The following is a 230686-nucleotide window of genomic DNA, read 5'->3' as shown; positions in this document are numbered from 1 at the left end:
TCGGCCACCCTGCGCGCGCCGAGCAGCGCATGTTCATAGGCGTGGCGCCCGCCCGAGCGGAACACGGCCCAGTGGTCGAGCCAACCACCGCCGGGGGCCGGACGGCGCACGATATTGAGCAATACCGGCAGGTGGCCGCCGTCGGCGGCCAGCAGGTCGAGCTGGACTTCGCTCACCTCGCCTTCGAGCTGCAGCAGCGGCACGCAGCGGGTGTGGTGGAACAGGCGCGCGCCGACTGCCATCAGGTCGCAGAAACGCAGCTTGCCGGCCAGCGCATCGGCCTCGACGCCGAGCCAGGCGTGGATGGTGGCGTTGGCGTGCACGATCGTGCCGTCGGCGTCGGTCGCCAGCAGCCCGCACGCCGCCTGCTCGTAAAGGGAATCGAAGGCGGGCAGGGCGGCGTTCATCGCGGGCTAGCGCAGTGTCTGCGCAAGGAAGACGTCGATCGCGCGCGAACTGGCGGTCGGCGCGCTCATGTGCGGGCAGTGGCCGACGTTGTCGATCACGGCCAGGCTGCTGCCTGCGAGGTGCCGGTGCAGCCACTCGCCGACCGTGCGCGGCGCGATCAGGTCGTCGCTGCACTGCAGGACCAGCGAGGGCACGGTCGACTTCGGCACGTCGGGCCGGTGGTCGGACAGGAAGGTGACGCAGGCGAAGTGGCGCGCGATCTCCGGGTCGTTGCGGCAGAAGCTGTTGGTGAGTTCTTCGCGCAGGTCGGGGCGGTTCGGGGCGCCCATGATGGCCGGCGCCAGGCTCTGCGCCCAGCCCAGGTAGTTCGCTTCCATGGTGTCGAGCAGCTCGCCGATGTCTTCGCGGCTGAAGCCGCCGACATAGTCGCCATCGTTGATATAGCAGGGCGACGGGCCGATCATGGCCTGGGCCGCGAAGCGCTGCGGCGCGGCGATGGTGGCCAGCATGCCGATCATGGCGCTGACCGAATGGCCGACCACGATGACGGGCCCGGTGGCGCATTCGTCGACGATCTCGAGCAGGTCGTCGGCGTGGCCGTGCAGCGACGAATACCTGGCGCGGTCATAGGCGGCGAGGTCCGAGCCGCCGCAGCCGGTCAGGTCATAGGTGATGGTGCGGAACCGGTCATGGTAGGTGGGCGCGAGGAAGCGCCACATGGTCTGGTCGCAGCCGAAACCGTGGGCAAATACCATTGTGGCGGCACCATTGCCGGCGACGTGGACGTTGTTACGAGTCTTGACAGACATTTAATGCCTTCTAATAATTTCAGGCAGACATGCATTGAAAATAACATTTTTCGTCTGCAAAGTCAGCAAGATGGTCATGCGACCCGGGTGATTTGTGGCTCAGTCGTGCTCATTGCCCTCATTTGCGCGGGTCAATTGCGGTATGACTTTGACCAGCAAAATGCGCGGACCGTTCATCTTCTTGACCACCACGTCGAAGTGGGGGAATCCGATGCGCTGGCCCTGCTTGGGAATGTCGCCCAGCTTTTCCATCAGCAGGCCGCCGACCGACTCCACGTCTTCCAGCCCCATCTGCTCGTTGTCGATGTCGATCCCCAGCAGGCGCTCGAGCGAGAAGATCGGCAGGCTGGCCTTGCCGATCCAGGTGCCGTCGGCCTGCTTGAGCCAGTCGTTCTCGTTCATCCGGAATTCGTCGCGGATCTCGCCCACCATCGCCCCCAGCAGGTTGTCCAGGGTGACGAAGCCGACCGGGCGCTTGCCCTTCTCGCCGATCAGGGCGAAGTGCGGCGCGCCGCCGCGGAAACGCCGGAAGATGTCCTGGGCCGGGGTGCGCGCCGAGATCGACTCGACCGGCCGCAAGAACTGCGTCAGCTCGGTGATCGGACGGCCCGCCTGCAGGGCGAAGTACAGGTCTTTCAGGTGGATGACGCCCAGTACCTCTTCGCCTTCCTCGTCGAAATACGGGTAGCGCGAAAAACGGTTGCGGCGCACGGTTTCCAGGTTCTCTTCGAGCGTGCGGCTGGCGTACAGAGCGCTGACCTCGTTGATCGGCCGCATCAGCTCGGATACCTGCAGCGTGCTGAAGTCGAGCGAATGGGCCAGGATATTGCGGTCGTCCTGGGTGATCTGTTCGCCCGGCGTGGTGGTGTTGGTATTGGTGCGCAGGATGAGCTTGAGCTCGTCGAGCGAGTAATGGGTGTCGTGACCGCCGGCCCCGGCCAGGCCGGCCATGCGCAACACGCCATTTGCGCTGGCATTCAGAACATAGATCGCCGGATACATCGCCCAATAGAAACCGTACAGCGGCATGGCGCACCACAGGGCCACCGATTCCGGCAGCCGGATCGCCAGCGACTTGGGCGCCAGCTCGCCGACCACGATGTGCAGGAAGGAGATTACCGAGAATGCCACCACGAAGGACACGCCGTGGATCAGTTCTTCCGACGTCACGCCGGCGAAGGCGAACACCGGCTCGAGCAGGCTGGCGAAGGCCGGTTCACCGACCCAGCCCAGGCCCAGCGAGGCCAGGGTGATGCCCAGCTGGCAGGCCGACAGGTAGGCGTCGAGCTGGCCGTGGACCTTGGCCAGGATGCGTCCGCGCAGGCCGGTGGTCTTGGCGATCGCGCGCACGCGGGTCTTGCGCAACGTGACGATGCTGAATTCGGCCGCCACGAAGAAGCCGTTCAGCGCCACCAGGAAGAAGGCGAGAACGACGAATAAAATGTTTTCCATACCAGTTTTGTATTAACAAAAGGCAAAGCCAAGGGGCATTGTACAGCCCAACACGTCTTTACCCCTCGGCCAGCGACTCTTTGTGCACCGCGGCCAGGATCGCCTCGACCGCCGGATGCTTGATCTTGCGTTCGTTGGAAATCGCATAGAAGTGCTCGCGCACCTCGGGCACCCGGCCCACCAGTTCGGCGCCGAGCTGGACCTTGATATCGGCGGCCGGCGCCGCCGGGGTGAAGAACAGGCCCAGGCCGCGCCGCCCGAACGTATTGAGCAGGGCGTTGTCCTCGAACTCGCCCACCACGTCGGGCCGGATCGCGTGGCGTTCAAACCAGTCGTCGATCTTGCCGCGCAGGGCATTGTTGCGGGTCGGGAGCAAAATGGGGGCGCCGTGCAGCGAGGCCGGGAAATCCTTGCGGTAGGTCTTGGCCAGGGACGGGGCGCCGACCACGTACATCTCGTTCTCGGACAGCAAGTGGCTGAACACGCGCAGGGTGGTCCCGGTCGGCACCGCGCGGTCGGTCAGCACCACGTCGAGCTTGTGCAGGGCCAGGTCGCCCAGCAGGGCTTCGTATTCGTCTTCATGGCACACCAGGCGCACGGGAATGGCGAGCTGGGTGGTCACCTCGAGCAGGCGGTAGGCGGTGAACTTGGGCAGCGAGTCCGAGATGCCCACCGCGAGCCGGATGCGGGCGCTGTCCGAGGCGTCCAGCGCTTCCTGCATCTGCTCTCCGAGCAAGAAGATCTGGTCGGCATACGACAGCGCCAGGCGGCCGGCCTCGGTCAGGGCCAGGCGCCGGCCCTGCTGGGTGAATAATGCCTTGCCGAAAGCCTGCTCGAGCAGGGTAAGCTGTGTACTGACAGTCTGGATCGCCAGGCCAAGGCGTTCGGCGGCGCGCGTGATGCTGCCTTCCTTGGCGACCACCCAGAAGTAATATAGGTGGCGAAAATTGGGTGGCGCGTGGTTCATGTCTTCTGTTTTTCGGAAGTAATATTTCGATTATCTTCGCTTTTTCAATAAGAGCCAAGGTTTTACAATGCAATCCGCCGATTCCGTTGGCGCACAACCTACAAGAGAGAAAACGCATGAAATACTTTACATGGTCATTCATCGTGACCGCAGTCTGCCTGGCGCTCGCTGCCTGGTGGGGTTATGAGCACGACGGCATGTCCGGCCTGGTTACCGCGCTGGGCGTGGCCACTATCCTGGCCGTGATGGAAGTCTCGCTGTCGTTCGACAATGCCGTGGTCAACGCCTCGGTGCTCAAGAACTGGGACGAGTTCTGGATCAAGCTGTTCCTGGGGATCGGCATCATCATCGCCGTGTTCGGCATGCGCCTGGTGTTCCCATTGGTGATCGTGGCCGTGGCCGCGGACCTGGGCGCCATGGAAGTGTGGAACCTGGCGCTGACCGATCCGAAAGCGTTCTCGACCCACCTGACCAACCATCACGCCGAAGTGGCGGCCTTCGGCGGCATGTTCCTGCTGCTGGTGTTCCTGAACTTCATGCTCGACGACGAGAAGGAAACCCACTGGCTGGGCAACTTCGAAGCCAAGATCGGCGCGCTGGGCAAGGTGTCGTCCATCGCTGTCATGATCGCGATCGCCGCACTGCTGTTCAGCATGACCTATGTTGACGAAGCGCAGAAGATGGTCGTACTGATCGCCGGTATGTGGGGCATCCTGGTCTATGTGGGTGTCGATATGCTCAGCAGCATGCTGGAGAAAAGCGAATCCGAAGCCGGCGCCGTCGGCGACGCAGTCAAGAAGGGCGGTATCGGCGGTTTCCTGTACCTCGAAGTGCTCGATGCCTCGTTCTCGTTCGACGGCGTGATCGGCGCCTTCGCGATCACCAGCGACGTCGTGATCATCATGCTGGGCCTGGCGATCGGCGCGATGTTCGTGCGTTCGATGACCGTGTTCCTGGTCCGCAAGGGCACGCTGGACGAATACGTCTACCTGGAGCATGGCGCGCACTACGCGATCGGCATCCTGGCAGTGATCATGCTGGCGAGCATGAAGTGGCATGTGCCAGAGCTGATCACTGGCGGCGTCGGCGTGGCCTTCATCCTGGCTTCACTGTGGAGTTCGCTGCAGTACAAGAAAAAACACGCTGCGCTGGAAAGCGGCGTCTAAGGCAGTACAGAATCCGCGGCGAGCGGCTGAACACCAGCTCGCTGCGTTTGCAACCGGTGTTCATTTACTAGGAGAGTCTCATCATGGCAATCAGTCTGCAAAAAGGCGGCAACGTCAACCTGTCGAAAGAAGCTCCGGGCCTGACGTCGCTGAAAGTCGCCCTCGGCTGGGATATTCGTGCTACCGATGGCGCAGCCTTCGACCTCGACGGCGCGGTATTCCTGCTCAATACCTCGGGCAAGGTGCGTTCGGACGCCGACTTCATCTTCTACAACAACCTGAAGTCGGCCGACGGTTCGGTGGTCCACTCGGGTGACAACACCACCGGCGCCGGCGACGGCGACGACGAGTTCGTCAACATCGACCTGACCAAGGTCCCGGCCGACATCGACAAGGTCGTGCTGGGCGTGACCATCCACGACGCCGAGACCCGCCGCCAGAACTTCGGCATGGTCGGCAAGGCCTTCATCCGCTGCGTCAACAACGCCAACAACCAGGAAGTGGCGCGCTACGACCTGTCCGAAGACAGCTCGACCGAAGCGGCGATGATCTTCGGCGAGATCTACCGCAACGGCGCCGACTGGAAGTTCCGCGCGATCGGCCAGGGCTTCAATGGCGGCCTGGGGCCACTCGCCCGCAACTACGGCGTCAATGTTTGACGGTAGTCGCAACGGTTTGAGGTAATGTAGGGGCGGTCCATGGGGACCGCCTCTTGAAAGGAAGCCAAATGCCAGTATTTACCGTGACCGGGGACGTCGATCCCTTCCTGCATGTGTCCCTGAAGCAGGGCGAGACCATCTATTGCGAATCCGACGCGATGGTGATGATGGAATCGACCCTCGACCTCAAGGGCAAGATGAAGGGCGGACTCGGTAGCGCGCTGATGCGCACCTTCGCCAACGGCGAGTCGTTCTTCCAGCAGCATATCGAAGCGACCCGCGGCGAGGGCGACTGCCTGCTGTCGCCGACCCTGCCGGGCGCGATGCAGGTGGTCGATGTCGGCCCGAACAACTACATCATCAGCGATGGCGCTTTTGTTGCCGCCAGTTCCGGCGTCGACCTGCGGGTGCGCACGCAGAGCCTGGGCAACGCGCTGTTCGCCAATAGTGGCGGCTTCTTCGTCACCGAGACGAGCGGCCAGGGCCAGGTGGTGGTGTCGGGCTTCGGTTCCATGTCGGCGCTCGACGTCGAGCCGGGCAAGGACGCGATCATCGACAACTCGCACGTGGTGTGCTGGGACAGCACCCTGCGCTACGAAATCTCGATCACGACCGGCACCAGCGGTGGCTTCCTGGGTAACCTGATCAACAGCCAGACCAGTGGCGAGGGCATGGTGCTGCGCTTCTCGGGCCGCGGCAAGGTCTATGTCTGTTCGCGTAATCGCATCGCATTCAAGGCCTGGATGCAGGCGCCCGCAAAATAAGGAGCAATAAATATGTCAGTCAATCTGCAAAAGGGTCAGAAGATATCCCTGGACAAGGAAGCCGGTGGCGGCCTCTCCCGCGTGACCATGGGTCTCGGCTGGGACGCGATCAAGTCGAAGGGCTTCTTCGGCTTCGGCGGCGGCAAGTCCGAAGCCGTCGACCTGGACGCCTCGGTGGTGATGTTCGACGAGTCGAACCGCCCGATGGACGTGGTCTGGTTCCGCCAGCTCAAGAGCCGTGACGGCAGCATCACCCACACCGGCGACAACCGCACCGGCGCCGGCGACGGCGACGACGAGCAGATCGTCGTCGACCTGAGCGCCGTGCCGGCCAACGTCAAGGCGCTGGTGTTCACGGTGAACAGCTTCACCGGCCAGAACTTTTCGACCGTCGAGAACGCCTACTGCCGCCTGATCAATACCGCCAACGGGCAAGAGGTGGCGCGCTTCAACCTGTCGGTGACGGGTTCGCACTCGGCCCAGATCATGGCCAAGCTGTACCGCCATGGCGGCGAGTGGAAGATGCATGCGATCGGAGAGAACGGCAATGGCCGTACGTTCGATGATTTGATGCCGCAGATTACCGTGCACCTGTAATCGGCAGCGTGGTCGTAGCGATCGAACCGGGGCTGCGTGCCCCGGTTTTTATTTTATCGACAGCACGAAGCAGTTTCTGCATAATGAGAATGTTTCTCATTCTCACTAATCTTGGCTTACACCGTGCTCGAGCGCTACTACCGTGAACTGCTGAATTTTTGCGCACGCATGGTCCGGGATCCCCATGCTGCGGCGGATGTCGTGCAGGAGAGTTACGCGCGCGTGCTGGCCGTGCGCAATTCGGGGCAGGCGATGCCGGAGCCGCGGGCGCTGCTGTACCAGACGGCGCGCCGCCTGATCATCGACCGCCACCGGCGGCAGGCCGTGCGCGAGCATGACGATATCGACGGGCTGTCCGACGACGCGCAACCGGCGGCGCCATCGCACCTGGAGCCGGAGTCGCTGTATGCCCATGAACAGCATGCACGGGCCATCGTCGCGACGATCGAGGCCTTGCCGCCACGCTGCCGCGAGGCGTTCGTGCTGAACCGGTTCGAGGGCCTGTCGCACCAGGAAGTCGCCGACCGCATGGGAATATCGAAGAATATGGTGGCGCAGCACATCATTCGCGCCGTGCTGGCGTGCAAGGCGTGCGAAGATGCGTTGAATGGCGCACCGCGGCCAGGGAAACAAGAACAATAACCATGGTCTTGCAATCTTCGACCTCATGCCCGCGCCATCTCGTGCGTCTCCAGTCATGAGAGGCCTCCACCCATGAAACGATCCTATTCAATACCGCCGGCGCCCGACCCCGAACCGGACGAGGCACTGTACGCGGCGGCTGCCGGCTGGCAGGTGCGCCGCCAGGACGGCTTGGGCAGCGACGAGGAAGCCGCGTTCCAGGCATGGCTGGCGGCCGACGCCAGGCGGCAGGTGGCCTACGCCCGGATCGACGACGTCTGGTATGGCTTGGATGAACTGCCCGCCGCCGCCGTCGCGCAGCTGCGAGCCTCGTCCGTGCCGGCGTCGCGCAAGCCGGCACGGCGCGGCTGGCTGCAATGGGGGCTGCAGGCCTGGCTCGACCTAGCCCGTCCGATGGCGACCGCGGTGCTGGCGGTCGGCGTACTCGGCGCGGGATGGCTGGGTTGGCGGCATTGGCAGGCGCAGCCGCTGTTCAGCGAGGTCTATGCCACCGCGCGCGGCCAGACGATGGACGTCACCCTGCCCGAGGGCAGCGTGCTCAAGCTCGATACCGTGACCCGTGTGGAAGTAGCCCTGTACCGCGACCGGCGCGAGGTCCGCTTGCCGCAAGGGCAGGCCATGTTCACGGTCAAGGCCGATGCCGCGCAACCCTTCGACGTGCTGACCGGACAGGTGCGCGTCACGGTGGTGGGCACGCGTTTTTCGGTACGCAATACGCGCGCCGGCCTGGGCCAGGACAGTGTCGGGGTCCAGGTGGAGTCCGGCCGCGTACGGGTCAGCATGCTGGAAGGAGGGCGCTCATCCGGCGCGCCGGTGCTGCTGGGCGCTGGCCAGTACGTCCAGACCGGAGCGGCCGGCCAACTGGAGGCGGTAGAGACCAGGCCCACGCGCGGCGCCATGCTATGGCGCGAAGGGCGGGTGAATTTCGATAACACGCCGCTGGCCCAGGCGGTGGCGGAGTTCGAGCGCTACGGCGCGACGCGCCTGGTGATCAAGGACCCGGCGGTGGCCGCGCTGCGCGTCAACGGCAGCTTCGACTTGCGCCGGGCCGATGCCTTCAGCAAGGCCTTGCCCCTGGTATTGCCGGTACGGCTGCTGCGCGCTGGTGGCGAGACCGAAATCACGGCCGCGCAAGCCGCGTCGAAAAAATAGTTCGAAAATAGTGAAATAGCACCTCAAGCGGCATGCATCCCACGCGTCTCCATTGATAGTGATTCCTATTTACTGTCTTGGAGATGACCCGCATGCAGCACCCCCGTTTCAATCCGGCCCCCCTGGTCTGGAGCCTTGCCACCGTGTTCGCCACCCTGTTTTGCGGCCCGGTGCACGCCCAGGCCATGCCGGCCACCGTCCTGTTCGCCGTCGCTCTGCCGGCACAGCCGCTGGGCACTGCGCTCAATGAGCTGGCGCGCCAGGGCCGCTTCCAGCTCATCGCCCATCCCGACCTCGTGGCCGGTAAAACCGCGCCGACCGTGTCCGGCACCCTGACGGCGCGCCAGGCGCTGGAGCGCCTGCTGGCCGGCTCGGGCCTGATGGCGTCGGTGGAGGGCGGCGTGGTGGTGATCAAGGCCGCCCCCAGGGAGGTGACGCGGGTGCTGCCCACCGTCACGGTGACCGCCAACGCCCTGCGTGAAACGCCGACCGGCCAGCTCGCCGGTTATGTGGCGCGGCGCAGCGCGGCCGGCAGCAAGACCGACACCGCCATCGTCGACACGCCGCAGTCGGTGTCGGTGGTGACCAACGACGAACTGCGTCACCGCCAGGCCGAGACCTTGACGCAGGCGCTGAACTACACGCCTGGTTTTACCGGCCCGCCGACCAGCTTCGGTCGCACCGCCGACCGCTTCCGCATCCGCGGCATGGATGTCGAGTCGGCCACCGGCGGTTCGATGCGCGACGGCCTGCGCCTGCAGAGCAACTCGTATGACGGCACCCAGGAGCCGTTTGGCCTCGAGCGGGTCGAGGTGCTGCGCGGCGCGGCCTCGGTGCTGTACGGGCAGCTGTCGCCCGGCGGCGTCGTCAATGCGGTCAGCAAGCGGCCCGTGAAGGGTGGACTGCGCGAGATCGGCATCCAGGCTGGCAATCACGATCGCAAGCAGGTAACGGCCGACCTGAGCGGCCCGGTAGCGGGAGCCGGCGCGCTCGACTACCGGCTCACCCTGCTGTCCAGGAACAGCGATACGGCGCAAGACTACATCAACGACGACAAGCTGTATATCGCGCCGACGCTGACCTGGCACGCCGGTGAGGACACCACGCTGACCCTGCTCTCGTTCTACCAGAAAACCCGCACCCGCTTCCCGGCGCCGCTGCCGTATCAACTGGTGGAAAGCGTGGCCACCGGCCCGGTGCGCATCGGCCGCCACGACTTCATCGGCGAGCCAGGCTACGACAAGATGCACGGCGACATGCATGCCTTCGGCTATGAGCTGGCACACCGCTTCAGCGACGACGTCAAGCTGAGCCACAAACTGCGCTATTCCGAATCCGAGGTGGCCTGGAATTATCTACAGGCCCAGACCTCGGCCGCGGCCATCCAGGCAGCCAGCCAGACCGGCCTGCTGGCGCGCCAGTACAGCGACCGCCGCGAGCGCGCGCGCAACATCGCCAGCGACACCAGCGTGGAGTCGACCTGGGAATGGCTGGGCATGCGCCACGTGCTGCTGGCCGGTGTCGATGCCTACCGCATCACCTATGACTCGACCAATTTTCGCGGCAATGCCCCGGCGCTCGACTTGCTGACCCGCAACTACGGCCAGCCGGTCGTGGTCAACCGCGCGACCAGCGTCGATCGCGGCTCGCGCATCCGCACACTCCAGAAAGGCATCTATCTGCAGGATCAGATCAGCGTCGACCAGCACTGGACCGCGCTGCTGGGAGCGCGCCGCGACTGGGCCACACAGGACCAGACCATGCACCGCAACCAGGCCACGCTGGACAAGGACGACGCGGCCACCACATGGCGCGCCGGCCTGGTCTACAAGACCGACGCCGGCCTGGCGCCTTATGCCAGTTACAGCGAGTCGTTCTTCCCGGTCACGGCAGCCGACGCGGCAGGCACCGCGTTCAAGCCCACCCGCGGCAAGCAAGTCGAAATGGGCGTGCGCTACCAGCCGGACGGCAGCAATATGCTGCTTAGCGCCGCCGTATATGACCTGACGCAGACCGATGTGCTGAAGTACGACGCTGCGCAGGACCTGTATCGCCAAGCCGGCGAGGTGCAATCCAGGGGCTTCGAACTGGAAGCAAAGGCGGAGCTGAGCCCCGCCACCAGCCTGATCGCTTCCTACGCCTACACCGACGCCCGCACGACCCGTAGCACCATCGCCAGCGAAGTCGGCCAGCGCAGCGAGGACACGCCGTTTCACCAGGCTGCGCTCTGGCTCGACACCAATTTCGCGGCCCTGGGCCTGCCGAAGCTGAAGGCGGGCGGCGGCGCGCGCTACAAGGGCGCAACCCAGGCGTCCGGCATGACCGAGGCCATGCCCGGCTACACGCTGTTCGACGCGATGCTCAGTTACCGGATCGGCCGCCAATGGGAGCTGTCGGCCAACCTCAATAACCTGGGCGACAAGAAGTTCGTCTCCTGCGAATACGCCATCTGCCATTACGGCGATGAACGCCGGGCCACAGCCACGCTGACCTATCAATGGTGACCGGAGTGGGCAGATCCCCGCGCGGCGCGCTGCTCCTGCTACACCGGTACATCGGACTGTTGCTGGCGCTGTTCCTGGCGCTGGCCGGCATCACCGGCAGCCTGCTGGCCTGGAACGAGGAACTGGAAGCGGTAATCAGCCCGCAGCTGTTCCGCGTGCAGCCGCCGGCGCCGTCCAGCGCACGGATCGACCCGGTACGGCTGCATGCGATGGTGAGGGAGCGCTATCCCGACGCCTTCGTGGCGCGCCTGCCGCTGGAGTACAGCGAAGGGCGCTCGGTGCTGTTCGCCTTGAAAGGCAAGCGCCTGGCGAATGACCAGGTGTTCATCGACCCCTACACCGGGCGCATTCTCGGCGAGCGCATGTGGGGCGATATCGGGCAGGGACGCAAGAACCTGATGCCGTTCATCTACCGCCTGCACTATGCGCTGGCGCTGGATGGCGCGGGCCTCTTCATCTTCGGCGTCGTGGCCCTGCTGTGGACTGTCGACTGCTTCATCGGCGCCTGGCTGACCCTGCCCCCGCGGCGTGCCGGTCCCTTGCCGCCATGGTGGCGGCGCTGGTGGTCGTCCTGGAAGCTGCGTGGCGGCAGCACCTATAAATTCAGTTTCAACCTGCACCGGGCGGGCGGATTGTGGACCTGGGCGCTGCTGTTCATGTTGGCGTGGAGTTCCGTCGCCTTCAACCTGCCGCAGGTGTATGAACCAGCGATGCGTTCGCTGTTCGCCCACCAGCGCGGCATGGAAGCCTTCCCCAGGCTGCCGGCGCCGAAGATGGCGCCGGACATCGGCTGGGAACAGGCCTTGCCGGCCGCGCGCCAGCTGATGGCGGGCCAGGCGCACGCCCTTGGTCTGCGGGTAGAGGCGGAAAAGTCGCTGCTGTACGATCCCGCGCGCGGCATCTACCGCTACGACGTGCGCACCAGTCGCGACATCCGCCATCGCGGCGGCCATACCCGGCTGGTGATGGATGGCGACAGCGGTGCGTTCAAGGTCCTGTGGCTGCCGACCGGCGCGGCCAGCGGCGATACCATCACCACCTGGCTCACCACGCTGCACATGGCGGCGCTGGGAGGATGGCCGGTACAGCTCTTGATCTGCGCACTGGGCCTGGCGGTGACCGCGCTCGGCGTGACGGGAATACTGATCTGGCTGAAAAAGAGGAGGGCGGCGCGGGTGGTGCGGGCGGTGCGTCATGCGCGCTTGACGTGAACCTTTTTGGTTGACAAAGCGCACACACATCGTTAGTGTATCAATCAACTAATACACTAATACGCGATGAGCAGCCACACACCCCAACTATTCTCGATCGTCCCCGGTTCGAGCGCGCCGATCTACCGGCAACTGGTGGACCAGGTGCGCCGGCTGGTGGTGGGCGGCCAGCTGGCGCCCGGCGATGCGCTGCCGTCGGTGCGCGAGGTCGCGCTGCAGCTCGCCGTCAACCCGATGACGGTCTCGAAGGCCTATGGCCTGCTCGAGCTCGAAGGCGTGCTGGAGCGCCGGCGCGGCGTCGGCATGCTGGTCGCCAGCGGCCAGCGCAGCGCGAGCGATGCCGGCGAGCGCCTGGCCCTGCTGCGCCCGACGCTGGAGCGCGCTGCACGCGAGGCGCGCGAACTCGAGCTCGACCCCGGCACCGTCCTCTCCCTTTTCAAAGACATCCTGAAGGAATCACCATGACCGCACTCCCGATCCAGATGCGCGGCGTCGCCAGGCGCTTCGGCAGCAAGACCGTACTCGACGGCCTCGACTGGGAAGTCGGGCCGGGCCAGGTGGTCGGCCTGCTGGGCCGCAACGGCGCCGGCAAGTCGACCCTGATGGAATGCATGCTGGGCCTGCGCGAGATCGATGGCGGCAGCATCGCATTGTTCGGCGAGTCGCCTGATACGCTGTCGGACGCGACCCGCGCCCGCATCGGCTATGTGCCGCAGAAGTCCGACCTGTTCGACTGGATGACGCCGCTGCAGATGCTGGACTACTTCAAGGCGCTGTATCCGCGCTGGAATGACGCCAAGGTCGCGGCGCTGCTCGAGCGTTGGGGCATCGACCTCGTCATGCGCAACAAGCCGATCCGGCGCCTGTCGGGCGGCGAGCAGCAGCGCCTGTCGATCGTCCGCGCGCTGGCCCACGATCCCGATCTGCTGGTGCTGGACGAGCCGGTCTCCGCCCTCGACCCGGCCGGCCGGCGCGATTTTCTCACCGAGCTGATCGACGGCGTGATCGAGCGCGGCACCACGGTCGTGTTCTCGACCCATATTCTCACCGACCTGGAGCGGGTGGCGCTGGACGTGGCCTTCATGAAGGACGGCCGCATCGCGCTCGAAGGCGACCTTGACGACCTGCTCGACGGCGCCGCCAATCATGTGGCGCCCGGCGTGCGCACGCCGTCGAACCTGGAGGAGCTGTTCATCGAGGTGACCCGATGAGCCCGCGCCTGGCCTTGTACGGGCTGTTGTGGCGGGCAGCGCTGGCGCAGGTGCATCCAACCGCCCACCGTATCGTCCTGTGGCTGACGCCGGTCGTGGCGCTGGCGGTCGTGGTGTTCGCATTGGACGTCCATGACGCGGCGACCGCGCTGAGGTGGGGCAGCAACACCCTGTTCGGCATGGTCCTGCTGGCCCTTGTCTGGGGCTATCTGCCAGGCGCCTTCAAGCTCAATACGCCCGCCAATGCCCGGCTTACTCCCGGCATGCGCGCGCGCCTGCTGGAGCTGGGCATGGCGGTCTGGCTGCTGTGCATATTCGGCATCGCGGCCGCCAATGCCGGAAGCGCGTCCGGTATTGCGCTGCCCGTGGTGTGGTTCATGGTGGCGTCGCTCGGCATGGGATTGGCGGCAACCGGAAGCGGCGCAGGCGCCGTGATCATGATCGCGATCTGGCCACTGATGGGCCTACCTTCCTACGTGCCGGAAACGGTGCGCGCCATGATGGCGCATGCGGCCTTCCTGCCGCTGGTTGCGGCCGTGCTGCTGCTGCCGGGCCTGGCGACGATGCGTGCGATCTTCCCGCAGGGCGGAGACCGGCATTGGCGCCTGCTGTCGAAGCCGGGCCTGTGGCGCAGCAAGAACACGTTCGGCAATCACGAGGGGGGCCGCTTCATGCGCTGGTGGCAGACCCGTTCGCTGCGCCGGGCGGCCAGCCGGCGCGACCTGGGCGGCATGCTGCTGCATGGCGCCGGGTCCGGCCTGCAATCAGGCGGCATCGTGCTCGCCATCGGCGCCGTGGGCCTGCTCGGACTGGCGCTGATGGGCCTGGTTCGTATCAGTGGAAATCCCGCGGCGGCCGAGTGGGTCGCCAACACGGGCTGGATGTGGAGCCTGATGCCCTTGGTGCTGTTTCAGCTGCATGCGATGCTCCTGGCCAGCATGACGGACAGGCCCGCCGGCCAGCCCTTGCTCAGGCTGGCGCCGGCCATGCCCACCACCACGCTGCGTTTCAACCGCCTGCTGGCATCCACGATCCTGCGCAGTTGCCTGGCAACATGGGCAGTTGCGGCAAGCGTGGCTTTCCTGCACAGCGCCTTGTCCGGCGCCGACGCGAACGGCATGGTGGCGACCGCGAGCGTGTGCTGCCTGGCGCTGCCGGCCCTGGTCCTGCCCTTGCGCGACCATGCCCGCCGCGCGCGCAGCAATGCGGTGCTGCAGTGGCTGCTGGCGCTGGCAATCAGCGGCGCCTGCCTGCTGCTCGCCATTCCCGCTGCGCGACTCGCGATGCTGCCGGTTTTGCCGACTGCCGCCGGCCTGGCCATCGCGCTGACGGCGTTCCTGGTGGCGCGCCGCTACCGCTCCATGCTCCGCGCACCGTTCGCTTTTCCCGCCGGAAGGCTGGATTGACGGGCAAAAGTCATTTTACTAATGACCGTGAGTCTTTCAATAACCTAGTTAGCAAAAGGGACAGATCGACCGTTCTTATTGTTGCAGAGCAACAACCAGGAATCTGCAATTTTGATACCAAACTTCGTTTTTTGCTGAAAAATAGTCGTACTGACGCTAAGGTTTACCTCTGGAACATAACTTTATCTTCAGGATAATCATGCTTTTCAAATTGACATTGCGCGTCCGGCTGATCGCCACCATGGCCATGCTGGGCTTCCTCATCACCGCCGTCGGCCTGCTCGGCATCTACGGCATGCGTGAAGACCACGCCGCACTGGAAGACGTGTACTCGAACCAGCTGGCATCGAGCATCGCGATCAACAATTCCAAGAACTTCCTGAACCGCGCGCGCTTCGGCCTGGATCGAGCCGTGTTCCATCCGGACGCGGCCGACGTCGGCAACACCCTGAGCCGCGCCAAGGGCTTCATCGGCGACTCGGACAAGGAATGGCAGCGCTACCTGGCCCTGCCGCGCAATGGCGAAGAGGCGGAACTGGCCAAGACCCTGGAAACCGAGCGCACCCGCTACATCAACGACGGCATGCTGGCGCTGGCCACGGCCGTCGAACAGATGAACGTCGAGCGTATCGAGGCGCTGTCGATGAAGGAAATGACGGCCCTGTACGGCACGTTCGACAAAGCCTCGGTGGCGCTGGACGATTACCAGTTGGCGACCGCCAAGGCCGGCTATGACGAGAGCGGCCGCCTGTTCGACATCCTGATGTGGGTCTCGGGCTCCAGCGTCGTGCTGGGCGTGCTGCTGGCGGCGGTATCGTCGTGGCTGCTGTTGCGCGCCATCATGCGTCCGCTCGAGCATGCGCTCGGCCACTTCGACGCGATGGCCCATGGCGACCTGTCGACCAGGGTCGCGATCGACCGCGATGACGAGATGGGCGCGCTGCTCAAGGGCCTGGCCACCATGCAGCAGCAACTGGCCGCCACCGTGCGCAGCGTGCGCGACAGCAGCCAGTCGATCGCCACCGCCAGCAGCGAAATCGCGGCCGGCAATATGAACCTGTCGAGCCGTACCGAATCGCAGGCCAGCAGCCTGGAAGAAACCGCATCCTCGCTCGAGGAACTGACCACCACCGTCCAGCATAATGCGGACAATGTGCGCCAGGCGAACAATGTGGCGCGCTCGGCGTCCGAAGTCGCGGTGCGCGGCGGCCAGCTGGTGTCCGAAGTGGTGCAGACCATGGGCGCCATCGACGCCTCGTCCAAGCGCATCGTCGACATCATCTCGGTCATCGACGGCATCGCCTTCCAGACCAATATCCTGGCGCTCAATGCGGCCGTGGAGGCGGCCCGTGCCGGCGAGCAGGGCCGCGGTTTCGCGGTCGTGGCCGGCGAAGTGCGCAACCTGGCGCAGCGTTCGGCGGCGGCGGCCAAGGAAATCAAGGAGCTGATCAGCACCTCGGTCAGCAACGTCGAGGCCGGCACGGCCCTGGTCGACAGCGCCGGCACCACCATGGATGAAATCGTCTCCAGCGTGACCCGCGTCAGCGACATCATGGCCGAGATCCTGGCTGCCGGCGAAGAGCAGACGGCCGGCATCCAGCAAATCAACGAGGCAGTCAGTCATATGGACCAGGCGACCCAGCAGAACGCCGCCCTGGTCGAGGAAGCCGCCGCCGCCACCGGCGCGCTGCAAGACCAGGCGCATGCGCTGCAGCAGATGGTGGGCGTGTTCAAGGTCGATGCCCAGGCGGCGAACCTGCCGCAGGCGCAGGCACGGGGGCGCGCGCACGCGGGCCACGAACGCATCGCACTGGCCGCCTGAAGCGGCACGTGGCCCCCGTGCAGGCGGGGGCTGAGGTCGTTCAGCGCGCCGCCGCCGGCGCGTTCGCGCTTTCTCCATGGCGGCGCAGCACCAGCAAGCCGAAGGCGGTCGCCAGCACATACATGCTGACCGAATAGATGGCCGCCGGCACCATCAGCTGAAAGTCGCCCAGCACCGACACCGCCACGAAGATCGCCAGCGTCGAATTGTGGATCCCGATCTCGTAGCCGATCGCGACCGCGTTCGGCTGGTCGAGGCCGGCGATGCGCGGCACGTAGTAGCCGAGGCCCAGGCTGGCCGCATTGAACAGCACCACCGCCAGCCCGACCGTGGCGAACGAAGCGGTCAGCGCATCCCACTCCTTGGCGAAGGCGATCAGCGCCAGCGCCGCCAGCACCGCCATCGAGAAGATCTTCATCGGCTTGTCGGTGCGCGCCGCGAAGCCCGGTGCGACGCGCTTGATCGCCATCCCGAGCGCCACCGGCACCAGCACGATGCCGATCACTTCCATCACCTTGCCGGTCTGCAGCGGCACCACCTGGCCGCTCTGCGAAAAGCTGGCGATGGCGAAGTTGGCGATCAGGGGCAGGGTCACGATCGACAGCAGGGTATTGATCGCCGTGAGCGAGATATTCATCGCCACGTTGCCGCCGAACAGGTGGCTGAACAGGTTGGCGGACACGCCGCCGGGCGAAGCCGCCAGCAGCATCAGGCCGATCGCGAACACCGGCGGCACGTCCAGCAGCACGACCAGGCCGTAGCACAGCGCGGGCAGCACCAGCGCCTGCAATGCCAGCGCCAGCAGCACCGCCTTCGGATGCCCGAGCAGGCGCCGGAAGTCGCCCACGGTGAGCGAGAGGCCCAGGCCGAACATGATCAGGGCCAGTGCGCCGATCAGCAGGGTGGGGAGCAAGGTTATGAAATCGGTCATCGCGTCTCCATCGTGTTTTTTATAGGGGAGGGCAGCGCGCCGGACTGCGCCTGCGCTGCTTTGCCAGTGTAGTCCAGCCGCATCCGAAAAAACCAGCGGCCCTGGATCCTGGATGACGCGTCGCTGATCCATTGCAACGCATGCAATAATGGCGCATGAACGTGCTCCTCCATCAGCCGGCAGTCTCCCGGACACCATACCGATTCCATGCATAGTCCGGGCCTGTTCCCCGCCGCCGGTGGCACGATGGGCACGGCGATCCGCAGCCATGACTGGTCCGCCTCGCCCCTCGGCCCGATTGACGCCTGGCCGCCCATCCTGCGCACCAGCCTGAATATCGTGCTGGACTCGGCCTTTCCGAGCTTCCTGGTGTGGGGACCGGAGCGGATCCTGCTGTACAACGACGCCTACGCCGAGATCCTGTGCGCCAAGCATCCGGCTGCGCTGGGCCGCCCCTTCCGCGCCGTCTGGCATGAGATCTGGGACGTGCTCGGTCCACTGGTCGAGCGCACGCTGGTAGGCGGCGAATCGCACCGGATGAGCGATATTCCCCTGGTCATGCAGCGCAAGGGCTACGCCGAACATACCTGGTTCACCTATTCCTACGGGCCGGTGCGCACCGACGCGGGCGAGATCCTCGGCCTGCTGTGCAACTGCATCGAAACGACCGAGACGATCCTTGGCCAGCGCCGCCAGGCGGCCGACGCGGCCGTGCTGCGCGAGCACGAGTCGGCCTCGCGCGAGGACGCCGAGCGGGTCCAGCTGGCGCTGGCCGCGGGCGCCATCATCGGCACCTGGTTCTGGCATTTGCCGACCGACCGCTTCACCGTCGACGAAGCCTTTGCGCGCGCCTTCGGCCTCGACCCGGCCATCGGCCGCACCGGGCTGTCGCTGGCCCAGGTCGTGGCCACGGTCCACCCCGACGACCAGGCCGGGCTGGCGCAGGCGATCAATACGGTGATTTCGCGCGGCGGCCATTACGCCCACCAGTACCGGGTGCGACGCGCCGACGGCCGCTATTACTGGATCGAAGCCAACGGCCGGGTCGACCTGGCGCCGGACGGCACCGGCCTGTTGTTCCCCGGGGTGCTGATCGACGTCGAGGCGCGGCGCGCGGTGGAGGCCGAGCGCGACGGGGCGATCCTCAAGCTGCGCGCGCTGAACGACCAGCTGGAACAGAAGGTCGTGGCCCAGGCGCGGGCACGCGGACGTACCTGGCAGCTCAGCCCCGACATCCTGGGCGTGCTCGATGCCGACGGTTTCATGGAGAGCTCGAACCCGGCCTGGCAAGCCACGCTGGGCTGGACCGAGGACGAGGTGGCCGCCACGCCCTTCCTCGACTTCATCCATCCGGATGACCGCGCCGCCACCGAGACCGCCTGGCGCGATGCGCGCGATCACGGCATCCGGGCCATGCGGATCGAGAACCGCTACCGGCACCAGGCCGGCGGCTGGCGCTGGCTGTCATGGGTGGCGGTGCCGGACGGCGGCAAGGTGTACTGCTCGGCGCGCGACATCAGCGTCGAGCGCGAACGCCAGGCCGAGCTGGAGCGCGCGCACGAACAGCTGCGCCATTCGCAGAAGATGGAAGCGGTCGGCCAGCTCACCGGCGGCCTGGCGCACGACTTCAACAACCTGCTGGCCGGCATCGCGGGCAGCCTGGACCTGGTCAAGCTGCGCCTGAGGCAGGGCCGCACCGACGAGATCGAGCGCTACGTCGCGGTGGCCCAGGGAGCAAGCAGGCGGGCGGCGGCGCTGACCCACCGCTTGCTGGCATTCTCGCGGCGCCAGACGCTGGCGCCGCGCGCCACCTGCGTCAACACCCTGGTCGACGGCCTGCTGGACATGATCCGGCGCACGGTCGGCCCCGGCGTGCTGGTCGAGCCGGACTACGACGCCACGCCGTGGGCGGCGCTGGTCGACCAGTCTCAGCTCGAGAACGCGCTGCTGAACCTGTGCATCAATGCGCGCGACGCCATGCCGGAAGGCGGGCGCATCGTGATCGCCACCGCCAACCGCGTGCTCGACCCGGACGCCGCGCGTGCCTGCGAGCTGCCGCCCGGCGACTATCTCGTGCTGTCGGTCGCCGACAGCGGCACCGGCATGGCGCCGGGCGTACTGGCCAAGGCCTTCGAACCCTTCTTCACCACCAAGCCGCTGGGCCAGGGCACGGGACTCGGCCTGTCGATGATCTATGGCTTCGCCAGGCAGTCGGGTGGGCAGGTGGCCATCGATTCGCAGGTGGGGCAGGGCACCACGGTCAGCATCTTCCTGCCGCGCCACCGCGGCGCGGCCGAGGGCGGCCAGGCGGCTTCGGCCCCGGAGGCGGCGCCCCAGGCCGGCCGGGGCGAGACGATCCTGGTGGTGGACGACGAGCCGAGCGTGCGCATGCTGGTGGTCGACCTGCTGGAGGATCTCGGCTACCAGGTGCTGCAGGCCGGGGACGGCGCCGCCGGGCTGGCGTTGCTGCAATCGACGGCGCGCATCGACCTGCTGGTGTCCGACGTCGGCCTGCCGGGCATGATGAATGGCCGCCAGATGGCCGATGCGGCGCGCATCGGGCGTCCCTGGCTGAAGGTACTGTTCATCACCGGCTATGCCGAAGCCGCCTTGCTCGACCATGGACAGCTGGCGCCCGGCATGTCGGTGCTGACCAAGCCGTTCTCGATCGAGGCGATGGCGCAGCGGGCGCGCGAACTGCTGGCGCGCTAGGCAGTCGCCGGGGCCATGTCGGACTCGCTAGTGCCCGCGGCGCTGCACCAGCGCCGTGCCGACGCCGTGGCGCTTGCCTTCGCTGACGGCGGTCACGGTGCCATCCGGGTTGAACACCAGCGCATTCGCGGCGCCGATTTCTTCGGCCGGCGTTTCCCAGCGCTGGCCGAAGCCTTCGAGCGCACGTGCCTGCGCCGTGTCCCCAAAGCCCGGCTCGACCGAGGTCGCGGCCGCATTGCGCTGGCTGATGCGCGGCGCGTCGAGCGCCCGGTCCATCGGCATGCCGAAGTCGACGTAGTTGACGATGGTCTGCAGCACGGTGGTGATGATGGTCGAGCCGCCCGGGCTGCCGATGCTGAAGGCCGGCTTGCCGTCCTTGAGCGCGATGGTCGGCGCCATGCTAGAGCGCGGCCGCTTGCCGGCTTCCGGCACATTGGGGTGCGGGCTGGCGAAGTCGAAATCTGTCAGCTCGTTATTGAGCAGGAAGCCGTAGCCCGGCACCACGATGCCGCTGCCGCCCCAGGATTCGATGGTGAAGGTATACGACACCACATTGCCCTCTTTGTCGGACACCGTCAGGTGGGTGGTGTGCGCGCTTTCGGGCGCCAGCTTGACGGTGGCGGCCGGCTGGGTGCGCAAGGGGATGCTCGGGTCGTCCTGGTAGCGATACGGGTCGCCCGCCGCTACCACGCCCGGCGCGGCCTTGCGTGGATCGATCAGCGCACGCCGCTCGGCCGCATACTTCTTCGAGAGCAGGCCGGCCAGTGGGGCGTCAATGTATTCGGGATCGGCCAGGTAGGCATTGCGGTCCGCAAAGGCCAGCCGGCTGGCCTCGAGATACAGGTGCTCGGCCTCGGCGCGCGGCAAGGAGCGCAGCTCATAGCCCTCGAGGATATTGAGTGCATGCGCCACGGTCGGGCCGCCGCTGCTGGGCAGGGGCATGCCGATCAGTTCATACCCACGGTAGCTGCTGCGCAGGGCCGGCCGGATGCGCGCCTCGTAGTTGGCCAGGTCGGCCATGGTCATGGCGCCAGCAGCGACCCGCACACCCTTGGTCACCGGCGGCCGGTTGACGCTGTCGACGATGGCGCGCGCGATCGGCCCCTCATAGAAGGCCTTCACGCCACCTTGCGCGATCTCGCGGTAGGCGCGCGCCATGCCGGGATTGCGCAGCAGGGTGCCGGCGGGCAGCGCCTTGCCCTGGTGCAGATAGAGCGCGCTCGTGGACGCGAACTGGCGAAATTTCTTCTCGTTCTGGCCCGCCAACCCGCTAAAGTTGGCGTCGACCACGAACCCCTTGTCGGCCACCGCGATCGCCGGCGCCAGCACCTGTGCAAAACGCATGCTGCCGTAGCGTGCGAGCGCCTCGTGCCAGCCGCGCACCGTGCCCGGTACGCCGACCGACAGGCCGCTGGCGACCGCCGTCTCGAAGTCCAGCGGCTTGCCGTCGGGCTGGAACAGTTGCGGGCCGGCCTTGCGCGGCGCCGTCTCGCGGTGGTCGATGGTAATCGCACGCTTGTCCTTGGCCAGGTAGATCACCATGAACCCGCCGCCGCCGATGCCGCAGCTGAAGGGATCGGTGACGCCCAGCGTGGCGGCTGCCGCCACTGCGGCGTCGATCGCATTGCCGCCCTGGTCCAGGATGGCCAGCGCCGACTGCGAGGCATGAAAGCTGATGGTGGCGACCGCACCGCCGGTGCCGGTCGCCACCGGCGCCGCCGTAGCGGGCACGACGACGATCGCCAGGGCCAGGCCGCATGCCAGTGCGGCCTGCCGCGCTGCGCGGGCCGGCGCCACTAGCTGCCGTACATATTGAATACCACCGGATACGCGGCCGGCCGGCTGTCGGCCATGCCGCGCGGCTGCGGCACGAACGAGGGATCGAGCTCGATGCGCGCGCCGCGCAGGGCGGGCGAGGTATAGCCCGGCTTGCCCTGCACCAGCCAGAAGCCCTGGGCCACGTTATTGATGCGCAGGGTGAAGCGGTAGGCGAGCTGGCCGGCCCAGATGCAGCGCGCATTGTCGGGGCAGCGGCTGTCGTCGGCGCCCTCGTAGGTGAGGGACAGGCGCTGGTCGATCGGCTGCGGCGGCAGGCTCAGTGTCTGGCGCTCGGCCAGCGTGTACTGGGCGTCGGGCAATTGTTCGTGCGTGGCGCAGGCCGACAGCAGGCCGGCGGCGGCGATGGAGAGGACGCAGGGCAGGGTGCGCATCGGTGTCATCCAGGGTTTGACGGGAAAAGCCATGATAGCAAAACCGCAAGGGGGCGGTCGCGTGACAACAAAAATACAAGCGATGATCAAGTCATAAACAGGTCATATTCGGCAGCTATTCTTTTCCATGTAGTCCAAAACATACCCCTTAACCAGAGTTAGGAATAACAATGTTCAAGAAGATCCTCGCCGGCGCTGCCGCCACGCTCGTGATGACGACCTCGTTCGCCGCCGACATTACCGGCGCGGGCGCGACCTTCCCGTACCCGATCTACGCCAAGTGGGCTGAAAGCTACAAAGCCGCCACCGGCACCGGCCTGAACTACCAGTCGGTCGGCTCGGGCGCCGGCATCAAGCAGATCAAGGCGAAGACCGTGGACTTCGGCGCATCGGACATGCCGCTGAAAGCGGAAGAGCTGGACAAGGAAGGCCTGATGCAGTTCCCGGCCATCATGGGCGGCGTGGTCGCCGTGGTCAACGTCGAAGGCGTGACCCCAGGCCAGCTGAAGATGACCGGTCCGCTGCTGGCCGACATCTACATGGGCAAGATCACCAAGTGGAATGCCGCTGAAATCGCCGCCCTGAACCCAGGCGTGAAACTGCCGGCCGCCGACATCACCGTCGTGCACCGCGCCGACAGCTCGGGCACCTCGTTCCTGTTCACCGACTTCCTGGCCAAGACCAGCCCGGCATGGAAAGAGTCGATCGGTTCGGGCACCACCGTGAAGTGGGCCGTGGGCGTCGGTGGCAAGGGCAACGAAGGCGTCGCCGCCAACGTGCAGCGTATCAAGGGCGCGATCGGCTACGTCGAGTGGGCCTACGCCAAGAAGAACAAGCTGTCGCACACCATGCTCCGCAACAAGGAAGGCGTCGACCTGCAACCGTCGGATGACGTGTTCAAGGCCGCTGCCGCCAACGCCGAGTGGACCAAGGCCCCAGGCTTCGGCGTGGTGCTGACCGACGGCGCCGGCAAGCAAAGCTGGCCGATCACCGGCGTGTCGTACATCCTGATGCACAAGACCCAGGCCGACGCCAAGAAAGGCCAGGAAGTCGTGAAGTTCTTCGACTGGTCGTTCAAGAACGGCGCGCCGGCAGCCGCCGAACTGGACTACGTGCCGATGCCAGCCAGCGTCGTCAAGCAAGTGCAGGACGCATGGAAAGCCAACCTGAAGGATGCTTCGGGCAAGGCCATCATGTAACTCGCCTTCACGGCAACCAATCCGGCAGCCACGCTGCCGGATTTTTGTTGGTGCGGCCGCGTGCAAGCGCGGTTGCGCCGATGCCTCTCCTCTCTTTTTGGGCATCCCATGACAACGGCGAACACGATCGTCCTGGTGATCGACGACAAGCCGGCCATTGCCGAGCTGCTCAAGTTCTCGCTGCACGAGGACGAGTGGGTCTGGCATAACGTGCCGAGCCTGGCGCAAGCCTGGGACTTCATCGGGCGCGAGCGCCCTGAACTCTTGCTGCAGGAATCGATGCTGCGCCACGAGGGCGGCATGCGCCTGCTGGCGCGCCTGCGCGGCGACCGCCGCCTGCGCGAGCAGCCGGTCATCCTGCTGGCGGCCGAATGCGCGGACGGCGAACGTCCCGCCAGCCTGCCGGCGCCGGTCAGCCATCCCGAATTCATTCCCCAGGCGCCGGCCGACGAGGCGCGCGAACTGTCGCCCGAATCGCGCCTGCTGCGCTCCGGCCGCCTGGTGCTCGATCCGCTCAGCTGCAGCGTGCGGGTCGGCAATCACAAGGTCGAGGTCAGGCATGCCGAATACCGGCTGCTGCGCTTCCTGCTATGCCATCCGGGCCAGGTGTTTTCGCGCACCCAGCTGCTCGAGCAGCTGTGGGAAGCGCATGCCTCGCTCGACCAGCGCACGGTGGACGTGCACGTGCTGCGCCTGCGCAAGGCGCTGGGCCGGGCCAAGTCGCTGATCAAGACCGTGCGCGGCGCCGGTTACATGCTGTCGCCGACCTGATCGTCGAAAGGAGCCCCGCCGGGCGGGGTTTCTCCAATATCGGTCATGTCACACCGCTGACATGTTTGCTATCTAGACTGGCGGCAACTTCTCTTTTTCCGTCCGCAGTATGAGCAAACATCCCGGCCTCGCCCCTTACCTGGACCCAGCACGCAGCAACCGCTTCCTGGTCCTGCTCTGGCCGCTGCTGGCCCTGCTGGTGGTGCTCGCGCTATGGGCGGCGACCCTGTTGCGGGTCGAGGCCGAGCAGGAGCGCGTCGCGAGCCAGGCGCGCAAGGACGTGGCGGCCTACGCCGAAGCCTACGAGCAGTACATCACGCGCTCGGTGGCGCAGATGGACCAGATCACGATGCAGCTGAAATTCAGCTGGGAGAATTCGCGCGAAGCGGGCCTGCTCGACGAGATGCGGCGCGACGGCATGTTCACCGACAGCGCCTTCCACGTGGTGGCGGTGCTCGACCGCGGCGGCGTGGTGCGTTCCAGCACGCGCGCGGGCCTGCTCGGCGCCGACCTGTCGGCCGGTCCCTATTTCAACCATCACCGCGACAACAACTCGACCGCGCTGCGGGTCGGCACCGCGCCCACGCATTTCAGCGCGGCCGACGACGTGGTGCTGTTCACGCGCCGCCTCGAGACCGCCGAGGAAGAATTCGACGGCGTGGTGCTGATGGCGGTCGACGCCCGCTACTTCACGTCCTTCCTCAGCCCGGCCACCATCGGCGCCGGCGGCATCGTGGCGCTGGCCGGCAGCGAAGGGCGGCTGCGGGTCGAGCAGCGCAGCAACGGCGCATCGTTCGCGGATGCGGTCGCTCTGCCGCGGCGCGACGTTCCCTGGTCGGGCGAACAGGGCGTGCGCCTGGTCGAGGGCGCCGACGGCTTCACCGACGGCCAGGCGCGCGTGCTGGGCTGGCGCCAGTCGGGCGCCTACCCGCTGGTGGCGCTGGTCGGCCTGCCGCAGACCGAGGCGCTGGCCGCCAACAACGGCTACTGGATCGAGAGCCGCGACCGCGCGATCGTGGCCACCCTGTTCCTGGTGCTGCTGGGCGCGGCCGGGGCGGTGCTGGCGCGCCGCGCGGTGGCGCGCGAGAAGGAACAGGACGAGGTGCGGCGCGCCTACCGCACCGCCACCGAGAGCGGTAACGACGGCTTCTACATGGCCTCGGCGATACGCGCGCGCGACGGCCAGATCATGGATTTCCGCATCGTCGACTGCAACGAGCGCGGCGCCTTCTTCTATGGCGTGACGCGCGACGCGCTGGTCGGATCGAGCCTGACCGAGATCGACAGCGGCCTGTTCGGCGAAGAACTGCTGGCCACCTACCGCAAGGCGATGGAAAGCGGCTTCCATGAAGACGACCGCAAGATGCCGAGCGATAACCGGCTCAATATCAGCTGGGGCCGGCGGCGCCTGGTCCGGGTCGGCAACGGCCTGGCGGTGACCCTGCAGGACATCAGCGAGAAAAAGGAACACGAGGCGCAGCTCGAACGCCTGGCGAACGAGGATTCCCTGACCGGCCTGGCCACCCGCCACGCCTTCCTGGAACGCATGCCGGCCATGCTGGCCCAGGCGCAGGTCGCCGGCACCGGCGCCGCGCTGCTGTTCATCGACCTGGACGAATTCAAGCATGTGAACGATACCCACGGCCACGCCACCGGCGACCAGTTGCTGAAAGCGGCCGCCATCCGCCTGCTGTCGCTGCTGCGTCCGAGCGATCAGGTGGCGCGCTTCGGCGGCGACGAATTCGTGGTGCTGCTCACGCCCTGCGACGGCGAACGCCAGGCCGCTTCGGTGGCGGCGCGCATCGTCGAGGCCTTCGGGGTGCCGTTCCTGATCGGCGACGAGCTGCACGCGGTGGGTTCCTCGATCGGCATCAGCCTGTACCCGCGCGACGGCCTGGATGCCGAGACCCTGGTCAAGCACAGCGATATCGCCATGTACGTCGGCAAGAACGAGGGCAAGGGCCAGTACCGCTTCTTCGATCCATCGCTGTCCTCGACCCTCAATTCGCGCGCGCGGCTGAAGCAAAATATGCTGGAAGCGTTGGAGGCCGACCAGTTCGTGCTGTACTACCAGCCGCGCGTGGATGCACATAGCGGTGAGTTGCTGAGCATGGAAGCGCTGGTGCGCTGGCGCCATCCGACCCTGGGCATGGTGGCGCCGGGCGAGTTCATCCCGCTGGCCGAAGCCACCGGCCTGATCGTGCGCATCGGCGAGACCGTGATCGACAAGGCCTGCGCCCAACTGGCCGCCTGGCGCGAAGCCGGCGTGGCGCTGGTGCCGGTCTCGATCAACGTCTCGCCCAAGCAATTCCTGCGCGGCGGCGTGCAGCGCCAGCTGAGCGCGGCGCTGCTGCGCCACCGCGTGCCGGCCAGCCTGATCGAAGTCGAGATCACCGAGTCGGCGATGATGGGCGACCAGGACGATATCCTGGCCGAACTGGCGGCCCTGCGTTCGCTTGGGGTGAAGCTGCATGTGGACGATTTCGGCACCGGCTACTCGTCGCTGTCGCAGTTGCAGCGCCTGAAGATGGACGTGCTGAAGGTCGACCGCGCCTTTACTACCGAGCTGGCCAACTCGAAAGAGGGCAAGGTGTTCTTCCAGGCCATCGTGTCGATGGCGCATGCGCTGGGGATGTCGGTGGTGGCCGAGGGCGTCGAGACCGAGGAACAGTTGGCGATCCTGCGCAACCTCGATTGCAACGAGGTGCAGGGCTACTACATCGCGCGCCCGGTGCCGGCCAACGAGATGGCGGTGATGATGGAGCGGCGCTATCTGCTCGATGGCGCGGTGGCGTAGGGTCGGCGGCTATGCCGCCGACGCGGTGATGGTTGGCAGCGAGATCATCCGGCGCGATATCGGAGCCGGTAACGATCACCGCGTTGGCGGCGAAGCCGCCAACCCTACCTGTCCGAACACGGGCGCCGTTTACTAAAGCGCGTAAACTGCGACGCTTTTCGACAAGTTTGCGCGATGGTGCGGGTGGATTGTGGTTAACTTGTCCTGGTATCTACTTTCCCGACACCGCACCATGAAGATTTTCCTGTCACTTTTCACCGCGCTCGCCATCCTCGTCCTGTCTTGCAGCGCCGCTGCCGCACCAATGAACGTCGCCAGCTTCAACCTGCGCATGAACACACCCCAGGACGGCCCGAATGCCTGGCCGGCGCGCAAGGAGATGGTCAAGGCGCTGATACGCCACCACGGATTCGACATCGTCGGCACCCAGGAAGGGCTGCCCGAGCAGATCGCCGAGCTGGCGACGATGAACGAATTCGACCACGTCGGCGTCGGCCGCGACGACGGCAAACAGGCCGGCGAGCATTCGGCCATCTTCTATCGCAAGAGCCGCTTCGCGCTGCTGGACAAGGGCGATTTCTGGCTCAGCGAAACGCCCGACCGTCCCTCGCTGGGCTGGGACGCCACCTGCTGCAACCGCATCGTGTCATGGGCCAAGCTGCGCGAGCGCGACAATGGCCGCGTGTTCTACGTGTTCTCGGCGCACTTCGACCACGAGGGCGTGGTCGCGCGCCGCGCATCAAGCGACCTGCTGCTGCAAAAGATCGCCGACATCAGCCGCGGCGAGCCGGCGATCTGCGTGGGCGACTTCAATTCGACGCCCGACACGCCGCAGATGCAGGCGATGGCCAGGGCCATGCGCGACGCCCGGCAGGTGAGCCAGACGCCGCCCTACGGGCCGGTCGGCACCTACAATGGCTTCAAGTTCGACGCGCCGATGCGCGACCGCATCGACTACATCTTCGTCGACCGGCATGTCGACGTGCTGGGCTATGCAGTGCTGAGCGATTCGCTGCACGGGCGCTTCCCGTCCGACCACCATCCGGTGGTCGCACGCATCGCATTCAGGTAAGGCGGTCAGTCGAGGTCGGACGCCGCGTGCCGCTCGTGCACCTGGTCGGCTTCCGGTCCGAATGAGCGGTTGACCTTGCGGCCGCGGATGACGGCCGGCCGCGCGGCGATCTCGTCGGCCCAGCGTTTCACGTGCTTGTATTCGTGCACCGACAGGAATTCGGCCGCCTCGTACAACTGGCCCAGCACCAGGCCGCCATACCAGGGCCAGATCGCCATGTCGGCGATCGTGTATTCGTCGCCCGCGACAAAACGCTTGTCGGCCAGGTGGCGATCGAGCACGTCGAGCTGGCGCTTGGCTTCCATTGCATAGCGGTCGATCGGGTATTGCAGTTTTTCGGGCGCATAGGCATAGAAGTGGCCGAAACCGCCGCCCACGAAGGGCGCCGAACCCATTTGCCAGAACAGCCAGTTCATGGTCTCGGCGCGTGCGATGCCGTCCTGCGGCAGGAAGGCGCCGAATTTCTCGGCCAGGTAGACCAGGATCGAACCGGATTCGAACACGCGCACCGGCTCGGCGCCACTGCGGTCGACCAGGGCCGGGATCTTCGAATTGGGGTTGGCCTCGACGAAGCCGCTCGAGAACTGCATGCCCTCGTTAATCCTGATCAGCCAGGCATCGTATTCGGCGCCGGCGTGACCGGCCGCCAGCAGTTCTTCGAGCAGGATCGTGACCTTCACGCCGTTCGGCGTGGCCAGCGAATACAGCTGCAGCGGATGCTTGCCGACCGGGAGTTCCTGGTCGTGGGTGGGGCCGGCGACCGGGCGGTTGATGCTGGCGAAGGCGCCGCCCGAGGAAGCAGGGGGCGTCCAGACTTTCGGTGGGACGTAGGATGCTTGGTCAGCCATGTGATCTCCTTGAAACCTGGTCAAAAAAATCATTCTAGCCAAAGGGAGAGAAACGCGTCGGAAGCGGCCCCGAAATGCGATTTGCTGCAAGATTCCTACGATTTTCTGCATTGTCATCGTTGAAAGGGCCGCCGCCGCTGGCCCCGGCGCCCGGTATTTCCTATCCTGTCCGGTCTATCACGAGAAAGGCCCGGACATGAGCAACCCTTCGCGCCGCGGTGCCATCAAGACCCCGCTGGCCGGAACCAGCCTGCCGGCGCTGCCGGCAGTGGCGGCATCGAAGGCCAGCGCCAGGCCGACCTGGTCAACTGGCGTCCGGTCGCGCCGGCGCTGAGCAAACCCTTGGGAGCGATCTGGGCGAGGACGGCAAGCGCTACCCGTTCGTCAACGGCATCCGCAAGATCCGCCTCCGCGACGATGGCCTGGCCACCGACGGCCAGCGGGAAAAGCCTACGGGCCGTGGCGCTATCCCGCCGGCTGGGTGGTCGAGAACTTCGCGCCGGAAGGCCCCGAGCTGCTGCGGCGCGGAAAATGGTTTTATCTGGTGACGGCGGTCGGCGGCACCGCCGGCCCGGTCACCGGCTGGTGATCGCGGCGCGCTCGACCTCGATCCACGGCCCCTGGGAACACTGCCCACACAACCCGCTCGTGCGTTCCCTGTCCACGGCCGAGCCATGGTGGTCGCGCGGCCATGCGACCCTGGTCGAGGGCCCGGCCGGCGCCTGGTGGATGATCTACCAGGGCGACGAGAATGGCTACCGCACGCTGGGACGGCAAACCCTGCTCGAACCGGTCGAATGGACCGATGACGGCTGGTTCCGCGCCCTGGGCGGTGACCTGTCGCGGCCGCTGACGACGACCACGTCGTCACCTGGCGCTATTCCCGCGATGGCGGCAAGAGCTGGACCCTGCACGGCACGCGGATGGAGGTGTCCGGCATCCACCACAATGTGTTCGGCGGTTTCCTGAGCCTGAAGGTCGGCGTCTATTGCGCAGGAACCGGCGCGGTGACGCTGGCCGAGTTCCGCTACCGCGCGCTGGAGCCAGGCTGGCGACGGTATCGGCTGGCTTGACCTTCCGGATGAGTGCGCCATACTATATAGGGTACCCAGGACGCATTTTCGAGCCCGGCTGCCTACCATTCGCCATCCACATGTCGACGCTTCCTGCCCATGCTCCGCCCTCCGCGCCGCGCAAGCCGCGCGTGGTCCTGTTCGTCGGTTTTCCCGGCATGTGCATGCTCGATATCGCGGGCCCGCAGACGGTATTCTGGTGCGCATCCAAGGTCATGGAAGAGCGCGGCCTGCCGGGCTATGTGGGGCACACGGTCAGCCTCGGCGGCGGCCTGGTGCAGACCCTGGAAGGCGTCGCCATGCAGACCGAACGGCTCGACGATTTCTTGCCCTGCGAGGTCGATACCGTGGTCGTCCCCGGCGCGGCGGACATCCTCGCCGCCGTCAGGGAACAGCATGCGCTGGTCGCCTGGCTGCGCCGGCACGCGGGCGAGACGCGCCGCATGTCCTCGGTCTGCACCGGCGCCTTCGTGCTGGCCGCCGCCGGCCTGCTCGACGGTAAACGCGCCGCCACCCACTGGCTGAACTATGACCTGCTGTCCGACGCCTACCCGCTGGTCGAGGTCGACCGCGAAGCGATCTTCGTCCAGCATGGCGACACCTGGACCTCGGGCGGCGTCACCGCCGGCATCGACCTCGCGCTGGCGATGGTGGAAGACGATTGCGGGCGCGAGGTGGCGCTGGCCGTCGCGCGCGAACTGGTGGTGTTCGTCAAGCGGCCCAGCCGCCAGCCCCAGCTCAGCCGGATGCTGCAGGCCCAGGCCGGCGACGGCCCGCTATTCGACGAACTGCATATGTGGATCCTGGCGCATCTCGAGCAGACCAACCTGAGCGTCGAGGTGCTGGCGGCGCAGATGCGCATGAGTCCGCGCAACTTCAGCCGCGTGTACAAGGACAAGACCGGGCAGACGCCGGCCAGGGCGGTCGAGCGCTTCCGCCTCGAGGCAGCTTGCCGGCTGCTCGAGGATTCGGAGCGCCACGTCGACCAGATCGCACTGCTGTGCGGCTTCGGCGACGAGGGGCACATGCGCAAGACCTTCCAGCGCCACCTGCATACCTCGCCGAGCGCCTACCGCCAGCGGCTGGCGGCGGGCGGCCTGGCGCCTGCCTTCAGCGCGGCGCCTGCTCCTTGAGCCAGTCGTCGACCTTGATCGTGCCCAGGCGCGCGCCGGGGCCCGGCACCAGCGTGTCGTCCTGCAGCAGGGCGCCGAAATAGCGTGCCTGCGGGTCGGCCACGACCTTGCGCGGATCGCCCTTCGATTCCAGGTAATGCTGGACCAGGTCGGCCAGGCGCACGCGCTCGGGGCCGGCGATCTCGACCACGCCGTTGCGCGGCGCACCGAGCGTGACGTCGGCCATGGCCAGCGCCACGTCGTTTGAGGAGATGGCCTGGATATTGGCCGGCGACAGGCGGATCGCGTCGCCCTCGGCGCCGGACGCCACGATCCCGCCGAGGAACTCGAAGAACTGGGTCGAGTGCACGATGGTGTAGGGCAGGCCCGACTCGCGGATCAGCGCCTCTTGCGCGATCTTGCCGCGAAAGTACCCGCTTTCCGCCAGCCGGTCGGTGCCCACCACCGACAGCGCGACGTGGTGCAGGATCCCGGCCGCCTTCGCCGCGCCCAGCAGGTTGCGGCCGGAGGTCGTGAAGAAGTCCATCACCGCGTCGTCGGCGAACGAGGGCGAGTTGGCCACGTCCACCACGATGTCGGCGCCGGCCAGCGCCTCGGCCAGGCCCTTGCCGCTCATGGTGTCGACGCCGGTGTTCGGGGATGCGGCCACGGCCTCGTGGCCGCGCTGCTGGAGGATGGCGACCAGCTTGCTGCCGATCAGGCCGGTACCGCCGATGACGATGATTTTCATGATGTCCTTTCGATGGAGGGTGCGCAGGGGCGGATCACGCCAGGCCGGCTTTCTCGAGGCCGAAGGCCTTGTCATGGCTGCCTGGGACGACCTTGAAGGCGACGTTGATGCGATTCCACGCATTGATGGTCATGATGCTGTAGGTCAGGTCGGTCACTTCCTTCTCGGACAGCTGCGAGCGCACGCGCTCGTACAGCGCGTCCGGCACGCCTTCGGGCGCGAGCGTGGTCAGCGCCTCGGTCCAGGCCAGGGCGGCGCGTTCGCGCGGGGCGAACAGCGTCGATTCGCGCCAGGCGGCCAGGTGGTGCAGGCGCAGCGCGCGTTCGCCGTGGATCGTGGCCTGCTTGATGTGCATGTCGAGGCAGAAGCCGCAGCCGTTGATCTGCGAGGCGCGGATCGCCACCAGGTCCTGGATGCTTTCCTCGATGCTGCCGTCGTGCGCCACGCCGCTCAATTCGACGAGTTTCTTGAACAGCGCCGGCGCCTGTTGCATGTAGTCGAGTCGTTGGGTCATGCTGGTTCTCCTGATCGTGGGCCATGGGCCCGTCCCAGTGCGTCTGGGTCCGTGGGCGAGTATCGCAAACCGGTATCGAGTGTAGGAGCGTGCCCGATGCGGCGGTAGACACCTTCGTGGCGGCACGGTGGTGCACGCCAGGCACCAATTGGTTAGCGCACCAGCGCCACCACGCAGACGATGCCCTGGCGCGCCATCTTGGCGTAGGGGCAGATGCGCTCGGTGCTGCGAATGAGTTCCTCCGCGGTGGCGCGCGGCAGCCGCGGCAGGTCGATGCGGATCTCGGCCATCAGCGTGTACAGGCCGTCGACCGGGTCGCGCCCGAAGGTCACCGCGGCGTCGACCGTGGCGTCGTCGAGCGCAATGCCGGCGCGCGTCGCCAGCAGGGTCAGCGCGCCATGGAAGCAGGCGGCGAAACCGGCCGCGAACAGCTGCTCGGGGTTGGTGCCGCCGCCGGGGCCGCCCAGTGCGGCCGGCAGGCGCAGTGCGAGTTCGAGGTTGCCGTCGTCGGAGCGGGCGATGCCGGACGCGCGTCCGTGCCCGGCCTCGCCGCCGCTGACCCGCACCGTGGTCGAATACAGCGGATGGAAATCGTCGCCGACGTATTTGTCGAGCAGGGTGATGGGCGGGGGCGCCAGCCTTTTTTTCAACACGGTCTCCTGGAGTGGTTTTGCCCAGTGTAGAAAGGCGCGGCGCCGGCTGCTAGCGCCGCGCTGCTCACCGTCATGTTTCGCGTAACGCGACAATCACCCGCCATGCATGGGTTCAGGCCGCGAAGTTGCCCAGGCAGTGCAGGTCGAGCGCGCGGATGCGCGGGGTGATGTAGTCGATGAAGACCCGGGTGCGCAGCGGCAGGTGGCGCCGGCTCAGGTAGCAGATGTAGTGGCCGCGGTCGTCCGGCGCGTGCTGCGGCAGGCAGGCCACCAGGCGCCCCGCGCGCAGGTGCTCGCACACCTGGTAGCCGGCCATCTGCGCCAGGCCTGCGCCGTCGAGCACCGCCTGCAGCACCAGTTCGGCGTCGTTGAAGCTGTGGCTGGCCGCGGGCTGCAGCGTGCGGCGGCGGCCGTCTTCCTTGAATTCCCATTCGCAGACCTGGCCCGAGGGCAGGCGCAGGTTGACGCAGCGGTGGCGCGCCACCTCGTCCAGCGTGTTCGGCAGGCCGTGCGCGCCGGCATAGGCGGGCGAGGCGCAGACCAGCAGCTGCATCGGGATCAGCTGGCGCGCCACCAGCTGGCTGTCGTCCAGGCGGCCGTTGCGAAACGACACGTCGACGCGGTCGGCGATGAAGTCGAGCGGGCTGTCGTCGAGGATCAGGTCGAGCCGGATGTCCGGGTAGCTGGCGTTGAAACCGCGCAGCAGCGGCGCCACGATCTTGCGGCCGAAGTCGCTCGCCGCGTGCAGGCGCAGCTGGCCGCGCGGCACGCCGCAGCGCAGCTCGCGCATTTCTTCCACCGATTGCACGATCCGTTCGACGCCGGGCTTGCAGTTGGCGTAGAACAGTTCGCCCTCGCTGGTGAGCGAGGTGCTGCGCGTGGTGCGCAGGAACAGGCGGGTATCGAGCTGCGATTCGAGTTTCTGCACGCTGCGGCTGACGGCGGAGCGGCCGATGCCGAGGCGTTCGGCGGCCCTGGCGAACGAGCCTTCATGGACCACGGCGATGAAGGCGAGCACGCCGGCATAGGTGGTGGAAAAGCTCGAGGCCAGCCCGTCCACCTCGGGTGCGGCCCGCATCGCCGGCGGCGCCCCGATGAACTCGCCGATCGCGAAGCGTTCGTTCTTCATGGATTTCTCTCAGTTGCTGCTCAATTGCTGCTCAGTCGTTGCTCAGTTGCTGCCATTTACCAATGTGGCTGTGTTCTCTCGTCATGGTAGTTGTGCGTGATCTTTTTCGTAAATGACAAATAACAGCCGAATCGCGCCAAGCCGCGGGCAACGGCGATTGTTGCGTTCGAGGCAGCAGTCTGGGGCCCCGCGCGCGACTGTTGCGACGGCGGAGCGCGTCCTACACTGGGCAGCATGTTCACATTTGTATTGAAGGAGAGACCATGTCACGCCTGAGAAAATTCGCCGGCGCCGCCGGCCTGTTGATGACCCTGCCGCTGGCGGCGCCGGTCTGGGCCGCCGCGCTGGATCCGGTCGTCAAGGAGCTGTTCACCAAGGCGCTGGACGACCATCCCGGCAAGGAAGTCCTGATGATCACGGTCGTGTATCCGCCGGGCGGCGGCGACCCCGTGCATCGCCACGATGCGCACGGTTTCATCTATGTGCTGGAAGGGACGATCGTGATGGGCGTAAAGGGCGGCAAGGAGCACACGCTGGGGCCGGGCGAGACCTTCTATGAAAATCCGCGCGATGTGCACACGGTGGGACGCAATGCGAGCAAGACCAAGCCGGCCAGGTTCCTGGTTTTTTTGCTCAAGGATAAGAACAAGCCGTTCTTCATGCCGGTGCACTAGAAAAACAAAAACCCGCCGTGGCGGGTTTTTGGGGGGGCGTGACGAGGCTTACACGTAAGCCGCCAGCGCGCCTTTCATTTTCTTGAGCGCGGCCGATTCGATCTGGCGGATGCGCTCGGCCGACACGCTGAACTCTTCGGCCAGCGTATGCAGGGTCGCGCCCGAGCCGTCGTCGTTGGCCAGCCAGCGCGCTTCGATGATGCGGCGCGAACGCGGGTCGAGCTTGCCCAGCGCGGTTTCCAGGCCCTCGGACTGCAGGCGGGTGACCTGTTCGGCTTCGAGCACGCGGGTCGGCTCTTGCTGGTCCGACGACAGGTAGGCGATCGGCGAGAACTTGTCGTCTTCGTCGTCGGTCGGCGATTCCAGCGCGATATCGCGGCCCGAGAGACGGGTTTCCATCTCGATCACTTCTTCGCGCTTGACGCCCAGCAGCTTGGCCAGGTCGTCGACCTGGCCCGGCGACATCGCGTCCAGGCCGGTCTTGTTGCTACGCAGGTTGAAGAACAGCTTGCGCTGCGCCTTGGTCGTGGCAACCTTCACCAGGCGCCAGTTCTTGAGGATGTACTCATGCATCTCGGCCTTGATCCAGTGCATCGCGTACGACACCAGGCGCACGCCCTGGTTCGGGTCGAAGCGCTTGACTGCCTTCATCAGGCCGATATTGCCTTCCTGGATCAGGTCGGCGTGCGGCAGGCCATAGCCCAGGTAGCCGCGCGCGATCGACACCACCAGGCGCAGGTGCGACAGCACCAGCTTTTGCGCTGCGTCGAGATCGTGGTCGTCGCGCAGCCGCTTTGCCAGCGAAACTTCTTCTTCGTGCGTGAGCATCGGCAGGCGGTTGACGGCCGAGATATAGGCGTCGATATTGCCCAGATTGCCGGTGAAACCCAGTCCCAGAGCACGACTGCCGGTCGGAACCAATGCGGATTGTGCGGACATATTCATTTCCCTCGTAGTAATCTTGCTGCATCCACAATGTGCCACAGATGATTGCTTTGCGGCACCACTGTTACGGCTTGTTACCCGGATGCGTGACTTGAATTTCGATTGCCTTGGACCATATATTAGCACTCCCCCGGGGTGAGTGCTAGAAGTGGTCCTGGCGCTTAAGATTGTTCAAAGTATTGCTCGTGGGAATCGAATTGCCGACGGTTCCACTGTAGAGCAGGACTTGCATGCCCAGTTGATTTGTCTCAGAAGTGAGCCAGGGACGACTGGAATAACGTTAGAGACAGATTACGGCGGTAGAAGTCCGTACTCTGTTGAATGGCGCACGTAGCCAACGCGCAGCCTGTAGGACTTTTGCGCGTGGACGCGTAGGGGATGGCAGCTAGGCCGTAGGATTCATTGCGGTGTCATGCGACGTGATCTTGTTTTATAAGAAGGCAGGCAGCCGCACGAGAGGGCCGCCTCGCCCTGCTAGCACAAGTGGTGACGCTTATCGCGTTTTCAACACCTTGCCGTGCATTTTTTTCATCGCAAGATTGTAGGAGGGCCGCAGGCGGGCGGCGACGCTCCCCGATCAGCGCTGGCGCGCCAGGTGGCGCCGCACCGACAGCAGGGCGCCGACCAGGCCCAGGGCGGCGCTGATCGCCAGCAGGCCGGCAATTTCCGGTCCACCCAGCGGCGCCAGCTGGAAAGTCGACCCGTACAGCCGGGCGAATTCCAGGATGGCGCCATTCAGCGGCCGCAGCGCCAGGGTCACCGCACCCAGCGCCACCGCGCCGGCGCACAGGCCCAGCAGGGCGCCGGTATAGAAGAAGGGACGGTGGATGAAATCGTTGGTCGCGCCCAGCAACTTGGATACCGAAATTTCTTCTTTCTGCGTCAGCACCTGCAGGCGGATCGTGTTGAACACGACCGCGATCACGACGATGCCCAGGGTGGCCGCCAGCAGCAGCAATGCCAGGCGCAGGATCGCCAGCATTGCCGCCAGGCGCTTGACCCAGGCCGAATCGACCTGCACCGTTTCCACGCCGGGCAATTCGCCCAGGCGCTCGGTGATCAGGTCCACCTGGTCGGCGGCGCCGGCGCTGGCGAAGCCTTCCAGCTTCATTACATAGCTGTCGGGCAAGGGATTGTCGCCCAGGGTTTCCAGCACGTCGCCTAGGCCGCTGCGTTCCTTGAGCGAAGCGAGCGCCTGCTCGCGCGGGATGAAGGCAATCTCGGCTCCTTGTCCACCCTGCGGTGCGACGATCTGGCGGATCCGCGGCGCCAGCGCCTGCGCATCGGCGCGGCTGGTGTCCTCGCGCATGAACAGGCTGATCTCTGGATCGACCGACAATTGCTCGGACAGCGGACGTACATTGTCGAGCAGGGTGAGGCCGGCGAACGGCAGGGTCAATGCGAGCGCGACCACCAGCACATTGAACAGGAAGCTGCCGGGCGACTTGCGCACCGTCGACAGCGCGGCCCCGAGGGCGAAACGGTGCTGGCGCAGCCACGGGCTCATGCTTGACCTCCGACCAGCCGGCCCTGCTCGAGGCGGATCACGCGCGCGCTGCCTGCCAGTACTTGCTCGTCATGGGTCGAGATCACGCAGGTCACCCCGGCGGCGTGGAAGGCACGCAGCGCATCGAGCACCTTGTCGGCCGCTACCCGGTCGAGGTTGGCGGTGGGTTCGTCGGCCAGGATGATCTGCGGCCGGTTGACGATCGCCCGCGCGACCGCCACCCGCTGCTGCTCGCCGCCCGACAGTTCGAGGGGCATGGCCCTGGCGCGATCGAGCAGGCCGACCCGGTCGAGGGCGGCGCGGGCGCGCTGGGCGGCGTCGGCCGTGCGCGCGCCCGTCACCAGCAGCGGCAGCATGGTATTGGCCAGGATGTTGCGGTCGTTGAGCAGGCGCTGCTGCTGGAAGATGATGCCAATATTGCGGCGCAAGAAGGGAATCCCGGCCGGCTTGATGCGGCCGATGTCCTGGCCGTTGACGATCACCTTGCCGCTGCTGGGACGCTCGACCGCCGCCACCATCTTCATGAGGGTCGACTTGCCGGCGCCGGAAGGGCCGGCCAGGTAGACCAGCTCGCCCCTGGCGATATCGAGCGAGACGTCATGCAAGGCGTAGGCGCCCTGGGAGTCGCCGTGGGTGTACTGTTTGGATACCGACTGGAATGCGATCATGGGTCCTTGCCTGGTCAGCCGAGTAGCGCTTCGACGAATTCTTCGGCGTTGAAGGGCTGCAGGTCTTCCAGCTTCTCGCCGACACCGATGAAGTACACGGGAATCGGACGGGTGCGCGCGATCGCCGCCAGCACGCCGCCCTTGGCGGTGCCGTCCAGCTTGGTCACGACCAGGCCGGTCAGTTGCAGCGCATCGTCGAAGGCCTTCACTTGCGCCAGTGCGTTCTGGCCGGTATTGCCGTCGATGACCAGCAAGGTCTCGTGTGGCGCGCCATCCATGCCCTTGCCGATCACGCGCTTGATCTTCTTCAGTTCTTCCATCAGGTGCAACTGGGTCGGCAGGCGGCCGGCGGTGTCGACCATCACGACGTCGGTGCCGCGCGCCTTGCCCGACTGCACCGCGTCGAAGGCGACGGCGGCCGGGTCGCCCGACTGCTGCGAGATCACGGTGACATTGTTGCGCTGGCCCCAGACCATCAATTGCTCGCGCGCGGCGGCGCGGAAGGTGTCGCCGGCAGCGAGCAGCACCGACTGGTCGAAGCCTTGCATATGCTTGGCCAGCTTGCCGATGGTGGTGGTCTTGCCGGCGCCGTTGACGCCCGAGATCATCATCACCAGCGGTTCGTGGCGGCCCAGTTCCAGCGGCTTTTGCAGCGGCCGCAACAGGTCGATCATCAGCTCCTTGAGCGCGCCCTTGACGGCGGCGGCGTCGAGCAGCTTGTCTTCCTTGACCTTGCGCCGCAACTCGCCCAGCAAATGCTCGGTGGCGTCCATGCCGGCATCCGACATCAGCAATGCCGCTTCGAGTTCCTCGTACAGGTCTTCGTCGATGCGGGCGCCGACGAACAGCAGCGACAGGTTGCTCGACGTCTTGGACAGGCCGGCCTTCAGGCGCGTCATCCACGAGGTTTTCTTTTCAGCCTCGGTGGTGGGGCGTTCGGCGGTTTCGGGGAACAGGTTGGCGCCTTCGTGCAGGACGCTGGCTTCGGCGGGTGCAGGGGAAATGCGCGGCGCCGCAGCGACTGGCGCAGGGACCGGCACGGGTGCTGGGGCCGGCGCCGGCGCAGGCGCAACCGGCACGACCGGTTCCGGCGCCGGTGTTTCAGGCGCTTTTTTTCTCTTGAAGAAGCTAAACATAGTGTCTGGTGGCGGGACTGCGTGCGGACGCCGGCGTGGCCGGCGATGAAAAAACTAGCGAATATTTTACCAGAGCAGCAATACGGAACCGGATTGCACACAAGCGTGCACGCGAGCGGAACCACGACCGCACGCGACTGTCATATCTTCGGCGCCTGCTCAACAGTGCGGCGCCTGGATAGACTAGATTGACAACAAGAAGATCAACCGCATTCAGCAAACGGGGTACACCGTGACAATCTCCAATTTTTTCAGGCGGCTGGTGTATGGCGACAATGCCATGGACGGTCGCGCCGGCATCCTGCGCACTACCGTCGTCTGGGCCTTCATCGCCCTGGTCGCGCTGTTCCTCACCCAGCCGTCCGGCGAACCGGCCAGCCTGTTCGACCGGCCGATCCCGCTGCCGGCCGAACTGGGGCTCGAGCCTGTTCCGCCGTTCTTCTAGCCGGCCCTGGCCGCTTCGGCCTGCTTGCGGATCGTTTCCAGCGTGGCGCTCGGCGTGATCAGGTTGCCGTCGTAGCGCAATTCGATCACGGCCGGCAGCTTGTGCTGTTCGGCATGTTCGAGCGCGCGGCGCAGCGCCGCTGCGAAGTCCTCGGTCTTGTCGACGATCTCGCCATGGCCGCCGTAGGCGCGGGCGAGGGCGGCGAAGTCCGGATTGTGCAGGCCGGTGCCCGATACGCGGCCCGGATACGTGCGCTCCTGGTGCATGCGGATGGTGCCGAACATATTGTTGTTAAAGACCAGGATCACCACGCCGGCGCCGTATTGCACGGCGGTCGCCAGTTCCTGGCCGGTCATCATGAATTCGCCGTCGCCGGCGAAGGTGACCACGGCGCGTTCCGGCCACACGATCTTGGCCGCCACGCCGGCCGGCACGGCGTATCCCATGGCGCCATTGGTCGGCGCCAGCTGGGTGCGCATGCCGCCGTAGCGATAGAAACGGTGCGCCCACGAGGCGTAGTTGCCGGCGCCGTTCGTGATGATGGCGTCGTGCGGCAGTTGGTCCATCAATTCCTGCACCACTTGCCACAGGTCGAGCGGCACGCCTTGCTGCAGCAGCGCGGGTTGCGCCTGCCACGCGGCCAGTTCCGCCCTGGCCTCGGCCACGCTGTCTTGCCAGGCGCCGGCGTCGACCGGTTCCATCGCGGCCAGCATCGCGCAGGCTTGCGGCATGCCGCTGGCGATCATGAGTTCGCCCTGGTAGACGCTGCCCAGTTCTTCCGGGGCCGGGTGGATATGCACCAGGCGCTGGCGCGGCACGGGCGAATCGAGCAGCGTGTAGCCGCCGGTCGTCATCTCGCCCAGGCGCGGGCCGATGGCGATCACCAGGTCGGCTTCCTTCACGCGCGCGGCCAGTTTCGGGTTGATGCCGATGCCGACGTCGCCGACGTAGTTCGGGTGGGCGTTGTCGAGCAGGTCCTGGAAGCGGAAGGTGCAGCCCACCGGCAAGTGGTTGGCTTCGGCGAAGCGCGCCAGGTCGGCGCAGGCTTGTGCATTCCAGGTGCCGCCGCCCAGCAGCACGATCGGGCGTCGGGCATCCTGCAGCATGGCGCGCAGTTCGCCGATTTGCTCGCCCGATGGCGCGCCGTGCACGGGTCGATAGGGGCGGGTGTCGGCCACTGCGGCGGTGTCGATCAGCATGTCTTCCGGCAGCGCCAGCACCACCGGACCGGGACGGCCGCTGGTGGCGACCTGGAAGGCGCGCGCCAGGTATTCGGGAATGCGGTCGGCGCGGTCGATCTGGGCCACCCATTTCGCCATCTGGCCGTACATGCGGCGGTAGTCGATTTCCTGGAACGCCTCGCGGTCGACGAAATCGTTGCCAACCTGGCCGATGAACAGGATCATCGGCGTGGAATCCTGGAATGCGGTGTGCACGCCGATCGAGGCATTGGTGGCGCCGGGGCCACGGGTGACGAAGCAGATGCCAGGTTTACCGGTCATCTTGCCGTAGGCCTCGGCCATGAATGCCGCCCCCCCTTCCTGGCGGTTGATCACGAAACGGATATCCGAGTCGTGCAGCGCGTCGAGCACGTCCAGGTAGCTTTCGCCGGGGACGCCGAAGGCGGTGTCGACGCCGTGGACGTGGAGCGCGTCGACCAGGATCTGGCCGCCGGTGCGGGAAGGGTGCGTCATGGTGAGGTCATCCTTGTCAAAGAGGCTTGCCGGGCATTCTAGGTGAGCGGCCCGGCAGTGGCTTTTGAAATGGCGACATCAAATTACAGAAAAAACGGGCAGGGCAGAGGATGGCCTGGCGCCGGCGGGCGCGGCGCCGGGCTGGTCGAGGTGGATCGCGCGATACGCATAATATCGCCGGCGATAAAATATCGTTTTATTCCGGCTTATTCCATATTGCGCAGGATCGGCTGCTTTACGTCAAAAAAATGAATGGCGCCGCCGGTGCGATGTGAATATGGGCGGCGAATGAATTGGTTGCGGCCATTATCCAGGATGACTGCTTGCGGATAATGGCCGAGGCGATCGGCTGCAAATACCTGCTGCCGATTCAGCGCACCGCCAATCCGCGGTTCATTTGGCAGCGCGGCGACGGCCGGCATAACGCATGGTCGCCAGGCCGGCAGCCAGCAGCAGGATGCTTGCCGGTTCCGGCACGTCGGTCGGTGGCGCCTCGGCCGTATCCACGCCGATATAGAAGGTGCCAAAGTTCCAGATGCCGTCGGCGCCGAAGAAATCGTCGAACGATTCGTAGAATTCGAAGCGCAGCAGGCCGTCGGCGCCGATCTGGAAGTCGAAGCCCAGGGCCACCAGGTCGTAGAAGCCGCTGAAACTGCCGGTGCCCGAACCGGATACGCCCGACACCGGCATCAGGACCCCAGCCAGCAGGTCGCTGCGCTCGATCGCCACCCGCAGTTCGGACAGCCAGCTCGGACCGAAGGCGGTCAAGTTGACGTCGAATCCGATACTGGTAATGGTTGAATTGGCGCCCACATCGATATAACCGACGAAATTATCGAAATCGCCGAGTTCACCGTAACTCGGAATGGTTTCGAGGTCGACGGTAACGGTGGTTGGTATGGCGAAGGCGGAGGCCGAAACGAGGAACGATAAACCCACGAGCAGCTTGCTAAACGATTTCAGCAACATATTGTTTCTCCCTGGTTGTTGGAGCCATCCATGTATGCAACAACTGTGCCTGAGGAATATTTCTATCTACATCGTTGATTTCAACTGGGAAATTTAATATGCATAGATATACAAATTTCGTTCTGTAAGGTTTTCCGACGTTCAACACCACACTTCTTTTTCAGGCCCCCGACGCCGGGCTTGCCAAGCTCGATGCCGCTTTGTGCCGCCGGGCGGGGTCGGCATCGGGTACAATGACGACCGTGAAGCAGGCCAGACAGTCGCTGGTCCACGCCGCAAGGTCGTGGACGGGAGGAAGGTCCGGACTCCATAGAGCGGGGTGACGGTTAACGGCCGTCCGCTGAAAGCCGCCTGGCGCAAGCCAGCGGTATAAGGCGAGGAATAGGGCCACAGAGACGAGCGTATTAAGTTACGGTGAAACGCGGTAACCTCCACCTGGAGCAATTCCAAATAGGCACGCGTTGATGTTGCTCGCGGAGCGTGCGGGTAGGAAGCTTGAGCGCTGGAGTAATCCAGCGCCTAGAGGAATGGCTGTCCATGTGCCGCCGCAAGGTGGTGCTACACAGAATCCGGCCTATCGGCCTGCTTTACTTTTAATTCTGATGCACGCGATCCGCGTGCATCGTCGACGGTCGACCCGGACCGCTTTGCCCTGGCGTGCCGCGCCGGCCGTGCCGGCCCGGAGACGCCATTGACGCACTACATCCTCGCCCTCGACCAGGGCACGACCAGCTCGCGCGCCATCCTGTTCGACCGCGCCGGCCTGCCGGTCGCCAGCTGCCAGCGCGAGTACCCCCAATATTTTCCCCAGCCCGGCTGGGTCGAGCATGACCCGCTCGACATCTGGCACAGCCAGCTCGCCTGCGCGCGCGAGGTGCTGGCGCAAAGCGGCGTCAAGGCGTCGCAGGTCGCCGCGATCGGCATCGCCAACCAGCGCGAGACCACGCTGGTGTGGGACCGCGCGACGGGCGAACCGGTGGCCAATGCCATCGTGTGGCAAGACCGGCGCACCGCCGGCGCCTGCGACCGCTTGCGCGAGGCGGGCAGGGCGGCCTTGATCCAGGAACGCTCCGGCCTCGAACTCGACGCCTATTTTTCGGCCACCAAGCTGCAATGGCTGCTGGAGCACGTGCCCGGCGCGCGAGCCCGTGCGGACAAGGGCGAGCTGGCCTTCGGCACCGTCGACAGCTGGCTGGTCTACCGCCTGTGCGGCCGCCACGTCACCGACACCAGCAATGCCGCGCGCACGATGCTGTTCAACATCCACAGCCTGGCCTGGGACGACGACTTGCTGGCGCTGTTCGACATCCCGCGCGCGCTGCTGCCCGAGGTCGTTCCCAGTGCCGGCATGGTCGGACTGGCGGCCGAGGAATGGTTCGGGCATGCGATTCCGATTGCCGGCGTCGCCGGCGACCAGCAGGCGGCTACCTTCGGGCAAGCCTGCCACCGCAAGGGCCTGGTCAAGAATACCTATGGCACCGGATGCTTCATGCTGATGCACGCAGGCGATGCTGCGCCGGTCTCGCGCAACCGCCTGTTGGCGACGGTCGGCTGGACAGTCGGCGGCCGCACGGATTACCTGTTGGAAGGCAGCGTCTTCATGGGCGGCGCCACCGTGCAGTGGCTGCGCGACGGTCTCGGCATCATCCGCCAATCGCACGAAGTCGAGGCGCTCGCCACCAGCGTGCCGGACAGCGGCGGCGTGATGCTGGTGCCGGCGTTTACCGGGCTCGGTGCGCCGCACTGGGATCCGTATGCGCGCGGCACCATCCTCGGTATGACCCGCGGCACCACTGCTGCCCATATCGCGCGCGCCGCGGTCGAGGCCATTGCCTACCAGAGCGCCGAGCTATTGAATGCGATGCAGAAAGATGCGGACTGCGCCGTCACCGAGCTGCGCGCGGACGGCGGCGCCGCGCGCAACGACTTGCTGATGCAGTTCCAGGCCGACCTGCTGGGCGTGGAGGTGGTGCGTCCGCGCGTGACCGAGACCACCGCCCTGGGCGCGGCCTATCTGGCTGGCCTGGCCTGCGGCTATTGGGAATCGCTCGCAGCGATCGAGGCGCAGTGGCAGGTGGAGCACCGTTATGCCCCGCGCATGGACGCCGGGCGCCGCGCCGAACTGCTGGCGCGCTGGGGACGGGCAGTCGAACATGCCCGTTCCTGGGCCACGCCGGACGATCGAGGATTCTTGTAGCAATTTCACCACACTGTTGCATAAAACCAGCAAAACTGAAATAGTCAGCAAATATGATGAAATCAATTTGATTCCGTACGGAAACGAGGTATCATATTTTCCGAGTTGAGCAATTCTGTGCGCATCATGGTGATGGCGCCCTCGACCGACCGGAGAAATGAACATGATGTCGACCTCGAACCGTAACCGCTCAGTGACCCGTGTCATGGCTGCTGTCCTGGCCGTTGTCATGCCTTTCGCCAGCGCCCAGAGCACCAGCCCGCAGACCGCGACCTTCGACGTAACCATGCGCGTGGTTGCAGACTGCAAGATCAGCGCGACCGGCATCGATTTCGGCCAGACCGGCGTGATCACCGCCGCCAAGACCGGTCAATCGAACCTGACTGTGACTTGCACCAACACGACGCCTTACAATGTAGGCCTGGACGCCGGCGACGGCGCCGGCTCGACCGGCACCACCCGTTACATGGTGGGTAGCGGCGCCAATACCGACAAGGTTCAGCTCAATCTCTACCGTAACGCCGGTTCAGGCCTGTGGGGCAATACCCAGGGCACCGACACGATGACCGGCACCGGTACCGGAAACGAGCAGACCCTGACGGTGTATGGCGAGATCCCGGTGCAGAAGTCGCCGACCCCGGACAACTACAAATCGAAGATCACTGCTTCCATTTACTTCTAAGACGGAGCCTGCATGCGGAGTATTCGCGGTGCCGCGTTCGCGGCGGCCTTGTTGACCGGTGCGCTGGCGCATGGCGCCAGCCTGCAGATTTCGCCGGTCTCGATCGCCTTCCAGCCCGGCCAGAACGCGGCCGGCATCCAGCTGCAGAACAATGGCGATGCTCCCCTGTACGGCCAGGTACGCGTGTATGCCTGGGACCAGCGTGACGGCGCCGACGTCCTCACGCCGACCACCCAGCTGGTCGCCAGCCCGCCGGTGATCGAGATCGCTCCCAACAGCACCCAGACCGTGCGCCTGGTGCGCCGCGCCGGCGCCCAGGGCGGGGTGGCCGCGGGCGGCGCCGAGCAGACCTACCGTATCCTGATCGACGAACTGCCGCGCGACGACGCCCAGCAGGGCAATGTCGCGATCCGCCTGCAGTACTCGGTGCCGGCCTTCGTGCTGCCGGCCGACAGCCAGGCCGCGCCGAAGCTCGAATGGAATACCTTCCAGCGTGGCGGCAACTGGCACCTGCGAGCCCACAACGGCGGCGCGCTGCATGCCCAGATCGGCGCCACCAGCGTGCGCATCGGCGAGCGCGAAGTCGTGCTTTCCAAGGGCCTGCTCGGTTATGCGCTGCCGGGCCGCGCGCGCGAATGGCAGTTGCCGCCCGAGGTGGCTGCCGGCATGCCGGCGCCGCTGGCCATCGACGCCATGGTCAATACCCGGCCGCAGTCCGCCAGCGCGGTCATCGCGCCGGACTGACGTCCCGTGCGGCACTCGACCCGCCGCCTGCCGTGGCGGGCGCTCGGCTCGTCCTGCGTGCTGGCGCTCGGCCTGACGCCGATCGCGGCCGCGACGGCGCAAGTGGCCGCGCCGCCGCCGGCGCCGGCCGCCGCCGCCCAGCCGGTCGAACTCTTCCTCGATGCCAGCATCGATGGCCGTCCCAGCGGCCTGATCGTGTCCGTGATCCAGTCCGGCCCCACCCTGCGCATGACGGTCGAGACACTGCGCGAGCTGGGCCTGGACCCGGCGCGCTTCGGCGTGGCCGGGCGCGCCGATTTCTCACTCGACGAGGTCACGGGCATGCGCTGGGCTTATGATGCGGCCCGCCAGACGCTGGCGCTGACCCTCTCCGACGCCTTGCGCGAACAGAGCGTGCTCAGCGCGCGGGCGATGCGCGCCAGTGCGCCGGCCCAGGCCAGCCGCGGCATGCTGCTCAACTACAACCTGTTCGGCCAGAGCAGCGGGCGCTCGCTGGCCGGTGCGCTCGACCTGCGCTATTTCGACCGCCACGGCACCCTCAACAGCACCGGCGCCGCCATCCTGCGCGGCGAGGGACGCGGCTATATCCGCTACGACACCAGCTGGGTGCGCTCGTCGCAAGACAATCTCTCGACCTGGCAGGTGGGCGACACCGTCACCCCGGCGCTGTCCTGGACCCGCGCCATGCGCCTGGGGGGCATCGAATGGCGCCGCAACTTCGAATTGCGGCCCGACCTGGTGACCTATCCGGTGGCCTCGGTCGCCGGCTCGGCGGTGGTGCCGACCAGCGTCGACCTGTATGTCAACGGGGTGCGCCAGTTTACCGGCGAGGTGCCGACCGGTCCCTTCGTGGTCGACCAGGTGGCTGGCCTGAACGGCGCCGGCCAGGCGACCGTCGTCACCCGCGACGCCCTCGGGCGCGAGGTCGCCACCACCTTGCCGCTGTACGTCGACACCCGCCTGCTGGCGCGCGGGCTGAACGACTTCGCGCTGTCGGTGGGCGCACTGCGGCGCGACTACGGCGTGCACTCGTTCCGCTACGGTGGCCCGGCCGCGGTCGGCTCCTGGCGCCATGGCTGGAACGACAGCATGACGCTGGAAGGACATGCCGAGGCCGGCAGTGGCCTGGTGCTGGCCGGCGCCGGACTGCTCAAACGCATTCCCGGCGCCGGCGTGGCCAGCGCCGCGCTGGCCGCCAGCGGTGGCCGCCATCGCGGCATGCAGGCCAGCCTCGGCTACCAGTACGTGTCGCCGCGCTTCGCCTTCGATGTCCAGTCGGTACGCGCCAGCAAGAACTATGGCGACCTCGGCGTGCTCGAAGGCGTGCCGGTGACGCGCGCCACCGACCGCGCTACCCTCAGCACCTCGTTTCGCGGCAATAGCCTGAGCGTGAGCTTGATCCAGTTGCGCTTGCCTACCGAGTCCGGCCTCGGCCTGGGTCCCGATCCCCTCGGTCCCGGCGGCGTCGGCAGCGGCGCCACGGTGCCTCCGACCGCGCTGTTGCCGACCGTCTCGCGCAACCTGGCGCTGGCCTGGTCGCGCAGCGTCGGCACCCGCGGCTACTTCAGCCTGAGCGTTTTCCAGGACCTCAAGCGAAGCGCCGAGCGCGGCGTCAGCGCCACCTTCAGCATGGCCTTCGACTCGCGCGTCTCGTTCAATGCCAATGCCGGCCGCCAGCGCGGCGAGCGGGTGGCCTCGGCGTCGCTCGGGCGCGCGCCCGACTTCGAGGGTGGCCTCGGCTGGGCGCTGCAGGCCGGCGCTACCGGCGCCCAGCGCTACCAGCAGGCCCAGGTGCAGTACCTCGGCTCGCACGGCAGGGTGGGCGTCGCGACCCAGCGCGTGGGCGGCAGCAGCAACACCAGTATCGACGTCAGCGGCGCGCTGGTGGCGATGGATGGCGCGCTGGTGGGCGCGCGCCAGGTCGGCAATGGCTTCGCGATGGTCTCGGCGGGCGTGCCGGACTTGCCGGTGCTGCAGGATAACCGCCTGATCGGCCGCACCGACAAGGGGGGACGCATGCTGGTGCCTGACCTGCAGCCCTATGCCGCCAACCGGATCGCCATCGATCCCTCGTCGCTCCCGTCCGACACCCGGATCGCCGGCGCCAGCCAGGACGTGGTGCCACGCCAGTTTGCCGGCGTGGTGGCGCGCTTCGAGATCGAGCGCTATACGGCCGCGACCCTGATGCTGGTCGGGCCGGACGGCCGGCCGCCGGAACCGGGCACCCCGGCGCGCCTGGAAGGCAGCGCGGTCGGCGCCGTGGTCGGCTACGATGGGGTGCTGTTCGTGGAAGGATTGAAAGCGCACAACCGGGTGCTGGTCGGCGCCGGCCCGGACGCCTGCGAGGTGCGTTTCGACTACAAGCAGGTGGACGGCGAACTGCCGACCATCGGACCGCTGGCATGCCAGCCCGTGCAAGGAAAATGACGATGATGAATACCAACACCATGCATGCGCGCCTGCTGCGGCCGCTGCGACTGCTACTGGCGGCGCTGGCCCTGTTGCTGCTGACCATGGCTGGCGCGCGCGCCAACACCTGCACCGCCACCATGACCGATGTCGACTTCGGCGTGATCAGTCCCCTCGCCAGCACCGAGTACACGGCGCGCGGCACCCTGACCGTGAATTGCACCTGGACCCTGGGCCAGTCGCCGTTGCTGCTGCCGGCCGCCAACGTCTGCGTCAACCTGGGGGCAGGCAGCGGCGGTGGCACGGGCGACCCGCGCTACATGAACAACGGCGGTCGCAGCCTCGCCTTCAATCTCTACGGCAGCCCCTCGTACACGGCGGCCTGGCTATGGGGCAGCAACACCAGCACCATCGGCGCCAAGCCGATCACGGGCATCTTGATCGGCCTGCTGGGCCTGGGTGGCGTGACCCAGAGCGTGACGATCTATGGCCGCATTCCAGCATCTGCCCTGGCCGGCGTCGGCACCAGCGGCAATGTCAATACGCTGTACACGGCCAGCTTCGCCGGCCACGGCACGCTGCAATATGCCTTTGGCGCCGACAAGCCGTGCACGACCGGGACCACGGTCGCGTTCTCGTTCCAGACGCGCGCCACGGTCACCAACAACTGCCTGATCGGCACCAGCAACCTGGTGTTCGGCACCGGCAGCCCGCTGACCGAGCGGCGCACCAGCGCACCGCTGTCGGTAACCTGCACTGCCAACACCAGCTACCAGATCTCGATGAACGGCGGCGCTTCGGGCAACCCGGCGGCGCGCACCATGAGAAATAGCGCCACCGGCGAAACCATGGGCTACCGTATCTCGTCCACCGCCGGCGGGCCGGCCTGGGGCGACGGCAGCGGCGGCACCACGGTGTATACCGGCGCCGGCAGCGGCGCCACCCAGAGCATCATGATGCACGGCACGGTGCCGCGCCAGCGGGCGCCAACCCCGGGCGACTACCGCGACACGGTCACCGTGCGGCTCACTTTCTAGGACGGATTCGCCGGCGTCGAATGCAGCCAGCGTGCGTGCACGACGCGCGCCGCATAATCGAGCGCGTAACCCAGGAGGCCGATCAGGATGATGGCGGCCGTCAGTTCAGAATACGCCAGGCGGTCGCGCGTATCGAGGATGAAGTAACCGAGGCCGGCGGACACGCCCAGCATCTCGGCCGGCACCAGCACGATCCAGATGATGCCAATCGCCAGGCGTACGCCGGTCAGGATCTGCGCCGTGATCCCGGGTAGCACCAGGCGCCAGATGACTTCCCATCTGGTGGCCGACAGCGAGCGCGCCAGCAGCATCCAGTTGGGGTCGAGCTGGGCCACGCCGGCGGCGGTGGCCAGCATCAGCGGCCACACGGCGGCAAACGCCAGCAAAAAGTACACCGGCGCGTCGCCGACGCCCAGCACCATCACCGCCAGCGGCATCCACGACAGGGGCGAGACCATGCGCAGCAGCTGGAACAGCGGCGTGCTGGCCTGGCTGAAGGCCTTCGACATGCCGACCAGGATCCCGAGCGGCACGCCGAACAGGATCGCGAAGCCCAGGCCCACGGCCACCCGTTTCAGGCTGGTGGCCACGTGTATCCAGATGTCCGGCCCCAGCACCATGACGTGGAAAGCCTTGAAGGTCTCCACGGGCGCGAACATCGCCGCGATCGGCGTGGTCTCTTCGAGTCCCTTGACCCCCCAGGACCACAGCAGCAGCGCGATCGCAAAGCCGGCGACCGGCCACAAGAAACGTCCCAGCATCATCAGACCGCGATGGTCTCGGTGCGCAGCAGGTTGGCCGGCAGGCCGAACTTGGCTGGGCCGCCCACGGCCTGGATCGATTTGCGCACGAAGCGGTCGTCGACCAGGTCGCGCGCCACGAACTTCGGATCGAGCCTGGCCAGGAAGCTGGTGTCGCCCTCGACCTTGGTCGCTCGAATAGCGCTCACCAGTTCCTCGGTGTACGACGCGAACGGGAACGGCTGGAAGTCGATGCGGCGCTGGCGCCAATCCGGGTGGGCGACGATGCGGCGCTTTTCGTAGTCCGAATAGTCGGTGGTGGCCAGCACCTTGGTCAGCGCCTGCAGATTGTGCGGGGTGTACTTGTTCGGCCCGGTCGATGCGAGCAGCTTGGCCGTCTCCACCTGGTTGGAACGCGACCACAGCTGGGCGTTGACGATGGCGTTGGTCACGCGCTGCGACCATTCCGGCTTGTCGTTCAGGTCGCGCTCGGCCAGGAAGGTCACGCAGCAGGCGTGGTTCTTCCAGACGTCGCCCGAGAAGCGCAGCACCTTGCCGATCTTCGCATTCTCGGCCACCGCATTGAACGGCTCGGCCACGATATAGCCGGCGATCGACTTGGTCGCCAGCGCCGACACCATCTCGGACGGCGCCAGCACCACCAGGTTGACTTCATTGGCCTTGATCTCGGCGCCGCGCGAACGGGTCACCACGTTCAGCTTGTGCGCGGTCAGCAGTTTTTGCAGCAGGATGTTGTGGATCGAGTACCAGAACGGGATCGCCACCGTCTTGCCGCCCAGCTCGGCCACCGAGTTGATCTCGTTCTGCACCGTCAGGCCGGAGCCGTTGATATGGTTCCAGGCCACCACCTTGGCCGGGAATTTCGAGCCGTAGCGCACCCACAGGGTTGCCGGCGACAGCAGGTGGATCACATTCACCTGGCCGGCGACGAAGGCCTCGATGATCTGGGCCCAGCTGCGGAACAGGCGCGGAGTCTCGACCTTCAGGCCCTGCTGCTCGAACAGCTTGCGGCCATGCGCCACCAGCAGCGGCGCGGCGTCGGTGATCGGCAGGTAGCCGATTTTTACCGGCTGGTCGTCGCCCTTGAAGTTCTGCGCCATCGCGTCGCCCGCGAACAGCAGCGGCGAGGCGGCCGCGGCGCCCGTCAACGCCGACATGCGCAGGAAGTCGCGCCGGGTCATGCCGCAATCGCAGTCGGAAGAAACGCAGATGTGGATCGGGTTGCTCATGGGTTTTCCTTGTTGTGGGTGCTTTGTTTGAAACTTGTTCAGGCGCCGGCGCGCAGCGCCTTGATGATGTCCAGGCGCAGTTCGACCACGCCCTCGGCGTGCTCGTGGCGCGGCCGCGGCAGGTCGACCTGCCACTCGCGCACGATGCGTCCCGGCTGGCCTGCCATCAGCAAGATGCGGTCGGCGACCAGGATCGCTTCGTCGATATCGTGGGTCACCAGGAGGGCGGCAGTATGCCAGCGGTGCACCAGGTCGACCAGCAGGGTCTGCATCTCGGCGCGCGTGATCGCGTCCAGCGCCGAGAACGGCTCGTCGGCGAACAATAGCTCGGGCTGGCGGGCCAGGGCGCGCGCCAGCGCCACGCGCTGGGCCTGGCCGCCGGACAGCTGGGCCGGATAGGCGTGCGCGCGCGCCGCCAGGCCGACCGCTTCGATCGCATCAAGCACCCGCTGCTTGCGGGCCTCGCGCTCGATGGCAGGCTGGCGCGCGAAATCGAGGCCGAAGCCGACATTGCCTTCGACGCTCAGCCAGGGCAGCAGGCTCGGTTGCTGGAATACGAGCGCCGCGCGCGGATGCGGTTCGAGCAAGGGCTCGCCCAGGAAGCCGACGCTGCCGCCTTGGGCCGGGCTCAGGCCCGCCAGGCCGCGCAGCAGGGTCGACTTGCCGCAGCCGCTGCCGCCCAGCAGGCACACGATCTCGCGCCTGTCGACCGTGAGCGAAATATCGTCGACCACGGTCTTGCCGCCATAGCCGATGCGCAGCTTCGATGCCGACAGCGCGGCCGTGCCGGTTTCAGTCACCGAGGCCGTCATGCCGCGGCGTGCTTCGCGAGTTCGACCTGCAACTGGGTCAGGCTCGGGGTGACGATCGGGATGAAGGCCGATTCGCGCCAGCGGCGCGCGAAGCTGCGGTCGCGGTCGACCAGGTAGGCGCGTCCGCCGCTCGCCTGCAGCTCGAGCATGACGGCGTGCTGGACGCTTTCGGCCAGCGCGATGCGCAGCCTGAACATCGGCGCGGCCGCGGTCTTGAAGCTGCCGTCCTGCACGCCCGCCTTGAGCGCCGCGACCTGGCCTTCGAGCGCGGCTTGCCGGGCTTCGATGCGCTCGACCAGCGGGCCGCGCATGGCGGTGGACAGCTGGTGGGCCGCGCGCAGGCTGGCGCGCGCCAGGCCGATCGACAGGCCGCATTGCAGGCCCAGGAACGATGGACGCACGCCCGGCAGCCACGCGCGCGCGTTCGGGTGCAGCACTTCGCCTTCGCCGATCTGCACGCCGTCGATCCTGACGGCAGCGGTATTGCTGCCGCGCAGGGCCATGAGTTCGAGGTCGGGGCTGCGGGTGACGCCGGCGCTGTCGCTGATGAAGGCGACCACCGCTGGTGGCAGCTCGCCCGCCGAATTGACGGCGGCGGCGGCGATGAAGCCTTCCTTGCGCAGGTTGGTGATCCAGGCCAGCGCGCCGTCCAGCTGCCAGCCCTGGTCGTTCGGGGTGGCGGTAATCTGCAGCGATTCGATCCCGGACAGGAATTTCATCGCGTTCGACAGGCCGGTGGCGCCGGCGAATTCGCCGCGCATGAGCGGACCGATCCAGCGCGCGCGCATGGACTCGTTCGGGCTTTGCAGCAGGTATTCGATGAAGGTGCGCTGGCCCCAGAACACGAAGGCGGCGGTGACGGAATATTCGGCTACCGCCGAGATGGCGTCGATCGCGTCGAGCGTCGTGCCGCCCCGGCCGCCGAGTTCTTGCGGGACGCCGACGGCGAACAGGCCGGCGCCGGCCAGGCGCGGCACGACCTCGCTCGCCAGCCCGGGCGTGCTGTCCAGTTCATCCGCATTGGCCTGCAGCCATGCGGCCAGGTCGGCCGGCAGCTGCGACGGCAACTGGGTCGCTTGTTCGCCGTTCGACATCAGATGGCTCCGCTGGCGAAGGGTTGCAGCTGCGGGTTGATCGCGCTGCCGGCCAGGGTGTTGGCGAAGTTGCACAGGGTCGCCAGGCTGATGCCCAGTACGACTTCGAGTGCCTGCTGGTCGTTGTAGCCGGCGGCCTTGAAGGCGGCCAGGGCGTCGTCGGGTACGGCGCCGCGGGTGGCGATGACGGCTTCGGAGAACACGCGTACGGCGTCGAGCCTGGCGTCGCCCGTGTCCTGGCCTTGTTGCATGGCGCGCACGGTCTCGACCGGCAGCTGGGCTTTCTTCAGCGCGATCGCGGTATGGCCGGCGATGCAGAAGTCGCAGCCGTGGATGCGGGCGGCGGTGATCTGCACGACTTCGCGCTCCGGCAGGGTGAGGCTGGTCTCGGCATTGATGCCGGACACCGTCATATAGGTCTGCAGCGCTTGCGGCGAATTGGCCAGCACGCCGATCAGGTTCGGCAGGAAGCCATTGTTGGCGACGGCCTTGTCCACGAATGGACGGCTGCCTTCGGGCGCGGTTTCTTGGGTATGCAGGGTCAGGCGGGACATGGCGGTTCTCTCACAATTTAAGCGTCGGGTCCGTCATTTTAGCGGCGAATGAAAAACACGTTTGGACACACCCGTCCGTGTTTTCTGCTCGATCGTCCGAATCGGGCCGCGCACCGGCCCCGTACTTGGCGGCTTGACGTGGATGTGGCGGCCGCGCCGGAAGGTGCCCGGATGTTCGCCCATCACCTTGTGGAAGGCGCGCGAGAAGGCGGCATACGAGTTGTAGCCGACGTGGCCGGCGGTGCGCTCGACCGTCTCGCCGCCGTGCAGGCGCTGGGCGGCAATCTTCATGCGCAACAGCAGCAGGAACTGCGCCGGCGCCTGGCCGCTCGCCTCGCTGAAGTGCTTATAGAAGCTCGAGCGCGACATATGGGCCGCGCGCGCCATGTTCTCGGTCGACCAGTCCTGGCCCGGCTCCTGCATCATACGGTCGAGCAGCGGCGAGAATTCGGGGCGGCTGGCCACGGCCAGCAGGCCCGTGGCGATATCCTGCTGGCGCGCCACATGGCGGATCGCATAGAAGAACATCAGCTCGGCCAGGCGCGCCACCAGCGGCGACGGCGTTTCCGGATCGCGCGCCGGTTCGAGCAGGATCAGTTCGAACAGCGCATTCAGCGCTTGCAGCGATGGATCGTCGGCGCGTAGCACCAGGCTGTCGGGGAAGGAATCGGCGATCAGCGTGCTGAGCGCGCTGCGAAAGTGAAAGAAGCCGCAGGCCAGCGCCGTGGCGTCCGGCGCCGCCGGGCCCAGCTGCTGCATCGGCACGCCGGGACGGGCGGTGGCCGGGTCGGCGTCCGGGCTCAGGAAGTGCGGCGTGTCGCGCAGCATGAATACGCCGTCGCGTGCGCGCAGGCGCACCGCTGCGCGGCCTTCGACGTGCAGGTAGCATTCACCATGCAGGACCAGGTGGAAGCTGCCCAGGCCGCGGCCGGCGGTGGACGCCTGCCAGCGGCCGCAGTATTGGCCCAGGTGGAATACCGTGGCTTCCAGTTGCACGCTGTCGATCAGCCAGTGCACGAGGCGGTCGGCATTGTCGGGGCAGGCGGTGGAATGGGCGGAATGATTCACTCAGCCATTATCGAGGGCGGCTGGGAAGCCGCCTACGAAGAAAAACTGATATGCAAATAATTAAAACGTCTTAGAAGTAGACGGTCACTTGCCGTGCGTCGGCCGACACGGTGCGTTGCGATGGCGCATTGCCGGCGTCGAGCAGGAATGGGGTATTCGGGCTGGCGCAGGCGACGTCGACGGTGCGGGCGACACTCACCGAGCAGGTCGCCACGATTTCGAGGCGGGCCTCGAAGCTGGCCGATGCGATGCGCGCGTCTGCCACGGCCGGCAGGGCCAGGGTAGCGGCGGCCAGGCTGGCCGCGAGAAGACGGGATGCGCGCAACATGATGAAGGAAGCCGAAAATTAGCCGGTAAATATGCGATGAAGTTCATCATAGCGGCTTTGCCGGCGGCTCGCGCGCGACGCTCCCCGGCCAGGCCGGCCTTGGCCGGTGAGGCGATTTCGGGTTTCGCGGGATTACCAGGCTGCCCGGCGGCGAGGGCGGTCGACATCGACATCGGGCGTGCCGATTCGTTGTCTTGGAACTAGTAAATAGTTCATTTTTGCGGAATTGGGACGAAATTAGAGAAATTACTCTAAAGGAAATATTTGTTTCTTAATGTCAACGTAGTTCGGCCCGATTCAGGCGACCAGGTCGCTCACCGCAGCGAGCAATTCCGTGGGGCTGAAGGGCTTGACCAGGTAGAGGTCGGCGCCGGCCGCCATGCCGGCCGCGATATCGCTTTGCTGGCCGCAAGCCGACAGCAGGACGATCCGGGTCCCGGCATTGCGCGGATCGCGCCTGAGCTCGGCGCAAACATCGAGGCCGCTGGGGCCGGGGCCGAGCCAGATGTCGAGCATCACCAGGTCGGGACGTGCTTCGGCAAAGCGGGCCAGCGCCTGTTCGGCATTGGCCGCCTCGACGATGCGTCCCAGCGACTGCAGGCTGAGCGAGATGAGCAGGCGCAGTTCGTCCTGGTCGTCGACCACGAGGATGGTCTTAGTCATGGTCGAGGCCGTGCGCGGAGGAGGGCAGGCTTTGCTGGGTCAAGGGAAACGCGGACATGGCGGCTCTCCGGTAGGCCCGGCGCGTGCTGCACCGGGTAGTCAGCATAGCAGCTTGGAACCTGTCCCGGTAGGTTCTTAGTTGCGCACCAGGCCGTTCGCCACGGCCTCGCGCAGTTCTCCGAATGGCACCGGCTTGGGGAAGACCGGAATATCGGAAGGCAAGCCCATGGCCTTGATCGTCGCACGGTCCAGGCCGCTGACCACGATCATCTGCATGCCGGCAGTGCCGCTGTCTTCGCGCAGGGTGCGGATCATGCGGAAACCGTCCATGCCGGGCATGCTCAGGTCGCTCACCAGCAGGTCGGGGCGCTGCTCGCCGATGCGGATCAGGGCTTCGAAGCCGTTGTTGGCCTTGACCAGGTCGAGGTCCAGGCCCCAGTTCTCCATCTCGAGCTCGTACAGGCGCAGCATCAGGGGATCGTCGTCGACCACCAGCACCCGCCGTCCGCTCGGCGCCGGCGCGGCCGGGGCTGCCGCAGGATGGCCGGCGATCGCGAGGCGCCGCCCATCGACCAGGCGATTGACCGACTCCACGGTGATGCGGCGATGGCCGCCGGCGGTGCGCCAGGCTTGCAGCGTGCCGTTCTCGACCCACAGCTGCACCGTGCGGTGCGAAACGCCCAGGACGGCCGCGGCCTCCTTGGTCGAGCAATAGTCCGCGGCGTTGTAGGCTGGCGCAGGCTGCAGGTCGGATAGCTTGTTCATATTTTCCGATATTACGATTTTAGTTTCCTAAAGTCAAAATAGTTAACTGGAAGTAGTGCATGGTACGCCACAGTTGTAAGCATCTGGCCGGATGGCGCCAGTCGCGGATACGACGATGGGAATCGGCGGGCGAATACTGCGTTCCCCAATGAGCTGGATGCCTATACAGTTGTCCGCGGTGCCCAATAGTTGTTTCTTTACGTCAATATTTTTCTTTCCATTGACATTGCTCAAACGTAAACATCGTCATTACAACTCAGGCCTTTCCTTCACTCCCTCAGCTAAGTCCCTAATTCTACGGGACATTTTGTTGAGCAGGGTGCGCTGGGAGTGCATCTAAGTCCTTGGTTTCATTGGAAAAAGTCGAATTCGTCAATCGTGAATTCGCTTGACCGTCAACATTGCTTCCACTAAAGTGGGAAACGGTGTGAAAAAGTGTCGATTTGTGGGAGGGTTGTGGGGCAACCCCTCGGCTCCCGGCGTCCGACAAACTACGACAGACAACTCTCCAAAGCTAGGTAAATACGTGTTCCAGGGCGCGTCCGCGATCAATCTCGATGCAAAAGGCCGAATGTCCATTCCGGCCAAGCACCGTGACGCCCTTACGCTTCAGTGCGAGGGCCGCATGACCCTGACCAAGCATCCCCATGGCTGCCTCCTGTTCTTCCCGCGCCCGGTATGGGAAGAACACCGCAAGCAAATCGCGACCTGGCCCATGTCGGCCCGCGCGTGGCAGCGCATTTTCCTCGGCAACGCCGTCGATGTCGAGCTCGACAGCGCCGGCCGCGTGCTGATCTCGCCCGAACTGCGCGCCGCGGTCGGGCTCGACAAGGAAGTGATGATGATCGGCATGGTCACCCACTTCGAAATCTGGAATGCCGCCAAGCTGGCCGAAGACGAGGCCCAGGCCGTCGCCGGTGGCATGCCCGATGTTCTTTCCAACTTCTCATTCTGAGGCGCCGATGACGGATTCAATGACGGTGCCTGCATTCCAGCATCGAACGGTGCTGCTTGACGAAGCGGTCGACGCGCTCAACCTCGAGGGCGCGCGTGCTTCGGGCATCTATATAGATGGTACGTTCGGCCGGGGCGGCCATAGCCGCCTGCTGTTGTCGCGCCTGGGCCCGCAAGGGCGCCTGTTCGCGTTCGACAAGGACCCGCAAGCCATCGCTACCGCAGAACAGATCGACGATCCGCGCTTCGCGATCGTCCACGACAGCTTTGCAACGATGCACGACGCGCTGGCCGCGCGCGGCATCGGCCAGGTCGACGGCATCCTGCTCGACCTGGGTATCTCGTCGCCCCAGGTGGACGACGCCAGCCGCGGTTTCAGCTTCCGCAACGATGGCCCCCTCGATATGCGCATGGACACCACGCGCGGCATGTCGGCGGCCGAGTGGATCGCGACCGCGGAGCAACCTCAATTGGAAAAGGTGATACGCGATTATGGAGAAGAGCGGTATGCTTTTCAGATTGCAAAGGCGATTGTTGCTCGCCGCGCAGTCGAACCAATTTCAAGCACACGACAGTTTGCCGCAATCGTGGCAGGCGCGGTCAAGGGCTGGGAAAAAGGCAAGGATCCGGCAACCAGGACCTTTCAGGCTGTCCGGATTTTCATCAATAAAGAGCTTGAGGACCTCGAGGCAGGGTTGACGGCCGCCTACGGCATGCTGGCGCCGGGCGCGCGCATCTCGGTGATTTCCTTCCACTCGCTCGAAGACCGCATGGTCAAGCAATTCCTCGCCTCCAAGGCCAAGGTCGAGCAGCCGGACCGGCGCCTGCCGATCCGCGCGGTCGACCTGCCGCAGCCCCTGATGAAGCTGATCGACAAGATCAAGCCGAGCCAGGCTGAAGTGCAGGAGAACCCGCGCGCCCGCTCGGCGGTGCTGCGCGTGGCCGAACGCCTGGGGGCGCCTGCGTGAGCGTCAAGCTGAACGTCCTGCTCACCGCCTTGCTGGTGGGGTGCGCGCTATCGGTCGTCAACGCCCGCTACCAGGCGCGCCACCTGCTGATCGAGTCCGAGCGGCTGCAGCAGCACGCGCGCCAGCTCGACATCGACTGGGACCAGCTCCAGCTCGACCAGTCGCGCCTGTCCAAGAACGAGCGCATCGAGCAGATCTCCCGCGCCCAGCTCGAGATGGCGCCGCTGAGCCCGGCCCGTACGCAATACCTGACCGAGGGCGCCCCATGACGCGCGGCGCCGCGAAGCACAGCAACCTGCGCAGCAATGCGCGGGTCGCCGCGTCGAAAGGCGTGGCTTTCTCGAAAAGCCCGGTGCTGGCGGTGCGCCTGCCCGACTGGCGTTCGCGCCTGGTGCTGTTCGTCCTGTTCGCGGCCTTCGCCGCGCTGGGCCTGCGCGCGATCTGGCTGCAGGGCGTGTCGAACCAGTTCCTGCAAAAGCAGGGCAAGAGCCGCTACGAGCGCACGCTCGAGCTGCCGGCCACGCGCGGCCGCATCCTGGACCGCAACGGCGCCGTGCTGGCCACTTCGCTGCCGGTGCGCGCGATCTGGGGCATCCCCGAAGACGTGCTGCAGGCGCCGCCCGAGAAGCTGCGCGCGCTGGCCGGCCTGCTGGAGATGCCCGAATCCGAGCTGCGCAAGAAGCTCGATTCCGACCGCAGCTTCGTCTACCTCAAGCGCCAGGTCGAGATGCCGATCGTCGACCAGATCCTCAAGCTCAAGATCGACGGCATCGACACGCGCAAGGAATACAAGCGCTTCTACCCGCAGGGCGAAGTGATGACCCACGTGGTGGGCTTCACCAACGTCGAGGACAAGGGCCAGGAAGGGATGGAGCTGCAGCACCAGAAGACCCTGATGGGCGTGGCGGGCAGCCGCCGCGTGATCAAGGACCGCCTGGGCCATATCGCCGAAGACCTGGGCATGTTCCGCGAACCGCACCAGGGCCGCGACCTGACCCTGTCGGTCGACAGCAAGCTGCAGTACATCGCCTTCACCAGCATCAAGAACGCGGTCGAGAAGTTCAATGCCAAGGCTGGCGCGGCGGTGGTGCTCGACGTGCAGACGGGCGAGGTGCTGGCGCTTGCCAACTACCCGACCTACAACCCGAACGACCGCTCCAAGCTGACCGGCGAGCAGCTGCGCAACCGCGTCATCACCGACACCTTCGAGCCGGGTTCGACGATCAAGCCGCTGACCGTGGCGCTCGGCCTGGAGACCGGCCGCGTCACGCCCGACACCGTGTTCGACAATAATCCGGGCTATATGATGGTGACCGGCCGCCGCATTCGCGACTTCCACAACTACGGCGTGCAGACCGTCAGCGGAATCATCCAGAAGTCGTCGAATCTGGGCGTGGTCAAGATCGCCCAGATGATCCCGCAGCAGGAAATGTGGGAGCTGTATACCAAGGTCGGCTACGGCCAGGCGCCGCGCTTCGGCTTCCCCGGCGCCGCCGCCGGCCGCGTGCGTCCCTACAAGACCTGGAAGCCGGTCGAATACGCCAATATGGCCTTCGGCCACGGCTTGTCGGTGTCGCTGCTGCAGATGGCGCGCTCCTATATGATCTTCGCCCGCAACGGCGACATCATTCCGCTGTCGTTCGTGAAGGTCGATGAACAGCCGGTCGGCCAGCAGGTGATCTCGCCCAAGACCGCGGCCCAGGTGCGCACCATGCTCGAATCGGTGGTGGGCCCGGGTGGCACCGCCTCGCGCGCGCAAGTGGCCGGCTACCGAGTCGGCGGCAAGACCGGCACCGCCGAGAAGATCGTCAACGGCCGCTACTCGCGCACCAACAATATCGGCTACTTCGCCGGCATCGCGCCGATGTCCAAGCCGCGCTTCATCATCGCGGTGATGGTCGACGATCCGAGCGGCGCCTTGCGCACCGGCGGCTACGTTGCCGCCCCGACCGCCGCCGACCTGTTTTCCAATGCGTTGCGGGCCGCCAACGTGCCGCCCGACTCATCGATCACGGACATCATCATTCCGGAAGTTCCCCTAGAGGAGAGCATGTGATGGCCCCGAGCCTGCACGATATCTGTCAATGGATTCGCGCCGCCGCCCCAGGCGGCCGTCTCGTTTCCGACTCGCGCCGCGTCAAGCCCGGCGACGTGTTCTTCGCCTATCCGGGCGAGGCCGCTGACGGTCGTCGTTTCATCGAGGCCGCCATCGAGGCCGGCGCCGCCGCCGTGGTCCATGAAGCCGCCGGTTTCAGCTGGGATGCCGGATTCACCGTGCCGCACCTGGCCGTGTCCGACCTGAAGCAGAACGCCGGCCCGATCGCGCATGCGGTGCTCGATTATCCGGACAGCGCCATGTTCACCGTGGCCGTCACCGGCACCAACGGCAAGACTTCGTGCGCGCTGTGGACCGCGCAGGCGCTGGCGCGCCTGGGCGAAGCGGCCGCCGTGATCGGCACGCTGGGTGTGGGACTCATCAAGGGCAAGACTGCCAGCGAGCCGCAGTTCGACGTTACCGGCTACACCACGCCGGATGCCGTGCTGCTGGCCCAGACCCTGGTTGAGCTGAAAAACAAAGGCGCCACCGCGCTGGCGATCGAGGCCTCGTCGATCGGCCTGGTGCAGGAACGCACGGCCGGCATGCATGTCGACGTCGCGCTCTTCACCAACCTGACGCGCGACCATCTCGACTTCCACGGCGACATGGAAAGCTACGAGGCGGCCAAGGTCAAATTGTTCGAGTGGGATGGCCTGAAGCACGCCGTCGTGAACCTGGACGACCCGGCCGGGCAGCGCCTGGTGGCGCATTTACGCGCCAACTTCCCTGCGCTGGCCGCCACCGGCTACACGATCGCCGCCGCTGCGGCGCCCGAGGGCGTGGCCGTGCTGCGCGCAGGCGGCATGCGCAGCAAGAACGCGGGCACCGAATTCCAGGTGGAGACCCCGGCCGGCAATGCGACGGTGCGCACCCAGCTGGTGGGCAACTACAACGTCAGCAATACGCTGGCGGTGCTGGGCGCCTTGCTGGCCAAGGGTGTTGCCTTGAAGGCGGCGGTCGATGCGATCGAGACCCTGGTTCCGGCGCCGGGCCGCATGCAGCAGATGGGCGGGTCGGATGCGCCGATGGTCGTGATCGACTACGCGCACACGCCGGACGCGCTGGAAAAAACGCTGGAAGCGCTGCGCCAGGTGGTGACCGACCGCGGCGGCCAGCTGTGGTGCGTGTTCGGCTGCGGCGGCGACCGCGATCCGGGCAAGCGCCCGCAGATGGGCCGCATCGCGCAAGCCGCCGACCAGGTGCTGGTCACCAGCGACAACCCGCGCAGCGAGGAACCCGCAAGCATCATCGCCCAGATCGTGGCCGGGATGGACACGTCGCTTGCCTCGCGCGTGCAAACGGTCGAAGACCGCGCGGCCGCCATCCTGCTGGCGGTGAAACAGGCCGCCAAACAGGACGTGATCCTGCTGGCGGGGAAGGGCCATGAGCCTTACCAGGAAATCAAGGGCCGCAAGATGCCGTTCTCGGACGCCGACCACGCCTCGCTGGCACTGACGGCGCGGCTTACCATGTTGAGGACGCATTGATGCGCGGGACGCTCCAACAACTGGTCAAGGCAATTCCGGGCGCGCGCCTGGTCGGGCTCGATGCGTCCTTCGAGGGAGTGTCGACCGACAGTCGCAAGGTCGACGCCGGCGCGCTGTTCGTCGCGCTGGTGGGCGAGACCTTCGATGCCCATGATTTCCTCGACCAGGTCGTCGCACGCAATGTTGCCGCGGTCGTGGTCTCGCGCCTGCCCGATGGCTGGACCTTGCCGGCCATCGTGGTGCCGGACACGCTGGTGGCGCTGGGCCGTATCGCCCACGCCTGGCGTGCGCAGTTCGCGATTCCCGTCATCGGTGTCACCGGCAGCAATGGCAAGACGACGGTCAAGGAAATGATTGCGGCGATCCTGGCGGCGTCCGTTGGAGAAGACGCGCGTCTCGCGACCCAGGGCAACCTGAATAACGAGATCGGCGTGCCGCTGACCTTGTTCCGCCTGGATGCCTCGCACCGCGCGGCGGTGGTGGAGCTGGGCATGAACCATCCGGGCGAGATCGGCCGCCTGGCGGCGATCGCGACGCCGACCGTCGGCATGGTCAACAACGCCCAGCGCGAGCACCAGGAATTCATGCACACCGTGGAAGCGGTGGCGCGCGAGAACGGTTCGGTGCTGCAGGCGCTGGCGGCAGACGGCGTGGCCGTGTTCCCGGGCGACGATACTTATACCGACCTGTGGCGCGGCCTCTCCAAGTGCGAGGTCTTGACCTTCGGCTTGTCGGATGCCTGCGACGTGCGCGCCACCTACGCCATCGGCGATTTCGGCAGCGATCTGCAAGTCACCACGCCCGGCGCGCAATTCAACATCAAGCTAGCCGCGGCCGGCGAACACAATGTGCGCAATGCGCTGGCCGCAGTCGCCTGCGCGCTCGGCGCCGGTATCGAGCCGGCCGCCATCGTGCGCGGCCTGGAGAGCTTTGCCCCGGTCGGCGGGCGCCTGCAGCGCAAGCAGGCCGCGAACGGCGCGACCGTCATCGACGACACCTATAACGCGAATCCCGATTCGATGCGGGCTGCGATCGACGTGCTGGCGGCCTATCCGGCGCCGCGCATCCTGGTCGTGGGCGATATGGGCGAAGTCGGCGCGCAGGGAAAAGAGTTTCACGAAGAAATCGGTGCCTACGCAGTGTCGCGTGGCATCGAGACCGTGCTCGCGACGGGCGAGCTGGCGCGCCACCTGGCTGCGTCGGGGGCACGGCATTACGAGCAGTTCGACGAATTATTGGCAGCACTGGATGAAAAGCTGGGCGGCAACGCATCGATGACCAATCTTAAGGCGACTGTGCTGGTGAAGGGATCCCGTTTCATGAAAATGGAGCGCGTGGTCCAGCACCTCACCGGATCAACCAACATCGGCAAGGACGCCCACTAATATGCTTCTCTGGCTCGCACAATACTTCCAGGACTATATCGGTCCGCTGCGCGTGTTCAACTACATCACGTTCCGCGCGGTGTTCGCCACCATCACCGCCATCACGATCGGCCTGGTCGCCGGTCCGATCGTCATCCGCAAGCTGACCGAACTGAAGGTCGGCCAGGCGGTGCGCACCTACGGTCCGCAAAGCCACCTGACCAAGCACGGCACCCCGACCATGGGCGGCGTGCTGGTGCTGATCGCGATCGGCGTCTCGACGCTGCTGTGGTGCGACCTGTCGAACCGCCTGATCTGGCCGGTGCTGGTGGTGACCTTCGGCTTCGGCGCCGTGGGCTGGGTCGACGACTACCGCAAGGTCGTCTATAAAGACCCGGAAGGCATGCGCTCGGGCGAGAAATACTTCTGGATGTCGCTGGTCGGCATCACCTCGGCGCTGTATCTGGCGTTCGCGCTGTCGGCCGCCTCGCCATGGGAAGCTGTGGGACTGTTCTACGCCTGGGTGCAGTCGGGCTTCTCGATGGACCTGCCGCCCAAGGCCGACCTGATCGTCCCCTTCTTCAAGACCATCAGCTATCCGCTGGGCGTGTGGGGCTTCATCGCGCTGACCTATTGCGTGATCGTCGGCTCGTCCAACGCGGTCAATTTCACCGACGGCCTCGATGGCCTGGCCATCATGCCGACCGTGATGGTGGGCGGCGCCCTGGGCCTGTTCGCCTATCTCACCGGCAGCGTGACGTTCTCGAAATACCTGCTGATCCCGTATATCCCGGGCGCGGGCGAACTCCTGATCTTCTGCGGCGCGATGGCCGGCGCCGGCCTGGCCTTCCTGTGGTTCAACGCGCACCCGGCCCAGATGTTCATGGGCGACGTCGGCGCGCTGGCGCTGGGCGGCGCGCTCGGCACCATCGCCGTCATCGTGCGCCAGGAAATCGTGTTGTTCATCATGGGCGGCATTTTCGTGGCCGAGACCCTGTCGGTGATCATCCAGGTCAGCTGGTTCAAGTACACCAAGAAGCGCTACGGCACCGGGCGCCGCGTATTCCTGATGGCGCCGCTGCACCACCATTTCGAACAAAAGGGCTGGAAGGAGACCAAGGTCGTGGTCCGCTTCTGGATCGTGACCATGGTGCTGATCCTGGTCGGCCTCTCGACGCTGAAACTGCGCTGATGAACTACGACGGCAAACACGCATTGGTACTGGGCCTGGGCGAATCCGGGCTGGCGATGGCGCACTGGCTGGCGCGGGCCGGCGCGCGCGTGCGCGTGGCCGATACGCGGGCCGAGCCGGCACGCCTGCCGGCATTGCGTGCCGCCGTCGCGGATGCCGAATTCGTCGCGGGCGATTTCACTGCCGCGCTGCTCGACGGCGTCGACTTCGTCGCCGTCAGCCCCGGCCTGGCGCCGAACCGCGAGCTGGCCGAGATCATCCCGGCCGCCGCCGAGCGCCGTGTGCCGGTGTGGGGCGAGATCGAGCTGTTCGCCCAGGCGCTGGCCCATCTGCGCGAGACGAGCGGCTACACGCCGAAAGTCATCGCGATCACCGGCACCAACGGCAAGACCACGGTGACCAGCATGACCGGCCTGCTGTGCCGCCGCGCGGGTTTGACGACGCGCGTGGCCGGCAATATCAGCCCGGCGGCGCTGGACGTGCTGCGCGAAACGATCGATGCGAATGAACTGCCGCAGGCCTGGGTGCTGGAACTGTCGAGCTTCCAGTTGCATACGACCTTCAGCCTGCAGGCCGATGCCGCCACGGTGCTGAACCTGAGCCAGGACCACCTGGACTGGCACGGCAGCATGGACGCGTATGCGGCCGACAAGGCGCGCATTTTCGGCGCCGCTACCATCCGCGTGCTGAACCGCGACGATGCGCGCGTGATGCGCATGGCGGCAGTCGAATCGCCGTCGTTCACCTTCGGCCTGGATGCGCCGGTGGACGCCAACAGCTTCGGCCTGCTCGAAGAGCGCGGCGTGCTGTGGCTCGCCAATGCCGTGCCGGGAGAGGAAATCGAGAAGAAACGCAGGAAGGGCCGCATGGAGGCCCTTCCAGGCGAGGTTGCCGAGCCGGTCGATGCGATCGTCAACCGCCTGATGCCGGCCGACGCCCTGAAAATCCGCGGCCTGCACAATGCGGCGAACGCGCTGGCCGCGCTGGCCCTGTGCCGCGCCTGCGACCTGCCGCTGGCGCCGCTGCTGCACGGCCTGCGCGAGTACGCGGGCGAACCGCACCGGGTGGAACTGGTCGCCACCATCGACGGCGTCGACTACTACGACGACAGCAAGGGCACCAATGTCGGCGCCACCGTGGCCGCCCTGCTGGGCCTGGGCAAGGCCTTCGGCGGCGCCGACCAGCAGATCCTGTTGATCGCCGGCGGCGACGGCAAGGGCCAGGACTTCGCGCCGCTGGCGCAGCCGGTGGCCAACTACGTGCGCGCCGTGCTGCTGATCGGCCGCGACGCGCCGTCGGTCAGGGCCGCGATCGAGCCGACCGGCGTGCCGGCCTTCGACCTGGACGACTTGCCGCAGGCGGTGCGCCGCGCTGCCGGTCTCGCGCGTCCGGGCGACGCCGTGCTGCTGTCGCCGGCCTGCGCCAGCCTGGATATGTTCACGAACTATGCGCACCGCGCCCAGGTGTTCGTCGACGCCGTGCGCGACATCGCGCTCGACAAGGGACAGGAGATCTGATGGCCTTCCAGCTTCCCTTCAAGTTTTCCGGCTCTGCCAGCGACGCCACGGTCGACGGCCGCAGCAAGCCGTCGAAGATGATGGACTACGACCAGCCGCTGGTCTGGGTCACCGTGCTGCTGATGCTGCTCGGGATGGTGATGGTGTATTCGGCCTCGATCGCGCTGCCCGATTCGCCCAAGTTCCGCTATCTGGAAGACCGCAACGAATACTTCCTGTACCGCCAGGCGATGTACATCATCGTGTCGATGGCGGCCGCCGCGGTCGTGTTCCGGATTCCGATCGCGGTATGGCAGAAATATGCGCCGATGATGTTCATCGGCACCCTGGTGCTGCTGGTGCTGGTGCTGATCCCCGGCGTGGGCGTGTCGGTCAATGGCGCGCGGCGCTGGCTGTCGCTCAAGGTCATGAACCTGCAGCCGTCCGAGATCATGAAGATCGCGGTGGTGCTGTACGCCGCCGACTTCACGGTGCGCAAGCAGGAATACATGCACAAGCTGACCAAGGGCTTCTTCCCGATGATGGTCGCGATCGGCCTGGTCGGCGCCTTGCTGCTGCTCGAGCCCGACCTGGGCGCCTTCGGCGTGATCGTCTGCATCGCCATGGGCATCCTGTTCCTGGGCGGGATCAACATCGTCTGGTTCGGCGGCATCGGCGCGCTGCTGGTGGTGATCTTCAGCGCGATCATCGCGCTGTCGCCATTCCGCCGCGCGCGCATGTTCGCCTACCTCGACCCATGGGAAGAGGGCAATGCGCTGGACAAGGCCTATCAATTGACGCACTCGCTGATCGCCTTCGGGCGCGGCGAATTCTTCGGCGTGGGCCTGGGCGCCTCGGTCGAGAAGCTGCACTACCTGCCCGAAGCGCACACCGACTTCATCATGGCCGTGATCGGCGAAGAGCTGGGCCTGGTCGGCGTGCTGGTGGTGGTGGCCATGTTCTACTGGCTGGTCAAGCGTGCCTTCGACATCGGCCGCCAGGCGATCGCCCTGGACCAGACCTTCGCCGGCCTGGCCGCGAAGGGCATCGGCATCTGGATCGGCGTGCAGACCTTCATCAATATGGGCGTGAACCTGGGCCTCTTGCCGACCAAGGGCCTGACCTTGCCGCTGATGAGCTTTGGCGGCTCGGGCGTCATGTTCAACTGCATCGGCCTGGCGATCCTGCTGCGGATCGACTACGAGAACCGGGTGCGGATGCGTGGAGGACGGACATGACCAGGCGCTTGATGATCATGGCGGCCGGCACCGGCGGCCACATCTTCCCCGGCATCGCGATCGCGCAGACCATGCGCGCGCGGGGCTGGGAAGTGAGCTGGCTGGGCACCGCCCACGGCATGGAAACGGAACTGGTGCCGAAGGCCGGCATCCCGATGGACACGATCGACTTCGCCGGCCTGCGCGGCAAGGGGCTGGCGCACACGGTCAAGGGCGCGTTCAAGATGGCGGCGAGCTTCATTACCTGCCGCCGTTACCTGGGCGCGCGTCGTCCCGACGTGGTGCTGGGCATGGGCGGCTACGTCACGGTGCCGGGCGGGATGATGGCGCGTTCGCGCGGTATCCCGCTGGCCCTGGTGAACGCCGACGCCGCGCTGCTGTTGTCGAACAAGACCCTCGCGCCGTTAGCGCAGCGGGTGCTGTGCGGCTTCCCGCTTGACGCCGGCAAGGCGGCGGATAAAGCGGTGGTCACCGGCAACCCGGTGCGCCAGCAGATCCTCGACCTGCCCCTGCCTGCCGCACGCTTCGCCGGCCGCAGCGGTCCGCTGCGCGTGCTGGTGGTCGGCGGCAGCCTGGGCGCAAAAGTCCTGAACGACAGCGTGCCGGCGGCGCTGGCCCTGATCGACCCGGCCGTGCGGCCGATCGTGACCCACCAGTCGGGCAAGAAGAATATCGATGCGCTGCGCGCCGCCTATGTGCAGGCTGGCGTCGACGCCAACGTGGTCGACTTCATTGATGACATGGCCGCCGCCTATGCGAACGCCGACCTGGTGATCTGCCGCGCCGGCGCGATCACGGTGTCCGAGCTGACCGCGGCCGGCGTGGCCAGCGTGCTGGTGCCTTTCGTTGCCAGCACCACCAGCCATCAGCGCGACAACGCGGTATGGATGGACAAGCAGGGTGCGGCGACCCACTTGCCGCAAGGCGAACTGAATCCGCAGCGGCTGGCAAGCCTGCTGCAAGACACGACGCGCGCGCGTTGCCTGGCGATGGCCGAGGCGGCGCATGGCGTGGGCAAGCGCGACGCCAACGAGGCGATCGCGCGCGAACTCGAAAAACTGGCAGGGCAGGTTTAATGAAACACAAGATCAAGAACATTCACTTCGTGGGCATCGGCGGCAGCGGCATGAGCGGCATCGCCGAGGTGCTGCTCAATCTCGGCTACCAGGTGTCGGGCTCGGACCTGGGCAGCAATGCCGCCACCCAGCGCCTGGCCGACCTGGGCGCCACGGTGCACCTCGGCCACCAGGCCGATAACGTCAGCGGCGCCGACGTGGTCGTGACCTCGACCGCCGTCAACGAGGCGAACCCCGAAGTCGTCGCCGCCCGCGCCAACAAGACGCCGATCGTCCCACGCGCAATCATGCTGGGTGAGCTGATGCGCTTAAAGCGCGGCATCGCCATTGCCGGCACCCATGGCAAGACCACCACCACCAGCCTGGTGGCGTCGGTGCTGGCTGCCGGCGGCCTGGATCCCACGTTCGTGATCGGCGGTCGCCTGACCGCGGCCGGCGCCAACGCCGCCCTGGGCAGCGGCGACTACATCGTGGCCGAAGCCGACGAGTCGGACGCTTCGTTCCTGAACCTGTCGCCGATGATCGAAGTGATCACCAATATCGACGCCGACCACATGGACACCTACGAACACGACTTCGAGAAATTGAAGGCCGCGTTCGTGAATTTCACGCACCGCATGCCGTTCTACGGCCGCGCGATGCTGTGCATCGACGACCCGCATGTGCGTTCGATCCTGCCGCAGGTGACCAAGCCGGTCACCACCTATGGCTTCTCGGAGGAAGCCGAAGTGCGCGCGCTGGACGCCTATGCCGAAGGCACGCAGATGCACTTCACGGTGCGCCAGGAAGGCTATCCGGACACCAAGTTCGTGCTGAACCAGCCCGGCATGCACAATGTCTTGAATGCCTGCTCGGCGATCGCGATCGCGCGCGAGATCGGCGTCGAGGATGCCGCCACCGCCCAGGGGCTGCTGGAATTTCGCGGTGTCGGCCGCCGCTTCACCCGCTACGGCGAGGTGCCGCTGGCCGCCGGCGGCAGCTTTACCCTGGTCGACGACTTCGGCCACCACCCGGTCGAGACCGAGGTGACCCTGGCCGCCGCGCGCGCCGCCTACCCGGGCCGGCGCCTGGTGCTGGCCTTCCAGCCGCACCGGTTCAGCCGCACGCGCGACCTGTTCGAGGATTTCGTGAAAGTGCTGGCCACGCCGGACGTGCTGCTGCTGGCCGAGGTATACCCGGCCGGCGAGGCGCCGATCGTGGCCGCCGACGGCCGCGCGCTGGCGCGCGCGCTGCGCACCGCCGGCAAGACCGAGCCGATTTTCGTGGAAGCGATCGCCGACATGCCGGCCGCCATCCTGAATGTGGCGCGCGACGGCGACGTCGTGCTGACCATGGGCGCCGGCTCGATCAGCGGCATTCCGAACCAACTGACCAACGCAAAAGGCTGAATCGTGACCACTCCTATCCCTGACGCAGCGGCTTTCGGCAAGGTTGGCGTGCTGTTCGGCGGACGCTCCGCCGAACGCGAGATCTCGCTCATTTCCGGCGCCGGCGTGCTGGCCGCGCTCCAGGGCCGCGGCATCGACGCCCATGCCTTCGACCCGGGCACGCAAAGCCTGGCCGAGCTGGCCGCGCAACAATTCGACCGCGTGTTCATCGCGCTGCACGGCCGTTTCGGCGAAGACGGCAGCCTGCAGGGCGCCCTCGAGCTGCTCGGCATTCCCTACACCGGCAGCGGCGTGATGGCGTCCAGCGTCGGCATGGACAAGATCACCACCAAGAAGATCTGGCTGCAAGAGAACGTGCCGACCCCGCGCTACGTGACCATCGACGCCAACACGGACCTGGACGCGGTGGTGGCCGAACTCGGCCTGCCGTTGATCGTCAAGCCGCCGCTCGAAGGCTCGAGCATCGGCATCACCAAGGTGACCCAGGCCGACCAATTGAAGGAAGCGGTGGCACTGGTGACCAGCATGGACGAGTCGGTGCTGGCCGAGGAATTCGTCACCGGCCGCGAGTTCACCGTCGCCGTGCTGGGGCAGGGCCCTGCCGCCCGCGCCCTGCCGATCGTCGAGATCGTGGCGCCGGAGGGCAAGTACGACTACCAGAACAAGTACTTCACCGACGACACGGTGTACCACTGCCCGGCGCCGTTGCCGGATGAACTCACCCACGAGATCCAGCGTCACGCGGTGAACGCCTACCGCGCCCTGGGTTGCGAGGGCTGGGGCCGGGTCGACGTGCTGGTGCGCGAAAGCGATATGCGTCCGTTCCTGCTGGAGGTGAATACCTCGCCCGGCATGACGACCCATTCGCTGGTGCCAATGGCGGCGCGCGCGGTCGGCATCGGCTACGAAGACCTGTGCGTCGAGATCCTGCGCTCGGCGCGGCTCAAGATGGGCCAGAAGGCAAAAGGATAAGAACAGATGTGGCATGACGTCCGCGCCCTCAACTCGACCGCCAGTTTCCTGACGGCGCTGACGGTGCTCGCCGCCTTGATCTCGGGCGTGTGGTGGCTGTCGCAGCGCCCGATGTTTTCGATCGGCTCGGTGACGGTGGAGAGCATGTACGGGATCGAGTTGAAGCACGTGAACGAGCTGACGGTGCGCAACGGCGTGCTGGGCAAGATTCGCGGCAACTTCTTCACCGCGAACCTGGAGCAGGTGCGCGCCACCTTCGAGACCGTGCCCTGGGTCCGGCGCGCCACGGTGCGCCGCGAGTGGCCCAATGCGCTGGTGGTCGAGGTCGAGGAACACGAGGCCCTGGGCACCTGGGGAGAGGATGGCCGCCTGCTGTCGGTGAAGGGCGATGTGTTCACCGCCAACGTGGCCGAGACCGAGGACGAGCAGGCGCTGCCGGCCTTCGATGGCCCGGTCGGCAGCGAGAAGGAAGTACTGGCCCGTTTCAACGAACTGCGTACGGCGTTCGCGCAGGTGGAGCTGGTGCCGCAGGAGCTGTCGCTGTCGAACCGGTATGCCTGGACCGTGAAGCTGGACAACGGCATGAGCGTCGCACTGGGGCGCGAGCAGGACCGCAACACGCTGCGCCGTCGCGTGCAGCGCCTGGTCGGCGTCTATCCGCAGCTGGTGGCCCGGCTGCAGGAGGGCCGTATCGATACCATCGATATGCGCTATCCGAACGGGCTGGCCTTGTCGTCGGCGGCACTCACGGTGCCGGCGGATGCGACCAAGCCGGTCAAGGCGGCCAAGAAGCCAAAAGAATCAAGCAAGCAAGCAACACCCAATAAAACAACCAAGCAAATCTGAGCAGGCGAACAGCAATGACAAAAGACGCGAAAAACCTGATCGTCGGCCTCGACATCGGCACCTCCAAGGTGGTGGCCGTGGTCGCCGAGGTGATGTCCGACGGACGCCACGAGGTGATCGGGCTGGGTCAGCACGAGTCGAAAGGATTGAAGAAGGGCGTGGTCGTCAATATCGAGGCCACGGTCGAATCGATCCAGCGCGCGCTCGAAGAAGCCGAGCTGATGGCGGACTGCAAGATCCGCAACGTCTACGCTGGCATCGCCGGCAGCCATATCCGCTCGTTCAATTCGAGCGGGATGGTGGCGATCAAGGACAAGGAAGTGACGGCCACCGACGTGGCGCGCGTGATCGAGACCGCGAAGGCGGTCAACATCCCGACCGACCAGCAATTGCTGCATACGGTGCCGCAGGAATTCATCGTCGACAACCAGGAAGACGTGCGCGAGCCGATCGGCATGAGCGGCATTCGACTGGAAGTACGGGTGCACATTGTCACCGGTGCGGTATCCGCGGTACAAAATATTGTAAAGTGCGTGCGCCGTTGCGGGCTCGAGGTCTCGGACCTGATCCTGCAGCCGATGGCGTCCGCCGACGCGGTGCTGACGGTCGACGAAAAAGAACTGGGCGTGGTCCTGATCGACATCGGCGGCGGCACCACCGACATCGCGGTGTTCTCGGACGGCGCGATCCGCCACACGGCGGTCATCCCGATCGCCGGCGACCAGATCACCAGTGACATCGCAATGGCCTTGCGCACGCCGACCGGCGAGGCGGAGGACATCAAGATCCGCTACGGCGTGGCCAAGCAGGTATTGGCCGATCCGGGCGAGACACTCGAAGTGCCAGGTCTCGGCGACCGCGGCCCACGCGCATTGTCGCGCCAGGCCCTTGCAGCCGTGATCGAGCCCCGGGTGGAAGAACTGTTCGCCATGGTCCACCAGGCCGTGCGCGAATCGGGCTACGAAGGCGTGCTGTCCTCGGGCATCGTGCTGACAGGCGGCAGCTCGATCATGCCGGGCATGATCGAGATGGCGGAAGACATCTTCCTCAAGCCCGCGCGCCTTGGCACGCCGGACTATCGCGGCCAGCTGGCCGACGTGGTGCGCAGCCCGCGCTATGCGACGGTGCTTGGCCTGCTGCTCGAAGCGAAGAAGCAGTACCTGCGTGGACACATCGTCACGCGCCAGGACGGATCAGTGAAGGCAGTTTGGCAACGAATGAAGGAGTGGATCGCTGGGAACTTCTGAATCAGCCACAAATAAAGCACTTGGTAACAATTTAGGTAACGAAAATTCATCACGGATTACAAGTTTTTACATACAATCGCAGTGTCCGGTTTGAGGCAGCGAACCAGCAACGCCAAGGCCTCTTCCCCGGAACCGCATTCTGAGAATAGGGAGTTCATCATGGAGTTCGATATGGTCGATAACGCAGCACTGGGAACCGTGATCAAGGTCGTTGGCGTCGGCGGCGCCGGCGGCAACGCGGTCCAGCACATGATCAATAAAGGTGTGTCCGGTGTCGAGTTCATCGCCGCAAACACGGACGCGCAGGCGCTGGCGGTTTCGAGCGCCAACAACATCATCCAGATCGGCGATTCGGGCCTGGGCGCAGGCATGCGTCCCGAGGTCGGCCGCCAGCTGGCCGAGCAGTCGCGCTCGCGCATCGAAGATGCCCTGCGCGGCGCGCACATGGTCTTCATCGCCGCCGGCATGGGCGGCGGCACCGGCACCGGCGCCGCGCCGATCGTGGCCGAAGTGGCCAAGACCATGGGCGCGCTGACCGTGGCCGTGGTCTCCAAGCCGTTCTCGTACGAAGGCCAGAAGTGCATGGACGTGGCCGAGGAAGGCCTCGAAGAACTGACCAAGCACGTCGACTCCCTGATCGTCATCCTCAATGAAAAACTGGAAGACATCTACGAAGACGAATCGATGCTCGACTGGATGCAGCACGCCGACGATGTGCTCAACAACGCGGTGGCCGGCATTGCCGAGATCATCAACGTGCCGGGCCATATCAACGTCGACTTCAACGACGTCAAGACCATCATGGGCGAGCAGGGCAAGGCCATGATGGGCACCGCGACCGCCGCCGGCGTCGATCGCGCGCGCATCGCGGCCGAACAGGCCGTGGCTTCGCCGCTGCTGGACGGCATCGACCTGTCGGGCGCCAAGGGCGTGCTGGTCAATGTGACCGCCAGCCGTGGCCTGAAAGGCAAGGAGATCAAGGAAGTCATGGCCGCCGTGCGCGCCTTCGCGGCGCCGGACGCCTCGATCGCCCAGGGCATCGCCTACGACGACGCAATGGGCGACGAGATCCGCGTGACCGTGGTCGCGACGGGCCTGGGCAAGAACAAGAAGTCGATCCAGCTGGTCCAGCCGCAGCAGCAGCTGCGCACCGGCACCTACGATGCGCCGGTGATGCAGGGCGCGGCGGCGGTGGCCGGCGGCCTGACCGCGGGCAAGGCCAGCGCCGACGCACTGGGCGGCATGAAGCAGCCGGCCGTGTGGCGCCGCGAGCAGGCATCGGAGCAGGTGCAGGCGATGCAGCGCAATGGCGTCGAGACCTACGATATTCCTGCCTTCCTGCGCAAGCAGGCCGATTAAGCCGGCAGGGTCGTTGCAAGCAAGAGGCCAGCGCAAGCTGGCCTTTTTGTTTCTCGAGGCCTGGGACCAGCACGCTCGACCCGGATCAGCGATAATGGCAAGATTCACAAAACATCAACAGGAGCACATATGAGCATCCAGATCGGCGAGCGCCTGCCGGAAGGCACCCTCGCGGAATTCATCGAGAACGAAACCGAAGGCTGCAGCCTGGGCCCGAACACCTTCCAGGTGGCGGATCTGGTGAAGGGCAAGAAGATCGTGATCTTCGGCCTGCCGGGCGCCTTCACCCCGGGCTGCTCGGTGCAGCACGTGCCGGGCTTCGTCAAGCACGCCGACGAGATCCGCGCCAAGGGCGTCGACGAAATCTGGTGCATCTCGGTCAACGACGCCTTCGTGATGGGCGCCTGGGGCCGCGACCAGAAGGCCACCGGCATCGTGCGCATGATGGCCGACGGTAACGCCACCTTCACCCGGGCGCTGGGCCTGGACAACGATTTCTCGGCGCACGGCATGGGCACGCGCTCGAAGCGCTATTCGATGCTGGTCGAGGATGGCGTGGTCAAGACCCTGGACATCGACGCCAAGGGCATCGACGCCTCGAGCGCCGAATCGATGCTCAAGAAGCTCGGCTGACCTTCGCCCGGCCTGCCATCCATGAACGGCGCTGCGGCGCCGTTTTTGTTCCCATAACCGATCAGAAAGCCTGTCGTGAAGCGCCCATCCGGAAACCTGTATAGCATCTATGCGATGCTGCTCGCCGTCTTCATGTTCGCCCTGATGGACACGGCGATGAAGCTGCTGGCGGCGCGCTATCCGGCGCTGCAGGTGGCGGCGTTGCGGGCCATCTGTTCGCTGCCGCTGATTGCCGCCTACGTGGCCTGGCGCGGCGCCTTCAAGGGCATGTTCCAGGTGCGCTGGCCGATGCACGTGCTGCGCGGGGTGCTCGGCATCCTGATGCTGGCCCTGTTCGCCTTCGGCCTCAAGAAGCTGTCGCTGGCCGAGGCCTATTCGATCTTCTTCATCGCGCCGGCCCTGATCACCGCGATGTCGGTGCTGCTGTTGAAGGAGCGCGTCAACCTGGCGCGCTGGGTCGCGATCGGCGTCGGGCTGGGCGGGGTGCTGGTGGTGCTGCGCCCGAGCGGCGCCGGTTTTCTCACCATCGGCGGCCTGTCGGTGCTGGCGGCCGCCGCCTGCTATGCGGTGTCGGCGATCACGGTGCGGGTGCTGGCGCGCACCGACCGCAGCGAACACACGGTGTTCTGGCTGATCGTCTTCATCGCGCTCGGCGCCGGCCTGCTGGCGGCGCCGGGCTGGGTGCCGATACCGGCCGCCGAGATCCCGCTGCTGTGCGGCCTGGCGGTGTCGGGCTTCATCGGCCAACTAGCCATCACCGAAGCGTTTTCGCGCGGCGAGGCGTCGAGCGTGGCGCCGTTCGAGTACTCGGCCCTGGCCTGGGGTGTGGGCCTGGACTGGCTGCTGTGGCGCGCGCTGCCCGACAGCTGGACCCTGATCGGCGCGGCCATCATCATCGGCAGCGGCTTGTATCTGATTCGCCACGAAAAAGACCATACCGAAGCCGAACATCCGTAGTTAGACCAACACCTGTGTCGCTTGTCCACCACCGTGGTCCGGCCAATCGAGGGAGGCGCCAGCGTCCACGCAGCGTCCGGATACACGCTGGGCTATAATCGGCGCATGCTGAAACAACGAACCATCAAGGAACTGGTCCGCACCACGGGTGTCGGCCTGCACTCCGGCCGCAAGGTCGAACTGACCCTGCGCCCGGCCGCGCCCGACACCGGCATCGTGTTCCGCCGCGTCGACCTGGACCCGATCGTGGCCATCCCGAGCTCGGCCGACGTGGTCGGCGACACCCGCATGGCCTCGGTGCTGATCAAGGACAATGCCCGCGTCTCGACCGTCGAGCACGTGATGTCGGCCTGCGCCGGCCTCGGGATCGACAACCTGGTCATCGACGTCACCGCCGAAGAGATCCCGATCATGGACGGCTCGGCATCGTCCTTCGTGTTCCTGCTGCAGCAGGCCGGCGTTCAAGAGCAATCGTCGCTGCGCAAATTCATCCGCGTGCTGAAAGACGTCGAAGTGCGCCAGGGCTCGGGCGCCAGCGAGAAATGGGCGCGCCTGTCGCCGCACAACGGCTACAAGCTCGACTTCTTCATCGAATTCAACCACCCGGCGGTGGACGGCACCATGCAGCGCGCGACCGTCGACTTCGGCGACATCACCTATGTGCGCGACGTGGCGCGCGCGCGTACCTTCGGCTTCATGCAAGACGTCGAAAGCCTGCGCGGCATGGGCCTGGCGCGCGGCGGCTCGTTCGAGAACGCGATCGTGATGGACGAATACCGTATCCTGAACACTGACGGCCTGCGCTACGACGACGAATTCGTGCGTCACAAGATCCTGGACGCGATCGGCGACCTGTACCTGGTCGGCCATCCGCTGCTGGCCAGCTATACGGCGCACAAATCGGGGCATGCGCTCAATAACGACCTGCTGCGCGCGCTGCTGGCCCAGCCTGATTCATATGAGATCGTGACCTTCGACGAGCTGGGCACGGCGCCGCCGTCGTATGTGCGGCAAATGACGCGGGAGTGGGCGCAGAGCTGATCCGCGCGCCCGCGCTTATTTCCTCTTCGCCGCCAGCGCCCTGAGCGCCGCCACCAGGTCGCGATTCTGCTTGGTCTCGGGCAGCGATTCGGCCAGTTCCTCGAAAGCCTGCACCGCGCGCGGCGGCAGTTCGAGCGTGCGCATCTCGGGCCGGTCGGGCAGGGCGCGCGTGACCTGCAGTTTGATCCGCGTCGATTCCACCTGCCAGCCGCGCCCGACCAGCGTCGCCTGCAGCTTGGGCAGCAGCTGCTTGAGCCGGGCCGCCAGCGCCGAACTGGGCACGGCCAGGATCAGCACCCCTTCCTGGAACGACAGCACATCGCAGTTATGGAAGATGGCCGGCAGCGCCGCCGCGCAATCGGCCTGCAGGCGCGCCATGCGGCCCACCGCCGGCAGCAGGCTGGCCATGCGGTCGTTGGCGCGCAGGAAATCGGTAGCGGCGTGCGACGTCTTCCGGGTACTGGTGCCGAAGATGTGGAAGGGCCGGTTGAGAGGAAGGGACGACATTTCCGGGACCATACCACAGTGGGGGCGGTTTGCAATGCCGGACTGATAACGAATGCGTCGCGTAGCCGCCGGGCGCGCCACGTCGTCGATGTCTCAACTTGTCTTTCAGTAATATAGTTCCTACAATACGGCGCAGGTTGAATCGATGGCGCGTCGCTGTCGTCCATGCGCGCCCATCCAGATGCTTTTCTCCTCCATCGTCTTCCTGTTCTTTTTCCTCCCGGTCTTTTTGGCGCTGTATTACCTGCTGCCCTGGAAGAACGCCATCCTGCTGCTGGGCAGCCTGGTCTTCTATGCCTGGGGCGAGCCGGGCTTCGTGCTGCTGCTGATGCTGTCGGCGCTGCTCAACTACGGCGCCGGCATGGCGATCGCGCGCGACCGCGACCGTGCCAGGGCCTGGCTGGCGGCCGGCGTGACGGTCAACCTGGCCCTGCTGGCCTGGTTCAAGTACGCCGGCTTCCTGGCCCAGGCTGTTCGGACCGCCACCGCCGCCGATTTCCCGGTGCCGCACATCACCCTGCCGCTCGGGATTTCCTTCTTTACCTTCCAGGGCATCTCCTACCTGGTCGACGTCTACCGGGGCGAAGTCACGGCCCAGTCCAGCTTCTTGCGCTTCGCGACCTATAAAGCCCTGTTCCCGCAGCTGATCGCCGGCCCGATCGTGCGCTACCGCCAGATCGCGGGCGAGATGGGCAAGCGCACGATCACCAATGAGCGCATGCTGGCCGGCTTCCAGATCTTCGCCCTCGGCCTGGCGCAAAAAGTCCTGATCGCCAATACCCTGGCGCTGCCGGCCGATCGCCTGTTCGATGCCGTGCACGCCGACCTGTCGGCCCCCACGGCCTGGCTCGGCCTGCTGTGCTACACCTTGCAGATCTATTATGACTTCTGCGGCTACTCGAATATGGCGATCGGCCTGGCCCATATGCTGGGCTTTTCCTTCCCACCCAACTTCGACCGCCCGTATTCGGCGCGCTCGATGACCGAATTCTGGCAGCGCTGGCACATCAGCCTGTCGACCTGGTTCCGCGACTACCTGTACATCCCGCTCGGCGGCAATCGGCGCGGCCCGCTGCGCACCTATATCAATCTGGGCCTCGTGTTCCTGCTGTGCGGCCTGTGGCATGGCGCGGCCTGGACCTTCGTGATCTGGGGTTGCTGGCATGGCGCCTGGCTGATCGTCGAGCGCATGGGCCTGCATAGGGGCCTGGACCGCCTGCCGCGCGTGCTGGCCCAGGCCTGGACCCTGGTGCTGGTGATGCTGGGCTGGGTGTGGTTCCGGGCGCCGGATGCCGATTCGGCGCTGACCTATTTCACTGCGCTGGCCGGCGCCAGCGCCAATCCGCTCGGCCACCCATGGCAGGCCGAGATCGCGTCGCTCGAACTGACCGCCATCGCCATCGGCCTGATGGGCGCGCTGCTGCCGACCGGCCATGCGCCGGGCGGTTTCGTGCGCCGCTACAGCCTTGGCCGCTGGCGCTACTTGCCGCTGGCTGCGGCCAGCGTCGCCTTGTGTGCCTGCGCGCTCGCGAGCGGAACCTATAATCCCTTCCTCTATTTCCGGTTCTGAGCCATGAACGCTTTTTTACCAGGCAAGTACGCGGCCAGGGTCGTCATCCTCGGTTTCCTGGCGCTGCCGTTGATGGTGACGCTGCTGCGGCCCGATGCCGGAACGACCGAACAGCGGGTCCTGGCGCCGGCCCCCGGCGTGCCGGCCAATGTGGACGAGGCGCTTGCCTGGCCAGCCAGGGCCGAAGCCTGGAGCAACGACCATTTCGGCTGGCGCGACAAGATGGTGGAGTCCTACGCGCGCCTGCGCCACGACCTGTTCAAGCGCTTCCCCACCAACCAGATGATGGCGGGGCGCGGCGACCGCATCTTCCTGGCCGCGCACAACGATCGCGGCCTGGGCGCGCCGTACACCGCGCTGATCGCCTGCGGCTGGCAATTCGACGATGGGCCGCGCATCGTCAGGGAGTTCAGGCAGTTCGACGAGGTGTTCAAGGCGCGCGGCATCCCGGCGCGGATGCTCATCACGCCATCCGGCCCGGTCGTCTACAGCGACGAGATGCTGCCGTGGCAGTCCGAGCGCTGCAAGCCGGACGCGGTGCCGCTGCGCGGCCTGCTGGCGGCGCCCGATCTGCCTCCCGAGGCGCGCGCCCGCATCTACTTCCCGCTGAGCGAGGTGTGGGCCATGCGCGACCGCGTCGAGTTCTTCCCGAAAGCGAACTTCCATTGGGGCGCATCGGGCGCCGGCGCGGTCGCCGCGCTGACCGAGCGCCATTTCTGGAATCGCGGCGAGGATGCCGGCACGCCGATCCCGCTGTCGGCCAAGGTGCGCTCATCCGACGTCGACTATCTGTTCACCGGCATCCGGCACGAGAGCATGGCCGACGAACCGGACTTCAGCGGCACCACCATCACGCCGTGCTTCGGCCCGGACTGCTTCCCCGAGGTCAAGCCGGTCATGGAAAAGCTGGCCGTGGTCGGCCGCTACGTCAACAGCGCGCCCGGACTCGGTCCGCGCCTGGTGATATTTTCCGATTCCTTCGGCTATATGGGGGCGCCGATGTTCGCCCGCTACCACCGCGAGGTGGTGTACGTGTCGACCAATACGCTGGTGCGCCTGGACCCGCATGAAGTGGCGCAACTGCGGGAGTTGATGCTGGTCCCGGGCAGCGACGACGAGGTGCTGTTCCTCTATCATGACGCTACTGTCCTGTGGGGCCGGGTAGGGACCGACCTGGAGTTATTGTTCCCTGAGTCGTTCCCAAAGGCATCTAAATGAAGGATTCCTAGCAGAAAAACCTTGTTATCTGTGCACCAGTCCCCAAGTGCGTGCCTGGCGCGCATGATAAAATCAATGGTTATTTGCCTAACGCGGTCTTTGGTGCTTATCGCTTTGATATCATCTTGGCTTCTTTTTGCGGCGTATTTTTCTAGAACATAGCATGTCATTCCTGACCCAGATTTTCGGCAGCCGCAACTCGCGTCTGCTCAAGCAATATCAAAAGACCGTGCGTCAGATTAACGCGCTCGAGCCAGAAATGGAAAAGCTCTCGGATGCCGAGCTGCAAGCGAAGACGCCTGAATTCAAGGACCGCCTGGCCAAGGGCCAGTCCCTGGACGACATCCTGCCCGAGGCCTTCGCCGTCTGCCGCGAAGCGGCCAAGCGTGTGCTCAAGATGCGTCACTTCGACGTGCAGCTGATCGGCGGTATGGTCTTGCACCAAGGTAAGATCGCCGAGATGGGCACCGGCGAGGGTAAAACCCTGATGGCGACCCTGCCGGTCTACCTGAACGGCTTGTCGGGCAAGGGCGTGCACGTCATTACCGTCAATGATTACCTGGCCCAGCGCGATGCGGAGCAGATGGGCCAGCTGTACGGCTGGCTGGGCCTGACCACCGGCGTCAACCTGTCGCAGCTCGACCACGACAGCAAGCAGAAGGCCTACGGTTCCGACATCACCTACGGCACCAATAACGAATTCGGCTTCGACTACCTGCGCGACAATATGGTCTACGATGCGCGCGAACGCGTGCAGCGCGGGCTGAATTTCTCGGTAGTCGACGAGGTCGACTCGATCCTGATCGACGAAGCGCGTACGCCGCTGATCATTTCGGGCCAGGCCGAGAACCACACCGACCTGTACCACCGCCTGAACGAACTGCCGCCCAAGCTGGTCCAGCAGATCGGCGAGGAAACCCCGGATGGCAAGGGCAAGATCGAAGTCCCGGGCGACTACCTGAAGGACGAGAAAGCGCACACCGTGCTGCTGACCGAATCGGGCCACGAGCACGCCGAGGCGATCCTGACCGAGATGGGCCTGCTGCCCGAAGGCGCCTCGCTGTACGACGCCGCCAACATCACCCTGATCCACCACCTGTATGCGGCGCTGCGCGCCCACGTCCTGTACCACAAGGACCAGCACTACGTGGTGCAGAACAATGAAGTCGTGATCGTCGACGAATTCACCGGCCGCCTGATGACGGGCCGCCGCTGGTCGGACGGCCTGCACCAGGCGGTCGAGGCGAAAGAGGGCGTGCGGATCCAGAACGAGAACCAGACCCTGGCCTCGATCACCTTCCAGAACTACTTCCGCATGTACGCCAAGCTGGCGGGCATGACCGGCACCGCCGACACCGAAGCGTTCGAATTCCAGGAAATCTACAGCCTGGAAACCGTGGTCGTGCCGCCGAACCGCCCGTCGCAGCGCAAGGATCGCCAGGACCAGGTCTACAAGACGTCCGAAGAAAAGTACAACGCGATGTTGAACGACATCCGCGACTGCTACGAGCGCGGCCAGCCGGTACTGGTGGGCACCACCTCGATCGAGAACTCCGAGATGCTGTCCGGGATCCTGACCAAGGCCGGCCTGCAGCACAACGTCCTGAACGCGAAACAGCACGCCCGCGAGGCCGAGATCATCGCCCAGGCCGGCCGGCCGAAGATGATCACCATCGCCACCAATATGGCTGGCCGCGGTACCGACATCGTCCTGGGCGGCAATGTCGGCAAGCAGATCCAGCTGATCGAAGCCGATGCCAACCTGCTTGATGCCGACAAGGCGGCCCAGTCGCAGAAGCTGCGCGACGAATGGCAATCGCTGCACGACCACGTGGTCAATGCCGGCGGCCTGCACATCATCGGCACCGAGCGCCACGAATCGCGCCGGGTCGACAACCAGCTGCGCGGCCGTTCGGGCCGCCAGGGCGACCCGGGTTCCTCGCGCTTCTACCTGTGCCTCGATGATGCGCTGCTGCGTATCTTCGCCGGCGACCGCGTGCGCGCCATCATGGACCGCCTCAAGATGCCGGAAGGCGAACCGATCGAAGCGGGCATCGTGTCGCGCTCGATCGAGTCGGCCCAGCGCAAGGTCGAGGCCCGCAACTTCGACATCCGCAAGCAGCTGCTCGAGTACGACGACGTCGCCAACGACCAGCGCAAGGTGATCTACACCCAGCGTAACGAGCTGCTGGAATCGACCGACATCAGCGAGATGATCAATTCGCTGCGCGTGGGCGTGTTCACCGACCTTGTGCGCGACTATGTGCCGGCCGAATCGGTCGAGGAACAGTGGGACGTCAAGACGCTCGAAAGCACGCTGTCGTCCGAGTGGAGCCTGGACGTGCCGCTGCAGCAGATGCTGCAAGATGAACCGAACCTGAACGACGACGACATCCTCGAGCGCGTGCTGGCCGCGGCCGACGCCGCGTACGGCAGCAAGGTCGGCGTGGTGGGCAAGGAATCGTTCGGCGGCTTCGAGCGCAACGTCATGCTGCAAAGCGTGGATACCCACTGGCGCGAACACCTCGCGGCGCTGGACCACCTGCGCCAGGGCATCCACCTGCGCGGCTATGCGCAGAAGAACCCGAAGCAGGAATACAAGCGCGAAGCGTTCCAGCTGTTCAGCAGCATGCTCGACCTGATCAAGAACGAAGTGATCCGCACCGTGATGACCGTGCGCATCCAGTCGCGCGAAGAAGTCGAGGCAGCCGAGGCGGCGATGGCGGCCCAGGCCGCGCAGCTCGAAAACGTCAACTACCAGCACGCCGACTTCAATCCGTCGGCGGCGCCCGAGGAACTGCTCAATCCGAACCCGAACCGCAGCGGTGCGGGCGAAGCCGTGTCGGCCGAAGACCACAGCAGCTATATGGGCGTGAAGGTCGGCCGCAACGATCCATGCCCTTGCGGCAGCGGCAAGAAGTTCAAGCAGTGCCACGGGAAGCTGGCGTAAGCCGGCGCGTAGTGTGCATGTAAAAACGGCCGGGGCGACCCGGCCGTTTTCATTTTTTCCGCGTAATAGAAACCTCGCAGCGTCGTCGGGACGCTGGCGTTACAATAACGTATTCGACAATTTTTCCAACGAGATCACCATGGCCGTCAATTCCCCCCTGCCAGTCGCCGCCGACCTGAAGCCCGTCAACGGTGTCGAGATCGGCTTTGCCGAAGCCGGCATCAAGAAGCCGAACCGCAAGGACATCCTGATCATGAAGCTGGCCGAGGGCGCGACCGTCTCCGGCGTGTTCACCCTGAACCGCTTCTGCGCGGCGCCGGTGCAGGTCAGCAAGGCCAATCTGCAGGCCGTGAAGAACGGCGGCGCGCCGATCCGCGCGCTGGTGGTCAACACCGGTAACGCCAACGCCGGCACCGGCGAGCAGGGCCTGGCCAATGCCAACGCCACCTGCGCCGAAGTGGCGAAACTGCTGGGCATCGACGCGCAGCAGGTGCTGCCATTCTCGACCGGCGTGATCCTGGAACAGCTGCCGATGGCCAAGCTGCTGGCCGGCCTGCCTGCCGCCGCCACGAGCCTGAAGCTTGACAACTGGTTCAACGCCGCCGAGGCGATCATGACCACCGACACCCAGCCAAAGGCTGCCTCGCGCACCGTCACCATCGGCGGCCACCAGGTGACAATGACCGGCATCAGCAAGGGCGCCGGCATGATCAAGCCGAATATGGCGACCATGCTCGGCTACCTGGCGATCGACGCCAAAGTGGCCCAGCCGGTGCTGGATGAACTGGTCAAGCACGCGGCCGACCGTTCGTTCAACGCGATCACCATCGATGGGGACACCTCGACCAACGATTCCTTCATCGTGATCGCGACCGGCACCGGCGGCCTGGTCGTGGACAGCGCCAGCGGCGCCGACTACGAAGCCTTGAAGGAAGCCGTCACCGACATTTCGCGCAACCTGGCGCAGCAGATCATCCGCGACGGCGAAGGCGCGACCAAGTTCATGACCATCACCGTCGACGAAGGCAATGATGTGGCCGAGTGCCGCAAGATCGCCTACGCGATCGCCCACTCGCCGCTGGTCAAGACCGCCTTCTTCGCCTCCGACCCGAACCTGGGCCGCATCCTGGCCGCCGTCGGCTATGCCGGCGTAGACGACCTCGACGTGACCAAGCTCGACCTGTACCTGGACGACGTCTGGGTCGCCAAGGCGGGCGGCCGCAATCCGGACTACAAGGAAGAAGACGGCCAGCGCATCATGAAGCAATCCGAGATCACGGTGCGCGTCAAGCTGGCCCGCGGCGACGCTACCGCCACGGTCTGGACCTGCGACCTGTCGCACGACTACGTCTCGATCAACGCCGACTACCGTTCCTGAATGACGCCGCTCGACCAGTTTTTGCGCCGGGCCGAAGGCTTGCTCGAGCGCCTGGAGGCGGTGCTGCCGCCGGCCACCGCGCGCGAGCCCGACTGGAAGCGCAGCTTCGCCTTCCGCTGGCGCCGTCGCCCGAATGGCGGCGGCAACTACCTGCAGCCGGTGTTGCATGCCTCGACCATCGCGCTGGGCGACCTGCACCACGTCGAAGCGCAAAAGCGCCAGATCGAGCAGAACACGCGCCAGTTCGTCGCGCATCGCCCCGCCAATAACGTGCTGCTCACCGGCGCGCGCGGCACCGGCAAGTCTTCCCTGATCAAGGCCTGCCTGAACGCCTTCGCCGACCAGGGCCTGCGCCTGATCGAGGTCGACAAGGCCGATCTTGCCGACCTGCCCGACATCGTCGACCTGGTCGCCGGCCGGCCCGAACGCTTCGTGGTGTTCTGCGACGACCTGTCGTTCGAAGAGGGCGAGGCCGGCTACAAGGCCTTGAAGGTGGCGCTCGACGGCAGCATCACGGCGCAGTCGGACAACGTCCTGATCTACGCGACCTCGAACCGGCGCCACCTGCTGCCCGAGAAGATGTCGGACAACGCCAGCTACCGCCACGGCGAGGACGGCGACCTGCATCCGGGCGAGACGGTCGAGGAAAAGATTTCATTGTCCGAGCGTTTCGGTTTGTGGTTGTCGTTCTACCCGTTCCGCCAGGACGACTATTTGGCCATCGTCGGCCACTGGCTGGCCAGCTTCGGCTGCACGCCCCAGCAGATCGAGGCCGCGCGGCCCGAGGCCCTGCAGTGGGCCCTGCAGCGCGGTTCGCGCTCGGGCCGCGTGGCCTGGCAATTCGCGAAGGACTATGCCGGCAAGCTGCCGGATGAAGCATCGAATGACTGAACCAGTTACCAACAAGCCGCCGGTCGACGTTGCGGTCGGCATCCTGATGCGGCCCGACGGCGATGTGCTGCTGGGCCAGCGCCCCGACGGCAAGCCGTATGCTGGCTACTGGGAATTCCCGGGCGGGAAAGTCGAAGCCGGCGAAGACATCTTCGCGGCCCTGCAGCGCGAGTTCATGGAAGAACTCGGGGTGCAGGTCGTGAGCGGCGAGGCCTGGTGCTGCGTCGAGCACGTGTACGAGCACGCCCATGTGCGCCTGTATTTCTACATCTGCCGCGCGTGGATCGGGGAGCCGCAAAGCCTGGAGGGCCAGGCGTTTGCCTGGCAGGGCGCGTTCGGCGTCAGCCCGCTGCTGCCGGCCACCATCCCGCTGCTCGAATGGCTCGACCGGCTGCGTTACCAGGATCGTTACCAGGATCGTCAATCTTAAGGAGAGCGTGTGAAAGTCATCATCCTCGGCAGTGGCGTCATCGGAACCGCATCGGCGTATTTCCTGGCCAGGGCCGGGCATGACGTCACCGTGATCGACCGCCAGAGCGGCGCCGGGATGGAGACCAGCTTCGGCAACGCCGGCGAGATCTCGCCCGGCTATGCCACGCCGTGGGCCGGGCCGGGCGTTCCGATGAAGGCCATCAAATGGCTGGGGATGCGCCACAGCCCCCTCGTGATCCGGCCGAAGCTCGACCCGCAGCAATGGCGCTGGATCCTGCAGATGCTGGCCAACTGCAATACCCGCAGGTACCAGGTCAACAAGGGCCGCATGGTGCGCCTGGCCGAGTACAGCCGGGACGTGCTGGTCCAGCTGCGGCGGGATACCGGCATCGCCTACGACGAACGCAGCCAGGGAACCTTGCAGCTGTTTCGCACCCAGAAGCAGCTCGATGGCGCGCACACCGATACCGAGGTGCTGGAGCGTTCGGGCGTGCCCTATAAATTACTGGATCCGGTTGGCTGCACGCGGTACGAACCGGCACTGGCGCGCGTGCCGGGCAACTACCTGGGGGGGGCTCTTGCTGCCGAACGACGAGACGGGAGACTGCTTCAAGTTCACGCAGGCGCTGGCGGAACTGGCCAAGGGCCTGGGCGTGAAGTTCCGGCATGAAGTGAAAATCGAGCGGCTGAACACGGAAGGCGACCGCGTGGTCGGTGTCGTCACCGACAAGGGCGAATTGAAATCCGAGGCCTTCGTGCTGGCGCTGGGCAGCTATTCGCCGCTGATGCTGCGGCAGGTCGGCATCCACATCCCGGTCTATCCGGTCAAGGGCTATTCGATCACGGTGCCGATCACCGACCCGTCGGGCGCGCCGGAATCGACCGTGATGGACGAGACCTACAAGGTGGCGATCACGCGCCTGGGCGACCGCATCCGTGTCGGTGGCACGGCCGAACTGTGCGGCTACGACCTGCGCCTGCACCAGGCGCGGCGCGACACGCTCGAACACTCGGTGACCAATCTGTTCCCTGACGGCGGCGACGTGCGCAAGGCGTCGTTCTGGTGCGGCCTGCGGCCGATGACGCCGGACGGCACGCCGGTGATCGGGCCGACGCCGTACCGCAACCTGTTCCTGAACACGGGCCACGGCACGCTGGGCTGGACCATGTCGTGCGGATCGGGAAGGGTATTGGCGGATTTGCTGTCGGGACGCCAGCCCGAGATCGGGCTGGAAGGGCTGTTCATGGACCGCTATGGACGGCGCAACAAGCCGGTGGTGGTGCCAAGCGGGATCGCCGTTTAACGGTCGCCTGGCGTTTCGTCCAGCGCATCGCTTGGTGCGGCGCCGGGGATCACGAATTTCTCTTCGGCCCAGGCGCCCAGGTCGATCTTCTTGCAGCGTTCGGAGCAGAACGGGCGAAACTTGTTCGCCTCGGTCCATTCGACTCCCTTGCTGCAGGTGGGGCAGGCTACGACGGTCATTGCGGTTTCAGTCCAGCTTAAAAATTACAGAGGGTCAGGTCGAACGGCACGTCTTCTTCGAGCGGTTTCGGCTTGCAATCGCCGTCCTGGCTGGTGAAGCGTACCCACAACATATACTTGTTGGCCGAGATTTCGGGGATCGCCCCGATCGACTCGTCCAGGGTCAGGCGCAGCATCTGGTAGATTTTACCCTGTAACATCTGCTGGTAGCTGCCCGCCGAGGCGAACATCTTGACCGGCGCGCCCGAGTTGCGCAGCAGGCGCAGCACCAGGGCCAGCGCTTCGAGCAGCGGGGCGAGCGGGCCGAACCAGCCCATGATGTCGGCATGGCGCTGTTCGGCCGGGCGCTTTTGCCAGGCGTAATAGGAGGGCAGGTCGAATTCGCAGGCGCCGCCCGGGATGATGGTGCGGCCGCGGATGCTCATCAGCCATTCGTTCTCGCGCACGTTCTGGCCGGTCTTGCCCTGGCTTCCCACCAGCGCGCTGCTGGCCTTGTCCAGTTCGGCCAGCACGGCGTCGAGGGTGTCGGCGGCGACCGCGGGATTGCTGCGGTAGGCCAGCAGCGATTGCTTCTGTCGTTCGAGTTCCTGCAGCAGGTCGGATTTCAGGTCGGCGCGGCCGGCCACTTCCAGCATGTCGAAGATCGTCGAAAGCGCGACATGGTGCTGCATCGGATGTTCCTGATGCACAAAGAACTTGAATTTCTCGTAGAGGTCTTCCAGCCGCAACAACGTGCGAATCCGCTCGTTGAAAGGATATTCGTAGACGATCAAAATGACATTCCTCTGAATGTAGGCTGGCAAGTAACTTGGTGATTCTGAACCATACGAAGCAAAATTACAAACACTGCATCAATCTTGTTACATACTCAATGCAAGATACCGCTCATGCAAGCGTTTTACCTGAGGTAAAAGGGTTTCCAGGCCATCGTCGTTGTCGATCACGTCATCGGCCGCCGCCAGGCGCTCGGCGCGCGTGACCTGGGTCGCCATGATGGCGCGCACCTGGTCCGCGTCCAAGCGGCTGCGCTGCATGACACGCGCCACCTGCGTGTCTTCCGAGCAGTCCACGGCGAGCACGCGCGCCACCCGGTCGCGCCAGGCGCCCGATTCGATCAAGAGCGGTACTGCGTAGATCACGTACGGTCCGGTGGCGAGCGCCGCCGCCGCCGCGGTGGCGTCGCGGATGCGCGGATGCAGGATCGCTTCCAGCCGCCCGCGCGCGCCTGCATCCGAGAACACCAGGCTGCGCATGCGCGCGCGGTCCAGCGCGCCCTCTTGTGTGGCGAAATCGGGGCCGAATTCGGCCAGGATCGCCGGCATTGCCGCGCCATGCGGGGCGGTCAGGGAATGGGCGATGGCGTCGGTATCGACGATCGTGGCCCCCAGGCCGGCGAACAGCTCGGCCACGGTGCTCTTGCCGCAGCCGATGCCGCCGGTGAGGCCGACCGAGAATGCCGCCTTGCCGTTCATCCCAGCAGGCTCCGCCCGAACTGGCCCAGTTGTTCGCCATACAGCATCGCGATCAGGCCCGCCGCCGCCAGGTAGGGGCCGAACGGGATCGGCTTGTCGCGGCCGCGCTTGGCGAACACGATCAGGCCGATGCCGACCAGCGCCCCGACCACCGAGGACAGCAGGATGATGGTCGGCAGCGCCGCCCAGCCGAGCCAGGCGCCGAGCGCAGCCAGCAGCTTGAAGTCCCCATAGCCCATGCCTTCCTTGCCGGTGGCGAGCTTGAACGCCCAATACACCCCCCACAGCACCAGGTAGCCGGCCGCGGCGCCGATCACGGCGTCCTGCAGCGGCACGAAGGTGGCGTCGATGTTCATGACCAGGCCGGCCCACAACAGCGGATAGGTCAGGTCGTCCGGCAGCAGCTGGGTATCGATGTCGATGAAGGTCATCGCGATCAGGAGCCAGGCGAACAGCAGGCTGCCCATGCCTGCCGCGCCGCTGCCGAAGCTCCAGACCAGCAGGCCCGAGACGATGGCCGTGAACAGCTCGATCGCAGGATAGCGCGGCGAGATCCGCGTCTTGCACTTGCGGCACTTGCCTTTCAAGGCGAGCCAGCTGATGACCGGGATGTTCTCGATGGCCGTGATCTGGTGGCCGCAGCAGGGGCAAGAGGAGCGCGGCGCCATCAGGTTGAAGCGGTCGGTATGCGGCGGCTCCTTGCCGCTTTCCTGGGCCACGTAGTTGTCGGACTCGCGCTGCATCATCTTGGGGATGCGGTAGATGACCACGTTCAGGAAGCTGCCGACGAGCAGGCCGAGCAGGGCGGCGACAAGGGTGGGGCCCAGCAGGGCGGGGGGCGCAAACAGCAACGATTCCAGGGGCATGTCGATCCGGTCCGAGACGAGTGTGCGGCGCCATCCAGGCGAAGGCCTGCCGCAGAGTGATTCCTTACATCAACCTCATTGTAGGGGTTTTTATCCCCGTTTGGCGAAGGCGTTCTCCCGGCGCCGCTTTGCGGCAAACAACACACAGTTTCGAATCAAATCGAAAGTTTTCGAAAGTTATTTGATATTTCGAAAATCTTCTATTACTATTTGGTTACAACGACGACACCTGAAGGAGAACATGCCATGCGCAGTAGATTCGAAAAGGGACTCCGCCGGACTTTGATCGCCACTGCCGTGAATACCGCACTCTGCGGCATGGCATTGGCCCAGGTCCAGGCCGGCAACGCCGCAGAGACCGGCGACACCAGCAACACCAGCAACGCCGCGACCGTGGCGACGACGGCCAACCCGTCCGAGCCCACGGTCGTGGTGGTCACCGGCGCCCGCGCCGCCCTGGCGCGCGCGCTCGACCTCAAGCGCAACGCCGACGTGATCCAGGATTCGATCTCGGCCACCGAGCTCGGTCGCTTCCCCGACGATAACGTGGCCGATTCGCTGACCCACATCGCCGGTATCTCGGTCTCGCGCACCCGCGGCGGCGAGGGCCAGTACATCAATGTGCGCGGCCTCGGTTCGGGCTACAACATCGTGACCCTCAACCGCCGCATCCTGGCCACCGACGGCGACGGCCGCGATTTCGCCTTCGACGTGCTGCCATCCGAGATGATCGGCGGCGCCGACGTGATGAAATCGGCCAGCGCCGCGCAGATGGAAGGCAGCATCGGCGGTTCGGTCAACCTGCGTTCGGCCAGGCCCTTCGACAATCCCGGCTACCACGCCTCGGCGCGCATCGAGGGCGACCGCAACGACCTGTCGCGCAAGAATGGCGTCAAGCTGTCGGGCGTGGTCAGCAACACCTTTAACGACAACAAGATGGGGTTCATCCTCGGCGCCGTGCTGTCCGACCGCGAGGTGCGCACCGACTCGCTGGGCTACCAGACCTTCAATGCCGATTCGCCGGGCAGCTTCGACGTCGACGGCAACGGCAGCCTGGGTCCGGACGAACAGAACCTGCTCGGCTCCTGCTGTATCTCGTTCGGCTCGATCTTCGAGAAGAAGAAACGCGCCGCGCTCACCGGCGCCTTCGAATGGAAGGTCACGCCTGACTTTCGCATGACCTTCGACGCGCTGGCGACGCGCCTGGATTCGCCGCAAGTCGGCTACCAGCAGTCGTACTATGTCGAGCACGCGGCCGACCGCTGGTCGGACGTCGTCGCCAGGGACGGCCTGATCACCGGCATGACGATCAAGGACCTGGTGCCCGAGATGTCGAACGTGACCACCGACCGCAAGGTCGACACCATGCAGGTCGGCTGGAAGGGCGAGTGGAAGGTCAACCGCGACCTGCGCCTGGTCGGCGACCTGTACCGCTCGACCTCGAAACGCGATTCCGGCGGCAAGGATACCTTCGTGGTGGCCGGCATCGGCGGCGCCAACACCGGCTACTACAAGGCCAACGACAACGCCTTCCCGGACATCCGCGTGACGCTCGAGGACGGGCGCGACCTGGCCACCGAACTGGCGGCCGGACGCCTGGGCAACAGCGATTACGGCGTCCACTTCGCCGGGCTGACCGGCGTCGACATCAAGGACACGGTCGATGGCGGCTCGCTCGAAGGGCGCCTGAGCCTGGACGGCAAGTGGAATATCGACGCCTTCGAGTTCGGCGCGTCCGGCACCTCGCGCTCCAAGAAGCGCACCGCGATCGGCAACGAGAAGAACGGCGGCGCCTGCCAGTACTGCGATATGTACTCGACCACCTTCGCCAACCTGGGCGCCAACGTGGTGCGGCCGATGAACCTGCCGAACTATATGCGCGGCGCCGGCGGCAACTTCCCGGGCAGTTTCGTCGCCTTCGACGTGCCGGCCTACTTCGAGGCGCTCAAGGCGCTCGACGGCAAGCCCAAGCTCGATTCGGACGGGAATCCGACCGGCGAGGTCTATGACGTGAGCAAGTCACAGCCGGAGTTCGTGCCGACCCAGTCCTACGACGTGCGCGAAAAGACCGCCACGCTGTTCGGCCAGTTCGAACTGTCGGGCGAGCGATGGAACGGCAACGTCGGCGTGCGGGTGGTGCACACCAAGACCCGTTCGCGCAGCGCGATCGACGACATCATCTCGATCAACGATCCGACTCCGGAAATCCCGACCAGCAGCCCCGATATCGAGTACAGCGAAGCGACCCCGGTGTCGCAGGACGGCTCGTACACCAAGGTGCTGCCGTCGGCTAACTTCAGCTACTGGATGCAGCCCGACCTGGTACTGCGCGCCGCCGCCGCCAAGGTCATGGCGCGTCCCTCGCTCGACCGCCTGGCGCCGACCCGCACCGACAATACGCTCGACCGCAGCTATATCCTCACGATCGACGGCGACCCGAACCTGAAACCGACCGAGGCGACCCAGCAAGACCTGTCGCTCGAGTGGTACTACCAGCCCAAGTCGGCGGTCAATGTCGCCCTGTTCGCCAAGCAGATCAAGAACTTCGTCACTTTCCAGACCGACGAGAAAGTCGATATCGGGGTGCCGGGCTACCTGTACACCGTCACCCGTCCGGTCAACGGCGACAAGGCGCGCGTGCGCGGCATGGAGCTGGGCGTGCAGCACCTGTGGGACAACGGCTTCGGCATTGCCGCCAAGTTCGCCAAGACCTGGACCCGCGCTTATTCCGGCGGAGAATACGTCGGCCAGCTCGAAGGCGTGGCCCCGACCGCGTCCTCGCTCGGCTTCCTGTACGAGAAGGGCAAGATCAACGCCGCGCTGACCTTCGACTACACCGGCAAGTACACGCAGAGCACCAATGTGATCGCGGGCTTTCCGAACAAGGTCGACGCCATCACCTGGGTCACCGCCTCGGCCTCGTATGACCTGAACGAGAACGTGACCCTGTTCGTCGAAGGCAAGAACCTGAGTGATGAGGTGATGCGTTCCAACCTGGGCCGCAGCGATGCGATCTATGGCTTCGAAACCTGGGGCCGCACCTACGCCGCCGGCATGAGCGTGAAGTTCTGATGCGCGCCATGACGACCACCGGTGCACCTGGCAAGAGCCACTGGCTGGGCTTCGCCCTGGCCACCACCCTGCTGTGGGGCGTGTGGGGCGCCTTCGCCGGGCGCCCGGTGCAGAACGGCTTTCCCGAGACCCTGGTGTACGCGGTATGGGCGCTGACCATGATCCCGCCGGCGCTGTATGCGCTGGCGCGCATTGGCTGGCGCGTGCGGCGCGACGGCCCGGCGGTCGGCTACGGCCTGGCCATCGGCTTGCTGGGGGCGGGCGGACAGATGATCCTGTTCCATGCGGTGAAGGAAGGCCCCACTTACCTGATCTTTCCGCTGATCTCGCTGTCGCCGGTGATCACGATCGCGCTGTCGTATGCCTTCCTGCGCGAGCGCACCGGCGCCATGGGCGTGGCCGGCATCGTGCTGGCGCTGTGCGCGCTGCCGCTGTTCGATTATTCCCCGGACCAGGGCGGCGTGGCTTATGGCTGGTGGTTCCTGCTGGCGCTGGGCGTGCTGGTGGCCTGGGGCCTGCAAGCCTATTTCATCAAGCGCGCCAACGCCATCATGGATGCCGAAAGCATCTTCTTGTACATGGCCGCCAGCGCGCTCGCCTTCATCCCGGTCGCGCTCTACATGACCGATTTTTCGCAGCCGATCAACTACGGCCTTGACGGTCCGTGGCTGGCGGCGGTGACGCAGGTGCTCAATGCGGTCGGCGCGCTGACCCTGGTGTACGCCTTCAGGCACGGCAAGGCGCTGGTGGTCTCGCCCCTGGTCAATGCCGGCGCGCCGCTGCTGACCACGGTCATCTCGGTGGCGATGGCGGCCAGCCTGCCGAACGGTTTCAAGCTGGCCGGCATCGGCCTCTCGCTGGCGGCCGCGCTGTTCCTGGCGCTGCAGCCGGACGAGCCGGACGCCGCCTGAGCATTCTTACTGGAGTCAACGACAATGCAAGTGCTTCTCGACCTCGTCCAACGCCATCATGCGGGCCAGCCGCTGGGCATCCACTCGGTGTGTTCGGCACATCCGCTGGTGATCGAGGCCGCCTTCGAGACCGGCCTGGAGGGCGATGGCCCGGTGCTGGTCGAGGCGACCTCGAACCAGGTCAACCAGGATGGCGGCTATACCGGCATGACCCCAAGCGCCTTCCGCGATTTCGTGTTCGGCATCGCCGCCAAAGTCGGCTTTCCGCACGGGCGGATCCTGCTGGGCGGCGACCACCTGGGACCGAATTGCTGGCAGGGCGAATCGGCCGCCAGCGCGATGGCCAAGTCCGAAGTATTGATCGACGGGTATGTCGGCGCGGGTTTCAGGAAGATCCACCTCGACTGCTCGATGTCGTGCGCGGGCGATCCGGTGCCGCTGCCCGACGAAGTGGTGGCCGAGCGCGCCGCGCGCCTGGCCGTGGTGGCCGAGCGGGCCTGGCAGCGCGCCGGCGGCGAGGCGCCGGTCTATATCGTCGGCACCGAAGTGCCGGTGCCGGGCGGCGCCCATGAAGACCTGGCGGAACTGGCCGTCACCACGCCGCAAGCGGCTGCGCTGACCATCGCCGCCCACCGCGCCGCCTTCGCTGCGGCCGGCCTGGACGCCATATGGCCGCGCGTGATCGGCCTGGTGGTGCAGCCGGGCGTCGAATTCGACCACCACAAGGTGATCGACTACCGTCCCGAAAAGGCAGTCGCGCTGAGCCGCTTCATCGAGGGCGAGCCGAGCATGGTGTTCGAGGCCCATTCGACCGACTACCAGACCCCGGGTTTGCTGCAGGCGCTGGTGCGCGACCACTTCGCCATCCTGAAGGTCGGCCCCGGCCTGACCTTCGCCCTGCGCGAGACGCTGTGGGCGCTGGCCGACATCGAGGCCGAGATGGGCGCTGCCAGCAATAGCGGTTTCAAGGACGTGGTGCTGGACGTGATGCGCAGCGAGCCCGATTACTGGCGCAAGTATTACCACGACGCCGGCCGGCTGCTGTTCGACCAGCAGTTCAGCCTCTCGGACCGGATCCGTTACTACTGGCCGCATCCGCGCATCCAGGCCGCCCAGGCGGCGCTGGTCGCGAACCTGGAACGCCAGCCGGCGCCGCTTACCCTGCTGAGCCAGTACCTGCCATTCCATTATGAAGCGGTGCGCGAGGGCCGGCTGCGCAACGCGCCGCTCGACTTGTTGAAAGAAGGGGTAGCCCGCGTGCTGCGCCAGTACATGCGCGCCTGCCAGCCGGGCGCCGAACCTAGGGAGCAGTGAACATGCAAGCAGTACAGGATGCCGTGAACGGCGGCAGCGAGATTTTTGGACAGGATGTGAGCCGCCTGGATGCGCTGGGCGGCGGCGTGACCGCGCGCGAGATCGCGCAGCAGCCGCAGGTGTGGCCGCAGATCGACGCGCTGGTGGCCGGCCAGCGCGGGCAGGTCGACGCCTTCCTGGCGCCGCTGCTGGCGCGCCCGGAACTGCGCATCGTGATGGCCGGCGCCGGCACCTCGGCCTTTATCGGGGAATGCCTGGCGCCAGGCCTGCTGCGCCAGGGGCGGCGCGTCGAAGCGGTGCCGACCACCGACCTGGTGTCGGGCCCGGACCGCTACTTCCAGCGCGCCGTGCCGACCCTGGTGGTGTCGTTCGCCCGTTCCGGCAGCAGCCCGGAAAGCGTGGCGGCGGTGGCGCTGGCCGACCAGCTGGTCGACGAGGTCCATCACCTCGTGATCACCTGCAATGAAGAGGGCCAGCTGTACCGCATGACCCAGGACCGCGCCAATGCACTGGCGATCCTGCTGCCCGACGCCACCCACGACCGCGGCTTCGCGATGACGACCAGTTTCACCTCGATGCTGCTGGCCGCCGCGCTGGCATTCAGGGTGCTCACGCCGGGCGTCGCGGCGCGCCTGGCCCCGGCGGCCGGCCAGGTCGGTGCGCGCGCGCTGCCGCTGCTGACCCAGCTGGTCGATGGCGCGTTCCGGCGCGTGGTCTACCTCGGCAGCAACGAGCTGCGCGGCCTGGCGCGCGAAGCCGCGCTCAAGCTGCTCGAACTGACCGACGGCCAGGTGGTGGCGATCCACGATTCGCCGCTGGGCTTCCGCCACGGTCCCAAGACCATCGTCGACGACCAGACCCTGGTGGTGGTGCTGTTGTCGAACGACCCGCAGGCGCGCCGCTACGATCTCGACCTGCTGCGTGAGCTGCGCGGCGACCGCCGCGCCGGCCGCGTGCTGGCATTGGGTGCGCGCCAGGATGACGCGCTGGGCGACGCGTTTGGAGAAGATGCGTTCGTGTTCTCCGGCGCCGACGATGCGCAAGACCTGGAACTGGCGCTGCCCTATATCGTGTTCTGCCAAAGCTTTGCCTACCTGCGCTCGCTGTCGCTCGGCGTGCGTCCGGATACGCCGAGCATGTCCGGCACCGTCAACCGCGTGGTGCGCGGCGTGACGATCTACCCGTTCGATCGCGAGGTGTCCGATGTTCCTCGGAGTTGACGGCGGCGGCACCAAGACCGCGTTCGCGCTGGTCGACGCGAATGGCGGCGTATTGGCACGCCATGAAGAAGGCAGCACCTACCATGTCGACATTGGCCTGCCCGGCGTGGCGGCGACCCTGCAGCGCGGCGTGCAGGCGGTGCTGGCCGCGGCCGGCGTCGATGGCGGCGCGGTCAGGTATGCCTTCTTCGGCCTGCCGGCCTATGGCGAGGACCGCGCGGCCCAGCGCGCGCTGGACCTGATCGCCGGCGCCATCCTGGGCCCGGAGCGCACCTTGTGCGGCAACGATATGGTGTGCAGCTGGGCCGGATCGCTGGCCTGCATGGACGGCATCAGTGTGATCGCCGGCACCGGCTCGATGGCGTATGGCGAAGTCGCCGGCCGCCAGGCGCGTGCCGGCGGCTGGGGAGAACTGTTCAGCGACGAGGGCTCGGCCCACTGGATCGCGCGCGCCGGCCTGGCGCTGTTTTCGCGCATGAGCGATGGCCGGGCGCCGCGCGGGCCTTTCTACCGGCTGGTGCGCGAACGCCTGGCGCTGGAGGACGATCTCGACCTGTGCGGCGTGGTCTACGGCCAGCTCGGCGGCGACCGCAGCCGCATCGCCCAGCTGGCACGGCTGGTGTCCGAGGCGGCGGGGCAGGGCGATGAACAGGCGCGCGCCATCTTCACCGACGCCGCGCGCGAACTGGCCGATATGGTCGACGCGGTGCGCAGCCGGCTCGAGGTCGATCCGGGCCAGGCGCTGGCGGTGTCGTATACGGGCGGCCTGTTCGGTGAAGGCAGCCTGCTGCTCGCGCCGTTCGAGCGCGCGCTGGCCGCAAGCAGCCGGCCGTACCGCCTGGCGCCGCCACGCCTGGCGCCGGTGCTCGGCGCCGCCCTGTACGCCGCGCGCAGCGCCGGCCAGCCACTGGGCCAGGCGGCGCTGGACCGGCTCGCCAGCCGGCACTGACCCACATTCATCAGACTGGACAATGATATGCGCCTCTCACTGCTTCGCACCGTCCTCCTCGCCGCGCTGGCAGCCCCGTTCGGGGCGCTGGCCGGCGACAGCTACACCATGCACGACTACGAGAGCGTGCCCAAGATCGACGCCCACCTGCACCTGCATGGCCTGGAGCAGGGGCCTTTCCTGGAATTGGCGCGCAAGGCCAACTTCCGCGCGCTGACCATCAATGTCGACTATCCGGATTTTCCGGCGCTCGACCAGCAGCAGCGCGTGGCCAGCAAGCTGCACCACGAGCATCCGGCCACCGTCGGCTGGATCGCCAGCTTCAGCGCCGACAATCTGCTGCAGCCGGCCTGGGTCCCGGCCACCCTGCACCGGCTCGACGGCGCGCTGCAGGATGGCGCGGTAGGCGTCAAGGTGTGGAAGAACATCGGCATGTCGGTGCGCGACGCCCAGGACAAGCTGGTGATGGTCGATGACGCCCGCATCAAGCCGCTGTTCGACGCTTTTGAACAGCGCGACGTGCTGCTGGTGGGCCACCAGGGAGAGCCGCACAACTGCTGGCTGCCGCTCGAGAAGATGACGGTGAAGAACGACCGCGAATACTTCAGGAACCACCCGCAATACCATATGTACCTGCAGCCGACCATGCCGAGCTATGAAGACCAGATGGGGGCGCGCGACCGCCTGCTGGCCAGCCACCCGCGCCTGAGCTTCGTTGGCGTGCACATGGCGTCGCTGGAGTGGAGCGTGGACGAGCTGGCGCGCTTCCTGGACCGCAACCCCACGGCGAACGTGGACATCGCGGCCCGCATCGGCCAGGTCCAGCACCAGTCGCAGCGCGACCGCGAGAAGGTCAGGCAGTTCTTTATTACTTACCAGGACCGGCTGATGTATGGCTCCGACCTGGCCCAGTCGGCAGAGCAACCCCAGGCCGCCTTCGTGGCCGACCTGGATGGCGTCTGGCGCCGCGACTGGCGCTACTTCAATACCGACGACGAGATCACCACGCCCGACCTCGACGGCAAGGTGATGGGCCTGGCGCTGCCGAAGCCGGTGGCCGATAAATTGTTCCGCCTGAATGCCGAGCGCGTGTTCAAGGGCGCCTGGAAGGCTTGACCGTGCGGGCTTCATACGTAAGTGAGAAAGGACGTAAAAAATAGTTTGGACTTTCGTTTCTTGCATTTCCATCCTGTATCATCAATCCGTCAATAGCGCCAATAGAGCAAGAGCATCTACACGGAACTGCGGCGGCGAACCGGCGCAGAAGGAACAGGAATGAAGCAAGCGAAAAAAACAGAAACGAAAGTTTCGAACGGTAACGAAGACAAGCCGCCGGAAGCGGTGCCTGAGCAAGACCTGCTGGTGGCGGAACGGCGCCGCAAGATCCGCGAGATGGTGGCCGAGCGCGGCCGGGTGACGGTGGCCGAGCTGTCCGGGATGTTCGGCATCTCGCTGGTGACGGTGCGTGCCGACCTGAACGTGCTGGCCGAGATCGGCGCCGTGGTGCGTACCCGCGGCGGGGCCCTGGCCCAGCGCGCCGACGAGGACTTGCCGATCGGCGTGAAGCAGTCGCTGCACCGCGCCGAGAAGATCCGCATCGCCGAAGAAGCGGTCAAGCTGATCGGGGAAGGGCAGACCATCGTGCTCGATTCGGGCACGACGACCGCCGAAATCGCCAAGCAGATCCGGGGCCTGAAGCTGCAGTCGGTGAACGTGATCACCAATGCGCTGAATATCGCCGTGCTGCTGGCCGGTGCGCCGCACGTGACCCTGATCATGCTGGGCGGGGTGCTGCGTCCCGCTTCGTATTCGCTAGGCGGGCCGCAGGCCGAGCAGGCGCTGGAAGGCCTGCATGCCGATATCCTGTTCCTGGGCTTCGACGGCCTGGACCCGGACATCGGCGTGATGACGCCGCACCTGCTCGAAGCGCGCCTGAACTCGCGCATGCTGGGCATCGCGCGCCGCGTGGTGGCGGTGGGCGATTCGTCGAAGATGGGACGGCGCAGCCTGTCCATGATCGCGACGATCGAACAGATCGACCAGATCATCACCGATGCCGGCGTGCCGGCGGAGATGGTCGAGGCGCTGCGCTCGCGCGGCGCGCAAGTGGTGCTGGTGTAGGGCGGCTCGGCCGGCCCGCGCCGGCTGTGTTGCATATACCAAGCAAGGAGACAAGATGACCGAAGTGCAGAGCGAACGGCGCCGCACCCTGTTGCAGTGGCTGGCCGGATCGGCCGTGGCGACGGGCATGGGCGCCGGCGCGGGCGTGGCCATGGCCGCACCCCAGGGCAAGAACGTGGCGCGCATCGGCGACGCCAGCCTGGGACTCGAATTCGACGGCCAGATGAAGAGCCGCCTGCTGGCCAGGAACGGCGGCGCGGCGATCCCGGTCACGGGTTTCCACGCCAGCGAACGGCTGCGCGTGACGGGTGGACGCTGGATCGACAGCTTCGCGCTGGCCGGGCAGGCGGTCGACCGCGTCGATGGACCGCACGGCGGCGGCGCCCGCCACCGCCTGACAGGCGTGTCGAAGGACCGCATCGAGAAGACCGTGACGGTCACCTTCTACGAACGCCACCCGGGCCTGGCCCTGCTGCGCGTAAGCTACCGCAACAACGGCGACACGGCGCTGCCGGTCGAGGCCTGGTCCAACAGCGCTTACACGCTGCTGCCGGCCAAACGCAGCCCGGGCCGCGGCTTCTGGACCTTCTCCGGCTCGTCGCACGCCGACCGCCGCGACTGGGTGCAGCCGCTCAAGGAGGGCTTCGAGCAGCGCAACTTCATGGGCATGAATTCGTCCGACTATGGCGGCGGCACCCCGGTGGCCGACGTCTGGCAGCCCGAGCATGGGCTGGCGGTCGGCCACCTCGACACCGTGCCGCGCCTGGTGGCGCTGCCGGTGCGGCAAGTAAAAGCTGGCGCGGCGCTGGCGATCGAATTCGACCAGGCGGTCGTGCTGCAGCCGGGCCAGGAGCTGACGACGCTCGACACCTTCGTCACCGTGCACACGGGCGACTACTTCGCGGCGCTGGACCGCTACCGCCTCTTGATGTCCGAGCGCGGCCTGGCGGCTCCGCAGCCCGGCGAGGAATCGTACGAGCCGATCTGGTGCGCCTGGGGCTACGAGCGCGATTTCACCATCCCGCTGATGACCGGCACCCTGGCCAAGGCCAAGGAACTGGGCCTCGAATGGGCGGTGCTGGACGATGGCTGGCAGACCAACGAAGGCGACTGGAAGATCGACCGCAAGAAGTTCGCGCGCGGCGACGAAGACATGAAGAAGCTGGTGGACGATATCCACGGCGCGGGCCTCAAGGCGCGGCTGTGGCTGGCGCCGCTGGCGGCCGATCCCGGCACCGACCTGCTGCACCAGCAGACCGACCAGCTGCTGCTGGACGAAAACGGCGCGCCGCAATTCATCACCTGGTGGAATTCGCTGTACCTGTGCCCGGCCTACGAGCCGGTGATCGAGCAGACCCGCGCGCTGGTGCGCAAGATCATCGGCGAGTGGGGCTACGAGGGCCTGAAACTCGACGGTCAGCACCTGAACGGCGTGGCGCCCTGTTACAACCCGGCGCACAAGCACGCGCGCCCAGAGGAATCGTTCGAGAAGCTGCAGGACTTCTGGAAGATGGTGTACGACACCGCGCGCGAGATCAATCCGAACGCCGTGGTCGAGTTCTGCCCCTGCGGCACCTCGTATGCCTTCCACACGCTGCCGTACACGAACCAGGCGCCGTCGTCCGATCCGCTGTCGTCATGGCAGGTGCGGCACAAGGGCAAGACCCTGAAAGCCCTGATGGGGCCGACGGCGGCGTATGCGGGCGACCACGTGGAACTGAGCGACGGCGGCGACGATTTTGCCTCGACCGTGGGCATCGGCGCCGTGGTCTCGACCAAGTTCACCTGGCCCGAAGACCCGAAGCCGAAGGACAGCTACCTGCTGACGGCGGTCAAGGAAGCGAAGTGGCGCAAGTGGATCGGCATCTACAAGGACAAGATGCTGCCCAAGGGCCAGTACCGCGGGGAACTGTACGACATCGGCTTCGACAAGCCTGAAACCCATGCGGTCGAGAAGGAAGGGCGGCTGTACTATGCCTTCTATGCGAACGAGTGGTCGGGCCAGGTCGAGTTGCGCGGGCTGGGCAGCGGCCGCTACAAGGTGCGCGATTACGTGGAAGACCGCGAGCTGGGCGAAGTGAGCGCGGCCAGCAACAAGCTCAAGATCGGTTTTGAACGGGCGCTCTTGCTCGAGGCAATCCCGGTCTGAACCCGGGGCGGGAGGCACCGCAGCACGATTGCGGTGCCTCATGGATGACGTGCGGCGACGGGCTAGGCTGGACTCGTCCACTTGCCGCCGCACTGTCATGCCGAGCCCGACCTTTACCTTCCTGAACCATGCCAGCTTTCTGCTGCGCACCGATAGTGCACTGCTGCTGGCCGACCCCTGGCTCGAAGGCACGGTGCACAACGACGCCTGGAGCCTGCTCGACCGTTCCACCAGCACCGCCAGCCTGATCGCCGAACTGAACGCCAGCGGCTTGCCGGTCTTCATCTGGTGTTCGCGCGCCCAGCCCGACCGGCTGTCGGCGCCTTTCCTGCGCCGCTTTCGCGCCGAGTTCCGCGGCATCGCCACTTTTCTCTACCGCCAGGGCCGCGACTGGCGCCTGCAGGGCGAGCTGCGGCGCAACCGCTTCGCCGTGGCCGAGTGCGCCGACGGGCAGGCGCGCACGCTCGCACGCGACCTGCAGATCACGGCCCATGCGAACGGCGACGGCGATTCTTGGTGCCTGATCCGCTGCGGGCGGCGCTCGATCCTGCACCTGGGTGAACGGGCGCTCTCGACCCACGCCGCCTGCCGTGCCGCCGCCGAGCGCCTGCGCAGGGCGAACCTGCGCGTCGACGTGCTGCTGACAGGCTTCGCCGACATGGCCTGGTGCGGCAATCCCGATGATTTCGCGCGGCGCGAGGCGGCTGCCGAGCAGGGAATCGAGCGCCTGGCGCTGCAGGCCGAGACGTTCAGGCCGCGCCTGATCGTGCCGATCGCCTCGTTCGCCCGGTTCAGCCGGGTCGACAATGCCTGGCTCAACCACGGCCGCCGCACGCCGCTGGGCGTGCTCGAGGCGCCACGGCTCGAGGCGCAGCGCGATCTCATCCGCTACCTGGCGCCGGGGGCGTGCTTCGACCTCGAATTCGACAGCCCGGACAGCCTCGCGGCCCGGCACGAGCAGGCGCTGGCGCACTGGATGGCGTGCTGGCGCGACCGGCCCGAACCGCTGCCGCGCCCGGCGCAGGCGACGGTGGCGGAGCTGAAAGAGGCGTTGTCGAGGTATCGCGAGAAGGCGGGCGCGCGCCTGCACGGCCTGCCGCGGCTGCTGGAGCGTCTGCGCCTGCTGCGGCCGCTGGTGCTGACCTTGCCCGACCTGCGCCAGACCATCGAGCTATCGTACCTGCGCGGCCTGCGCCTGCTGGCGCGCGAGGCGCCGGCCGACGTGGCGATGTGTTCGGGGACGGCGCTTTACCTGCTGCGGGCCGGGGATGGCTTCGATGCGACGTATGCCGGCGGGTGTTTCTGGATCTTGCGGGCCGGCGGACTGTCGGCGTTCGGGCGTTTCTTTTTGCCGCAGCGTATGGGGCGGCGCGGGCTGGACCGGCAGCGGCCGTGGGCGACGGGTCATGTACTGGTGCGCGCGGCCGGGGAGTGGATCGTGCGGGGGCTGCGCGCGGCGCTACGCTGATGCGATGCCTTGCGTTCGGCGCCATGTTTGCGTCGTGCCTGGCGCCGCTCAGGAAGCCAGTGCTTGCGCCAGGAAATCCACTAGTGCCGAGGTCCGGCGATTCGGCGGACTTGCTGCATACACCGCAAACAGGTCGACCGGGCCCGTCGAGTAATCGTCGAGCACGCCTTCCAGGATTCCCTGCTCGAGTTCGCATCGGATGTCCTGGCGATTCTTCCAGATGACGCCGACGCCATCGGTCGACCATTCGCGCAAGACAGCCCCATCGCTGATCTGGCGGTCCCCGCCGACCTTGACGCTGAAGGTCCTGTCGTTCTCGCGAAATGTCCAGGAAGAGAGAGGCGCCCCGCGCCTGGCCAGCACCAGGCAGTTGTGATGCACCAGCTGGTCGGGGTGGGTGGGGCGGCCATGGCGATCCCAGTACGCGGGCGAGGCGCAGACCAGGCGATGCCCGGACATCAGCAGGCGCGCCTGCAGGCCCGAGTCGGGCAAGGGGCCATATCGAAGCGCCAGGTCGATCTGCTCGTCGATCAGGTTGACCACATTGTCGCTGAGCAGGAGGCTGGTCTGGATCTTCGGATAGCGCAGCTGGAATGCGTCGAGCATCGGACGCAGCTGGGTGCGGCCGAAGTCATTGGTCGCGGTGACCCGGATCAGTCCCTCCAGCTCGCCGTCCTGCTTCAGGCCGAGCTTGGTCGCATCCCATTCGGACACCAGGCGCCGGGCGTCGATCAGCAGGCGCTCGCCTTCGTGCGTGAACGTGATTTTCCGGGTCGAGCGCGCCAGCAGGCGAACGTCGAGTATCTGCTCGAGATGATTGATCGCCAGGGTCACGGTGGACGTTGCGATTGCACGGTTGCGGGCGACCGCCGAAAAGCTCCCTTTGTCGGCGACTTCGATAAACAGGCGGAGCGAATCGAGCTGGTCCATCTTTCGATTCTCTCAAAAATTGAATTGCAAATCCACCCGATTATCAGCGCGAGAAATGCTCCATAAAATCGAGCCTCACCATCGAAGTGTGATTCCTTCGGCGGATAACGCAGTTCCGATACCAGCCATCCAATTCAGGAAAGCAGACCATGAACATCAGTTTTAATAATCGAAAGGTGTTGATCACCGGTTCCACCAGCGGCATCGGTTTTGCAGCGGCGCGGGGTTTCCTGGCCGCCGGCGCGGACGTCGTCATCAACGGGCGCAGTGAGAGCAAGGTGGCATCGGCCCTGGCCCGGCTGCAGGATCTTCCCGGGAAGGCCTATGGCTTCGTGGGCGACATGTCGTTCGAAGAGAGCGTCGACCAACTGCATGCCGAACACCCTGCATTCGATATCGTCGTCAACAACCTGGGTATCTATGCACCGCAAGACTTTTTCGATACACCCGACAGCGTGTGGGACACGTTCTTCCAGACCAATGTCATGTCCGGAGTCCGGCTGGCGCGCAAGTACGCGCCAGGAATGGTGACGCGCGAGTGGGGCCGGATCGTTTTCATCTCGTCCGAATCGGCGCTCAATATTCCGTCCGACATGATCCATTACGGCTTTAGCAAGACCGCGCAACTGGCCGTCTCGCGCGGCCTGGCCAAGCGCCTGGCCGGCACCGGGGTGACGGTCAACGCGATCCTGCCCGGGCCGACGATGTCCGAAGGCGTGATCGACCTGCTCAAGCCGGGCGCCGACCAGGCCGGCGAGAGCGTCGAGGCGGCTGCCCGCAACTTCGTCGCCAACCACCGTTCCTCGTCGATCATCCAGCGGCCCGCCACCGTCGACGAGGTGGCGAACATGATCATCTACACGAGCTCGGAACAGGCGTCGGCCACGACCGGTGCGGCGCTGCGCGTCGACGGCGGCGTGGTCGACAGCATCGTCTGAGCCACCTCCGGTATCCACCATTTCGCCCGCCAGCAAGGGCACGCAGGACCTTCACCACTCAAGGAAAGCAATGACCACTTCGTCCACCCACATCATCGAGCAACGCAGCACGACCAACCTGTTCGACGCGACCAGTACCGTCAGCGACCGGCAGATCGAGGATCTCATCGCCCTGGCCACGACGGCGCCGACCTCGTTCAACCTGCAGAACTGGCGCTTCATCGCCGTGCGTACACCGGAAGCCAAGGCGCGGCTGCGCCGGTTCGGCTGGGACCAGGCGAAGATCACGGACGCCGCCGTCACCTTCATCGTCATTGGCCAGCTGGCCGATTACCGCACGATTCCCGAGCGGCTGGCGCCGGTCGTCGAGGCCGGCATCATGCCCGCCGAGATGGTGCCGGGGTGGGAAGGTGCGGCCAAGATCCTGTACGACGACAAGCCGCAGCAGCAGCGCGACGAGGCAGTGCGTACCGCCACCTTTGGCGCGAGTACGCTGATTTATGCGGCGCAGGCCGCCGGCCTCGGCTCGGCCCCGATGATCGGCTTCGATGCGCCCGCCGTTGCGCGCGAGTTCGATCTCGGCGCCAACGAGGTGCCGGTCCTGCTGCTGGCGGTCGGGCATGCGACTGCCGAAAATTGGCCGCGCAAGCCGCGCCGCCCATTGGATCAAGTGCTCGAATTCGCCTGAGCACAGGCGGGCATATTTCCTTTGCAGGCGAGCGCGGCGATGCGTTCTTGGGTAGAGTGGAGCATCGACAGTGCCGCGGGCGCCTGCGGGAGCCTTTTCCTTCTAGGGCGACACACCATTTAATGATGATCAGAGAACTTGCGCCATGAAGAAGATTGGATTTCTCTCTTTCGGACATTGGTCCGATACCCAAGGATCGGCAACGCATTCGGCGTCCGACGTGCTGCTGCAATCGATCGACCTCGCCGTGGCGGCGGAAGAGCTCGGCGTGGACGGCGCCTATTTCCGCGTCCACCATTTCGCGCGCCAGCTCGCCTCGCCATTTCCGCTGCTGGCTGCGATAGCTGCGAAGACCCGGCGCATGGAGATCGGCACCGGCGTCATCGACATGCGCTATGAAAACCCGTTCTACATGGTCGAGGATGCCGGGGCCGCCGACATCATCAGCGGTGGCCGCCTCCAGCTTGGCATCAGCCGCGGTTCGCCCGAGCAGGTCATCGAAGGCTGGCGCCATTTCGGCTACGCGCCGGCCGACGGCGAAAGCGACGCCGACATGGGCCGCCGCCATGGTGAAGTATTCTTCGGGCTGCTCGAGGGCAAGGGCTTTGCGCAGCCGAGCCCGCGGCCGATGTTCCCCAATCCACCAGGCTTGTTGCGCCTGGAGCCGCATGCGCCGGGGCTGCGCGAGCGTATCTGGTGGGGTTCCGCGTCGGACGCGACCGCGATCTGGGCGGCGCGCCAGGGGATGAACCTGCAGAGTTCGACGCTCAAGGCCGACGAAAGCGGTGAGCCGTTCCACGTCCAGCAGGCAAAGCAGATCCGCGCATACCGCGCCGCGTGGAAAGAGGCGGGACATGCCCGCACGCCCCGGGTCAGCGTCTCGCGTTCGATCTTCGCTCTCGTCAACGACATGGACCGCGCGTATTTCGGCCGGGGCGACAGCACCGACCAGGTTGGCGTCATCGACAATATGCGCGCCGTGTTCGGCCGTTCCTATGCGGCCGAACCGGATCGCTTGATCGAAGAGCTGCGCCGGGATGAAGCCATTGCCGAGGCGGATACGGTGCTGCTGACCGTGCCGAACCAGCTTGGCGTGGATTACAACGTCCACGTGCTGTCGGCCTTGCTCGAGCATGTGGCGCCGGCGCTGGGATGGCGCTGACAGGGATGGTCGCGCGCCGGTCCGCGGACCGGCGGCGCGAACTCAGACGACCGACCCGAGCTTGAAGATCGGCAAATACATCGCCACCACCAGCCCGCCGATCAGCACCCCGAGAATGACCATGATGAGCGGCTCCATCAGCGACGACAAGGCCGCCACCGCCTCATCGACCTCATCCTCGAAGAAATCCGCCACCTTGCCCAGCATCGCATCGAGCGAGCCCGATTCTTCGCCGATCTGCACCATCTGGATCACGAGATTGGGGAACACATCCGCATTCTGCATCGACGTGGTCAGGCTGGTGCCGGTGCTGACCTCGTTCTGGATCTTGCGCGTCGCTTCGAGGTATACCGCATTGCCCGAGGCGCCGCCGACCGAGTCGAGCGCTTCGACCAGCGGCACGCCGGCGGCGAACATGGTCGACAGGGTGCGCGTCCAGCGCGCGATGGTGGCCTTGCGGATCACGCTGCCGAAGATCGGCAGGCGCAGCAGCACGCGGTCCATCACCTGCTGCATCTTGAGCGAGCGGCGCCAGGCCTGGAAGAACAGGTAGAGCCCGGCAAACAGCGAACCGAAGATCACGTACCACCATTGAACGACGAAGTCCGAGATCGACATCACGATCACGGTCGGCGCCGGCAAGTCGGCGCCGAAGCTGGAGAACACCTGCTTGAAGGCCGGCACCACCCAGATCATGATCACGGCGGTCACGACCAGGGCAACCGCGAGGATCGCGATCGGATAGGTCAGGGCCGACTTGATCTTGCCCTTGAGCGCCAGCGTCTTTTCTTTGTAGATCGCCAGGCGCGTGAGCAGGTCTTCCAGGATGCCGGCCTGTTCGCCGGCGCCGACCAGGTTGCAGAACAGCGGATCGAAGTACAGCGGGAACTTGCGGAAGGCGCGGTTCAGGCTGGTGCCGGTCTCGACGTCGTTGCGCAAATCCTGGATCAGCTTGGCCATCGACGGGTTGCTGTGGCCCTTGCCGACGATGTCGAACGATTGCAGCAGCGGCACGCCGGCCTTCATCATGGTGGCAAGCTGGCGCGTGAACATGGTCAGGTCCTTGTCCGTGATCTTGCGGCCGCTGCGGTAGACCTTTTTCTTGACCTTGGTGACCATGATGCCCTGGCGGCGCAGGGTCACGTTGACGATCGCCTCGCCGCCGGCGCGCACCTCGCCGCGCACCACGCGGCCGGTCTTGTCCTTGCCCTCCCAGGCGTACACGTTCTCCTTGACCTGTGCGCCACGGCTCTTGGGTTGCAGGGAAGTTGCCATAAATGTGATCCTGTTCGCGGTCTTATTCGTTGGTGCAGCCAAGCACTTCTTCGAGGCTGGTCATGCCTTGCTTCACTTTCATCAGGCCCGAGCGGCGCAGCGAGTTCACGCCTTCCTTCTCGGCCTGGGCCGCGATCTCCATGGAGTTGCCGTTGGCCAGGATCAGCGCTTCGATACTGGGCGAGATCGGCATGATCTGGTAGATGCCGACCCGGCCCTTGTAGCCCGACCCCAGGCAACGGTCGCAGCCGACCGGGCCGTAGGGCCGCCATTCGCCGTCCAGGTCGCTGTCGCGGTAACCGGCCGCCAGCATGGCCTCGTGGCTGATCTCGAGCGGCTGCTTGCAGCTGCACAGGCGGCGCGCCAGGCGCTGGGCCGTGATCAGGATCACCGACGAGGCGATGTTGAACGGCGCCACGCCCATGTTCATCAGGCGCGTCAGGGTCGACGGCGCATCGTTGGTGTGCAGGGTCGAGAACACCATGTGGCCGGTCTGGGCGGCCTTGATCGCGATGTCGGCGGTTTCCAGGTCGCGGATCTCGCCGACCATGATGATGTCGGGATCCTGGCGCAGGAAGGACTTGAGCGCGACCGGGAAGGTCAGGCCGGCCTTTTCGTTGACATTGACCTGGTTCACGCCGGGCAGGTTGATCTCGGCCGGGTCTTCCGCGGTCGAGATATTGATGCCGGGTTTGTTCAGCAGGTTCAGGCAGCTGTACAGCGACACGGTCTTGCCCGAGCCCGTCGGGCCGGTCACCAGCACCATGCCATAGGGGCGGGCGATCGCGTCCAGCAGCAGCGCCTTCTGGTCCGGATCGTAGCCGAGCGCGTCGATGCCCATCTGGGCCTGGGAAGCGTCCAGGAGACGCATGACGGTCTTTTCGCCGAACAGCGTGGGGAGCGTGCTGACACGAAAATCGATGGTGCGCGTGGCCGACAGGATCAGGCGCATGCGGCCATCTTGCGGCACGCGCTTTTCGGCGATGTCCAGCCGCGCCAGCACCTTGATGCGCGAGACCAGTTTTTCGCGGATCGACAACGGCGGCGAGGCGTGGTCGCGCAGCACGCCGTCGACCCGCAGGCGGATCCGGTAGTACTTTTCGTAGGGCTCGAAGTGGATGTCCGATGCGCCCATTTGAACCGCGTCCATCAGGATCTTGTTCAGGAAGCGCACGATCGGCGCGTCCTCGACGTCGCTGGCCGCTTCGGTCGGTGTTGCCGACTGCTGGTCTTCCTCGGCGAACTCGATGTCGGCATCGTCGCCGGCCAGCTCGCTCAAGTCCTGCTCGGCGCCCTTGGCGATCGCGGCGAGCAGGGTCAGCAGGGCGTCGTGCGGCACAATCACCGGCTCGACCGTCGCCTCGCTCTGGAACTTGATCTGGTCCAGGGCCTGGTTATTGGTCGGGTCGGACAGCGCGACCGACAATTTATTGCCGCGCTTGGCCAGCGCGATCACGCGCTGGGCCTGCATCAACCTGGCGTCGATGGCGCTGGTGGGGAGCGATTCCGGCGCGAAGGCCGACAGGTCGAGCAGCGGATAACCGAAGGTCTCGGCGCAGAACGCGGCCAGCGCGCGCGGCTCGATCGCGCCGCTGGCGAGCACGGCGTCGATGAAGGCGGTCTTCTCCTGGACCGCCTTCTTGTGCAGCATGTCCGCCTGCGCCGCGCTCAGGCGATTGGCCTGGACCAGCGCGCGCGCAAGGCCCGACAGTGCGGTGCCGGTGGTCGTGTTGGGGAGGACTGCTGCCATATGCGTCGTGTGGAGAACCTCAGGAGTAACGACAAGGGCGCCGGGCGGGCCGGCGGACCCAACGGATCATGCCTACAGGCACTAAATTTGTAAAGTATTTGGTGCGGTTCAGATGCGTCCGTACCACGTGGACGAATTGGCATGGCGGGCAGGATCGCCCGGAATGAGCGCGCGCGGTTTGCGCTGTGTAGAGTGGTCTGCGTTCGTGCCACATTAGCCTTGATGAAACAATCTTGGCAAAGCTTTCACGGTCGTGATCGGATCGATCAGACCGTCATGTGCGCTGGATTTTTATGGTGCTTCCGCGAACGCCTGGTCGGCTGCGCGATTGATGACTGCCGGGCGTTGCAATGCGCTGGTCTCGCCCGCGTTGCGGTGATTCGTGAGCATGAATGCCGACAGGCCGATGCGGCCGGCGCGCGCGTTCATATCATCCGAAATGCGGAACTGCGCGCAAGGGCGGTCCGGTTCCGTGGCGGCTTGTTCTTTTACGTCAGGGCGGGCCGCGTCGCGGGTCAGCGACTGCCAGTTGCTGGCGGTGTAGTCGGCGCGCGCATGAGGCCTGGCATCGCTATTGGAAACGTCCTGGGCGTGAACCGCAGGCGCGAGCAGGGAGAGCGCCAGCATGGTGGCGCAAATATTGTTCTTCATGGAGTACTGCGAGTGTTACGTGGGCTGCTGAGAGAGAGGGCGCTGACCAGGCAGCAGGCAGGCGCGCCCGTCGTTGACGGATGTGATTCTATCCAGCGGCCAATTTGCTCAGCAACAGTTTTGTAATAATTGGCGAGATTTATCGCAAAAATGCCAACAGATGTGGTGCTACTGACACAAATCTGCCGCTCTCAGTTCCACCAGTGGCAGGTGGGCCCGGCCGTCGGCAGCCTGGCCTGCACCGCCTCGTGGACGATGCCGGCGCCGACCGCTTCCTCGGCGGTATAGATGCGCGCCTGGCCCGTCAGGTGAGGGCGGATGTCGGTTTCATGGCCGGCTTCGCGGGTGGCCTCGCGGAAGATGCTGGCATAACGTTCGGCATCGAAATCCAGGCACTCGCGCCATTCCGACACACGCGCATGGTCGGCCGCCACCAGGTTGCCGAAGCCCCAGTGCAGCGGGTGAATCAGGAAGCGCGTGCCGGGGCAGGCATAGCGCTTCTGGCCGGCCAAGAAGATCACCACGCCGACCGATTCGACGCTGCCGATATTGTGGGTGGTGAGCGGGATCGGCAGGGATTTCAAAAAGAAATAAAGCGCGAAGCCGGCCGTCATATTGCCGCCCTCGGTCGAGATGTGCAGGGCGATCTCGGTGGCGCCCTTTTGCAACGCCTCCAGGCAGCAGTTGCGTACCGTGCAGGCGGAATGGTGGTTGATCGGGCCGATGAAATGGACGATGTGCAATGCCATGGTGCGCCAGCTCCAGCAATGGTTTCCGGGCATCCAAGCATAGCAATATTCCTCAGCGCGGGGCGTCCTCTTCGAGGATCTCGTCTTCGGCCGCGTCCGGCTCCGGCCCGCACTTCGGCCGGGTATAGCTGGTGCCGATCACGATCCGCTGGCCGGCGACCTCCAGGTCGGACACGCTTGGGGCGATCGAACGCATCTTGCCGGCACGCATGGCGTCGAGCAGCGGCGTGCAACCGGTCAGCATCGCCGGGACGGTTCCGGCGAACTCCCACGCGTCGCCATCGCCTTGGCGCAGCACGGCATTGCCGTGGTTGGTGGCGCCGACCAGCACGACCTCGGGCCGCGCATCGCCGCCAAGATCGATCACGAAGGCGTCGCACATCGTTCCCTGGCGGCGCAGGCACAGGGGCAGGCGATATTGTTCCTTGATCTTCTTCCACTCGAAGCCGACGAAACCGGCGGGCAGGGCAGTGCCGGCCGGCCACACGCGCAGGTTGGCGGCCAGGTCCGGTACTGCTTCGCCGGCATCGAGGTCGCCCGGCTGGCGCAGGCGCGCCAGCTCCACCTTGAGCCAGCCGGCGTCGGGGCCGCTGGCGGATTCTTCCAGCTGCGCGATGGCGGCGCGGCCATAGCGCGCGCCATGGTGGTACAGGTAGGCGACATCGAGTTGCGGCAGCGTGACCTGGCCCGCGGCCAGGCGCGCCATCTGGCTATTGACCGCGATGCGGCCCGGGTCGAGGACAGGAGACAGCAGCAGCGCCAGCACGGCCAGCACCACGAAGGCGGCGGCGATGTTCACGCCGGCCAGCGTGCGCAGCCAGCCGCGGCGCAGTGCCGCGGCCGCATAGCCGCCGGCATAGCAGGCCGCGACCAGCAGGCAGGCGGCGGCGATGACGCGGTCGGCCGACCAGCCGTGGTCGATCACGCGCAGGGCGAGGGCATAGGCGGCGAGCAGGGTCAGCGGCACCAGCAGCAGGCTGGCGATGCGGGCCGAGACGGCAAGCACGCGCGCCGGCGGCGTGGCGCCATCCTGGTAGGCGGCATTGATCAGGATGACGAAGGCCGCCGCGGCGCCGAGCATGCTGCCGGCGGCGCTGCGCGTGGCCCACAGCGGCTCGAGGCCGGTGAACGGCAGGCTGGCCAAAAAGCCCCCCACCAGCAGGGTGAGCACCGGCAGGATCCAGGACAGCAGCACGTGCAGCAGGTTGCGGATGCCGCGCACGATGGCGGGCTTGACGTCGGTCAGGTGCATCGCCACCGAGAACGCGAAGGCGGTCACGGGGATGAAGAACCAGGCCTTGCGGATGGCCTGGCTCAGGAAGTCGAGTTTCACCAGGTCGAACAGGGCGGCGCCCAGCTGCAGCACCATCCAGGTGGCGCCCACGAACACGCCGCAGAACAGGATCTGCAGGTTGAGCTTCCAGGCGACCTCGAAATAGCTGGCATAGGGCGCGATGCGGCGCCGCTCGCGGCTGCCCGCCAGCACCAGCGCATGGGCGATGAAAAAGCCGGCCGCCAGGCAGAATGTGAGCACGCCGGAGGGCTTCGCGCTTTCCCAGCCCGTCACGCCGGTGCGGCGCCAGACGTCGTACACGGCCAGCAGCGCGATGACGGCCGTCGCGCCCAGCGCCCATGCCAGCAACTGGCGGCGCGCCATGTGGCCAAGGCCGCTGATCAGGATCACCGGCAGCAGCGCGCCGAGCATGACCAGCGGGGCGAACAGCAGCGGCATGGTCGCCGGCCAGGACTTGTCCTGCGCCGCCGTGTACAGCAGGTAGAGCAGCAGGCCCTGGGCCAGGCCGATGCCGATGCGGGTCGGGCCGAGCCAGGCCGGAACGGTGTCGTCGTCGCTGGCGGCTGGAAGTACAGGCGTGGCGGTCGGCGCGGTCGGCGCGGTCTGCTGCATGGGATGGCCCTCTTGGTCGTTGTCTTGTTCGGTATCTTACTTCCGATCAACGGTAAATGACGCCCGCAAGTTGGCTAGCTGCCGCGATAGGTCGAATACGACCATGGGGTCATGACCAGGGGCACGTGGTAGTTCTGGCTGGGGTCGGCGATGCCGAAGGCGAGCGTGATGCGGTCGAGGAAGCGAGGGGAGGGCAGCTCGACGCCGCGTGCGGCATAGTAGTCGCCGGCGTGGAACACCAGTTCATACTGGCCGGCCTGCAGCGCGGTCGATTCCAGCAGCGGGGCCGAGCAGCGGCCGTCGTCGTTCGTTACCTGGCTTGTCAACAGCGTGCGTCCGCTGTCGTCGATCGCGTACAGGTCGAGCTTGATACCGGCGCCGGGGCAGCCGTGGGCGGTGTCGAGTACGTGGGTGGTGAGTTTTCCCATCATGCCTCCATCGATTCGGTATGGCGCCAGAAAGGCGGCCAAATTTCGTGACGCCAGGTGGCGATGGTTAGATCATGGCGCGAGTATAAGCGAGACGATGCGCTTTCTACGCGAGGCCAATGACAACGTTCCCTGGCGCCGAAAATGACAGAACCCGCTAGCTGGCGGGTTCTGTCTGAATTCGGATGGTCCCGCGATGCGGGACCAAAACTGACCTGGCGTCGTCACCAGTATGGAGGTTGGGAGAGGACAGAGCCTAGGGCTGCATGTGCAGTCTATCATCGTCAACAAGGACGCTCAAGTAAATGAGCGATGCACCAACGCGGTCTCGGAAAACACTTATTTGAGTGGGAAGATGACGCCGTACTGACCTGCTGTCCGTAATGTTTGGGATGGCGCAACAGTCGTCTTTTTTAAGCTGATAGTTTTAGCTGAAAATCAAATTTCGTGGAGTGACAATGGTTGGTCGACATGCGAAAAATGCAGGCGGTAATCCCAACGGGTCGATGAACATGAGCCCAACTGCTCGAGCACGACTACGTGCCACAGAAAAGGCCGTTTATCGGTACTACAACGACATGGGAAAGAACAAGGGCCACTGTACTTGGGGCGCGGGCATATTGGTGCACAAGGGTGTCTGCTCCGAAGAAGAGTTGCAGAGGAAGGTGAGTGTCGACATGGTGAACCTGGAATTCGAGCGACGTGTCGCCGAGACAGAGCATGATGTCAGGCGGAATACGAAAGTGCCGCTTAATCAGGAACAATTCGACGCACTTTGCAGCGTCACCTATAACCGCGGCGCACGAGGTACCAGAGCTACATTTGAATTCATTAATAGAGGCGACTTCTCTGGTGCCGCAGAAAATATCTCACGCATGATCAAGGTCGAGATCAAGGAAGGAGGCAAGAAAAAATATGTTGTTGCGCCAGGACTGATCAAGCGGCGGGAAGAGGAAAGTGCGCCGTTTCGAGTTGAGCACACCGCTGTACCAAGTGGAGAATCAGGGAAGCCATGATAGTCATATATGACCGGATTATTTGTCATCATTTGTGGAAGCACGCGTCGAGGCTAGCCGCGATGCTGATGCTTTCGGCATCAGCGATGGCTGCCGATGGATACGGACATGCGGTGACCGGTGAATGGAAGTTGACCGCGGCGCTCGACGGCGCCGAGATTACTTCCATCGACGAGAAGGAAGCACGCCAGCTGGTAGGCAAGGTATTCAAAATCACCAAAGATGCCGTCCACTTCGGCGCGCGCGAGTGCGGTCCGTCGGATTTCGCAGCCGAACGGGTGGAACCCAGTAGATTCCTGCGCAAGGAGTTTCACGCAAGCGCAGAGAAGTTGAAGCTTCCAAATCCGGTGACGGTCGTCGACCTGAGCTGCACGACAGTTTTCATCAAAAAACCAAATCGATTGGTCATCGCCTGGGATGGATGGTTCTTCGATGCCGTGAAAATGAAGCCTGCCGCTGTTCCATAGGCCGACCGCAGGATCATTCGCGTATTTTCACGTCATTTCGTGATGCGGCGATCTGCTTCATACTCACGAAATATTGCATCTTTAGGCTATCGGCTTGCCAAATCCGCATTCAATATGCGGAACGCGGCAGCTCTTTCATCCAACCTGAAGACCGCAATGAAGACCAAACGACATCAGATCGCCAGCGCCGCCGCGCTGTGCGTCGCCCATGCACTGGTTGGTGTGCATGCCCAGAACACCCCTGCCACCCAGGCCCTCGCGCTCGCCGCCCCGGCCGAGCCGCAAGCCGTGATCGTGACCGGCACCCGCGCCAGCAACCGCACCCAGTTCGACACCCTGGCCCCGGTCGACGTCTTCAGCCGCGAAGAGATCGCGGCCGTCGAGTCGGACGACCTGAACGACGTGCTGGCCCAGCTCGTGCCTTCGTATGTGGTGCAGCGCCTGCCGATGGCCGATGGCCAGGTCTTCGTGCGGCCCGCCACCCTGCGCGGCTTGTCGCCGGACCAGACGCTGGTGCTGGTCAACGGCAAGCGCTTCCACCGCAGCGCCTTCCTCGGCGCGCGCGGCTCGCAGGCGGCCGACATGGCGCAGATCCCGACCAGCGGCATCAAGCGCATCGAAGTGCTGCGCGACGGCGCTTCGGCCCAATATGGTTCCGATGCGATCGCCGGCGTCATCAACATCATCCTCGACGACACGGTCGGCGGCGAGATCAATGCCCAGCATTCGCAATATGGCGAGAACGACGGCAAGACCAATACCGTGCGCGCCCGCTACGGCTTCGCCTTCGGCGACAGCGGCAAGATCAACCTGTTCGCCGAAGCATCCGACGCCGACCCGACCTCGCGCACCCGCCAGCGCCAGGACGCGATCGACTTCCAGGCCGCCCATCCCGGGCTGCAGGTGCCGAATCCGGTGCAGCGCTGGGGCCAGCCCGAGCTGGAAAGCCAGCGCATCGGCTATAACGCCAGCATTGGCCTGGGTGGCGATACCGAGGCCTATGGCCATGGCCTGTTCGGCCGCAGCGAAGGCGTGTCCGACTTCAACTGGCGCAATCCCGATACCAGCGGCAGCGTGTACAACAAGACGACCGCCTTCCCCGGCTGGGACGTGCGCAGCATCTATCCGACCGGCTTCAGCCCGCAATACACCAATGAGCAGGACGACCTGCAGGTGCTGGCCGGCGTGCGCGGCCGCTTTACCGATGCGCTGGCGTGGGATGTCAGCGCGTCGTATGGCCGCAACCGCATCGACTACGGCCTGCACAACTCGATCAACGCTTCGCTCGGCCCGGCCAGCCCGACCTCGTTCGACCTGGGCCGCCTGACCCAGGAAGAAAAGCTGGTCAACGCCAACTTCAACTACGAGTGGAATGTGGCGGCGCTGGCGCGGCCGGTCAACGTCGGCTTCGGCCTCGAGTACCGCAACGAGCGCTATGGCGTGCGGGCCGGCGAGGCGGCCTCGTATGCGGTCGGCCCCGGCGCCGCCTTCGGGCTCGATCCGAGCGCCAACGGCGCACCAGGCTTCAGTGACCGCCAGGCTGGCCGCTGGGACCAGGACAGCTACGCCGCCTACGTCGACGTCGAAGTGCCGCTCACCGAGCGCCTGTCGGTTGGCGCCGCGCTGCGCTACGAAGACTTCTCGGAATTCGGCGACAGCGTCAACGGCAAGCTGTCGGCGCGCTACGAATTCACGCCCGACGTCGCCGTGCGCGGCTCGTTCTCGACGGGCTTCCGCGCGCCGACCCCGGGCCAACTGAATACCAGCAGCACCAGCCAGGGACTGGACACCCGCACCCTGCTGGTGTTCACCAGCGGCCGGCTGTCCACGGGCGATCCGATCGCCGTGGCGCTCGGCGCCAAGCCGCTCACGCCCGAGGAATCGGACAACCTGTCGCTGGGCCTGACCTGGAAGGGCGCGATGGGCCTGTCGGGATCGGTCGACCTGTACCGGATCGAGCTGCGCGACCGCTTCAGCACCTCGGCCTCGTTCGCGGTACCGGCCGGGATGCCCAATCCGCTGCGCTACACCTCGGTCAACTACTTCACCAACGACTTCGACACCACCACGCAAGGCATCGACCTCGTGGCCAATCACCTGAGCCGCGTCGCCGACGGCCGGCTGAACCTGACCCTGGCCTACAACTACAACAAGACCAGGGTGGACGATGGCAGCACCGCCGTGGCGTCCAACCTTACGCAGCGCACGATCTTCGAAGACCGCCTGCCGCGCCAGAAGGCGACCGTCAGTGCAAGCTACGAGCGCGGCGCCTGGAGCGCGCTGGGCCGCATGCGCCACTACGGCGCCTGGACCGACAGCACCGGCAATGCAACCGGCGACATCTTCCAGCGCTTCGGGGCAATCCGCTTCTTCGACGCGGCGCTGAGCTACAAGCTCACGCCGAAACAGACCCTGCGCTTCGGCGTCGACAATGTGTTCGACAAGTATCCCGACGAAGCGGTGTTCCAGGCCAGCCGCGGCCTGGTCTACTCGCGCAATGCGCCGTACGACACCGATGGCCGCAACCTGTACCTCGACTATACGGTGAAGTTTTGAGCCAGCCCGACCTGCAACGACGGGCCTGGCTGCGGGCCGGCGCGGTGCTGCCGCTGGCTGCGCCGCTGGCGCCGGCCGGCGCGGCGGGCTCGAGCTTGCCTGACCTGGCCCCGCCGGCGCTGGCGCCAGCCGCGCTGGCGCGCGACAACACCTATTGGGGCCGCGTGGCCGCGCACTACGACGTCACCGACGAGGTGGCGATGCTCGACAACGGCTACTGGGGCTCGATGGCGCGTCCGGTGACCGAGGCCTACCAGCGCCACATCGCCCAGGTCAACCACGGCAACGCCTATTACGGCCGCCTGCGCTTCCCGCCCGAATACGAGGCGGCGCGTGGGGCGGTCGCCCAGGCGCTGGGCGTGGAACGCGACGAGATCGTGCTCACGCGCGGCGCCACCGAGGCGCTGCAGGCGCTGATCGGCGGCTACAACCGGCTGCGGCCGGGCGACACCGTGCTGTGCGCCGACGTCGACTACGACAATATGATCACGACCATGGGCTGGCTCAAGGAGCGGCGCGGTGTCGAGGTGGTGAAGATCGCGGCGCCCGACGCCGCCTCGGCCACCGTCCAGTCCCTGATCGACTGCTATGCGCATGCGATGGACCGCTATCCGAAGCTCAAGATGATGCTGCTCACCCACGTCAACCACCGCAACGGCATGGTGATGCCGGTGGCCGAGATCACGCGCATGGCGCGCGAGCGCGGCATCGGCGTCATCGTCGACACGGCGCATGGCTTCGGCCAGCTCGACATGCGCATCCCCGACCTGGGCTGCGACTACGCCGGCATCAACCTGCACAAGTGGATCGGGGCGCCGGTGGGCGTGGGGGCGATCTATATCCGGCGCGGCAGGGTGGCCGATATCGATCCGTACATGGGCGAGAAGGAGGGTGACGACATCCGCACCCGGGTGCATACCGGCACCGTCAACTTCGCCGCCTACCTGGCGCTGCCGCTGGCGCTGGAACTCCACGCCCGGATCGGCGTTGCCAACAAGCAGGCGCGCCTGCACCACTTGCGCAATCGCTGGGTGGAGGCGGCGCGCGGGATCGCCGGCATCGAGGTGCTGGCATCGCCCGACCCGCGCCTGGCCAGCGCCATCGCCTCGTTCCGCTTGCGCGGCAAGACCTCAGTGGCCGACAATGTCGCGCTGTCGAAACGGCTGCTGCAAGAGCATGGCGTGTTCGCCGTCATGCGCGATGGCTTGGCCTCGGGCGCCTGCCTGCGGGTGACGCCGGCGATCTTCACGCCAGAAGCGCAGGTCGATCGCCTGGTCGCAGCCCTGCGCGCCTGAGGCGTATATCGGCGTCATGGGCCGGCGTATGCGCCCGGTCATATACTGTTGTGGTCGTTGCAATATATGATCGGGCGTATTCTTCCTTGTCGAGGGACGTCATGGCCGATTCCTATCCACGCGACCTGGCCGGCTACGGCCGCCATCCGCCACACCCGCGCTGGCCCGGTGGCGCACGCGTCGCCCTGCAGTTCGTGCTGAACTACGAAGAGGGCGCCGAGAACTGCGTGCTGCATGGCGACCCGGCGTCCGAGACCTTCCTGTCCGAGATCGTCGGCGCCAGTGCATTCCCGGCGCGCCACATGAGCATGGAGTCGCTGTACGAGTACGGTGCGCGCGCCGGGCTGTGGCGCTTGCTGCGGCTATTCGAGCAGCGCCGGCTGCCCCTGACCGTGTTCGGCGTGGCGCAGGCGCTCGAACGCAATCCTGATGCGGTCGCGGCATTTCGCGAACTGGGGCACGAGATCGCCTGCCACGGCCTGCGCTGGATCTCGTACCAGGCCGTCGACGAAGCGACCGAACGCGCCCACATGCAGGCAGCGGTCGAGATCATGCGCGGCTTGACCGGCGCCGCGCCGCTGGGCTGGTACACGGGACGCGATTCGCCCAATACACGCCGGCTGGTGGTCGAGCATGGCGGCTTTGCCTACGATGCCGACCATTATGGCGACGACCTGCCGTTCTGGCAGCTGGTCGAGACAGCCAGGCCGGAAGGCGCTCTCAAGGTGCCGCACCTGGTGGTGCCGTATGCGCTCGACACCAACGATATGCGCTTTGCCACCGCCCAGGGCTTCAATTCCGGCGCCCAGTTCTTCGATTACCTGAAGGACGCCTTCGACGTGCTCTACGCGGAGGGCGACCCGGATGGCGTGGACCGGCCCAAGATGCTGTCGATCGGCCTGCACTGCCGCCTGGCCGGGCGGCCTGGACGGGCCGCGGCGCTGGCCCGTTTCCTCGATTACGTGGCACGGCATGAGCGGGTCTGGGTGGCGCGCCGGATCGATATCGCCAATCACTGGAAAACGGTGCATCCTTATGTAAAGTGACACGTGAAAGCGTCCGGCGTTAATATATGAATTTACGTATATTCAATATCGTAATTTCGTTATAGCAAGGCGATCGCTGGATGGTAGCCTTCCGCCCTTGGCGAACAGTTAAGCTGCATTCACTACCAGGCATGTCAGAACCGATCCGATTCCTCTTCCGTGGCGAGGTGCGCGAACTGCGCGATGCGCCGCCGACGCAAACCATCCTGCAGCACCTGCGGGAGGATCTGCGCTGCACCGGCACCAAGGAAGGCTGCGCCGAAGGCGACTGCGGCGCCTGCACGGTGGTGGTGGGTTCGCTCGAAGGCGGCGAGCTGGCGCTCAGGACGGTCAACGCCTGCATCCAGTTCACGCCCACGCTCGACGGCAAGGCGCTGTTCACGGTCGAAGACCTGGCCCAGGCCGATGGTGCGCTGCACCCGGTGCAGCAGGCGCTGGTCGAGTGCCACGGTTCCCAGTGCGGCTTCTGCACGCCGGGCTTCGCGATGTCGCTGTGGGGCATGTACCTCAAGCACGAAGGCCGCGCACCGCAGCGCTGCGAGATCGACGACGCACTGTCGGGCAATCTATGCCGCTGCACCGGCTACCGCCCCATCATCGATGCCGCGCGCCGCATGGCCGAGCTGCCGGCGGTCGCCTTCGACCGGACGGCGTTGGCCGGGCGCCTGCGCGGCCTGCAGCGCAGCCAGGCTTTCAGCTACACGGCCCATGGCCGGCGCTTCCACGTGCCGCGCACGCTGGACGAACTGGTGCGCCTGCGCACAGAACATCCCGCCGCCTTGCTGCTGGCCGGTTCGACCGACGTCGGCCTGTGGGTCACCAAGCAGATGCGCGAGCTGGGTGACGTCATCTACCTGGGCCAGGTCGAGGCGCTCAAGAGCGTGGGCGAAGAGGCAGGCATGCTGGAAATCGGCGCCGGCGTCTCGCTGCAGGATGCCTATGCGGCGCTGTGCGAACGCTATCCGCTCGAGCTCTCCGAACTGTGGCAGCGCTTCGCATCGCTGCCGATCCGCAACGCCGGCACCCTGGGTGGCAACGTCGCCAACGGCTCGCCGATCGGCGATTCGATGCCGTGGCTGATCGCGCTGGGCAGCCAGGTGGTCTTGCGCGGCCCCGATGGTGTCCGTGTGCTGGCGCTGGAAGACTTCTATCTCGGCTACCAGCAGAAAGACCTGCGTGCGGGCGAGTTCGTGCAGGCCGTGCGGGTGCCGCTGCCGCGCGCAGACCGGCGCTTTCGCACCTATAAACTGGCCAAGCGCTTCGACCAGGACATCTCGGCGGTGTGCGCCGCCTTTGCCGTGACGCTCGATGGCGGGACCATCGTCGATGCCCGTATCGCCTTCGGCGGCATGGCCGCCACGCCGAAGCGCGCCGGCGAGGCCGAAGCCGCGTTGCGCGGCCAGCCCTGGAGCGAAGACGCCTTGCGCGCGGCGATGGAAGCGCTCGGCCGCGACTATGCGCCCTTGAGCGATGCGCGCGCCTCGGGCAGCTACCGCATGCGCACCGCGCAGAACCTGCTGCGCCGCTTCTGGCTCGAGACGCGCGTGGACAATCCATTGCCGGCCAGCGCGGTCAATGCCTTCGCGCGCGGGTGAGGAGACGAGCATGAACGACGCTGGCTTGAAACGCACGGATGCCTGGGCCGAAGTCGGCCGCGCCCGCAAGCACGAATCGGCCGAGCTGCACGTGCGCGGCCAGGCCACCTATACCGACGACATCGCCGAACTGGCCGGCACCCTGCACGCGGCGCTGGGCCTGTCGGCGCGCGCGCATGCGCGGATCAAGGCGATCGACCTGGAGAAAGTAGCGGCCAGCCGCGGCGTGGTCGCCGTCCTGACGGCGCGCGACATCCCCGGCCTGAACGATTGCGGCCCGATCGTCCACGACGATCCGATCCTGGCCGACGGCCTGGTCCAGTACGTGGGCCAGCCGATCTTCATCGTCGTCGCCGACAGCCACGACAACGCCCGCCGCGCGGCGCGCCTGGCCGTGGTCGACTACGACGACCTGCCGGCGATCCTCACGCCGCAAGAGGCGCGCGCCGCTGCCTCATATGTGCTGCCGCCGATGCGCCTGGCCCGCGGCGACGCCGCCCAGGCATTCGCGCGCGCGCCGCACACGGTCAGGGGCGAGCTGTATGTGGGCGGCCAGGAACAGTTCTACCTCGAGGGGCAAATCGCCTATGCGATCCCGGGCGAGGACCGCGGCATGCATGTGTATTGCTCGACCCAGCACCCGAGCGAGATGCAGCACGTGGTCGCGCATGCGCTCGGCCTGCATTCGCACCACGTGACGGTCGAGTGCCGACGCATGGGCGGGGGCTTCGGTGGCAAGGAATCGCAGTCGGCGCTGTGGGCCGCGGCGGCCGGCATCGCCGCCGTGCGTACCGGGCGCCCGGTCAAGCTGCGCGCCGACCGCGACGACGATATGCTGGTAACCGGCAAGCGCCACTGCTTCCACTACGAATACGAGGTCGGCTACGACATTGAAGGCCGCATCCTGGCGGCGAAGGTCGACATGGTCACGCGCGCCGGCTACTCGGCCGACCTGTCGGGCCCCGTGGCCACGCGCGCCGTCTGCCACTTCGACAACGCCTATTACCTGTCCGACGTCGAGATCCTGGCTGCCTGCGGCAAGACCAATACCCAGTCGAACACGGCATTCCGCGGCTTCGGCGGGCCGCAGGGGGCGATCGCCATCGAATACGTGATCGACGAGATCGCGCGCAACCTCGGGCGCGATGCGCTCGACATCCGGCGCCTGAACTTCTACGGCACACAAGACCGCAACGTCACGCCCTTCGGCCAGCAGATCGTCGACAACGTGATCCACGAACTGGTGGCCGAGCTGGAAACCGACAGCGACTACCGCGCCCGCCGCGCCGCCATCGCCGACTACAACGGCAGCAGCCCGGTGTTGAAAAAAGGCTTGGCGCTCACGCCGCTCAAGTTCGGCATCGCCTTCAACGTCACCCACCTGAACCAGGCCGGCGCGCTGGTGCACGTCTATGTGGACGGCTCGGTGCTGGTCAACCATGGCGGCACCGAGATGGGACAGGGCATCAACACCAAGGTGATGCAGGTGGTGGCGCACGAGCTGGGGGTGGAACTGGTCCGCGTGCGCGCCACCGCCACCAACACGTCCAAGGTCGCCAACACCTCGGCCACGGCCGCGTCCACCGGCGCCGACCTGAACGGCAAGGCGGCCCAGGATGCGGCGCGCAAGATCCGCGCGCGCCTGGCGGATTTCGCGGCAGTGCAATACGGCGGCCAGTCCAGCGAAGTGCGCTTCGCGGCCGGTACCGTATTCGTGGCCGGCATGACGCTGCCGTTCGAGGAACTGGTGGCCAAGGCCTACCTGGCGCGGGTGCAACTGTGGTCCGACGGCTTTTATGCGACCCCTGGCCTGCACTGGGATCCGAAGACGATGACCGGGCGCCCGTTTTACTACTTCGCCTACGGCGCGGCGGTGTCCGAGGTCGTGGTCGATACGCTCACCGGCGAATGGAAGCTGTTGCGGGTCGATGCGCTGTACGACGCCGGCCGTTCGCTCAACCCGGCGATCGACATCGGCCAGGTCGAAGGAGCCTTCATCCAGGGCATGGGTTGGCTGACGACCGAAGAATTGTGGTGGAACCCGGCCGGCAAGCTCATGACGCATGCGCCGTCGACCTACAAGATCCCTGCCATCTCCGATTGTCCCGAGGATTTTCGGGTACGCCTGTTCGACAACGCCAATGTCGAGGACAGCATCCACCGCTCGAAGGCGGTCGGCGAGCCGCCGCTGCTGCTGCCGTTCTCGGTGTTCTTCGCGATCCGCGACGCCATCTCGAGCGTGGGCGAACACAAGGTCAACCCACCACTGAACGCGCCGGCGACGTCGGAGGAAATCCTGGAGGCGATCGCCTTCGTCGAGGCGCGCGCATCGTGAACGACTGGCTCGACAAGCGCGAGGGGGAGGCTGCGATCCTGGTTACCGTCGCCGCCGTGAAAGGCTCGGCGCCGCGTGAACCGGGCGCCAGGATGCGCGTGCGCGCCGGGGATTTCGACGGCACCATCGGCGGCGGCCATCTCGAGCACCGCGCCCTGGACATCGCGCGCGCCATGCTGCAGTTCGGTGAAGCGCGCCGCTTCGAACGCTTTGCACTTGGCCCGAGCCTGGGCCAGTGCTGCGGCGGCGTGGCCTGGCTCGCGTTCGAGCGCATGGAAGCCGAACAGGTGGACGTGCTGCGCGCGCGCCGCCGCCAGGACACATGGCGCCTGGTCGCGCTCGACGGCGCGGTCGAATGGACGCTGCTCGACGACGCGGGCAGCCACCTCGCCGGCGCGGCCACGACACCCGCCTTTGCGACGGAACGCGGCACGCGCGTGGTGGAAGGCGAGGGCGGCCGGCGCTGGCTGCTGGACGCCGTCCTCGCTCCGCGCGAGCACCTGCTGCTGTTCGGCGCCGGCCACGTCGGGGCTGCCATCGTAGCCGCGCTGGCACCCTTGCCCTGCCGTGTCACCTGGGTCGACGAACGCGACGACCTGTTCCCGGCCGACGTCCCCGCCAATGTGACGGTGGAGGCAACCGACACCCCGGAAGCGCTGGTCGAACAAGCCGACCCCGGCGCCAGCTTCCTGGTCATGACCCACAGCCACGCCCTGGATCTGCGCCTGTGCCACGCCATTCTGTCGCGTCCCGGCAGGGATTGGTTCGGTCTGATAGGATCGCATACGAAGCGCAGCCAGTTCGAGGCGCGCCTGCAAGAGTGCGGCGTCGACGCCGCGCGCATCAACGACATGGTGTGCCCGATCGGCCTGCCCGGCGTCACAGGCAAGGCCCCAGCCGTGATCGCCGCGTCCGTCGCGGCCCAGCTGCTCGCCGTATGGGAAGCAGCTCACCACCCCGAAGAACAACCGGAACTCACGTAATGTCCACCGCATCACCCAATCTGCAAGCCTACCGTGCGAGCTTGCTGCACTTTCGCGCCGACCCGGCCTTCGACGACCAGGCCGCGCTGTGGCATGAAGACGGCCTGCTGGTCATCGAGGATGGCAAGGTCAGGGCTGCGGGCGACCATTCCGCGCTGGTCTCGACCTTGCCGCCCGGCCTGGAGCCGGTCGACTACCGCGGCAAGGTGATCGCCCCCGGCTTCATCGACACGCACCTGCATTACCCGCAGACCGACATGATCGCCTCGCCGTCGCCCGGCCTGCTGCCATGGCTGGAGACCTATACCTTCCCGAGCGAGCGCCGCTTCGACGACCCGGCACACGCGCGCGCCACCGCCGAGTTCTTCCTCGACGAGCTGCTGCGCTGCGGTACCACCACCGCGGTGGTGTACTGCACCGTGCATCCGCAATCGGTCGACGCGTTCTTTGAAGCCAGCGAAGCGCGCAACTTGCGCATGGTGGCCGGCAAGGTGCTGATGGACCGCAACTGCCCCGACTTCTTGCGCGATCTCGAAGGCGATTTGGGGCAAAGCGAAGACCTGATCAACAAATGGCACAAGCGTGGACGATCACTGTACGCGATCACGCCGCGCTTCGCCCCGACCTCGACCGACGTCCAGCTGCGCCTGACCGGCGAGCTGGCCGCGCGTTATCCGGACACCTTCATCCAGACCCACGTGTCCGAGAACAAGGACGAGTGCAAATGGGTCAATGAGCTGTTCCCGCAGGCGCGCAGCTATCTCGATGTGTATGAACGTTTCGGCCTGATGCGTCCGCGCGCGCTGTTCGGCCACTGCATCTGGCTCGATGACGAAGACTTTGCGCGGATGGCGGCCACCGGCTCGGCCGCCGCCGTGTGCCCGACCTCGAACCTGTTCCTGGGCAGCGGCCTGTTCGACTTCGAGCGCGCCGACAGCGCGCGTGCGCTGCTGTCGCTGGGCACCGACGTCGGCGCCGGCACCTCGTTCTCGATGCTGCAGACCATGAACGAAGCCTACAAGGTCGCGCGCCTGAAAGGCAGCTACCTGCCGGCGCTGCGCATGTTCTACCTCGCCACCCTGGGCGCGGCGCGCAGCATGCGCCTGGAAGACACGATCGGCAGTTTCCAGCCCGGCCTGGAAGCCGACTTCGTGGTGCTGGATCGCGAAGCGACACCGCTGCTGGCGCGCAGGACAAGTCACTGCAACTCGCTGGAAGAATTGCTGTTCGCGCTGGCGCTGCTGGGCGACGACCGCACCGTCGCGGCGACCTACTCGCATGGTTCCCTGGTGCATCGACGTGATGTTGCCAATGGTGAACGAAGCAGTTAGAGTTGCGCGATCATTCTCATCCAGAAAGCACACGATGCACACCACTTTGACCGGCAAGGCGCTGCTGGCGCTGGCCGTGGCCGCGGTCCCGGCCGCCGCCTGGGCCAAGGAACCTGCCGCCAACGCCAATGAAGCGGCCACCGCCCGCCACTATGCGAGCCTGATCGACGGCAGCCAGCCCAAGCTGTCCGAGCTGACGATGTTCTTCACGCAAATGCCGAAGGGTGGCGACCTGCACCACCATTATTCGGGTTCGGTGTATGCCGAGACCTATACCGAATTCGTCGACAAGCAGGGCTTCTGCATCAACACGCAGACCTACCGCATCGAGACCGACAAGGCGGTCGTCGCTCTTGAACGCGCCAAGCCGGCGGCCCAGCGCGTGTGCAAGTCGGGCGCCGAGGTACGGGCCGACGAAGACACCTGGCGCGAGGTCGCCAAGCGCTGGTCGAACAAGGATTTCCATAACCACGTCAACCTGCAGCCGACGCCCGACCAGCGCTTCTTCCAGAGCTTCGGCTACTTCGGCCCGGTGGCCAACGACAACCTGCGCGAAGGCCTGCAAGAGATCAAGGCGCGCGCGATCGCCGAGAACGTCGGCTACATCGAGACCATGTTCCTGCTGTCGCCATTCGTGGCCAACCCGGACTTCGACAGCCAGGCCTGGACCGGTGCGGGCGACGACAAGGCGCTCGACAAGGTGCTGCGCACCAAGCTGGCAGCCCTCGACAAGGACGCCGCCTTCAACAAGTCGATCGACGATTTCGTCAAGCAGATCCACGACGCGTCAGAGGGCATCGACGACGAGCGCTTCACCATGCGCTACCAGAACTACACGCTGCGCCTGCTGAATCCGTCGCAGGTATTCTCGGCCATGGTGTCGAGCTTCAAGGCCGCTGCCAAGGGCGGACGCATCGTCGGCCTGAACATCGTCGGCCAGGAGAGCACCCACGTCTCGATGCGCGACTACACCCTGCACATGAAGATGTTCCGCTTCCTGAAGTCGGTGTATCCGGATGTGAAGGTGGCGATGCACGCGGGCGAGCTGGCCCTGGGCGACGTGCCGCCCGAAGGCCTGAAGTTCCACATCGACCAGGCGCTGGCAGTGGCGGGCGCCGACCGTATCGGCCATGGCCTGGACCTGGCGCACGAGGCGAATGCGCCGGCCATCATGAAGACCATGCGCGAGAAGGACATCCCGGTCGAGATCAACCTGACCTCGAATGCCTTCATCAATGGCGTGTCGGGCGTGAACCACCCGATCAACCTGTACCGCAAATACGGCGTGCCGTTCGTGATCTCGACCGACGATACCGGCGTAACCCGCCACACGCTGTCGCATGAATACGTACAGTTCGCCAGCCAGTTCAAGCCGAGCTATGCGGAAGTGAAAAAAGCCTCGTACAACGGCATCCGCTACGCCTTCCTGCCCGTGGCGGAAAAGCAACGACTGACCCGCCAACTGGATCAACGTTACACGCAATTCGAGGCCAGGATTGCGGCGCTGGACGCCGCGGCCGTTCGCAGCAAATAAAGTGTGACATCCACGGCCCGGCGCTCGCCGGGCCTCTACCTTGTCATAATCGGCAGGTGACTTTTTGGTTATAAGTTAATGCAAAATTAACTTATGTCGCCTTCTCGCTACAAAAAACTTCGTTCCCAAGCCACTTCCGCTGAATTTTTATCAAAAAAATTCCGCCGGAGAATGCCGCACATATAATCCCGCCTTGTCATATTTGGGCTCGGCCAGCTCCGATTATGTCGCGTACAGACAACACTAACGCGGTGATTTATACGCAAAAGCTCTAAATTACGAAGCCAAAACGAATTTGTCGGCTTGTCTAAAGCTCATGCATATTGGCGGGATTCCGCTGTATGACATCACTCCACCGCGTCACGTTGTTGAAACATTGTAACGATACAATCGCAGCCGCTTGTCGGCTGAGAGCGCCGGTTCACCAAGCAAAAAAATTCAAGCTGTACATCGTAGGGGAGGGCGTCCTCGCGGGCGTCCAACAATAAATTGAAGTTCTTTTTGGGGTATTCAATGATCACTCAACAACAGATCCGGCTCACCAAGTTGGCGCTGGCTTTGTCGGTTGCGTTGGCGGCTGCGCCGTCGTTCGCACAGAACACCACTTCCGCCATTGGCGGCCGTGTCTCGAACGCTGCCGGCGCACCAGCCGCCGGCGCGCAAGTGCAGATCCTGCACGTCGAGTCGGGTTCTGTCAGCAATGTCGTCACCGACGCCGAAGGCCGCTATACCGCACGCGGCCTGCGCGTGGGTGGTCCCTACACCATTACCATCACCAAGGATGGCATCACCGAGACCCGTAACGACGTCTACGTCGAACTGGCCCAGACCGCGAACGTCGATGCCACCGTCGGCATCCAGACCGTGACCGTGGCCGGCACCGCATCGCGCGCCGAGATCTTCTCGCGCAACACGATGGGCTCGGGTACCTCGATCAGCAACACCGAACTGCAAACCCAGGCATCGATCCAGCGTAACCTGCAGGACTACGCCCGCGCCGACCCGCGCGTGTCGCAGACCGACAAGGAACGCGGCGAACTGTCCGTGGCCGGCCAGAACTCGCGCTATAACTCGATGACCATCGACGGCGTCGCGATCAACGACACCTTCGGCCTGGAAGCGAATGGCAGCCCGACCGCGCGCCAGCCGATCTCGATCGAAGCGATCCAGTCGGTGCAGGTCAACGTCGCCAACTACGACGTCACCCAGAAGGGCTACACCGGCGCCAACATCAACGCCGTGACCAAGTCGGGTACCAACTCCTACAAGGGCGGTGTGTACTACGTGTTCCGCAACGACACCATGTCGGGCGACCGTTACAACCCGATCACCGACGTCTACAGCGACGCGCCGAAGTCGAAGGAAACCACCAAGGGTATCTGGGCTTCCGGTCCCCTGATCCAGGACAAGCTGTTCATCTTCGCCCTGGCTGAAAACTACGAAAGCTCGCGTTCGAGCCCGGACTTCGGACCGATCGGCAGCAGCTCCGGCACCACCGTCGCCATCACCCCGGCAGCCATCTCCGAAGCCCAGCGCATCGCCCAGAGCGTCTACGGCGTCGACATCGGCAGCCCGGCCGTCCCGACCGGCTCGATGCTGACCTCGAAAGAGCGCATGGTGAAGTTCGACTGGAACATCACCGATGAGCACCGCGCCAACCTGCGCTACGCCAAGACCAGCCAGGGCGAGCCGTTCTACCCAGGCTTCTCGGCTACCGGCGTCGGCCTGTCGTCGAGCTTCTACAACCAGGGCAAGGAAATCGAGACCGTCGTCGGCCAGATCTTCTCGGACTGGACCCCGACCTTCTCGACCGAGTTCAAGTTCTCGACTCGCGACTACGATTCGGTCCCGGTCAACGCGACCCGCACCCCATCGATCGGCCTGCAATTCTCCGGCGCGCTGCCTGCCGGCGCACCGGCCGGCCTGTCGACCGCCAACCGCTTCCTGAACTTCGGTACCGAGTTCAGCCGTCACAACAATGTCTTGCGCAACAAGACCAAGGACATGTATGCCGGCGCCAACTGGGTCCTGGGCGACCACGAGCTGAAGTTCGGCGTCGACCAGACCAAGAACGAAGTCTATAACGCCTTCCTGCAGGGCATTAACGGTTCGTACACCTTTGCCTGCCTGGATTCGACCGACACCAGCTTCTACTCGTTCGGCGCGCTGACCTGCGCCGGCGCCTCGGCCGACCGTATCCAGCAAGCCGTACTCGAGAACTTCCAGCGCGGCCGTCCGCTGAGCTACAGCCAGCAGCGCGCGCTGCCGGGCGCATCGCTGAACGACGCGATCGCCACGTTCGAAACCAAGAACACCGGCCTGTTCATCCAGGATACCTGGTCCGTCAACGACCAGCTGACCCTGACCTACGGCGTGCGTTACGACCGTAACGATGTCGGCGGCGTCCCGCTGTACAACGCCGCTGCAGCCGCACCGATGGTTGCCGGCAACCCAGCCACCGGCGCTCGCCAGAGTGGCGGCTTCGGCCTGGACAACCGCCAGACCATCGACGGCACCGACCTGGTCCAGCCACGCCTGGGCTTCAACTACCGCTTCGACAAGTCGGAGCGTCCGACCCAGCTGCGCGGCGGCGTCGGCCTGTTCCAGGGCGCGGCAGCAACCGTCTGGATGTCGAACCCGTTCTCGGGCACCGGCGTGGCGACTGCTTCGATCAGCTGCTCGGGCACCGGCGCGACCCGCTGCCCAACCACCGGCGGCCTGGCCAGCATGGACCCGGACGCCCAGCCAGGCATCACCGGCGCGATTCCAGCTGCTGACGTAAACTTCCTTGATCCGAACTTCCGCCAGCCATCGATCTGGAAAGCCAACCTGGCATTCGACAAGGAACTGCCATGGGGTGGCCTGGTGTTCAGCGGCGAAGCGCTGTACACCAAGAACAAGAACGGCATCTACTATGAGCACCTGAACCTGGGCACGTCGACCCGCACTGGCGCCGACGGTCGTGAGCTGTACTGGAACGCGGCCGGCCTGAACCAGGCTAGCTGGGGCGTGTCGAACAACACCGCCAACGTGATCACCAGCGCCGGCGCACAGACCCGCTCGCTCAACAACCGCAGCTTCGGCAACGTGCTGGTGGCGCGCGATACCGACAAGGGCGATGCAAAAGTCCTGACCGCGTCGCTGTCGCGTCCGATGACCAAGGGCTTCGGCTGGTCGGTGGCCTACACCTACACCGATGCGACCGAAGTCTCGCCGCTGACCTCGTCGGTGGCCAACTCGAACTGGCGCGGTCGTTCGGTGTTCAACCCGAACGAAGAAGTCGCTGCGGCATCGAGCTACGCGATCAAGAACCGCGTCAACGCGCTGTTCAACTTCCAGAAGAAGTTCTTCTCGAACTACAACACCCGCCTGGGTGTCTTCTACGAAGGTCGTGAAGGTCGTCCATACAGCTGGACCATCAACAATGACTTGAACGGCGACGGCGAATCCGGCAACGACCTGATGTACATCCCGACCGCGTTCGGTTCCGGCGAAGTCGTGTTCTACGGCGACACCGCGACCAACAAGGCCAACGAGCAGCGTTTCTGGGACGTCGTCAATGCCAACAAGGGCCTGCATGGTTCGGCTGGTGGCGTCGTCAAGCGTAACAACAGCACCGCCGAGTGGGTCAACACCTTCGACGTGCGTATCAGCCAGGAAATCCCTGGCCTGTTCAAGCGCAACAAGGCGACCTTCACCCTGGACTTCATGAACTTCGGTAACCTGCTGAACAAGAAGTGGGGCCGTACCGAAGAGATCAGCTTCCAGTCGTCGGGCGGCATGGCACGTAGCTTCGTCGACTACGCAGGTCTGGATGCGTCGGGCAAGTACATCTACGTCGTGCGTAACGACGTCGAGCGTCAAGACCTGAAGCAAGTCAGGGGCGAGTCGCAGTGGGCGATCCAGGCGACCCTGAAGTACGAATTCTAAGCACGCCGGATTCGTAGCATGAGATAGTCAAGAACGGCCGGTGGAAACACCGGCCGTTTTTTCTTGTAGAGAGTGGGCCGGACCGTCGTCGTAAGCATTTCCTGCGCACAAGCTGCGTGGGATAATGTCGGCTGTCGAGTTCGCTCGAATCCAGTTTTTCCAGGTCCAGCCGTTCGCGCCGGTCCGCATCCATGAGAGGAATCCCCATGATCGTTTCGCGCCGCGCCTGCGTCAGTCTTTCCACCCTCACCATCGCGCTGCTGCTGGCCGGCTGCGTCAGCGCCCCGCAAGGCCCGGTGACCCTCAACCTCGTGTCGCTGAACGACTTCCACGGCAACCTCGAACCGAGCCGCTACGTCCTCAAGCACGCTGACGGCAAGGAAGAAATCATGCGCGCCGGCGGCGCCGAGGCGGTGGCGGCGGCCCTGCAGGCCTGGCGCAAGGAAGACAAGGATTTGCTGCTGGTCTCGACCGGCGACATCGTCGGCGCCAGCCCGGCGCTGTCCTCGCTGTGGGCCGACGAGCCGACCATCGAGGTGATGAATATGCTGGACCTGCGCGCCAGCGCGGTCGGCAACCATGAATTCGATGGCGGCCGCAAGGAATTACTGCGCCAGCAGAACGGCGGCTGCGATTCGCCGCATCCAACCCGCGCCTGCAAGTTCACGCCGAACTTCGGCGGCGCCAAGTTCACCTATCTCGGCGCCAACGTGATCGACTCGGCCACCGGCAAGCCGGTGATCCCGGGCTTCAAGATCGAAACCGTCAAGGGCATCAAGGTCGGCCTGGTCGGCGTGGTGCTGAAGGACACGCCGAATATGGTGGTCGCTTCCGGCATCGCCGGCCTGCAGTTTGGCGACGAGGCCGAGGCGATCAATGCGGCGCTGCCGGCGATGCGCGCGGCCGGTGCGCAAGTCATCGTGGCCCTGGTGCACCAGGGCGGCCGCACGGTGGAGTCGCCATTGCAAACCGGCTGCTCGCAGCTCAAGGGCGATATCGTCGACGTGGTCAAGAAAATCGACCCTTCGGTCAAGCTGGTGCTGACCGGCCACTCGCACCAGGGCTATCTGTGCGATGTGGATGGCCGCACCGTGACCCAGGCCGACACCGCCGGCCACCTGTTGACGCGCGTGTCGATGCAGGTCGAGCCGCAGACGGGGGCGGTCAGCAACCTGAAAGTAAACAACGTGGTGATGAAGCCGGGCGAGTATCCGGCGGACGCCAGGATGACGGCCTTCGTGGCGCAGGTGAAGGAGCGCAGCAAGGAAGCCCTGAACCGTCCGATCGCCAAGGTGGCCGGCGCGCCAGTGCTGCGCAAGACCAACGATTCAGGCGAGTCGGTGCTGGGCAATCTGATCGCCGATGCGGCGCTGGATTCGGTGCGCAACCTCGGCGCGCAACTGGCCTTCATGAACAATGGCGGCATCCGCCGCGACCTCGAGGCGGGTTCGGACGGCACGGTCGCTTTCGGTCAGGCGCAGGTGGTGCTCCCATTCGGTAACACGACGGTCGTGATGGACCTGACCGGGGCCCAGATCCGCGCCCTGCTGGAGCGTCAGTGGAAGGATGGCGTCGATTCGAATTCGTCGGTGCTGCAGATTTCCGAAGGCTTCAGCTATGCCTGGGATCCGAAGCGTCCGGCGGGCAGCCGGCTGGTGCCGGGCAGCCTCAAGCTGAACGGCAAACAGATGCTGGACAGCGCCACCTACCGCATCGCCACCAATAACTTCCTGGCCGAAGGCAGCGACGGTTATCCGGAATTCGGCAAGGGCACGGCGCGCGTCGACACCGGCTTGCGCGACCTGGACGGCTTCATCGCCTACCTGAAAAAGATCGAAGGGCAGGGCGCCGCGATGGCTCCAGCTGCGCCACGTATCACCAAGGTCAACTGAATCAACAAGGAATCACCATGAAAAAACTCGCATGCGTGCTGGCGCTGACCGGCGTCTTCGCATCGGTGGCCGCGCCCGACGCCGCCGCCTGGGGCCGCGACGGCCACCGCGCCATCGGCGCCATTGCCGACCGTCTGCTCAAGGGCAGCAACGCCCAGAAGGAAATCGCGCAGATCCTGCGCTCGGATGAATCGCTGGCCTCGGTCGCCAATTGGGCCGACTGCGTGAAAGGCACCTTCTGCGGCCCGCAGACACAAGAGATGGTCGAGTACGTGGCCGGCAATCCGCGCCACAGTGAATACCACTACACCAATGTGCCGTTCCAGCTGGACCACTACCACGAGCACGGCGTGGGCACGAGCGAGGTCGACATCGTGCAGACGCTGGAGCAGTGCATCGCTGTCTTGCAGGGCAAGCTTGATCCGGCCCTGAACCCGCACAAGTTCACCAAGCGCCAGGCGCTGATCCTGCTGGCCCACTTCGCCGGCGACATCCACCAGCCGCTGCACGTGGGTTCGGCGTTTGTCTCGAAAGACGGCCAGTTCGTGGTGCCGAAAAATCGCGCCGAGATCGACGAGACGCTCGTCTTCGACTCGCGCGGCGGCAACAATCTGCTGCTTGATAACGAGCGCCTGTCGGCCCTTTCCTCCAGCGTGATCCCGCCAGGCGAGCCGGTGGTAGTCAAGGAAGGCGTGCCGGCGGCGCTGACCAAACCATTCCACTCCTACTGGGACAGCACCACGGTCGATTACGCCTTCCGCCGCATCAAGACCCGCACGCCGGAGCAGTTCGCCGACGTGGCGATCGCCAGCCAGCCGCAGCTGAAAAAAGCGCAAGGCGACGTGGCAACCTGGCCGGTGCAGTGGGTCGAGGATGGCCTGGTCTCGGCCAAGCTGGCCTACAAGGACGTGGTGCCGGGCAAGATCACTCCGCAAACCAGCCGCAAGGGCGAGACCTATTACACCTTCGCGCTGGAGGTGCCGCAGAATTATCCGATGCCGAGCTCCGAGATCGCCAAGACCCAGCTGATCAAGGGCGGCTACAACCTGGCCGCGATGCTGCAGGCGATCTGGCCGTAACGATCTTCCTTGCGCCGCGCCGACCCCTGGTCGCGTGCGGTGCATTTTTTTCCTGGCCTCGGCTAGAATCGCGTCATCTCCGACCAGATTCCGAGGCCACATGCATCCCACCTTCAAAGCCGCCGTCGCGGCCGCATGCCTGATCCCCGCCGTCCACGCCAGCGCCCAGTCCGCGGAGCCGGGCAACCTGCCATTGTGGGAATTCGGCCTCGGCGCCTTCGGCCTGAGCGCGCCGGCCTATCCCGGCGCCGACGACCGCAACAACCGCGTCCTGCCCGTGCCCTACCTGCTGTACCGCGGCGAAGTGCTGCGCGCCGACCAGTCGGGCATCGGGGCGCGCCTGTTCCGCTCCGACCGGGTCGAATTCGACGTCGGCCTGGCAGGGGCCTTGCCGTCCGATTCCGACGACGTCGAGATCCGTGAGGGCATGCCCGACCTGGGCGCGCTGTTCGAGTTCGGCCCGCGCCTGAAGATCCGGGTGGCCGATATCGACCGCAACAGCCGCGTGCGCGCCGAACTGCCGCTGCGCGCAGTGATCGAGGCCAGGGGCGGGCTGCGGCGCCAGGGCTGGACCTTCGAGCCCAAGCTGGCCTATGAAACGCGCGGCGAGCGCGGGCTGTGGAGCGTCGAAGGGAATGTGTCGGTGGTGTTCGGCGACAAGCGCATCAACCGGTACTTCTATGAGGTGCAGCCGCAGTACGCGAATGCTTCGCGCGCTGCCTACGGGGCCGACGCCGGCCTGATGCTCACCCGCGTGGGCCTGTTTGCCACGCGCCAGCTCAATCCTGACGTGCGCCTGTTCGGTTTCGTGCGCTATGAATCGTATGCCGGCAGCGCCAACCGCGACAGCCCGCTGCATCTCAAGAACAGTGGCACCTCGGCCGGCATCGGCTTTGCATGGACCCTGGCGCGCTCCAGCCGCCGCGCGGCCGGCTACGAGCCGGTCGATCCCGTCACGCCATAAAAAAAGGCGCTGTGCGCGTTAATTCGTCAATTTCTGACGGCAAGTGGCACACTGGATAATAGCGGTCAGCAATTGTGCTGGTGTACGCAACTCACCGTCATTCAGGAAGCGCTGCCAGCCGGAGTAATTCACCAGGTAGCGACTGGCGATGCCGTTAAAGCGCTTGAGCCAAGTCTTGAAGCGGGCATGCCAGCCATTGACGTTATTAAGGTGGATCGCGCCGCGGGCCTTGACCCCGGCGCGCAGATTGACGGTCTCATGCGCGATACCGGCTTCTAGGGCAAAGGCCCGGTAAGCGGCCGCCGAATCGCTGATCAGCAGCACGGCCGGCGCCAGCACGGGCAGCAGGCAATCCTTGAGTCGGGAGACGCTGACCTGCCCGCGGCCGGTATGAAAATCCAGCGTCCGCCTGCTCCGGTCGCGCGCGACGAGCAGGCACTCGTGTTCGCGGGTGATGCCGCGGCGCTTGGCCACGCCGCCGCGCCGCCGTGGCGGTCGGGTCAGGTGGCGCGAGCCCTTCTGCGATTCCAGCATATAAGTCTCGTCCGCCTCGACCATGCCTTCGAGGCGCGCTGGACGCTTGTTGGCGGCCCCGGGAACGAAACGGTGGCGCCAGCGAAAACTGGTGGTGCGGTGCACACCGACGAGCTCGGCTGCTGCGCGGACTGTGCGCGATTCGAGCACGCATTGCAGGTAGGGGAGCCAGGCGGCTTTCTTGCGCAGCCGCGCCAGCGGCGTGTTGGTCAACGCATTGAAACTGCGTCCGCAAGCCAGACAGCGCCAGCGCTGCAGGCCACTGGCCGAACCGCAGCGGTGGACGCGGGGACACTGGCAATGCGGACAGCATGGCGTGCCGGCCGCCTTGGCAATCAGGTCAAGGCACTCGCCAGGGTGGGCGACGGCGGCGATCCATGTGCGTAACCTGGCCACCTCGTCGGTATCGAGCTGCAGGGACGCCAGCGCAGCAAATACTTCCTCGAAGAACAAGCCTTGCATCATCGCCACCTGATGAGTTAACTCGACAGTGGATGAGACCGGCGCGGATGGCAAAGGTTCGCGTAATTAACGCGAACAGCGCCTAAAAAAAACGCCGGGAGCATCCCGGCGTCAAGAGGAGACAACTTGTTCGCGTCAGGCTGCCTGGCGCATCGTCAGTGCCGGCCGTCCTGCATTCTTCAGCGAGGGGCGCTGTGCCGCCGGGCTTTCTTCAAAGCGGAAAGTCGACACCAGCTGCGCCAGCAACTGCGCCTGTTCGCGCATCGACGTCGATGCGGCCGCCGCTTCTTCCACCAGCGCCGCGTTCTGCTGCGTCACCTGGTCCATTTGCGCGATCGCCTGGTTCACCTGCTCGATGCCGGCCGACTGCTCCTGGCTGGCCATGGCGATGCCCGACATGATCGCCGTGACGCGGCCGATGCTGTCCACGATTTCCTGCATGGTCGCGCCGGCATCCGATACCAGGCGGCTGCCTTCCTCGACCTTGGCGCTCGAATCGCCGATCAGCGTCTTGATTTCCTTGGCCGCTGCCGCCGAGCGCTGGGCCAGGTTGCGCACCTCGCTGGCCACGACTGCGAAGCCGCGGCCCTGTTCGCCGGCGCGCGCCGCCTCGACCGCCGCGTTCAGCGCCAGGATATTGGTCTGGAAAGCGATGCCGTCGATGACGCCGATGATGTCCGAGATCTTCTTCGACGAATCGGTGATCGCGTCCATGGTCTGCACCACGCGGCCGACGGTCTCGCCGCCACGGCCCGCGACCTGCGAGGCGGTCTGCGCCAGCGCATTGGCCTCACGCGCATTGTCGGCGTTCTGCTTCACGGTCGAGGTCAGCTCTTCCATCGACGACGCGGTTTCTTCCAGCGCGCCGGCCTGCTGCTCGGTGCGCGACGACAGTTCGAGGTTGCCGGCCGAGATCTGGTCGGCCGCCTCGACGATGGTCTCGGTGCCGCTGCGTACCTGGCCGACGATGCCGACCAGGTTGTCGTTCATGTCCTTCAGGGCGGTCATCAGGACACCGGTCTCGTTCGAGCCTTGGGCCACGATACGGCTGCTCAGGTCACCCGTGGCGACGGTCTGGGCGACCGCCACCGCTTCTTCCAGTGGGGCGGTGATGCGGCGGCCGATCCACCAGGCGAAGATCGCGCCGGTCATCAGGGCAATCGCGGCCAGGGTCAGCTGCAGGTTCAGGCTGGTCTTGAAGCCATCGTCGATCAGGTCGGCGTCGACGGCGACCACCTTCTTCTGGTAGTCGACGATCGCGGCGAGGCTCGCGAGATACGATTTCACGCGCGGCAGCATGTCGGTGGCGAGGAACTGGCGCACCGCTTCGTCGTCGCCGGCAGCCTTTTTCTCCAGTACGCTCTTGCGCGCCGCACGGTAGCCTTCGCGCTGCTCGTCGACCCTGTCGAACAGGGACATGGCCTCGGCGTCGCCCTTCAGGCTCTCGATCAGCCCCTTGTGCAGCACATCCGAACGCTTCGACGAGACCGAGATATCGTCCATGAAGAATTTTTCGTCGGCGGGATCGACCATCTTGATGGCGGCAATCGTGCGCGCCGCATTGGTCTCGATGATGGCTTGCCATTCCTGCAGCATGGCCAGGCGTTCCATGCTCTCGTTGGTCAGCTTGTCGGTCAGGTCTTCTGCCTTCTTTGTCTGGACCAGGCCGATGCCGACCAGGATCAGCATCGCGGCCAACAGGGTGGCGAAGCCCCCGAACAGGAGGCTGCGCAGCTTGATGTTCTCGATTGCCATAAGTTTCCTATAGTGAAAATTTGAACGACAACTTACTGATCGTTCGTTGCCGTACGGAAAGTCGGTATTTTCTCAGACTCGGCGGCAATTGCCGATCAAGATTGCATTTTGTATGCCAAATTTATTGATATGTGTGGCAATACAGTCACGGTCACTTGTCATCACGGCAAGTGATAGCTCGATCTGGGGGAGGTTGCGCCGGGTTCCGGCGCCAGACTGGGGAGGGAAGGAGGCCTGCCCGCGAGCGCGGGCAGGCGATTTCGCGCCTAGCGCGACTTGACGAAGGGCTTGCCCAGCGCTTTCGGCGCCACCGACTTGGCCATCAGGCCGGCCAGCACGACCACGGTGACGATATACGGGATCATCTGGATCAGCGAACCCGGGATGCGGCCCACGACCGGCAGGTCGACGCCTTCGATCTGGATCTGCAGCGCGGCGAAGAAGCCGAACATCAGGCAGCCCAGCACCGTGTGCAGCGGCCGCCAGTTGCCGAACACCAGCGCCGTCAACGCCAGGTAGCCGGCGCCGGCCGACATATCGCGCAAGAAGAAACCGCTCTGGACGATCGACAGGTAGGCGCCCGAGAACGAGCACAAGACGCCGGCGATGATCATCGCCGTATAGCGGGTGCGCTGCACCGAGATGCCGGCGGCGTCGGCCGCGTGCGGGTTCTCTCCGCAGGCGCGCAGGCGGAGGCCAAAGCGGCTGTGGAACAGCACCCAGTGCACGATCGGCAGCAGGGCGAAGGCGAAGTACACCAGCGGCGAGTGGCCGCCGACCAGGCGCGTCCAGAACCAGCCGAGGCCTGGGATGCCGGCCACCAGCTCGGCGCCCGGCAGCACCACGGTCGACAGGCGCGCCTCGCCCAGGTCGGGCGTGCGGCCGCCCTGCTGGAAGAAGTACTGGGCCACCACGAAGGTCAGGCCGCTCATCGCGATATTGATGGCGATGCCCGCCACCAGCTGGTTACCCTTTTGCGTGATCGAGACGAAGGCCTGCACCAGCGCCAGCGCGACCGAGGCCAGGATGCCGGCCGCGATGCCGATCCACGGGTCTTGATAGGTGTAGGCGACGCCGGCCGAGACGAAGGCCGAGGCCAGGATCTTGCCCTCGAGGCCAATGTCGACCACGCCGCTGCGTTCTGCGAACAGGCCGGCCAGGGCCGCGAAGATCAGCACCGGCGCATAGCGGATGGTGGAGACGAGGATGCTGGCGAACTGGAAGTCTTCCATGGCTTAACCCTTGCGACGTGTTGCGTTGATCAGTTTCAGCACTGCCGGCGCGTACATGTTTTCCATGGCGCCGCAGAACAGGATGATCAGGCCCTGGATGAAAATGAAGGTCTCTTGCGGGATGTTCGGTTTTTCGAGCGACAGGTCGAAACCGCCCTGGATCAGCGCGCCGAACAGCACCGCCGACAGCAGGATGCCGACCGGATGCTGGCGGCCCATCAGCGCGATCGCGATGCCGATGAAGCCGGCGCCGGCCGGGAAGTTCAGGCTCAGGTAGTGGGTCGAACCGAGGATCGAGTTCACCGCGGCCAGGCCGGCCAGGCCGCCCGAGATCAGCATCGTGACGATGATGGTGCGGCTGATGCGCACGCCGGCGTAGTGGGCGGCGTGGGCATTCAGGCCGGTCGCCTGCAGTTGATAGCCCCAGCTCGAGCGCGACACCGCCACCCAGTAGATCACCAGCGCAACGAGTGCCAGCAGGAAGGCCAGGTTCAGCGGCGTGTTCTCGCCGAAGAACGGCAGCCAGGTCGACAGCTGCGGGATCGCCGCGGCGTCCGTGAACACGCGGCTGGCCGGGTTCTGGTCGCCTTCCGGCACCATCTTGAGGATCAGATAGTTCATCAGGCCGGCGGCGATGAAGTTGAACATGATGGTCGTGACCACCACGTGGCTGCCGCGCCTGGCCTGCAGGTAGCCGGGAATGAAGGCCCAGCCGGCGCCGAACAGCGCGCTGGCGACGATCGCCAGCGGGATCAGGAGCCAGCTCGACAAGGTGGCGTCGAAGCTGAGCATGGCCAGGGTCAGGCCCAGGCCGCCCAGGTACATCTGGCCTTCGGCGCCGATGTTGAACAGGCCGGCCTTCATCGCGATCGACACGGCCAGGCCGGTGAACACAAAAGTAGAGGCGTAGAACAGCGTGTACGAGAGGCCCTCGGGATTGATGACGGCGCTGTTGACCAGGATCTGCAGCGACTCGACCGGGCTCTCGCCCAGCAGGTGGATGACCAGGGCCGAGACCAGCAGCGCCGACAGCAAGTTCAGGACCGGCAGGACGAAGCCTGAGGCCCAGCGTGGAAGTTCAGTCGTTTTCATGATTTGTGCATCCCGCCCATCAAGAGGCCGATGCGGGTGGTATCGAATTCGTCAATATGGAGTTCGCCGGTGACGCGGCCGCCCGACATCACGACGATGCGGTCGGCCAGCGCGCGCACTTCTTCGAGCTCGGTCGACACCAAGAGGATGGCCACGCCCTCGTCGCGCAGGCGCAGCAGCTGGGTGTGGATGCTCTCGATGGTGCCGATGTCGACGCCGCGGGTCGGCTGGCCGACCAGCATCAGCTTCGGCGCGGCCGAGACTTCGCGTGCGATCACGACCTTCTGCTGGTTGCCGCCCGAGAGCAGGCCAATGCGCACATTCGGGTCTTTCGGACGCACGTCGAAGGCTTCGAGCAGGTGCGCGCAGCGCTTGGCGATGGCGTCGAAGTCGAACAGGCCCATGCCGCGGGTCACGCGGTCCTGGTAGCCGAACACGGTGTTCTGCATGACCGAGAAATCCTTGATCACGCCGTCGCGCAGGCGGTCTTCGGGAACGTGGCCGATGCCGAGCTTGCGGAAGGTGGCGGGCAGGCCGTCGGCGTTGCCGCGGCCGGCGAAGGGCAGGGGCTGGCCTTCCAGCGCCACCTTGCCGGAGGTCGGCAGGCGCATGCCGGACAGGATTTCCATCAGCTCGCTCTGGCCATTGCCCGAGACGCCGGCAATCGCCACGATCTCGCCGGCGCGCACCGTGAGGGCGATGTCGGCCAGCAGCTGGACGCCGTTCGCATCCTTCAGTTGGAGGTTCTCGACCTGCAGCACCGGCGCGCCGGGCGCGTGGGGTTTGCGCGGCAGGTTGCCCTCGATCGGGCGGCCCACCATCATGTTCGCCAGCTGTTCCTTCGAGGTGTCGCGGGTGGCGACGGCGCCGGCCACGCGGCCCGCGCGCATTACCGTCACCTGGTCGGTGATCTCCATGATCTCGCCCAGCTTGTGGGTGATCAGGATGATGGTCTTGCCCTGTTCCTTGAACAGCCGCAGGATGTCGAACAGCGAGGCGATTTCTTGCGTGGTCAGCACCGCGGTCGGCTCGTCCAGGATCAGGATCTCGGCGCTGCGGTAGATCTGCTTGAGGATCTCGACGCGCTGCTGGGCGCCGACCGACAGGGTCGAGGTGACCGCCAGCGGATCGACGTCGAGCTGGTAGCGGGTGCAGATCTCGCGCAGCTTGGCCTCGGTCTCCGTGCGCTTCCTGGACAGCTTGAAGCCGCCCTCGGTGCCGAGCATCACGTTATCGAGCACGGTCATGTTCTCGACCAGCATGAAGTGCTGGTGGACCATGCCGATGCCCAGGTCGATCGCTTCGAGGCTGGAGCGGATCTTTTGCTCGGCGCCGTCGATGACGAGCTGCCCGCTGTCGGCGTGGTAGTAGCCGTACAGGATGCTCATCAGGGTGGATTTGCCGGCGCCATTCTCGCCGATCACGCCATGGATCGAGCCCTTGGCGATCGAGAAGCTGACGTCGGCGTTCGCCTGCACAGGCCCGAAGGCCTTGCTGATGTTGCGAAATTCTACGGCTGGCTGCATTGCGATCTGTCGTAAATATGAAGTGTCTTTATCATTCAAAAGCGCGCCGGGCCGGGATCAACCGGCGCGGCGCGCTCTTGAACAGGAACGAAAAGATCAGACCGGGCAGCTGCTGCCTGCGCGGTAATCGATGACCTTGATCTTGCCGTTGATGATGTCGGTGCGCACGGCGTTGACGCGCTTTTCGATCTCTGGGGTAACGACCTTGCGGTTGTCCTTGTCCAGCACCCAGTCCACGCCGCCTTCTTTCAGGCCCTTGTAGTGCACGCCCGATTTCCAGGTGCCGTTCTTGACGCCCATGAAGGAATCGTACACGGCCACGTCGACCCGCTTGACCATCGAGGTCAGCATGGTGCCCGGATGCAGGTAGTTCTGGTTCGAATCGACGCCGATCGCCAGCTTGCCCTGTTCCTTGGCCGCCTGCAGCGTGCCCATGCCGCTGCCGCCGGCCACCGCGAACACGACGTCGACGCCGCGTGCGAACTGCGCGCGCGCCAGCTCGCCGCCCTTGGCCGGGTCGTTCCAGGCGGCGGCGGTAGTGCCGACCATGTTCTGGACGATCTCGGCCTTCGGCGCCTGCGCCTTGGCGCCCTGGCTGTAGCCGCAGGCGAAGGCGCGGATCAGCGGGATGTCCATGCCGCCCACGAAGCCGAGCTTCTTGGACTTGGAAGCCATGGCGGCGGCGACGCCAACCAGGTAGGAGCCTTCCTGTTCCTTGAACATCACCGACTCGATGTTCGCGCCTTGCGCGACGCTGTCGATCAGCACGAATCGCACGTTCGGGAATTCACGGGCGACTTTTTGCACGGCCTGGGTTTGCGAGAAACCGATGGCGGCGATCATGTCGACCTTCTTGCGCGCCAGGCCGCGCATGACTTGCTCGGCCTGGGTATCGCTATTGGCCTGGACCTCGAACACCTTGACGCCGGTCTCTTTCGAGAAGCGCTGCAGGCCCTCGAAGGCCGACTGGTTGAACGATTTGTCGAATTTGCCGCCCGCATCGTAGACCATGCCGAGCTTCGGCTGCGCGATCGGACCTGCTGCCGGCGCGGCCAAGGCACTGCCTGCGACGCACAGCGCCGCAATGGTCATGCTGAGTTGCTTAAATTTCATCAATGGGCTCCTGGAATAGCGATATTGTACCCGCGGCATGGGGTCCGATGGGTAAGGGCTGCGCAAGTGCGACCTCGAGCGGCATGAGGGGAGGACACTTCGCGCTGCGCGATTGTGTCAGCCCGGCAGGCCGCAGGGGGTTACGATTTGTATCTGGCGACTATTTTCTCAGCAGAAGGACATGCATGTAGCACGGTCACAACAGGCTGGGAGGGTCGATCCGGCTGATTTGGGTCGAATATGGCGAAAACATGAGCGAGCTCACGCCATTTCAGCGCAAGCTGTCAAATATGCATGAACTTACAAGTCGGTGACAAATACGATTTTACTTGCCAATTTATTCGTTGGAAATATAAATGCTGACAACTTTCAGCAATTATTTTGTCGCAAGGACGAAATCGGCGGGTGTGGGAACGGCCTCGGCCGGCGGTTCGGCGGTGGCCACGGCGTCGGCGACGGCTGCCGCCGCGGCCGGCGTCACCGGCTGGCTGAACTGGCGCGTGAGGAAGCCGGCGATCAGGTCTTGCGTCGCCTCGAGGTAGGGGATGTTCATGTGGTCGGAGTCGGGCACGACGTCATCGGCTACCAGCTGGCCCAGCTTGGCCACCAGCAGGTCGGTATGCGTGTGCGGCACCACGTCGTCGCTGGATGCGCGCAGCACGTAGGTGGGCGCCTTGAGCGAGGGCGCGTACTTGATCGACTCGAAGCGGTGCTGCAGCATATATTCGATCGGCATCACGCGAAAACGCCGCTTGGCGATCGCGAGAATCGAATCGTAGGGCGTGATCAGGACCACCGAGTGGGCGGGGCGCTCCTTGGCGACCTGCACCGCGACGCCAGAACCCAGGCTGCGGCCGACCACCGCGATGCGGTGCGGATCGACCTGGCCGCGGGTGGCCAGCCAGTCGTACAGCAGGCAGCCGTCTTCGATCATGTGGATCTCGGCCGGCACGCCCTGCGATTCGCCGTAGCCGCGGTAATTCATCGCCAGCACCGTCATGTTCGGGAACAGCTTGCCGGCATCGCGCACGACCCAGGACACTTCTTCGGAACGGCCGCCGAAATACAGCACCGCCGGGCGCGGGCCGGGGATGGTCGGCGTCATCAGCCAGCCGGAGAGCCGGGTGCCGTCGGCGGCGCGCAAGACCACGGGACGGGTGCGGTGGCCGCTGCTGCGCGGGCTTTGCACTTCGCGCTCGAGCGTCGGATTGAAGACCAGGCGGCGCTGGTTGGCGGCCACGGCCGCGGTCAGCCCCAGCCATAGCATGCTGGCAAAGCCCGTGATCCCCGCCGCCATTTTCTTCGACATATCCATGACTGATAGTCTACGTCAACCGCTGAGTTTTGTTCTGTGTGACACCTCTCACTGATGGGCGGAGGATGCGAATCGGGTCAAAAAGTTGTTTTAAGCCAACACTGAGCGCTGCCGTTGTGCTGGTGTTCCGGTTGTGCGATTGCGGTTAGGATGTGGATTCATCTGACGCCCCCTGGAGAAGCCGTGCACTACCTGCTCACGTATGACCTCGCCCCCGACTACCTCGAACGCCGCGGCGAATTCCGCGACGCCCACCTGAAGCTGGCCTGGGAGGCGCAGGAGCGCGGAGAACTCGTCCTGGCCGGCGCGCTGGCCGAACCGGCCGACCATGCGGTGTTGGTCTTCGATTGCGCGACGGCCGAACCGGTGCAGTTGTTCGCGGCGCAAGACCCGTATGTCACGCACGGCCTGGTACGCGCCTTCCACGTGCGCCAGTGGAATACGGTGGTCGGCGACCTGGCGGGCAACCCCGTGCGGCCGGCCTGAATTCTTGCCGGATTAACACACGACATGGAGTAAGATCCTCGGCTTGTCGAATATTGCCGGGGAATCCATGCAATCTGCTGTCAATCTGTGGCCACTGCTCGGCGTGGTCGTCGTCGTCGCCGGCTTTTTACTGCGGGCCAATCCGGTGCTGGTGGCGGTCGCCGCCTGCGGCGTCACCGGCGTTGCGGCGGCCATGCCCGTCATGGCCTTGCTCGAGTCGCTCGGCAATGCCTTCGTCAAGACGCGCAACCTGCCCTTGATCCTGCTGCTGCCGCTGGCCGCGATCGGCCTGCTGGAACGCTTCGGCCTGCGCGAACAGGCGCAATCGGTGATCGCGAAGGTGCGCTCGGCCACCGCCGGGCGCCTCTTGATCGTCTACCTGTTCGCGCGCGAGAGCACCGCCGCGATGGGCCTGACCAGCCTGGGCGGCCATCCGACGATGGTGCGGCCGCTGGTCGCGCCGATGGCCGAAGCGGCTGCGGAAACCCAGCACGGCAGCCTGCCCGAGCGCGTGCGCCACCGCATCCGCGCCATGTCGGCCGCCACCGACAATATCGGCCTGTTCTTCGGCGAAGACATCTTCGTCGCCTTCGGCGCCATCGTCCTGATGCACACGATCCTGCAGGCCGAGGGCATCGAGGTCAATCCACTGCACATCGCCTTGTGGGGCATCCCGACCGCGATCACCGCCTTCGTGATCCATGCCTGGAACCTGCACCGGCTGGATCATGAGATCAAGCGCGAGATCGAGCGCGAAGTGGCGGCAGCGAAGGACGCGGCATGACTCTCACCATCGAACATTTCTACATCCTGGTCGGCCTTCTCTTGTCGGCCGTGGCCATCATGAACCTGGTGGACCGCAGCAATCCGCGCCGTCATACCACCGCGTTGTTCTGGGGACTGTATGCGCTGCTGTACCTGGCCGGCGAGCGCATGGCGCCGGCGGCGGTCGGCGCCCTGATGATCGGGATGGCGCTGCTGGCCGGCTTCGGCGGCGTCAAGGCCGGCGCGCCCAGGACGCTCGACCCGAGCGTGCGCCGCGCCAACGTCGCGCGCCTGGGCAATCGCATCTTCATTCCGGCGCTGCTGCTGCCGCTGGTGACCGTCATCGGCGCCACCGTGCTCAAGGACGTGCAGTTCAACGGCCTGCCGCTGCTCGACCCGGCCCACCTGACCCTGGTCAGCATGGGCTGCGGCGCTATCGTCGCGTTGATCGCGGCCTGCTGGCTGACGCGCGCCACGCCGTTGCAGGGCGTGCGCGAGGCGCGGCGCCTGGTCGATGCGATGAGCTGGGCGGTGGTGCTGCCGCACATCCTGGCGGTGCTGGGACTGCTGTTCTCGGAAGCCGGCGTCGGCAAGGCGGTGGCGCACCTGACGACCACCTATATCGGCATGGATTCGCGCTTCATCGCGGTGGCCGTGTTCTGCATCGGCATGGCGCTGTTTACGATCGTGATGGGCAACGGCTTCGCCGCCTTCCCGGTAATGGCGGGCGGGGTCGGCATTCCGGTACTGATCGGGATGTATGGCGCCAACCCGGCCGTGATGGCGGCGATCGGCATGTTCAGCGCCTATTGCGGTACCCTGATGACACCGATGGCGGCCAATTTCAACATCGTGCCGGCGGCGCTGCTCGAGCTGCCCGACAAGAACGCGGTGATCCGCGCCCAGATACCGAGTGCGCTGCCGATCCTGGTAGCGAATATCTTCCTGCTGTATTTTTTGATGAACCTGTGAGGCCGCGATGATCAAGACCGTACTGCTGACTGGCTTCGAGCCGTTCAATGGCGCCACCATCAACCCCGCCTGGGAGGCGGTGCGCGCGCTCGAAGGCTGGGAAGGCATGGTGGGAGAGCATCGCTTCCGGGTCGAGGTGCGCCAGCTGCCCTGCGTGTTCGGCCAGGCGATCGAAGACCTCGTTGCCATGGTCGACGAATTGCATCCTGACGTCGTGATCGCCGTCGGCCAGGCCGGCGGACGGCCCGACATCTCGGTCGAGCGGGTGGCGATCAATGTCGACGATGCGGCGATCCTCGACAACGGCGGCCAGCAGCCGGTGGATGCGGCGATTGCGGACGAGGGCCCGGCTGCGTACTTCTCGACCCTGCCGATCAAGGCCATTGTGCGGGCGCTGCGCGAGCAGGGCCTGGTCGCCGGCGTATCGCAGACTGCCGGCACCTTCGTGTGCAATCACGTGTTCTATGGGCTGATGCACCATGCCGCGCGCCAGCCGCAGCCGATCAAGGCCGGCTTCATCCACGTGCCTTTCCTGCCGGAGCAGGCCGCGGCGCGGGCCGATGCACCGCCGTCGATGGCGCTGGACGACATCATTGCCGGCATCAAGCTGGCGGTCGAGGTGACGGTGAGCGTCGACGCCGACGTGCGCGAGGCGGGCGGCGCTACCCATTAGGCCGGCCTCTTCCTAAAGTATCAACCGCCGCAGAAATTGTTGCTCATTGTTGACCCCTTGGATTTTAAAGAGTATCTTGAATGCATGTTTTCCGGCTTTGGCCGGATACAGCAAGTCGACAGATAGTCAACCTAGATACAGGGAGTCTGAACATGAAAGCGCTCGATAGAACCAAGCCCGTGGAAGACCACCGCGCTGCCCGCAATTTTTCCGATCACGTTGCGCTGGGGCTGACGCTGATGCTCCGCTTTTTCGCGGACACGTTTTTTGCCAAACGCTACGGCAACCGGGCGATTGTGCTGGAAACCGTGGCGGCCGTGCCAGGCATGGTTGGCGGCATGCTGGTCCACCTGCGTTGCCTGCGCTGGATGGTCGAGGACCAGGGCTGGATCCGCACCCTGCTCGACGAAGCGGAAAACGAGCGCATGCACCTGATGACCTTCGTGCAGATCGCCAAGCCAAACCCGTTCGAGCGCCTGGTCATCCTGACGGTGCAAGCCCTGTTCTTCGTGGCGTTCTTCCTGCTGTACCTGACCTCGCCCAAGACCGCGCACCGCCTGGTCGGCTACTTCGAAGAGCAGGCCGTCATCAGCTATACCCTGTACCTGGCGGAGATCGATGCCGGGCGCGTGGAGAATGTCGCGGCGCCCGATATCGCGATCGCGTACTGGAACCTGCCCGCCAATGCCCGCTTGCGTGACGTGGTGCTGGTCGTGCGCCAGGACGAGATGGGTCATCGCGATGTCAACCACGGGTTTGCCGATGCACTGACTCCGGTAGAGGTCAAGCAGGGCGCATGAGTTGGCAGGTCGCTGGCATCGTTGGTGTTCGAGAAGGTACGAGAAATCCGACAAGCGAACAATCCCTCCGCTGGCACAATTGTCGAGCAGTCGTTGAATAGAATGAGTCCATGACATGTTCAGGCGAAGGACGATGCTTCAGCTGCGACTAACTACATCCAGATATCGGAGGGAAGGCTGTTACTGCGGCCGAAGCAGCGCCCGCAGCGGTCGCCGCAAGCACGTGCGCAGTCAGACCTGCAAGGGTCATCCTCCAGGATCGGGGAGCGCCGAACTGGAGGTGGCGTGCCGGCGCATCCGGCGTGAGCAAGCCGCTCTGCCGGCCGTTCCCGGCGCGAGAGCTCAGCGCAACTTGATGTAACTGACCGCCTTCTCGTCACGCAGCACGAAGGCCGCATCCTCGAAGCTCGGCGGCCCGAAGCGGCCGCGCGCATCGCGGCTGAAGGCGTAGCGCTCCTTCGGGATGCCAAGGGCATTGCGGTCGAGCTTTCCGTTGTCGTTCTCGTCCTGGAACGACAGCACGGCCCACCAGCCCGGCGGCACGTCGTTCACGGTGACCACGGTTTCCCCCTCCTTGGCAGGGGCCGAGGCCGCGTATGGGCAATCCTTCAAAAAGGTCGCCTTGTCGCAGATTGCGACCCGCACCGTGCCCTTGGCGCTGGTGACGCCCTGGACCCTGACTTCGATCGACGCGGCCGAAGCAAGGCCGGCGGCGCCCATGCCTGCCGCCAGCAGAAGGGAAATGCCCAGGGTACGTAAGTTCGACTGCATGAAAACTCCATTGAAAAGGTAAGTAAACAAGGTGTGAATCGTGTTTGACCGCCTGTGCGGCACCGCAGCGCAACCGTGCGCAGGCATCGTCATGATAGGCTGTGGACATCCCGTTTCCATGCCCTTGACCCATCATTATGCTTTCCAACGCGCTCATCGTCCTGGCCACCATCGCGTTCATGGAAATCTTCTCCATCGTCGCGCACAAGTACGTGATGCACGGCTTCGGGTGGGGCTGGCACCGATCGCACCACGAGCCGCGCACGGGCTGGTTCGAAAAGAACGACCTGTACGCCGTGGTGTTCGCCGGTATCGCCATCGCCCTGATCTGGTTCGGCACCCGCGGCCATCACCCGCTCGAATGGATTGGCGCCGGCATGACCGGCTACGGGCTTCTCTACTTTATCGCCCACGACGGCCTGGTGCACCAGCGCTGGCCGTTCCGCTACGTACCAAAAAGCGGCTACCTCAAGCGGCTGTACCAGGCCCATCGCATGCACCATGCGGTAGAGGGCAAGGATGGCGCCGTGTCCTTCGGCTTTTTGTACGCGCCGCCGGTCGCCAGGCTCAAACGTCAATTGCAGGCGCAGCATGGCCAGGTGCGCCGCCCGCGCGGTCAGTGTCCTGAATCGAAGGTTCGTTGAATAAATTGCGCGAGAATCGGCCTGAGACTGCGTCGCAAATGCGCGCAAGGCCCCGGCCTTGCTGTGCTTTGCTCCTTGTCTCAGGCCGATTTCGCCCAATTTATTTTTCAACGAACTTCTGATTCAGGACACTGGGACGCAGCCACAGATCGTTCCGCCGCGGCCGCGCCATCGCTGCCCGAGCAGGGCTGAAGCGCGACGCCAGCGCCTGGGCGCCGCCCAGCGCCAGCAGGCGCAGCTTGGTGGCTTTCGAGGTGCCCACCCGCTCATCCCAGGCGTGCGCACCGCGCCGTTTGACTTCGATACCGATCTGGCGATACACATTGCGCGCGGTGGCAATCGCCCAGGCCGAACGCAGGGGCAGGGCGGCGATGCCGAGCGTGGCCGACGCGTAATACGGTTCGGCATGCTCGACCAGGCGCGCCGCCACCCTGGCCAGTGCTGCGCGGTGGCGCGGCAGGGCCACGTGGTCGGGCGGGATGCCGGCTTCCAGCAGCCACTCGGACGGCACGTAGCAGCGGCCGATCTTTGCATCGTCGATGATGTCGCGCGCGATATTCGTCAGTTGGAAGGCCAGGCCCAGGTCGCAGGCGCGGTCGAGCACCAGCTCGTCGCGGGCGCCCATGATCGAGGCCATCATCAGGCCGACCACGCCGGCTACGTGGTAACAGTAGCGCATGGTGTCGTCGATGGTGCGGTAGCGCGCCTCGTTGACATCCATCGCGAAGCCGGCCAGGTGGTCGAAGGCATAGCGCGGCGCGATCGCGTGGCCGAGCGCGACTTCCTGGAAGGCGGCAAACGCCGGGGAGCGCATCGGCTCGCCCGAATAGGCGCGCCGGGTGTCGTCGTACAGGCGATCGAGTTCGAAGGTGGCGCCGTAGGCGCTCGGCGCCGCGGCGAAGCCCAGCTCCTGGCCGTCGACCACGTCGTCGCAATGGCGGCACCAGGCGTACAGCATCAACACGCTGCGCCGGGTGGCGGGCGGGAACAGCCGGGCGGCAGCCGCGAAGCTCTTCGAGCCGACCTCGATGGTCTGGGTCGCGTGATCCATCAGCTTGGCGCTGGCCTGCATGTTCATGCGTGCACTCCTTCCAGCATCAGGCCGGCGGTGGCCTTGGCCGAGCCGATCACGCCCGGCACGCCGGCTCCGGGATGGGTGCCGGCGCCGACCAGGTACAGGTTGGGCAGCTCGGCGTCGCGGTTGTGCGGACGGAACCAGGCGCTTTGCGTCAGGATAGGCTCGAGCGAGAACGCCGAACCCAGGTGGGCATTGAGCTCATCGCGGAAGTCGTTCGGCGTGAAGATGCGGCTGGTCACCAATTGGCTGCGCAGGCCCGGCATATAGCGCTGCTCGAGGTAGTCGAAGATGCGGTCGCGGTAGCGCGGGCCTTCGGTCTCCCAGTCGACCGGCGCATTGCCCAGGTGCGGCACCGGGGCCAGCACGTAGTGGCTGCCGCAGCCGGGCGGCGCCAGCGAAGGGTCGGTCACGCAGGGCGCGTGCAGGTACAGCGAGAAATCGTCGGCCAGTTTCGGGCCGTTGAAGATCTCCTTGATCAGGCCCTGGTAGCGCGCGCCGAAGCACACCGTGTGGTGCTGCAGCTGTTCGTGGTGCTTGTCCAGGCCGAAGTACAGCACGAACAGCGAATTGCTGAAGCGTTTCTTCTTCAGCGCCTCGCCGTGGCTGCAGCCGCGGCCATGGTTCTTCAACAGCTCGGCATAGGTGTGCACCACGTCGGCGTTGGACGCGACCGCGTCGGCCATGAACCAGCGGCCGTCTTCCAGCCGCACGCCACTGGCGAGGTTGCCGGCGGTTTCGATGCGCGCGACCGCGGCATTCAGTTCCAGCTTGCCGCCCATGTCCTCGAACAGGCGCACCAGCCCCTTGACCAGGGCGCCGGTGCCGCCGCGCGGGAACCACACGCCCCAGCGCCGTTCCAACGCGTGAATGAGGGTGTAGATCGACGAGGTGGCGAACGGGTTGCCGCCCACCAGCAGCGAGTGGAAGGAGAAGGCCTGTCGCAGCTGTTCGTCCTTCACGAAGCGCGACACCATGCCGTACACGCTCTTCCACGCTTCGAGCCGCGCCAGTTGCGGGCCGGCCTGGATCATGTCGCGGAACGACAGGAAAGGCACGGCGCCCAACTTGAGATAACCTTCGTCGAACACCGCCTTCGAGTACGCCAGGAAGCGCTGGTAGCCGGCGACGTCGGCCGGGTTGCGCGCGTGGATCTGGCGGTCCAGCGCTTCCTGGTCGTTGGCATAGTCGAAGTGGCTGCCGTCTTCCCAGCACAGGCGATAGAAGGGCGCCACCGGCAGCATCTCGACATAGTCGCCCATCTTCTTGCCGCACAGGGTGAACAACTCCTCGATCGCCGACGGATCGGTGATGACGGTGGGGCCGGCGTCGAACACGAAGCCCTGGTCTTCATAGACATAGGCGCGACCGCCCGGCTTGTCGCGTTTTTCGAGCAGCGTCGTTTGCATGCCGGCAGCCTGCAGCCGGATGGCCAGCGCCAGGCCGCCGAAACCGGCCCCGATCACGACGGCGCGTTTGGGTTCGATTTTCATGTGGTTCATTCTGCGGTCCTGATGAGATGTGGTTGGGTCTTGCGCACGGCGGTGAACGCTTCCAGCACCGGCACCGGCGGCTTGCCGGTCAACAGGCGCGCCTTGTCGGCCAGGTTCAGGCGACCGGCATAGAAACGTGCGATCAGGGGCGCGGGCAGGCGATAGAAACGCTGCATCACGCGCCAGCGGTGATCGGGACTGCCGGCCAGGAACAGCATGCGGTTGAGCATGCGGAAGAAGCGCTGCTGGTTCCAGGCGCGCCGCGCTTCGTCCCGGATGGCGGCAAACAGGCTAGGGGCCGACAGCTCGGGCAGGCGCGCGATGCGCTCGGCCAGGCGCACCGCATGCGGCAGCGAATAGCCGGTGGTCGGATGGAACAGGCCGGCACGCAGGCCGGCGCTGGGCTGGCCCTGCAATTGGTCCCAATAGCGCTCGAAGTCGCCGGCCAGCACGATCGGCAGCGAGCCCTGTTCCTCGCGCAGCACGTCGCGCACCTGCCAGCCACGCGCTTCCACGTAGCCGGCGATATTGGCGCGCAGCCGCTCCGGTTCCCAGGCGGCGCTGTCGACATAGTGGGTGTCTTCGACCAGCACGCGGTCGGGTCCGAAGGGCAGCAGGTAGACGAAGCGGTAGCCGCCTTGCTGGGCCACGCCCGCGTCCATGATGACCGGCGCCGTCAAGCCATGGGCGGCGGTGAGACGCAGCTCCTGGCCGAGAAAGGTCTGGTAGCCGAGCGCGAGGTGGCTGCTGGCGCGCATGCCGCGGCCGTCGATGACGGCCTGCGCATGCAGGGTCTCGCCATCGGCCAGCCGCACGCTGGTGGGCGTCACCTCGTCGATCCACACGCCGCTGCGCAGCGCGGCGCCGAGCGCCGGTTCGATGACGTGCGCGAGGTCGTGCGAGGCGATGCTGGCGTAGGCGCCGTCCAGGGTGCGGGCGAATTCGGGAAACACCACGTCGTAGCGCGGCCAGCGATGCGTCACCAGCGGCGCGATCCAGCGCAGTTGCGCCGCATCGAGATCGGTTTCATGGAACGACCAGGTGTGGTTGCCGCCCAGGCGCTTGCCCTGTTCGAGCACCAGGATGCGCAGCGGCGGCCGCTCGAGGCGCAGGCGCCAGGCGATCAGGCTGTTGGCCAGGCCGCCGCCGGCCAGGATCAGGTCGTAGTCGGCTTCAGCCATGGCTGGCGATCCTCTGGGGCGCCGGCTGCAGGCCGAGCGCGGTCTCGATGATGTCGGCCGCGCGCGGCGCGCCGCCGGCCTGGCGGATCTGGTCGGCCAGCGGCGCCATGCGCTGCTTGAAGTGCGGCTCGTCAAGTAGGCGGCGCAGCTTGCGCGACAGCTCATTCACGCTGGCGAAACGCGGCGAGGCGCGCAGGCCCACGCCGGCATACTCCACGCGGGCGGCGGCGCCCGGATGGTCGAAGGCGATCGGCAGCGCCAGGATCGGCGTGCGGGTGGCGATGGCTTCCATCACGGTGTTGGCGCCGGCATGCGAAATGACGGCGTCGGCCCGCGCCAGCACCGCCAACTGCGGCACGAAGGCGTGTACGCGAGTGTCGCCGATGGCTTCCAGCGCGCGTACCTGGGCTGCGTCCAGTCCGCCGCAATGGGCAACCAGCAGTTGCGCGCCTTGCCGTTTGCAGGCTTGCGCGATGCGCTTGAACAGGCCGAAGCGCTGGCTGACCAGGGTGCCGAGCGAGGCGTAGACGAAGGGACGCATGCTGGACATGGGCGGCAACAGCGCTGCCAGCTCGGCAGGGGAGAGGTCTGGCGCGCCGGCGCCGGAATGCAGCGGGCCCACATGATGGAAATGCGGCGGCAGTTGGCGGCGCGGGAAATCGAAACCCGGCACGATCTGGCCGACCTGGGCCAGCGGCGACAGGCATTCGTGCAATTTGCCGCGCGGAGACAAGCCGAGGCGCTCTGCCCCCATCGAGATCGCGCGCTCGTGCGGCCCCATCATCCAGTCGTAGACCAGCGTGCTGCCTTCCACGATCTTGTAGGCGCGCTCGTTGTCCTCGTACACGAAGGGCATGACGGGCAGCGGGATGCCCGGTTCGCGGTTGACCGGCAGCGCGCAGGCAACCGAGATGAACGGCATCCCGAGGCTTTCGGCCACCAGGCCGCCGGCCGCTTCCATCTGGTCGGCGAGCAGGTAGTCGACCTGCAGTCCGCGCAGGGCTGCCGGCAGTTCACGGCACAGCATCGTGGTGCTGGCCGCCATGTCGAGGATCACGCGGTAGAGGCCCAACGGCGAGCCGGGATTGGCGACCCGCGCGAGCATCGCCGGCAGCGAGCCGGCTGGATGGGTATCGCTGCCCACCGCATGAAAGCCGATCCGGGCATCCTTGACGTAGTCGATGGCGTCCGGGCGGTGCACGAAGGTGACGCGGTGCCCGCGCGCGACGAGTTCGCGCGCCAGCACGGACAAGGTATTGAAGTGGCTGTAGAGGGCCGGAGCCACGACCGCGAAATGCGCCATGCGGGCCCTCGCCGGTCAGCCAAGACGCAATTCGGCCAGCTGGACGCTCGGGCGCGCTTCGCGGGCCTTGGCCAGCTCGGGGGCGAAACGCTTGGCCTTGCCTTCCTTGGCAAACAGCTGCGACACGAAGTGGCGCGTGCGCCCATTGGCGCCGACGGCGGCGCCGAGGCAGCGGTCGGCTTCGAGCAGGCAGGCGGCCAGGCGGCGCTTGGCCTCGTCGCGGCCCAGGGTATTGATCAGCGTGGCCTTGCCGACGTCCTTGCCGCTATCCTTGCCGGTCACGGCGCTGTCGGCGCCATCCAGGAAATCGTCCTTGATCTGGAAGGCCTGGCCGGCTGCCAGTGCGAAGGCGCGCAATTGCTGCGCCACCTGCTCGTCGGCGTGGCAGATGATGGCCGCCATATCGACCGCCACGCCCAGCAGCAGGCCGGTCTTGAGCTCGTTGGTGGTCGCGATGGCATCGGGCGAACGCGCGCCCCCGTGCAGGTCTTCGAACTGGCCGCGCACCAGGCCCTGCTCGCCGACGGTCTGCGCCAGGGTGGCGACCAGGCGCGCGCGGGTAGCGGGCTGGATGTCCTGGGCCTGCGACAGCACGCCAAAGGCGCGGCTGAGCAGGGCGACCGATGCCAGGATGGCGACGTCCTCGCCGAACTGGACGTGGATGGCCGGCTTGCCGCGCCGCAGGCTGGCGTCATCCATGCAGGGCAGGTCGTCGAGGATGAGCGAGGCGGCGTGTACCAGCTCGACCGCGCAGGCGACATCGACCAGCGCCCGGGACGTGCAGCCAAGATCGCGTGCAACCAGCATCAGGAGCAGGGGACGCATGCGCTTGCCGGCGCTGAGCGCGGAAGCGCGCATGGCCTTGGTCAGCTGGTCGGACGGACCGCTGCCGGCCAGCAGCGCATCGATGCGCTGATCGATGGCGAGCCGTAGTTCGGCAACGTCGCCGGCATGGGCGCCATCGTATTGTTCCAGGCGGAGCCCGTCGTACCGCGGTGATGCTGTCGTCATGCGAGCTCCCGGAGAATATTGATGAACTTGATAACCATCATACCGGAGGCGATATCAAAAAATACTCAATCAGGCTCAATCGTGCGGCGACTTTTTGCCTAAAAATCGGGCAAAAAAATGCAGATGGGAAATCGCGGCGGGACAATACCGGTTCGACCCACGGATGGTGGGTCAATCGATGGGGAAATCGCAGCTCAGGCTGACTGTTCGTCCGGGAACAGGATCTTGAGAAAGGCGCGCACCACCGGCGCATCGTCGAGCGCCGGATAGCTGATGTACAGGTTGGCCGACGGCGCATGCGCGTGGATCGGCAGGAAGCGCACGCCGGGCCAGCCGATGCGGCTGGTGGTTTCGGGCATGAGGGCCACGCCCAGGCCGGCGCCGACCATGGCCAGCAGGGTCTGCGGCTCGGCCGCCTCCTGGAAGATGGTCGGCTGGAAGCCCGCATTCACGCAGCACTGGATCAGATAGCGCGGCTCGGCCGACTGGTCCAGGTGCAGGGTCAGCATCGGCTCGCCCGCGATCTCGGGCAGCGCGATCGAGTCGCGCCCGGCCAGCGGGTGGCGCGCATTGACCGCGACGCAGAACTGCTCCTTGAAGCATGGCTCCTGGCGCAGGTTGGCCTGCTTGAGCACATCGGCCTCGATGCGCGGCTCGCGCCAGAAGCCGACGTCGATCTGTTTGTTGCGCAGCGCTTCCCACTGGTCGTTCGGCCCCAGCTCGTGGATGGTCCAGGTCACGCGCGGGAACTGGCTCTGGAACTGTTCGAGCAGGCCCGGGATCGGCCCCCACATCGCCGAGCCGACGATGCCCACCCGCAGCCGTCCGACCTCGCCGCGGTCGATCTGGCGGATGGTGTCGATCGTCATGCGCATCTTGCCGAGCAGTTCGGCCGCCTCGACCATCAGCGCGCGCCCGGCCACTGTCAGCTCGAAGCTGCGGGTGGTGCGGGTGAACAGCTTCACGCCAAGCTCGCTCTCGAGCTTCATGATCTGCTGCGAGAGCGGCGGCTGCGAGATGTGCAGGCGTTCGGCGGCGCGGCTGAAGCTCTTTTCTTCGGCCACCGCCAGGAAGTACTTCAGCTGTTTCAGGTCGATCGACATGGCGGCCCGGTCGACTCAGGCAGCCTTGTGGTTCAGCGCCACGGCCAGGCGCGCGCCGACCAGGGCGTTGTGCTTGACCAGCGCGATATTGGTGGCCAGGCTGCGCCCGCCCGTCAGTTCCTTGATGCGGGCCAGCAGGAAGGGCGTGACCTGCTTGCCGGCCACGTTTTGCTGGTCGGCCTCTTGCAGCGCCTGGGCGATGATGCTGTCGATTTCATCCGGCGCCATCGCCTCGTCGGCAGGCACCGGATTGCTGACCACCACGCCGCCTTGCAGGCCGAGCTGCCACTTGGTGCGGATGAAGGACGCCTGCTCTTCGGCCGAGTCGAGCTGGAAGTCGGCTTTATAACCGCTGTCGCGCGTGAAGAAGGCAGGAAAGCCCGGCTGACCGACAGAGAGCACCGGCACGCCGTGGGTTTCCAGGTACTCGAGCGTCAGGCCGATATCGAGGATCGACTTCACGCCGGCGCACACCACGGCCACGCTGGTGTGCGCCAGCTCCTGCAGGTCGGCCGAGATATCGAAGCTCGTTTCGGCGCCGCGGTGCACGCCGCCGATGCCGCCGGTGACGAACACCTCGATGCCGGCCAGTTCGGCGCAGATCATGGTCGCGGCGACGGTGGTCGCGCCCAGGCGGCCCTGCGACAGCACATAGGGCAGGTCGCGGCGGCTGACCTTGATGGCGTCGGGCGACGCGCCCAGGGTCTCGAGCTGGGCGTCAAGCAGGCCGACGCAGATCTTGCCCCCAATGATGGCGATGGTGGCCGGCACGGCGCCGGCGTCGCGGATGACCTGCTCGACTTCGCGCGCGGTGTGCACGTTCTGCGGATAGGGCATGCCATGCGAGATGATGGTCGATTCGAGGGCGACGACCGGTTTGCCGGCGGTGCGGGCGGCCGCCACTTCGGGCGAGAACAGGAGGAAGGAGTGCATGGTCAAATCTTTATTCAGTCGGTAACGATGTCGTGCGCCGGGCTGTCGAACAGTCCCGGCACGAGCTGCGGCGAGACGGTCTGCGCGCAGGCGATGGTCATGGCGGCCAACACATGGCCGCGGCGGCAGGCCAGTTCCAGGTCTTGCTCGCCGTTGTACAGGGTCCAGCAGACGGCGGCAGCAAAGGCGTCGCCGGCGCCGGTCACGTCGACCACGTCGACAGTGGGCTGGGCTTCGACGATGTGCATGCCGTCCGCGCCGGTGAGCATGACGCCGTGCGCGCCGCGCGTGACGATCACGTCCTGCACGCCGTCGCCTTGCAGTTCGGCGCAGGCGGCGGCGATCTCGGCGTCGGTCGCGAGTGCGCGGCCCACGCGCGCCGCCAGCTCGCCCAGGTTCAGGATCAACAGGCGCAGGCCGTTCAAGTTGCGCGGCAGGCGGTCGATCTTCGGTTCGGAGACGGCGACGATCACCATCGGCACGCCGTCGCGCCGGCTGCCTTCGAGCAGCATCGCGACCGCATCGCGCGGCAGGTTGAGGTCGGCCACGATCAGGGCGGCGCCGGCGCGCTGCTGTTCGCGGGTGGCGAAGAAGTCGGGCGTGAGCGTCTCGTTGATTTCCATATCGGCCAGCGCCACGCGCATGTCGCCGTCATGGTCGAGCACCGCGGTATAGGTGCCGCTGGCGGCGCCGTCCACGCGCAGCGCGCCGCGGGTGTCGATGCCCGCTTCGTCGGCATACGCGAGCAGGGCGCGGCCGGACGCATCGCCGCCGACCGCCGTGACCAGCGCCGTCGGCGCGCCCAGGCGCACCAGGTTCTCGGCGATATTGCGCGCCACGCCGCCGAAGGACTCGGTCTGGCACGCGGGATTCGAGGTGCCGAGCGACAGCTTCGCCATCGTGCGCAGCTTGCGATCCAGGTTGGCGGCGCCGATGCACAGGATCGGCCGGTGGTCGGGCAGCACATAGGCGCGGCCGAGGATGCGGCGTTCGCGCACCAGGGTGGCGATGTAGTTGGCGACCGCGGAGCGCGACAGGCCCAGGTGGCCGGCCAGGTCTTGCTGCGAGATGAAAGGGTTGGAACGGATCAGCTCGTATAACTGTTCTTTTTTCGGCATCGCGTTCGACTGCGCCGTCAGGCGCCTTTGACAATTGTTTGATCATGCTAGACAATTGTTTTGGGCCTGTCAACGAATCTTTTCCTCAGTGTAAGCAGCTCTCCCGCGCTCCGCACAATTTATCTATAAAAAATATAAATCGGGAAGAAAAAGTGTATTTGCCATACATATCGCCATTCATGCATAGTTATAATATCTAGTTGTCCAAGTGCGCCGCACTCGCGCGCGCCGGGCTCCTGCCTCTCTCATCCGTCCCCCTGACCACCAGCATTCAACAAGGAATATCATGTCCAGCAATACCCCATTCGAAGCCGCCGACATCATCCGCGCCCGCAAGCCAGGCTTCGCACCACGCGTGGCGCTGATCCTCGGTTCCGGACTGGGCGTGCTGGCCGAACAGCTGGTGGACGCCGTATCGATCAGCTATGCCGACCTGCCGGGCTTCCCGATCAGCACCGTGCACGGCCATGCCGGCGAACTGGTGCTGGGTACCCTGGCTGGCGTGCCGGTCGCCTGCATGAAGGGCCGCGGCCACTTCTACGAAGGCTATGGCCCGGGTGTGATGACCTCGGCCATCCGCACCCTGAAGCAGATCGGTTGCGAACTGCTGTTCGTCACCAACGCGGCGGGCTCGCTGCGCGTGCAAGCCGACGCCGGCAGCCTGGTCGCGATCACCGACCACATCAACTTCTTGCCCGGCAGCCCGATGGCCGGCCCGAACGACGAGCGTTTCGGCCCGCGCTTCTTCAGCATGTCGAATGCCTATGATGCCGAAACCCGCGAGCAGGTGAAGGCTGTCGCCGCGGAGAAGGGTATCGTCCTGCACGAAGGCGTGTACCTGGCCGCCGCCGGTCCGCACTTCGAGACCGTCGCCGAAATCCGCGCTTTCAAGACGCTGGGCGCGGACGTGGTCGGCATGTCGCTGATCCCGGAAGTGATCGCGGCGCGCCACTGCGGCCTGAAGGTCACCGCCGTCTCGGCCATCACCAACCTGGCCGAAGGGCTGTCGCCGTTCGCGCTGTCGCACGAGCAGACCCTGAAGTACGCGGCGATCGCGGCCAAGGACATGGTGACCCTGATCCACGCCTACATCGAGCGCGTCGGTTCGACCCCGCGCGCGGCCGCTTGAACCCATCATTTGAAAGCGACGACCATGTCACGCGCATTCATCCTCCTGCTTGATTCCTTCGGCCTGGGCGCACTGCCCGACGCCGACAAATACGGCGACACGGGCGCCAACACCTTCGGCCATATCGCCGAGTGGGCTGCGAAAGAGGGCAGGCCGATGTCGCTGCCGAACCTCGAGCGCCTGGGCCTGGCCGCGGCCGCGCACAAGGCCAGCGGTGAATGGGCGCCCGGCTTCGCGCTGCGCGACGGCTTTACCGGCGCCTGGGGCGTCGCCCGCGAACAGTCGACCGGCAAGGACACGCAGAGCGGCCACTGGGAGATCGCCGGCGTGCCGGTGCTGTTCGACTGGGGTTACTTTCCAAAGACCGTGCCGTCGTTCCCGCAAGCGCTGACCGACAAGCTGCAGGAATTGACCGGCGTGCCGGGCTGGCTGGGCAACTGCCACGCCTCGGGCACCACCGTCATCAACGAGCTGGGCGACGAACACGTCGCCACCGGCAAGCCGATCCTGTATACCTCGGCCGACTCGGTGCTGCAGATCGCGGCGCACGAAGAACACTTCGGCCTCGAGCGCCTGTATGAAGTGTGCGAAGCGGCCTACGAGCTGGTCAAGCCGTACAATATCGGCCGCGTGATCGCGCGTCCCTTCGTGGGCGCCAATGGCGACTACAAGCGCACCGCGAACCGCCACGACTACGCCGTGCCGCCGATCGCGCCGACCCTGCTCGACCATGTGAAGGATGCCGGCGGCGAGATGATCGCCCTCGGCAAGATCAGCGACATCTTCGCGGCCCAGGGCGTCACGCGCCTGGTGAAGGGCCCGGACAATATGGCGCTGTTCGACCGCCTGCTGGAAGTGGCCGATGAAGCGGGCGACAAGTCGCTCACCTTCGTCAACTTCGTCGACTTCGACATGCACTTCGGCCACCGCCGCGACGTTGCCGGTTATTCGAACGCGCTGCACGAGCTGGACGCGCGCCTGCCGGAATTCATGGCCAGGCTCAAGGACGGCGACCTGGCCGTGATCACCGCCGACCATGGCTGCGACCCGACCGCGCCAGGCTCGGACCACACCCGCGAACATATCCCGATGATCTTCTTCGGGCCTGGCGTGCCGGCACAGGAACTGCCGACCGCCGACACTTTCTCGAGCATCGGCGCCACCCTGGCCAAGCACCTCGGCGTCAAACCACTTTCGAACGGAACCGCACTGTTATGAGCCAGCCCCTGGATTTCAAACGTAATACCGGCATTGCGCTGGACCTGGGCCTGGTCAACAGCCTGAAGGTCAACCGCAATGCGGCCGACCGCCGCGCCGCCAGCCTGGCCAACCGCCGCACGGTCAAGAAGGAATACCAGGCTGCCTGGCTGGTGCGCGCCATCGAGTGCATGGACCTGACCACCCTGAGCGGCGACGACACGCCGGGCCGCGTCGAGCGCCTGTGCATGAAGGCCATGCGCCCGCTGCGCGCCGACCTGATGCAGGCCCTGGGCCTCGAGACGCTGTCGACCGGCGCCGTGTGCGTGTACCACGAGATGATCCAGCCAGCGGTCAAGGTCATCCAGGGCCGCCTGCCGATCGCCGCGGTATCGACCGCTTTCCCGGCCGGCCTGTCGAGCATGGAAACCAAGCTGCGCGAAATCGAACTGTCGGTGGTCGCCGGCGCGACCGAGATCGATATCGTGATCACCCGCCAGCACGTGTTGACGGGTAACTGGCAGGCGCTGTACGACGAGATGGCGGCTTACCGCCAGGCGTGCGGCGAAGCGCATGTGAAGGCGATCCTGGCCACCGGCGACCTGGTGACGCTGGAAAACGTGGCCAAGGCCTCGTGGGTGTGCATGATGGCCGGCGCGGACTTCATCAAGACCTCGACCGGCAAGGAAGGCGTGAACGCGACCATTCCCGTGTCGCTGGTGATGGTGCGCGCGATCCGCGACTACTACGAGCAGACCGGCTTCCAGATCGGCTACAAGCCGGCCGGCGGTGTGTCGACCGCGAAGTCGGCGCTGCAATACCTGACCGTGATGAAGGAAGAACTGGGCAATGACTGGCTGCAGCCGCACCTGTTCCGTATCGGCGCCTCCAGCCTGCTGACCGACATCGAGCGCCAGCTGGAGCACTACGTGACCGGGAACTACTCGGCCGCCCATCGCCACGCGCAACCCTAATTTTCGGACTCGTCATGCCAACAATTAAAGAGATTCTCAACACCATGGATTACGGTCCCGCACCTGAAAGCACCAAGGAAGCGCTCGCGTGGCTGGACCAGCATGGCCGCCGATTCGGGCTGTTCATCGACAACGCCTGGAGCGACGCCGGCGAGACCTTCGCCACCAACAATCCGGCCGATGGCAATGAGCTGGCGCAGGTGACCCAGGCCACCGATGCCGACGTCGAGCGCGCGGTGCAGGCCGCGCGCCGCGCGCAGCCGGGCTGGGTGGCGCTGGGCGGCCATGGCCGCGCCAGGATCATGTACGCGCTGTCGCGCCTGCTGCAAAAGCACGCGCGCCTGTTCGCCGTGCTCGAGACGCTGGACAACGGCAAGACCATCCGCGAAACCCGGGACGCCGACCTGCCGCTGGCCGCGCGCCACTTCTACCATCACGCCGGCTGGGCGCAGCTGCAATCCGAAGAATTCGCCGACTACCGCGCCGTGGGCGTGGTGGGCCAGATCGTGCCCTGGAATTTCCCGCTCCTGATGCTGGCATGGAAGATCGCGCCGGCGCTGGCCGCCGGTAACACCGTCGTGTTCAAGCCGGCCGAGTACACGCCGCTGACCGCGCTGCTGTTTGCCGAGATCTGCCAGCGCGCCGGCGTGCCGGCGGGTGTCGTCAATATCGTCACCGGCGATGGCCGCGTGGGCGAGGCGATCGTGAATCACCCTGGCATCGACAAGCTGGCCTTCACCGGCTCGACCGAAGTTGGCCGCCTGATCCGCAAGGCCACCGCCGGCAGCGGCAAGAAGCTGTCGCTGGAATTGGGCGGCAAGTCGCCGTTCATCGTGTTCGACGACGCCGACCTGGATGCGGCGGTCGAAGGCCTGGTCGATTCGATCTGGTTCAACCAGGGGCAGGTGTGCTGCGCCGGTTCGCGCCTGCTGGTGCAGGAGTCGGTGTACGACAAATTCATCGCCAAGGTCAAGGCGCGCATGCAGAACCTGCGCGTCGGTTCGCCGCTGGATAAATCGAACGATATCGGCGCGCTGGTCGATCCGGTGCAGCAGCAGCGCATCCACGGCCTGGTCGAATCGGCGCGCGCCGAGGGTTGCGACGTGTGGCAGCCGAACGTCGAGCTGGCGACCACCGGCTCGTGGTACCTGCCGACCCTGATCACCGGCGCGTCGACCTCGGCCGCCGTGGCCCAGGCTGAAGTTTTTGGCCCAGTCTTGGTGGCGATGAGCTTCCGCACCCCGGCCGAGGCGGTGCAACTGGCGAACAACACCGTGTATGGCCTGGCGGCCTGCGTGTGGAGCGAGTCGATCAGCCTGGCGCTGGACGTGGTCCCGCAGATCAAGGCCGGGGTGGTGTGGATCAACACCGCGAACCAGTTCGACGCGGCCTGCGGCTTCGGCGGCTACAAGGAATCGGGTTATGGCCGCGAAGGCGGCAAGGAGGGCATGTACGAGTACCTGGTGCCGCTGGCGGAAGATGCGCGTCCATCGGCGCCGGTCGTGGCCGAAAAGGCGCAAGCCAAGCCGGCGCAGCAAGACAGCCCGTTCGCGGTCGACCGCACCGCCAAGCTGTACATCGGCGGCAAGCAGGCCCGTCCTGACGGCGCCTACAGCCGCGCCATCAATGGCGCCAACGGCGACTTCCTGGCCGATATCGGCGAAGGCAGCCGCAAGGACATCCGCAATGCGGTGGAAGCCGCACACAAGGCGGCCGGCTGGACCAAGGCCACTGCGCACAACCGCGCACAGGTGCTGTACTACATCGCCGAGAACCTGGCGATCCGCGCCGATGAATTCGCGCAGCGCATCGCCCATCAGACCGGTTCGAAGGATGCGGCGCGCGAAGTGGCCGCCTCGATCGAGCGCCTGTTCTACTGGGCGGCGTGGGCCGACAAGTACGACGGCGCGGCGCACCAGCCGCCGATGCACGGCATCACCGTGGCGCTCAATGAGCCGGTCGGCGTGATCGGCATCGTGTGCCCGAACGAGAATCCGCTGCTGGGCTTCATCTCGCTGGTCGCACCGGCGCTGGCGCTGGGCAACCGCGTGGTGGCGGTGCCGTCGGAAGCGCATCCATTGTCGGCGATCGACCTGTACCAGGTGCTGGATACCTCGGACCTGCCGGGCGGCGCGCTGAACATCGTCACTGGCTCGGCCGACGAGCTGGCGCGCACCTTGGCCTCGCACGGCGATATCGATGCGGTGTGGCGTCATGACGGTTCGCTCGATGGCTGCGCCGAAGTCGAACGCCTGTCGGCGGAGTCGCTCAAGCGCACCTGGACCGGCGGCGCCAAGGGCCGCGACTGGTTCGATCCGAAGCAGGCATGCGGCCGCACGGTGCTGCAGCATGCGAGCCAGGTCAAGAATGTCTGGATTCCGTACGGCGTGTAAGTTCGACGGCCAAGATCGGCAACGTGGGCGGCTTGACCGCCCACGTTGGCTTTAACGTAAAGGTATCACTATGTTCCTCCCCCAAGAAATCGTCCGCAAGAAGCGCGACGGTGGCGTCCTCTCCGCCGAAGAGATCCAGTTCTTCGTGCGCGGCATCCCTGACGGCAGCGTCACCGAAGGCCAGATCGCGGCGTTCGCGATGGCGGTCTACTTCAAGGACATGACCATGGACGAACGGGTCGCCTTCACCCTGGCGATGCGCGATTCGGGCCAGGTCATGGAATGGACATCCCTGGACCTGCCGGGCCCGGTGGTCGACAAGCACTCGACCGGCGGTGTCGGCGACGTGGTCTCGCTGATGCTGGGACCGATGATCGCGGCCTGCGGCGGCTTCGTGCCGATGATCTCGGGCCGCGGCCTGGGCCACACCGGCGGCACGCTCGACAAATTCGATGCGATCCCGGGCTACAGCACCGTGCCTGACCCGGACAAATTCCGGCAGGTGGTCAAGGACGTGGGCGTGGCCATCATCGGCCAGACCGCCCAGCTGGCGCCGGCCGACAAGCGCTTCTACAGCATCCGCGACACCACGGCGACCGTCGAATCGGTGGCCATGATTACCGGCTCGATCCTGTCCAAGAAGCTGTCGGCAGGCCTGGATGCGCTGGTGATGGACGTGAAGGTTGGCAGCGGCGCCTTCATGCCGAGCCCGGAGAAATCGCTGGAGCTGGCCGAATCGATCGTCAATGTCGGCAATGGCGCCGGCACCCGCACCTCGGCCATCCTGACGGGCATGGACGAATCGCTGTGCCACGCGGCCGGCAATGCGGTGGAAGTGCGCGTGGCGATAGATTACCTGAGCGGCAAATCGCGCCCGGCGCGCCTGCATGAAGTGACGATGGCGCTGTGCGCCGAGATGCTGGTGATCTCGGGCCTGGCCGCGACCGACAACGAAGCGCGCGCCAGGCTGCAGGCGGCGCTCGATTCGGGAGAAGCGGCCGAGCGTTTTGCGCGCATGGTCACCGCCCTGGGCGGCCCGGCGGACCTGATGGACAAGCCGGATGCGTACCTGGAAACGGCGCCTGTCATCGTGCCTGTGCCAAGCCTGCAGGCTGGCTACGCGACGTCGGTCGACACTCGTGAGCTGGGACTGGCCGTGGTCGCGCTGGGCGGCGGCCGTGTGCGTCCGCAGGATGCGATCGACTTCGCCGTGGGTCTCACTGGCCTGGTCGAACTGGGCGACGAGATCACCGTCGGCCAGCCGCTGGCGATGGTGCATGCGCGTACCGAGCAGGCAGCCGGACAGGCCATCCGCCAGGTGCAGGCCGCCTACCGGATCGGCGCCGGGAAACCTGCCGTTGCGCCGATGATCCACCGCACCGTTCGTCTTTGAGACCAAACAAAATGAAATACGCGAAACTGATCGACGAAGCGCGCGCCGCGCGCGAACTGGCGTACGCACCCTATTCGACATTCAAGGTGGGGGCGGCGCTGGAGTGCAAGGATGGCCGCATCTTCCCTGGTTGCAATGTGGAGAACGCTGCCTACGGCCTGTGCAACTGCGCCGAGCGCACCGCCTTCTTCAGCGCCATTGCCGCCGGCTACCAGCCGGGCGATTTCGCGGCGCTGGCCGTGATCGGCCAGACCGAAGGCCCGATCGCCCCTTGCGGCGCCTGCCGCCAGGTGATCCTGGAGCTGGGCGGCAATGAATTGCCGGTGGTGTTGACCAACCTGGAAGGCGCCGTATTCGAAACGACTGCGGCGGCGCAATTGCCGAATGCCTTCGGGGGCCGTGACCTGGGACATTGAACAGGCCTTGTGATCCGGGATTCGGCCACCACTGTGATGACATCCTTGCATGACCAACTTTTGATTCGGAGGAAGCAATGAAAAAAGTCATCGTCCTGTTAAGCGGTGTCATCATCGCGGCGAGCGCCGCAGCCCAGGCGGACAAGACCGCTTCGGACACGACCCAGGCCACCAGAACGGGCACAGTCGACCGGCAAATCCCCGCCAATACCGACCGCGACAAGCGGGAAAATCCCGCCTCGGAAGGCCCGGAAAGCGCGAATATCGTGGATCCGGATTTCCAGGGCAGCAGCAAGCAGGAAACCACCGCATCCGGCCTCGGTCAGCCGAAGAAGGATAGCGACAAGACGTCGAAGTCGAACAAGTCCGGCGCGGATGTGCAGGACGTGGAAAACAAGACCAAACAGTAAGATTTCAGCGTGGGGGCCCCGGCGGGCCGCCCCTGATCACCACATCAGGTCGTCCGGAATCTTGTAATCCGCGTACGGATCGTCTTCTTCGACTTCCTGCACCTTTTTCTTGATCTGCACCACGATCGATGCATCGCGCTGGGCGATTTTTTCGCCGATCACGCGCGGCACCAGCTCGAAACTGCCGTTCATCTGGACGATCACCAGGCGGCCTGCCACCAGGTGCTCGACGATCTGCGCCGTCACGTGGATGCGCTCGATCTTGGTGCCGAAAGTGAAGTTGTAGGGCACGTCGCCCTTGCCCTTCGGCTGCTTGTTCTGCTGCACCAACTGGGCAATTTGCGCCAGGATGGCCTTCTGGGCCGCCTCGGCGTCGCGCTGGGCATTCAACTCGCGCGCGCGTTCGGCATTCTTGCGCTGCATCTCGAGCGCGGCTTCCCGCGACTGGTTGACCTTTTCCACGCCGGTACGCAACACTTCCTTGTGTTGCTTGCTCTTGTCCTGGTTGACCTGCTTGACCTTTTTCTTGTCGACCAGGCCGGCTTTCAATAACTGCTCTTGCAGCGAAACCATGTTGTGCTTCCTTGAAAATATGACCCGCCGCCCACGGTGACGGGCGGCGCCAGCCGATAGCATAGCAACAAGCGCAGCGGAAAGCGATTCAGGAAGCCGCTTTCCATGGATCGTAGGTGCCCACATTCCAGACATGGCCCTCGGGATCGCGGCAGGCGAACTCACGCCCGCCATAGGGCGCATCGTCGATGGCGCGCACGATGTCGGCGCCGCTTTCCACCACGCGGCTGTAGATCCGGTCAGCGTCGTCCACCCGGATCCAGATGGTCTGGGTCTGCAGGCCGCCGGTCTTTTGCGGCGTGGTCAGCAGCTGGCCGTAGTCGTCGTCGGCCTCGGCGCCGATCATGACCATGCCGTCGCCGAGGGTCAGTTCGGCATGGCCGACGTCCTTGTCCTTTCCGGGAACCAGCAGGCGTTTCTCGAAACCAAGATTGATGCAGAGCCATTCGATCATACGCGAGGCATCGCGATAGCGAAGGCAGGGAACCACGGTCGAGCTCATTGCATCCTCCTGTAGCGGTTGGCGGGAAGGTCAATGGTAACGCAACGCGCACCAGAACTTGAAATTGCGATAACTGATCCACAACATAGTGGAATGACCGTCCATCAGACAGGAGCGCGACAATGAACCCATCCGACGAAAAGATGTTGCAGGACTTCCTGGGCCAGCTGGTGCAGGCCCGTGGCGTGACGAAAGACCCGCAAGCCGATGCGCTGATCGGGCGCGCCGTGGCCCAGCAGCCCGACGCCGCGTATCTGCTGGTACAGCGCGCGCTGCTGGTCGAACAGGCGCTGGGCAATGCCAAGGCACGTATCGCCGAGCTCGAGAACCAGGGCGGGAATGACGGCGGCGGTGGCTTTCTCGACGCGAACCAGTGGGGCAATTCCGCGCAGGCTAAACCGTCGAATCCGGTGCCGGGCATCGGGCAAGGTGCTTATCAGCAAAACGGACCGACAGGATCCGTGCCCCAGGCCCAGCCGGCGAAGAGCGGCGGCTTCCTGGGCGGCGCCGGCGGCAGCATGCTGGGTGCGGTAGCGGCAACCGCTGCCGGCGTGGCGGCGGGCAGCTTCCTGTTCCACGGCATCGGCAACCTGCTGGGCAATGACGGGCAGGGCGGATCGAACCACCTGCTGGCCGACAATGCCGCCGAGGGCGGGGCAGCCGAGGCCGCGGGCGGCGGCGCGCTGGCGGACCAGGCCGGCATCGGCGCGATCGACGAACCGGGCGGCGGCGCGGACGAGACCCTGGCCGACAACAACGACGACAGCCTGGGCGGCTTCTTCGACGGCGACGGCTCCGACGAGGGACTATTCGGCTAGGCCGCGGCCAGCAAGGCGCCCGCTGCCGCCGACAGGATCACCACGATCCACGGCGGCGCCTTCCCCAGCGTCAGCAGCAGGAAGCCGGCCAATGCCACGCCGGCGTCGCGCACGGTCGACACGGCGCTCGTCCATACCGGATCGACCAGCGCGGCGGCAAGGATGCCGACCACGGCGGCATTGGCGCCCATCATGGCGTGGCGCGCGGCTGCATGGCGGCGACAACGGTCCCAGAACGGCAGTGTCCCGTAGACCAGCAGCAGGCCTGGCAGGAACAGCGCGACCAGGGCGATCGCGGCGCCGGCAAGCGCGTTCGCGCTCATGCCGGCCTGCGCCCCGAGAAAGGCGGCAAACGCGAACAGTGGACCGGGCAGCGCCTGGGCAAGCCCATATCCGGCCAGGAAGGTCTCGCCCGGGACCCAGCCGGTGGCCACCGTCTCGGCCTGCAGCAGCGGCAGCACCACGTGCCCGCCGCCGAATACCAGCGCCCCGGAGCGATAGAAGGCGTCGAACAACGCCAGCGGATGGTATCCCGCCAGGCCGGCCAGGAGCGGTAGCCCGAGCAGCAGCATGCCAAACAGCACGAGCGCGGCGATGCCGGCACGGCGACCGATGGGCATGGACAATTCGGCATTCGGCTGCAGGAGCGGCCCCCGGCACAGCCAGTATCCGGCCAGCGCGCCAGCGGCGATGGCGACCAGCTGTCCGGCCGGCCCGTCGACGAGGACGACAGCCGCCACGGCGGCCAGCGCGATCGCGATGCGCTGGCGGTCCGGCGTCAGCGTGCGCGCCATGCCCCACACCGCCTGCGCCACCACGGCGACCGCGACCAGCTTCAGGCCGTGCACGAGGCCAGCCGCCAATGGCCCGGCGAGGTTCGCGGCGCCCAGCGCGAAAGCGAACATCAGCAGCGCCGACGGCAAGGTGAATCCGACCCAGGCGGCCAGGCCGCCCGCCAGGCCCCCGCCACGCAGGACGCCGAGCGAAAAGCCGACCTGGCTCGACGCCGGCCCGGGCAAGAACTGGCACAGCGCCACCAGGTCGCCGTAGTGCGCATCATCGAGCCACTGGCGGCGCAGGACGAACTCGTTGCGGTAGTAGCCGAGATGGGCGACTGGACCGCCAAACGAAGTCAGGCCGAGCTTCAGGAAGACCTGGAAAACGGACCAGATGGACGATGTGGTGGAGATGGTGATGGCTTGGGGCAGCATGAGGTCAAACGCAGCAAGACTATCGCAGTATGGCAGCCAACGATGTCCCGGCCATGACGTTGGGGCGCCCGCGTCGCTTACTTTATATACGTAAATGCCAGATAGCAATGCTATTATCTACTGGGAAATTAAGTATGGGCATCCACGAATCGAACGGCTCAACAGGGCTACAAAGATAAATTGGGCAGGCATGGCAATCTTTACTACGGATCTGACGGGCGAACTCAATCAGGTCAAAAAAGTCGTTGGCGAAATCGTCAGTGAACAACTTAATCCCTTGATCAACAATGCGATCAAGGAAGCAGGTCAACAGCTGACGTCGACAGTGGAAGTAGCGAGCGAACAGCTCCAGTCGAATATCGACAAGATATCCAAAGAAATCGAGAGCCACCGCACCATCACCAAGGACGAAATCAAGGGCCTGATCGATTATGCGACCGAGCAGATCGCCGTCACGATCGATGAGCGCCTCAAGGTCGCACGACGTGAAACATCGGAACTGGTGGTGGAAAAAATCGAGCGCCTGAAATCCGAATTGCAGGATGCAGCGGTACGAAGCCGCAAGACGCTCTATATCAATGTTGGGATTTCCATCGCGGCGGCGTTGACGATGGCGGCAATTGGCATCGTATATCGAAAGATTATCCTGGACGAGCTGGATATATTTTCGCTGTTCAGGGTATTCCTGCTGTCCGCCGGTACCGGGACAGGCTTGTTCGCGCTGCTGAAAATGATCGGGTCATGGCGCGGACTGAATCCTCACAAGAAAAACGTTACTTCGGTGGCGCTTGGCTATATCGGGGTCCTTCGTCCAAACGGCGCCGTAGGATTGTTTTGCCTGGCCCTGGTCCTGGCTGCATGCTGGGTGCTGCTCGGGCTGTATGAACCTTGATACGCGCAGTCCTCGGTCGTGATGCCGGCCGTCGGCGCAACCCTGAGTGCATTACATCTGCTGGAACAGCGCCCCGTGGTTGCGGCTCACTTCCAGCTCGTCGGCATAGCCGCGCAGCCTGAGCATCTGGCGTCCGCGCAGGTCGCGCCGCACTTCGGCAATCGCATCCACCCGCACCAGGGTCGAGCGGTGGATGCGCCAGAATTCATCCGGGTCCAGCTCTTCCTCGAGTTCCTTGAGCGTCTTGCGGATCAGGTGCTGGGCGGTGGCGGTCTGCACCCGCGTGTACTTGTCGTCGGACTGGAAGAACAGTACCTCGCGCGTGCTCACCATGCGCAGGCTGTTGCCCGACTGGGCCTGGATCCAGCGCAGGTAGACCGGCTTGGCGGCGGTCGCCCCGTTCTGCACCAGCAGCTGGTCGCCCAATTGCGCAAGCCGCGCCAGTTGCGCGCCGATGTCCTGCGGTTTCTGTTCCAGCTGGCGGCGCAGGCGCGCCACCGTGGTGTCCAGGCGCGCCAGGGTGACGGGTTTGAGCAGGTAGTCGATGGCGCCCTGCTCGAAGGCTTCGACCGCGTATTGGTCGTAGGCGGTGGCGAACACGATGTGGCAGCGCTCGTACACCTGGCGCGCCGCGTCGATCCCGCCCATGCCCGGCATGCGGATGTCGAGGAAGGCGATGTCCGGCTCGTGCTCCTGGGCCAGCGCTACCGCTTCGACGCCGTTGGCCGCTTCGGCCACGATGCGCAGCTCGGGCCACGCTTCTTGCAGGCGCGCGCGCAGCTGGTCGCGCATCGGGGCTTCGTCGTCGGCGATCAGCGCCGTCGGGTGCGGGTGCGCCATCAGCCGTCCTCGGTCATGCGGTAGGGCAGGCGGATCGACACGCAGGCGCCGCCGCCGGGCGGGGTTTCGATGACGAGTTCGGCATCCTTGCCATACAGCAGCGCCAGGCGTTCGCGGATATTCGCCAGGCCGACGCCATTGCCGGCGTGCGGATTGAAGCCGACGCCGTCGTCGACCACGTCGACGTGCAAGGTCGATCCCTCGACCCGCGAGCGCACGACGATGGTGCCGCCGGCAACCTTTGGTTCCAGGCCGTGCTTGATCGAATTCTCGATCAGGGTCTGCAACATCATCGGCGGGAAGGGCGCGCTGCCGAGGAAATCGGGCACCTCGAAGCGCACCGCCAGCCGTTCCTTCATGCGCGCCTGCATGATGGACAGGTAGGCGCGCGACAGCTCGACCTGTTTGCCCAGCGTTCCACCAGTACCCTTCGCAGAGCGCATCTGCGGCAGCGAGGCGCGCAGGTATTCGATCAAGTGGCTGTGGACGCGCGCGGCTTCCTTCGGGTCGGTCTCGATCAGCTGGCCGATCAGGGCCAGGGTATTGAACAAAAAATGCGGTTCGACCTGGGCCTGGAGCGTGGCCATCTGCGCCTCGGTCAGCCGTCGCTCGAGATTGGCGACGTCGGCCTTGGTCGAGGCGTCGCGCGCCAGCAGTTCGGCGCGGCGCTTGCCGCCGGCCAGTACCTTGACGCCGAACGAGATCAGGATGAACCAGATCGCCGGCTCCGTCAGCTTGATGAAGATGCCCGTGACGAACACCAGGAACCAGACGAGGTACAGCTGGCGCCACTCGATCAGTGCGAGCCAGTCGAAGAAGCGCCACCACAGGACACCCGCTTCGCGCAAGGCGTCGCGGACGAAGTCGAGCGCGCGGTTGATCTGGGCGGCGGCCATGGGTTTTACTCTTGCGTGTAATGCCTGATGCGGCGCGGTTCGCGGCCGAAGATGGCGATGGCCAGGAATTTGAGCAGCAGCAGGCCCACGAACAGCGCCAGCACGATCGGCACGATGGTGATCAGCGCGGCCAGCACGATCGCGACCACGAGCAGTACCGGCCACGGCATGCGGCGCAGCGAGCGGGCGCCGGATTTCGCCAGGCGCCAGGTGGTACGGCCAGCGACTTCCATATTGCGCAGGATCGATTGGAAGCGACTGGTAGGCGTATGAATGGTTTTCATGCGAGCAAGTCCTTTCTAATATTGATGACCCTACTGTAGGGATGCACCCATGTTACGCCAAGAGCGATCCGATAAACGGTGTGATTTCGGGGACGGGCGGTCGCGAGGGCGGATGAACGGGGACAGCCTTGCCCCGTCAATACACCATTATTCGATCAACTTGAGCGCTTCCTGCCGCATCACGTCGAGCATGCCGGCATCAGGCGTGCGTGCGCAGGCCGCCACCGTCGCGTTCACGATCGCTTCCACGCCCGGGAAGGATTGGCGCGCCGAACCGTTGCGGTGCAGGCTGTAGACCAGCATGCCGATGCTCTCGGACAGCGCCGGCAACTCGCGCAGGCTGCGTTCGGGGAAGGTCGCCGCCTGCCAGGCCGCGTCGGCGTTGAAATCGGCGCAGCTCTTGGTGGCGATGGTCGTGGTGTGGTCTTTCCTGAAACGGATGGTCACCAGGCCGCTCCTGGCGCCGTTGGCGGCGGCGATGTCCAGCCGCCTTGCCATGGCCATCGCCAGCGCATCCAGTTCGGCCGAGCGCGACGAATCGCGCACCAGCGCGGTCCCTGCGCGCCCTTTGGCATCGAGCGCCAGTTCGACCGTCACGTCGCCCTGCACGCCGCGCCGCGCCAGCGCCTGCGGATAGCTTGCGTCGCTCGCGTAGACCGTGATCTCGCGCCAGGTCGGCACCGTGGCCTGGGCTGCCACCGATTGCGGCGCCAGGGTTAGCAGGGAAATCGCCAGCAGCGCCAGCGCCGGGGACGAGCCGCTCGCCAGGGTTTTCAACTTGGTATGTCGCATCACCGAGCCGCCTCGTCGTTCCAGTAGTCGCGCAACAGGCCATAGAACACGGTATCGGCGTACTCTCCGTGCACCAGCCAGCGTTGCGGCATATAGCCCTCCTTGCGAAAGCCCAGCTTTTCCAGCACGCGGCCGGAAGCCTCGTTGCGCGGATCGATGTCGGCTTCGACCCGGTTCAGGCCCACTTCGCGGAAACCGTGGTCCAGCGCGGTACGCAGCGCCTCGATGGCATAGCCTTGCCCCCAGTGCGCGCTGCCCAGCGCGTAGCCAAGTTCGCAGCGCTTGTTCTGGTTGAAAAAGTGGTGCAGGGCGACGGTGCCGACCAGCGTGCGGTTCGAGGCCAGTTCGATCGCGAAGCGCAGCTCGGTCTCGTCGCGATAGGCTTCGAGCGCACGGGCGATGGCGGCTTCGGCGAAGGAGATATCGGTCCATGGCTCGGCGCTCCAGTAGCGCACCACGGCCGGGTCGGAAAAAATCGTGTACAGGGCCGGGGCATCGCTCGCGGCCAGCGGGCGCAGCACCAGGCGTTCGGTGGTCAGGACAGGGGTGATATAGGTCGACATGATTCGCATTGCCAGTGTGATAAGCGGTAGCATACCACTGCCATGACGCCTGGAGACAGGGGCGTGGCCCATGCTTTTTCCTGGCGCTAACACGATGCCTTGTGCGTGGTTTTGCGAATGCGCAAGTCTCCAACCGTGTGCCTGTTGCAATACACGTCATTCTTGTTCAAACTTCAATGCTCTTGGGCGCCATCAGGCGAGGAGCGCAGCATGCACGAATCCAGGCCGAACACGATGTCATCCTTCTGGATGCCGTTCACCAATAACCGCGACTTCAAACGCGATCCGCGCCTGCTGGTCTCGGCCGAAGGCATGTATTACCGCGACGTCGACGGCCGCCAGCTGCTCGACGGCGCCGCCGGCCTGTGGTGCGTGCCCTGCGGCCATGGCCAGCCGAAGATCGCCGCGGCCATCGCCGCCATGGCCGGCCAGCTCGACTACGCGCCGACTTTCCAGATGGGTCACCCGGCCGCCTTCGAACTGGCCGAACGGCTGATGGAGTTCAGCGGCCACCGCTTCGGCCATGTGTTCTACACCGGCTCGGGATCCGAGGCGGTCGACACCGCGCTCAAGATCGCATTGGCCTACCACCGCGCGTGCGGGGAGGGCGGCCGCACGCGCCTGATCGGCCGCGAGCGCGGCTACCACGGCGTCGGCTTTGGCGGCATCTCGGTCGGCGGCATCGGCGCCAACCGCAAGCATTTCGGCCCCTTGCTGCCGGGCGTCGATCATCTGCGCCACACGCACGACCTGGAACGCAATGCCTGGGCGCGCGGCGAACCGGAACACGGCGCCGAACTGGCCGACGATCTCGAACGGATGGTGGCGCTGCACGACCCGTCGACCATCGCGGCCGTGATCGTCGAACCGGTCTCCGGCTCGACCGGCGTGCTGATTCCGCCCAAGGGTTATTTGAAACGCCTGCGCGAGATCTGCGACCGCCACGGCATCCTGCTGGTCTTCGACGAAGTCATCACCGGCTTCGGGCGCCTGACGACGCCGTTCGCCGGCGACTGGTTCGGCGTCGAACCCGACATGATGACGACGGCCAAGGGCATCACCAACGGCGCGGTGCCGATGGGCGCCGTGTTCAGCAAGGCCTTCATCCACGATGCCTTCATGGACGGCCCGGCGGGAATCGAGCTATTCCACGGCTATACCTATTCGGGCCACCCGCTGGCCTGCGCCGCCGCCCTGGCCACGCTGGACGTGTTCCGTGAGCAGGCGGTGCTCGACAACGCGGTGCGCATCCAGCCTTATTTCGAGGAGGCGCTGCAGTCGCTGCGCGGCCTGCCGCACGTGATCGACCTGCGCTCGATCGGCATCATCGCCGGCATCGAACTCGAACCGATCGCGGGCCAGCCCGGCGCGCGCGGCTATGCGGCGCTCAAGAAGGCTTTCGCAGAGGGCCTCTTGATTCGCACCACCGGCGACATCATCGCGCTGTCGCCGCCGCTGGTGCTGGGCCGGGAACACGTCGACGAATTGTTCGGCAAGCTGGCCGCGGTCCTGAAACAGCTTGCCTGAAGCAGAAAAAAGTAAAAAGAAAGAGAGCTGGATGATCGCCACCACCGACGCCCTGGACTTGTCCGCATCCGAAGAACCTGCCATTCCGGCCGGCGAACCGGCGCCGCCTACCGGCAAGCAGGTGGCCGTGGTCGGCGCCGGCGCGGCCGGCATGGCCTGCGCCATCGGGCTGGGAATGCTCGGCAATGGCGTCGTGCTGTACGAAGCGCGCTCGCGCGAGCGCATGCACGAGGCGCCGCCACTGGAAGCGTCCGAACGCGAGGTCTTCGAACGCCTCGTACTGAAAGGACGTATCCGCTGCGAATACGGCCGCAAGCTGGGCATGAACCTCGAGCTGTCCGACCTGCACCTGTGGCATGACGCGATCTTCCTCGGCGTCGGCCTGGCGTCGAGCCGGGTGCTGGCGCTGTCCGGCAGCGATCCGGCAGGCCTGGTCGATGCCGGCCGCCGGGTGGCGGCGGTGTATGCGCTCGACGACCTGCTTGCGCTGCCGGTGCCGCAGCGCGCAATCGTGATCGGCGCCAGCCGCGGCGCGGTCGGCATGGCGGCGCGCCTGAAGCAGCTCGGCGCCCGGGACGTGACCCTGGCGCTGCGCCATGCGCTGGCGCCCGACGGCCGCGAAGAAGAAGTGGCGCGCGCCAGCTTCGTGCGCGTGCGCGGCTGGGTTGCGCCGCTCGAGGTGCTGCGCGACGAGCGCGGCGCGGTCGAGTCGGTGCGTTTCGAGCAGACCCGCCTGCTGGGCGATTGCGTGGTCGATACCGGCGGCTTCACCGAGATCGCCACCCACGCCGTGTTCAAGGCGGTCGGGCGCACGAACGGGCCGGAGCGCGATCCGGCGGTGCGCCACCAATCGCGCGAGGGCGACCGGATCCAGGTCGACGGCTGTTTTCGCACCGCGCTGCCGGGGATCTATGCCGGCGGCGACTCCGTGGCGCCGCGGCTGGAACAGGGGCAGGCGCGCCGCCATGGCCTGCTGGCGGCCCAGGCGATCCATGCCGACCTGCTAGCCTAGTGTCCTGAATTGAAGATTCGTTGAATAAATGCGGCGAGAATCGGCCCGATCCTGCGTCGCAAATGCTCGCAAGGCCCCGGCCTTGCTGCGCTTTGCTCCTTGTCTCGGACCGATTTCGCCACATTTATTATTCAACGAACTTCCAATTCAGGACACTAGGTTCTTAGCGACGTATTGACGTTTGCGTTACACTCGCGCGCATCGATTCAATGAGCGCACCGTGAACCATCCATCCAACAACGACCTCTGGAACGACGACCTCGCTCCGACCACCGCAGAGCAGCGCAACTGGCGCTGGTACCACTTCGCCGCCCTGTGGGTCGGGATGGTGATGTGCATTCCAGCCTACACCCTGTCGGCCAGCCTGGTGGAGGCGGGCATGTCGGGCTGGCAGGCGGTATTGACCGTTTTTTTGGCGAACACCATCGTGCTGGTGCCGATGCTGCTGATCGGCCATGCCGGCGCCAAGTACGGCATCCCGTACGCGGTGCTGGCGCGCACCTCGTTCGGCACGGGCGGGGCCAAGCTGCCCGCGCTGATGCGCGCCATCGTCGCCTGCGGCTGGTACGGCATCCAGACCTGGTTCGGCGGCAGCATGATCCATACCTTGCTGGGAGTGATGAACGGCGCCCCGATCGGCGGCGAAGCGCTGGGCTGGCTCGGCATCAACCTGGCGCAGCTGCTGTGCTTCCTGGCGTTCTGGGCGATCCAGCTGTACTTCGTGGTGCATGGGATGGAATCGATCCGCCAGCTCGAGACCTGGACCGCGCCCCTGAAGATCGCGATCTGCTTCGTGCTGCTGTGGTGGGTACATGACAAGGCCGGCGGCTTCGGCCCGCTGCTCGAGCAGCGTTCACAGTTCGTGCCCGGCGGGCCGAAGGAAGGGCAGTTCTGGGCCACCTTCTGGCCGTCGCTGACCGCCATGATCGGCTTCTGGGCCACGTTGGCGCTGAACATTCCCGACTTCACCCGTTTCGCGAAATCGCAGCGCGACCAGGTGGTCGGCCAGACCGTCGGCCTGCCGCTGCCCATGGGATTGCTGGCGGCGCTGGCGGTGATCGTCACCTCGGCCACCGTGGTCTTGTACGGCAAGGCGCTGTGGGACCCGGTCGACCTGGCCAGCCGCATGACCGGCATCGCGGTGCTGGTGGCGCTGATCGTGCTGCTGGTCGATACCGTCAGCGTGAACCTGGCGGCCAACCTGGTCGGCCCGGCCTACGATTTCTCGGCGCTGGCGCCGCGCCGCATCAGCTATCGCAGCGGCGGCTACATCACGGCTGGCCTGGCGCTGGTGATGATGCCGTGGAAAATCCTGGAATCGACCCAGAACTACATCATGACCTGGCTGGTCGGCTACTCGGCCTTGCTCGGGCCGATCGCCGGCGTGCTGGTGGTCGACTACTACCTGGTGCGCAAGACGTCGCTCGATGTCGGCCAGCTGTACCGGCACGACGGCATCTACAGTTATGGCAACGGCTGGAACAGCGCGGCGCTGGCGGCCTTCGCGCTGGGCGTGCTGCCCAATATCCCGGGCTTTTTGCATGCGGCCTTCCCGGCCAGCTTCCCCGACGTCGGCGAGGCCTTCAAGACGATCTATACCTATGCATGGTTCGTCGGCGTCGCGATTGCGGCGGTGGTCTACGGCGTCATGATGAAGGGACGCGGTACGCAGCACTGATGGTATTTTCCATGACGAGGAGGGATGCATGCGCAGCGTATTCCGATATGCGATTGCCGTGGCCAGCATCGTGGCGGCGGAAAGCGCCGCGGCCGCGAGCTTCGATGCGGTCACCAGCGAGATCAAGGCCGGCAACTTCAAGCAGATCACCAGCGTGGTGGTGTCGCGCCACGGCAAGGTGCTCTATGAGCAGTATTTCGATGGCGAAGGCGCCGAAGGCCTGCGCAATACGCGCTCGGTGACCAAGACCGTGGGCGGCATGCTGGTCGGCGCCGCCATCGAACGCAAGCTGCTGGCGGTCGATGCGTCGGTGCTGCCCTTCTTCAAGGACAAGCTTCCGATCGCGAACCCCGACCCCCGCAAGGATCGCATCACGGTCGAAGACCTGCTCACCATGAGTTCAATCGTCGAGTGCGACGACTTCAACGAGTTCTCGCGCGGGCACGAGGAGCGCATGTATCTGATCGAGGACTGGAGCCGGTTCTACCTCGACCTGCCGGTGCGTGGCTTCCCCGAGTGGACGCCGCCGCCCGACAGGCAGCCCTATGGCCGCGCCTTCAGCTACTGCACCGCGGGCACGGCACTGATCGCGCCGCTGCTGGAACGGGCGACCGGCCGCAGCGTGCAGGACTTTGCCGACGAGGTGCTGTTCAAGCCTCTCGGCATCGACAAGGTCAAGTGGCAGGTGCAGCCGCTGGGCCCCGCGATGACGGGCGGGAGCCTGGGCCTGCGCAGCCGCGACCTGTGGAAGCTGGGCCAGCTCTACCTGGATGGCGGCAAGTGGGCTGGCAAGCAGGTGCTGCCGCGGGCCTGGATCGAGCGCTCGATCAAGCCCCATGCCCGGGTACGCGAGGGCGTCGACTATGGCTACCTGTGGTGGCTGCAGCCGTTCACCTTGGGCGACAAGAAGGTCGCCACCTATGCGATGTCGGGCATGGGTGGCAACAAGGTCTATGTGCTGCCCGAGTGGGACGCGGTCGTGGTCATCACCACCACCAATTTCCGGGTGCCGGGGCCGCATCCCTTGACCGAAAAGCTGCTTACGACCCTGATCCTGCCGGCGCTGCCGCCTGATTGAAACCCCGCAGAAAGTCGAGCAGCACGGCGCCGGCGATGTCCGCATCGTCGGCGGTCATGGTCTCGAGCGGGTTGTGGCTGATGCCGCCGTTTCCGCAGCGGACGAACAGCATCGCGACCTGGGTCAGCCGAGCCATGCGCATCGCGTCGTGTCCGGCGCCGGAAGGCAGGTCGAAGCGCGGCAGGCCGGCGCGTTCAAGGGCGGCGCCCAGGCCGTCCATCAGTTGCGGCGCGCAGGGCACGGCGTCGATCTCGAGCAGCTTCCAGAGTTTTTCCCCGATGCCGCGCCGCGCGCAGATGCGCGTGATCCCGGCCAGGATATCGTCCACCGCCGCCAGCCGGGCCGCGTCGTCGGCGGCGCGGATGTCGAGCGACAGGCGGCAGGCGCCGGGGACCACGTTGACCGAGCCGGCCGGCACCTCGAGCTGGCCGACGGTGCCGACCAGCGCAGCCGGGGCCGGGCCGCCGCAGCGGCTTTCCACCAGCAGCACGATCTCGGCGGCGGCGGTCGCCGCATCGCGCCGCATGCCCATCGGCGTGGTGCCGGCATGGCCGGCCACGCCCGTCAACTCGACGAGATAGCGCGAGCTGCCCGCGATCGCGCCCACCACGCCCAGCGGCAGGCCGCGCTCGAGCAGCACCGGCCCCTGCTCGATATGCACTTCGACGAAACCGAGCACCCTGGCCGGATCGCGGGCGATGGCGGGGATGGCGGCCGGGTCGTGGCCGGCGCCCGCCAGCGCGTCGCGCATCGCGATGCCATCGGGGTCGTGCGCGTCGAGCAGGGCCGGGTCGAAGCCGCCGGCCACCGCACTGCTGCCGAGGAAGGTGCTGCGATAGCGCACGCCTTCTTCTTCGGCGAAGGCGATCACTTCGAGCTCGTAGGGCAGGCGTTCGCCGCGTTCGTTCAGCTGGCCGACCAGCGCGATCGGCAGCAGGATGCCGAGCCGGCCGTCGTACTTGCCGCCATTGCGTACGGTGTCGTAGTGCGAGCCGGTGATCAGGGTTTGCGCGCCTGGTTGGGCGGCGAGGTAGCGTCCGACCACGTTGCCGATGGCGTCGACGTGAACCGTCATGCCGGCGGCGCGCATCCATTCGGCGATCTGCGTCGCCGTGCGCTGGTGCCCCGGCGTCATGTAGGCGCAGGTCAGGCCTGGCTCGCTGTCGCTGATGGCGCCCAGCGTCTCGCACCAGTCCATCACGGTGGCGCCGACCGATGGCGCGACCCGGAGCAGGACATTCAGGCGGATCTCGGCGATGCGATGGACCTGGCGAAGCGCTTCGCGCAGCTCATCGCCGGGCGCGTTGCCGAGGCGGCGCACGAAGGTGTCGATGATGCTTTGTCGCGCCAGGCCGCGTCCGGTCGGGCCTTTCACGGCCAGGATGAAGGGAAAGCCGAAGCGCTCGTTGTACTGCGCGTTGAGGGCGTGGAGCCGGGCGAATTCCTCTTGTGTGCAGCGATCGAGCCCGGAGCTGGCCTGTTCGCTCGTCGACTCCGCCGTGAGGTCGCCGCCGATGGCGGCCTTGCCGGCCAGCTCGGGGTGACAGCGCAGCAGCGACAGCCGCTGTGCATCGTTCGCGCCGTCGACCGCCGCCTGCAAGGCCAGCTTGAGCGCCGCCAGGGTAGGAAAGGGGCGGGCCGTCGCTGCGCGCGCTGCGATCCAGGGTGAGTGTTCGTAGATGCCATGCAGCGCCTTGGTAAAAGCATCGATGTCGAGCGCGTTCAGCTCCTGGATCGTCGGCATGGTCTACTCCTGGCTATTCTTGACTGAGTGCCCGCGCCGCGCTGCTGATCTGGTCGCGCAGCCATTTGTGCTCGGTCGACTGGTGCACGCGCTGGTGCCACAGCTGGTAGAAGCGCATCGGCGGAAACTTGACCGGCACCGTGAAGCTTTTCAACGGCAGGGTCTTTTCGAATGCGCGGATGAACTGGCGCCCGGTGGTCAGCACCAGGTCGCTCTGGGTCAGCATATAGGGGATCACCCCGAAATAGGGCGACTCGACCGCCACCCGGCGCTGCAGGCCGTGGCGTTCGAGATAAGCATCGATCACGCCGTGGTAGCCGGGCAGCATCTGGGTCGGGGCGACGTGGGGCAGGTCGAGGTAGTCCTCGAGCGTCATCGCATCCGACGCCGTGCGCCTGGCATACGGACTGTCGGCGCGCATGGTGCAGATGATCGGGTCCTCGAACAGCTTGGACATGTGCAGGTGGGCCGGCGGCTCGTCCCAGTTGGCGATGACGAGGTCCATGTCGCCGTCGGACAGCATGCGCAGGTAATCGAGGCCGGGGCCCAGGGCGTGGATCACCACCTTGCTGCCCGGCGAGCCGCGCCGCAGCAGCGCCACCACGTTCGGCAAGAAGCGCGCGTCGAGATAGTCGGGCGCCGCGATGTGGAAGGTGCGCGTCGCCTGCTCCGGCACGAAGGGCGCCTTGCGCACGAACAGGCTCTCGGCCTCGTCAAGGATGCGCTTGGCCGGTTTGAGCAGGCTCTCGCCATGCTGGGTGGGTACCATGCCGCGCGCGCCGCGCACCAGCAGCGGGTCGCCGGTCAGCTCGCGCAGTTTGCGCAGCGAGGCCGAGATCGAGGGCTGCGGCTGGTTCAGCTTGAGCGCCACCCGCGAGACATTCTTCTCCACCAGCAGCAGGTAGAGAATGCGGATCAGGTGCAGGTCGAGGTTGCGGGGCAGGCTGGACATCGGCAACAGCGTATATCAAGGTGGATATGTCGAATATACGCTACATTTCATGTCGCAGAAATTGGAATCGGCGTATCTTCGATCGGCCGCATTGATTTGCAAAGGAAGCCCATGTTCGATACCGGATACCTGGCGCCATATGTCCTCGAGTGGTGCAACCTGCTGCTGCGCTGGCTGCACATCATCACGGGCATCGCCTGGATCGGGGCGTCCTTCTATTTCGTCTGGCTCGACAACACCATCAAACCGCCGGCGCCCGGTTCGGAGCTGGAACGCAAGGGCGTGTCCGGCCAGTTGTGGGCGGTGCACGGCGGCGGCTTCTACAACCCGCAGAAATACCTGGTGGCGCCCGCCGAGCTGCCTGGGGAGCTGCACTGGTTCAAGTGGGAAGCCTATTCCACCTGGCTGTCGGGCTTTGCGTTGCTGGTCGTCGTCTACTACCTGAACGCGAAGGCGATGATGGTCGACCGCAGCGTGGCCGAACTCTCGAACTGGCAGGCGGTCGGCGTCGGCATCGGCAGCCTGGCGGTCGGCTGGATCGTGTACGACCTGCTGTGCAAGACCAGGCTGGTGCAGCGCCCGCTGGCCTTTGGCGCCGTGGTCTGGCTGTTCCTGGTGGCGAGCAGCTGGGTGCTGGGCCACCTGCTCAGCGGCCGTGCGGCCTACCTGCACGTGGGGGCGATGATCGGCACCATGATGGTGGCCAACGTGGCGATGGTGATCATTCCCGGCCAGCGCAAGATGGTGAATGCCATGCTGGCGGGGCAGCGGCCCGACCCAGCCTACGGCATCAAGGCCAGGCAGCGCAGCGTCCACAATAACTACTTCACCTTGCCGGTGCTGTTCATCATGATCAGCAACCATTTTGCGATGACCTACAACCACCCGCATGCCTGGGCGGTGCTGGGCGCGATCATGCTGGCTGGGGTCCTGATCCGCCACTTCTTCAACCTGCGCCACAAGGGCCGCATCGCATGGCGCTATCCGGCGGCGGGCGTGACCCTGCTGCTGGCGCTGGCCGTGTTGCTGGCGCCGGCGCCGCGCGCCAACGTCGCTCCGGCAGCCGCGGCCTATCCTGATGCCGCCGCCCGCTTCGCCGAGGTGCGCACGATCATGGACCAGCGCTGCGTGTCCTGCCACGCGCAGCAGCCGACCCAGCCCGGCTTCGCGGCGGCGCCAGGCGGCGTGATGCTCGACACGCCGGATGGCATCGGCCAGCATGCGGCCCGCATCTACCAGCAGACGGTGCAACTGAAGGCCATGCCGCTGGCGAACCTCACCCACATGACCGATGCCGAACGCGCCCGGGTAGGCGCCTGGTTCGAGGCCGGCGCGCAGACTGGAGAGACACGATGAACCGCCCTTTGCACGACCGTCTCACCGGCTGGATCGACGCGCATTTCGACGCACAGGTCGCTTTCTTGCAGGACGTGGTGCGCATCCCGACCGATACGCCGCCGGGCAATAATGCGCCGCATGCCGAGGCGGTGGCCTGCATGCTGGAAGCGGCCGGATGGCCGGTCGAGCGCCATGCTGTGCCGGCGAGCGAGGTCCACGAGCATGGGCTGGAGAGCATCACTAACCTGGTGGTGCGCCGGCCCTACGGTGCCGGCGGCCCGACCCTGGCGCTGAACGCCCACGGCGACGTAGTGCCGCCGGGAGACGGCTGGACCCGGCCGCCGTATGGCGCCACGATCGAGGGCGGCTACCTGTACGGGCGCGCGGCGGCGGTGTCCAAGAGCGACTTCGCCACTTATGTATTCGCGGTGCGCGCGCTGGAGGCGCTGGACGTGCCGCTATCGGGCGCGGTCGAGCTGCACTTTACCTACGACGAGGAGGTCGGCGGCCTGCTGGGGCCAGGCCGGCTGCTGGCGCAGGGCATCGTCAAGCCCGACTACGTGATTGCCGCGGGCTTCAGCTACGGCATCGTCACCGCCCATAATGCCTGCCTGCAGCTGGAGCTGACCGTGCACGGCAGGGCGGGGCATGGCGCGATGCCCGAGGCGGCGGTCGACGCGCTGCAGGCCGCCACGCAAGTTCTGAACGCGATCTACGGCGAGCTGCCCGCATTGAAGAAGATCCGCAGCGGCGTGCCCGGCATCGGCTCGCCGACCATGATCGTCGGCCGCATCGACGGCGGCACCAATACCAATGTGGTGCCTGGCAAGGTGGTGCTGCGCATGGACCGGCGCATGATTCCCGAAGAAGATCCGGCGGCAGTCGAAGCGCAGGTGCGCGCACTGGTCGAGGATGCGGTGCGCGACCTGCCCGGCATCCGCCTCGAGATCCGGCGCCTGCTGCTGTCGCAGGCCCTGCGGCCGCTGCCGGCGGTGGCGCCGCTGGTGGACAGCCTGCAGCGCCACGGCCGCGCCGTCATGGGCGAGGACATCCCGGCCCACGGCACGCCGCTGTACGCCGACGCGCGCCTGTACGGCGAGCATGGCATCCCGGCGGTGCTGTACGGCGCCGGGCCGCGCACGGTCGGGGATGCGAACGCCAAGCAGGCCGACGAGCGCCTGCTGCTGGAAGACCTGCGGCGCGCGACCAAGGTGGTGGCGCTGACGCTACTCGATTTCCTAGGTAAAGCGGCTAATCGTCGCGCGGAATGATTGCGAACTGCGGGCCTTTTCCGTAGTCCGGCTTGACGCCTCGCTCCATGAAACGCTTCCAGGCCAGGCGGCCTGGCTCGCCCAGGGCGGTAACCGAGTAGGCCAGTGCAGCCTGCATGATCGACGGGTAGCCGGTGGTCTGGCCGGCATACCCGGACATTTCGCCAGGCCGTAGCTTGACTGCGGCAATGTAGGCGTCACTACCGCATTCCAGCGATCCGATCTCGGGCGGATAGCTCTTCTGGAATGCCTCCCCGATCGTCGTGTAGAACGGCGAGTTGCGCTCGTCGCGAATGCGCATCGAATACATCGATGCGGTCACCCAGCAAGCACCTTTCCCGGTCATGCGCGCGACAGGGAACTTTGCTTTCCACGCAAGCAGCCGGTTCGCCTTGGAGAACCCCAGCTCGGCGGTGCGACCGACCGCCGAGGTGAAGAAGTCGTCCTGCCATGGCGCGATGCCAGTTCCCTTGCGGTACACGGTAGCGTAGCCGTTGGCGAGGAATCCCAGCGCATTGGCGCGCGGGTTGTCGGTATATTCAGCGTTATACCAATCGAGGTTGCTGTCGACGATCTGGAGGAAATGTCGCTTGAGCGGATGCGTATCTGGTGTGATGTAGGCGGTTTCGGCAAGGGTCCGCAGCGCCCAGGCCTGGCCGCGCACCTGGATCGGCTTGAGCAAGCCCTTGGCATGCTGGCGATACCCGGGATTGGACGAGAATACGTTATAGCTGGCCCAGAACTGCAGTTCTTCCAGGTAGTACAGGTCGCCGCTGAGCAGGTAGGGGATGTAGGTGAGGTTGGGCTGGTGCGGCACGTCATGATGATATGGCGTCTTGCACATTCCCGCGCCGGCGCAGACTGGAAACGCCTCTTTCTTGCCGGTTGCCGGGTTATGGGTATCGCTCGGCTTGCCGAATGTGGTCATGTAGGGATAATCGATCAGGCTGACGGGCAATCCGGTGCGGCGGTCCCGGTAATGCATTGACCAGCTACCTGCCTGGTCTGCGGTGCCGAGCGTGATCGTGCGAGCGCGCGCATCCATCCCCAGTAAATACATGACTGCCCATGAGGGCTGTAATCCGATATCCTGGCGCCCACCCGTGGTCGGCATGCCGCGGACCGCCAGGCCGACATTCATCGGGGCGCTCGCTGGCCCATTCCAGCGCGCGTACAGGTCCGCCAACGTGCGTTCGTTGACCCGGACCGAACGGTCATAGTTCGGGACGGCGCGTGAGCCGAGCAGTTGCGCCGTATCGTGGCGTACATGCAAGTCGGGATCGCCGCCCCACCAGGCCAGCTTGCGCCAGCGGGCATGATGGTAGTGAGTCAGGCTGGCCTGGCGAAAAACGACGTCATTGCCGACGGTGATCGTGGCGTCATACGTGAAGTTCCGTGGCGATGGTTCGAAAGCCCAGTTGTTCTCGATCGTGACGTCGACCCTGGCTTTTTTCAACGCTGGAAACCAGCGCACGCCAAATCGTGCTGCGAGATGGGGATGGGGGCGTCCGTCGCTATCGGTGACCGGGGTGTTGACGTGCCATTCGCGCACGATCGGGCCGTCCAGCCATGTCATTGGCTTGCCTTTTTCCAGCAGGCGTTCCAGGGATGCGCTGTAGGTGCTGCCGTCGATATTGAGCGTTACCGATGTGGTCAGGCCGGATTTGAGCAATGCCGACGGCGTCATGCTGGTGGACGGAACAGGCGCGGCTCCCGCGTGCCCGCTGCGGTCTTGCCTGACCAGGCCGAGTCCCACCGGTTTGTCTTTCGGACCGGGCACGATGCCGGAAATGATCGCGTGTCGTATCGTGCCATCCGCGTGCAGCGCCTTGACGTCGACCTGCAAGGGCACTTCCTTGCCGTCGGCCAGCCTGCCGCCAAGACGCGCGTCGCGCGGCACTGCGCCCGGGGCAAATGCTTGTCCAAACGTGACCGGAACCTGAGCGCCGCCTGGCCCCGGGTTCGCGGTGCGTTCCAGCCACAAGGTCGCAATGGCGCCCGGTATGGGGGAAGGTTCGGCGCCGGCAGCCACGGGAGGCGTTTCGCCGCTCTTGCGAGCCGAAACCGGTCCGGGAGAAGGTTTTTTCGAGGGGGGCGGAGGGGATTCCCTGGTAGGTTCCTCAAGGGTGTTCCGCTTGTCGCCCTCGGCAGTCGCCTCCGGTTTGGCCACGGCGCCGTAGCGCGACTGGGTCACGCGCTGTGAATCGAGGCCGCCCCCCTTGGGCAGTTCCTGGGCATATACCGTGTGGAAAGCGATGAATGAAAGACAGCAGATGAGCGCGAAATGGCGTGGCATGGGCATGATGTCGACAATGAAAAAAGGCGCCCGCAGGCGCCTTGGATCTTACCGGTTTACTGCTTGAGCGAGCGCTCGAACAGTTCGTGGATGCGGCGATACTGGTCGTACCACGCTTCCGGCTGCACATAGCCATGGCGTTCCAGCGGGTAGCTGGCCAGCTCCCATTTGTCCTTCTTCATCTCGATCAGGCGCTGCGCCATGCGCACCGAGTCCTGGTAGAACACGTTATCGTCGATCATGCCGTGCGAGATGAGCAGGTGGCCCTTCAGGTTCTGCGCATACTCGATCGGCGACGACTTCTTGTACGCATCCGGGTCGATGTCCGGGGTGTTCAGGATGTTGGCGGTGTACTCGTGATTGTAGGTGGTCCAGTCGGTGACCGGGCGCAGCGCGGCGCCGGCCTTGAAGGTGTCCGGTGCGCGCATCAGCGCCATGAAGGTCATGAAGCCGCCGTAGCTGCCGCCGTAGATGCCGACATTGGCCGCGTCGCCCTGGTGCTGATTCACCATGTACTTGACGCCGTCGATGTAGTCCTCGAGTTCAGGATGGCCCATCTGGCGGTAGATCGCGGTGCGCCATTTGCTGCCGTAGCCTTTCGAGGCGCGGAAGTCCATGTCCAGCACGATGTAGCCGTTCTGGACCAGCAGGTTGTGGAACATCTGCTCGCGGAAGTAATTTGGATAGCGCTTGCTGACGTTCTGCAGGTAGCCGGCGCCGTGCACGAACATCACGACCGGATACTTCTTGCCCGCCTCGAGCCGGGCCGGGCGATACAGCTTGGCCCAGACCGGATCGCCGCCGGCGCTGGACGGCACCGCCACGTACTGCGGCGCGATCCACTCGCGCGCCTTGAACTCGGGCTTGCGGGTGTCGGTCAGCTTCGTCGCTTCGCCGCCCGAAACCGCCACGGTCGCGATCTGGATCGGCGTATAGCTGGCCGACCAGTGCACCAGCAGCTTCTTCTGGTCCGGCGACAGGGCGAACTTCTCGACGCCATCGAGCTTCGTGACTTCACGCACCTCAGTTGCACCCTTCGCGCCATTGGCGTTCACGGCGCAGACTTCATAGTCGCCCGGGGTCTCGCGGTTGCACAGCATGTAGGCGGTGCTGCCGTCATGGGTCCAGCGCACGTCGCTGGCTTCCCACTTGCCGGTGGTGAGCGCGCGCGCGGCGGCATCCGTCGCGCTGTCCTTGGTATACAGGTGCGAGTAGCCGCTTTCTTCCGACAGGTACCACAAGGTGCGGTTATCGGGCAGCCAGCCGAATTCGGCGTTGTCGTAGTTGACCCAGGCGCCGTCGGTCAGGCGGTGCAGGGGTTTCAGCTTGGCGGCCGACAGGTCGACGCCGGCGATCCAGCGGTCCTTGTTGTCCACCGAGCGCAGCATGACGGCGACCTGGGCGCCGTTGGCGCTCCAGTCGATCGCGTTGCGCCCGCCGGAGACCACCAGCGGCCGGTTGCCTTTCAGCGGATCCTTCTTGGCGGCGGCGCGCAGCTCGGCCAGCGGATCGACCGCGATGCCTGGCAGTGCGTCGAAGGCGATGTCCTGCACCTTGTTGGTGCGCAGGTCGACCAGCTTCAGTGCATGCGGCACCGGCATATTGCGGCCGACGCGGGTACGCACGTCCTCGGTCTCCTCGTAGCCCGACTCGTTCACATAGCGCGGCATCTTGCCGGCGCGGCCCTTGTCGGCGCTCTTGGCGGCGGTGACCACCAGCAGCCAGCGGCCATCCGGCGACAGCGAGCTGCCTTCGATGGTGACCTTGTCGCCCAGGTAGATCTGGCCGGGGGCCATCGAGGCGTCGGCGCGGCGCAGTTCGTCGCTGCGGGCGCGCAGGGCGTCGCGCTCGTCCTTCTGGCGCTTGAGGTGTTCGATCAGGCGCAGCTCGGTCGAACGGTAGGAATCTTCTTCCGGCGCGTTCGGGTCCTTGGCGGCGCGCGGCAGGGCGGCCGGGCCGGTGACCCTGGTCGTGCGGTCCCACACATACCAGTCGTTGCCGATGCGGTACTGGACCGCGCGCTCGTCGGCGGTGTACTGGGCGGCCGTGAGGCGGCTGGCGCCGCGCGTGACCTGCACCAGCTGGCCCGACTTGAGGTCGCGCTCGAACAGGTCGTTGTTGCGCAGGACCAGCATGCGGCTGTTATTGCGGTTATAGACCACGTCGGCGCTGTCGATCTTCGGCAGCTCGGCGTCGGCTACCAGCTGGGCCTTGCCGGCGGCAACCTGGAACACGTCGCGCACCGGCGAACCGGTGCGTTTCTGCTTGTAGTACACCTGCTTGCCGTCCCAGCTGAACCAGGCGTCTTCCACCGGGGTGCCGATCCAGTCGGGATGGCTCATGGCCTGGTCGAGGGTGATGGGGGTGGATGCCGCTGCCGGCAACGCGATCAATGCGGCGAGAGAGGCCGCAAACAGGGTAAGTGCAGGTGTTCGCATGTGGAGTCTGATGAGTGAAGAAGAGGCTTCTTGCCAGTAATGCTTGCCAGAAATGCGCATGCATTCTAGCGCAGGCACTCACCGCGACCGCGAAATATGACAGGTTTTTTTGCTGTAAAGACAAGCGCCGGCGGTACGTCAGTACGGCCGGCGCTGGATGCGGGCGAGATATCGCGGCTCTGCTGCGCCGCAATGAAGCCGGTATCAGATGGCCTTGAACGGGCCTTTTGGCGGACGCGGCAGGAACATGGCGACACGCGCGGCCACGGCCACGACAGCCAGGGCGATGGTGAGGTATTCGAGCGGGTGCATACTTAACCCCGCACTGCCGGAGCATAGCCGCCGTGGGCGACGTAGAGTTCTTGCGAGAAGCTGCGGATGGCCGAGATGGCTGCCGCGAAGAAGCTGTTGCGTTGAATAGCTGCAGTCATGATTGTTCCCCTGAGATAAATACTTCGATGTTGCGTTGCAGTATAGGGGCGTCCCCATCATAAACAAACTTTAGATTTGTGATTCCAGCGATTCGTTTGATGAATGATTGTTGAGTTGCTCTCATGCAAGATATTCTTTGCACGCATATCTGGAAAATCAGCCGCCGTATAAGAAGGGCATGGCGGATGGCCGCGTCGCATGCCTGGTGCGAATCTTGCATATCGTTAGCATATGAAATCGCGAGACAGTGCTTCACCCCATCTGCGGATCGTCGTCGTGCTTTCCGCAACAGCACCCGGTGTCGACCCCGATGCGGCCCAGGCCGCGCAGTCGCGGCGCAGCGCCGCGCTGCGCATCGGCCTGCTGGAATCGGGCTACGACCTGGTCGCCTCGCTGCCGGCGGATATCTTCCTGCCCGAGCGCATCGCCCAGCTCCAGCCCGACCTGATCATCGCCGACAGCGAGTCCGATGCGCGCGACGTGCTCGAGCACATCGTGATCGCGACCCGCGATGCGCGGCGTCCGATCGTCCTGTTTACCGAGGACGACGCGCCGGCCAGCATGGATGCGGCGCTGGAAGCCGGCGTGTCGGCCTATATCGTGGCCGGCCTGCAGGCCGAGCGCGTCAAGCCGGTGCTGGACGTGGCGCTGGCGCGCTTCCGGCGCGAGCAGAAGCTGCTCGATGAACTGAGCGACACGCGCCAGAAGCTGGCGGAGCGCAAGACGGTCGACCGCGCCAAGGGCTTGCTCATGACGCGCTACAAGTTGAGCGAAGAGCAGGCCTACCAGCGCCTGCGCACGCTGGCAATGAACAAGAACCTGAAACTGGCCGAGGTCGCGCAGCGCCTGATCGACGTGGAAGACCTGCTGGGCTGACCCGGCGCCACATTCTCAAGACAAGGAAACGTATGACTTTGGCAGGCAGGGGCGCCTGGATCGCGGGCACCGACCGCCCCGAGATCGAGACCGTCCGCATCGGCTTCATGCCGCTGGCCGATTGCGCGCCGCTGGTGATGGCATCGGTGCTGGGCTTCGACGAACGCCATGGGGTGCGCTTCGCGCTCACCCGCGAGCTGTCCTGGACCGGCATGCGCGACCGCCTGATCGGCCAGCAGCTCGACGCGGCCCATGCGCTGTACGGGATGCTGTATGGGGTCCAGAATGGCATCGGCACCCAGCAGTGCGATATGGCGGTGTTGATGAACCTGAACCAGAACGGCCAGAACATCACGCTGTCGCGCGCGCTCGCCAACGCCGCACGCGATCCCGGCCTGCTCGCGCGCGCGGTACATGAGAAAGGGCGCAAGCTGACCCTGGCGCATACCTTCCCGACCGGGAACCACGCGATGTTCCTGTATTACTGGCTGGCCGCCCACGGCGTCGATCCGCTGACGGATTGCCAGGCGGTGACGGTGCCCCCAGGCCAGATGGCGGCCAGCCTTGCGGCCGGCCACATGGATGGCTTTTGCGCCGGCGAGCCGTGGGGCCAGCGCGCGCAGCGCGACGGGGCCGGGGTGCAGGCCGCATCCAGCGAGCAGGTATGGCCGAACCATCCGGGCAAGGCGCTCGGCACGCGCGCCGACTTCGCGGCCACCCATCCCAATACCTGCCGCGCGATGATCGCCGCGCTGTTGGAAGCCGCGCGCTGGCTGGATGCCTCGCGCAGCAACCGCGAAGCCGCGGCCGAGGTGCTGGCCAGTCCCGCCTATGTAAACGCCAGCCGCGAGACGCTGCAGTTCTGCCTGGCCGGGCGTTATCGGCATGAGCACCAGGCGGGCGATGGCTGGCGCGGCCACAACGGTTTGCGCTTCCATGCCGACGGCGAAGCGAATTTCCCCTGGCTGTCGGACGGCATGTGGTTCCTGGCCCAGCACCGGCGCTGGGGCCTGCTGCGCGAGGCGCCGGCCTACCTGGCGCTGGCGGCGCAGGTCAACCGCATCGACCTGTATCGCGAGGCGGCCGAACGCACCGGCACCATGCTGCCCACCTCCGCGCTACGCAGCTCGACCCTGGTCGACGGCCGCGTGTGGGACGGCAGCGATCCGCACGCCTGGGCCGGCGCACCGGCATGATCTTGAACGCGGTGCACGCGGCTGCATCATTGTGGGGAATGGTGCACCGCAATGCAGCATGCTTCGCCTGGCGCCGCCGCTCTTCTCCCTGACGGCAGGGTGGCACGCCTCTTGCTCATACCAATGACAGGATCAATGGCGATTCTCTTCAAATAAAACGCTGGCCCAACGGGGGGACGGCACAGGACAACGGCGTCCGCAGCTACTGCCACCGGCAGCAAGCGCGGACGCCTTTTCGTTTTTTAAAAGGGAAGAACAATGGCCAGCAAAGCGGACAGCATCAAGCTCTTTTCATTCCAGGGCGCGCCCATGCGCGCCTTCCACCTGACCTGGGTCGCCTTCTTCATCTGCTTCTTCGCCTGGTTCGCCTGCGCGCCGCTGATGCCGGTCATCAAGGGCGAATTCGGGCTCTCGATGGAGCAGATCGCCAACATCAATATCGCGGCCGTTGCGATCACCATTTTCGTGCGCCTGCTGGTGGGGCCCCTGTGCGACCGCTACGGCCCGCGCAAAACGTACACGGGTTTGCTCCTCATCGGCGCGATTCCCGTGCTGGGCGTGGCGATGGCCCAGAGCTACGAAGCCTTCCTGCTGGCGCGGCTGGGCATCGGCGCGGTCGGCGCCAGCTTCGTGATCACCCAGTACCACACGTCGGTCATGTTCGGACCGAAGGTGGTCGGCACCGCCAACGCGGCGGCAGCCGGCTGGGGCAATGCCGGCGGCGGTGCGGCGCAGGCAGTCATGCCCTTGATGCTGACCGCGATCGTGATGCTGGGCGTGAGCCAGTCGCTGAGCTGGCGCCTGGCGCTGGTAGTGCCGGGCGTGATGATGATCGTGATGGCCTTCTTCTATTGGCGCTACACCCAGGATTGCCCGGCCGGTAACTACGACGAGCTGCGCAAGACCGGCAATATGCCGGAAGGCAGCGGCAAGGGCGGCTGGGCGAGCTTCGTTGCCGGCTGCCGCAACTATCGCGCCTGGCTGCTGTTCGTCACCTACGGCGCCTGCTTCGGCATCGAGATCTTCATCCACAACATCGCCGCCGTGTACTACGTCGAGCACTTCGACCTGTCGCTGGCCCAGGCCGGCATGGCGGCCGGCAGCTTCGGCCTGCTGGCGCTGTTCGCCCGCGCCCTGGGCGGCTGGCTGTCCGACAAGGCCGCGCTTGGCGGTGACCTGAACCGCCGCGTGACCGTGCTGTTCGTGCTGATGATCGGTGAGGGCCTGGGCCTGTTGTGGTTCGCCCAGGCCGAGGGCGTCGTGTTCGCCGTGCTCGCGATGCTGGTGTTCGGCCTGTTCACCCATATGGCCTGCGGCGCGACCTATGCGCTGGTGCCGTTCATCGCGCCGAAGGCGCTGGGCGGCGTGGCCGGCATCGTCGGCGCCGGCGGCAACGTCGGCGCGGTGGCGGTCGGCTTCCTCATGAAAGGCACCGGCGACATCAAGCAGACGCTCACGATCCTCGGCGGCCTGGTGCTGGTTGCCAGCGTCTGCGCCATCGCCGCCCGATTCTCCGCGACCGCCGCCAGCAGCGCGCCGGCCGCAGCCGCAGCATAAGAAGGAGCAGCACATGCATATCGTCGTCATCGGCCATGGAATGGTCGGCCACAAATTCCTTGAAACCCTGGCCTCCAGCGGGCGGACAGACCTGCGCATCACGGTGCTGGGCGAAGAGCCGCGCCCGGCCTACGACCGCGTGCACCTGTCGGAGTTCTTCGCCGGGAAAAGCGCGGACGACCTTTCCCTGGTAACGCCGGGCTTCTTCGAGCGTGAGGACATGGTGCTGCGCCTGAATGCCAAAGTGGTCGGGATCGACCGTGTGGCGCAGAGCGTGACGCTGGCGGATGGCTCGACGGTCGTCTACGACCGCCTGGTGCTGGCCACCGGTTCGTATCCCTTCGTGCCGCCGGTGCCGGGCGCCGACCGCAAGGACTGCTTCGTCTACCGCACCATCGAAGACCTGGAAGCCATGCAAGAGGCCGGGGCACGTTCGACATCCGGCGTCGTGATCGGCGGTGGCCTGCTGGGTCTCGAATGCGCCAAGGCGCTGCGTGACCTGGGCCTGAACGCCCACGTGGTCGAATTCGCGCCGCGCCTGATGGCGGTGCAGGTCGACGATCCGGGCGCGCGCGTGCTGCGCACCCGCATCGAGGAACTGGGCGTCGGCGTCCATACCGGCAAGAATACGCTGGCCGTCGTCGATGGCGAGGAGACCACCCACCGCATGCAGTTCGCAGACGGCACGCACCTGGACACCGACATGATCGTGTTCTCGGCCGGCATTCGCCCACGCGACGAGCTGGCGCGCGCCGCCGGCCTGGAGATCGGCGCGCGTGGCGGCGTCGTGATCGACGACCGTTGCCAGACCTCGGACCCGCATATCTATGCGATCGGCGAATGCGCCTTGTGGAACGGCCAGCTGTATGGCCTGGTCGCGCCGGGCTACGATATGGCGCGCACCGCCGCGCGGCATCTGCTGGGCAGCGAATGCGGCTTCGCGGGCGCCGACATGAGCACCAAATTGAAACTGATGGGCGTGGACGTGGCCAGCATCGGCGACGCCCATGGCGCCACGCCGGGCAGCCGCAGCTACCAGTTCCTCGATGAACGTCGTCAAACCTACCGCAAGATCGTCGTCTCCAGCTGCGGCAAATACCTGCTGGGCGGCGTGCTGGTGGGCGAAGCATCCGCCTACGGCGCGCTGCTGCAGACGATGCTGAACAAGATCGAGCTGCCGGAAGCGCCCGAATACCTGATCCTGCCCGAGAGCGGCGGCGCTGCCCGGCCCGCGATCGGCGTCGACAAGCTGCCTGCCACGGCCCAGGTCTGCTCGTGCAATGACGTCAGCAAGGGCGCGCTGTGCGAGGCGGTCGCCGGCGGCGCCACCACGATCGGCGCCCTGAAAAGCTGCACCTCGGCGGGCACCGCCTGCGGCGGCTGCGTGCCCCTGGTCACGCAAGTGCTCAACGCCGAGCTGAAAAAGCTGGGCGTGGCGGTCAACAATCACCTGTGCGAACACTTTGCTTATTCGCGCCAGGAGCTGTACCACCTGGTGCGTGTCGAAGGTATCCGCGACTTCGGCGAGCTGCTGGCGCGCCACGGCAAGGGCCTGGGGTGCGACGTCTGCAAGCCGACCGCCGCCAATATCCTGGCTTCGGTGTGGAACGATTTCGTGCTGAAACCCAAGCACGCGAGCCTGCAGGATTCGAACGACTACTACCTGGGTAACATCCAGCGCGACGGCACGTATTCGGTGGTGCCGCGCATGCCGGGCGGCGAAGTCACGGCCGACGGCCTGATCGCGGTGGGCATGGTGGCCAAGAAGTACAACCTGTATACCAAGATCACGGGCGGCCAGCGGGTCGACCTGTTCGGCGCCCGCGTGGACCAGCTCCCCGCGATCTGGGAAGAGCTGATCGCGGCCGGATTCGAATCGGGCCACGCCTATGGCAAGTCGCTGCGCACCGTGAAGTCCTGCGTCGGCTCGACCTGGTGCCGCTATGGCGTGGGCGACAGCGTGGGCTTCGCCATCGCGCTGGAGAACCGGTATAAAGGCTTGCGCGCGCCGCACAAGATCAAGTTCGGCGTCTCTGGCTGCACCCGCGAATGCGCCGAAGCCCAGGGCAAGGATGTCGGCCTGATCGCCACCGATAAAGGCTGGAACCTGTACGTCTGCGGCAATGGCGGCATGAAGCCGCGCCACGCCGAACTGATCGCCTCGAACCTGACCGAAGAAGACGTGGTGCGCCTGACCGACCGCTTCCTGATGTTCTACGTGCGCACCGCCGAGCGCCTGCAGCGCACCAGCACCTGGCGCGAAAACCTGGAGGGCGGCCTCGATTACCTCAAGGCGGTCGTGGTCGACGACAGCCTCGGCATCGCGCACGAACTCGAGGCGCAGATGCAGCACGTGGTCGATACCTATGCCTGCGAGTGGAAGGAAGCCGTGACCGATCCAGACGTGCGCCGGCGTTTCCGCCACTTCGTCAACAGCGCCCAGGTCGACGAGAACGTCGTGTTCGTGCCCGAGCGCGGCCAGGTGCGCCCGGCCACCTTCGACGAACGTCGCCGCACCATTCCCATCGCCACCGCCGCATAAAGGAGATTCGTCATGCACCGTGACCTGCAACTGGATAACTGGACCGCTGTCTGCACCCTGGACGAGATCGTGCCCGATACCGGCGTGTGCGCCTTGCTGAACGGCCGCCAGGTGGCCGTGTTCCGCGTCGGCGGCGATGCGCCGAGGGTGTTCGCCATCGACAATTACGATCCGAACTCGCAGGCCGCCGTCCTGTCGCGCGGGCTGGTGGGCAGCATCGGCGAGCGCATCGTGGTCGCTTCGCCGATCTACAAGCAGCATTTCGACCTGCAGAGCGGCGAGTGCCTGGAGGCGCCGGCGCAATCGGTCGCCAGCTATCCGGCGCGGATCGACGCCGGGCAGGTGTGGGTCGCCGCATGAGTTCGGCGATAAAGCCCTCCCTGGTCGTGGTCGGCAACGGCATGGCCGGCATGCGCACGGTCGAGGAGCTGCTGGCGTTGGCCCCCGACCTGTACGACATCACCGTGTTCGGGGCCGAACCGCGTGTGAACTACAACCGCATCATGCTGTCGCCGGTGCTGGCCGGCGAGAAGACGTTCGATGCGATCGTGCTGCATCCGCGCAGCTGGTACGAGGAACACGGCATCACCTTGCATGCGGGCGACCCGGTGGTGGCGATCGACCGCAAGCGGCGTATCGTGCGTGCCCGGTCGGGCAGGCAAGTGCAATACGACCGCCTGCTGCTGGCGACCGGCTCGCAGCCCTTCATCGTGCCGGTGCCGGGCGCCGACTTGCCGGGCGTGGTGGGTTTCCGCGACCTGGACGACGTCGACACCATGCTGCAGGCCGCGCGCGATGGCAAACACGCGATCGTGATCGGCGGCGGCCTGCTCGGCCTGGAAGCGGCCAACGGCCTGCTGCGCCAGGGCATGGACGTCACCGTGGTCCACCTGACCCAGAGCCTGCTCAACCAGCAGCTCGATGTCGACGCATCGTTGTTGTTGAAAGCGGCGCTGGAGCGGCGCGGCCTGCGCATCCTGCTCGGCGCACAGACCGAGGCCATCCTGGGCGACGGCAAGGTTGGGGGAGTGCGCTTCAAGGACGGCCTCGAGCTGCCGGCCGACCTGGTGGTGATGGCGGCCGGCGTGCGTCCCAATGTGGCGCTGGCGCGTGACGCCGGCCTGCATGTCGAGCGCGCGATCGTGGTCGACGACACCCTGCAAAGCTACGATCCGCGGGTGTATGCGGTGGGCGAGTGCGTGCAGCATCGCAAGGCGACCTTCGGCCTGGTGGCGCCGATCTGGGAGCAGGCGCGCGTGTGCGCGGCCCACCTGGCCGGCCTGGGCCACCGCCGCTACGTGCAGCAGGCCACCGCCACCAAGCTGAAAGTCACCGGGATCGACCTGTACTCGGCCGGGGACATCGTCGGCGGGCCGGGCACGCAAGACCTGGTGCTGCGCGACCGCCGCGCCGGCGTCTATAAACGCCTGGTGCTCGAAGGGAACCGCATCACGGGCGCCGTGCTGTATGGTGACGTGCTCGATGGCCCCTGGTATTTCGACCTGATCCAGCGCGGAGCCGATATCTCGGCGCTGCGCGATCGCTTGTTGTTCGGGCCTGCCATGTGTGAAGAAGCGCAGGCCGCGTAAAAGAAAGTCATTCATGTCGCATATGCCGATCCCGCTCCAGGAAGTCCGCACCACCTGTCCCTACTGCGGCGTCGGCTGCGGCGTCAAGGCCACACCGCTGGGCGATGGCGGCGCGCTGATCGAAGGCGACGCCGCACATGCGGCCAGCCGCGGCCGCCTGTGCGTCAAGGGTTCGGCCCTGGGCGAGACGCTCGGCCTCGATGGCCGCCTGCTGTTCCCAAGCATCCGCCGCGACGGCGCCATGGCGCGCGCCGGCTGGGATGCGGCGCTGGACACCGTCGCCGACGGTTTCAGGCGCATCATCGACGCACACGGGCCGGACGCGGTGGCGCTGTACGTCTCGGGCCAGATCCTCACCGAGGATTACTACGTCGCCAACAAGTTCATGAAAGGCTACGTCGGCAGCGCCAATATCGATACCAACTCGCGCCTGTGCATGTCGTCCGCCGTGGCCGGCCACAAGCGCGCCTTCGGTGAAGACGTGGTGCCGGGCTGCTATGAGGACTTCGAGCAGGCCGATGCGATCGTGCTGGTCGGCTCGAACGCCGCCTGGTGCCACCCGACGCTGTTCCAACGCATCGCCAAGGCGAAGGAAGCGCGGCCCGGGCTGCAGATCGTCGTGCTCGACCCCCGCCGCACGGCCACCTGCGAACTGGCCGACCTGCACCTGCCGCTCAAGCCGGGCAGCGACGTGTGGCTGTTCAACGGCCTGCTGGCTTACCTGGCGCGCGAGGGCGCCATCGACCGCGAGTTCGTCGCGGCGCATACGCACGGGCTGGAGAAGGCGCTGGAAGTGGCCGGCGTGGACAGCGATATCGACCAGGTAGCGCGTGCCTGCGGCGTCGACCCGGCGCAACTGGGCGCGTTCTATGCGCTGTTCGCGCGCACCGAAAAAGTGGTCACTGCATTCTCGATGGGCGTGAACCAGTCTTCGAGCGGCACCGACAAGGTCAACAGCATCATCAACTGCCACCTGCTGACCGGCCGCATCGGCCGCGCCGGCATGGGCCCGTTTTCGCTGACCGGCCAGCCGAACGCGATGGGCGGCCGTGAAGTGGGCGGCCTGGCCAATATGCTGGCGTCTCACCTCGACCTGGATAACGCCGAACACCGCGAGGCGGTGCGCACCTTCTGGGATGCGCCACGCATCGCCGACAAGCCGGGCCTGAAGGCGGTCGACCTGTTCCGCGCGGTGGAAACGGGACAAGTCAAGGCAGTGTGGATCATGGCCACCAATCCGGTGGTCAGCATGCCGGACGCCGACCAGGTGCGGCGCGCGCTGGCGGCTTGCGAACTGGTGGTGGTGTCGGACGTGGTGGCCAATACCGACGTCGGACAGTATGCGCACGTGCTGCTGCCGGCCCTGGCCTGGGGCGAAAAGGATGGCACGGTGACCAATTCCGAACGCTGCATCTCGCGCCAGCGCGCCTTCTTGCCGGCGCCGGGCGAAGCGCGTGCCGACTGGCAGGCGCTGTGCGAGGTCGCGCGGCGCATGGGCTACGCCGGCTTCGACTACGAAGGCGCGCACGCGATCTTCGACGAACATGCGCGGCTGTCGACCTGGAAGAATGGCGAGGACGGCCACCGCCGCGCCTTCCGGCTCGACCCGCTGGTCGGCATGGACCGCGCCGCCTACGATGCCCTGCAGCCGGTGCAGTGGCCCTTGCAGTCGGCGACCGAAGGCACCGCGCGCCTGTTCGGCGATGGCCGTTTTTCCCACCCGGACGGCAAGGCGCGTTTCATCGCGACCGCGCCGCGCGCGCCGGTCCATGCGCCCGGCGGCGAGTATCCGCTGGCGCTCAATACCGGGCGCCTGCGCGACCAGTGGCATACGATGACGCGCACCGGAAAATCGCCGCGCCTGGCCGGCCATGCGCCGGAACCGTTCGTGGATTTGCATCCGCACGACGCGCTGCTGGCCGGCGTGCGCGAAGGTGAACTGGCGCGTGTCAGTTCGCAATGGGGCGCGATGGTGGCGCGCGTGGCGCACGGCGGCGGCATCGCGCGCGGCGCCGTGTTCGTGCCGATCCACTGGAATGGGCAAACGGCGTCCGATGCGCGCGTCGGCGCGCTGGTCAACCCCGAAGTCGATCCGGTGTCGGGCGAACCCGAATTCAAGCATACGCCGGTGCGGGTGGAACCGTTCGGCGTGGCCTGGTATGGCTTCATCCTCAGCCGCACCGAGCTGGACCTGCAACGGGTGGCGCACTGGACCCGCATGCGCGGCAGCGGCTTTGTGCGCTATGAGCTGGGCGGCCGGGAGCCGGTAACGCCCGACATGGCGCGCGCGCTGTTGGGGGCGGGCGAGGACGCGGACTGGATCGAGTACCAGGACAAGTCGGAAGGCATGCTGCGCGCGGCGCTGGTGGTCGACGGCAGGCTGGAAGCCTGCCTGTTCGTGTCGCGCCGGCCGGATTTGCCGGCCCGCGCCTGGCTTGGCGAGTTGTTTGCCCGGCCCGCGTTAAGCGGACCCGAACGCGCAACCCTGCTGGCCGGACGGGCGCCGGCCCAGGGGCCGGATCCGGGACCGACCGTCTGCTCTTGTTTTGGCGTGGGCCGCAACACGATCTGTGCAGCGATCGAAAAGCGGGATTTGAAGACGCCAGCCGAGGTGACGGCCTGCCTGCGGGCCGGCGGCAACTGCGGTTCGTGCATTCCCGAGATCAAATCGCTGCTGCAGGAGATGAGAATCGTCGCGTAGGGTGGACGGCTCTGCCGTCCACGTTGTTGCCGCTCACGAAGCCGGATGCAGCCCACGCCCGCGCAGCTGCGGCGCCTCGCTGCCAAATAGGGGCAGCTCGAGATATGGCCGCTCGGTCGCCGACACCGCCAGCACATGCGCCTGCCGTTCGAGCCGTTGCTGCAGCACGATCTGCCCGACATAGGCCGGCGCCAGCACCCGCTGGGCCTTGCGCTTGCCCAGGTCGAGGTAGCCGAAGCGCATCGTGGCCGATTGCACGACATCGGTCGGCAACCGCTCCTTTGACTTGCCAAGCACGTCGGCCAGGCGCTCGGCCAGCTGGCGCGCCACCAGCTCGGTGTCGATCACCGGCGCGCTGTCGAGCACCTCGCCATCGCTGTGCCGGATGCGCAGCGACAGCGCATCGACCGCGCCGTCGCCGGCCAGGCGCACGGCCACCGAGGCCGCACCCAGTACCGGGATCTCGCCCACCGCATGACGCCAGGCGCCGGTGGCGCGCACCAGCAGGACATCGGACAGCTGCTGGTCACGGTCGGCGCCGCGCCTTGGTTTGCCACAGGCGCTCGAAGGCGAGGCTGCCGCGTTCACCGACCCAGGCCGCCAGGTCGAGCCGCTGCGCGGCTGGCTCCAGCTGGCGCACGAGAATGGGCGCCTGGAACGGCGCCAGGCCGGATACGTACTGCAGCGCGCCCGAGGCGTGGTAGACCACGGCGCGCGCGCCATCGGCCAGGTGGGCCACGCTGCGTTCGCCGCGCTCGGCCAGGTTGGCGCGGTCGTGGCGGAAGATATCGGCTTCGTGCAAGGCGGTCAGGAACCGGTTCATGCTGGCGCGCGCATCGTTGCGGGTGAGCGCGGTAAGCGCAATGATGTCGGCGCGGCCAGGCGTGCTGCTGGCGCCGGTCTTCATCAGATGATCGATCAGGGTTTGCTGGTTCATGGTTCAGCCCTCCGTCCACTTCCACAAGAGACATGCCTGCTGCGCGGGCGCCAGGTCGGACCCCACATTGCCATGGCCCCATAGATGGTCGCGGTTGATGGCGGAGAGGTCCCAACGGATATTGCCGCCGTTCCAGGTCGCGGCATCGCCGACGCACACCGTGACCGGATGGTTGTCGACCCACCAGTAGGACACGCCGTCGTGCCAGGCGCTGGAAACGGTGGCGCCGTCGACCAGTTTGTCGGCCACGTCTTCGCCGCATTCGTCGGTGGTGATGCCGTCATACATATCGCCCCAGGCGCCGCAGTAGATGTGCAGGCGCGCGAAGATATTCCACAGGCCGGTGACGGCGTTCAGGTTGACCGTGTGACAGGAATAGGCCATCACCCATTCGCTGTTCCAGTCTTCGCCCAACTGCCAGCGGTCGGACCAGGTGCGCCAGTCGGTGCGCGCGATGTCGACAGCATGCGCGCCCGCCCATCGGCTTCGGAATTACCGTGGGTCTCGATCCAGAACAGGTCGACGTCATCGACCCAGTTGCTGTCGTTGCCGCCCTGGCGATGTCGCGGATGTCGGTTTCCCAGACGTTGGTGTTGGACCAGTAGAACGCGTGGGTGTGACCGGCCGAACGCAGTGTGCTGTCGAAACCGTTGCTTCTGTTGATGGTGTACGTCAGGTCTCCCGCCGTGCTCACGCCGGCGGCGCGCGCATGGTTGAAATACCTGATTGCTTCTACGCCGAACCTCGCCATGAGATTCTCCTTTCGTATCGGAAAGCCATGCCGCCGCACCCTGGTGGGCACGGCGGGGTGGCTCGAGATACGGTAGTCGAAGCGGACGCGGCGGCTATGGCGAAGATCAGGCTGCGCGAGGGCTAACGATCTGCGTGGATAGAAGCGGCGTACGGGCTTGCGCGGCGTCGCATGCAGCGGCTCAGATCAGGATCAGGTCCAGGCGCTTAGCGCAGCGTACGCGCAAAAAACTCGTCGGTACGGCTGTTGGCCAGCGTCGCATCGCCATGATCGTAGTGACTGCCGCCCGGACGCGCGAACGCATGGTCGCGCTCCGGGTAAATGTGCACCTCAGCATCGGCCTTGTCTTCCAGCGCGGCCTTGATCTGCGCCTGTGCCTCGGGTCCGATGTATTCGTCGGCGCCGGCCAGGTGATACAGCAGGGGAGCGCCGATATGCTTGGCTTCGTGCAGATACTGGTCGGTGCCGCCGCCATAATAGGCCGCGAAGGCATCGCCGTCGGTGCGGGCCGCGGCCAGGTAGGTCATCAGGCCGCCCAGGCAGTAGCCGGTGACGCCGACCTTGCCGGTGCTGCCTTCCATCGTGCGCGCGGCGCTGATGGTGGCGGCGATGTCCTGCACGCCGTGGTCAAAGTCGTAGGCCTGGTACATGGCGAACGCCTTGGCGACGTCGGCCTCGTTGGCTTCCGACAACTGGATGCCGGGATCGGTGCGCCAGAACAGGTCGGGGGCGACGGCGATATACCCCTTGGCGGCGTAATTGTCGGCGATGCTGCGGATGCCGCCGTTCACGCCGAAGATTTCCTGCAGCACAACGATGACGGGATAGGTGCCGCCGACATCGGGGCGAGCGACGTAGCAGTCGAAGCTGCGATCAGCCGTAGTGACGGTGAGTTGTTCGGACATGGGTTTCCTTTGTCTGAGGTTCAGTGCGGCCGAGCAATATTCTTCGGCCGACGCACGCCATATCATAAGGCGTCACGAGCTGTTGCGACAGATGCGCGCGCTTGCGCCATCCCGGTCAAGTTGCAAGCTGACCCACCATTCCATGTGCAGGAGGTCGATCAAAGCAAGCGAAGCGGCCGCCGCCTTCGACGATCCGGCTTGCTCCGTGCGCAGCGACCCCCATGGCGGCAGCATGCGCAGCGCCTGCACGCCCTTGCCGAGGCCATCCCCAACCGGCAGCATTGCAGCGAAATCCCTGAATGCGACACGCCCGTTGTCCTGAATTGAAGATTCGTTGAATAAATGCGGCGAACTTTCAATTCAGGACACTGATATGTATTGGACCTGTCAAGTCCGTCGAAAAATATTTTTGTTTCTTGCATTGTATTGGTAGCAGAACGGACGACATGCCGACGGTTGATCAGTCTGATATGCGCGGATTGGATACCGCATGACAACCGATTCGTCGGGGAGCTGCCTCGCTCTAGGTTCGAGGGTCATTCCATCACTGGACGCCTCATAGTGCCCTCGAGGGTTCTCCCGCCGTTGTTCATTCTGCTACCGATACGCTGCTGTGTCATGCTCGACTCCGTTTATTGCGTTAGTGCCGGCTGCGGCATGGCTTGGCCGACGGCTTAAATAAAGCCAGCCAGCTCGCGCGCCACCGGAGTACACGCCTGCACCTTGAGCTTGCCCTTCGCCTCCATATGCTGGTAGCGACCGCATAGGCGTTTCTGGGCATCCCATGCGATCTCCTGCACCGCTTGCGTGGTGCGCTCGGCACGCCGTTGCAAGACAGCAGTCTTGCGCAGGATGGCGATAGGTCCACGCAGCCTCGACCAAGACGCGGCGCACATGACTGTTTCCGGTCTTGGTGATGCCGCCCCGGACTTGCTGGCGCCACTGGAATGCTCGCTTGGCACCAGTCCAAGATACGCCATCAGTTGCGGCGCGCTAGTGAAGCGCCGCAGATCGCCAACCGCCACGATGGTTACCGCCGTGAGCAGGTTGACGCCGCGCAGTGCTATCAGCGCTTCGATGATTGGGAAAAATACCGATGCGTTAGCGGCGAGGGCCGGTTGTTCGTCGATCCCGACCACGCTCTTGGTCAGCGCCGTCACCATATCCACGTATTCCTGGAAGACGATTTGTTGGATGGGCTGAGTGAACTTCAGCGTTTCCAGCCAGCGGAAATGGGCCTGGGTCCAGTTGCTGGCCCGGTGCTGGAGCCTGTCCCCGGCAAGTCATCCCGAATCGATGAATGCCGTATATGAAGCCGAAGCTCAAGATACATGCGAGCAATGGACTTTGCATCTAGGAAAATTATCGCTATAATTTCTGTAGCGAAATATTCGGTTGCGCCATTCACTTGCTTAGGATTCCGATGACCAACAACGTGTTATCCCTGGGGCAGATACTGCTCGTATTTGCCATATGCGTCAGTCTTGCCGCCTGTGAATCGAAGGAAGAGAAGCAAGTCCGCGACGAAGCTGAGACCTTCGCGGTAGAAAAAAAAGCGCTGGACCAATTATTCGCCGGTGATAAGCGTTCGTCCGTCGACCTGAATCGGAATGTGTTGAACGAGCTGCGTCAAGCCGCCCCACAAGGAGCCATTCTGTTTGAAGGTGAAACGGAGGAAATGACGGCGATCGGCGACGGTGCCGTCAGCGCCTGTTCACCGGCACTTCCCATAGCGTCGCACCGAGAGCATTGCTACGGAAAGCGCGTGGCCGCTCACGGCACAGTGGGAGCAGTCCTTGGGGATACCTTCCGACTAAGCGTGAAAGGGGTCGGGCTCAACGTCAGCGTTCCACCGGGAAGCCCGCCGCTAGCATCGAATGACGTGGTCGCTGTTACCGGAATCGCAGCGGAGGATAGTAGTCATGGCTGGGTCCTGCTGAAGGATACACAGTTGGAAAAGCAGCCGGTGGCAGACACACCTGGCCGTGCGCGGATCATGGGCGCACTCGGGCTTGCCGCTGCTTGCTTCAGCGACAGCGGAACTCATCCAGACCTGAGTGTATCGGGGGATGAGGTATCGTCCCTGATTGGCGACGTCGCCATTGACGCCGACGATCCGGCAGGCGGCACCGTAACCATTAGCGACGGGTCGCGCAAAATCGATGGCGTGTACCTTCCTCACATCAAACGCTGTGCGATTCGATCGGGCAAGCTTCTTGGCGCACAGGTTCGCGAAGGAAAAATTGTTGAAGGTAAGGTAATTCTTACGAACGCCGCTGCCCAATGGGAGAGCGACAAAGTGCTCATGGCACGTCTCGACAAGGCAGACGCGGTTCGGCGTGCTGCAGGTGCGGCACCTGATTATCAAGAATCGCTCGAATCCAAAAAGAGGAAGTCGGCGCAGGCAGCTTGCGTCGGATTAACTTCAAACTACAACGACGCCAAGGAATGCATGCGCAACATGGGCTACTGATTGATCGGTTGCGCGCAACCTCGCCGTTCACGGCGGGGTCAAGAGCGCGGCCGGCTGACACTGTTCTTGTTCTAGCGCGGGTCGCTGCTATTGGGATGTACTGGTGGATATGCGATGGGTTTGCAGCCGCAGCTACCCATGATGGGTGGCGACTCTAGCGCGCTCCCCCGAGTTTCGTGCCGATACTCGCATAATTCTACTTTTGCATGATCTGACTGACACGTCTTCATACTGCCGACCAGATTGGAAACAGAAACCTTGCAAGCGTTCACCAGTAGATGAACATGACCAGCTTCACCATCGAACACTAATGTCCTGAATTGACGATTCGTTAAATCGATGCGGCGCGAGCTGCCCCGATACTGCGTCGCAAATACGGGTCAAGTTAGTCATTATGAGAGGTAAGATTTTGACATCGGAAATTCGCAATAATAGTCGCAGATCGGCCTGGATTGGAACGACGCTGCGTTTTGTAGCATTCCTACTTGTGCCGGCATTCTTGATCATTGTATTTGGCGCGGCGATAGGGCATGCGCCCTGGATCGGCTACGTCATTATTCTAGCGATTGCAGGAGTGATTTGCTTTCCCGCTTTTCTGGATCAATATTTTGGACTTACGAAAAATCTCCCCAGGATACTTATCGCAATCGCGCTGTTCCCGTCCTTGATTTTCTCCATGGCCGTCTTTATCAGTGAGGAGAGAGATATTTCTGAGGAAAAGCAGGCAACGGGACTTGAAACTGTTTCCAAGCCAGTGAATGGAAATGCCACGCCTGCTGTTAGAGCGGCAGCGCCTACGCTGGTCGACCCTGCAATGGCTGCTCGAAATTTAGCTTCTTCGGCGGTGCAGCCAGTGAAGAAAGCTAGCCCGGAAAAATTATCGTGGTCAGGTGATTACTTCAAGAACGATACATCGCGCATCGTCCTCGCAGTGACAAGCAATTGCACTGCCTATTTCGTAAATAAGAAAACTGCTGGTACAAGTAAAGAAAATTTGGCCTTTACTGATTCATATATTGATGTGCCAATTCTTCCAGGGGAATCCAGGAAGTATCGCCCCGATTTTAAATTCAATGGTAGCAGGGACGATGTCGATAATGGTTTGACCAGGTGCGAGTTGACTGATGTGAAATATGCGGAGTTTGACGCCGACCTTCCAATACATATCAGCCTGAGTAGTAAAAAATCCGATCACTATGGTGATTATAAAGCAACAGCGACACTTACCAATCGATCTGCGCGCGAGCTATTTGTGAAAAAACTGAAGCTGGCATGCGTGATCATAAACGATCGTGAGCGGACCGATGAGGAATACGCAGACGCGATAAAACACGGGAATTACCAGATGGAGGGGAGGGCATATAATGCCTATTATTACGATAATCTCATTGCAAAACCATATTCGTCCAGTGGCGAAACCAAGATCGTCATGCCGGCTGGTGGCAGCGAAGAGGTTCGTCTCTACAAAGTGGGTGGCATGTTCAGTTCCGATTCGGAATTGGGCGTCGGTGACTTCACCAAGCACCAGTGTTGGGTTCCTGACTAAGCCAACTAAGGTAAGTCGCGGTCGACGGCGATATGCGAAGGATCCATGAAATTGGAGCAAGATGCCTTGCTTGAACATTACAGACGGAGGAATAATGAGAGTAACGGTCGCCCTTTTGATAATGTGCATCTGTACACAAGCATTCTCACAACAGATTCCCATTGTTCCCAGTGTCCGGGATGGCTCCCCCAACATCTCCCAAGAAGGAAAGCAAGCCTGCGTGTATGCTGCTAACCGGCTCGAGGAGGAGCTTTCCAGACTAAATGGCAGGATGTATCGCATGGAGTCGCACCGCGAAATGGGATACGATATTCGTCACCAGGATCGACAAGAAATTTCGGTTCTCATGGTCCAGCGCACCCTGCCAATGCTTGAAGCTATCCGGCGTGCAGCGTATGACGGCGAGGGTGATTATTGCCTAGAGAAAATGCGTGGTGGGATTAAGCTTGCAACGCGGATTTTTGAGGCAAATATTGCGTACAGAAAAATTAATACTCCGTAGTAAAAGAATCGCGGTACATGGATCGTTCCGCGATCTGCTTCGAGGCAGCAGCGTAGAAATTTATACTTGCTCATCTCTGGCCAGTCTCAATCGCTTCGGCTACCGGCTGCTATTTGAAGGGGCATTATTTTCGATGAATCAGACCAGGCAGATCAGGAATCAGCAGCCTCACGACGCGGTTGATGAGTATGACGAGGAATTTGAGTAAGGACGAATTTCGCTATATACAGAACTATTATCGATCCACAGAAGTCGCCGATAACCATGACAAGAAAGCTTTCAGCCAAACGTGGCTTATTTTCATAAATTGCGAACCAAAGGTGATGAAGGAACGGGCTAGCCAGTGAGAATGTGGCCGCACATTGAAGCAGCCTCACTGGCGATAAATTGCTGAGAGTTGTGCTCAGCCCGAAGTATTTTTTCGCAGCCAGGTAGACTAAGTAAGGTGCAGCACTGGCAATAATTCCGCCGGCGAACGAGCGGACGGGGTCATTGGGGAAAAAATAGAAGAAGCAAACGCTCCACGAAACTAACAGCAATCCGATTGCTCCAGCTTCAGCAAACAAAAGCGTACAAAGTAGTCGAATACCAGCAGGCAAGTAGATCCAGTTGATACCTGCGGTTAACTCCAATTTGGTGAATAGTAATTCATTAATTGCCAGTGTGACAACAAACATGATTATGGTTGCTGTGACCATCAAGAGGTTCAGCCGCAGTTGGCTCATGGTCTGCCTTGAATTGATGTAGAATGTTTTAACTTTTGTAGCGAACTACATAAGGTTGAAGCAGCTTAACTTCTTTCTATAGATATTTGCAACTAGTCGTCCTGTTCTGGTATGAAAAAGACACGCCTCGCTGACATCTACTTGCGCTTTTTGCAACTTGCGGAGGCGCTGCGCGGCTTGCCATCCCTGCCGCCGTTGGACCCCTTGGAAGAACGTATACTCGCCCTCGTCGCCAAAGCGGGACAGGACGAGCAGCGTCTATCGGTCCGAGACATGATGGGGAAAAACGAGCTTGGCGCCCCCGCAACCATCCACACTCGCCTTAAATCCATGAGAGAGAAGGGGTGGATTATGCTTGCGGATACCGAGGATGCGCGGCGCAAACAGATAGAGCTGACTCAAGCTGCGCTTCTTTATTTCGACAAGTTGTCGAACTGCATGCTTAAAGCCACTGAAGGAGCGGAGCTCTAGTTGCGGCTTGAGTGTCTGATGGTACGTAAGCGGGTAAAGCGAAGCACGATTGAAGTGCTCATCTATGTCGCGAAAACCAAGCACAGCAGATGAGGAAGTGAACGGGATATCTCATTACTGCACACTGGCATGAGATACGGTTCGCCACCGACGGCGTCGAGGTGCGATCGGCGCTACCCGTAGCGAGTCTGGCGGCAACGCCAGGCACTGTCGCTAGTGTGTTGCTAACGGCAGGCGGGAAAGTTACGCCTGTTAGGTACGAACGCGGTCAATAAGACGGTTCGGGGCAGGAAGAGGACGCTGAGTACATTTGCTCACGTCTTTGATAGCGGTGATAGCAGTTCGGGCGGGTTGGCGGTTTATCGAGCGTTTGGCCAAGCTGGCGGACCCGATCCCCACCCTGAGTCGCGTCCTGCGCCGTGTGCTGAACACTTGGGCGTCGCGTCGCAGGGCGTGCGACCGTGATGCCCGGTCTGGCTTCATGAATACTGGTCGGGGTGAGAGGATTCGAACCTCCGGCCTCTACGTCCCGAACGTAGCGCTCTACCGGGCTAAGCTACACCCCGACGGTTCGGGATGTCAATACGGCCACCCCGTGACCGTAAATATAATTTCCCTTAATGGTTCCTGTCAACAGCGAAACGGCTGAGCTGGAGCAGGCTGTCCTTATAGACGCTGTCAGGCAAATCGGCGATCGCATTCGAGGCGCGGCGGGCTGCTTCTTCGGCCTGTTTGCGGGTGTAATCCAGTGCGCCGCTCGACGTCACCGCCGCCAGCACGGCGTCGAATTGCTGCTCGTCACCTTGTTCGATGCAGTTGCGCACCAGCTCGCGCTGCTGCGGCGTGCCGTGTTCCATCAGCCAGATCAGCGGCAGGGTAGGTTTGCCTTCGCGCAGGTCGTCGCCCAGGTTCTTGCCGATCTCGGCGGCGTCGCCCGCGTAGTCGAGCACGTCGTCGATCAGCTGGAAGGCGGTGCCCAGCGAGCGGCCGTATTCGCCGGCCGCGGCGATCTGCGCGTCGTTGGCGCCGGCCACCAGTGCGCCGAGCTCGGCCGCCGCTTCGAACAGCTTGGCGGTCTTGGAGCGGATCACCAGCAGGTAGGCCGCCTCGGTCACGTCCGGGTCGTGCATGTTCAGCAGTTGCAGCACTTCGCCTTCGGCAATCACGTTGGTGGCGTCGGACAGGATCTGCATCACGCGCATATTGTCCAGGCCGACCATCATCTGGAACGAGCGCGAGTACAGGAAGTCGCCCACCAGCACCGAGGCGGCATTGCCGAACAGGGCGTTGGCGGTCTGGCGGCCGCGGCGCATCGAGGATTCGTCGACCACGTCGTCGTGCAGCAGGGTCGCGGTGTGGATGAACTCGACCACGGCGGCCAGCTCATGGTGGGCCGTGCCGCGGTAGCCGTAGGCATTGGCCAGCAGCAGCACCAGTACCGGACGGATACGCTTGCCGCCGGCGCTGATGATGTACTCGGCGATCTGGTTCACCAGGGTGACGTCGGAATGCAGCCGCTGGCGGATCACCGTATTGACGGCCTCCATGTCAGGGGCGATCGATTGGACGATGGTGTTCTGTTGGGCGTGTTGAGTGGCGGCTGACAAGGCTGACCTGCGAAGACGTGGGTTAACTATAAGAGTGCCGCGATTATACGGTATGCAAGGGAACTCCGTGCTGCCGGCAGAGTAGCGCTCACGGGTGAGAGCGCTGCAAACGCCCGCGTGGCGTTGGCGTCCTGCCACGTACGCAAGAGATCATTGGTCGCTTTTGACGCACCACGGCAATTTATGTATAATCCCCTGTTCCCCGGCTTACAAATAGTCCAGCGCTCTTGCGCGAGGCTCTGTTGCTGGCGGATTCTTTTAACATTTGATGGGGTTTCAAATCATGTACGCGGTCATAAAAACCGGTGGCAAGCAATACAAAGTTGTCGCTGGTGAAAAACTTAAAGTAGAACAGATACCGGCAGACATTGGTTCCGAACTCACGATCGATCAGGTCCTCGCCGTCGGCGAAGGCGAAAGCATCAAGTTTGGTGCTCCACTGGTCGAAGGTGCAACGGTGCTGGTGAAAGTGGTTTCGCATGGTCGTCACGACAAGGTCCGTATCTTCAAGATGCGCCGTCGTAAGCACTACCAGAAGCGTCAGGGCCATCGCCAGAACTTCACCGAAATCCAGATCGTTACGATCAACGGCTAATCGCCGTTCCGGTTCCCAGCATAGTCATCAAGGAGTAAACAAATGGCACACAAAAAAGGCGGCGGTACTACCCGCAACGGCCGTGACTCAGAAAGCAAGCGCCTCGGCGTGAAAGTCTACGGCGGCCAGGCAATCAATGCCGGCGGCATCATCATCCGTCAACGTGGCACCCCAGTGCGCGCTGGCAGCAACGTCGGCACGGGCAAGGATCACACCCTGTTCGCGCTGGTCGACGGTACCGTCAAGTTCGTCAAGCAAGGCGTGGGCTCGAAGCAATTCGTGACCGTCGTTGCCAACGAAGCAGTCGCAGCGTAATAACGCATCTGCGCCGCACCAGCGGCGCTTCTTTGCAAGGCGCAAGCCTTCCATCGAAAGGCTCTGCCCACGGTAGGGCCTTTTTAGTTTTTTAGCGGTCACAATCATGAAGTTTATTGACGAAGCAAGAATTGAAGTCATCGCTGGCGACGGCGGCAACGGGTGCGCCTCGTTCCGTCGCGAGAAGTTCCGCCCATTCGGCGGTCCGGACGGCGGCGACGGCGGCAAGGGCAGCTCGATCTACGTGGTTGCCGACCGCAATGTGAATACCCTGGTCGACTTCCGTTACTCGAAAGTCCACACCGGCAAGCATGGCGAACCGGGCCGCGGCTCGGATTGCTACGGCAAGGGCGCCGAAGACATCACGATCCGCATGCCGGTCGGCACGCTGATCATCGACGACCTCAACGGCGAGATCATTGCCGACCTGACCGAACACGGCCAGAGTGAACTGCTGGCCAAGGGCGGCGAGGGCGGTTGGGGCAATATCCATTTTAAAACCTCGACCAATCGTGCTCCGCGCCAGAAGACCGAGGGCAAGGAAGGCGAACGCCGTACCCTGCGCCTCGAGCTGAAGGTGCTGGCCGACGTGGGCCTGTTGGGCATGCCGAACGCCGGCAAGTCGACCTTCATCACGGCCGTGTCGAACGCCAAGCCGAAGATCGCCGACTACCCGTTTACTACCCTGCACCCGAACCTGGGCGTGGTGCGCGTGTCGCACGAGAAGAGCTTCGTCATTGCCGACATTCCCGGCCTGATCGAAGGCGCCTCCGAAGGCGCCGGCCTTGGCCACCAGTTCCTGCGCCACCTGGCGCGTACCGGCCTCTTGCTGCACATTGTCGACCTGTCGTCGTTCGACGAAAAAGTCGATCCGGTCAAGGAAGCCAAGGCGCTGATCAAGGAACTTGAAAAGTACGACGAAGAGTTGCTCAACAAGCCGCGCTGGCTGGTGCTGAACAAGCTCGACGTGCTCGACGACGCCGAGCGCAAGAAGCGCGTCAAGGACGTCATCAAGCGCCTCGCCTGGAAAGGCCCCGTGTTCGAGATTTCGGCCCTGAACCGCGAAGGCTGCCAGGACCTGATCAACGCGATCTACCTGCACCTCGAAGAAAAGCGCCATTCCGAGCAGCGCGCCGAAGAAACCTCGATGACCGAGGAAGCGCGCGGCATTTCGTCGATCGATCCTGACGATCCACGCTTCAAGATCATCGAAGACTGAACTTGAGCGCAAGCGCTGCACCGACCGCGATGTGGACCCGCGCCTGGCTGCGCGGCCAGCTGCTGCAGCTGGTCGCGACCGCCAGTTCGCTGGCCGCACTCGCGGCCATGCTCGATCCCGACCTGATTGCGTCGGCGATGGGCCTGTTTCTCGTTGGCGTGAACGGCTACAGCCAGTTCTACGCCATCTACGTCGGCATCCGCCTCGCTACCGCGGGGTTGGCGCTGTTGGCGGCCAGGCAGGGCGACCAGCCCATCCTTGGCGACCTTACTGCCCTGTTCCTCCTGGCCCAGCCGGCCGGCCGCCTCGTCGCGGCATTCGCGATCGGCTTGCCCACGGGGGTATTATTAGTCGTCTGCGCGGTTGAACTGCTGGCAGGACTTGCCCTGCTCGCATTGCGACCGCGGGGTAAATTCCTGTCGCCATGAACTCAGCACTCCAACAAGCCTCCCGCATCATCGTCAAGGTCGGCTCCTCCCTCGTCACCGACGAGGGGCGGGGCCTGGACCATACCGCCATCGCCCGCTGGGCTTTCCAGATCGCCGCGCTGCGTGCGCTCGGCAAGGACGTGGTCCTGGTCAGCTCGGGCGCCATCGCCGAGGGCATGCTGCGTCTCGGTTTCACGAAACGGCCGACCGATATCCACGAGCTGCAGGCTTGCGCCGCCTGCGGCCAGATGGGCCTGGCGCAAATCTATGAAACCAGCTTTTCCGCGCACGGCGTCAAGACCGCCCAGGTACTGCTGACGCATGCCGACCTGGCCGACCGCGAGCGCTACCTGAACGCGCGCTCGACCCTCACCACCTTGCTGCGCCTGGACGTGGTCCCGATCATCAACGAGAACGATACCGTCGTCACCGACGAGATCAAGTTCGGCGACAACGACACGCTCGGCGCCCTGGTCGCCAACCTGATCGAGGCCGATGCGCTGGTGATCCTGACCGACCAGCCGGGCCTGTATTCGGCCGACCCGCGCAAGGACCCGAACGCCCAGCTGATCGAGCAGGCCCAGGCCGGCGACGTCGCCCTGGAGGCGATGGCCGGCGGCGCCGGCAGCAGCATCGGGCGCGGCGGCATGCTGACCAAGGTGCTGGCCGCCAAGCGCGCGGCGCGTTCCGGCGCCCACACCGTGATCGCCTGGGGCCGCGAGCCGGACGTGCTCACCCGCCTGGCCGGCGGCGAATCGATCGGCACGCAATTGCTGGCTGCGACCGGCCGCCTGACGGCGCGCCGCCAGTGGATGGTCGACCACCTGCACACCACGGGCGAAGTCGTGATCGACGCCGGCGCGGTCGCCAAGCTGACCAGGGAGGGCAAGTCGCTGCTGCCGATCGGCGTGCTGGCCGTGAACGGCGAGTTCGGGCGCGGCCAGGTGATCACCTGCGTCGACGAGGCCGGCAAGCCGCTGGCGCGCGGGCTGACCAACTATGCCAGCAGCGAGGTGCGGCGCATCATGCGCCATTCGTCGACCGAGATCGAACGCATCCTGGGCTTTGTCGAGGGGCCGGAGCTGGTCCATCGCGACAATATGGTGTTGCTGTAGGGTGAGTGCTCGCTAGCTGCCTAGCTCGCGGCGGAGGCGGCAGCAGCTGCTGCCTGCACCGCCGGATCGAGCACGCCGGCCGGCGCCGGCGTCTTGTCCTTGAATTCGCACAGGTCGGCGATCAGGCAGTTCCAGCATTTCGGTTTGCGCGCCACGCAGGTATAGCGGCCGTGCAGGATGAGCCAGTGGTGGGCGTCGTGCAAGAAATCCTTCGGCACGAACTTCAACAGTTTTTGTTCGACGATGTCGACGTTCTTGCCCGGCGCGACCTTGGTTCGGTTCGAAACGCGGAAGATATGGGTGTCGACCGCCATGGTCGGTTCCCCAAAGGCGGTATTGAGCACCACGTTCGCGGTCTTGCGGCCGACGCCGGGCAGTGCTTCCAGCGCCTCGCGCACGGGCGGCACTTCGCCGCCATGCTGCTCGACCAGGATCTGGCAGGTCGCCATCACGTTCTTCGCCTTGGTGTTGTACAGGCCGATGGTCGAGATGTATGACTTCAGTTCATCCAGGCCCAGGTCGAGGATGGCTTGCGGCGTGTTCGCCACCGGGAACAGGCGGCGCATGGCCTTGTTGACGCCGACGTCGGTCGATTGCGCCGACAATAGCACCGCGATCAGGAGTTCGAACGGGGTCGAAAATTCGAGTTCGGTGGTCGGCTTGGGATTGGCGGCGCGAAAGCGGGTGAAGATTTCCAGGCGTTTGGCGGGGTTCATGGTCGTTCAGTTCTGGTCCGGGTTGCCGGCCGCCTTCAGGCGCGCGCGTTCCATGGCGGCGGCGATGATGGCGCGCTTGCGCTCCTTCTCGGCCAGTTCTTCCGGCGTATTCGTCACTTCGGCGGTCACCGCGCGCATCTTTTCCACGGCCTTGGCGGCCAGGCGGGCATCGTTTTCCTCGCGCTCGCGCTGCAGGCGCGCAGTGCGAAAATCGTGGCGCTCGCGCGCGGCGTCGGCGTCCTGCTGCGACCAGGCGTCCCAGCCGGTGCGTTCGCCCGTGACGGGCACCATCGCGATGCAGTCGACCGGGCAGGGCGCCACGCACAGGTCGCAGCCGGTGCACAGGCTCGGCAGGATCGTGTGCATCTGCTTGGCCGCGCCCATGATTGCATCGACCGGGCAGGCCTGGATACACAGGGTGCAGCCGATACACAGCGATTCGTCGATGAAGGCGACCGGACGTGGGCGCTCGAGGCCGTTGGCCGGATTGATCGGAATGACGGTGCGGCCGGTCGCCGTGGCCAGGCGGCGCACGCCTTCCATGCCGCCCGGCGGGCACTGGTTGATCTCGGCCTCGCCGCGCGCCATGGCCTCGGCATAGGGGCGGCAGGCGGGATAGCCGCACTTGGTGCACTGGGTCTGCGGCAGCAGGTCTTCGAGCTGGTCGGCGAGGGGTCTGGTCACGGCGGGAGGTTCTGCTGGAGGCGCAATCTGGTCAAGCCGACATTATCCGCCAAAACCGGGCCGGAGGCGATCAGCCCGGCCTTTTGACGAACTCGGCCTTGCTCAGCCATTCTTTTTCCTACGTGGGCGAGCGAACAGACAATCCGTCGCGTCCCTGCTGTACTATTGCCTCACGCTGACCCCGGGGATTGGACATGAACGAGTTGATCGCGCCCTTGCTGTTTGCCGCCATCTTTTCGGCAGGGGACGGCTTGCAGCAGTCGGGCGCCGGCAAGACCGACGCCAATGCGCGTAATGGGCAGGCCGCGCAAGTGCATCCGGCGCGCTACCGGAGCGTGGAAGCAGATGGAGAATTGCGGCGCGGCGAGCGTTTGCCGGCGCGCTACCAGGCGCACCAGCACGTGGTCGAGGATTGGCGCGCGCTGCGCCTGTCCAAGCCCCCGCGCGGGCACCAGTGGGTCGATGCGGGTGAAAGTTATGCGCTGGTGGCGATTGCGACCGGGCGCGTGGCGCAGGTGGTGATGGGGCGCTGATACCGGCGCCGACAACAAAAAACCGTGGCGTATGGCCACGGTTTTTGTTTTCCAGCGTTCGCCTACGCGTTCGCGCGAATGAACTCGGTGATCTTCGGACACACGATCTCGCGCCAGCGGCGGCCCGAGAAGATGCCGTAGTGGCCAGCCTTCTCGACCACGAACTCCTGCTTCTTGTCCTTCGGGATGCCGGTGCACAGGGTCAGCGCGGCGCTGGTCTGGCCCAGGCCCGAGATGTCGTCCAGCTCGCCTTCGACGGTGAGCAGGGCGACCGATTCGATGTCTTGCGGGCGTACCAGCTGGCCGCCGACCTTCCAGGTGCCCTTCGGCAGGCTGTAGTCCTGGAACACGGTCTTGATGGTGTCCAGATAGTATTCGGCCGGCATGTCCAGCACGGCGTTGTACTCGTCGTAGAACTTGCGGTGCGCTTCGGCCGAATCGTCGTCGCCGCGCACCAGGTGCTGGTAGAACTCGCGGTGGCTCTGGGCGTGGCGGCCCGGGTTCATGGCGATGAAGCCGGCGTGCTGCAGGAAGCCCGGATAGACCTTGCGGCCAAAGCCCGGGTAATTGCCCGGCACCGCGTAGATCACGGTGTTCTCGAACCAGGAATACGGCTTCTCGATGGCCAGGTCATTGACCGCGGTCGGCGACTTGCGCGGGTCGATCGGGCCGCCCATCATGGTCATCGTCTTCGGCTGCTTGGCATCCTTGTTGCTCGCCATCAGGGCGATCGCGGCCAGCACCGGCACCGTTGGCTGGCAGACCGAGATCACGTGCACTTCCGGGCCCAGGTGGCGGATGAAGTCCTGCACGTAGAACACATAGTCGTCCAGGTGGAACGCGCCATCGGCCAGCGGCACCATGCGCGCGTCGACCCAGTCGGTGATGTAGACGTCGTGCTCGACCAGCAGGGCCTTGACCGTGTCGCGCAGCAGGGTCGCGTGGTGGCCGGACAACGGCGCCACCACCAGCACCGTCGGCTGGGCGAGGGCGGCGTAGGCGGCATCGCCCATGTCTTTCTTGAAATGCAGCAGCTGGCAGAAGGGCTTGTCGACGACGATGCGTTCGACGATGCCGATCTCTTCACCATTGATGGTGGTGGTTTTCAGGCCGAAGGCCGGTTTTTCGTATTCCTTGCCGAGGCGGTACATCAGCTCGTAGCCGGCGGCGATACGTTGGGAAAATGGGGTGTGCGCAAATGGCGACACGGGATTGGAGAACAATTTTGACGACGCATCGGCCCACTGCATCAGCGGGGTCAGGAAGGAGCGTTGCATCTCGTGCAGTTGATAAAGCATAAATGATTCCTTCGTATTGACACTGCGCTAATATCAGCCGCGCATAAGCTTCATCCGATTATAGGGGATTTGGGTTGGCCGGTGGAAACAAGGCCTCTGGCTATCTCCAATGCATGGAGCACTTGTAGCATATTTGCCGGTGTGCGCTCCGTTGGGCGCCCCACATAAAGCGAAACGCCCCGCAGGGCGGGGCGTTTCAGGAGACTGTGTCGCCGCTTAGTTACTGAACACTTTACGGAACACTTTACTGAACACTTATTGAACGCGGCGATGGGCTCTTAGTCGAACACCGGGGTTTCGACGCCCAGGATCTTGTGCAGTTTCGGCGAGGTCGTCGTGTACTGCATGTGGATCTTCTTGTCCGGGAAGATGTAAGGCGCGGCGCCGAAGGCGGCCAGCGCGGCTTCGTGGAAGCCCGACAGGATCAGCTTCTTCTTGCCCGGGTAGGTGTTGATGTCGCCCACGGCAAAGATGCCCGGGACATTGGTCTCGAACTTCTCGGTGTCCACGACCTTGAGCTGCTTGCGCTCGATATCCAGGCCCCATTCGGCGATCGGACCCAGTTTCGGCGACAGGCCGAAGAACACCAGCAGCATGTCCAGCGGCACGCGGCGGGTGACGCCATCGGCGCCGGTGACTTTCACCTCGGAGAGCTGGCCGTCTTTTTCGTCGAAGCCGGTTACCTGGCCGGTGATCAGCTGCATCTCGTACTCGTCGCACAGGGCTTTCATCTTGGCGACCGAGGCGGGCGCGGCGCGGAAGTCATCGCGGCGGTGCACCAGCACGACCGATTCGGCCTTGCCGACGAAGTTCAGGGCCCAGTCCAGCGCGGAGTCGCCGCCGCCGCAGATGACGATGTTCTTGCCCTCGAAGCGTGCTGGATCCTTGACACGGTAGAACAGCTGCTCGTTCTCGAACTTGTCGATGCCGTCGACCTTGATCGTGCGTGCCTGGAACGAACCGACGCCGGCCGCGATGAAGATGGTCTTGGTGATGAACTGGGTGCCGGTCGAGGTCTCGACGTTGAAGCGGTTGTCTTCGCGGCGCTGGACGGTCGTCACCTCCTGGCCCAGGTGGAAGGTCGGCTCGAACGGCTCGATCTGCTTGAGCAGGTTGTCGGTCAGTTCCTGGCCGGTGCACACCGGGACGGCAGGGATGTCATAGATCGGTTTATCTGGATACAGTTCCACGCACTGGCCGCCGACGGCCGGCAGCGAATCGATGACGTGGGCCTTGATTTCGAGCAGGCCGAGTTCGAAGACCTGGAACAGGCCGACGGGACCGGCGCCGATGATCACGGCGTCCGCTTCGATGGCGCCGGCGAAGGAACTGTTGGGAGCGATGCTGCCCGCTTCGTGGGTGGCACTGATAGTCATGCGCTTACTTCCTGTGATTTTGAATTGGTGAGGCGATGGCAGCCAGCACTGCCATGCAGAACGACCCCGGGCCGGCGCCGAACGGGCGGCGCAGCGGCAGGTTTAGCGGGCCAGTTGGTCGAGTTTGTCCTTGACGTCTTTCCACTCTTCCGCGTCTGGCAGGGCCGGCTTCGTCTTGGTGATCGAAGGCCAGAAGCGTGACAGGTCGGCATTGATCTTGATGAACTGCTGTTGGTCGCCAGGCACGTCTTCTTCGGCAAAGATCGCGTTCACCGGGCACTCGGCGACGCAGACGGCGCAGTCGATGCACTCGTCAGGATCGATGGCGAGGAAATTCGGGCCTTCCCGGAAACAATCTACCGGGCATACATCGACGCAGTCGGTGTAACGACAGCGGATGCACGATTCGGTGACAACGTGGGTCATAACAGTCCTATCAATTGGTGGGATGTCGCGTCGCCGGGCGCTGAACAAAACAATAGGCCGGCCGGACAGAGCAAAGCACTGTATTTTAGGGCAATTCGGCTTTTCTCACAAATTCGCCTATATACACAATCTACATAAGCAAATGAACGAGAAAAGCGCACGAGCGTGCGGTTTGGCGGGCTGTCAAGTGCCCATCGGGGATGGCCGGGCGGCCTGATGCTGTCGGAAAAGTGCTCCGCGACGCATCATCCGGTCTCCCGCAATCGGTCGAGCAGATGCTGCCACTCGCCGCCGCTGCCGTCTTCGCGCAGGAAGACGGTATGGCAGCGTGGGCCGTCTTCGACTGTGATTTCCCAGCGCGGCAGGTCGGCGCCGATCGCGCAGCTTGGGGCGGCGCCGAAGAAGTCGAGGCGCCGCAGGAGCGTTTCGAGGGCCGGTCCTTCGGCCAGGCTGGACGTATCCAGTTCGTAGGATTGGGCCAGCCCGGCGAAGCCGCCGCAGGCGCGCGCGCTGATCTTCATGCCATCATCGATGTGTTGGAATCCAGGCCGGCCGGCAAGTCGGACGCCGGCTGGCCCGGCAGGTCCGGCAGCGCCGGCCCGCCCGGCAGCGCCGGCCCGTGGCGGCCGTGCTCCGCGCACCAGCGCGCCAGCAGGCGTGCTTCGCCGGCCAGCACCCGCTCGGCGCAGTCGTACTCGGCCAGCTGCATGGTGCCACAGCAGGCGCGCCGGTCTTGCCGGGCGCCGGGAGGATCGCAGACCTTCGCCGCCAGCGGCAGGCAGGGGACGAAGGCGGCCGTGGTGTCGGCGCCGCCATGGCCGGCCTCGACGACCTCGCGCCGGCTGAACTGGACGCGGATGGCGTCGGCATAGGCGGCCGGCTTGCCGTCGCTCGTCACCAGCTGCAGCATGGCGTTGACCACGTCGGCATAGGTGGCGGCGGCGTCGGGCGCGGCGATCAGGGCGCGCATCAGCACGCCGCCCAGGTAGCCGGCCACCCGGTGCAGCACGGCGGCGTCGTCTTCGCGGTCGGGGTCGCGCTCATGGGTGAACAGGTCGGCCAGCACATCGTAGACGCCGCCCGTGAACACCTGCGAGATGGCGTGCACCTGGGTGCCGGCCTCGCCCAGTTTGATGTCGTTGTCGGCATTGCGCAGGCCGGTGCTGTTGCCGAGCGCCAGCCCGAACTGCTCGGCGATGTCGGTCAGGAAGGATTTGTCGTGCAGGTCGGCCTTGGTCTGGGCGATCACGGCTTCGCACTGGTCGAGCTGCGACAAGGCCAGGAAGATCGCGGTAAGGTCGCCAAAGGCTTCGTGCAGGCCGCCGGTCTGGGGCGGGGCGTCGGCCTGCAGCCAGCGCGGCTTGATGCCGTCGAGCACGGCGTGCGCGGTCTCGTGCGACACGATGTCGAACGAGCGGCAGGTAAATACCCGGCCGGCGGCGCCATTGGGGATGAAGTCGCCGAACTTGAGGCAGGCCTGGCTGCGGCTGTAGAAGGCGTTCATGATGTTCGGCAGCCCGTGCGGGAAGACCAGCAGCGGCCGGGTATCGCTACTGCTGTTCCATTGCCAGGGCAGGGGCATCGCGCTGCCTGCGGCGGCCAGCGCGCGCTGGTACATGGTGAGTGTCTGGCGCACCACGACGAAGGTGTGGACGGCGTCGAATTGCGGCGTGTCGGGCTGGGTGACGAAGTCGCCGAAGGCGTTCGGTTCGACCGCGGCGATGCCCGGCTCGCCCGGGGCGATGCGGGCGTCGCGCGGGCCGGCCAGCACCACGCCGGGCAGGAAAGCCTTGCGGGTGCCGATTTCACCCACCGAAGGATCTTGCTTCCAGATGAGGGCGCGGGCGCCGAAGGCATGTGGCGTCGGTTCGGCCGCCGGCGGCGCGGCGGGACCGGGCATCTCAGGCTCTTCGAGCAGGCGGGCGGCGCGCTGCTGCTGGCGGTAGGGCGCGCTCGGGGTGGGGACGAAGCGCACCGGGGGCTGCGCGGCCTGCGGCGCCTCGGCGTCGTTCGGCAACAGGCGGTTCGCTGGTACGACGGGGGTTTCCATGGCGACTCCTCGCGTTATGACGGGCTTGCTTCTTTATCCTCGCGCTCCCTGCCGGGCGCGCTTTGATGCCCATCAATTGAGATCGCGTGCGATTCCTCAAAACTCCCCCTGTAGTAGCGAGCTCTGGCATAGCTTGGCCGCAACTGGCATCATGGCGGATTGTTCGCAATCGATTCAGGAAGGATCAGCCAGATGTCAGAGATCAGCATCGTCCAGCAGCACAACCTGAGCCCGGACGCGGCGCGCACCGCAGCCGAGCAAGTGGCGCAACGTATCGCGGCCGAATACGGGCTGGAATGCAGGTGGGACGGCGATGTGCTGCGCTTCGAGCGCAGTGGGGTGGAGGGGATGTTGACCCTGGAAGACCAGCGCGCCGCGATGCGCATCCGGCTGGGCTTCTTCATGGGCGCGTTCGCGCCGGTCATCGAGGCCAAGGTCGCGGAAAAGATGCGCAAGACCTTCGCCGCCGCGGCGTAGGGTCGGCGGCTATGCCGCCGACGCGGTGATTGTTATCGGTTCCGTTTCCGCGCCGGATGAACTCGCCGCCAACGATCACCGCGTCGGCGGGAAACCCGCCAACCCTACCGGCGTGAACCAGGATAAGCGATCATTCGCGGTAATCGATCAACCCTTGAGTTCTTCGATCAGGTCGATGTACTGCTGCTGGGCTTGTTCTTGCGAAGTGCCCTGGAGGCCGGCCCAGGCGTCGAACTTGGCGCGCGCCACGAAATCGGTCATGCCCGGACGCTCGCCGGTCGCGTCGCCGCTCGAACCCTGCTTGAACAGCGCGTAAATCTTCAGCAAGGTCATGTTGTCGGGACGCTCCGACAGATTCTTCGAATCGATCTGGGCCTGGTTGAACTGTTCCTGCAAGCTCATGGAAACTCCTGTGATGGTTGATTGCGGTATTGTCGCTTGGACAATGCGGCATGCATCTTAGCGCAGGAGGGATACGGCCACGGGAAATCCGGCCGCACTTTAGAAGAGAAGCTCGAATACCGCCGTCAAGACGGTAGAACCATGCGCCGCCGCAGGACGGCGCACGGCAAACACGCTTATACGTCCAGCAGGTCGACGTCGAAGATCAGGGTCGCGTTCGGCGGGATCACGCCACCGGCGCCGCGTGCGCCGTAGCCGAGGCTGGCAGGGATGGTCAGGCGGCGCGAACCGCCGACCTTCATGCCCTGCACGCCTTCGTCCCAGCCGCGGATCACGTGGCCGGCGCCGAGCGCGAACTCGAACGGGTCGTTGCGGTCCTTGCTCGAATCGAACTTGGCGCCCAGGCTGCCGTCGTCGTTGCGCAGCCAGCCGGTGTAGTGCACGGTGACGTGCTGGCCGGCCTTGGCCTCGGCGCCTTCGCCGGTGACGAGCTCTTCGTATTGCAGGCCGGATTCGGTGGTGATGGTGGACATGGTCTTCCTTGTTGTTCAGATTGAACGATGATTGTAGTCGATGGGTCCATCGGGTGTCATCCCGTAGAATGGCGGCATCGATGCCCATCCCGCCTTGCCATCAGGAGAAGAATAACCCATGAACAGTGTATTGACCGCTTGCCGACGCGCCCTGCGCGCGCAGTTCAGCGGCCGCATGCTGCTGCTGTCGCTGGCGCCGTTGCTCCTGGCGATCGCCTTGTGGAGCGTCGGCATGTGGTTGGGCCTGCAGCCGCTGCTGGACTGGCTGCACGGCATGTTCGCCGAGTATGGCGGTTTCGAGACCAGCGGCAGCATGCTGGAAATGGTCGGCCTGGGCATGCTCAAGGTCATGGTCGTGCCGCTGTTGGCGATCGTGCTGTTGTTGCCCCTCAAGATCGGCTCGGCCCTGTTGTTCGTCGGCGTGGTGGCGATGCCGGCCATCGAGGCCTATGTCGGCAAGCGCCACTTTCCGCAACTCGAGAAGCACGAGGGCGGCTCCTTCTTCGGCAGCGTGGCGATCAACGTGGGCAGCGTCGCCGTGTTCGCCCTGCTGTGGCTGTTCACCCTGCCTTTGTATGCGGTGCCGCCGCTGGCGTGGCTGGTGCAGGCCAGCCTGTGGGCCTGGGTCACCTCGCGCGTGATGAGCTACGATGCGCTGGCCGCCCACGCCAGCCAGGCCGAGCGCATGGTCTTGCTGCGCCGGCGCCGTCCGGCCCTGCTCGCGATCGGTTTCACCACCGGCCTGGCCGGGGCGCTGCCCGGCATCGTCTGGATGGGCGGCGCCGTGCTGTCGATCGTGCTGTTCCCATTGCTGGCCCTGGTGTCGCTGTGGTTGTACGTGATGATCTTCCTGTTCGCCGGGCTCTGGTTCCAGTACTACTGCCTGCAAGCCCTTGAAGAGTTGCGCGCGGAGCCGGTGACGCAGGCCGCCTGAGGTTATCGAGAAATTCGGCCTTTGGATATAGATCAAAGGTCGGCTGTGCACCAACGGCGTTTCCCGTGCGTTAAGGATTGATGGCTAGAACAATAGTCGTAGACAGAATTGCACACGGTAATGTCACTCAGCCAAGACCTCGTTGTTTTTTTGCGAAAATATTCCAAGCGCAGCAAATTTGTTAAACGGCGTCTCGCGTGGGACGTATTGATGTGGTGGAATATTGCCTACGAACGGTGCGATCTGGAGTGGGATTGCACCGCCAGCGTGCGAACTAACAAAGACCACGATCACTCGAACGGACCAGCAGCACCACGGATGGCGAGCAGGTTGGCGGGGATTGCAAGCTTTTTGATTCAGACCGGTTAAGCCATCATGGAAAGTATTCGCCGTCTCGGACGGCCAAGTAATGTGTCCGGCAAGCGTGCCGCCAACAAGCGCAGCGAGCCGACCTTCGGCGAAGCTGACGCAAGCTCGGCCGTGGATTCGGCTGCGCCTGCCGCGGCTGCGCCAGCCAATGCCGCTGCCGCGGCGGGCGCCCCTGCGCTCGCGGCCGGCGGCAACGACGTCCCGCTGTACGAAGCCTTCCCGCACCTGGCGGGCCATGGCGGCATCCCGGGCGGCCCGCAAGGCGAGCCCGGCGACGACGAGCCGGCGCCGCGCAAGCGCCGCTGGAAGCTGTGGCTGGTGCTCGCCCTGTTGTTGCTGGTTGCGCTGCTGGCGGCCTGGGCCGTGCTCGAGACGCGCACCTCTCGCCTGCAGGCCAAGATCTTCGCCGACATGGCCAGCGAGCTTACCTATCGCATGGAAAACGGCCCCAGCAATGCGATCCGCTTCCCGGCCGCCAGCCCCTACGATACCCGGCTCGGCTACGCCGGCCTGCCGCAGTACCTCGAGCGGCTGCAGACGCGCGACTATGCGATAGCAAGCCAGGCCCGCATCTCGCCGCAAATGGTCAAGATGGCCGACCTCGGCCTGTACGCCACGTATCACGAGAAAACCAAGGTCGGCCTCGAGATCCTCGATTGCCGCTCGCAGCCGATCTATACCTCGCGCTTCCCCGAGCGCTATTACGACAAGTTCGACGCCGCGCCGCCGCTGCTGGTGCAAAGCCTGCTGTTCATCGAAAACCGCGAACTGCTCGACGCCAGCCATCCGCGCCGCAATCCGGCGGTCGAATGGGACCGTTTCTCGAAGGCCGTGTTCGACAAGACCCTGTCCAGCATCGGCCTCGGCGGAGGCGGCCGGGTGGCCGGCGGCAGCACGCTGGCGACCCAGATCGAAAAATACCGCCACTCGCCCGAAGGCCGCACCAGCTCGACCACCGACAAGATCATCCAGATGGCCTCGGCCACCCTGCGTGCCTACCAGGACGGTGAAGACACCACCGGTTCGCGGCGCCAGGTCGTGCTCGACTACCTGAACACGGTGCCGCTGTCGGCCAAGTCCGGCTATGGCGAGGTGAACGGCATCGGCGACGGCCTGTGGGTCTGGTACGGGCGCGATTTCAATACGGTGACCCAGATGCTCAAGGGCCCGATGACGAGCCGCGACGCCGTGCTGGCGTACAAGGAGGCGCTGTCCCTGATGATCGCCCAGCGCCGCCCGGCGTACTACCTGGGCGCCGGCGAGCCCGATCTCGAAGTGCTGACCGACAGCCACCTGCGCGTGCTGGCGCAAGCCGGCGTGATCTCGCCGCAGCTGCGCGACGCCGCCCTGGCCGTGAAACTGCAGCCGGCGCTGCATAGCGGCGTGGCGCCGCCGCCGGCCGATGCGTTCGTGTCGCGCAAGGCGGCCAATGCGGTGCGCAACCACCTGGGCTACCTGATCGGCGACACGCGCCTGTACAACGTCGACCGCCTCGACCTGTCGGTGGTCTCGACCCTGGACGGCAATGCCCAGCAGGCGGTGACGGCGGCCCTGCGCCAGCTGTCCGACGCCGAACACGCCAAGGCGGCCGGCCTGACCGGCAAGGGCCTGCTCGGCAACGGCGACCCGGCCCAGGTGGTGTACAGCTTCACCCTGATGGAGCGCGGCGAGCACGTCAACTACCTGCGGGTCCAGACCGACAACTACGACCAGCCGCTCGACATCAACGAAGGCGCCAAGCTCGACCTCGGCTCCACCGCCAAGCTGCGCACCCTGGTGACCTATCTCGATATCGTCGACCAGCTGCACAAGCGGTTCGAGCCGTTGGACAAGATCGGCCTGCACGGCGTCGAAGTCGATCCGAAGGACCGCATGTCGCAATGGGCGCTGGAATACTTCCAGACCCTGCCGGACGGCGCCGACCGCGGCCTGAAAGCCATGCTCGACGCCGCCATGGCGCGCCGCTATTCGGCCAATCCGGGCGAGCGCTTCATGACCGGCGGCGGCCTGCACACCTTCGGCAACTTCAGCCGGCTCGACAACGACAAGATCATGGACGTGCACCAGGCGCTGCGCCAGTCCACCAACCTGGTATTCGTGCGCATGATGCGCGACGTGGTGCGCTATTACATGTTCCAGCTGCCGGGCTCCTCGGCCCAGCTGCTGGCCGACGCCAACGATCCGCGCCGCGCCGCCTACCTGGCGCGCTTCGCCGACAACGAGGGCAAGGATTTCCTGGCCAAGTTCTGGAACAAGTACAAGGGCAAGACGCCGAAGGAGATCGAAGCCTTGCTGTTCTCCGGCGTGCGTCCGCTGGCCTCGAAGCTGGCCGCGGCCCACCGCACGGTGGCCCCGAACGCGACCCTGGAACACTTCGGCGCCTTCATCAACGCCACCTTGCCGTCGGCCAACGAGGTCGATCCCGAACGCATCCCCAAGATGTACGAGATGTACGACCCGCGCAATATGTCGCTGGCCGACCGCGGCTACGTGGCCTCGGTCCATCCGCTCGAGCTGTGGCTGGTGAGCTACCTGCGCACGCATCCAAAAGCCACCTGGTCCGAAGTGACCGCGGCCAGCGTCAAGGAACGCCAGGAAGTCTACCAATGGCTGTTCAAGACCAGCCGCAAGAATGCCCAGGACAAGCGCATCGCCGGCCTGCTCGAGGTCGAGGCCTTCCTCAAGATCCACGCCCAATGGAAGAAGATGGGCTATCCCTTCGATTCGCTGGTGCCGTCGTTCGCGACCACGCTGGGCGCCTCGGCCGACCGGCCGGCCTCGCTGGCCGAACTGATGGGCATCATCGTCAATGGCGGCGTGCGCAAGCCCATCGAGCGCATCGATTCGCTGCACTTCGCCAAGGACACGCCGTACGAAACCCTGGTCAAGCGCAACAAGGGCGGCGGCAAGGAGCAGGTGCTGGCGCCCGAAGTCGCGCGCACCGTGGCCGACGCCATCCAGGGCGTGGTCTCGGACGGCACCGCCAAGCGCGTCAAGACCGCCTTCGTGCAGGCCGACGGCAGCGTGATCGCGCTGGGCGGCAAGACCGGCACCGGCGACCAGCGCTTCGACGTGTATGCGCGCGGCGGCCGCCTGATCGAATCGCGCTACGTGAACCGTTCCGCCACCTTCGTCTTCAATATCGGCGAGCGCTTCTACGGCAGCATGACGGCCTATGTGCACGGGCCGCAGTCCGAGCACTACGACTTCACCAGCGCGTTGCCGGTGCAGCTCCTGGTGACCCTGGCGCCGAGCCTGATGCCGATGATCGAGCCGGTGCCTCCGGCGCCGGCGCCGGCGCCGGGCGCAACACCTGCGGCAGTGGCGGCGGCCCAGCGCCAGTGCGTGCGTTGAAGCCGGCGGACGAAGGACGCGGTAGCGCGCCGGGCAAGGGCTTGCGCGCGCGCCTGCAGAATTTTTCGATCGTCTCGCTGCGCGACCTGGTCGTGGCTTCCGGGCCGACCATCCTGCTGGTCGGCGCGGCCCTGCTGCTGGCCTATTGGTGGGTCGATCCGGCGCCGCCGCGCAGCCTGCGCCTGGCCACCGGCCAGGAGAATTCCGCCTACGAGACCTTCGGCAAGCAGTACGCCAGCCTGCTGGCGCGCGACGACATCAAGGTGACCTTGCAGCCGACCCTGGGCTCCCGCGACAATCTGCAGCGCCTGCTGGCGGGCGAGGCCGACGTCGCTTTCGTGCAGAGTGGGTCGACCGACGGCGACACCATGAATGCGGAAGAAGGCGAGGCCGCCGAGCGCCAGGAACTGGTCTCGCTGGGCAGCCTGTTCACCGAACCGGTCTGGCTGTTCCTGCGCGAAGAAGCGAAGGTCACGAAACTCACCGACCTGCGTGGCAAGCGCATCAACCTGGGTCCGGAAGGCACCGGCGTGCCGCGCCTGCTGCGCCAGGTGCTCGACGCCAACGGCATCGAACCGAAAGACTTGCGAATCGGCGACCTGGCCAACACGCCGGCCACGGTGGAACTGCTGGCCGGCCGCATCGACGGCCTGGTGTTCTCGTCGGCGCCAGAAGCGCCGCTGATCCAGATGCTGCTGCAGACTCCCGGCATCCGGCTGTTCGACTTTGCCCAGGCCGAGGCCTATACGCGGCGCCTGCCTTTCCTGACCCACGTGGTGCTGCCGCGCGGGATCGTCGACCTGGGCCGCAATATCCCGGCCCAGGACTACCACCTGATCGCGCCGACCGCGACCCTCGTGGCGCGCGAGGAAATCCACCCGGCCCTGGTCGGCCTGCTGGTCAAGTCGGCCACGCAAATCCATGGCGGCGCCGGCTGGTTCCAGCAACAGGGGCAGTTCCCGTCGCCGAAGTACACCGAGATCCCGGTGGCGCAAGAGGCGGCGCGTTACTACCGCGACGGCCCGCCCTTCATGCAGCGCTATCTGAGCTTCTGGCTGGCCAACCTGGCCGAGCGCCTGTGGGTCGTGGTGGTGGCGCTGACCGCCTTGCTCATTCCCTTGTCGAAGATCGTGCCGCCGATCTACGTGTGGCGCGTGCGTTCGCGCGTGTATCGCTGGTATGGCGAACTGCGCGCGATCGAGCAGGCGCTGGAAGATGCGGGCATCGATCCGGGCGACGCGGTGCGCAAGGACTTGCTGCGCCGCCTGGACGGGCTCGAGGACCGGGTCAACCACATCTCGGTGCCGCTCGCGTATGCCGATGAACTGTACCGGCTGCGCAGTCATATCCACCTGGTGCGCGAGCGGATACGCGGGGTGCAGGAAGAGAGCGCAGCGGCGGTCAGCGGCCCCTGATTGCGATTACACTGGCGGCCCCAGTGTTTTCATCCGAAGGAAGTCATGATTCGCCGTCCGCTGCCCGCACTCATTCTTGGTCTCTTGCTCGCCGGCGTCGCGCCGGCCTTTGCTGCCGGCATGCAGGCCGCGCCTGACAGCGCCCCGGCCAAGCGCGCGACGCGCGAAGCCTATACCAAGTACGAGTACCGGATCCCGATGCGCGACGGCACGCGCCTGTTCACCGCGGTCTACGTGCCGAAGGATACGAAGCAATCGTATCCCTTCCTGATGCAGCGCACGCCGTACAGCGCCGGCGTGCGCGCCGAAGGGCAGCTGCGCTATGGCGTGGACTGGATGCCCGAGTCGCTCGGCCCCTCGCGCGAGTTCGAGGAAGCCGGCTACATCTTCGTGGTGCAGGATGTGCGCGGCCGCCATATGTCCGAGGGCGTGTGGCAGGAGATGACGCCGCACGCCAAGGCCAGGAAAGAGAAAGGCGAGGGCGTCGAGGCCGAGGACATGCACGACACAGTGGCCTGGCTCTTGAAGAACGTCCCGAACCATAATGGCAAGGTCGGCATCTGGGGCATCAGCTATCCGGGCTTCTACGCCGCCGCCAGCGTGATCGATTCGCATCCGGCGATCAAGGCCGCCTCGCCGCAGGCGCCGATCGCCGACCTGTACCTGGGCGACGATTCCTACCACGGCGGCGCCTTCAAGCTGGCCGCCAACTTCGACTTCTACTCCTCGTTCGTGGCGGCGCCGAACCCATCGCCCAAGTCGGCGTCGGGCGGCGGCTTCGACTACGACGAGGCCGATGGCTACGATTTCTTCCTCAAGCACCTGACCCTGGGCGCGATCGCGGGCACGATGAGCGAGCGCCAGCGCGAACTGTTCATGCCGAACATCGAGCACGACACCTATGACGCATTCTGGCAGTCGCGCGCCATCGGCCCGCACATGAAGAACGTCAAGGCAGCGGTGCTGACCGTGGGTGGCTGGTTCGACGCCGAGGATTTCCAGGGGCCGTTCACCATCCACGATGCGCTCAAGCGTCACAGTCCGGCCGCGCAGAACAAGCTGGTGGTCGGCCCCTGGGTGCACGGCGGCTGGATGCGCGGCGACGGCGCGCGCCTCGGCCACGTGCGCTTCGATGCCAACACCAGCGACTACTTCCGGCGCCATATCCAGTTCCCGTTCTTCGAGCAGCACCTGAAGGGCGTCAAGCCGCAGCAGGCGCTGGCGCCGGCGACCATGTTCGAGACCGGCACCAATGTCTGGCGCAGCTACGACGCCTGGCCGCCGAAGCCGGCCAGGGCGCGCACCCTGTACTTCGGCGCCAACGGCAGCCTGGCCTGGCAAGCGCCGGCGGCGAGCGGCGCCGGCTACGACGAATACGTGGCCGACCCCAGGCGCCCGGTGCCGTATATCGGCTATCCGGCGCAGGGCGTGCCGCGCGAATTCATGGTGTCCGACCAGCGCTTCGCCGCCACCCGCCCGGACGTGCTGGTGTACCAGAGCGAGGTACTGGAAGAAGACGTGACGGTTGCCGGTCCCGTGCAGCCGAAGCTGTTCGTGTCGACTACCGGCACCGATGCCGACTGGGTCGTGAAACTGATCGATGTGTATCCGGCCGACTATCCGACGCCGGCCGCGCCGCGCACGGGCAACGACGTCGGCCCGCCGGCGCTGAAGCTGGGCGGCTTCCAGCAGCTGGTACGCGGCAATCCATTGCGCGGCAAGTTCCGCAACAGCTACGAGAAACCGGAGCCTTTCGTGCCGGGCAAGGTGGAGGCGCTCAGCTTCGAGCTGGGCCAGGTGAGCCACACCTTCCGCCGCGGCCACCGCATCATGGTGCAGGTGCAGAGCTCGTGGTTCCCGCTGATCGATTTGAATCCGCAGACTTTCATGCGCATTCCCGAGGCGAAGCCGGAAGACTTCAAGAAGGCGACCCAGCGCGTGTATCGCGCGCCG

The 230686-nt window shown here is 65.4% G+C and carries 205 protein-coding genes, 1 tRNA gene, 1 other RNA gene and 2 pseudogenes (1 of these 209 cut by a window edge); 122 read left to right on the top strand and 87 right to left on the bottom strand.

The features are described from left to right. The 4 genes from E8M83_RS21810 to nhaR all read right to left on the bottom strand — a co-directional run. On the bottom strand, positions 1–407 hold the 5' end (the start) of the coding sequence (locus E8M83_RS21810; RefSeq protein WP_137175444.1) for an ATP-binding protein. The gene continues 1147 nt to the left of window position 1, outside the view; only the first 407 of its 1554 coding nucleotides appear in the window; the start codon lies at positions 405–407; the stop codon falls past the left edge of the window. Between the two features lie 6 nt (positions 408–413). Then, entirely contained in the window at positions 414–1217 is an 804-nt protein-coding gene (locus E8M83_RS21805) for an alpha/beta fold hydrolase (protein WP_137175443.1), read from the bottom strand. 99 nt (positions 1218–1316) lie between these two features. Continuing rightward, on the bottom strand, positions 1317–2669 hold the full coding sequence (locus E8M83_RS21800; protein ID WP_137175442.1) for a hemolysin family protein: 1353 nt from the start codon (positions 2667–2669) through the stop codon (positions 1317–1319). A gap of 58 nt (positions 2670–2727) precedes the next feature. Further along, positions 2728–3636 carry a transcriptional activator NhaR gene (gene nhaR / locus E8M83_RS21795; protein ID WP_137175441.1) on the bottom strand — a complete coding sequence of 303 codons (909 nt, stop codon included), beginning with the start codon at positions 3634–3636 and terminating at the stop codon, positions 2728–2730. Between the two features lie 116 nt (positions 3637–3752). Here nhaR and E8M83_RS21790 point away from each other — a divergent pair, with 116 nt between their 5' ends. The 12 genes from E8M83_RS21790 to E8M83_RS21735 all read left to right on the top strand — a co-directional run bounded on the left by E8M83_RS21790 (position 3753) and on the right by E8M83_RS21735 (position 16770). After that, the gene (locus E8M83_RS21790) at positions 3753–4802 is read left to right on the top strand and encodes a DUF475 domain-containing protein (protein ID WP_137175440.1); all 1050 of its coding nucleotides are present in this window, start codon (positions 3753–3755) and stop codon (positions 4800–4802) included. 83 nt (positions 4803–4885) lie between these two features. Beyond that, positions 4886–5461 carry a TerD family protein gene (locus E8M83_RS21785; RefSeq protein WP_137175439.1) on the top strand — a complete coding sequence of 192 codons (576 nt, stop codon included), beginning with the start codon at positions 4886–4888 and terminating at the stop codon, positions 5459–5461. A gap of 68 nt (positions 5462–5529) precedes the next feature. Next, on the top strand, positions 5530–6225 hold the full coding sequence (locus tag E8M83_RS21780; protein ID WP_137175438.1) for a TIGR00266 family protein: 696 nt from the start codon (positions 5530–5532) through the stop codon (positions 6223–6225). A gap of 12 nt (positions 6226–6237) precedes the next feature. Continuing rightward, complete coding sequence (locus E8M83_RS21775) at positions 6238–6822, top strand: TerD family protein (protein ID WP_137175437.1); 585 nt, start codon at positions 6238–6240, stop codon at positions 6820–6822. A gap of 123 nt (positions 6823–6945) precedes the next feature. Next, positions 6946–7464, top strand: a complete 519-nt coding sequence (locus E8M83_RS21770; protein ID WP_137175545.1) for a sigma-70 family RNA polymerase sigma factor — start codon at positions 6946–6948, stop codon at positions 7462–7464. A 72-nt stretch (positions 7465–7536) separates the two neighbouring features. After that, positions 7537–8616, top strand: a complete 1080-nt coding sequence (locus E8M83_RS21765) for a FecR domain-containing protein (protein WP_137175436.1) — start codon at positions 7537–7539, stop codon at positions 8614–8616. 92 nt (positions 8617–8708) lie between these two features. Continuing rightward, positions 8709–11120 carry a TonB-dependent siderophore receptor gene (locus tag E8M83_RS21760; protein ID WP_170976886.1) on the top strand — a complete coding sequence of 804 codons (2412 nt, stop codon included), beginning with the start codon at positions 8709–8711 and terminating at the stop codon, positions 11118–11120. 5 nt (positions 11121–11125) lie between these two features. Further along, complete coding sequence (locus tag E8M83_RS21755; RefSeq protein WP_170976885.1) at positions 11126–12331, top strand: PepSY domain-containing protein; 1206 nt, start codon at positions 11126–11128, stop codon at positions 12329–12331. 66 nt (positions 12332–12397) lie between these two features. Continuing rightward, positions 12398–12796, top strand: a complete 399-nt coding sequence (locus E8M83_RS21750) for a GntR family transcriptional regulator (protein WP_137175433.1) — start codon at positions 12398–12400, stop codon at positions 12794–12796. Then, the gene (locus E8M83_RS21745) at positions 12793–13542 is read left to right on the top strand and encodes an ABC transporter ATP-binding protein (RefSeq protein ID WP_137175432.1); all 750 of its coding nucleotides are present in this window, start codon (positions 12793–12795) and stop codon (positions 13540–13542) included. Before E8M83_RS21750 ends, E8M83_RS21745 begins: the two co-directional genes overlap by 4 nt. Beyond that, complete coding sequence (locus tag E8M83_RS21740; protein WP_137175431.1) at positions 13539–14948, top strand: hypothetical protein; 1410 nt, start codon at positions 13539–13541, stop codon at positions 14946–14948. Before E8M83_RS21745 ends, E8M83_RS21740 begins: the two co-directional genes overlap by 4 nt. 199 nt (positions 14949–15147) lie before the next feature. Further along, positions 15148–16770: a methyl-accepting chemotaxis protein gene (locus E8M83_RS21735; RefSeq protein WP_137175430.1), complete on the top strand. Its 1623-nt coding sequence runs from the start codon at positions 15148–15150 to the stop codon at positions 16768–16770. Positions 16771–16810: 40 nt separating this feature from the next. On the opposite strand, the gene E8M83_RS21730 is transcribed toward E8M83_RS21735, so the two are convergent. Next, positions 16811–17701 carry a bile acid:sodium symporter family protein gene (locus E8M83_RS21730; RefSeq protein ID WP_137175429.1) on the bottom strand — a complete coding sequence of 297 codons (891 nt, stop codon included), beginning with the start codon at positions 17699–17701 and terminating at the stop codon, positions 16811–16813. Between the two features lie 207 nt (positions 17702–17908). Between E8M83_RS21730 and E8M83_RS21725 the strand changes: the two genes are divergently transcribed. After that, complete coding sequence (locus E8M83_RS21725) at positions 17909–20413, top strand: PAS domain-containing protein (RefSeq protein ID WP_137175428.1); 2505 nt, start codon at positions 17909–17911, stop codon at positions 20411–20413. Positions 20414–20440: 27 nt separating this feature from the next. Here the strand turns inward: E8M83_RS21725 and ggt are convergent, their stop codons facing one another. Together ggt and E8M83_RS21715 are read right to left on the bottom strand one after the other, a co-directional pair. Then, the gene (gene ggt, locus E8M83_RS21720; RefSeq protein ID WP_170976884.1) at positions 20441–22210 is read right to left on the bottom strand and encodes a gamma-glutamyltransferase; all 1770 of its coding nucleotides are present in this window, start codon (positions 22208–22210) and stop codon (positions 20441–20443) included. Beyond that, entirely contained in the window at positions 22210–22623 is a 414-nt protein-coding gene (locus E8M83_RS21715; protein WP_137175427.1) for a hypothetical protein, read from the bottom strand. Before E8M83_RS21715 ends, ggt begins: the two co-directional genes overlap by 1 nt. Positions 22624–22793: 170 nt before the next feature. Here E8M83_RS21715 and pstS point away from each other — a divergent pair, with 170 nt between their 5' ends. From pstS to E8M83_RS21695, 4 genes are all read left to right on the top strand, one after another. Continuing rightward, positions 22794–23822, top strand: a complete 1029-nt coding sequence (pstS, locus tag E8M83_RS21710; RefSeq protein WP_137175426.1) for a phosphate ABC transporter substrate-binding protein PstS — start codon at positions 22794–22796, stop codon at positions 23820–23822. Between the two features lie 108 nt (positions 23823–23930). After that, positions 23931–24593, top strand: coding sequence for a response regulator transcription factor (locus E8M83_RS21705; protein WP_137175425.1), 663 nt, complete (start codon positions 23931–23933; stop codon positions 24591–24593). A gap of 109 nt (positions 24594–24702) precedes the next feature. Next, entirely contained in the window at positions 24703–27390 is a 2688-nt protein-coding gene (locus E8M83_RS21700; RefSeq protein ID WP_137175424.1) for an EAL domain-containing protein, read from the top strand. A 232-nt stretch (positions 27391–27622) separates the two neighbouring features. Continuing rightward, a complete protein-coding gene (locus E8M83_RS21695) occupies positions 27623–28462 on the top strand; it encodes an endonuclease/exonuclease/phosphatase family protein (RefSeq protein WP_137175423.1) in 840 nt (279 codons plus the stop codon). A gap of 5 nt (positions 28463–28467) precedes the next feature. On the opposite strand, the gene yghU is transcribed toward E8M83_RS21695, so the two are convergent. After that, the gene (gene yghU, locus E8M83_RS21690; protein WP_137175422.1) at positions 28468–29310 is read right to left on the bottom strand and encodes a glutathione-dependent disulfide-bond oxidoreductase; all 843 of its coding nucleotides are present in this window, start codon (positions 29308–29310) and stop codon (positions 28468–28470) included. 196 nt (positions 29311–29506) lie between these two features. Between yghU and E8M83_RS26365 the strand changes: the two genes are divergently transcribed. The 3 genes from E8M83_RS26365 to E8M83_RS21680 all read left to right on the top strand — a co-directional run bounded on the left by E8M83_RS26365 (position 29507) and on the right by E8M83_RS21680 (position 31516). Further along, the gene (locus tag E8M83_RS26365) at positions 29507–29644 is read left to right on the top strand and encodes a hypothetical protein (RefSeq protein ID WP_229491757.1); all 138 of its coding nucleotides are present in this window, start codon (positions 29507–29509) and stop codon (positions 29642–29644) included. Between the two features lie 197 nt (positions 29645–29841). Then, positions 29842–30279 carry a family 43 glycosylhydrolase gene (locus E8M83_RS26360; RefSeq protein WP_229491749.1) on the top strand — a complete coding sequence of 146 codons (438 nt, stop codon included), beginning with the start codon at positions 29842–29844 and terminating at the stop codon, positions 30277–30279. 184 nt (positions 30280–30463) lie between these two features. Then, positions 30464–31516 carry a GlxA family transcriptional regulator gene (locus E8M83_RS21680; RefSeq protein ID WP_137175421.1) on the top strand — a complete coding sequence of 351 codons (1053 nt, stop codon included), beginning with the start codon at positions 30464–30466 and terminating at the stop codon, positions 31514–31516. Here the strand turns inward: E8M83_RS21680 and E8M83_RS21675 are convergent. The 4 genes from E8M83_RS21675 to E8M83_RS21660 form a co-directional block, all read right to left on the bottom strand. Continuing rightward, the gene (locus tag E8M83_RS21675) at positions 31494–32246 is read right to left on the bottom strand and encodes an SDR family oxidoreductase (RefSeq protein ID WP_137175420.1); all 753 of its coding nucleotides are present in this window, start codon (positions 32244–32246) and stop codon (positions 31494–31496) included. The genes E8M83_RS21680 and E8M83_RS21675 overlap by 23 nt on opposite strands. Positions 32247–32280: 34 nt before the next feature. Further along, entirely contained in the window at positions 32281–32760 is a 480-nt protein-coding gene (locus tag E8M83_RS21670; protein ID WP_137175419.1) for a carboxymuconolactone decarboxylase family protein, read from the bottom strand. 152 nt (positions 32761–32912) lie between these two features. Next, positions 32913–33410 (bottom strand): Ohr family peroxiredoxin, encoded by a 498-nt coding sequence (locus tag E8M83_RS21665; RefSeq protein WP_373995067.1) that lies wholly within the window; start codon positions 33408–33410, stop codon positions 32913–32915. A gap of 115 nt (positions 33411–33525) precedes the next feature. Next, positions 33526–34491 carry a LysR family transcriptional regulator gene (locus tag E8M83_RS21660; protein WP_137175543.1) on the bottom strand — a complete coding sequence of 322 codons (966 nt, stop codon included), beginning with the start codon at positions 34489–34491 and terminating at the stop codon, positions 33526–33528. A gap of 314 nt (positions 34492–34805) precedes the next feature. Between E8M83_RS21660 and E8M83_RS21655 the strand changes: the two genes are divergently transcribed. Beyond that, positions 34806–35216: a cupin domain-containing protein gene (locus tag E8M83_RS21655; RefSeq protein WP_137175417.1), complete on the top strand. Its 411-nt coding sequence runs from the start codon at positions 34806–34808 to the stop codon at positions 35214–35216. A 48-nt stretch (positions 35217–35264) separates the two neighbouring features. Here E8M83_RS21655 and rpoH read toward each other — a convergent pair whose 3' ends face one another. From rpoH to ftsY, 4 genes are all read right to left on the bottom strand, one after another. Beyond that, positions 35265–36155, bottom strand: coding sequence for an RNA polymerase sigma factor RpoH (gene rpoH, locus E8M83_RS21650; protein WP_137175416.1), 891 nt, complete (start codon positions 36153–36155; stop codon positions 35265–35267). Between the two features lie 583 nt (positions 36156–36738). Beyond that, on the bottom strand, positions 36739–37668 hold the full coding sequence (gene ftsX, locus E8M83_RS21645; RefSeq protein WP_137175415.1) for a permease-like cell division protein FtsX: 930 nt from the start codon (positions 37666–37668) through the stop codon (positions 36739–36741). Continuing rightward, a complete protein-coding gene (locus E8M83_RS21640; protein WP_137175414.1) occupies positions 37665–38336 on the bottom strand; it encodes a cell division ATP-binding protein FtsE in 672 nt (223 codons plus the stop codon). Before E8M83_RS21640 ends, ftsX begins: the two co-directional genes overlap by 4 nt. A 14-nt stretch (positions 38337–38350) precedes the next feature. Continuing rightward, positions 38351–39472 (bottom strand): signal recognition particle-docking protein FtsY, encoded by a 1122-nt coding sequence (gene ftsY / locus E8M83_RS21635; protein WP_137175413.1) that lies wholly within the window; start codon positions 39470–39472, stop codon positions 38351–38353. Positions 39473–39704: 232 nt separating this feature from the next. On the opposite strand from ftsY, the gene E8M83_RS21630 reads away from it, so the two are divergent. Further along, positions 39705–39917 (top strand): hypothetical protein, encoded by a 213-nt coding sequence (locus tag E8M83_RS21630; protein WP_137175412.1) that lies wholly within the window; start codon positions 39705–39707, stop codon positions 39915–39917. Here the strand turns inward: E8M83_RS21630 and E8M83_RS21625 are convergent. The 3 genes from E8M83_RS21625 to E8M83_RS21615 all read right to left on the bottom strand — a co-directional run bounded on the left by E8M83_RS21625 (position 39914) and on the right by E8M83_RS21615 (position 42580). Further along, complete coding sequence (locus E8M83_RS21625) at positions 39914–41611, bottom strand: thiamine pyrophosphate-binding protein (protein WP_137175411.1); 1698 nt, start codon at positions 41609–41611, stop codon at positions 39914–39916. The genes E8M83_RS21630 and E8M83_RS21625 overlap by 4 nt on opposite strands. Before the next feature lie 206 nt (positions 41612–41817). Next, entirely contained in the window at positions 41818–42033 is a 216-nt protein-coding gene (locus E8M83_RS21620; RefSeq protein ID WP_137175410.1) for a hypothetical protein, read from the bottom strand. Continuing rightward, positions 42005–42580: a PEP-CTERM sorting domain-containing protein gene (locus E8M83_RS21615; RefSeq protein ID WP_137175409.1), complete on the bottom strand. Its 576-nt coding sequence runs from the start codon at positions 42578–42580 to the stop codon at positions 42005–42007. Before E8M83_RS21615 ends, E8M83_RS21620 begins: the two co-directional genes overlap by 29 nt. 244 nt (positions 42581–42824) lie before the next feature. Here E8M83_RS21615 and rnpB point away from each other — a divergent pair. The 6 genes from rnpB to E8M83_RS21585 all read left to right on the top strand — a co-directional run bounded on the left by rnpB (position 42825) and on the right by E8M83_RS21585 (position 49649). Further along, positions 42825–43173, top strand: an RNA gene (gene rnpB, locus E8M83_RS21610) — RNase P RNA component class A. A 98-nt stretch (positions 43174–43271) separates the two neighbouring features. Next, a complete protein-coding gene (gene glpK / locus E8M83_RS21605; RefSeq protein ID WP_137175408.1) occupies positions 43272–44777 on the top strand; it encodes a glycerol kinase GlpK in 1506 nt (501 codons plus the stop codon). 157 nt (positions 44778–44934) lie between these two features. Further along, positions 44935–45459 (top strand): spore coat U domain-containing protein, encoded by a 525-nt coding sequence (locus E8M83_RS21600; protein ID WP_229491742.1) that lies wholly within the window; start codon positions 44935–44937, stop codon positions 45457–45459. Between the two features lie 12 nt (positions 45460–45471). Next, positions 45472–46203 carry a molecular chaperone gene (locus tag E8M83_RS21595; protein WP_137175407.1) on the top strand — a complete coding sequence of 244 codons (732 nt, stop codon included), beginning with the start codon at positions 45472–45474 and terminating at the stop codon, positions 46201–46203. 6 nt (positions 46204–46209) lie between these two features. Further along, positions 46210–48630: a fimbria/pilus outer membrane usher protein gene (locus E8M83_RS21590; RefSeq protein WP_137175406.1), complete on the top strand. Its 2421-nt coding sequence runs from the start codon at positions 46210–46212 to the stop codon at positions 48628–48630. Between the two features lie 2 nt (positions 48631–48632). After that, complete coding sequence (locus tag E8M83_RS21585) at positions 48633–49649, top strand: spore coat U domain-containing protein (protein WP_170976883.1); 1017 nt, start codon at positions 48633–48635, stop codon at positions 49647–49649. Here the strand turns inward: E8M83_RS21585 and E8M83_RS21580 are convergent. The 9 genes from E8M83_RS21580 to E8M83_RS21540 form a co-directional block, all read right to left on the bottom strand. After that, positions 49646–50410 carry an ABC transporter permease gene (locus tag E8M83_RS21580; RefSeq protein ID WP_170976889.1) on the bottom strand — a complete coding sequence of 255 codons (765 nt, stop codon included), beginning with the start codon at positions 50408–50410 and terminating at the stop codon, positions 49646–49648. The two genes, E8M83_RS21585 and E8M83_RS21580, sit on opposite strands and share 4 nt — an antisense overlap. A 2-nt stretch (positions 50411–50412) precedes the next feature. Beyond that, positions 50413–51639, bottom strand: coding sequence for an ABC transporter substrate-binding protein (locus tag E8M83_RS21575; protein WP_137175404.1), 1227 nt, complete (start codon positions 51637–51639; stop codon positions 50413–50415). Between the two features lie 38 nt (positions 51640–51677). Then, positions 51678–52451, bottom strand: a complete 774-nt coding sequence (locus E8M83_RS21570) for an ABC transporter ATP-binding protein (protein WP_137175403.1) — start codon at positions 52449–52451, stop codon at positions 51678–51680. Continuing rightward, on the bottom strand, positions 52448–53545 hold the full coding sequence (locus tag E8M83_RS21565) for an acyl-CoA dehydrogenase family protein (RefSeq protein ID WP_137175402.1): 1098 nt from the start codon (positions 53543–53545) through the stop codon (positions 52448–52450). The genes E8M83_RS21570 and E8M83_RS21565 overlap by 4 nt, the downstream gene beginning before the upstream one ends. Further along, entirely contained in the window at positions 53545–54099 is a 555-nt protein-coding gene (locus E8M83_RS21560; protein ID WP_137175401.1) for a carboxymuconolactone decarboxylase family protein, read from the bottom strand. Before E8M83_RS21560 ends, E8M83_RS21565 begins: the two co-directional genes overlap by 1 nt. 33 nt (positions 54100–54132) lie before the next feature. Continuing rightward, positions 54133–55167 (bottom strand): AraC family transcriptional regulator, encoded by a 1035-nt coding sequence (locus tag E8M83_RS21555; RefSeq protein ID WP_137175400.1) that lies wholly within the window; start codon positions 55165–55167, stop codon positions 54133–54135. A 70-nt stretch (positions 55168–55237) separates the two neighbouring features. Continuing rightward, the gene (locus E8M83_RS21550) at positions 55238–55495 is read right to left on the bottom strand and encodes a hypothetical protein (protein WP_137175399.1); all 258 of its coding nucleotides are present in this window, start codon (positions 55493–55495) and stop codon (positions 55238–55240) included. A gap of 297 nt (positions 55496–55792) precedes the next feature. Then, the gene (locus E8M83_RS21545; protein WP_137175398.1) at positions 55793–56158 is read right to left on the bottom strand and encodes a response regulator transcription factor; all 366 of its coding nucleotides are present in this window, start codon (positions 56156–56158) and stop codon (positions 55793–55795) included. Between the two features lie 135 nt (positions 56159–56293). Then, the gene (locus E8M83_RS21540; protein ID WP_137175397.1) at positions 56294–56923 is read right to left on the bottom strand and encodes a response regulator; all 630 of its coding nucleotides are present in this window, start codon (positions 56921–56923) and stop codon (positions 56294–56296) included. Positions 56924–57449: 526 nt separating this feature from the next. Between E8M83_RS21540 and mraZ the strand changes: the two genes are divergently transcribed. The 18 genes from mraZ (at position 57450) to lpxC (ending at position 77239) form a co-directional block, all read left to right on the top strand. After that, positions 57450–57878: a division/cell wall cluster transcriptional repressor MraZ gene (gene mraZ, locus E8M83_RS21535; protein ID WP_137175396.1), complete on the top strand. Its 429-nt coding sequence runs from the start codon at positions 57450–57452 to the stop codon at positions 57876–57878. Positions 57879–57885: 7 nt separating this feature from the next. Next, a complete protein-coding gene (rsmH, locus tag E8M83_RS21530) occupies positions 57886–58845 on the top strand; it encodes a 16S rRNA (cytosine(1402)-N(4))-methyltransferase RsmH (RefSeq protein WP_137175395.1) in 960 nt (319 codons plus the stop codon). Then, positions 58842–59114: a cell division protein FtsL gene (gene ftsL / locus E8M83_RS21525; protein WP_137175394.1), complete on the top strand. Its 273-nt coding sequence runs from the start codon at positions 58842–58844 to the stop codon at positions 59112–59114. The genes rsmH and ftsL overlap by 4 nt, the downstream gene beginning before the upstream one ends. Further along, positions 59111–60901 (top strand): penicillin-binding protein 2, encoded by a 1791-nt coding sequence (locus E8M83_RS21520; protein WP_137175393.1) that lies wholly within the window; start codon positions 59111–59113, stop codon positions 60899–60901. The genes ftsL and E8M83_RS21520 overlap by 4 nt, the downstream gene beginning before the upstream one ends. Next, positions 60901–62430 carry a UDP-N-acetylmuramoyl-L-alanyl-D-glutamate--2,6-diaminopimelate ligase gene (locus tag E8M83_RS21515; protein WP_137175540.1) on the top strand — a complete coding sequence of 510 codons (1530 nt, stop codon included), beginning with the start codon at positions 60901–60903 and terminating at the stop codon, positions 62428–62430. Before E8M83_RS21520 ends, E8M83_RS21515 begins: the two co-directional genes overlap by 1 nt. Then, positions 62430–63815, top strand: coding sequence for a UDP-N-acetylmuramoyl-tripeptide--D-alanyl-D-alanine ligase (murF, locus tag E8M83_RS21510; RefSeq protein WP_137175392.1), 1386 nt, complete (start codon positions 62430–62432; stop codon positions 63813–63815). Before E8M83_RS21515 ends, murF begins: the two co-directional genes overlap by 1 nt. 1 nt (position 63816) lies before the next feature. Next, positions 63817–64986, top strand: coding sequence for a phospho-N-acetylmuramoyl-pentapeptide-transferase (mraY, locus tag E8M83_RS21505; protein ID WP_137175391.1), 1170 nt, complete (start codon positions 63817–63819; stop codon positions 64984–64986). After that, positions 64986–66503 carry a UDP-N-acetylmuramoyl-L-alanine--D-glutamate ligase gene (gene murD, locus E8M83_RS21500; RefSeq protein WP_137175390.1) on the top strand — a complete coding sequence of 506 codons (1518 nt, stop codon included), beginning with the start codon at positions 64986–64988 and terminating at the stop codon, positions 66501–66503. The genes mraY and murD overlap by 1 nt, the downstream gene beginning before the upstream one ends. Then, positions 66503–67720, top strand: coding sequence for a putative lipid II flippase FtsW (gene ftsW / locus E8M83_RS21495; RefSeq protein WP_137175389.1), 1218 nt, complete (start codon positions 66503–66505; stop codon positions 67718–67720). Before murD ends, ftsW begins: the two co-directional genes overlap by 1 nt. Further along, positions 67717–68796 (top strand): undecaprenyldiphospho-muramoylpentapeptide beta-N-acetylglucosaminyltransferase, encoded by a 1080-nt coding sequence (gene murG, locus E8M83_RS21490; protein WP_229491741.1) that lies wholly within the window; start codon positions 67717–67719, stop codon positions 68794–68796. Before ftsW ends, murG begins: the two co-directional genes overlap by 4 nt. Continuing rightward, positions 68796–70184 (top strand): UDP-N-acetylmuramate--L-alanine ligase, encoded by a 1389-nt coding sequence (gene murC / locus E8M83_RS21485; RefSeq protein ID WP_137175388.1) that lies wholly within the window; start codon positions 68796–68798, stop codon positions 70182–70184. The genes murG and murC overlap by 1 nt, the downstream gene beginning before the upstream one ends. After that, positions 70185–71156: a D-alanine--D-alanine ligase gene (locus tag E8M83_RS21480; RefSeq protein WP_137175387.1), complete on the top strand. Its 972-nt coding sequence runs from the start codon at positions 70185–70187 to the stop codon at positions 71154–71156. A 6-nt stretch (positions 71157–71162) separates the two neighbouring features. After that, on the top strand, positions 71163–72002 hold the full coding sequence (locus tag E8M83_RS21475; RefSeq protein WP_137175386.1) for a cell division protein FtsQ/DivIB: 840 nt from the start codon (positions 71163–71165) through the stop codon (positions 72000–72002). A 14-nt stretch (positions 72003–72016) separates the two neighbouring features. Next, a complete protein-coding gene (gene ftsA, locus E8M83_RS21470; protein WP_005668243.1) occupies positions 72017–73249 on the top strand; it encodes a cell division protein FtsA in 1233 nt (410 codons plus the stop codon). A gap of 159 nt (positions 73250–73408) precedes the next feature. Further along, complete coding sequence (gene ftsZ, locus E8M83_RS21465) at positions 73409–74608, top strand: cell division protein FtsZ (RefSeq protein WP_137175385.1); 1200 nt, start codon at positions 73409–73411, stop codon at positions 74606–74608. Positions 74609–74737: 129 nt separating this feature from the next. Further along, positions 74738–75241 (top strand): peroxiredoxin, encoded by a 504-nt coding sequence (locus E8M83_RS21460; protein ID WP_137175384.1) that lies wholly within the window; start codon positions 74738–74740, stop codon positions 75239–75241. 114 nt (positions 75242–75355) lie between these two features. Next, a complete protein-coding gene (locus E8M83_RS21455) occupies positions 75356–76198 on the top strand; it encodes a DMT family transporter (protein ID WP_137175538.1) in 843 nt (280 codons plus the stop codon). A 105-nt stretch (positions 76199–76303) separates the two neighbouring features. Next, positions 76304–77239 carry a UDP-3-O-acyl-N-acetylglucosamine deacetylase gene (lpxC, locus tag E8M83_RS21450; RefSeq protein WP_137175383.1) on the top strand — a complete coding sequence of 312 codons (936 nt, stop codon included), beginning with the start codon at positions 76304–76306 and terminating at the stop codon, positions 77237–77239. A 15-nt stretch (positions 77240–77254) separates the two neighbouring features. On the opposite strand, the gene E8M83_RS21445 is transcribed toward lpxC, so the two are convergent. After that, positions 77255–77746, bottom strand: coding sequence for a DciA family protein (locus E8M83_RS21445; protein WP_137175382.1), 492 nt, complete (start codon positions 77744–77746; stop codon positions 77255–77257). Between the two features lie 181 nt (positions 77747–77927). Here E8M83_RS21445 and E8M83_RS21440 point away from each other — a divergent pair, with 181 nt between their 5' ends. The 7 genes and pseudogenes from E8M83_RS21440 (at position 77928) to E8M83_RS21410 (ending at position 87489) form a co-directional block, all read left to right on the top strand. Beyond that, complete coding sequence (locus E8M83_RS21440) at positions 77928–79316, top strand: MBOAT family protein (RefSeq protein WP_137175381.1); 1389 nt, start codon at positions 77928–77930, stop codon at positions 79314–79316. 3 nt (positions 79317–79319) lie between these two features. Continuing rightward, a complete protein-coding gene (locus E8M83_RS21435) occupies positions 79320–80534 on the top strand; it encodes a hypothetical protein (protein ID WP_137175380.1) in 1215 nt (404 codons plus the stop codon). A gap of 163 nt (positions 80535–80697) precedes the next feature. Next, positions 80698–83484 carry a preprotein translocase subunit SecA gene (gene secA / locus E8M83_RS21430; RefSeq protein ID WP_137175379.1) on the top strand — a complete coding sequence of 929 codons (2787 nt, stop codon included), beginning with the start codon at positions 80698–80700 and terminating at the stop codon, positions 83482–83484. 139 nt (positions 83485–83623) lie between these two features. Then, positions 83624–84862: a bifunctional glutamate N-acetyltransferase/amino-acid acetyltransferase ArgJ gene (gene argJ, locus E8M83_RS21425; protein WP_137175378.1), complete on the top strand. Its 1239-nt coding sequence runs from the start codon at positions 83624–83626 to the stop codon at positions 84860–84862. Next, on the top strand, positions 84863–85753 hold the full coding sequence (locus E8M83_RS21420; RefSeq protein WP_137175377.1) for an ATP-binding protein: 891 nt from the start codon (positions 84863–84865) through the stop codon (positions 85751–85753). Further along, positions 85746–86183, top strand: a complete 438-nt coding sequence (locus E8M83_RS21415) for an NUDIX domain-containing protein (protein ID WP_137175376.1) — start codon at positions 85746–85748, stop codon at positions 86181–86183. Before E8M83_RS21420 ends, E8M83_RS21415 begins: the two co-directional genes overlap by 8 nt. Before the next feature lie 9 nt (positions 86184–86192). Then, a pseudogene (locus E8M83_RS21410) lies at positions 86193–87489 on the top strand (D-amino acid dehydrogenase). Here E8M83_RS21410 and E8M83_RS21405 read toward each other — a convergent pair. The 4 genes from E8M83_RS21405 to E8M83_RS21390 form a co-directional block, all read right to left on the bottom strand. After that, entirely contained in the window at positions 87486–87668 is a 183-nt protein-coding gene (locus E8M83_RS21405) for a DNA gyrase inhibitor YacG (protein WP_137175375.1), read from the bottom strand. The pseudogene E8M83_RS21410 and the gene E8M83_RS21405 overlap by 4 nt on opposite strands. Before the next feature lie 17 nt (positions 87669–87685). Beyond that, positions 87686–88441 carry a cell division protein ZapD gene (gene zapD / locus E8M83_RS21400; RefSeq protein ID WP_137175374.1) on the bottom strand — a complete coding sequence of 252 codons (756 nt, stop codon included), beginning with the start codon at positions 88439–88441 and terminating at the stop codon, positions 87686–87688. An 87-nt stretch (positions 88442–88528) separates the two neighbouring features. Further along, the gene (coaE, locus tag E8M83_RS21395) at positions 88529–89140 is read right to left on the bottom strand and encodes a dephospho-CoA kinase (protein ID WP_137175373.1); all 612 of its coding nucleotides are present in this window, start codon (positions 89138–89140) and stop codon (positions 88529–88531) included. Next, positions 89137–90006: an A24 family peptidase gene (locus E8M83_RS21390; protein WP_137175372.1), complete on the bottom strand. Its 870-nt coding sequence runs from the start codon at positions 90004–90006 to the stop codon at positions 89137–89139. Before E8M83_RS21390 ends, coaE begins: the two co-directional genes overlap by 4 nt. A gap of 297 nt (positions 90007–90303) precedes the next feature. On the opposite strand from E8M83_RS21390, the gene E8M83_RS21385 reads away from it, so the two are divergent. From E8M83_RS21385 to E8M83_RS21345, 9 genes are all read left to right on the top strand, one after another. Further along, positions 90304–93078, top strand: coding sequence for a TonB-dependent receptor (locus E8M83_RS21385; RefSeq protein WP_170976882.1), 2775 nt, complete (start codon positions 90304–90306; stop codon positions 93076–93078). Next, the gene (locus tag E8M83_RS21380; RefSeq protein WP_229491739.1) at positions 93078–93989 is read left to right on the top strand and encodes a DMT family transporter; all 912 of its coding nucleotides are present in this window, start codon (positions 93078–93080) and stop codon (positions 93987–93989) included. The genes E8M83_RS21385 and E8M83_RS21380 overlap by 1 nt, the downstream gene beginning before the upstream one ends. A gap of 24 nt (positions 93990–94013) precedes the next feature. Further along, complete coding sequence (locus E8M83_RS21375) at positions 94014–95303, top strand: D-tagatose-bisphosphate aldolase, class II, non-catalytic subunit (protein ID WP_137175370.1); 1290 nt, start codon at positions 94014–94016, stop codon at positions 95301–95303. Positions 95304–95305: 2 nt separating this feature from the next. After that, a complete protein-coding gene (locus E8M83_RS21370; protein WP_137175369.1) occupies positions 95306–96523 on the top strand; it encodes an SIS domain-containing protein in 1218 nt (405 codons plus the stop codon). Beyond that, positions 96507–97472: an N-acetylglucosamine kinase gene (locus E8M83_RS21365; protein ID WP_137175368.1), complete on the top strand. Its 966-nt coding sequence runs from the start codon at positions 96507–96509 to the stop codon at positions 97470–97472. The genes E8M83_RS21370 and E8M83_RS21365 overlap by 17 nt, the downstream gene beginning before the upstream one ends. A gap of 27 nt (positions 97473–97499) precedes the next feature. After that, complete coding sequence (locus tag E8M83_RS21360) at positions 97500–98588, top strand: amidohydrolase family protein (RefSeq protein WP_137175367.1); 1089 nt, start codon at positions 97500–97502, stop codon at positions 98586–98588. Between the two features lie 159 nt (positions 98589–98747). Further along, on the top strand, positions 98748–99593 hold the full coding sequence (locus E8M83_RS21355; protein WP_137175366.1) for a DeoR/GlpR family DNA-binding transcription regulator: 846 nt from the start codon (positions 98748–98750) through the stop codon (positions 99591–99593). A 55-nt stretch (positions 99594–99648) separates the two neighbouring features. After that, complete coding sequence (locus E8M83_RS21350; protein WP_137175365.1) at positions 99649–101742, top strand: glycoside hydrolase family 36 protein; 2094 nt, start codon at positions 99649–99651, stop codon at positions 101740–101742. Between the two features lie 97 nt (positions 101743–101839). Continuing rightward, positions 101840–103210 (top strand): hypothetical protein, encoded by a 1371-nt coding sequence (locus tag E8M83_RS21345; RefSeq protein ID WP_137175364.1) that lies wholly within the window; start codon positions 101840–101842, stop codon positions 103208–103210. Positions 103211–103258: 48 nt separating this feature from the next. Here E8M83_RS21345 and E8M83_RS21340 read toward each other — a convergent pair whose 3' ends face one another. Beyond that, positions 103259–104140: a LysR family transcriptional regulator gene (locus E8M83_RS21340; protein WP_137175363.1), complete on the bottom strand. Its 882-nt coding sequence runs from the start codon at positions 104138–104140 to the stop codon at positions 103259–103261. Between the two features lie 149 nt (positions 104141–104289). Here E8M83_RS21340 and E8M83_RS21335 point away from each other — a divergent pair, with 149 nt between their 5' ends. The 3 genes from E8M83_RS21335 to E8M83_RS21325 all read left to right on the top strand — a co-directional run bounded on the left by E8M83_RS21335 (position 104290) and on the right by E8M83_RS21325 (position 106928). Further along, on the top strand, positions 104290–105078 hold the full coding sequence (locus E8M83_RS21335) for an SDR family NAD(P)-dependent oxidoreductase (RefSeq protein WP_137175362.1): 789 nt from the start codon (positions 104290–104292) through the stop codon (positions 105076–105078). 70 nt (positions 105079–105148) lie between these two features. Next, on the top strand, positions 105149–105766 hold the full coding sequence (locus E8M83_RS21330; protein WP_137175361.1) for a nitroreductase family protein: 618 nt from the start codon (positions 105149–105151) through the stop codon (positions 105764–105766). 145 nt (positions 105767–105911) lie between these two features. Beyond that, positions 105912–106928 carry an LLM class flavin-dependent oxidoreductase gene (locus E8M83_RS21325; protein WP_137175360.1) on the top strand — a complete coding sequence of 339 codons (1017 nt, stop codon included), beginning with the start codon at positions 105912–105914 and terminating at the stop codon, positions 106926–106928. A gap of 42 nt (positions 106929–106970) precedes the next feature. Here E8M83_RS21325 and E8M83_RS21320 read toward each other — a convergent pair whose 3' ends face one another. From E8M83_RS21320 to uraH, 6 genes are all read right to left on the bottom strand, one after another. Beyond that, positions 106971–108203 carry a type II secretion system F family protein gene (locus E8M83_RS21320; protein ID WP_137175359.1) on the bottom strand — a complete coding sequence of 411 codons (1233 nt, stop codon included), beginning with the start codon at positions 108201–108203 and terminating at the stop codon, positions 106971–106973. Positions 108204–108225: 22 nt separating this feature from the next. Beyond that, a complete protein-coding gene (gene pilB, locus E8M83_RS21315; RefSeq protein WP_137175358.1) occupies positions 108226–109953 on the bottom strand; it encodes a type IV-A pilus assembly ATPase PilB in 1728 nt (575 codons plus the stop codon). A gap of 291 nt (positions 109954–110244) precedes the next feature. Further along, a complete protein-coding gene (locus E8M83_RS21310) occupies positions 110245–110604 on the bottom strand; it encodes a hypothetical protein (protein ID WP_170976881.1) in 360 nt (119 codons plus the stop codon). 191 nt (positions 110605–110795) lie between these two features. Further along, positions 110796–111353 (bottom strand): ClpP family protease, encoded by a 558-nt coding sequence (locus E8M83_RS21305; protein WP_137175356.1) that lies wholly within the window; start codon positions 111351–111353, stop codon positions 110796–110798. A 52-nt stretch (positions 111354–111405) separates the two neighbouring features. Continuing rightward, positions 111406–113259, bottom strand: a complete 1854-nt coding sequence (locus E8M83_RS21300) for a DUF4153 domain-containing protein (RefSeq protein WP_137175355.1) — start codon at positions 113257–113259, stop codon at positions 111406–111408. A gap of 74 nt (positions 113260–113333) precedes the next feature. After that, complete coding sequence (gene uraH, locus E8M83_RS21295) at positions 113334–113687, bottom strand: hydroxyisourate hydrolase (protein WP_137175536.1); 354 nt, start codon at positions 113685–113687, stop codon at positions 113334–113336. 458 nt (positions 113688–114145) lie between these two features. Here uraH and E8M83_RS21290 point away from each other — a divergent pair, with 458 nt between their 5' ends. The 14 genes from E8M83_RS21290 (at position 114146) to E8M83_RS21225 (ending at position 135710) form a co-directional block, all read left to right on the top strand. After that, positions 114146–114703, top strand: a complete 558-nt coding sequence (locus E8M83_RS21290) for a lysozyme (protein ID WP_229491732.1) — start codon at positions 114146–114148, stop codon at positions 114701–114703. Positions 114704–114765: 62 nt separating this feature from the next. After that, positions 114766–115170 carry a hypothetical protein gene (locus tag E8M83_RS21285; RefSeq protein WP_137175354.1) on the top strand — a complete coding sequence of 135 codons (405 nt, stop codon included), beginning with the start codon at positions 114766–114768 and terminating at the stop codon, positions 115168–115170. A 156-nt stretch (positions 115171–115326) separates the two neighbouring features. Beyond that, entirely contained in the window at positions 115327–117726 is a 2400-nt protein-coding gene (locus E8M83_RS21280; RefSeq protein ID WP_137175353.1) for a TonB-dependent siderophore receptor, read from the top strand. Next, entirely contained in the window at positions 117723–119021 is a 1299-nt protein-coding gene (locus tag E8M83_RS21275) for an aminotransferase class V-fold PLP-dependent enzyme (RefSeq protein ID WP_137175352.1), read from the top strand. The genes E8M83_RS21280 and E8M83_RS21275 overlap by 4 nt, the downstream gene beginning before the upstream one ends. Before the next feature lie 101 nt (positions 119022–119122). Then, positions 119123–120067 carry an allantoinase PuuE gene (puuE, locus tag E8M83_RS21270; RefSeq protein WP_137175351.1) on the top strand — a complete coding sequence of 315 codons (945 nt, stop codon included), beginning with the start codon at positions 119123–119125 and terminating at the stop codon, positions 120065–120067. A 131-nt stretch (positions 120068–120198) separates the two neighbouring features. Beyond that, positions 120199–121662 (top strand): xanthine dehydrogenase small subunit, encoded by a 1464-nt coding sequence (gene xdhA, locus E8M83_RS21265; protein WP_137175350.1) that lies wholly within the window; start codon positions 120199–120201, stop codon positions 121660–121662. A gap of 10 nt (positions 121663–121672) precedes the next feature. Beyond that, the gene (xdhB, locus tag E8M83_RS21260) at positions 121673–123997 is read left to right on the top strand and encodes a xanthine dehydrogenase molybdopterin binding subunit (RefSeq protein ID WP_137175349.1); all 2325 of its coding nucleotides are present in this window, start codon (positions 121673–121675) and stop codon (positions 123995–123997) included. Continuing rightward, complete coding sequence (xdhC, locus tag E8M83_RS21255; RefSeq protein ID WP_170976880.1) at positions 123994–124980, top strand: xanthine dehydrogenase accessory protein XdhC; 987 nt, start codon at positions 123994–123996, stop codon at positions 124978–124980. The genes xdhB and xdhC overlap by 4 nt, the downstream gene beginning before the upstream one ends. Then, positions 124980–126311 (top strand): guanine deaminase, encoded by a 1332-nt coding sequence (guaD, locus tag E8M83_RS21250; protein ID WP_137175348.1) that lies wholly within the window; start codon positions 124980–124982, stop codon positions 126309–126311. Before xdhC ends, guaD begins: the two co-directional genes overlap by 1 nt. 34 nt (positions 126312–126345) lie before the next feature. After that, positions 126346–127845, top strand: a complete 1500-nt coding sequence (locus tag E8M83_RS21245) for an adenosine deaminase (protein WP_137175347.1) — start codon at positions 126346–126348, stop codon at positions 127843–127845. A 513-nt stretch (positions 127846–128358) separates the two neighbouring features. Beyond that, a complete protein-coding gene (locus E8M83_RS21240; RefSeq protein WP_137175346.1) occupies positions 128359–131775 on the top strand; it encodes a TonB-dependent receptor in 3417 nt (1138 codons plus the stop codon). A gap of 206 nt (positions 131776–131981) precedes the next feature. Further along, the gene (locus E8M83_RS21235; protein ID WP_137175345.1) at positions 131982–133667 is read left to right on the top strand and encodes a bifunctional UDP-sugar hydrolase/5'-nucleotidase; all 1686 of its coding nucleotides are present in this window, start codon (positions 131982–131984) and stop codon (positions 133665–133667) included. Positions 133668–133684: 17 nt separating this feature from the next. Beyond that, positions 133685–134746, top strand: a complete 1062-nt coding sequence (locus tag E8M83_RS21230) for a S1/P1 nuclease (RefSeq protein WP_137175344.1) — start codon at positions 133685–133687, stop codon at positions 134744–134746. A gap of 100 nt (positions 134747–134846) precedes the next feature. Beyond that, positions 134847–135710, top strand: a complete 864-nt coding sequence (locus tag E8M83_RS21225) for a MipA/OmpV family protein (RefSeq protein ID WP_137175343.1) — start codon at positions 134847–134849, stop codon at positions 135708–135710. An 18-nt stretch (positions 135711–135728) separates the two neighbouring features. Here E8M83_RS21225 and E8M83_RS21220 read toward each other — a convergent pair whose 3' ends face one another. The 7 genes from E8M83_RS21220 to E8M83_RS21190 all read right to left on the bottom strand — a co-directional run bounded on the left by E8M83_RS21220 (position 135729) and on the right by E8M83_RS21190 (position 144739). Continuing rightward, complete coding sequence (locus E8M83_RS21220) at positions 135729–136709, bottom strand: IS1595 family transposase (protein ID WP_307721864.1); 981 nt, start codon at positions 136707–136709, stop codon at positions 135729–135731. Positions 136710–136841: 132 nt separating this feature from the next. Next, positions 136842–138461, bottom strand: a complete 1620-nt coding sequence (locus E8M83_RS21215) for a methyl-accepting chemotaxis protein (protein WP_137175342.1) — start codon at positions 138459–138461, stop codon at positions 136842–136844. Positions 138462–138727: 266 nt separating this feature from the next. Beyond that, on the bottom strand, positions 138728–139693 hold the full coding sequence (locus E8M83_RS21210) for an ABC transporter permease (protein ID WP_137175341.1): 966 nt from the start codon (positions 139691–139693) through the stop codon (positions 138728–138730). A gap of 3 nt (positions 139694–139696) precedes the next feature. Then, positions 139697–140785, bottom strand: a complete 1089-nt coding sequence (locus tag E8M83_RS21205) for an ABC transporter permease (protein WP_137175340.1) — start codon at positions 140783–140785, stop codon at positions 139697–139699. Beyond that, on the bottom strand, positions 140782–142311 hold the full coding sequence (locus E8M83_RS21200) for an ABC transporter ATP-binding protein (RefSeq protein ID WP_137175339.1): 1530 nt from the start codon (positions 142309–142311) through the stop codon (positions 140782–140784). The genes E8M83_RS21205 and E8M83_RS21200 overlap by 4 nt, the downstream gene beginning before the upstream one ends. Before the next feature lie 96 nt (positions 142312–142407). Beyond that, the gene (locus E8M83_RS21195) at positions 142408–143424 is read right to left on the bottom strand and encodes a BMP family protein (protein ID WP_137175338.1); all 1017 of its coding nucleotides are present in this window, start codon (positions 143422–143424) and stop codon (positions 142408–142410) included. A gap of 376 nt (positions 143425–143800) precedes the next feature. After that, a complete protein-coding gene (locus E8M83_RS21190; protein ID WP_137175337.1) occupies positions 143801–144739 on the bottom strand; it encodes an alpha/beta hydrolase in 939 nt (312 codons plus the stop codon). Positions 144740–144922: 183 nt separating this feature from the next. Here E8M83_RS21190 and E8M83_RS21185 point away from each other — a divergent pair, with 183 nt between their 5' ends. From E8M83_RS21185 to E8M83_RS21165, 5 genes are all read left to right on the top strand, one after another. Continuing rightward, positions 144923–145225, top strand: a complete 303-nt coding sequence (locus E8M83_RS21185; protein WP_137175336.1) for a YciI-like protein — start codon at positions 144923–144925, stop codon at positions 145223–145225. Between the two features lie 67 nt (positions 145226–145292). Continuing rightward, positions 145293–146009, top strand: coding sequence for a DUF969 domain-containing protein (locus E8M83_RS21180; RefSeq protein ID WP_137175335.1), 717 nt, complete (start codon positions 145293–145295; stop codon positions 146007–146009). Beyond that, positions 146006–146962 carry a DUF979 domain-containing protein gene (locus tag E8M83_RS21175; protein WP_137175334.1) on the top strand — a complete coding sequence of 319 codons (957 nt, stop codon included), beginning with the start codon at positions 146006–146008 and terminating at the stop codon, positions 146960–146962. Before E8M83_RS21180 ends, E8M83_RS21175 begins: the two co-directional genes overlap by 4 nt. A gap of 7 nt (positions 146963–146969) precedes the next feature. Further along, complete coding sequence (gene pcp / locus E8M83_RS21170; RefSeq protein ID WP_137175333.1) at positions 146970–147635, top strand: pyroglutamyl-peptidase I; 666 nt, start codon at positions 146970–146972, stop codon at positions 147633–147635. Positions 147636–147787: 152 nt separating this feature from the next. Then, complete coding sequence (locus E8M83_RS21165) at positions 147788–148435, top strand: alternative oxidase (RefSeq protein ID WP_137175332.1); 648 nt, start codon at positions 147788–147790, stop codon at positions 148433–148435. A 342-nt stretch (positions 148436–148777) separates the two neighbouring features. Here the strand turns inward: E8M83_RS21165 and E8M83_RS21160 are convergent, their stop codons facing one another. Next, a complete protein-coding gene (locus tag E8M83_RS21160; RefSeq protein WP_137175331.1) occupies positions 148778–149206 on the bottom strand; it encodes a DUF2141 domain-containing protein in 429 nt (142 codons plus the stop codon). A gap of 137 nt (positions 149207–149343) precedes the next feature. On the opposite strand from E8M83_RS21160, the gene E8M83_RS21155 reads away from it, so the two are divergent. Continuing rightward, a complete protein-coding gene (locus E8M83_RS21155) occupies positions 149344–149850 on the top strand; it encodes a sterol desaturase family protein (protein WP_206077507.1) in 507 nt (168 codons plus the stop codon). 100 nt (positions 149851–149950) lie between these two features. Here E8M83_RS21155 and crtB read toward each other — a convergent pair whose 3' ends face one another. From crtB to E8M83_RS21115, 8 genes are all read right to left on the bottom strand, one after another. Further along, positions 149951–150928, bottom strand: a complete 978-nt coding sequence (gene crtB / locus E8M83_RS21150) for a 15-cis-phytoene synthase CrtB (protein WP_229491730.1) — start codon at positions 150926–150928, stop codon at positions 149951–149953. Then, entirely contained in the window at positions 150925–152427 is a 1503-nt protein-coding gene (locus tag E8M83_RS21145) for a phytoene desaturase (protein WP_137175329.1), read from the bottom strand. Before E8M83_RS21145 ends, crtB begins: the two co-directional genes overlap by 4 nt. Next, positions 152424–153599: a lycopene beta-cyclase CrtY gene (crtY, locus tag E8M83_RS21140; RefSeq protein WP_137175328.1), complete on the bottom strand. Its 1176-nt coding sequence runs from the start codon at positions 153597–153599 to the stop codon at positions 152424–152426. Before crtY ends, E8M83_RS21145 begins: the two co-directional genes overlap by 4 nt. Then, entirely contained in the window at positions 153592–154902 is a 1311-nt protein-coding gene (locus tag E8M83_RS21135; RefSeq protein WP_137175327.1) for a glycosyltransferase, read from the bottom strand. The genes crtY and E8M83_RS21135 overlap by 8 nt, the downstream gene beginning before the upstream one ends. A gap of 15 nt (positions 154903–154917) precedes the next feature. Continuing rightward, positions 154918–155913, bottom strand: coding sequence for a polyprenyl synthetase family protein (locus E8M83_RS21130; protein ID WP_137175326.1), 996 nt, complete (start codon positions 155911–155913; stop codon positions 154918–154920). Positions 155914–156107: 194 nt separating this feature from the next. After that, positions 156108–157016, bottom strand: a complete 909-nt coding sequence (locus E8M83_RS21125) for a LysR family transcriptional regulator (protein WP_137175325.1) — start codon at positions 157014–157016, stop codon at positions 156108–156110. A 15-nt stretch (positions 157017–157031) separates the two neighbouring features. Beyond that, complete coding sequence (locus tag E8M83_RS21120) at positions 157032–157949, bottom strand: pseudouridine-5'-phosphate glycosidase (protein ID WP_137175324.1); 918 nt, start codon at positions 157947–157949, stop codon at positions 157032–157034. 14 nt (positions 157950–157963) lie between these two features. Next, the gene (locus tag E8M83_RS21115) at positions 157964–159067 is read right to left on the bottom strand and encodes a carbohydrate kinase (protein WP_137175323.1); all 1104 of its coding nucleotides are present in this window, start codon (positions 159065–159067) and stop codon (positions 157964–157966) included. 286 nt (positions 159068–159353) lie between these two features. On the opposite strand from E8M83_RS21115, the gene xapA reads away from it, so the two are divergent. The 7 genes from xapA to E8M83_RS21080 all read left to right on the top strand — a co-directional run bounded on the left by xapA (position 159354) and on the right by E8M83_RS21080 (position 166979). Beyond that, positions 159354–160196 (top strand): xanthosine phosphorylase, encoded by an 843-nt coding sequence (gene xapA, locus E8M83_RS21110; RefSeq protein WP_137175322.1) that lies wholly within the window; start codon positions 159354–159356, stop codon positions 160194–160196. 24 nt (positions 160197–160220) lie between these two features. Then, positions 160221–161414 carry a phosphopentomutase gene (locus tag E8M83_RS21105; RefSeq protein ID WP_137175321.1) on the top strand — a complete coding sequence of 398 codons (1194 nt, stop codon included), beginning with the start codon at positions 160221–160223 and terminating at the stop codon, positions 161412–161414. Further along, positions 161411–162367: a deoxyribose-phosphate aldolase gene (gene deoC, locus E8M83_RS21100; protein WP_137175320.1), complete on the top strand. Its 957-nt coding sequence runs from the start codon at positions 161411–161413 to the stop codon at positions 162365–162367. Before E8M83_RS21105 ends, deoC begins: the two co-directional genes overlap by 4 nt. A 14-nt stretch (positions 162368–162381) precedes the next feature. Beyond that, the gene (locus E8M83_RS21095) at positions 162382–164760 is read left to right on the top strand and encodes an aldehyde dehydrogenase family protein (protein ID WP_373995066.1); all 2379 of its coding nucleotides are present in this window, start codon (positions 162382–162384) and stop codon (positions 164758–164760) included. Between the two features lie 70 nt (positions 164761–164830). Next, positions 164831–166153, top strand: coding sequence for a thymidine phosphorylase (gene deoA, locus E8M83_RS21090; RefSeq protein ID WP_137175319.1), 1323 nt, complete (start codon positions 164831–164833; stop codon positions 166151–166153). Positions 166154–166164: 11 nt separating this feature from the next. Continuing rightward, positions 166165–166569: a cytidine deaminase gene (locus tag E8M83_RS21085; RefSeq protein WP_137175318.1), complete on the top strand. Its 405-nt coding sequence runs from the start codon at positions 166165–166167 to the stop codon at positions 166567–166569. Between the two features lie 77 nt (positions 166570–166646). Continuing rightward, positions 166647–166979 carry a hypothetical protein gene (locus E8M83_RS21080; protein ID WP_137175317.1) on the top strand — a complete coding sequence of 111 codons (333 nt, stop codon included), beginning with the start codon at positions 166647–166649 and terminating at the stop codon, positions 166977–166979. A gap of 36 nt (positions 166980–167015) precedes the next feature. Here the strand turns inward: E8M83_RS21080 and E8M83_RS21075 are convergent, their stop codons facing one another. Further along, positions 167016–167552, bottom strand: coding sequence for a DUF2058 domain-containing protein (locus E8M83_RS21075; RefSeq protein ID WP_137175316.1), 537 nt, complete (start codon positions 167550–167552; stop codon positions 167016–167018). Between the two features lie 88 nt (positions 167553–167640). Then, positions 167641–168054, bottom strand: coding sequence for a VOC family protein (locus E8M83_RS21070; RefSeq protein WP_137175315.1), 414 nt, complete (start codon positions 168052–168054; stop codon positions 167641–167643). 122 nt (positions 168055–168176) lie between these two features. Here E8M83_RS21070 and E8M83_RS21065 point away from each other — a divergent pair, with 122 nt between their 5' ends. Next, complete coding sequence (locus tag E8M83_RS21065) at positions 168177–168872, top strand: DUF2076 family protein (RefSeq protein WP_137175314.1); 696 nt, start codon at positions 168177–168179, stop codon at positions 168870–168872. Here the strand turns inward: E8M83_RS21065 and chrA are convergent. Further along, positions 168869–170083 (bottom strand): chromate efflux transporter, encoded by a 1215-nt coding sequence (gene chrA / locus E8M83_RS21060; protein WP_137175313.1) that lies wholly within the window; start codon positions 170081–170083, stop codon positions 168869–168871. The genes E8M83_RS21065 and chrA overlap by 4 nt on opposite strands. Before the next feature lie 190 nt (positions 170084–170273). Between chrA and E8M83_RS21055 the strand changes: the two genes are divergently transcribed. Further along, on the top strand, positions 170274–170975 hold the full coding sequence (locus tag E8M83_RS21055; protein ID WP_137175312.1) for a hypothetical protein: 702 nt from the start codon (positions 170274–170276) through the stop codon (positions 170973–170975). Positions 170976–171026: 51 nt separating this feature from the next. Here E8M83_RS21055 and E8M83_RS21050 read toward each other — a convergent pair whose 3' ends face one another. From E8M83_RS21050 to E8M83_RS21030, 5 genes are all read right to left on the bottom strand, one after another. Then, on the bottom strand, positions 171027–171815 hold the full coding sequence (locus E8M83_RS21050) for a LytTR family DNA-binding domain-containing protein (protein WP_137175311.1): 789 nt from the start codon (positions 171813–171815) through the stop codon (positions 171027–171029). Then, positions 171815–172711 carry a sensor histidine kinase gene (locus E8M83_RS21045; protein ID WP_137175310.1) on the bottom strand — a complete coding sequence of 299 codons (897 nt, stop codon included), beginning with the start codon at positions 172709–172711 and terminating at the stop codon, positions 171815–171817. Before E8M83_RS21045 ends, E8M83_RS21050 begins: the two co-directional genes overlap by 1 nt. A gap of 5 nt (positions 172712–172716) precedes the next feature. Beyond that, positions 172717–172995 (bottom strand): hypothetical protein, encoded by a 279-nt coding sequence (locus tag E8M83_RS21040; protein ID WP_137175309.1) that lies wholly within the window; start codon positions 172993–172995, stop codon positions 172717–172719. A 147-nt stretch (positions 172996–173142) separates the two neighbouring features. Then, entirely contained in the window at positions 173143–173787 is a 645-nt protein-coding gene (locus E8M83_RS21035; RefSeq protein WP_137175308.1) for a TonB family protein, read from the bottom strand. Then, complete coding sequence (locus E8M83_RS21030; RefSeq protein ID WP_137175307.1) at positions 173787–174350, bottom strand: GNAT family N-acetyltransferase; 564 nt, start codon at positions 174348–174350, stop codon at positions 173787–173789. The genes E8M83_RS21035 and E8M83_RS21030 overlap by 1 nt, the downstream gene beginning before the upstream one ends. 210 nt (positions 174351–174560) lie before the next feature. Between E8M83_RS21030 and E8M83_RS21025 the strand changes: the two genes are divergently transcribed. The 4 genes from E8M83_RS21025 to E8M83_RS21010 all read left to right on the top strand — a co-directional run bounded on the left by E8M83_RS21025 (position 174561) and on the right by E8M83_RS21010 (position 179645). Beyond that, positions 174561–175877: an aspartate aminotransferase family protein gene (locus tag E8M83_RS21025; protein ID WP_137175306.1), complete on the top strand. Its 1317-nt coding sequence runs from the start codon at positions 174561–174563 to the stop codon at positions 175875–175877. Between the two features lie 31 nt (positions 175878–175908). Next, entirely contained in the window at positions 175909–176889 is a 981-nt protein-coding gene (locus E8M83_RS21020) for an FAD-dependent oxidoreductase (protein ID WP_137175305.1), read from the top strand. A 220-nt stretch (positions 176890–177109) separates the two neighbouring features. Next, positions 177110–178567 carry an NCS1 family nucleobase:cation symporter-1 gene (locus E8M83_RS21015; RefSeq protein ID WP_137175304.1) on the top strand — a complete coding sequence of 486 codons (1458 nt, stop codon included), beginning with the start codon at positions 177110–177112 and terminating at the stop codon, positions 178565–178567. 28 nt (positions 178568–178595) lie between these two features. Continuing rightward, entirely contained in the window at positions 178596–179645 is a 1050-nt protein-coding gene (locus tag E8M83_RS21010; protein WP_229491728.1) for a serine hydrolase, read from the top strand. Here the strand turns inward: E8M83_RS21010 and E8M83_RS21005 are convergent. Together E8M83_RS21005 and E8M83_RS21000 are read right to left on the bottom strand one after the other, a co-directional pair. After that, positions 179608–181389 (bottom strand): allantoate amidohydrolase, encoded by a 1782-nt coding sequence (locus E8M83_RS21005; protein ID WP_137175303.1) that lies wholly within the window; start codon positions 181387–181389, stop codon positions 179608–179610. The genes E8M83_RS21010 and E8M83_RS21005 overlap by 38 nt on opposite strands. A 13-nt stretch (positions 181390–181402) precedes the next feature. Beyond that, complete coding sequence (locus tag E8M83_RS21000; protein ID WP_137175302.1) at positions 181403–182341, bottom strand: LysR substrate-binding domain-containing protein; 939 nt, start codon at positions 182339–182341, stop codon at positions 181403–181405. A 111-nt stretch (positions 182342–182452) separates the two neighbouring features. Here E8M83_RS21000 and E8M83_RS20995 point away from each other — a divergent pair, with 111 nt between their 5' ends. Both E8M83_RS20995 and E8M83_RS20990 read left to right on the top strand, forming a co-directional pair. Then, on the top strand, positions 182453–183697 hold the full coding sequence (locus E8M83_RS20995; RefSeq protein WP_137175301.1) for a urate hydroxylase PuuD: 1245 nt from the start codon (positions 182453–182455) through the stop codon (positions 183695–183697). Then, positions 183694–184950, top strand: coding sequence for a M20/M25/M40 family metallo-hydrolase (locus tag E8M83_RS20990; protein WP_137175300.1), 1257 nt, complete (start codon positions 183694–183696; stop codon positions 184948–184950). The genes E8M83_RS20995 and E8M83_RS20990 overlap by 4 nt, the downstream gene beginning before the upstream one ends. Here the strand turns inward: E8M83_RS20990 and E8M83_RS20985 are convergent. Next, positions 184931–187246 (bottom strand): hypothetical protein, encoded by a 2316-nt coding sequence (locus E8M83_RS20985; RefSeq protein WP_229491727.1) that lies wholly within the window; start codon positions 187244–187246, stop codon positions 184931–184933. The genes E8M83_RS20990 and E8M83_RS20985 overlap by 20 nt on opposite strands. Positions 187247–187302: 56 nt before the next feature. Further along, positions 187303–189684 (bottom strand): S9 family peptidase, encoded by a 2382-nt coding sequence (locus E8M83_RS20980; protein WP_137175299.1) that lies wholly within the window; start codon positions 189682–189684, stop codon positions 187303–187305. Positions 189685–190347: 663 nt separating this feature from the next. Here E8M83_RS20980 and E8M83_RS20975 point away from each other — a divergent pair. The 7 genes from E8M83_RS20975 to E8M83_RS20945 all read left to right on the top strand — a co-directional run bounded on the left by E8M83_RS20975 (position 190348) and on the right by E8M83_RS20945 (position 200577). After that, complete coding sequence (locus tag E8M83_RS20975; protein WP_137175298.1) at positions 190348–190992, top strand: ANTAR domain-containing response regulator; 645 nt, start codon at positions 190348–190350, stop codon at positions 190990–190992. A 32-nt stretch (positions 190993–191024) separates the two neighbouring features. Beyond that, positions 191025–192188: a CmpA/NrtA family ABC transporter substrate-binding protein gene (locus E8M83_RS20970; RefSeq protein WP_137175297.1), complete on the top strand. Its 1164-nt coding sequence runs from the start codon at positions 191025–191027 to the stop codon at positions 192186–192188. A 258-nt stretch (positions 192189–192446) separates the two neighbouring features. Further along, positions 192447–193745, top strand: coding sequence for an MFS transporter (locus E8M83_RS20965; protein ID WP_137175296.1), 1299 nt, complete (start codon positions 192447–192449; stop codon positions 193743–193745). Between the two features lie 13 nt (positions 193746–193758). Further along, positions 193759–196287 carry a nitrite reductase large subunit NirB gene (nirB, locus tag E8M83_RS20960; RefSeq protein WP_137175295.1) on the top strand — a complete coding sequence of 843 codons (2529 nt, stop codon included), beginning with the start codon at positions 193759–193761 and terminating at the stop codon, positions 196285–196287. Positions 196288–196299: 12 nt separating this feature from the next. Then, positions 196300–196647: a nitrite reductase small subunit NirD gene (gene nirD / locus E8M83_RS20955; RefSeq protein WP_137175294.1), complete on the top strand. Its 348-nt coding sequence runs from the start codon at positions 196300–196302 to the stop codon at positions 196645–196647. Beyond that, a complete protein-coding gene (locus tag E8M83_RS20950; protein ID WP_137175293.1) occupies positions 196644–197876 on the top strand; it encodes an NAD(P)/FAD-dependent oxidoreductase in 1233 nt (410 codons plus the stop codon). The genes nirD and E8M83_RS20950 overlap by 4 nt, the downstream gene beginning before the upstream one ends. 13 nt (positions 197877–197889) lie before the next feature. Beyond that, a complete protein-coding gene (locus tag E8M83_RS20945) occupies positions 197890–200577 on the top strand; it encodes a nitrate reductase (RefSeq protein ID WP_137175292.1) in 2688 nt (895 codons plus the stop codon). A gap of 33 nt (positions 200578–200610) precedes the next feature. On the opposite strand, the gene E8M83_RS20940 is transcribed toward E8M83_RS20945, so the two are convergent. The 7 genes and pseudogenes from E8M83_RS20940 to E8M83_RS20915 form a co-directional block, all read right to left on the bottom strand. Then, positions 200611–201165, bottom strand: a complete 555-nt coding sequence (locus tag E8M83_RS20940) for a hypothetical protein (protein ID WP_137175291.1) — start codon at positions 201163–201165, stop codon at positions 200611–200613. After that, positions 201104–201514 (bottom strand): hypothetical protein, encoded by a 411-nt coding sequence (locus tag E8M83_RS20935; protein ID WP_137175290.1) that lies wholly within the window; start codon positions 201512–201514, stop codon positions 201104–201106. The genes E8M83_RS20940 and E8M83_RS20935 overlap by 62 nt, the downstream gene beginning before the upstream one ends. Before the next feature lie 3 nt (positions 201515–201517). Next, positions 201518–201901, bottom strand: a complete 384-nt coding sequence (locus E8M83_RS26510; RefSeq protein ID WP_373995065.1) for a DUF6345 domain-containing protein — start codon at positions 201899–201901, stop codon at positions 201518–201520. Then, positions 201898–202265: pseudogene (locus E8M83_RS26590) on the bottom strand (DUF6345 domain-containing protein). Before E8M83_RS26590 ends, E8M83_RS26510 begins: the two are co-directional and overlap by 4 nt. 206 nt (positions 202266–202471) lie before the next feature. Further along, positions 202472–203170 (bottom strand): dienelactone hydrolase family protein, encoded by a 699-nt coding sequence (locus E8M83_RS20925; RefSeq protein WP_137175289.1) that lies wholly within the window; start codon positions 203168–203170, stop codon positions 202472–202474. Between the two features lie 72 nt (positions 203171–203242). Beyond that, complete coding sequence (locus E8M83_RS20920; protein WP_137175288.1) at positions 203243–203452, bottom strand: hypothetical protein; 210 nt, start codon at positions 203450–203452, stop codon at positions 203243–203245. A gap of 392 nt (positions 203453–203844) precedes the next feature. Continuing rightward, positions 203845–204333, bottom strand: coding sequence for a transposase (locus E8M83_RS20915; RefSeq protein WP_137175287.1), 489 nt, complete (start codon positions 204331–204333; stop codon positions 203845–203847). Positions 204334–204593: 260 nt separating this feature from the next. On the opposite strand from E8M83_RS20915, the gene E8M83_RS20910 reads away from it, so the two are divergent. The 3 genes from E8M83_RS20910 (at position 204594) to E8M83_RS20900 (ending at position 207691) form a co-directional block, all read left to right on the top strand. Beyond that, positions 204594–205643: a hypothetical protein gene (locus E8M83_RS20910; RefSeq protein ID WP_137175286.1), complete on the top strand. Its 1050-nt coding sequence runs from the start codon at positions 204594–204596 to the stop codon at positions 205641–205643. Positions 205644–206130: 487 nt separating this feature from the next. Beyond that, entirely contained in the window at positions 206131–207189 is a 1059-nt protein-coding gene (locus E8M83_RS20905; RefSeq protein ID WP_137175285.1) for a hypothetical protein, read from the top strand. A gap of 280 nt (positions 207190–207469) precedes the next feature. Next, on the top strand, positions 207470–207691 hold the full coding sequence (locus E8M83_RS20900; RefSeq protein WP_137175284.1) for a hypothetical protein: 222 nt from the start codon (positions 207470–207472) through the stop codon (positions 207689–207691). Positions 207692–207843: 152 nt separating this feature from the next. Here E8M83_RS20900 and E8M83_RS20895 read toward each other — a convergent pair whose 3' ends face one another. Further along, a complete protein-coding gene (locus tag E8M83_RS20895) occupies positions 207844–208416 on the bottom strand; it encodes a hypothetical protein (RefSeq protein WP_137175283.1) in 573 nt (190 codons plus the stop codon). A gap of 111 nt (positions 208417–208527) precedes the next feature. On the opposite strand from E8M83_RS20895, the gene E8M83_RS20890 reads away from it, so the two are divergent. Then, complete coding sequence (locus E8M83_RS20890) at positions 208528–208887, top strand: winged helix-turn-helix domain-containing protein (RefSeq protein ID WP_137175282.1); 360 nt, start codon at positions 208528–208530, stop codon at positions 208885–208887. A gap of 489 nt (positions 208888–209376) precedes the next feature. Here the strand turns inward: E8M83_RS20890 and E8M83_RS20885 are convergent. Both E8M83_RS20885 and ispB read right to left on the bottom strand, forming a co-directional pair. Beyond that, a tRNA-Pro gene (locus E8M83_RS20885) sits at positions 209377–209453 on the bottom strand. Between the two features lie 51 nt (positions 209454–209504). Beyond that, complete coding sequence (ispB, locus tag E8M83_RS20880) at positions 209505–210494, bottom strand: octaprenyl diphosphate synthase (protein ID WP_137175281.1); 990 nt, start codon at positions 210492–210494, stop codon at positions 209505–209507. A gap of 283 nt (positions 210495–210777) precedes the next feature. Between ispB and rplU the strand changes: the two genes are divergently transcribed. From rplU to proB, 5 genes are all read left to right on the top strand, one after another. Then, a complete protein-coding gene (gene rplU, locus E8M83_RS20875) occupies positions 210778–211089 on the top strand; it encodes a 50S ribosomal protein L21 (protein ID WP_137175280.1) in 312 nt (103 codons plus the stop codon). A gap of 42 nt (positions 211090–211131) precedes the next feature. Continuing rightward, positions 211132–211404 (top strand): 50S ribosomal protein L27, encoded by a 273-nt coding sequence (gene rpmA, locus E8M83_RS20870; RefSeq protein ID WP_137175279.1) that lies wholly within the window; start codon positions 211132–211134, stop codon positions 211402–211404. Between the two features lie 106 nt (positions 211405–211510). After that, positions 211511–212623: an Obg family GTPase CgtA gene (cgtA, locus tag E8M83_RS20865; RefSeq protein ID WP_137175278.1), complete on the top strand. Its 1113-nt coding sequence runs from the start codon at positions 211511–211513 to the stop codon at positions 212621–212623. Between the two features lie 2 nt (positions 212624–212625). Beyond that, on the top strand, positions 212626–213051 hold the full coding sequence (locus E8M83_RS20860) for a hypothetical protein (protein WP_229491726.1): 426 nt from the start codon (positions 212626–212628) through the stop codon (positions 213049–213051). Then, positions 213048–214166: a glutamate 5-kinase gene (proB, locus tag E8M83_RS20855; RefSeq protein WP_137175277.1), complete on the top strand. Its 1119-nt coding sequence runs from the start codon at positions 213048–213050 to the stop codon at positions 214164–214166. Before E8M83_RS20860 ends, proB begins: the two co-directional genes overlap by 4 nt. Before the next feature lie 20 nt (positions 214167–214186). On the opposite strand, the gene nth is transcribed toward proB, so the two are convergent. Continuing rightward, the gene (nth, locus tag E8M83_RS20850) at positions 214187–214882 is read right to left on the bottom strand and encodes an endonuclease III (RefSeq protein ID WP_137175276.1); all 696 of its coding nucleotides are present in this window, start codon (positions 214880–214882) and stop codon (positions 214187–214189) included. A gap of 6 nt (positions 214883–214888) precedes the next feature. Continuing rightward, positions 214889–215566 (bottom strand): electron transport complex subunit RsxB, encoded by a 678-nt coding sequence (gene rsxB / locus E8M83_RS20845; protein ID WP_137175275.1) that lies wholly within the window; start codon positions 215564–215566, stop codon positions 214889–214891. Between the two features lie 194 nt (positions 215567–215760). Here rsxB and E8M83_RS20840 point away from each other — a divergent pair, with 194 nt between their 5' ends. Next, a complete protein-coding gene (locus tag E8M83_RS20840; RefSeq protein WP_137175274.1) occupies positions 215761–216099 on the top strand; it encodes an RcnB family protein in 339 nt (112 codons plus the stop codon). Positions 216100–216161: 62 nt separating this feature from the next. On the opposite strand, the gene E8M83_RS20835 is transcribed toward E8M83_RS20840, so the two are convergent. The 5 genes from E8M83_RS20835 to E8M83_RS20815 form a co-directional block, all read right to left on the bottom strand. Beyond that, positions 216162–217397: a polyhydroxyalkanoate depolymerase gene (locus E8M83_RS20835; RefSeq protein ID WP_137175273.1), complete on the bottom strand. Its 1236-nt coding sequence runs from the start codon at positions 217395–217397 to the stop codon at positions 216162–216164. 278 nt (positions 217398–217675) lie between these two features. Continuing rightward, complete coding sequence (locus E8M83_RS20830) at positions 217676–218773, bottom strand: NAD(P)/FAD-dependent oxidoreductase (RefSeq protein ID WP_229491725.1); 1098 nt, start codon at positions 218771–218773, stop codon at positions 217676–217678. Between the two features lie 102 nt (positions 218774–218875). Beyond that, the gene (gene fdxA / locus E8M83_RS20825; RefSeq protein ID WP_137175272.1) at positions 218876–219199 is read right to left on the bottom strand and encodes a ferredoxin FdxA; all 324 of its coding nucleotides are present in this window, start codon (positions 219197–219199) and stop codon (positions 218876–218878) included. Between the two features lie 245 nt (positions 219200–219444). Further along, on the bottom strand, positions 219445–219720 hold the full coding sequence (locus E8M83_RS20820; RefSeq protein WP_137175271.1) for a protealysin inhibitor emfourin: 276 nt from the start codon (positions 219718–219720) through the stop codon (positions 219445–219447). Beyond that, positions 219717–221249 carry a hypothetical protein gene (locus E8M83_RS20815; RefSeq protein WP_137175270.1) on the bottom strand — a complete coding sequence of 511 codons (1533 nt, stop codon included), beginning with the start codon at positions 221247–221249 and terminating at the stop codon, positions 219717–219719. The genes E8M83_RS20820 and E8M83_RS20815 overlap by 4 nt, the downstream gene beginning before the upstream one ends. A 192-nt stretch (positions 221250–221441) precedes the next feature. Between E8M83_RS20815 and E8M83_RS20810 the strand changes: the two genes are divergently transcribed. Further along, positions 221442–221726 (top strand): polyhydroxyalkanoic acid system family protein, encoded by a 285-nt coding sequence (locus tag E8M83_RS20810; protein ID WP_137175269.1) that lies wholly within the window; start codon positions 221442–221444, stop codon positions 221724–221726. A 147-nt stretch (positions 221727–221873) separates the two neighbouring features. On the opposite strand, the gene E8M83_RS20805 is transcribed toward E8M83_RS20810, so the two are convergent. Further along, on the bottom strand, positions 221874–222128 hold the full coding sequence (locus E8M83_RS20805) for an acyl-CoA-binding protein (RefSeq protein ID WP_137175268.1): 255 nt from the start codon (positions 222126–222128) through the stop codon (positions 221874–221876). A gap of 176 nt (positions 222129–222304) precedes the next feature. Continuing rightward, positions 222305–222661, bottom strand: coding sequence for an FKBP-type peptidyl-prolyl cis-trans isomerase (locus E8M83_RS20800; protein WP_137175267.1), 357 nt, complete (start codon positions 222659–222661; stop codon positions 222305–222307). A gap of 118 nt (positions 222662–222779) precedes the next feature. Here E8M83_RS20800 and E8M83_RS20795 point away from each other — a divergent pair, with 118 nt between their 5' ends. The 4 genes from E8M83_RS20795 to E8M83_RS20780 all read left to right on the top strand — a co-directional run. Next, positions 222780–223595 carry an EI24 domain-containing protein gene (locus E8M83_RS20795; protein WP_137175266.1) on the top strand — a complete coding sequence of 272 codons (816 nt, stop codon included), beginning with the start codon at positions 222780–222782 and terminating at the stop codon, positions 223593–223595. Positions 223596–223970: 375 nt separating this feature from the next. Continuing rightward, positions 223971–227318 carry a transglycosylase domain-containing protein gene (locus E8M83_RS20790; RefSeq protein ID WP_137175265.1) on the top strand — a complete coding sequence of 1116 codons (3348 nt, stop codon included), beginning with the start codon at positions 223971–223973 and terminating at the stop codon, positions 227316–227318. Then, a complete protein-coding gene (locus E8M83_RS20785) occupies positions 227315–228733 on the top strand; it encodes a TAXI family TRAP transporter solute-binding subunit (RefSeq protein WP_229491771.1) in 1419 nt (472 codons plus the stop codon). Before E8M83_RS20790 ends, E8M83_RS20785 begins: the two co-directional genes overlap by 4 nt. Before the next feature lie 45 nt (positions 228734–228778). Beyond that, the coding region (locus E8M83_RS20780; protein WP_137175264.1) for a CocE/NonD family hydrolase at positions 228779–230686 on the top strand (1908 nt) is incomplete at its 3' end.

Source organism: Massilia sp. HP4 (assembly GCF_005222695.1).
In the GTDB taxonomy this organism is placed as follows: Bacteria; Pseudomonadota; Gammaproteobacteria; order Burkholderiales; family Burkholderiaceae_D; genus Telluria.
This window is presented reverse-complemented; position numbering and strand designations above follow the sequence as displayed.

Excerpts from the sequence above, each read along its gene's own strand:
- E8M83_RS21805 (WP_137175443.1), bottom strand. The coding sequence starts at position 1,217 with ATGTCTGTCAAGACTCGTAACAACGTCCACGTCGCCGGCAATGGTGCC.
- E8M83_RS21800 (WP_137175442.1), bottom strand. The coding sequence starts at position 2,669 with ATGGAAAACATTTTATTCGTCGTTCTCGCCTTCTTCCTGGTGGCGCTG.
- nhaR (WP_137175441.1), bottom strand. The coding sequence starts at position 3,636 with ATGAACCACGCGCCACCCAATTTTCGCCACCTATATTACTTCTGGGTG.
- E8M83_RS21790 (WP_137175440.1), top strand. The coding sequence starts at position 3,753 with ATGAAATACTTTACATGGTCATTCATCGTGACCGCAGTCTGCCTGGCG.
- E8M83_RS21785 (WP_137175439.1), top strand. The coding sequence starts at position 4,886 with ATGGCAATCAGTCTGCAAAAAGGCGGCAACGTCAACCTGTCGAAAGAA.
- E8M83_RS21780 (WP_137175438.1), top strand. The coding sequence starts at position 5,530 with ATGCCAGTATTTACCGTGACCGGGGACGTCGATCCCTTCCTGCATGTG.
- E8M83_RS21775 (WP_137175437.1), top strand. The coding sequence starts at position 6,238 with ATGTCAGTCAATCTGCAAAAGGGTCAGAAGATATCCCTGGACAAGGAA.
- E8M83_RS21765 (WP_137175436.1), top strand. The coding sequence starts at position 7,537 with ATGAAACGATCCTATTCAATACCGCCGGCGCCCGACCCCGAACCGGAC.
- E8M83_RS21760 (WP_170976886.1), top strand. The coding sequence starts at position 8,709 with ATGCAGCACCCCCGTTTCAATCCGGCCCCCCTGGTCTGGAGCCTTGCC.
- E8M83_RS21750 (WP_137175433.1), top strand. The coding sequence starts at position 12,398 with ATGAGCAGCCACACACCCCAACTATTCTCGATCGTCCCCGGTTCGAGC.
- E8M83_RS21745 (WP_137175432.1), top strand. The coding sequence starts at position 12,793 with ATGACCGCACTCCCGATCCAGATGCGCGGCGTCGCCAGGCGCTTCGGC.
- E8M83_RS21740 (WP_137175431.1), top strand. The coding sequence starts at position 13,539 with ATGAGCCCGCGCCTGGCCTTGTACGGGCTGTTGTGGCGGGCAGCGCTG.
- E8M83_RS21735 (WP_137175430.1), top strand. The coding sequence starts at position 15,148 with ATGCTTTTCAAATTGACATTGCGCGTCCGGCTGATCGCCACCATGGCC.
- E8M83_RS21730 (WP_137175429.1), bottom strand. The coding sequence starts at position 17,701 with ATGACCGATTTCATAACCTTGCTCCCCACCCTGCTGATCGGCGCACTG.
- E8M83_RS21725 (WP_137175428.1), top strand. The coding sequence starts at position 17,909 with ATGCATAGTCCGGGCCTGTTCCCCGCCGCCGGTGGCACGATGGGCACG.
- E8M83_RS21715 (WP_137175427.1), bottom strand. The coding sequence starts at position 22,623 with ATGCGCACCCTGCCCTGCGTCCTCTCCATCGCCGCCGCCGGCCTGCTG.
- pstS (WP_137175426.1), top strand. The coding sequence starts at position 22,794 with ATGTTCAAGAAGATCCTCGCCGGCGCTGCCGCCACGCTCGTGATGACG.
- E8M83_RS21705 (WP_137175425.1), top strand. The coding sequence starts at position 23,931 with ATGACAACGGCGAACACGATCGTCCTGGTGATCGACGACAAGCCGGCC.
- E8M83_RS21700 (WP_137175424.1), top strand. The coding sequence starts at position 24,703 with ATGAGCAAACATCCCGGCCTCGCCCCTTACCTGGACCCAGCACGCAGC.
- E8M83_RS21695 (WP_137175423.1), top strand. The coding sequence starts at position 27,623 with ATGAAGATTTTCCTGTCACTTTTCACCGCGCTCGCCATCCTCGTCCTG.
- yghU (WP_137175422.1), bottom strand. The coding sequence starts at position 29,310 with ATGGCTGACCAAGCATCCTACGTCCCACCGAAAGTCTGGACGCCCCCT.
- E8M83_RS26365 (WP_229491757.1), top strand. The coding sequence starts at position 29,507 with ATGAGCAACCCTTCGCGCCGCGGTGCCATCAAGACCCCGCTGGCCGGA.
- E8M83_RS26360 (WP_229491749.1), top strand. The coding sequence starts at position 29,842 with ATGGTTTTATCTGGTGACGGCGGTCGGCGGCACCGCCGGCCCGGTCAC.
- E8M83_RS21680 (WP_137175421.1), top strand. The coding sequence starts at position 30,464 with ATGTCGACGCTTCCTGCCCATGCTCCGCCCTCCGCGCCGCGCAAGCCG.
- E8M83_RS21675 (WP_137175420.1), bottom strand. The coding sequence starts at position 32,246 with ATGAAAATCATCGTCATCGGCGGTACCGGCCTGATCGGCAGCAAGCTG.
- E8M83_RS21670 (WP_137175419.1), bottom strand. The coding sequence starts at position 32,760 with ATGACCCAACGACTCGACTACATGCAACAGGCGCCGGCGCTGTTCAAG.
- E8M83_RS21660 (WP_137175543.1), bottom strand. The coding sequence starts at position 34,491 with ATGCGGGCCGCACCCGAGGTGGACGGGCTGGCCTCGAGCTTTTCCACC.
- E8M83_RS21655 (WP_137175417.1), top strand. The coding sequence starts at position 34,806 with ATGTCACGCCTGAGAAAATTCGCCGGCGCCGCCGGCCTGTTGATGACC.
- rpoH (WP_137175416.1), bottom strand. The coding sequence starts at position 36,155 with ATGTCCGCACAATCCGCATTGGTTCCGACCGGCAGTCGTGCTCTGGGA.
- ftsX (WP_137175415.1), bottom strand. The coding sequence starts at position 37,668 with ATGAGCCCGTGGCTGCGCCAGCACCGTTTCGCCCTCGGGGCCGCGCTG.
- E8M83_RS21640 (WP_137175414.1), bottom strand. The coding sequence starts at position 38,336 with ATGATCGCATTCCAGTCGGTATCCAAACAGTACACCCACGGCGACTCC.
- ftsY (WP_137175413.1), bottom strand. The coding sequence starts at position 39,472 with ATGTTTAGCTTCTTCAAGAGAAAAAAAGCGCCTGAAACACCGGCGCCG.
- E8M83_RS21625 (WP_137175411.1), bottom strand. The coding sequence starts at position 41,611 with ATGACGCACCCTTCCCGCACCGGCGGCCAGATCCTGGTCGACGCGCTC.
- E8M83_RS21620 (WP_137175410.1), bottom strand. The coding sequence starts at position 42,033 with ATGCCGGCCGTCGCCGCGCTGCCAAATGAACCGCGGATTGGCGGTGCG.
- E8M83_RS21615 (WP_137175409.1), bottom strand. The coding sequence starts at position 42,580 with ATGTTGCTGAAATCGTTTAGCAAGCTGCTCGTGGGTTTATCGTTCCTC.
- E8M83_RS21600 (WP_229491742.1), top strand. The coding sequence starts at position 44,935 with ATGAACATGATGTCGACCTCGAACCGTAACCGCTCAGTGACCCGTGTC.
- E8M83_RS21595 (WP_137175407.1), top strand. The coding sequence starts at position 45,472 with ATGCGGAGTATTCGCGGTGCCGCGTTCGCGGCGGCCTTGTTGACCGGT.
- E8M83_RS21585 (WP_170976883.1), top strand. The coding sequence starts at position 48,633 with ATGATGAATACCAACACCATGCATGCGCGCCTGCTGCGGCCGCTGCGA.
- E8M83_RS21580 (WP_170976889.1), bottom strand. The coding sequence starts at position 50,410 with ATGCTGGGACGTTTCTTGTGGCCGGTCGCCGGCTTTGCGATCGCGCTG.
- E8M83_RS21575 (WP_137175404.1), bottom strand. The coding sequence starts at position 51,639 with ATGAGCAACCCGATCCACATCTGCGTTTCTTCCGACTGCGATTGCGGC.
- E8M83_RS21570 (WP_137175403.1), bottom strand. The coding sequence starts at position 52,451 with ATGACGGCCTCGGTGACTGAAACCGGCACGGCCGCGCTGTCGGCATCG.
- E8M83_RS21565 (WP_137175402.1), bottom strand. The coding sequence starts at position 53,545 with ATGTCGAACGGCGAACAAGCGACCCAGTTGCCGTCGCAGCTGCCGGCC.
- E8M83_RS21560 (WP_137175401.1), bottom strand. The coding sequence starts at position 54,099 with ATGTCCCGCCTGACCCTGCATACCCAAGAAACCGCGCCCGAAGGCAGC.
- E8M83_RS21550 (WP_137175399.1), bottom strand. The coding sequence starts at position 55,495 with ATGTTGCGCGCATCCCGTCTTCTCGCGGCCAGCCTGGCCGCCGCTACC.
- E8M83_RS21545 (WP_137175398.1), bottom strand. The coding sequence starts at position 56,158 with ATGACTAAGACCATCCTCGTGGTCGACGACCAGGACGAACTGCGCCTG.
- E8M83_RS21540 (WP_137175397.1), bottom strand. The coding sequence starts at position 56,923 with ATGAACAAGCTATCCGACCTGCAGCCTGCGCCAGCCTACAACGCCGCG.
- rsmH (WP_137175395.1), top strand. The coding sequence starts at position 57,886 with ATGACGGATTCAATGACGGTGCCTGCATTCCAGCATCGAACGGTGCTG.
- E8M83_RS21520 (WP_137175393.1), top strand. The coding sequence starts at position 59,111 with ATGACGCGCGGCGCCGCGAAGCACAGCAACCTGCGCAGCAATGCGCGG.
- E8M83_RS21515 (WP_137175540.1), top strand. The coding sequence starts at position 60,901 with ATGGCCCCGAGCCTGCACGATATCTGTCAATGGATTCGCGCCGCCGCC.
- murF (WP_137175392.1), top strand. The coding sequence starts at position 62,430 with ATGCGCGGGACGCTCCAACAACTGGTCAAGGCAATTCCGGGCGCGCGC.
- mraY (WP_137175391.1), top strand. The coding sequence starts at position 63,817 with ATGCTTCTCTGGCTCGCACAATACTTCCAGGACTATATCGGTCCGCTG.
- murD (WP_137175390.1), top strand. The coding sequence starts at position 64,986 with ATGAACTACGACGGCAAACACGCATTGGTACTGGGCCTGGGCGAATCC.
- ftsW (WP_137175389.1), top strand. The coding sequence starts at position 66,503 with ATGGCCTTCCAGCTTCCCTTCAAGTTTTCCGGCTCTGCCAGCGACGCC.
- murG (WP_229491741.1), top strand. The coding sequence starts at position 67,717 with ATGACCAGGCGCTTGATGATCATGGCGGCCGGCACCGGCGGCCACATC.
- murC (WP_137175388.1), top strand. The coding sequence starts at position 68,796 with ATGAAACACAAGATCAAGAACATTCACTTCGTGGGCATCGGCGGCAGC.
- E8M83_RS21475 (WP_137175386.1), top strand. The coding sequence starts at position 71,163 with ATGTGGCATGACGTCCGCGCCCTCAACTCGACCGCCAGTTTCCTGACG.
- ftsA (WP_005668243.1), top strand. The coding sequence starts at position 72,017 with ATGACAAAAGACGCGAAAAACCTGATCGTCGGCCTCGACATCGGCACC.
- ftsZ (WP_137175385.1), top strand. The coding sequence starts at position 73,409 with ATGGAGTTCGATATGGTCGATAACGCAGCACTGGGAACCGTGATCAAG.
- E8M83_RS21460 (WP_137175384.1), top strand. The coding sequence starts at position 74,738 with ATGAGCATCCAGATCGGCGAGCGCCTGCCGGAAGGCACCCTCGCGGAA.
- E8M83_RS21455 (WP_137175538.1), top strand. The coding sequence starts at position 75,356 with ATGCTGCTCGCCGTCTTCATGTTCGCCCTGATGGACACGGCGATGAAG.
- lpxC (WP_137175383.1), top strand. The coding sequence starts at position 76,304 with ATGCTGAAACAACGAACCATCAAGGAACTGGTCCGCACCACGGGTGTC.
- E8M83_RS21445 (WP_137175382.1), bottom strand. The coding sequence starts at position 77,746 with ATGTCGTCCCTTCCTCTCAACCGGCCCTTCCACATCTTCGGCACCAGT.
- E8M83_RS21440 (WP_137175381.1), top strand. The coding sequence starts at position 77,928 with ATGCTTTTCTCCTCCATCGTCTTCCTGTTCTTTTTCCTCCCGGTCTTT.
- E8M83_RS21435 (WP_137175380.1), top strand. The coding sequence starts at position 79,320 with ATGAACGCTTTTTTACCAGGCAAGTACGCGGCCAGGGTCGTCATCCTC.
- secA (WP_137175379.1), top strand. The coding sequence starts at position 80,698 with ATGTCATTCCTGACCCAGATTTTCGGCAGCCGCAACTCGCGTCTGCTC.
- argJ (WP_137175378.1), top strand. The coding sequence starts at position 83,624 with ATGGCCGTCAATTCCCCCCTGCCAGTCGCCGCCGACCTGAAGCCCGTC.
- E8M83_RS21420 (WP_137175377.1), top strand. The coding sequence starts at position 84,863 with ATGACGCCGCTCGACCAGTTTTTGCGCCGGGCCGAAGGCTTGCTCGAG.
- E8M83_RS21415 (WP_137175376.1), top strand. The coding sequence starts at position 85,746 with ATGACTGAACCAGTTACCAACAAGCCGCCGGTCGACGTTGCGGTCGGC.
- E8M83_RS21405 (WP_137175375.1), bottom strand. The coding sequence starts at position 87,668 with ATGACCGTCGTAGCCTGCCCCACCTGCAGCAAGGGAGTCGAATGGACC.
- coaE (WP_137175373.1), bottom strand. The coding sequence starts at position 89,140 with ATGAACGGCAAGGCGGCATTCTCGGTCGGCCTCACCGGCGGCATCGGC.
- E8M83_RS21390 (WP_137175372.1), bottom strand. The coding sequence starts at position 90,006 with ATGCCCCTGGAATCGTTGCTGTTTGCGCCCCCCGCCCTGCTGGGCCCC.
- E8M83_RS21380 (WP_229491739.1), top strand. The coding sequence starts at position 93,078 with ATGCGCGCCATGACGACCACCGGTGCACCTGGCAAGAGCCACTGGCTG.
- E8M83_RS21375 (WP_137175370.1), top strand. The coding sequence starts at position 94,014 with ATGCAAGTGCTTCTCGACCTCGTCCAACGCCATCATGCGGGCCAGCCG.
- E8M83_RS21370 (WP_137175369.1), top strand. The coding sequence starts at position 95,306 with ATGCAAGCAGTACAGGATGCCGTGAACGGCGGCAGCGAGATTTTTGGA.
- E8M83_RS21365 (WP_137175368.1), top strand. The coding sequence starts at position 96,507 with ATGTTCCTCGGAGTTGACGGCGGCGGCACCAAGACCGCGTTCGCGCTG.
- E8M83_RS21360 (WP_137175367.1), top strand. The coding sequence starts at position 97,500 with ATGCGCCTCTCACTGCTTCGCACCGTCCTCCTCGCCGCGCTGGCAGCC.
- E8M83_RS21355 (WP_137175366.1), top strand. The coding sequence starts at position 98,748 with ATGAAGCAAGCGAAAAAAACAGAAACGAAAGTTTCGAACGGTAACGAA.
- E8M83_RS21350 (WP_137175365.1), top strand. The coding sequence starts at position 99,649 with ATGACCGAAGTGCAGAGCGAACGGCGCCGCACCCTGTTGCAGTGGCTG.
- E8M83_RS21345 (WP_137175364.1), top strand. The coding sequence starts at position 101,840 with ATGCCGAGCCCGACCTTTACCTTCCTGAACCATGCCAGCTTTCTGCTG.
- E8M83_RS21340 (WP_137175363.1), bottom strand. The coding sequence starts at position 104,140 with ATGGACCAGCTCGATTCGCTCCGCCTGTTTATCGAAGTCGCCGACAAA.
- E8M83_RS21335 (WP_137175362.1), top strand. The coding sequence starts at position 104,290 with ATGAACATCAGTTTTAATAATCGAAAGGTGTTGATCACCGGTTCCACC.
- E8M83_RS21330 (WP_137175361.1), top strand. The coding sequence starts at position 105,149 with ATGACCACTTCGTCCACCCACATCATCGAGCAACGCAGCACGACCAAC.
- E8M83_RS21325 (WP_137175360.1), top strand. The coding sequence starts at position 105,912 with ATGAAGAAGATTGGATTTCTCTCTTTCGGACATTGGTCCGATACCCAA.
- E8M83_RS21320 (WP_137175359.1), bottom strand. The coding sequence starts at position 108,203 with ATGGCAACTTCCCTGCAACCCAAGAGCCGTGGCGCACAGGTCAAGGAG.
- pilB (WP_137175358.1), bottom strand. The coding sequence starts at position 109,953 with ATGGCAGCAGTCCTCCCCAACACGACCACCGGCACCGCACTGTCGGGC.
- E8M83_RS21310 (WP_170976881.1), bottom strand. The coding sequence starts at position 110,604 with ATGAAGAACAATATTTGCGCCACCATGCTGGCGCTCTCCCTGCTCGCG.
- E8M83_RS21305 (WP_137175356.1), bottom strand. The coding sequence starts at position 111,353 with ATGGCATTGCACATCGTCCATTTCATCGGCCCGATCAACCACCATTCC.
- E8M83_RS21300 (WP_137175355.1), bottom strand. The coding sequence starts at position 113,259 with ATGCAGCAGACCGCGCCGACCGCGCCGACCGCCACGCCTGTACTTCCA.
- uraH (WP_137175536.1), bottom strand. The coding sequence starts at position 113,687 with ATGGGAAAACTCACCACCCACGTACTCGACACCGCCCACGGCTGCCCC.
- E8M83_RS21290 (WP_229491732.1), top strand. The coding sequence starts at position 114,146 with ATGGTTGGTCGACATGCGAAAAATGCAGGCGGTAATCCCAACGGGTCG.
- E8M83_RS21285 (WP_137175354.1), top strand. The coding sequence starts at position 114,766 with ATGCTGATGCTTTCGGCATCAGCGATGGCTGCCGATGGATACGGACAT.
- E8M83_RS21280 (WP_137175353.1), top strand. The coding sequence starts at position 115,327 with ATGAAGACCAAACGACATCAGATCGCCAGCGCCGCCGCGCTGTGCGTC.
- puuE (WP_137175351.1), top strand. The coding sequence starts at position 119,123 with ATGGCCGATTCCTATCCACGCGACCTGGCCGGCTACGGCCGCCATCCG.
- xdhA (WP_137175350.1), top strand. The coding sequence starts at position 120,199 with ATGTCAGAACCGATCCGATTCCTCTTCCGTGGCGAGGTGCGCGAACTG.
- xdhB (WP_137175349.1), top strand. The coding sequence starts at position 121,673 with ATGAACGACGCTGGCTTGAAACGCACGGATGCCTGGGCCGAAGTCGGC.
- guaD (WP_137175348.1), top strand. The coding sequence starts at position 124,980 with ATGTCCACCGCATCACCCAATCTGCAAGCCTACCGTGCGAGCTTGCTG.
- E8M83_RS21245 (WP_137175347.1), top strand. The coding sequence starts at position 126,346 with ATGCACACCACTTTGACCGGCAAGGCGCTGCTGGCGCTGGCCGTGGCC.
- E8M83_RS21240 (WP_137175346.1), top strand. The coding sequence starts at position 128,359 with ATGATCACTCAACAACAGATCCGGCTCACCAAGTTGGCGCTGGCTTTG.
- E8M83_RS21235 (WP_137175345.1), top strand. The coding sequence starts at position 131,982 with ATGATCGTTTCGCGCCGCGCCTGCGTCAGTCTTTCCACCCTCACCATC.
- E8M83_RS21230 (WP_137175344.1), top strand. The coding sequence starts at position 133,685 with ATGAAAAAACTCGCATGCGTGCTGGCGCTGACCGGCGTCTTCGCATCG.
- E8M83_RS21225 (WP_137175343.1), top strand. The coding sequence starts at position 134,847 with ATGCATCCCACCTTCAAAGCCGCCGTCGCGGCCGCATGCCTGATCCCC.
- E8M83_RS21220 (WP_307721864.1), bottom strand. The coding sequence starts at position 136,709 with ATGATGCAAGGCTTGTTCTTCGAGGAAGTATTTGCTGCGCTGGCGTCC.
- E8M83_RS21215 (WP_137175342.1), bottom strand. The coding sequence starts at position 138,461 with ATGGCAATCGAGAACATCAAGCTGCGCAGCCTCCTGTTCGGGGGCTTC.
- E8M83_RS21210 (WP_137175341.1), bottom strand. The coding sequence starts at position 139,693 with ATGGAAGACTTCCAGTTCGCCAGCATCCTCGTCTCCACCATCCGCTAT.
- E8M83_RS21205 (WP_137175340.1), bottom strand. The coding sequence starts at position 140,785 with ATGAAAACGACTGAACTTCCACGCTGGGCCTCAGGCTTCGTCCTGCCG.
- E8M83_RS21200 (WP_137175339.1), bottom strand. The coding sequence starts at position 142,311 with ATGCAGCCAGCCGTAGAATTTCGCAACATCAGCAAGGCCTTCGGGCCT.
- E8M83_RS21195 (WP_137175338.1), bottom strand. The coding sequence starts at position 143,424 with ATGAAATTTAAGCAACTCAGCATGACCATTGCGGCGCTGTGCGTCGCA.
- E8M83_RS21190 (WP_137175337.1), bottom strand. The coding sequence starts at position 144,739 with ATGGATATGTCGAAGAAAATGGCGGCGGGGATCACGGGCTTTGCCAGC.
- E8M83_RS21180 (WP_137175335.1), top strand. The coding sequence starts at position 145,293 with ATGCAATCTGCTGTCAATCTGTGGCCACTGCTCGGCGTGGTCGTCGTC.
- E8M83_RS21175 (WP_137175334.1), top strand. The coding sequence starts at position 146,006 with ATGACTCTCACCATCGAACATTTCTACATCCTGGTCGGCCTTCTCTTG.
- pcp (WP_137175333.1), top strand. The coding sequence starts at position 146,970 with ATGATCAAGACCGTACTGCTGACTGGCTTCGAGCCGTTCAATGGCGCC.
- E8M83_RS21165 (WP_137175332.1), top strand. The coding sequence starts at position 147,788 with ATGAAAGCGCTCGATAGAACCAAGCCCGTGGAAGACCACCGCGCTGCC.
- E8M83_RS21160 (WP_137175331.1), bottom strand. The coding sequence starts at position 149,206 with ATGCAGTCGAACTTACGTACCCTGGGCATTTCCCTTCTGCTGGCGGCA.
- E8M83_RS21155 (WP_206077507.1), top strand. The coding sequence starts at position 149,344 with ATGCTTTCCAACGCGCTCATCGTCCTGGCCACCATCGCGTTCATGGAA.
- crtB (WP_229491730.1), bottom strand. The coding sequence starts at position 150,928 with ATGAACATGCAGGCCAGCGCCAAGCTGATGGATCACGCGACCCAGACC.
- E8M83_RS21145 (WP_137175329.1), bottom strand. The coding sequence starts at position 152,427 with ATGAACCACATGAAAATCGAACCCAAACGCGCCGTCGTGATCGGGGCC.
- crtY (WP_137175328.1), bottom strand. The coding sequence starts at position 153,599 with ATGGCTGAAGCCGACTACGACCTGATCCTGGCCGGCGGCGGCCTGGCC.
- E8M83_RS21135 (WP_137175327.1), bottom strand. The coding sequence starts at position 154,902 with ATGGCGCATTTCGCGGTCGTGGCTCCGGCCCTCTACAGCCACTTCAAT.
- E8M83_RS21130 (WP_137175326.1), bottom strand. The coding sequence starts at position 155,913 with ATGACGACAGCATCACCGCGGTACGACGGGCTCCGCCTGGAACAATAC.
- E8M83_RS21125 (WP_137175325.1), bottom strand. The coding sequence starts at position 157,016 with ATGTCGATCGACCTGAAACAGCTGAAGTACTTCCTGGCGGTGGCCGAA.
- E8M83_RS21120 (WP_137175324.1), bottom strand. The coding sequence starts at position 157,949 with ATGCACTCCTTCCTCCTGTTCTCGCCCGAAGTGGCGGCCGCCCGCACC.
- E8M83_RS21115 (WP_137175323.1), bottom strand. The coding sequence starts at position 159,067 with ATGCCGAAAAAAGAACAGTTATACGAGCTGATCCGTTCCAACCCTTTC.
- xapA (WP_137175322.1), top strand. The coding sequence starts at position 159,354 with ATGTCCAGCAATACCCCATTCGAAGCCGCCGACATCATCCGCGCCCGC.
- E8M83_RS21105 (WP_137175321.1), top strand. The coding sequence starts at position 160,221 with ATGTCACGCGCATTCATCCTCCTGCTTGATTCCTTCGGCCTGGGCGCA.
- deoC (WP_137175320.1), top strand. The coding sequence starts at position 161,411 with ATGAGCCAGCCCCTGGATTTCAAACGTAATACCGGCATTGCGCTGGAC.
- E8M83_RS21095 (WP_373995066.1), top strand. The coding sequence starts at position 162,382 with ATGCCAACAATTAAAGAGATTCTCAACACCATGGATTACGGTCCCGCA.
- deoA (WP_137175319.1), top strand. The coding sequence starts at position 164,831 with ATGTTCCTCCCCCAAGAAATCGTCCGCAAGAAGCGCGACGGTGGCGTC.
- E8M83_RS21085 (WP_137175318.1), top strand. The coding sequence starts at position 166,165 with ATGAAATACGCGAAACTGATCGACGAAGCGCGCGCCGCGCGCGAACTG.
- E8M83_RS21080 (WP_137175317.1), top strand. The coding sequence starts at position 166,647 with ATGAAAAAAGTCATCGTCCTGTTAAGCGGTGTCATCATCGCGGCGAGC.
- E8M83_RS21075 (WP_137175316.1), bottom strand. The coding sequence starts at position 167,552 with ATGGTTTCGCTGCAAGAGCAGTTATTGAAAGCCGGCCTGGTCGACAAG.
- E8M83_RS21070 (WP_137175315.1), bottom strand. The coding sequence starts at position 168,054 with ATGAGCTCGACCGTGGTTCCCTGCCTTCGCTATCGCGATGCCTCGCGT.
- E8M83_RS21065 (WP_137175314.1), top strand. The coding sequence starts at position 168,177 with ATGAACCCATCCGACGAAAAGATGTTGCAGGACTTCCTGGGCCAGCTG.
- chrA (WP_137175313.1), bottom strand. The coding sequence starts at position 170,083 with ATGCTGCCCCAAGCCATCACCATCTCCACCACATCGTCCATCTGGTCC.
- E8M83_RS21055 (WP_137175312.1), top strand. The coding sequence starts at position 170,274 with ATGGCAATCTTTACTACGGATCTGACGGGCGAACTCAATCAGGTCAAA.
- E8M83_RS21050 (WP_137175311.1), bottom strand. The coding sequence starts at position 171,815 with ATGGCGCACCCGCACCCGACGGCGCTGATCGCCGACGACGAAGCCCCG.
- E8M83_RS21045 (WP_137175310.1), bottom strand. The coding sequence starts at position 172,711 with ATGGCCGCCGCCCAGATCAACCGCGCGCTCGACTTCGTCCGCGACGCC.
- E8M83_RS21040 (WP_137175309.1), bottom strand. The coding sequence starts at position 172,995 with ATGAAAACCATTCATACGCCTACCAGTCGCTTCCAATCGATCCTGCGC.
- E8M83_RS21035 (WP_137175308.1), bottom strand. The coding sequence starts at position 173,787 with ATGCGACATACCAAGTTGAAAACCCTGGCGAGCGGCTCGTCCCCGGCG.
- E8M83_RS21030 (WP_137175307.1), bottom strand. The coding sequence starts at position 174,350 with ATGTCGACCTATATCACCCCTGTCCTGACCACCGAACGCCTGGTGCTG.
- E8M83_RS21025 (WP_137175306.1), top strand. The coding sequence starts at position 174,561 with ATGCACGAATCCAGGCCGAACACGATGTCATCCTTCTGGATGCCGTTC.
- E8M83_RS21020 (WP_137175305.1), top strand. The coding sequence starts at position 175,909 with ATGATCGCCACCACCGACGCCCTGGACTTGTCCGCATCCGAAGAACCT.
- E8M83_RS21010 (WP_229491728.1), top strand. The coding sequence starts at position 178,596 with ATGCGCAGCGTATTCCGATATGCGATTGCCGTGGCCAGCATCGTGGCG.
- E8M83_RS21005 (WP_137175303.1), bottom strand. The coding sequence starts at position 181,389 with ATGCCGACGATCCAGGAGCTGAACGCGCTCGACATCGATGCTTTTACC.
- E8M83_RS21000 (WP_137175302.1), bottom strand. The coding sequence starts at position 182,341 with ATGTCCAGCCTGCCCCGCAACCTCGACCTGCACCTGATCCGCATTCTC.
- E8M83_RS20995 (WP_137175301.1), top strand. The coding sequence starts at position 182,453 with ATGTTCGATACCGGATACCTGGCGCCATATGTCCTCGAGTGGTGCAAC.
- E8M83_RS20990 (WP_137175300.1), top strand. The coding sequence starts at position 183,694 with ATGAACCGCCCTTTGCACGACCGTCTCACCGGCTGGATCGACGCGCAT.
- E8M83_RS20985 (WP_229491727.1), bottom strand. The coding sequence starts at position 187,246 with ATGCCACGCCATTTCGCGCTCATCTGCTGTCTTTCATTCATCGCTTTC.
- E8M83_RS20980 (WP_137175299.1), bottom strand. The coding sequence starts at position 189,684 with ATGCGAACACCTGCACTTACCCTGTTTGCGGCCTCTCTCGCCGCATTG.
- E8M83_RS20975 (WP_137175298.1), top strand. The coding sequence starts at position 190,348 with ATGAAATCGCGAGACAGTGCTTCACCCCATCTGCGGATCGTCGTCGTG.
- E8M83_RS20970 (WP_137175297.1), top strand. The coding sequence starts at position 191,025 with ATGACTTTGGCAGGCAGGGGCGCCTGGATCGCGGGCACCGACCGCCCC.
- E8M83_RS20965 (WP_137175296.1), top strand. The coding sequence starts at position 192,447 with ATGGCCAGCAAAGCGGACAGCATCAAGCTCTTTTCATTCCAGGGCGCG.
- nirB (WP_137175295.1), top strand. The coding sequence starts at position 193,759 with ATGCATATCGTCGTCATCGGCCATGGAATGGTCGGCCACAAATTCCTT.
- nirD (WP_137175294.1), top strand. The coding sequence starts at position 196,300 with ATGCACCGTGACCTGCAACTGGATAACTGGACCGCTGTCTGCACCCTG.
- E8M83_RS20950 (WP_137175293.1), top strand. The coding sequence starts at position 196,644 with ATGAGTTCGGCGATAAAGCCCTCCCTGGTCGTGGTCGGCAACGGCATG.
- E8M83_RS20945 (WP_137175292.1), top strand. The coding sequence starts at position 197,890 with ATGTCGCATATGCCGATCCCGCTCCAGGAAGTCCGCACCACCTGTCCC.
- E8M83_RS20935 (WP_137175290.1), bottom strand. The coding sequence starts at position 201,514 with ATGAACCAGCAAACCCTGATCGATCATCTGATGAAGACCGGCGCCAGC.
- E8M83_RS20925 (WP_137175289.1), bottom strand. The coding sequence starts at position 203,170 with ATGTCCGAACAACTCACCGTCACTACGGCTGATCGCAGCTTCGACTGC.
- E8M83_RS20920 (WP_137175288.1), bottom strand. The coding sequence starts at position 203,452 with ATGCTGCCGGTTGGGGATGGCCTCGGCAAGGGCGTGCAGGCGCTGCGC.
- E8M83_RS20915 (WP_137175287.1), bottom strand. The coding sequence starts at position 204,333 with ATGGTGACGGCGCTGACCAAGAGCGTGGTCGGGATCGACGAACAACCG.
- E8M83_RS20910 (WP_137175286.1), top strand. The coding sequence starts at position 204,594 with ATGACCAACAACGTGTTATCCCTGGGGCAGATACTGCTCGTATTTGCC.
- E8M83_RS20900 (WP_137175284.1), top strand. The coding sequence starts at position 207,470 with ATGGAGTCGCACCGCGAAATGGGATACGATATTCGTCACCAGGATCGA.
- E8M83_RS20895 (WP_137175283.1), bottom strand. The coding sequence starts at position 208,416 with ATGAGCCAACTGCGGCTGAACCTCTTGATGGTCACAGCAACCATAATC.
- E8M83_RS20890 (WP_137175282.1), top strand. The coding sequence starts at position 208,528 with ATGAAAAAGACACGCCTCGCTGACATCTACTTGCGCTTTTTGCAACTT.
- rplU (WP_137175280.1), top strand. The coding sequence starts at position 210,778 with ATGTACGCGGTCATAAAAACCGGTGGCAAGCAATACAAAGTTGTCGCT.
- rpmA (WP_137175279.1), top strand. The coding sequence starts at position 211,132 with ATGGCACACAAAAAAGGCGGCGGTACTACCCGCAACGGCCGTGACTCA.
- cgtA (WP_137175278.1), top strand. The coding sequence starts at position 211,511 with ATGAAGTTTATTGACGAAGCAAGAATTGAAGTCATCGCTGGCGACGGC.
- proB (WP_137175277.1), top strand. The coding sequence starts at position 213,048 with ATGAACTCAGCACTCCAACAAGCCTCCCGCATCATCGTCAAGGTCGGC.
- nth (WP_137175276.1), bottom strand. The coding sequence starts at position 214,882 with ATGAACCCCGCCAAACGCCTGGAAATCTTCACCCGCTTTCGCGCCGCC.
- E8M83_RS20840 (WP_137175274.1), top strand. The coding sequence starts at position 215,761 with ATGAACGAGTTGATCGCGCCCTTGCTGTTTGCCGCCATCTTTTCGGCA.
- E8M83_RS20835 (WP_137175273.1), bottom strand. The coding sequence starts at position 217,397 with ATGCTTTATCAACTGCACGAGATGCAACGCTCCTTCCTGACCCCGCTG.
- E8M83_RS20830 (WP_229491725.1), bottom strand. The coding sequence starts at position 218,773 with ATGACTATCAGTGCCACCCACGAAGCGGGCAGCATCGCTCCCAACAGT.
- fdxA (WP_137175272.1), bottom strand. The coding sequence starts at position 219,199 with ATGACCCACGTTGTCACCGAATCGTGCATCCGCTGTCGTTACACCGAC.
- E8M83_RS20820 (WP_137175271.1), bottom strand. The coding sequence starts at position 219,720 with ATGAAGATCAGCGCGCGCGCCTGCGGCGGCTTCGCCGGGCTGGCCCAA.
- E8M83_RS20815 (WP_137175270.1), bottom strand. The coding sequence starts at position 221,249 with ATGGAAACCCCCGTCGTACCAGCGAACCGCCTGTTGCCGAACGACGCC.
- E8M83_RS20810 (WP_137175269.1), top strand. The coding sequence starts at position 221,442 with ATGTCAGAGATCAGCATCGTCCAGCAGCACAACCTGAGCCCGGACGCG.
- E8M83_RS20805 (WP_137175268.1), bottom strand. The coding sequence starts at position 222,128 with ATGAGCTTGCAGGAACAGTTCAACCAGGCCCAGATCGATTCGAAGAAT.
- E8M83_RS20800 (WP_137175267.1), bottom strand. The coding sequence starts at position 222,661 with ATGTCCACCATCACCACCGAATCCGGCCTGCAATACGAAGAGCTCGTC.
- E8M83_RS20795 (WP_137175266.1), top strand. The coding sequence starts at position 222,780 with ATGAACAGTGTATTGACCGCTTGCCGACGCGCCCTGCGCGCGCAGTTC.
- E8M83_RS20790 (WP_137175265.1), top strand. The coding sequence starts at position 223,971 with ATGGAAAGTATTCGCCGTCTCGGACGGCCAAGTAATGTGTCCGGCAAG.